Origin of the sequence: Agarivorans gilvus (assembly GCF_001420915.1) — a bacterium.
Classification (GTDB): domain Bacteria; phylum Pseudomonadota; class Gammaproteobacteria; order Enterobacterales; family Celerinatantimonadaceae; genus Agarivorans; species Agarivorans gilvus.
Window position 1 is genome coordinate 643,898 of record NZ_CP013021.1, and the last position, 230,686, is coordinate 874,583.

Annotated in this window: 197 protein-coding genes, 8 tRNA genes, 1 other RNA gene, 5 pseudogenes, 1 riboswitch and 1 other annotated feature (2 of these 213 cut by a window edge); of the genes and pseudogenes, 81 read left to right on the forward strand and 130 right to left on the reverse strand. The window is 44.7% G+C overall.

Translation table 11 applies throughout. From position 1 onward, the window contains the following. A protein-coding gene (locus AR383_RS03065; protein WP_055731799.1) for an alpha/beta fold hydrolase crosses the window boundary here: on the reverse strand, positions 1-753 show its 5' portion. Its footprint begins 57 nt before the window's first position; only the first 753 of its 810 coding nucleotides appear in the window; it begins with the start codon at positions 751-753; its stop codon lies beyond the left edge, outside the window. After that, positions 753-1,766: a M14 family zinc carboxypeptidase gene (locus AR383_RS03070; protein ID WP_055731800.1), complete on the reverse strand. Its 1,014-nt coding sequence runs from the start codon at positions 1,764-1,766 to the stop codon at positions 753-755. The genes AR383_RS03065 and AR383_RS03070 overlap by 1 nt, the downstream gene beginning before the upstream one ends. A 162-nt stretch (positions 1,767-1,928) precedes the next feature. Between AR383_RS03070 and AR383_RS03075 the strand changes: the two genes are divergently transcribed. From AR383_RS03075 to AR383_RS03085, 3 genes are all read left to right on the forward strand, one after another. Next, positions 1,929-2,621, forward strand: a complete 693-nt coding sequence (locus tag AR383_RS03075) for a sensor histidine kinase (RefSeq protein ID WP_055731801.1) — start codon at positions 1,929-1,931, stop codon at positions 2,619-2,621. 32 nt (positions 2,622-2,653) lie between these two features. After that, positions 2,654-3,418, forward strand: coding sequence for a hypothetical protein (locus tag AR383_RS03080; protein ID WP_055731802.1), 765 nt, complete (start codon positions 2,654-2,656; stop codon positions 3,416-3,418). A gap of 87 nt (positions 3,419-3,505) precedes the next feature. Continuing rightward, entirely contained in the window at positions 3,506-4,465 is a 960-nt protein-coding gene (locus AR383_RS03085; RefSeq protein ID WP_055731803.1) for a methylenetetrahydrofolate reductase, read from the forward strand. 54 nt (positions 4,466-4,519) lie between these two features. On the opposite strand, the gene topA is transcribed toward AR383_RS03085, so the two are convergent. Beyond that, positions 4,520-7,156 carry a type I DNA topoisomerase gene (gene topA / locus AR383_RS03090; protein WP_055731804.1) on the reverse strand — a complete coding sequence of 879 codons (2,637 nt, stop codon included), beginning with the start codon at positions 7,154-7,156 and terminating at the stop codon, positions 4,520-4,522. Between the two features lie 305 nt (positions 7,157-7,461). Between topA and astB the strand changes: the two genes are divergently transcribed. After that, positions 7,462-8,802: an N-succinylarginine dihydrolase gene (gene astB / locus AR383_RS03095; RefSeq protein WP_055731805.1), complete on the forward strand. Its 1,341-nt coding sequence runs from the start codon at positions 7,462-7,464 to the stop codon at positions 8,800-8,802. Positions 8,803-8,875: 73 nt separating this feature from the next. On the opposite strand, the gene sohB is transcribed toward astB, so the two are convergent. Together sohB and AR383_RS03105 are read right to left on the reverse strand one after the other, a co-directional pair. Beyond that, entirely contained in the window at positions 8,876-9,898 is a 1,023-nt protein-coding gene (gene sohB, locus AR383_RS03100) for a protease SohB (protein WP_055731806.1), read from the reverse strand. Positions 9,899-10,009: 111 nt separating this feature from the next. After that, positions 10,010-12,472 (reverse strand): VolA/Pla-1 family phospholipase, encoded by a 2,463-nt coding sequence (locus AR383_RS03105; protein WP_055731807.1) that lies wholly within the window; start codon positions 12,470-12,472, stop codon positions 10,010-10,012. Positions 12,473-12,620: 148 nt separating this feature from the next. On the opposite strand from AR383_RS03105, the gene AR383_RS03110 reads away from it, so the two are divergent. From AR383_RS03110 to AR383_RS03130, 5 genes are read left to right on the forward strand one after another with little or no spacing between them, the layout of a single operon-like run. Further along, a complete protein-coding gene (locus AR383_RS03110; RefSeq protein ID WP_055731808.1) occupies positions 12,621-13,382 on the forward strand; it encodes a YciK family oxidoreductase in 762 nt (253 codons plus the stop codon). Between the two features lie 20 nt (positions 13,383-13,402). After that, the gene (locus AR383_RS03115) at positions 13,403-14,305 is read left to right on the forward strand and encodes a LysR family transcriptional regulator (protein WP_055731809.1); all 903 of its coding nucleotides are present in this window, start codon (positions 13,403-13,405) and stop codon (positions 14,303-14,305) included. Positions 14,306-14,313: 8 nt separating this feature from the next. Next, a complete protein-coding gene (locus AR383_RS03120; RefSeq protein WP_055731810.1) occupies positions 14,314-15,051 on the forward strand; it encodes a 5-oxoprolinase subunit PxpA in 738 nt (245 codons plus the stop codon). A 10-nt stretch (positions 15,052-15,061) separates the two neighbouring features. Next, on the forward strand, positions 15,062-15,733 hold the full coding sequence (pxpB, locus tag AR383_RS03125) for a 5-oxoprolinase subunit PxpB (RefSeq protein WP_055731811.1): 672 nt from the start codon (positions 15,062-15,064) through the stop codon (positions 15,731-15,733). Next, positions 15,726-16,664 (forward strand): 5-oxoprolinase subunit C family protein, encoded by a 939-nt coding sequence (locus tag AR383_RS03130; RefSeq protein WP_055731812.1) that lies wholly within the window; start codon positions 15,726-15,728, stop codon positions 16,662-16,664. Before pxpB ends, AR383_RS03130 begins: the two co-directional genes overlap by 8 nt. 4 nt (positions 16,665-16,668) lie before the next feature. Here AR383_RS03130 and AR383_RS03135 read toward each other — a convergent pair whose 3' ends face one another. Together AR383_RS03135 and AR383_RS03140 are read right to left on the reverse strand one after the other, a co-directional pair. Further along, positions 16,669-18,513, reverse strand: a complete 1,845-nt coding sequence (locus tag AR383_RS03135) for a glycerophosphodiester phosphodiesterase (RefSeq protein ID WP_055731813.1) — start codon at positions 18,511-18,513, stop codon at positions 16,669-16,671. Then, positions 18,507-19,274 carry a copper homeostasis protein CutC gene (locus AR383_RS03140; RefSeq protein ID WP_055731814.1) on the reverse strand — a complete coding sequence of 256 codons (768 nt, stop codon included), beginning with the start codon at positions 19,272-19,274 and terminating at the stop codon, positions 18,507-18,509. Before AR383_RS03140 ends, AR383_RS03135 begins: the two co-directional genes overlap by 7 nt. A 272-nt stretch (positions 19,275-19,546) precedes the next feature. On the opposite strand from AR383_RS03140, the gene AR383_RS03145 reads away from it, so the two are divergent. Next, on the forward strand, positions 19,547-20,509 hold the full coding sequence (locus tag AR383_RS03145) for a TAXI family TRAP transporter solute-binding subunit (protein WP_055731815.1): 963 nt from the start codon (positions 19,547-19,549) through the stop codon (positions 20,507-20,509). A 1-nt stretch (position 20,510) separates the two neighbouring features. On the opposite strand, the gene AR383_RS03150 is transcribed toward AR383_RS03145, so the two are convergent. Together AR383_RS03150 and AR383_RS03155 are read right to left on the reverse strand one after the other, a co-directional pair. Beyond that, on the reverse strand, positions 20,511-21,953 hold the full coding sequence (locus tag AR383_RS03150) for a cobyric acid synthase (RefSeq protein WP_055731816.1): 1,443 nt from the start codon (positions 21,951-21,953) through the stop codon (positions 20,511-20,513). Next, a complete protein-coding gene (locus tag AR383_RS03155; RefSeq protein ID WP_157051631.1) occupies positions 21,954-22,370 on the reverse strand; it encodes a CBS domain-containing protein in 417 nt (138 codons plus the stop codon). A 133-nt stretch (positions 22,371-22,503) separates the two neighbouring features. Here AR383_RS03155 and AR383_RS03160 point away from each other — a divergent pair, with 133 nt between their 5' ends. Continuing rightward, positions 22,504-23,133 carry an MBL fold metallo-hydrolase gene (locus tag AR383_RS03160; RefSeq protein WP_055731817.1) on the forward strand — a complete coding sequence of 210 codons (630 nt, stop codon included), beginning with the start codon at positions 22,504-22,506 and terminating at the stop codon, positions 23,131-23,133. Between the two features lie 96 nt (positions 23,134-23,229). Here the strand turns inward: AR383_RS03160 and AR383_RS03165 are convergent. The 16 genes and pseudogenes from AR383_RS03165 to AR383_RS03240 all read right to left on the reverse strand — a co-directional run bounded on the left by AR383_RS03165 (position 23,230) and on the right by AR383_RS03240 (position 38,335). After that, a tRNA-Leu gene (locus tag AR383_RS03165) sits at positions 23,230-23,316 on the reverse strand. A gap of 171 nt (positions 23,317-23,487) precedes the next feature. Next, on the reverse strand, positions 23,488-24,966 hold the full coding sequence (locus tag AR383_RS22510) for a methyl-accepting chemotaxis protein (RefSeq protein ID WP_055731818.1): 1,479 nt from the start codon (positions 24,964-24,966) through the stop codon (positions 23,488-23,490). 11 nt (positions 24,967-24,977) lie between these two features. Then, on the reverse strand, positions 24,978-25,502 hold the full coding sequence (locus AR383_RS03175) for a PAS domain-containing protein (RefSeq protein WP_055731819.1): 525 nt from the start codon (positions 25,500-25,502) through the stop codon (positions 24,978-24,980). A gap of 346 nt (positions 25,503-25,848) precedes the next feature. Beyond that, positions 25,849-25,922, reverse strand: a tRNA-Cys gene (locus tag AR383_RS03180). Positions 25,923-25,937: 15 nt separating this feature from the next. Further along, positions 25,938-26,013 (reverse strand) — tRNA-Gly (locus tag AR383_RS03185). A 207-nt stretch (positions 26,014-26,220) separates the two neighbouring features. Beyond that, positions 26,221-26,307, reverse strand: a tRNA-Leu gene (locus tag AR383_RS03190). Between the two features lie 250 nt (positions 26,308-26,557). Then, positions 26,558-26,644, reverse strand: a tRNA-Leu gene (locus AR383_RS03195). A gap of 20 nt (positions 26,645-26,664) precedes the next feature. Beyond that, positions 26,665-26,738 (reverse strand) — tRNA-Cys (locus AR383_RS03200). 16 nt (positions 26,739-26,754) lie between these two features. After that, positions 26,755-26,830 (reverse strand) — tRNA-Gly (locus AR383_RS03205). 297 nt (positions 26,831-27,127) lie between these two features. Then, complete coding sequence (gene pgsA / locus AR383_RS03210) at positions 27,128-27,679, reverse strand: CDP-diacylglycerol--glycerol-3-phosphate 3-phosphatidyltransferase (RefSeq protein WP_055731820.1); 552 nt, start codon at positions 27,677-27,679, stop codon at positions 27,128-27,130. 46 nt (positions 27,680-27,725) lie between these two features. Then, positions 27,726-29,485 (reverse strand): annotated as a pseudogene (gene uvrC / locus AR383_RS03215) (excinuclease ABC subunit UvrC). A 71-nt stretch (positions 29,486-29,556) separates the two neighbouring features. Further along, the gene (uvrY, locus tag AR383_RS03220; protein WP_055731821.1) at positions 29,557-30,201 is read right to left on the reverse strand and encodes a UvrY/SirA/GacA family response regulator transcription factor; all 645 of its coding nucleotides are present in this window, start codon (positions 30,199-30,201) and stop codon (positions 29,557-29,559) included. A gap of 243 nt (positions 30,202-30,444) precedes the next feature. Next, positions 30,445-30,535 (reverse strand) — tRNA-Ser (locus AR383_RS03225). Between the two features lie 149 nt (positions 30,536-30,684). Continuing rightward, positions 30,685-32,175: a glutamate synthase subunit beta gene (locus tag AR383_RS03230; protein ID WP_055731822.1), complete on the reverse strand. Its 1,491-nt coding sequence runs from the start codon at positions 32,173-32,175 to the stop codon at positions 30,685-30,687. 9 nt (positions 32,176-32,184) lie between these two features. Beyond that, the gene (gltB, locus tag AR383_RS03235; RefSeq protein ID WP_055731823.1) at positions 32,185-36,831 is read right to left on the reverse strand and encodes a glutamate synthase large subunit; all 4,647 of its coding nucleotides are present in this window, start codon (positions 36,829-36,831) and stop codon (positions 32,185-32,187) included. A gap of 583 nt (positions 36,832-37,414) precedes the next feature. Then, on the reverse strand, positions 37,415-38,335 hold the full coding sequence (locus AR383_RS03240; RefSeq protein WP_055731824.1) for a manganese-dependent inorganic pyrophosphatase: 921 nt from the start codon (positions 38,333-38,335) through the stop codon (positions 37,415-37,417). A gap of 303 nt (positions 38,336-38,638) precedes the next feature. Here AR383_RS03240 and AR383_RS03245 point away from each other — a divergent pair, with 303 nt between their 5' ends. From AR383_RS03245 to AR383_RS03255, 3 genes are read left to right on the forward strand one after another with little or no spacing between them, the layout of a single operon-like run. Continuing rightward, positions 38,639-39,304, forward strand: a complete 666-nt coding sequence (locus AR383_RS03245; protein ID WP_055731825.1) for a Bax inhibitor-1/YccA family protein — start codon at positions 38,639-38,641, stop codon at positions 39,302-39,304. 55 nt (positions 39,305-39,359) lie between these two features. Then, on the forward strand, positions 39,360-41,429 hold the full coding sequence (locus AR383_RS03250) for an FUSC family membrane protein (RefSeq protein ID WP_055731826.1): 2,070 nt from the start codon (positions 39,360-39,362) through the stop codon (positions 41,427-41,429). Positions 41,430-41,465: 36 nt separating this feature from the next. Beyond that, positions 41,466-41,795 carry a TusE/DsrC/DsvC family sulfur relay protein gene (locus tag AR383_RS03255; protein WP_055731827.1) on the forward strand — a complete coding sequence of 110 codons (330 nt, stop codon included), beginning with the start codon at positions 41,466-41,468 and terminating at the stop codon, positions 41,793-41,795. Between the two features lie 47 nt (positions 41,796-41,842). Here the strand turns inward: AR383_RS03255 and serS are convergent, their stop codons facing one another. The 5 genes from serS to lrp form a co-directional block, all read right to left on the reverse strand. Beyond that, positions 41,843-43,132, reverse strand: coding sequence for a serine--tRNA ligase (gene serS, locus AR383_RS03260; protein ID WP_055731828.1), 1,290 nt, complete (start codon positions 43,130-43,132; stop codon positions 41,843-41,845). 183 nt (positions 43,133-43,315) lie between these two features. Continuing rightward, the gene (locus tag AR383_RS03265) at positions 43,316-44,632 is read right to left on the reverse strand and encodes a replication-associated recombination protein A (RefSeq protein ID WP_055731829.1); all 1,317 of its coding nucleotides are present in this window, start codon (positions 44,630-44,632) and stop codon (positions 43,316-43,318) included. Continuing rightward, a complete protein-coding gene (gene lolA / locus AR383_RS03270) occupies positions 44,632-45,240 on the reverse strand; it encodes an outer membrane lipoprotein periplasmic chaperone LolA (RefSeq protein WP_055731830.1) in 609 nt (202 codons plus the stop codon). Before lolA ends, AR383_RS03265 begins: the two co-directional genes overlap by 1 nt. Positions 45,241-45,248: 8 nt before the next feature. After that, positions 45,249-47,756 (reverse strand): DNA translocase FtsK, encoded by a 2,508-nt coding sequence (locus tag AR383_RS03275; protein ID WP_055731831.1) that lies wholly within the window; start codon positions 47,754-47,756, stop codon positions 45,249-45,251. Positions 47,757-47,874: 118 nt separating this feature from the next. Beyond that, complete coding sequence (gene lrp, locus AR383_RS03280; RefSeq protein WP_040306996.1) at positions 47,875-48,363, reverse strand: leucine-responsive transcriptional regulator Lrp; 489 nt, start codon at positions 48,361-48,363, stop codon at positions 47,875-47,877. 422 nt (positions 48,364-48,785) lie between these two features. Here lrp and trxB point away from each other — a divergent pair, with 422 nt between their 5' ends. From trxB to infA, 4 genes are all read left to right on the forward strand, one after another. Next, complete coding sequence (gene trxB, locus AR383_RS03285; RefSeq protein ID WP_055731832.1) at positions 48,786-49,742, forward strand: thioredoxin-disulfide reductase; 957 nt, start codon at positions 48,786-48,788, stop codon at positions 49,740-49,742. A gap of 100 nt (positions 49,743-49,842) precedes the next feature. Next, a complete protein-coding gene (gene aat / locus AR383_RS03290) occupies positions 49,843-50,547 on the forward strand; it encodes a leucyl/phenylalanyl-tRNA--protein transferase (RefSeq protein WP_083481485.1) in 705 nt (234 codons plus the stop codon). Further along, positions 50,532-51,215 (forward strand): arginyltransferase, encoded by a 684-nt coding sequence (locus AR383_RS03295; RefSeq protein ID WP_055731833.1) that lies wholly within the window; start codon positions 50,532-50,534, stop codon positions 51,213-51,215. Before aat ends, AR383_RS03295 begins: the two co-directional genes overlap by 16 nt. A gap of 83 nt (positions 51,216-51,298) precedes the next feature. Beyond that, positions 51,299-51,517 carry a translation initiation factor IF-1 gene (infA, locus tag AR383_RS03300; protein WP_016401030.1) on the forward strand — a complete coding sequence of 73 codons (219 nt, stop codon included), beginning with the start codon at positions 51,299-51,301 and terminating at the stop codon, positions 51,515-51,517. 77 nt (positions 51,518-51,594) lie between these two features. Here the strand turns inward: infA and clpA are convergent, their stop codons facing one another. Then, positions 51,595-53,844, reverse strand: a complete 2,250-nt coding sequence (clpA, locus tag AR383_RS03305; RefSeq protein ID WP_055731834.1) for an ATP-dependent Clp protease ATP-binding subunit ClpA — start codon at positions 53,842-53,844, stop codon at positions 51,595-51,597. Positions 53,845-53,879: 35 nt separating this feature from the next. After that, on the reverse strand, positions 53,880-54,197 hold the full coding sequence (clpS, locus tag AR383_RS03310; RefSeq protein ID WP_055731835.1) for an ATP-dependent Clp protease adapter ClpS: 318 nt from the start codon (positions 54,195-54,197) through the stop codon (positions 53,880-53,882). Between the two features lie 203 nt (positions 54,198-54,400). On the opposite strand from clpS, the gene cspD reads away from it, so the two are divergent. After that, positions 54,401-54,616, forward strand: a complete 216-nt coding sequence (cspD, locus tag AR383_RS03315; protein WP_055731836.1) for a cold shock domain-containing protein CspD — start codon at positions 54,401-54,403, stop codon at positions 54,614-54,616. Between the two features lie 104 nt (positions 54,617-54,720). On the opposite strand, the gene AR383_RS03320 is transcribed toward cspD, so the two are convergent. Then, complete coding sequence (locus tag AR383_RS03320) at positions 54,721-56,943, reverse strand: NADP-dependent isocitrate dehydrogenase (protein WP_055731837.1); 2,223 nt, start codon at positions 56,941-56,943, stop codon at positions 54,721-54,723. Positions 56,944-57,159: 216 nt separating this feature from the next. Here AR383_RS03320 and AR383_RS03325 point away from each other — a divergent pair, with 216 nt between their 5' ends. From AR383_RS03325 to AR383_RS03345, 5 genes are all read left to right on the forward strand, one after another. Next, positions 57,160-57,792 (forward strand): pseudouridine synthase, encoded by a 633-nt coding sequence (locus tag AR383_RS03325; RefSeq protein WP_055731838.1) that lies wholly within the window; start codon positions 57,160-57,162, stop codon positions 57,790-57,792. 76 nt (positions 57,793-57,868) lie between these two features. Further along, positions 57,869-58,972: a tRNA 2-thiouridine(34) synthase MnmA gene (gene mnmA, locus AR383_RS03330; RefSeq protein ID WP_055731839.1), complete on the forward strand. Its 1,104-nt coding sequence runs from the start codon at positions 57,869-57,871 to the stop codon at positions 58,970-58,972. A gap of 5 nt (positions 58,973-58,977) precedes the next feature. Continuing rightward, positions 58,978-59,604, forward strand: coding sequence for a high frequency lysogenization protein HflD (gene hflD / locus AR383_RS03335; RefSeq protein WP_055731840.1), 627 nt, complete (start codon positions 58,978-58,980; stop codon positions 59,602-59,604). A gap of 18 nt (positions 59,605-59,622) precedes the next feature. Next, complete coding sequence (gene purB, locus AR383_RS03340) at positions 59,623-60,990, forward strand: adenylosuccinate lyase (protein ID WP_055731841.1); 1,368 nt, start codon at positions 59,623-59,625, stop codon at positions 60,988-60,990. 288 nt (positions 60,991-61,278) lie between these two features. Beyond that, positions 61,279-62,463, forward strand: a complete 1,185-nt coding sequence (locus AR383_RS03345; RefSeq protein ID WP_198150203.1) for a M24 family metallopeptidase — start codon at positions 61,279-61,281, stop codon at positions 62,461-62,463. A gap of 50 nt (positions 62,464-62,513) precedes the next feature. Here the strand turns inward: AR383_RS03345 and AR383_RS03350 are convergent, their stop codons facing one another. The 6 genes from AR383_RS03350 to AR383_RS03375 all read right to left on the reverse strand — a co-directional run bounded on the left by AR383_RS03350 (position 62,514) and on the right by AR383_RS03375 (position 69,968). Further along, the gene (locus AR383_RS03350) at positions 62,514-63,875 is read right to left on the reverse strand and encodes an NAD-dependent succinate-semialdehyde dehydrogenase (protein WP_055731843.1); all 1,362 of its coding nucleotides are present in this window, start codon (positions 63,873-63,875) and stop codon (positions 62,514-62,516) included. 27 nt (positions 63,876-63,902) lie between these two features. Beyond that, positions 63,903-65,171 carry an aspartate aminotransferase family protein gene (locus tag AR383_RS03355; protein WP_055731844.1) on the reverse strand — a complete coding sequence of 423 codons (1,269 nt, stop codon included), beginning with the start codon at positions 65,169-65,171 and terminating at the stop codon, positions 63,903-63,905. Between the two features lie 47 nt (positions 65,172-65,218). After that, complete coding sequence (gene doeB2, locus AR383_RS03360) at positions 65,219-66,388, reverse strand: N(2)-acetyl-L-2,4-diaminobutanoate deacetylase DoeB2 (RefSeq protein ID WP_055731845.1); 1,170 nt, start codon at positions 66,386-66,388, stop codon at positions 65,219-65,221. Positions 66,389-66,854: 466 nt separating this feature from the next. After that, on the reverse strand, positions 66,855-68,087 hold the full coding sequence (locus tag AR383_RS03365) for an MFS transporter (RefSeq protein WP_055731846.1): 1,233 nt from the start codon (positions 68,085-68,087) through the stop codon (positions 66,855-66,857). A 43-nt stretch (positions 68,088-68,130) separates the two neighbouring features. After that, entirely contained in the window at positions 68,131-68,910 is a 780-nt protein-coding gene (locus AR383_RS03370) for an ABC transporter ATP-binding protein (protein WP_055731847.1), read from the reverse strand. A gap of 2 nt (positions 68,911-68,912) precedes the next feature. Beyond that, the gene (locus AR383_RS03375; RefSeq protein WP_055731848.1) at positions 68,913-69,968 is read right to left on the reverse strand and encodes a FecCD family ABC transporter permease; all 1,056 of its coding nucleotides are present in this window, start codon (positions 69,966-69,968) and stop codon (positions 68,913-68,915) included. Between the two features lie 285 nt (positions 69,969-70,253). Here AR383_RS03375 and AR383_RS03380 point away from each other — a divergent pair, with 285 nt between their 5' ends. After that, complete coding sequence (locus tag AR383_RS03380) at positions 70,254-71,336, forward strand: ABC transporter substrate-binding protein (RefSeq protein WP_055731849.1); 1,083 nt, start codon at positions 70,254-70,256, stop codon at positions 71,334-71,336. Between the two features lie 103 nt (positions 71,337-71,439). Here AR383_RS03380 and AR383_RS03385 read toward each other — a convergent pair whose 3' ends face one another. Further along, positions 71,440-73,029 (reverse strand): ABC-F family ATPase, encoded by a 1,590-nt coding sequence (locus AR383_RS03385; protein WP_083481486.1) that lies wholly within the window; start codon positions 73,027-73,029, stop codon positions 71,440-71,442. 250 nt (positions 73,030-73,279) lie between these two features. On the opposite strand from AR383_RS03385, the gene AR383_RS03390 reads away from it, so the two are divergent. Further along, a complete protein-coding gene (locus tag AR383_RS03390) occupies positions 73,280-73,660 on the forward strand; it encodes a DUF2750 domain-containing protein (RefSeq protein WP_055731851.1) in 381 nt (126 codons plus the stop codon). A 69-nt stretch (positions 73,661-73,729) separates the two neighbouring features. Here the strand turns inward: AR383_RS03390 and hemH are convergent, their stop codons facing one another. The 6 genes from hemH to recR all read right to left on the reverse strand — a co-directional run bounded on the left by hemH (position 73,730) and on the right by recR (position 81,705). Then, the gene (gene hemH / locus AR383_RS03395; RefSeq protein ID WP_055731852.1) at positions 73,730-74,716 is read right to left on the reverse strand and encodes a ferrochelatase; all 987 of its coding nucleotides are present in this window, start codon (positions 74,714-74,716) and stop codon (positions 73,730-73,732) included. Between the two features lie 98 nt (positions 74,717-74,814). Beyond that, positions 74,815-75,459 (reverse strand): adenylate kinase, encoded by a 645-nt coding sequence (gene adk, locus AR383_RS03400; RefSeq protein WP_055731853.1) that lies wholly within the window; start codon positions 75,457-75,459, stop codon positions 74,815-74,817. A gap of 87 nt (positions 75,460-75,546) precedes the next feature. Beyond that, positions 75,547-77,667, reverse strand: a complete 2,121-nt coding sequence (locus tag AR383_RS03405) for a GGDEF domain-containing protein (RefSeq protein ID WP_055731854.1) — start codon at positions 77,665-77,667, stop codon at positions 75,547-75,549. A 2-nt stretch (positions 77,668-77,669) separates the two neighbouring features. Further along, positions 77,670-78,836: a sugar ABC transporter substrate-binding protein gene (locus AR383_RS03410; RefSeq protein WP_055731855.1), complete on the reverse strand. Its 1,167-nt coding sequence runs from the start codon at positions 78,834-78,836 to the stop codon at positions 77,670-77,672. Positions 78,837-79,043: 207 nt separating this feature from the next. Next, positions 79,044-80,954 (reverse strand): molecular chaperone HtpG, encoded by a 1,911-nt coding sequence (gene htpG, locus AR383_RS03415; protein ID WP_055731856.1) that lies wholly within the window; start codon positions 80,952-80,954, stop codon positions 79,044-79,046. Between the two features lie 148 nt (positions 80,955-81,102). After that, entirely contained in the window at positions 81,103-81,705 is a 603-nt protein-coding gene (gene recR, locus AR383_RS03420) for a recombination mediator RecR (RefSeq protein WP_055731857.1), read from the reverse strand. Between the two features lie 183 nt (positions 81,706-81,888). On the opposite strand from recR, the gene AR383_RS21670 reads away from it, so the two are divergent. From AR383_RS21670 to AR383_RS03435, 3 genes are read left to right on the forward strand one after another with little or no spacing between them, the layout of a single operon-like run. Next, positions 81,889-82,341 (forward strand): phosphatase PAP2 family protein, encoded by a 453-nt coding sequence (locus tag AR383_RS21670; RefSeq protein WP_055731858.1) that lies wholly within the window; start codon positions 81,889-81,891, stop codon positions 82,339-82,341. Continuing rightward, entirely contained in the window at positions 82,263-83,111 is an 849-nt protein-coding gene (locus AR383_RS03430) for a phosphatase PAP2 family protein (protein WP_157051632.1), read from the forward strand. The genes AR383_RS21670 and AR383_RS03430 overlap by 79 nt, the downstream gene beginning before the upstream one ends. 48 nt (positions 83,112-83,159) lie before the next feature. Further along, positions 83,160-85,979 carry a PAS domain-containing protein gene (locus AR383_RS03435; RefSeq protein ID WP_055731860.1) on the forward strand — a complete coding sequence of 940 codons (2,820 nt, stop codon included), beginning with the start codon at positions 83,160-83,162 and terminating at the stop codon, positions 85,977-85,979. Between the two features lie 39 nt (positions 85,980-86,018). Here AR383_RS03435 and AR383_RS03440 read toward each other — a convergent pair whose 3' ends face one another. The 3 genes from AR383_RS03440 to AR383_RS03450 form a co-directional block, all read right to left on the reverse strand. Next, positions 86,019-87,125, reverse strand: a complete 1,107-nt coding sequence (locus AR383_RS03440; protein WP_055731861.1) for a phosphoribosylaminoimidazolesuccinocarboxamide synthase — start codon at positions 87,123-87,125, stop codon at positions 86,019-86,021. Between the two features lie 242 nt (positions 87,126-87,367). After that, a complete protein-coding gene (locus AR383_RS03445; protein WP_083481487.1) occupies positions 87,368-88,468 on the reverse strand; it encodes an acyltransferase family protein in 1,101 nt (366 codons plus the stop codon). A 358-nt stretch (positions 88,469-88,826) separates the two neighbouring features. Then, positions 88,827-89,984 (reverse strand): ribosomal protein uL16 3-hydroxylase, encoded by a 1,158-nt coding sequence (locus AR383_RS03450; RefSeq protein ID WP_055731863.1) that lies wholly within the window; start codon positions 89,982-89,984, stop codon positions 88,827-88,829. A 140-nt stretch (positions 89,985-90,124) separates the two neighbouring features. Between AR383_RS03450 and AR383_RS03455 the strand changes: the two genes are divergently transcribed. From AR383_RS03455 to dndE, 7 genes are all read left to right on the forward strand, one after another. Beyond that, a complete protein-coding gene (locus AR383_RS03455) occupies positions 90,125-90,955 on the forward strand; it encodes a J domain-containing protein (protein ID WP_055731864.1) in 831 nt (276 codons plus the stop codon). A gap of 3 nt (positions 90,956-90,958) precedes the next feature. Next, positions 90,959-91,483 (forward strand): hypothetical protein, encoded by a 525-nt coding sequence (locus AR383_RS03460; RefSeq protein ID WP_055731865.1) that lies wholly within the window; start codon positions 90,959-90,961, stop codon positions 91,481-91,483. A 33-nt stretch (positions 91,484-91,516) separates the two neighbouring features. After that, entirely contained in the window at positions 91,517-93,538 is a 2,022-nt protein-coding gene (locus tag AR383_RS03465) for a DNA phosphorothioation-associated putative methyltransferase (RefSeq protein WP_055731866.1), read from the forward strand. A 175-nt stretch (positions 93,539-93,713) separates the two neighbouring features. Further along, positions 93,714-94,793, forward strand: a complete 1,080-nt coding sequence (gene dndB, locus AR383_RS03470; RefSeq protein ID WP_055731867.1) for a DNA sulfur modification protein DndB — start codon at positions 93,714-93,716, stop codon at positions 94,791-94,793. Next, on the forward strand, positions 94,790-96,421 hold the full coding sequence (locus tag AR383_RS03475; protein WP_055731868.1) for a DNA phosphorothioation system sulfurtransferase DndC: 1,632 nt from the start codon (positions 94,790-94,792) through the stop codon (positions 96,419-96,421). Before dndB ends, AR383_RS03475 begins: the two co-directional genes overlap by 4 nt. Before the next feature lie 8 nt (positions 96,422-96,429). Beyond that, positions 96,430-98,439 carry a DNA sulfur modification protein DndD gene (gene dndD, locus AR383_RS03480; RefSeq protein WP_055731869.1) on the forward strand — a complete coding sequence of 670 codons (2,010 nt, stop codon included), beginning with the start codon at positions 96,430-96,432 and terminating at the stop codon, positions 98,437-98,439. Next, entirely contained in the window at positions 98,439-98,786 is a 348-nt protein-coding gene (gene dndE / locus AR383_RS03485) for a DNA sulfur modification protein DndE (protein ID WP_055731870.1), read from the forward strand. Before dndD ends, dndE begins: the two co-directional genes overlap by 1 nt. A gap of 47 nt (positions 98,787-98,833) precedes the next feature. On the opposite strand, the gene AR383_RS03490 is transcribed toward dndE, so the two are convergent. From AR383_RS03490 to dptF, 5 genes are all read right to left on the reverse strand, one after another. Next, entirely contained in the window at positions 98,834-100,636 is a 1,803-nt protein-coding gene (locus AR383_RS03490) for an AIPR family protein (RefSeq protein WP_055731871.1), read from the reverse strand. A gap of 328 nt (positions 100,637-100,964) precedes the next feature. Beyond that, positions 100,965-101,315: a hypothetical protein gene (locus tag AR383_RS03495; RefSeq protein WP_055731872.1), complete on the reverse strand. Its 351-nt coding sequence runs from the start codon at positions 101,313-101,315 to the stop codon at positions 100,965-100,967. Positions 101,316-101,338: 23 nt separating this feature from the next. Beyond that, positions 101,339-106,453 (reverse strand): DNA phosphorothioation-dependent restriction protein DptH, encoded by a 5,115-nt coding sequence (gene dptH, locus AR383_RS03500; protein WP_055731873.1) that lies wholly within the window; start codon positions 106,451-106,453, stop codon positions 101,339-101,341. Beyond that, a complete protein-coding gene (gene dptG, locus AR383_RS03505) occupies positions 106,434-107,771 on the reverse strand; it encodes a DNA phosphorothioation-dependent restriction protein DptG (RefSeq protein WP_055731874.1) in 1,338 nt (445 codons plus the stop codon). The genes dptH and dptG overlap by 20 nt, the downstream gene beginning before the upstream one ends. 2 nt (positions 107,772-107,773) lie before the next feature. After that, on the reverse strand, positions 107,774-109,342 hold the full coding sequence (dptF, locus tag AR383_RS03510; protein ID WP_229711042.1) for a DNA phosphorothioation-dependent restriction protein DptF: 1,569 nt from the start codon (positions 109,340-109,342) through the stop codon (positions 107,774-107,776). 309 nt (positions 109,343-109,651) lie between these two features. On the opposite strand from dptF, the gene AR383_RS03515 reads away from it, so the two are divergent. The 3 genes from AR383_RS03515 to AR383_RS03525 all read left to right on the forward strand — a co-directional run bounded on the left by AR383_RS03515 (position 109,652) and on the right by AR383_RS03525 (position 111,912). Further along, positions 109,652-110,599 carry a MiaE family protein gene (locus AR383_RS03515; protein WP_055731876.1) on the forward strand — a complete coding sequence of 316 codons (948 nt, stop codon included), beginning with the start codon at positions 109,652-109,654 and terminating at the stop codon, positions 110,597-110,599. Positions 110,600-110,843: 244 nt separating this feature from the next. Further along, positions 110,844-111,416, forward strand: coding sequence for an LON peptidase substrate-binding domain-containing protein (locus AR383_RS03520; protein WP_055731877.1), 573 nt, complete (start codon positions 110,844-110,846; stop codon positions 111,414-111,416). 268 nt (positions 111,417-111,684) lie between these two features. Continuing rightward, a complete protein-coding gene (locus AR383_RS03525; protein ID WP_055731878.1) occupies positions 111,685-111,912 on the forward strand; it encodes a hypothetical protein in 228 nt (75 codons plus the stop codon). A 172-nt stretch (positions 111,913-112,084) separates the two neighbouring features. Here the strand turns inward: AR383_RS03525 and msrA are convergent, their stop codons facing one another. Together msrA and glnS are read right to left on the reverse strand one after the other, a co-directional pair. Continuing rightward, the gene (msrA, locus tag AR383_RS03530; RefSeq protein WP_229711045.1) at positions 112,085-112,729 is read right to left on the reverse strand and encodes a peptide-methionine (S)-S-oxide reductase MsrA; all 645 of its coding nucleotides are present in this window, start codon (positions 112,727-112,729) and stop codon (positions 112,085-112,087) included. Positions 112,730-112,774: 45 nt separating this feature from the next. After that, the gene (gene glnS, locus AR383_RS03535) at positions 112,775-114,439 is read right to left on the reverse strand and encodes a glutamine--tRNA ligase (RefSeq protein ID WP_055731880.1); all 1,665 of its coding nucleotides are present in this window, start codon (positions 114,437-114,439) and stop codon (positions 112,775-112,777) included. Between the two features lie 281 nt (positions 114,440-114,720). On the opposite strand from glnS, the gene AR383_RS03540 reads away from it, so the two are divergent. Beyond that, the gene (locus AR383_RS03540) at positions 114,721-115,194 is read left to right on the forward strand and encodes a CreA family protein (protein WP_055731881.1); all 474 of its coding nucleotides are present in this window, start codon (positions 114,721-114,723) and stop codon (positions 115,192-115,194) included. An 81-nt stretch (positions 115,195-115,275) separates the two neighbouring features. Here AR383_RS03540 and AR383_RS03545 read toward each other — a convergent pair whose 3' ends face one another. Both AR383_RS03545 and AR383_RS03550 read right to left on the reverse strand, forming a co-directional pair. Further along, a complete protein-coding gene (locus tag AR383_RS03545) occupies positions 115,276-116,184 on the reverse strand; it encodes an aminoimidazole riboside kinase (RefSeq protein ID WP_055731882.1) in 909 nt (302 codons plus the stop codon). Between the two features lie 3 nt (positions 116,185-116,187). Further along, complete coding sequence (locus AR383_RS03550; protein ID WP_055731883.1) at positions 116,188-117,600, reverse strand: sucrose-6-phosphate hydrolase; 1,413 nt, start codon at positions 117,598-117,600, stop codon at positions 116,188-116,190. A gap of 296 nt (positions 117,601-117,896) precedes the next feature. On the opposite strand from AR383_RS03550, the gene AR383_RS03555 reads away from it, so the two are divergent. From AR383_RS03555 to AR383_RS21920, 3 genes are all read left to right on the forward strand, one after another. Beyond that, the gene (locus tag AR383_RS03555; protein WP_055731884.1) at positions 117,897-118,970 is read left to right on the forward strand and encodes a carbohydrate porin; all 1,074 of its coding nucleotides are present in this window, start codon (positions 117,897-117,899) and stop codon (positions 118,968-118,970) included. Between the two features lie 85 nt (positions 118,971-119,055). Further along, positions 119,056-119,610: a glucose PTS transporter subunit EIIB gene (locus AR383_RS21915; protein ID WP_232304781.1), complete on the forward strand. Its 555-nt coding sequence runs from the start codon at positions 119,056-119,058 to the stop codon at positions 119,608-119,610. An 11-nt stretch (positions 119,611-119,621) separates the two neighbouring features. Continuing rightward, on the forward strand, positions 119,622-120,416 hold the full coding sequence (locus AR383_RS21920; protein ID WP_232304782.1) for a PTS transporter subunit EIIC: 795 nt from the start codon (positions 119,622-119,624) through the stop codon (positions 120,414-120,416). Between the two features lie 172 nt (positions 120,417-120,588). On the opposite strand, the gene AR383_RS03565 is transcribed toward AR383_RS21920, so the two are convergent. The 3 genes from AR383_RS03565 to AR383_RS22550 all read right to left on the reverse strand — a co-directional run bounded on the left by AR383_RS03565 (position 120,589) and on the right by AR383_RS22550 (position 123,503). Then, complete coding sequence (locus AR383_RS03565; RefSeq protein ID WP_055731885.1) at positions 120,589-121,614, reverse strand: LacI family DNA-binding transcriptional regulator; 1,026 nt, start codon at positions 121,612-121,614, stop codon at positions 120,589-120,591. Positions 121,615-122,061: 447 nt separating this feature from the next. Then, positions 122,062-123,396: an N-acetylglucosamine-specific PTS transporter subunit IIBC gene (nagE, locus tag AR383_RS03570; RefSeq protein ID WP_232304783.1), complete on the reverse strand. Its 1,335-nt coding sequence runs from the start codon at positions 123,394-123,396 to the stop codon at positions 122,062-122,064. Further along, positions 123,375-123,503: a hypothetical protein gene (locus AR383_RS22550; protein WP_257720933.1), complete on the reverse strand. Its 129-nt coding sequence runs from the start codon at positions 123,501-123,503 to the stop codon at positions 123,375-123,377. The genes nagE and AR383_RS22550 overlap by 22 nt, the downstream gene beginning before the upstream one ends. 287 nt (positions 123,504-123,790) lie before the next feature. Here AR383_RS22550 and nagB point away from each other — a divergent pair, with 287 nt between their 5' ends. From nagB to AR383_RS21680, 4 genes are all read left to right on the forward strand, one after another. Further along, on the forward strand, positions 123,791-124,588 hold the full coding sequence (nagB, locus tag AR383_RS03575; RefSeq protein ID WP_055731886.1) for a glucosamine-6-phosphate deaminase: 798 nt from the start codon (positions 123,791-123,793) through the stop codon (positions 124,586-124,588). Positions 124,589-124,598: 10 nt separating this feature from the next. Continuing rightward, entirely contained in the window at positions 124,599-125,750 is a 1,152-nt protein-coding gene (gene nagA, locus AR383_RS03580; protein ID WP_229711048.1) for an N-acetylglucosamine-6-phosphate deacetylase, read from the forward strand. Continuing rightward, complete coding sequence (locus tag AR383_RS03585; RefSeq protein ID WP_055731887.1) at positions 125,747-126,964, forward strand: ROK family protein; 1,218 nt, start codon at positions 125,747-125,749, stop codon at positions 126,962-126,964. The genes nagA and AR383_RS03585 overlap by 4 nt, the downstream gene beginning before the upstream one ends. A gap of 308 nt (positions 126,965-127,272) precedes the next feature. Then, positions 127,273-127,416 (forward strand): aldo/keto reductase, encoded by a 144-nt coding sequence (locus AR383_RS21680; RefSeq protein ID WP_198150204.1) that lies wholly within the window; start codon positions 127,273-127,275, stop codon positions 127,414-127,416. A 592-nt stretch (positions 127,417-128,008) separates the two neighbouring features. Here AR383_RS21680 and AR383_RS03595 read toward each other — a convergent pair. From AR383_RS03595 to AR383_RS03605, 3 genes are read right to left on the reverse strand one after another with little or no spacing between them, the layout of a single operon-like run. After that, positions 128,009-128,257, reverse strand: coding sequence for a FeoC-like transcriptional regulator (locus tag AR383_RS03595; RefSeq protein ID WP_055731888.1), 249 nt, complete (start codon positions 128,255-128,257; stop codon positions 128,009-128,011). After that, positions 128,238-130,496, reverse strand: a complete 2,259-nt coding sequence (feoB, locus tag AR383_RS03600; protein WP_055731889.1) for a Fe(2+) transporter permease subunit FeoB — start codon at positions 130,494-130,496, stop codon at positions 128,238-128,240. The genes AR383_RS03595 and feoB overlap by 20 nt, the downstream gene beginning before the upstream one ends. After that, positions 130,493-130,720, reverse strand: a complete 228-nt coding sequence (locus AR383_RS03605) for a FeoA family protein (RefSeq protein ID WP_055731890.1) — start codon at positions 130,718-130,720, stop codon at positions 130,493-130,495. The genes feoB and AR383_RS03605 overlap by 4 nt, the downstream gene beginning before the upstream one ends. Positions 130,721-130,919: 199 nt before the next feature. Between AR383_RS03605 and yciH the strand changes: the two genes are divergently transcribed. From yciH to AR383_RS03620, 3 genes are all read left to right on the forward strand, one after another. After that, complete coding sequence (yciH, locus tag AR383_RS03610) at positions 130,920-131,252, forward strand: stress response translation initiation inhibitor YciH (protein ID WP_055731891.1); 333 nt, start codon at positions 130,920-130,922, stop codon at positions 131,250-131,252. A gap of 46 nt (positions 131,253-131,298) precedes the next feature. After that, positions 131,299-131,472: riboswitch (yybP-ykoY riboswitch) on the forward strand. Positions 131,473-131,481: 9 nt separating this feature from the next. After that, complete coding sequence (locus AR383_RS03615; protein WP_055731892.1) at positions 131,482-132,036, forward strand: TMEM165/GDT1 family protein; 555 nt, start codon at positions 131,482-131,484, stop codon at positions 132,034-132,036. A gap of 63 nt (positions 132,037-132,099) precedes the next feature. After that, entirely contained in the window at positions 132,100-132,459 is a 360-nt protein-coding gene (locus AR383_RS03620; protein WP_055731893.1) for a glutaredoxin family protein, read from the forward strand. Between the two features lie 41 nt (positions 132,460-132,500). Here the strand turns inward: AR383_RS03620 and fadR are convergent, their stop codons facing one another. Then, positions 132,501-133,217, reverse strand: coding sequence for a fatty acid metabolism transcriptional regulator FadR (fadR, locus tag AR383_RS03625; RefSeq protein WP_055731894.1), 717 nt, complete (start codon positions 133,215-133,217; stop codon positions 132,501-132,503). A 248-nt stretch (positions 133,218-133,465) separates the two neighbouring features. On the opposite strand from fadR, the gene nhaB reads away from it, so the two are divergent. Both nhaB and dsbB read left to right on the forward strand, forming a co-directional pair. Further along, positions 133,466-135,037 (forward strand): Na(+)/H(+) antiporter NhaB, encoded by a 1,572-nt coding sequence (gene nhaB, locus AR383_RS03630; RefSeq protein ID WP_055731895.1) that lies wholly within the window; start codon positions 133,466-133,468, stop codon positions 135,035-135,037. 52 nt (positions 135,038-135,089) lie between these two features. Further along, the gene (gene dsbB, locus AR383_RS03635; protein ID WP_055731896.1) at positions 135,090-135,605 is read left to right on the forward strand and encodes a disulfide bond formation protein DsbB; all 516 of its coding nucleotides are present in this window, start codon (positions 135,090-135,092) and stop codon (positions 135,603-135,605) included. A 55-nt stretch (positions 135,606-135,660) separates the two neighbouring features. Here the strand turns inward: dsbB and AR383_RS03640 are convergent, their stop codons facing one another. From AR383_RS03640 to AR383_RS03655, 4 genes are read right to left on the reverse strand one after another with little or no spacing between them, the layout of a single operon-like run. Beyond that, a complete protein-coding gene (locus AR383_RS03640; protein ID WP_083481488.1) occupies positions 135,661-136,116 on the reverse strand; it encodes a YcgN family cysteine cluster protein in 456 nt (151 codons plus the stop codon). Beyond that, on the reverse strand, positions 136,109-136,774 hold the full coding sequence (locus tag AR383_RS03645; RefSeq protein ID WP_055731897.1) for a fumarylacetoacetate hydrolase family protein: 666 nt from the start codon (positions 136,772-136,774) through the stop codon (positions 136,109-136,111). The genes AR383_RS03640 and AR383_RS03645 overlap by 8 nt, the downstream gene beginning before the upstream one ends. A gap of 1 nt (position 136,775) precedes the next feature. Further along, positions 136,776-137,741 (reverse strand): lytic murein transglycosylase, encoded by a 966-nt coding sequence (locus tag AR383_RS03650; protein ID WP_055731898.1) that lies wholly within the window; start codon positions 137,739-137,741, stop codon positions 136,776-136,778. A gap of 10 nt (positions 137,742-137,751) precedes the next feature. Then, on the reverse strand, positions 137,752-138,036 hold the full coding sequence (locus tag AR383_RS03655) for a YcgL domain-containing protein (protein ID WP_055731899.1): 285 nt from the start codon (positions 138,034-138,036) through the stop codon (positions 137,752-137,754). A gap of 114 nt (positions 138,037-138,150) precedes the next feature. Between AR383_RS03655 and minC the strand changes: the two genes are divergently transcribed. The 3 genes from minC to minE are packed head-to-tail and all read left to right on the forward strand — an operon-like array spanning position 138,151 to position 139,952. Next, positions 138,151-138,843, forward strand: coding sequence for a septum site-determining protein MinC (minC, locus tag AR383_RS03660; protein ID WP_055731900.1), 693 nt, complete (start codon positions 138,151-138,153; stop codon positions 138,841-138,843). A gap of 30 nt (positions 138,844-138,873) precedes the next feature. Then, positions 138,874-139,686 carry a septum site-determining protein MinD gene (minD, locus tag AR383_RS03665; RefSeq protein ID WP_055731901.1) on the forward strand — a complete coding sequence of 271 codons (813 nt, stop codon included), beginning with the start codon at positions 138,874-138,876 and terminating at the stop codon, positions 139,684-139,686. Between the two features lie 2 nt (positions 139,687-139,688). Continuing rightward, positions 139,689-139,952, forward strand: a complete 264-nt coding sequence (gene minE, locus AR383_RS03670; RefSeq protein ID WP_055731902.1) for a cell division topological specificity factor MinE — start codon at positions 139,689-139,691, stop codon at positions 139,950-139,952. Here minE and rnd read toward each other — a convergent pair. The 7 genes from rnd to AR383_RS03705 form a co-directional block, all read right to left on the reverse strand. Next, complete coding sequence (gene rnd / locus AR383_RS03675; RefSeq protein WP_157051633.1) at positions 139,927-141,048, reverse strand: ribonuclease D; 1,122 nt, start codon at positions 141,046-141,048, stop codon at positions 139,927-139,929. The genes minE and rnd overlap by 26 nt on opposite strands. Positions 141,049-141,098: 50 nt before the next feature. Then, positions 141,099-142,760: a long-chain-fatty-acid--CoA ligase FadD gene (gene fadD / locus AR383_RS03680; RefSeq protein WP_055731903.1), complete on the reverse strand. Its 1,662-nt coding sequence runs from the start codon at positions 142,758-142,760 to the stop codon at positions 141,099-141,101. Between the two features lie 201 nt (positions 142,761-142,961). Beyond that, positions 142,962-143,795: an alpha/beta fold hydrolase gene (locus AR383_RS03685; RefSeq protein WP_055731904.1), complete on the reverse strand. Its 834-nt coding sequence runs from the start codon at positions 143,793-143,795 to the stop codon at positions 142,962-142,964. 14 nt (positions 143,796-143,809) lie between these two features. After that, on the reverse strand, positions 143,810-144,073 hold the full coding sequence (locus AR383_RS03690) for a hypothetical protein (protein WP_055731905.1): 264 nt from the start codon (positions 144,071-144,073) through the stop codon (positions 143,810-143,812). A 17-nt stretch (positions 144,074-144,090) separates the two neighbouring features. Further along, positions 144,091-144,780: a tRNA (adenosine(37)-N6)-threonylcarbamoyltransferase complex dimerization subunit type 1 TsaB gene (gene tsaB / locus AR383_RS03695; RefSeq protein WP_055731906.1), complete on the reverse strand. Its 690-nt coding sequence runs from the start codon at positions 144,778-144,780 to the stop codon at positions 144,091-144,093. Next, entirely contained in the window at positions 144,777-146,693 is a 1,917-nt protein-coding gene (locus AR383_RS03700) for a DNA repair helicase YoaA (protein WP_055731907.1), read from the reverse strand. Before AR383_RS03700 ends, tsaB begins: the two co-directional genes overlap by 4 nt. Before the next feature lie 68 nt (positions 146,694-146,761). Beyond that, on the reverse strand, positions 146,762-146,977 hold the full coding sequence (locus tag AR383_RS03705; protein WP_055731908.1) for a hypothetical protein: 216 nt from the start codon (positions 146,975-146,977) through the stop codon (positions 146,762-146,764). Positions 146,978-147,165: 188 nt separating this feature from the next. Further along, positions 147,166-147,292, forward strand: a sequence feature (His leader region). Between the two features lie 20 nt (positions 147,293-147,312). Between AR383_RS03705 and hisG the strand changes: the two genes are divergently transcribed. From hisG to AR383_RS03760, 11 genes are all read left to right on the forward strand, one after another. Then, positions 147,313-148,212, forward strand: a complete 900-nt coding sequence (gene hisG, locus AR383_RS03710; RefSeq protein WP_055731909.1) for an ATP phosphoribosyltransferase — start codon at positions 147,313-147,315, stop codon at positions 148,210-148,212. Between the two features lie 4 nt (positions 148,213-148,216). Then, on the forward strand, positions 148,217-149,503 hold the full coding sequence (gene hisD, locus AR383_RS03715; RefSeq protein WP_055731910.1) for a histidinol dehydrogenase: 1,287 nt from the start codon (positions 148,217-148,219) through the stop codon (positions 149,501-149,503). Between the two features lies 1 nt (position 149,504). Further along, positions 149,505-150,566 carry a histidinol-phosphate transaminase gene (gene hisC, locus AR383_RS03720; protein WP_055731911.1) on the forward strand — a complete coding sequence of 354 codons (1,062 nt, stop codon included), beginning with the start codon at positions 149,505-149,507 and terminating at the stop codon, positions 150,564-150,566. Then, entirely contained in the window at positions 150,563-151,639 is a 1,077-nt protein-coding gene (hisB, locus tag AR383_RS03725) for a bifunctional histidinol-phosphatase/imidazoleglycerol-phosphate dehydratase HisB (protein WP_083481490.1), read from the forward strand. The genes hisC and hisB overlap by 4 nt, the downstream gene beginning before the upstream one ends. A 27-nt stretch (positions 151,640-151,666) precedes the next feature. After that, the gene (gene hisH / locus AR383_RS03730; RefSeq protein WP_055731912.1) at positions 151,667-152,275 is read left to right on the forward strand and encodes an imidazole glycerol phosphate synthase subunit HisH; all 609 of its coding nucleotides are present in this window, start codon (positions 151,667-151,669) and stop codon (positions 152,273-152,275) included. 2 nt (positions 152,276-152,277) lie between these two features. Continuing rightward, positions 152,278-153,030: a 1-(5-phosphoribosyl)-5-[(5-phosphoribosylamino)methylideneamino]imidazole-4-carboxamide isomerase gene (gene hisA / locus AR383_RS03735; RefSeq protein ID WP_055731913.1), complete on the forward strand. Its 753-nt coding sequence runs from the start codon at positions 152,278-152,280 to the stop codon at positions 153,028-153,030. Further along, complete coding sequence (hisF, locus tag AR383_RS03740; protein WP_055731914.1) at positions 153,020-153,793, forward strand: imidazole glycerol phosphate synthase subunit HisF; 774 nt, start codon at positions 153,020-153,022, stop codon at positions 153,791-153,793. Before hisA ends, hisF begins: the two co-directional genes overlap by 11 nt. Beyond that, complete coding sequence (gene hisIE, locus AR383_RS03745; RefSeq protein ID WP_055731915.1) at positions 153,790-154,407, forward strand: bifunctional phosphoribosyl-AMP cyclohydrolase/phosphoribosyl-ATP diphosphatase HisIE; 618 nt, start codon at positions 153,790-153,792, stop codon at positions 154,405-154,407. The genes hisF and hisIE overlap by 4 nt, the downstream gene beginning before the upstream one ends. A gap of 321 nt (positions 154,408-154,728) precedes the next feature. Continuing rightward, on the forward strand, positions 154,729-155,379 hold the full coding sequence (locus tag AR383_RS03750) for a TetR/AcrR family transcriptional regulator (RefSeq protein ID WP_055731916.1): 651 nt from the start codon (positions 154,729-154,731) through the stop codon (positions 155,377-155,379). Between the two features lie 5 nt (positions 155,380-155,384). Continuing rightward, a complete protein-coding gene (locus AR383_RS03755) occupies positions 155,385-156,701 on the forward strand; it encodes an efflux RND transporter periplasmic adaptor subunit (protein ID WP_055731917.1) in 1,317 nt (438 codons plus the stop codon). Next, positions 156,698-159,799 (forward strand): efflux RND transporter permease subunit, encoded by a 3,102-nt coding sequence (locus AR383_RS03760; protein ID WP_055731918.1) that lies wholly within the window; start codon positions 156,698-156,700, stop codon positions 159,797-159,799. Before AR383_RS03755 ends, AR383_RS03760 begins: the two co-directional genes overlap by 4 nt. Positions 159,800-160,625: 826 nt before the next feature. On the opposite strand, the gene AR383_RS03765 is transcribed toward AR383_RS03760, so the two are convergent. The 5 genes from AR383_RS03765 to AR383_RS03785 all read right to left on the reverse strand — a co-directional run bounded on the left by AR383_RS03765 (position 160,626) and on the right by AR383_RS03785 (position 164,002). Continuing rightward, entirely contained in the window at positions 160,626-160,943 is a 318-nt protein-coding gene (locus AR383_RS03765) for a DMT family transporter (protein ID WP_055731919.1), read from the reverse strand. A 90-nt stretch (positions 160,944-161,033) separates the two neighbouring features. Beyond that, positions 161,034-161,660 (reverse strand): LysE family translocator, encoded by a 627-nt coding sequence (locus tag AR383_RS03770; protein WP_055731920.1) that lies wholly within the window; start codon positions 161,658-161,660, stop codon positions 161,034-161,036. A 57-nt stretch (positions 161,661-161,717) separates the two neighbouring features. Beyond that, positions 161,718-162,611 carry a dihydrodipicolinate synthase family protein gene (locus AR383_RS03775; RefSeq protein ID WP_055731921.1) on the reverse strand — a complete coding sequence of 298 codons (894 nt, stop codon included), beginning with the start codon at positions 162,609-162,611 and terminating at the stop codon, positions 161,718-161,720. Positions 162,612-162,669: 58 nt separating this feature from the next. Beyond that, positions 162,670-163,296: a LysE/ArgO family amino acid transporter gene (locus AR383_RS03780; protein WP_055731922.1), complete on the reverse strand. Its 627-nt coding sequence runs from the start codon at positions 163,294-163,296 to the stop codon at positions 162,670-162,672. A 1-nt stretch (position 163,297) separates the two neighbouring features. Next, complete coding sequence (locus tag AR383_RS03785) at positions 163,298-164,002, reverse strand: B3/B4 domain-containing protein (RefSeq protein WP_055731923.1); 705 nt, start codon at positions 164,000-164,002, stop codon at positions 163,298-163,300. Positions 164,003-164,047: 45 nt separating this feature from the next. Between AR383_RS03785 and AR383_RS03790 the strand changes: the two genes are divergently transcribed. Beyond that, positions 164,048-164,650: a helix-turn-helix domain-containing protein gene (locus AR383_RS03790; RefSeq protein WP_055731924.1), complete on the forward strand. Its 603-nt coding sequence runs from the start codon at positions 164,048-164,050 to the stop codon at positions 164,648-164,650. Between the two features lie 136 nt (positions 164,651-164,786). Here the strand turns inward: AR383_RS03790 and AR383_RS03795 are convergent, their stop codons facing one another. Both AR383_RS03795 and AR383_RS03805 read right to left on the reverse strand, forming a co-directional pair. Next, positions 164,787-165,383 carry a tyrosine-type recombinase/integrase gene (locus AR383_RS03795; RefSeq protein ID WP_055731925.1) on the reverse strand — a complete coding sequence of 199 codons (597 nt, stop codon included), beginning with the start codon at positions 165,381-165,383 and terminating at the stop codon, positions 164,787-164,789. Between the two features lie 507 nt (positions 165,384-165,890). Next, positions 165,891-166,466 (reverse strand): hypothetical protein, encoded by a 576-nt coding sequence (locus tag AR383_RS03805; RefSeq protein WP_055731927.1) that lies wholly within the window; start codon positions 166,464-166,466, stop codon positions 165,891-165,893. Between the two features lie 62 nt (positions 166,467-166,528). Between AR383_RS03805 and AR383_RS03815 the strand changes: the two genes are divergently transcribed. Beyond that, a protein-coding gene (locus tag AR383_RS03815) for an IS3 family transposase (protein WP_157051634.1) occupies positions 166,529-167,706 on the forward strand; the annotation gives its coding sequence in 2 pieces (ribosomal slippage) (positions 166,529-166,799 and positions 166,799-167,706; 1,179 coding nt in all). Here the strand turns inward: AR383_RS03815 and AR383_RS03820 are convergent. The 10 genes from AR383_RS03820 to AR383_RS03860 form a co-directional block, all read right to left on the reverse strand. Next, positions 167,699-170,056: a P-loop NTPase fold protein gene (locus tag AR383_RS03820; RefSeq protein WP_055731930.1), complete on the reverse strand. Its 2,358-nt coding sequence runs from the start codon at positions 170,054-170,056 to the stop codon at positions 167,699-167,701. The genes AR383_RS03815 and AR383_RS03820 overlap by 8 nt on opposite strands. A 382-nt stretch (positions 170,057-170,438) precedes the next feature. Then, positions 170,439-170,654, reverse strand: a complete 216-nt coding sequence (locus AR383_RS03825; RefSeq protein ID WP_055731931.1) for a hypothetical protein — start codon at positions 170,652-170,654, stop codon at positions 170,439-170,441. Between the two features lie 3 nt (positions 170,655-170,657). Next, positions 170,658-171,071 (reverse strand): hypothetical protein, encoded by a 414-nt coding sequence (locus tag AR383_RS03830; protein WP_055731932.1) that lies wholly within the window; start codon positions 171,069-171,071, stop codon positions 170,658-170,660. A gap of 289 nt (positions 171,072-171,360) precedes the next feature. Further along, on the reverse strand, positions 171,361-171,519 hold the full coding sequence (locus AR383_RS21175) for a DUF4113 domain-containing protein (protein ID WP_083481492.1): 159 nt from the start codon (positions 171,517-171,519) through the stop codon (positions 171,361-171,363). Between the two features lie 526 nt (positions 171,520-172,045). Next, entirely contained in the window at positions 172,046-172,633 is a 588-nt protein-coding gene (cas6f, locus tag AR383_RS22630; protein WP_055731933.1) for a type I-F CRISPR-associated endoribonuclease Cas6/Csy4, read from the reverse strand. Beyond that, the gene (gene csy3 / locus AR383_RS03840) at positions 172,630-173,664 is read right to left on the reverse strand and encodes a type I-F CRISPR-associated protein Csy3 (RefSeq protein WP_055731934.1); all 1,035 of its coding nucleotides are present in this window, start codon (positions 173,662-173,664) and stop codon (positions 172,630-172,632) included. Before csy3 ends, cas6f begins: the two co-directional genes overlap by 4 nt. Before the next feature lie 14 nt (positions 173,665-173,678). Then, positions 173,679-175,748, reverse strand: coding sequence for a type I-F CRISPR-associated protein Csy2 (locus AR383_RS03845; RefSeq protein ID WP_055731935.1), 2,070 nt, complete (start codon positions 175,746-175,748; stop codon positions 173,679-173,681). Between the two features lie 4 nt (positions 175,749-175,752). Next, positions 175,753-176,973 (reverse strand): TniQ family protein, encoded by a 1,221-nt coding sequence (locus AR383_RS03850; protein ID WP_055731936.1) that lies wholly within the window; start codon positions 176,971-176,973, stop codon positions 175,753-175,755. 338 nt (positions 176,974-177,311) lie between these two features. Then, positions 177,312-177,728 carry a DUF6678 family protein gene (locus AR383_RS03855; RefSeq protein WP_055731937.1) on the reverse strand — a complete coding sequence of 139 codons (417 nt, stop codon included), beginning with the start codon at positions 177,726-177,728 and terminating at the stop codon, positions 177,312-177,314. A 138-nt stretch (positions 177,729-177,866) separates the two neighbouring features. Beyond that, positions 177,867-178,478, reverse strand: a complete 612-nt coding sequence (locus AR383_RS03860; protein WP_055731938.1) for a DUF5071 domain-containing protein — start codon at positions 178,476-178,478, stop codon at positions 177,867-177,869. A gap of 120 nt (positions 178,479-178,598) precedes the next feature. Between AR383_RS03860 and AR383_RS03865 the strand changes: the two are divergent. Continuing rightward, positions 178,599-178,863 (forward strand): annotated as a pseudogene (locus tag AR383_RS03865) (IS110 family transposase); the annotation flags it as partial. Positions 178,864-179,356: 493 nt separating this feature from the next. Here the strand turns inward: AR383_RS03865 and AR383_RS03875 are convergent. The 11 genes from AR383_RS03875 to ffs all read right to left on the reverse strand — a co-directional run bounded on the left by AR383_RS03875 (position 179,357) and on the right by ffs (position 189,218). Then, on the reverse strand, positions 179,357-179,920 hold the full coding sequence (locus tag AR383_RS03875) for a DUF6985 domain-containing protein (RefSeq protein WP_055731941.1): 564 nt from the start codon (positions 179,918-179,920) through the stop codon (positions 179,357-179,359). Positions 179,921-179,994: 74 nt separating this feature from the next. Beyond that, positions 179,995-180,723: a hypothetical protein gene (locus AR383_RS03880; RefSeq protein WP_055731942.1), complete on the reverse strand. Its 729-nt coding sequence runs from the start codon at positions 180,721-180,723 to the stop codon at positions 179,995-179,997. A gap of 12 nt (positions 180,724-180,735) precedes the next feature. Next, positions 180,736-181,098, reverse strand: coding sequence for a hypothetical protein (locus AR383_RS03885; protein ID WP_055731943.1), 363 nt, complete (start codon positions 181,096-181,098; stop codon positions 180,736-180,738). 423 nt (positions 181,099-181,521) lie between these two features. Next, complete coding sequence (locus AR383_RS03890; protein WP_055731944.1) at positions 181,522-182,055, reverse strand: hypothetical protein; 534 nt, start codon at positions 182,053-182,055, stop codon at positions 181,522-181,524. 39 nt (positions 182,056-182,094) lie between these two features. After that, positions 182,095-182,769 (reverse strand): hypothetical protein, encoded by a 675-nt coding sequence (locus tag AR383_RS03895; protein ID WP_055731945.1) that lies wholly within the window; start codon positions 182,767-182,769, stop codon positions 182,095-182,097. A 14-nt stretch (positions 182,770-182,783) separates the two neighbouring features. Beyond that, positions 182,784-184,757 (reverse strand): hypothetical protein, encoded by a 1,974-nt coding sequence (locus AR383_RS03900; protein ID WP_055731946.1) that lies wholly within the window; start codon positions 184,755-184,757, stop codon positions 182,784-182,786. 279 nt (positions 184,758-185,036) lie between these two features. Further along, entirely contained in the window at positions 185,037-185,330 is a 294-nt protein-coding gene (locus tag AR383_RS03905) for a helix-turn-helix transcriptional regulator (protein WP_055731947.1), read from the reverse strand. A gap of 98 nt (positions 185,331-185,428) precedes the next feature. Continuing rightward, positions 185,429-186,472, reverse strand: coding sequence for a TniB family NTP-binding protein (locus AR383_RS03910; protein WP_055731948.1), 1,044 nt, complete (start codon positions 186,470-186,472; stop codon positions 185,429-185,431). Continuing rightward, positions 186,472-188,367 (reverse strand): Mu transposase C-terminal domain-containing protein, encoded by a 1,896-nt coding sequence (locus tag AR383_RS03915; RefSeq protein ID WP_055731949.1) that lies wholly within the window; start codon positions 188,365-188,367, stop codon positions 186,472-186,474. The genes AR383_RS03910 and AR383_RS03915 overlap by 1 nt, the downstream gene beginning before the upstream one ends. Before the next feature lie 2 nt (positions 188,368-188,369). Next, positions 188,370-188,990 (reverse strand): TnsA endonuclease N-terminal domain-containing protein, encoded by a 621-nt coding sequence (locus tag AR383_RS03920; protein WP_055731950.1) that lies wholly within the window; start codon positions 188,988-188,990, stop codon positions 188,370-188,372. 131 nt (positions 188,991-189,121) lie between these two features. Next, positions 189,122-189,218: signal recognition particle sRNA small type (gene ffs / locus AR383_RS21180), an RNA gene on the reverse strand. Positions 189,219-189,277: 59 nt separating this feature from the next. On the opposite strand from ffs, the gene AR383_RS03925 reads away from it, so the two are divergent. Continuing rightward, positions 189,278-190,075 (forward strand): DUF547 domain-containing protein, encoded by a 798-nt coding sequence (locus AR383_RS03925; protein ID WP_188407532.1) that lies wholly within the window; start codon positions 189,278-189,280, stop codon positions 190,073-190,075. 45 nt (positions 190,076-190,120) lie between these two features. On the opposite strand, the gene pfkA is transcribed toward AR383_RS03925, so the two are convergent. Further along, complete coding sequence (gene pfkA, locus AR383_RS03930; RefSeq protein ID WP_055731952.1) at positions 190,121-191,083, reverse strand: 6-phosphofructokinase; 963 nt, start codon at positions 191,081-191,083, stop codon at positions 190,121-190,123. Between the two features lie 461 nt (positions 191,084-191,544). On the opposite strand from pfkA, the gene AR383_RS21465 reads away from it, so the two are divergent. Further along, positions 191,545-191,700 (forward strand): hypothetical protein, encoded by a 156-nt coding sequence (locus tag AR383_RS21465; RefSeq protein WP_157051635.1) that lies wholly within the window; start codon positions 191,545-191,547, stop codon positions 191,698-191,700. A 58-nt stretch (positions 191,701-191,758) separates the two neighbouring features. Here AR383_RS21465 and AR383_RS03935 read toward each other — a convergent pair whose 3' ends face one another. The 9 genes and pseudogenes from AR383_RS03935 to sdhC all read right to left on the reverse strand — a co-directional run bounded on the left by AR383_RS03935 (position 191,759) and on the right by sdhC (position 203,543). Beyond that, positions 191,759-193,846, reverse strand: coding sequence for a hypothetical protein (locus tag AR383_RS03935; protein ID WP_055731953.1), 2,088 nt, complete (start codon positions 193,844-193,846; stop codon positions 191,759-191,761). A 213-nt stretch (positions 193,847-194,059) separates the two neighbouring features. Next, the gene (sucD, locus tag AR383_RS03940) at positions 194,060-194,932 is read right to left on the reverse strand and encodes a succinate--CoA ligase subunit alpha (RefSeq protein WP_055731954.1); all 873 of its coding nucleotides are present in this window, start codon (positions 194,930-194,932) and stop codon (positions 194,060-194,062) included. After that, on the reverse strand, positions 194,932-196,098 hold the full coding sequence (gene sucC / locus AR383_RS03945) for an ADP-forming succinate--CoA ligase subunit beta (protein ID WP_055731955.1): 1,167 nt from the start codon (positions 196,096-196,098) through the stop codon (positions 194,932-194,934). Before sucC ends, sucD begins: the two co-directional genes overlap by 1 nt. A gap of 91 nt (positions 196,099-196,189) precedes the next feature. Then, positions 196,190-197,379, reverse strand: a pseudogene (odhB, locus tag AR383_RS03950) (2-oxoglutarate dehydrogenase complex dihydrolipoyllysine-residue succinyltransferase). 21 nt (positions 197,380-197,400) lie between these two features. Then, positions 197,401-200,202: a 2-oxoglutarate dehydrogenase E1 component gene (sucA, locus tag AR383_RS03955; protein WP_055731956.1), complete on the reverse strand. Its 2,802-nt coding sequence runs from the start codon at positions 200,200-200,202 to the stop codon at positions 197,401-197,403. Between the two features lie 126 nt (positions 200,203-200,328). Beyond that, positions 200,329-201,042 (reverse strand): succinate dehydrogenase iron-sulfur subunit, encoded by a 714-nt coding sequence (locus tag AR383_RS03960; RefSeq protein WP_055731957.1) that lies wholly within the window; start codon positions 201,040-201,042, stop codon positions 200,329-200,331. Between the two features lie 10 nt (positions 201,043-201,052). Continuing rightward, positions 201,053-202,822, reverse strand: coding sequence for a succinate dehydrogenase flavoprotein subunit (gene sdhA / locus AR383_RS03965; RefSeq protein WP_055731958.1), 1,770 nt, complete (start codon positions 202,820-202,822; stop codon positions 201,053-201,055). Between the two features lie 5 nt (positions 202,823-202,827). After that, on the reverse strand, positions 202,828-203,169 hold the full coding sequence (sdhD, locus tag AR383_RS03970; protein WP_055731959.1) for a succinate dehydrogenase, hydrophobic membrane anchor protein: 342 nt from the start codon (positions 203,167-203,169) through the stop codon (positions 202,828-202,830). After that, entirely contained in the window at positions 203,163-203,543 is a 381-nt protein-coding gene (gene sdhC, locus AR383_RS03975) for a succinate dehydrogenase cytochrome b556 subunit (RefSeq protein WP_055731960.1), read from the reverse strand. The genes sdhD and sdhC overlap by 7 nt, the downstream gene beginning before the upstream one ends. A gap of 400 nt (positions 203,544-203,943) precedes the next feature. On the opposite strand from sdhC, the gene AR383_RS03980 reads away from it, so the two are divergent. Beyond that, complete coding sequence (locus AR383_RS03980; RefSeq protein ID WP_055731961.1) at positions 203,944-205,215, forward strand: citrate synthase; 1,272 nt, start codon at positions 203,944-203,946, stop codon at positions 205,213-205,215. Positions 205,216-205,282: 67 nt separating this feature from the next. On the opposite strand, the gene AR383_RS03985 is transcribed toward AR383_RS03980, so the two are convergent. The 7 genes and pseudogenes from AR383_RS03985 to AR383_RS04010 all read right to left on the reverse strand — a co-directional run bounded on the left by AR383_RS03985 (position 205,283) and on the right by AR383_RS04010 (position 211,676). Further along, positions 205,283-205,756, reverse strand: coding sequence for a DUF2947 family protein (locus AR383_RS03985; RefSeq protein WP_055731962.1), 474 nt, complete (start codon positions 205,754-205,756; stop codon positions 205,283-205,285). Between the two features lie 23 nt (positions 205,757-205,779). Then, complete coding sequence (kdsB, locus tag AR383_RS03990) at positions 205,780-206,514, reverse strand: 3-deoxy-manno-octulosonate cytidylyltransferase (protein ID WP_055731963.1); 735 nt, start codon at positions 206,512-206,514, stop codon at positions 205,780-205,782. After that, complete coding sequence (locus tag AR383_RS03995) at positions 206,511-206,699, reverse strand: Trm112 family protein (protein WP_055731964.1); 189 nt, start codon at positions 206,697-206,699, stop codon at positions 206,511-206,513. The genes kdsB and AR383_RS03995 overlap by 4 nt, the downstream gene beginning before the upstream one ends. Beyond that, on the reverse strand, positions 206,683-207,249 hold the full coding sequence (gene lpxK / locus AR383_RS22765) for a tetraacyldisaccharide 4'-kinase (RefSeq protein ID WP_250636643.1): 567 nt from the start codon (positions 207,247-207,249) through the stop codon (positions 206,683-206,685). The genes AR383_RS03995 and lpxK (AR383_RS22765) overlap by 17 nt, the downstream gene beginning before the upstream one ends. Next, a complete protein-coding gene (gene lpxK, locus AR383_RS22770) occupies positions 207,240-207,665 on the reverse strand; it encodes a tetraacyldisaccharide 4'-kinase (RefSeq protein WP_250636644.1) in 426 nt (141 codons plus the stop codon). The genes lpxK (AR383_RS22765) and lpxK (AR383_RS22770) overlap by 10 nt, the downstream gene beginning before the upstream one ends. Beyond that, positions 207,665-209,412: pseudogene (gene msbA, locus AR383_RS04005) on the reverse strand (lipid A export permease/ATP-binding protein MsbA). Before msbA ends, lpxK (AR383_RS22770) begins: the two are co-directional and overlap by 1 nt. A 56-nt stretch (positions 209,413-209,468) precedes the next feature. Continuing rightward, a complete protein-coding gene (locus AR383_RS04010; RefSeq protein WP_055731965.1) occupies positions 209,469-211,676 on the reverse strand; it encodes a DNA internalization-related competence protein ComEC/Rec2 in 2,208 nt (735 codons plus the stop codon). 36 nt (positions 211,677-211,712) lie between these two features. Between AR383_RS04010 and AR383_RS04015 the strand changes: the two genes are divergently transcribed. Continuing rightward, the gene (locus AR383_RS04015) at positions 211,713-212,216 is read left to right on the forward strand and encodes a DUF2062 domain-containing protein (protein WP_055731966.1); all 504 of its coding nucleotides are present in this window, start codon (positions 211,713-211,715) and stop codon (positions 212,214-212,216) included. Positions 212,217-212,274: 58 nt separating this feature from the next. Here AR383_RS04015 and lolE read toward each other — a convergent pair whose 3' ends face one another. From lolE to AR383_RS04030, 3 genes are read right to left on the reverse strand one after another with little or no spacing between them, the layout of a single operon-like run. Then, on the reverse strand, positions 212,275-213,510 hold the full coding sequence (gene lolE / locus AR383_RS04020; protein WP_055731967.1) for a lipoprotein-releasing ABC transporter permease subunit LolE: 1,236 nt from the start codon (positions 213,508-213,510) through the stop codon (positions 212,275-212,277). Position 213,511: 1 nt separating this feature from the next. Beyond that, entirely contained in the window at positions 213,512-214,210 is a 699-nt protein-coding gene (gene lolD, locus AR383_RS04025) for a lipoprotein-releasing ABC transporter ATP-binding protein LolD (protein WP_055731968.1), read from the reverse strand. Further along, positions 214,203-215,432 carry a lipoprotein-releasing ABC transporter permease subunit gene (locus AR383_RS04030; RefSeq protein WP_055731969.1) on the reverse strand — a complete coding sequence of 410 codons (1,230 nt, stop codon included), beginning with the start codon at positions 215,430-215,432 and terminating at the stop codon, positions 214,203-214,205. The genes lolD and AR383_RS04030 overlap by 8 nt, the downstream gene beginning before the upstream one ends. Positions 215,433-215,599: 167 nt before the next feature. On the opposite strand from AR383_RS04030, the gene AR383_RS04035 reads away from it, so the two are divergent. From AR383_RS04035 to AR383_RS04065, 7 genes and pseudogenes are all read left to right on the forward strand, one after another. Beyond that, a complete protein-coding gene (locus AR383_RS04035; protein ID WP_055731970.1) occupies positions 215,600-216,175 on the forward strand; it encodes a hypothetical protein in 576 nt (191 codons plus the stop codon). A gap of 9 nt (positions 216,176-216,184) precedes the next feature. Beyond that, positions 216,185-219,639, forward strand: a pseudogene (gene mfd, locus AR383_RS04040) (transcription-repair coupling factor). After that, positions 219,623-220,771, forward strand: coding sequence for a CsiV family protein (locus tag AR383_RS04045; protein ID WP_055731971.1), 1,149 nt, complete (start codon positions 219,623-219,625; stop codon positions 220,769-220,771). The pseudogene mfd and the gene AR383_RS04045 overlap by 17 nt, the downstream one beginning before the upstream one ends. Before the next feature lie 3 nt (positions 220,772-220,774). Continuing rightward, on the forward strand, positions 220,775-221,173 hold the full coding sequence (locus AR383_RS04050) for a DUF2919 family protein (RefSeq protein ID WP_055731972.1): 399 nt from the start codon (positions 220,775-220,777) through the stop codon (positions 221,171-221,173). Between the two features lie 526 nt (positions 221,174-221,699). After that, positions 221,700-222,260 carry a TIGR02594 family protein gene (locus AR383_RS04055; protein WP_055731973.1) on the forward strand — a complete coding sequence of 187 codons (561 nt, stop codon included), beginning with the start codon at positions 221,700-221,702 and terminating at the stop codon, positions 222,258-222,260. Positions 222,261-222,264: 4 nt separating this feature from the next. Further along, entirely contained in the window at positions 222,265-222,720 is a 456-nt protein-coding gene (locus AR383_RS04060) for a hypothetical protein (RefSeq protein WP_055731974.1), read from the forward strand. Positions 222,721-222,835: 115 nt separating this feature from the next. Continuing rightward, positions 222,836-223,303, forward strand: coding sequence for a GNAT family N-acetyltransferase (locus tag AR383_RS04065; RefSeq protein WP_229711240.1), 468 nt, complete (start codon positions 222,836-222,838; stop codon positions 223,301-223,303). Positions 223,304-223,503: 200 nt separating this feature from the next. On the opposite strand, the gene AR383_RS04070 is transcribed toward AR383_RS04065, so the two are convergent. The 6 genes from AR383_RS04070 to AR383_RS04095 form a co-directional block, all read right to left on the reverse strand. Then, the gene (locus tag AR383_RS04070) at positions 223,504-224,799 is read right to left on the reverse strand and encodes an NAD(P)/FAD-dependent oxidoreductase (protein ID WP_055731976.1); all 1,296 of its coding nucleotides are present in this window, start codon (positions 224,797-224,799) and stop codon (positions 223,504-223,506) included. A gap of 177 nt (positions 224,800-224,976) precedes the next feature. After that, positions 224,977-225,525, reverse strand: a complete 549-nt coding sequence (gene ycfP / locus AR383_RS04075; protein WP_055731977.1) for an alpha/beta hydrolase YcfP — start codon at positions 225,523-225,525, stop codon at positions 224,977-224,979. Between the two features lie 44 nt (positions 225,526-225,569). Further along, a complete protein-coding gene (gene nagZ, locus AR383_RS04080) occupies positions 225,570-226,601 on the reverse strand; it encodes a beta-N-acetylhexosaminidase (protein WP_055731978.1) in 1,032 nt (343 codons plus the stop codon). A 7-nt stretch (positions 226,602-226,608) separates the two neighbouring features. Then, a complete protein-coding gene (gene lpoB, locus AR383_RS04085) occupies positions 226,609-227,199 on the reverse strand; it encodes a penicillin-binding protein activator LpoB (RefSeq protein ID WP_055731979.1) in 591 nt (196 codons plus the stop codon). 13 nt (positions 227,200-227,212) lie between these two features. Then, positions 227,213-227,605 carry a YcfL family putative periplasmic lipoprotein gene (locus AR383_RS04090; protein ID WP_055731980.1) on the reverse strand — a complete coding sequence of 131 codons (393 nt, stop codon included), beginning with the start codon at positions 227,603-227,605 and terminating at the stop codon, positions 227,213-227,215. Between the two features lie 12 nt (positions 227,606-227,617). Then, positions 227,618-228,907: a COG3014 family protein gene (locus AR383_RS04095; protein WP_157051637.1), complete on the reverse strand. Its 1,290-nt coding sequence runs from the start codon at positions 228,905-228,907 to the stop codon at positions 227,618-227,620. Between the two features lie 463 nt (positions 228,908-229,370). Between AR383_RS04095 and AR383_RS04100 the strand changes: the two genes are divergently transcribed. Beyond that, a protein-coding gene (locus tag AR383_RS04100; protein ID WP_055731982.1) for a methyl-accepting chemotaxis protein crosses the window boundary here: on the forward strand, positions 229,371-230,686 show its 5' portion. It continues 721 nt past the right edge of the window; the window shows 1,316 of its 2,037 coding nt (coding positions 1-1,316); its start codon is at positions 229,371-229,373; its stop codon lies beyond the right edge, outside the window.

Genomic DNA, 230,686 nt, shown 5'->3' on the forward strand with positions numbered 1-230,686 from the left:
CCAACGCGCAATTTGTTGGCAAGTCCAATTGGGGGCATCTAAGGCTAGGTCGTGTCCTGCTCGCGGGTGTACTTTTAAACCACATCCCCATGCTTGCGCCATGGCTTGGCTACAACGAACGCTCACCAATTGATCTCGACGGCTTGCTAATAACAATAACGGAACCGATGGCGCTTGCTCAAGTTTAAATGTTGCAGCAGCCACCAACTGCTTGAAGGCGTTCGCTACACTTACCGGGCACTGCTCTGCCCAGCCAATCCAGCTGGCCAACACAGTTTGATGGCGCTCAGGAAAACTTGAACTTAACTGCATTATTCGCCGCTCTCGGCTCGCTCTCGTGCTGGCGAACAAACAGCCTAACAATTTGAAGTAGTTACGATAGTTCAATCGCTGGTAAAACGGCGAAAATGCGGCATTGGAAGGATTAAGCAGTGTAAGCGAGCGTACCTCTTCTGGATACGCCCTAGCCCAATCTAAGGCCAACATGCCTCCCATTGAAATGGCCAACAAATCAAGCTGCTTAATCTCCACCTGGCACAAGCGAAGTTGTACTCGTAGGCTTTGTCTTAACTTTGCAATCTGCCAGGCACTGGACAAATGATAAAGCTGGCCATTACCTGGAACATCAAAGCTTAATACCGCCCGCTCAGGATACCGCCGCTGGAGCTGCTGTTTGAACTCTCCCCAATGTCGCTGTTCTCGTACTAAACCTCGCAGCAATACTATTGGTCTAGAACTAACAGGCTCTGTCATTAGCGATACCACAACTGTTTTGCCAAACGCTGATAATGCAGAGCTTGCTCTTGGTCATTTAATATGGGGGCGGAATAACATGCGTTCATAAGAAACTCCATTAGTACTAAGTGGCGGCGTAATACCCGCTGTACACGATGCGGCTTCATTGGGTGAAACAAGCCTAAGCTATTAAACAGCTGTAGCGGATTCTTCTTCAACCAACGCCAAGAGCCCATTTCTAACGTTAGCGGTAAAAAGACTCCTGGGTAGGCCAATGACTGTTGGTAAGCGTAGTCCCACAGATCGCCATGGCAAACATAGTGTTTAGTTTGCGGCTCAAATAAATAGTTTTGGTGAGGATAAGAGCTAAAAAACAATTCGCGTAAACGGTAGAGACAGGCCAAATCAGCCATCACCTCGCTACTTGAATGCGCATATGGAAACCACAGCCGATCATTCTGACCAAATCCACTGTGGCAATCCAATACCAAGCTAAAAGGGCGTTGCAACAAGGTCTGCTGTACAGTGTTTACAATAGCTTGGCTTTCGCTTTCCATCGCTTCCCCCAATCGCCCTCGATACCATGGTAGTTTGCTACTTATGCGTTGGCCTCCCACCAAAAAACTTGCACCATGTTGCGCCTGTATCGGAGAGTTTCGCATTAAGTCCACTCCATTAGCATTGGCGCGCCGCTGCATCACCATGCCACAAGGATTAGCGATAGGAATAAAGGCTAAGTAAAACTGTGTTAGTAATTGCTGCAACTGCCTGTCCCAAGTTAAGCGCTGTAATATACTTGAAAGAAAAGACAACACTACTTGGCTGCCAATACGCTCGACACCGTGGATCCCTCCCACAAACATAATTCCCGGATTAGCCATAGCCTGATTACCCAAACTGACCAAGTGCACCGGAAAGCGCCCCTTACTGCAATTGGGCTCAGCTATAGTACCAATAGTTAGTTTGTCATCGTGCTGTTCGAGCAAGCTCAACAGTTGCTCCATCTCGGGGAAATCGCTCAAGCCCTGCATTCATGCTCCGGTTGCTATAATTGAGCTACAAGGTCTAGCAAACCCGCATGACAAAATCATGACTAAGTGGAGCTCCAACCCGAGTAATATTAGCGAAGTTATTGATTTTGCGAGAAAGCTCGCCTTCAGTTACACTGCTTGCTGTGTTTATAAGGGGTTATTATGCCGGTTAACGACAGTCTCGATTTTTCTTCTGTATTAGCGACAGCGGTTCATGACATGAAAAACTCATTGTGCATGCTAACCCAATCCACAGAGTCCCTTGCCCAACGCTCTAAGCAGCAGGGACGAGAAGACAGTGAAGAATTGTCTCGCTTGCATTACGAAGTCTCTCGCCTGAACGGCAGTTTAATGCAATTACTGGCTTTATACCGCTTTGAGAAAGAGCAGATGCCAATGACTATCGAAGAGCATTACATAGAGGACTTGCTCAACGATATCTATTACAAAAACCAAACCTTTATTGAACAAACTGGCCTCAAAGTCATTTTAGAGGTAGAACCGAGCTTAACTTGGTATTTTGATGGGCAACTAGTTGATTACCTTTTAAATGACATTGTTATAAACGCCTTACGCTATTCCGAAAAACAGATTAAGATTTCTGCCAAACAAGCCGATAACTATTTATGTATCCAAATTTTTGATGATGGAAGCGGTTTTCCACAAGAAATTATTGATTTGGCAAAGGAAGACGTTGCTTCTCAGATCAACTTTGTTAAAAATCGTAGTGGTTTAGGTTTATTTTTCGCAAAATTGATCGCTAAAGCACATATAAACTCAGGTAAGGTAGGTAAAATAACCTTAGAAAACGGTAGCTGCTTAGGTGGAAGCTGTTTCAGTTTATACCTTCCGTAACATAAACACTTAAGGATTTTTTCGGTTAAATTATGGTATTTACCTTAATATTGCTTGGCGTTGGTGCACTGTTGTTTTTGGTTATCGCCTACAACATGGTTCAGCAATTTAAACAAAAACAAGAAGCCGAGCGCCGTTTAGCCATCGCTAAACAAAAAGCCATTATTAACGAAACCGAAGAGTTACTGCTGCACTCCTCCATTCTCCCCTACAGTAAAGTTCTCGTAGAGTTACTACACAAGCGAATTTACGAAGCACTTAATCAAATTCAAACGGTTGATCCTAGTGTTAAAGGCCTAAATAGCCGCATTCGGGCTACCAAAGAACAACTTAGCCAGATTAATACCGCCAGTGAAATCAGCGACAGCGCTTTTCGTGCCCCCGATACCGACAAAGACGCCTTGCAAATGCTGCAAATCGTAAAAAAAATTAGAGCCGTAGTTCGCTCAGAACATGCCAAAGGGCGCCTAAATACCCAAGTATTCGTGCTTGAAGACCGCCGTTTAGAATTAATGCAACTCAAAGTGAATATTGAGAATGCCTTGAAACGCGCCATCGAAGCCCAAGCGCTACGCCAATGGGGCACCGCGCGACAACTATTAAATAAAGGAATTTCAGCGCTAAATAATATTTCTGATAGAGATGCTTATCTAGAACAAAAACTTCAAGATATGTTGCAAATGAATCAGGAAATGAGTGAAAAACTCAAATCGGCTAGCCAAAAAGAGGCGCAAAGTTTAGCTGAAAAAGAAACCGACGAGTTAGACGTATTATTCCAGCCTAAGAAAAAATGGTAGCTTTTTGTTGCCTAATCAGTGGCAGTATTAGACCTCACTTAGCAGCTATGCAAAAATAAGCACAAATAAAATCTAAGTTAAGCAACAATGCGCAAATCACTCCAACAAATATCTCGCGACCCGCTGCATGGGGTTTATTTTATTGGCACCACTCCGCCTAAGAAAAACACAGACATTGAAATGGTCAGCGATATCGCCGATAAACTACTGTCACGTTTAGATGAAATCGATTATGACGGCCTTATTGTTTACGACATTCAAGATGAAAGTAGTCGTATCGACAAGCCGCGCCCCTTTCCCTTTATGCAGACCCATGACCCGCGACTCTACGCTCAGTTATTAATGCACAAAAGCCAGCGTTCGGTAATCACTTACAAAAGTGTCTCTCAACGTAGCGCTGAGGACTTTGTAGGCTGGCTAAAAGAAGCGTGGCATCAATATGAAATTCGTGACTTAGTTTTGGTGGGCAGCCCTGCCGCCAACCAAGATATCAAACTCAGCCTAGCCGATGCCTATAAGGCATTAGCCGATAGCGCGCCCGACTTCTATCTTGGTGGTGTTACCATTGCCGAGCGCCACGCTAAAAAAGGCGATGAGCACACCCGGCTGCTGCATAAAACCGAGCAAGGATGCCAGTACTTTGTTACTCAGGCGGTATATAACGCCCAAGCCACCATTGATATGTTGAGTCGTTACGCTCATGCTTGTCAGCAAAACCAACAGCAACCACAACGCATTATTCTTACCTTTTCGCCTTGTGGTAGCGCTAAAACCCTAGAGTTTATTGAGTGGTTGGGTATTTCTGTGCCAGAAGCCACCAGCTTACGAATACTCAATGCCGATAAGCCTCTAAAAGAATCGATACTGATTTGCTATAACAACCTGTTGCAAATCCTCGAAGCGGTATTGCCTTTAGGGGTCCCTTTGGGACTCAATATCGAGAGTCTCACCAACCGTAAAGAAGAAATTGACGCGGCCATTTTGCTGTATAAATTACTTAAAGCAACAATGGATAAAAAGCTGGCTCAGCTACAATTAAACAGCTGATTTAACTATTTAAAATACAATAAAAAAGGAAGCCAATTGGCTTCCTTTTTTAGGTTAAGCCTTTTTCTTAGGCTTCTTGCGTTTATCTTCAGCGACCCACTTACCGTCACTAAAGTAGGCTCGCCAACCGGTTGGTTTACCGTCTACTTCACTACTGATGTATTGCTCTTTGGTTTTACGGCTATAACGGATAAGCGTTTTCACACCATCAGGATCGGCCACCGGCCCTTCTGCCAAATAGTAAAACTTCTCAGGAAGGCGGTCTTTAAAACGCTGTAGTTCTTCAACCAGTGGTGCCCGTGTTTCACGCGAGCGCGGGAAATTGCTGGCAGCCATAAAGATCCCCGAAGCCCCATCACGTAATACAAAGTAGGCATCGCTATTAACACATGGCAGTTCAGGTAGGTGAACTGGGTCTTCGCGTGGAGGAGCCACTTCACCATTTTTCAAAATTTTACGGGTATTGCTGCAATCTTCGCCGGTACAGGCCATGTACTTGCCAAAACGTCCGGTACGCAACTGCATGTCACTACCACATTTCTCACACTCAACAATCGGACCGTCGTAGCCTTTAATCTTGAAATTACCCTGCTCTACGATATAACCCTCACAATCAGGGTTATTACCACACACATGCAGTTTGCGCTTCTCATCAATTAAGTAGCTATCCATTGCCGTACCACAAACAGGACAGCGCTCTTTGGCTCGTAGTGCTTCAGTTTCTTGTTCTTCGGCATCCGCGGCCACCGCTTCTTCACCGGGGATCAAGTTAATAGTGCATTTACAGCGCTCTTTCGGCGGCAGAGCATAACCTGAACAACCGAGGAATACGCCGGTACTGGCGGTGCGGATCCCCATTGGACGCTGACAATCCGGACACTCGATATTGGTGATAACCGGGGTATTGCTGCGCATCCCTTTTTCATCATCATCGGCTGTAGTGAGCTGCTTTTTAAAGTTTTTATAGAACTGATTTAATACTTGTTTCCACTCAAAGTTGCCGTCAGCCACTTCGTCCAGACGTTCTTCCATTTCTGCAGTGAAATCATAATTCATTAAATCTTGGAAACTTTCGCACAGTCGCTCGGAAACAATTTCGCCCATTTTCTCAGCATAGAAACGGCGCCCTTCGGTGCGCACATAACCACGGTCTTGAATGGTAGAAATAATAGAGGCATAAGTAGAAGGACGACCAATGCCGCGCTTTTCTAATTCTCGAACCAACGACGCTTCATTAAAGCGAGCCGGTGGCTTGGTAAAGTGTTGTTTAGGGTCGAGGGCCACTAAGTCTAGTGAATCACCTTGGGCAACCGCTGGTAATACTCCGTCTTCACCTTTATTTGCTTTACCTACGGGCTGAACGCGAGTCCAACCATCAAAACGTAGGATCTTACCTTTAGCGCGAAGCTCAAAGTCACCCGCGGTAACGGTTACAGTTGTCGCATCGTATTGCGCGTCGGTCATTTGACACGCCACAAATTGACGCCAAATAAGGTCGTACAATTTAGCGGCGTCATTATCAACGCCGGCGAGTTGAGCACTGGTTACCGTAACATCAGAAGGACGAATAGCTTCGTGGGCTTCTTGAGCCCCTTCCTTGCTAGAGTAACGTAAGGGGTTTTCAGGCAGATACTTGGCACCGAAATTATCGTCGATATAGCCTCTAACCGCCTCTACAGCGTCTTTACTCAAGTTTGTCGAGTCAGTACGCATGTAAGTGATATAACCCGCTTCATAGAGTCTCTGAGCCAACATCATGGTGCGCTTCACACCAAAACCTAAGCGAGTGCTAGCAGCTTGCTGCATGGTAGAGGTAATGTAAGGAGCCTTGGGTTTAGAACGAGTCGGCTTGTCTTCACGCTTGCTAACTTGATATTTTGCTGCTTGTAAACTAGCAACGGCTTGTTCAGCTTGCTCTTTATTGACTGGCTTAAACGCCTGGCCTTGTTGTTTGGCCACCTCTAAACGTAGCGCTTCGCCTTGAGAAGTAGCAAGGTCGGCATGAATGTCCCAGAACTCTTCTGGAACAAAGGCTTTAATTTCACGCTCTTTTTCTACCACTAAGCGCACCGCTACCGATTGTACTCGACCAGCAGAAAGCCCACGGGCAATTTTCTTCCACAGTAAGGGCGATACCATGTAGCCCACCACCCGATCGAGGAAGCGTCGAGCTTGCTGGGCATTTACCCTATCCATGTTTAACTCACTAGGATGAGAGAAAGCATCTTTAATCGCGGTCTTCGTAATCTCGTTAAAAACTACACGTTTAAAGCGACTATCATCACCACCAATCACTTCTTTTAAGTGCCAGGCGATGGCCTCTCCTTCGCGGTCCAAATCGGTTGCGAGATAAATAGTGTCTGCGCTCTCGGCTAAACTTTTTAACTCATTTACTACCTTTTCCTTGCCCGGTAGGATTTGATAGTTAGCTTTCCAATCCTTTTCTGGGTCTACCCCCATTCTGGCAACTAAGGCTTTTTGATCTTTGGCTTTCTTTAACTTAGCTTTTTCTTCAGCACTTAAGCCTTTGGTTGATACCGGTGCGGCTTTCTTTTTAGTAGTACTACTTCCACTACTAGGCAAATCACGAATATGACCCACACTTGACTTCACCACATACTGGCGTCCCAAGTATTTATTAATCGTTTTTGCTTTAGCGGGTGACTCCACTATAACTAGAGATTTACTCATATTGCTCTTTTTTTACCATTGGGTTCGCTTAGTTGGCCAACTAAGTGAAGTAATAGATATTTGTTCTTTTTTATATTGCGCGAGAGTTGCCATAGGTCAATAACTTTTTTAAATCTTTGGCTTATTGGGCGAATAATTAAGCGCTCGACCACAAAGATACAAACTGTTAACATCGCAAACTCATCATTATTGCGTAGAGTTATACGCTTGATTTTCTATTTTCGCCAATATAATTAACCGTTGGCACCAAATTTTTTAACTGCAAGCGCTCTTACAGTGATAGAAAACGTAGTATAAGGAAGACTATGAAACATTTTGAAGTCAACTTCGATGGCCTGGTAGGGCCCACCCATAATTATGCCGGACTTTCATTCGGTAATGTGGCTTCATTGTCCAACGCCCAAAGCGCTTCCAACCCTAAAGAAGCAGCAAAGCAAGGCCTACTAAAAATGAAGGCCCTTGCCGATTTGGGGCTAACTCAAGGTGTACTCGCGCCCCAACAACGACCGGATTTAAACTTGCTTCGCCGAATTGGTTTTCATGGCAGTGATGCGCAAATTTTGCAAAAGGCCGCCAAACACGCCCCTGACGCGCTACTAGCCAGCTATTCTGCCTCAAGTATGTGGACCGCCAACGCGGCCACAGTATCCCCTAGCGCAGACACCGAAAATGGCAAAGTACATTTCACTCCGGCCAACTTAACCAACAAACTGCACCGCTCTATTGAGCCTCAAGTTACCGGTAACATTCTTAAGGCTGTTTTTGCCGACAGCAAGTATTTTCAACACCATTCGCATTTGCCCGAAAATGACTACTATGGCGATGAAGGTGCCGCTAACCATACTCGCCTTTGCCGCAACTATGGAGAAGCTGGCCTTGAGCTATTTGTCTATGGGCGCACGGCGGCCAATGCCAAAGCGCCAGCCCCGATGAAGTTTCCAGCCCGACAAACCCTAGAGGCCAGCCAAGCGGTGGCGCGCTTGCACGGCCTTGATCAAGACACCGCGCTGTTTATTCAGCAAAACCCTGCGGTGATCGACCAAGGCGTATTTCATAACGACGTGATTGCCGTGGGCAACCAAAATGTATTGTTCTATCATCAGCAGGCCTTTCTAAATAGCCAACAGCAGGTGGAGAAAATTCAGCAGGCTTTTGGTAAACACCAGCTGCATTTCATCGAAGTTAGCGATGCTGAAGTCAGTGTTGCCGAGGCAGTAAAAACCTATTTGTTTAATACCCAAATTGTCACCTTAGCCAATGGCGATATGGCAATAATAGCTCCCACTAATTGCCAAGAATCAGCTCAAGTTAGCGCATATTTAGAACAGCTTACCAAGCGTGACACACCGATAAAACAAGTACACTATTTCGATGTAAAACAAAGCATGAGTAATGGTGGCGGCCCCGCCTGTTTACGTTTGCGAGTGGCACTCAATGATATGGAGTTAGCCGCGGTTAACCAGCACACCTTGATGACACCTCAGCTATTCACCACCTTGAATCAATGGGTAGATAAACATTATCGAGATAGTTTGGTATTTGATGATCTGCGAGATCCACAATTAATTACCGAGGTAAATACCGCCCTCGATGAGTTAAGCCAAATCCTTCATTTAGGCTCGGTCTACCCCTTCCAGCAAGCTTGATCAATAAAACCCAATGCCCAAAAAAAAGCCTGATAAAATATCAGGCTTCTTGGCAAATGCTTGGGGGCTAAATTTATTTAGTCCAATCCCAAGATTGAGACTGTACTAACTTCATCACGCCACGCTCTACACCCAGGCTAGCAGCTTGGCTCAGTTTTTCAGCCAATTTTTTCTTAGTATGATATTTAAGCTGCACTACATGTTTACTTTGGTATTGCTCCATCAGGTAGTCATCGCTGGTACTCACTTCATCCACCAGCTTTAAGCCGAAGGCTTGGGTACCAAACCAGTGTTCACCGGTGGCCACTTTGGCAATATCCAGCTGCGGGCGAAACTCTTGTACGAAGTCTTTAAACAAACCGTGAGTCTCTTCTATTTCGGTTTTAAACTTGCTGCGCGCTTGTTCGGTATTCTCACCAAACATGGTCAAGGTACGCTTAAACTCACCAGCAGTGATTTGTTCAAATTCGATATCATGTTTCTTTAGCACCTTATTAAAGTTAGGTAACTGGGCGATAACACCAATAGACCCAACAATAGCAAAAGGCGCGGCCACGATTTTATCGGCTATGCAGGCCATCATGTAGCCACCACTGGCAGCCACTTTATCCACCGCAATGGTTAACTTAATTCCCTTGGCTTTAATTCGCTTTAATTGTGAAGCTGCTAAGCCGTAACCGTGAACCATGCCACCGCCACTCTCTAAACGCACCAGCACTTCATCCTCAGGGTTTGCTGTGCTAAGGACGGCCGTTACTTCTTCACGTAGGCTAGCCACTTCTTTGGCATCGAGGCTGCCTTTAAAATCAATCACAAACAAACGTGGCTTAGGCTCTTCGGCCTGTTTTTTCTGTTGTTTTTGTTGAGCCTTTAGCTGCTTTTTGTGCTGCTTTTCCTGCTCTTTAGTCATCAGCTTGTGGTTGAGTTTTTCTTCTACTTCTTTATGTTGCTCGCTTAAATCAACTAGCTCCAATTCACCACTTTTATGCTTTGTTTTCGAAGAGGCCGCGATAATCACCACCACTACCGCGACAATAGCCACCACAATGGTTAAGGCCTTCGCGAAAAATAATCCAAATTCAATCAAAAAATCCAAAACTCTACCCTCATGTTTTTAAGCTGCTATTAGTACCACAGCTGATTGCGCTTACCAAGTAACAAAAAAGGCCTGCATCTAGCAGGCCTTTATTTTTGCTCATGATTTAGGCTATTGCGCGGGTGCAATTACCGAGCTATCGCTAATCACCACTGTTGGACTACCGGCATCGGCACTTACCGCATAACTCACAAACTGAGTTTGCATTTCAACGGTACTGGCTAAACTAGCGCTGGGTGAAATTAGCGAGCTATGCACACCTTGACTGAAACGTACTGCGTAGCTGCCTACCGAGGTCACCTCGGTGCCGCTTAAGCCCATGCTGCGGATCAAGGCTTCAGTGCCCACCAAAGGAAGGCCAGTAACTTGATTCGGGATCACTTGGTCGTCGCTGCCAGCAGAGCCATCGCCAACCACTTCATGCACCAATACCGGCACATCAAAGCCCGCTTGGGCATAGTTTAGCGGATCGGCGCCATCCACTACTGTTTGCGCCAAGCTGCCAAATACTCTGGCAAAGGCTGGAAAGTTAGCATCAATGAGCAATTGTGCCGCCTCTGGGTATTGCGCTTGGTAAGCCGCGAATTGCTCTAAGGCGGTGGCAGTTTCATTATCTTCAAAACCAAGACCTGCCGCTACTAAGCCTAAGTAGCCAGGGTTAGCTTTGAGGTTTTGCTCCACAACAGGCCCAAAGCGGGCAGAATTTTGGAAAACCCCCGCTGCGCCGCCACCAGGTACACTGAAGGATGCGCTTTGCAGACCATAATCCACTTCCATGCCCGTACCCGCAATGGTTACGGTTTTAGCTAAACTGGCTGGTGCTACCCCAACAATGGAGCCTAAGGACTGGCCCACAAAATGCACCTTGCTACCGTCGAGCTCGGCCGGCGCGGTTGCCGCTTGTAGGGCAGCTCGCAAAGCTAAAATATCAGCACTTGATTGCCGCATATTACTGCGAATACTTAAGAAACTGCCTAAATTAGCAAATACTTCTGCATTGGTATTGGCGCTAATATCAGCTTGATCATCGCCGTTTAAATCCAGCCCTCGGGTACCGTGATAAGGTAAGTCCATTGCCACTACTGCATAACCTTGCGCAGCATAGCTAGCGGCCATTAATGCAGCGGTTTCTTTCACCGAAGAAATACCATGTTGGAAGATCACCACAGGCCACCCATCAGCAGGCATAGTTTGCCCTGTTAATGTTTCGTCAGGCAAATACACATCTAGCTTGAGCTCAGCTTCACTACGTTGCTCTGGGATTGGGTTATAAGCCGTGAGATGGCGATGAGGGTCAACGTTTTTAGTCTCACCCTCTTCAACATACGTTAAACCCGCCAAGTCAGCTTGAGCCAACATCTTCGCGGCTTGAGTAGTTTGCCCACCGGCTACAAGACCACCAAAGGTAGCCACATCGAAACCGCGAGCACCGGCCTGCGCCCAGAAGCTAGTGGCACTGGTTTGATCGGCAAAATCGGCGTTACTTTGTAACAGTTGTAAAATGGCAATAGGACTATCGGTTCTCGCCTGAGCCCAACGGTTAATGTCTGCACCAGTGGGATCGGGTGCATCTAAATCAGAAATATAATAAGGCACTTTTATCTCTGACAAGTAGTACTTAGCCGCGGCAAAGCTAGCTTGGCTGCTGCCAAAGGCCGCTTCAGCTACATCGGCTGCGGTATAACCGGTATCGACAAGTGCTGAGATAGGCAATAAACCTTGCAAGGCCATTCCACCGTAGACTTGCTGTAGGCTAGTTAATACGCTGCCCACCGATTGGGTGGTAAATACCGCGGCATAGCTTATTTGGCCACTAATGCCCTCTGCTGCTAACAGGCCATTATTCCAGTTGGTTAAACCTTTCAATGACTGAACTGTTGCGCTGTCTTCTGCTGTAGGTGCAGTACTCAAAAATTGATAACCACTGCCCGCTTCCACCGGGCGGCCATTATCATCAAGCAATTGCTCGGTAATCGCCACCATATAAGAGGTGGCTGGGGCGAATGGCTTCAGCGGCGTGACCATCAGATTACCCGCTTGATAACTCACCACATAATCTTCGCCATACACAAGCTGCTGATCAATTCGGCAAGTTTGTCCCGCAGCAAAGCTGCCGCCGTTTTCGCTAACATCGCTACAGTCATCGGCAAATCCAGAGGCTCTTACCTTAAATAGCAACACCCCCTCAGCAAAAGTGCTGCTATCTATACCGGTATCTAGCTCGGGATTAAATTCTTCTTCATTGTCGCCGTAAGCCAATGGAATAGTAAATGGAACACTGGTTTGCCAACCATCTAAAGCGCCCAATACCTTAGTGATATCCTGATACTCTTGGGTCACGCTAATGGCTGCTTCACCGGGCAAATTAATGGTACCATCCAAGCTACCGCTTAGTAGCAAGTTGTTAGGTGTTGATACATCCCCGGTTAAAGGATTGAAGCGAATTTTTACTGAGTTGGGCTGTTTGACCGTGGTATCATCACCAAAATCAAAAGGTGAGTTGCCACCACCGCAACCCACCAAGGTAACAGAAGCAAATAAAGTGACCGCTGTAGCTATTCGGGACAGACGCATATTAGCTAATTCCTTTTAATAGTATATTTCTCAAAGAGACCTTAATTACTCGTTTACATATTTGCAACAGGTCTAACCAGATTTTGAAACACTTGTTTAAACTTCAATCAAATATTTGTGCACTAACGCACATCTAAAGGATTTAATAATGACCACGGATATCTCTCCTCAACACTTTCAAGCCAGTGCCAACGAGTTAGCAGGCAAAGTCATCCTTGTCACCGGTGCAGGTGACGGCATTGGCCGCCAAGCCGCCTTAAGTTTTGCCAGTTGTGGGGCGAGCATTATATTGCTCGGCAGAACAGTACACAAACTGGAAGCGGTATACGACGAAATTGAAGCACTTGGTGCTCCCCAGCCAGCCATTATTCCTTTGGACTTAACCGGTGCCAGCAAACAAAACTATCTGGATATGACAGCTACTATTGAGTCTCAATTCGGGAAATTAGACGGCGCGCTGCTCAATGCCGCTCACCTCGGGGTACTGAGTCAATTCGTGCAAATTGACGAAGAACAATGGGATAAAACCATGCAGGTGAATGTTAAATCCCAGTTTTTGCTTAGTCAGGCACTGATTCCACTAATGCTTAAAAGTACTAATGCCTCATTGATTTTCACCTCATCCGGTGTCGGCAAAAAGGGCCGTGCCTACTGGGGCAGCTATGCGGTATCTAAGTTTGCAATTGAAGGCATGTCTCAGGTGATTGCCGACGAGTTTGATAAAACCGGTTTACGTTGCAACTGTATTAACCCAGGAGCAACTCGCACCTTAATGCGCGCCACAGCCTACCCCGGTGAAGATCCACTAAGTCTAAAAACACCGCTCGACATTATGCCGAGTTATCTATATTTAATGAGTGATGCCAGTATCGGTATTACCGGCAGCAGCATTGACGCACAACCCAAGTAGTTGCCAAGGACAGCAAAAACATGAGTACGCCCTTTCGAGCTAAAAGTACCTTAGAGCAATGGCGAATTTTTCAAGCCGTGGTGGATTATGGCGGCTACGCTCAAGCGGCTAGCCAACTAAATAAAAGCCAGTCATCGCTCAATCATGCGGTAAGTAAGCTACAGAATTTATTAGGCATTCAGTTGCTTGAAGTAAAGGGGCGTAAAGCTCACCTAACGCCAATGGGCGAAGTCATGCTCAGGCGCAGCAAACTGCTCAGCCAAAATATTCAAGACTTAGAAACACTCGCCGCCAGCCTAGAGCAAGGTTGGGAGCCAAAGTTAGCCTTAGCAGTAGAAATCATACAACCTCAAGCTCCAGTAATTAAAGCCTTAAAGGCCTTTTTACCAGACAGCCGCGGGACTCGCGTCGAAGTGATCGACACGGTAATCAGTGGCGCAGATGACGCCATTCACGACGGTGAGTATGATTTAGTGATTACAGCGCAATTGCCACAAGGGGTATTGGGTGAGCCACTTAACGCAGTCACTCTAGTTCCAGTAGTACACCGCAACCATCCTTTAGCCAAAATGCCGCAACCCGTCTCAATCGACGAGGTATTGCAGCATGTGCAATTAGTGATTAAAGATACTGGCAAAAACCCTAAACAGGACCGCGGGTGGCTGCGCGCAGAACAGCGCTGGACCTTTAGTAGCTTCAAGCAAGTAGTAGACGTGCTAAAACAAGGCTTGGGTTTTGCCTGGCTGCCAATGCATATCGCTCAAAGTTATTTTGAGGAAGAAAGCTTGGTTGAATTAAACATTCAAGGCGGCGCAGCTAAGTCATTAACCACCTATTTAGTGGTGCCTAGACCTGAGCTGTTAGGGCCAGCGGGGCAACACTTTTCTAAATTACTACTACAACATTGTAAGGCCTACCGTTAAGGAGATTTATGTTACTCAATTGCGATATGGGTGAAAGCTTTGGCGTATGGAAGATGGGTGTTGATGAGCTGCTGATGCCGCACATCGATTTGGCCAATATAGCTTGTGGTGGCCATGCTTCCGATCCCGATGTGATGAGCGCAACATTACAGTTAGCCAAACAACATCAGGTTAGCGTGGGAGCGCATCCCAGCTATGCTGATATCGCCGGGTTTGGCCGTCGCACCATTCCCTATCAGGCTGAACAGTTAAGCCGTTTAATTGTGACCCAAGTCGGCGCGCTAGCAGCGCTGGCAGACTACCACCAAGTGAGCCTAGATTACGTAAAGCCTCATGGCGCCCTGTATAACGACATGCATCAAGATCCGGGTATTTTTGAAGCCGTGTGTAAGGCGGTGGCGGGCTTTAAGCGCCCTTTAAAACTAATGGTTCATGCCAGTCAATGCTCAGAATCGCTGCTCGACACAGCCCAGCACTACCAACTTGAGTTACTCAAAGAAGCCTTCTGTGACAGACGCTATTTGGCCAACGGTCAATTACAAGCACGTAGCCAAAGTGGTGCAGTATTGTCTGAACAACAGCAAGTATTAGCGCAAGTGCAACAACTGCTAGACTGTGCCAGTGTCACTTGCGCCGATGGTAGTCAATTAACATTACAAGCTGATACGCTCTGTGTGCATGGCGATAACGAGGTGGCAGTTTCGACCATTCAAGCCATCAAGCAACTCATCACCAGCCAGCTCTAGGTGGACCGCTATGTATTGCTTAGACTATGTAAATGAAGACAGCCTACTAATCAGTTGCCACACTATCGAGGATGCTGCGACTCTGCCGCAACTGGCCAGCCATTTACAGCAAAGCATGCCACAGCTTAGCGACCTTATCCTCGCCTCCACCAGCCTACTTTGTGTTTGTCCGGCGGATATAGACCCAAGCCAGCTAAGCCTCAAAGTACAACATTTTGCAGCCACCGTGGGGGCAAATAACACCAGCAAAACCCTCGATATTCCAGTTTGCTACGCTGCAGAGCTAGCTCCCGATCTAGAAGATGTAGCCAATCAGACGGGGCTTAGCCCTGCAGAGGTTATCGCCCTACATCAACAAGGCCACTATCAAGTCAAAACCATTGGCTTTATGCCGGGGTTTGCTTACTTGCAGGGTTTAACCGGTCAATTGGCACTACCACGTAAAGCCACGCCGGTCAGTCACGTACCAGCTGGAAGTGTCGCCATTGCCGAAACCATGACAGCAGTGTATCCCAGTCAAAGCCCCGGAGGTTGGCATATTATTGGCCGTAGTCCGCTCAAATTATTTAATAAACATCAACAGCCTATGTGTCCTTTAGCGGTGGGCGATAAGGTCCGTTTTATCGAAATAGACTATCAACAATTTTTACGGTTACAAGCCCAGGAGGAGCAACATGGCTAGCTTACAGATCCTCCGCAGCGGCCCACATAGCTTAGTCATAGACCGAGGCCGCAATGGCTTTCAAGATATTGGCGTAAGCCCCGGTGGCGCAGCAGATCAGCATGCTTATAACTGGGCGAATCGCTTGGTGGGAAATCCTGCCAATAGTGCTGCGCTAGAGATTACCTTTGGCGGTGTAGAGCTACAATTTAGTCATGCTTGTCGCATTGCGGTATGCGGGGCCAAGATGCCGCTAAGCCTGAGCCAAGCCAATTCGGCCAAACAGGTTGATTTATGGCAAACCATCGATATCCAAGCAGAACAAATACTCAAGCTTGCCCCAGCACCTTATGGCCTGCGCAGCTATTTAGCCATTCAAGGCGGGCTACGGGTACACCAAGAATTAAATAGTTATAGTAGCTCTCCAAAACAAGGTTTAGGGCCATTTAACGGCAGAGCCTTAAAGGCGGGTGACCAACTGCCCTATCTTGCCGCTACGCAGTTTAGCAAAAGTTTACCCCAGCAAACGCCGGCCCGCTTCATTCCTGACTATCAACAACCACTGAAGTTAGCATTGATTCCGGGCTACCAGTTCAGCCTATTTTCGCCACAGCAGATTGATTTGTTGACCAAGCAAACATATCAAATTAGTGACTTGAGTGACCGCATGGGGATCCGCCTAGAGGGTGAAGCCTTTGCTACTCCTCCAAAGACTTTGGAGTCCGAAGCCATTGCCCAAGGTGCGGTACAAGTGCCCCCCAATGGCCTCCCCATCATTCTATCGGTAGATCGACAGACTGTAGGCGGTTACCCCAAACTGGGCTGTATTAGCCGGCTTGATTTATTTGCGTTGAATCAACGGCGAGCGCAACAAACTGTGCAGTTTTACATCAGTAGCCAACAGCAACAACGCCAACGCTGGCTAGCCTTTGAACGCTACTTTTCTTGGTAGCAGTTTAAAATGCTAACCAATAACGTAAACTATTAACCGCATGCTCGACTTCATTTAACTGCTCTAAATGCGCTAACGTTTGAGCTGCAACGATGGGTGAATCAGTGACAATGCCGTTTACCCTTAGGTAATACAAACGCTCTATCTCTGCGGCACTGTTTACTGTCCAAACATGCACTTGCTGGCCGCGCTGCTGAGCACGTAATAGCCGCCACGGACTGACCCATTGCTGATTAACGATCAACATATCGGCCTTTTGTAACAGTGGGCTTTCGCCAAAGCTGGCGGCGGCAATAAATGCGGTTTTTACTCTCTGCTCTAGTGGCGTTCCGTTTATTTGCTGCTTTAAGCTACCGAGTAATTGGTCGTCTAAACTACTTATGATGACCGGGTATGGAAAATCACTTAGCGCGTCGATCACGGCAGGAATTAAGTCTAGCGACTGGTCATAACGTTTAAGCTCTAAGTTTAAAATTATCTTTCCCGCGCTTTTCTCAAGCCACACCGGCAGCGCTTGCGGAGCACTATAACCTGCATTAACAAAGGCGCTTTGAATTTGCCCAAAGCGAGTTAAATGCACCACACTATCATCGCCAATTAGGCGGCGTAAGTCTCGGTCATGGATCACCGCGATTTGCCCATCTGCGGTAAGCTGAATATCAATTTCAGTCACTGGTAAGCCAAGGTTAATGGCTTTTTGTAAACCTTCTAAACTATTTTCTTGGGCTAACCAGCCGCCGGCCCGATGCCCCATCACCATCACTTCCCGAGGCTCAGAAAAGCGCAAGCTAAAACCCTGAATATCTTTGTTAACTTCATGGCCAGCGATTAGTAACATCGCGACAAACATCAGCCGTAAACCTAAGTTAAGGCGATGGTTTTCTCGCAATAGTTGACGATGCTGCCGGTGCAGGCTTTCATGATTTTGTTTAAGGGAAAGCTTAAATAAATAGAACTGAATACTGGCATACAGCCAGGTATCAACAAAGCTTATAATCGCTCCGCCTGTTATCACCACTAAACCAAAGCTGAATAATAACAAGGTCGAAACACTTTGCGGCGTCCACCAATTTAAGCTCAGGCGCATCAGCCAAATGAAACCAGCAATGATGGCAAACAACATGAACGCCCTTAAGCCAAACCACACTGCATTTAATAGCAAAATCAGTTTACGCTGACCAAAGCTTAAAGTACTTGAGTCACGTAGCTGGGCTAACAAAGGCTTCTTTTGCAACATACAAAAAGGTAAGGCGAACCACCAATTCAACCACTTTGAGCCCAGCCATAGTGCCAAGGGTAAGCCGCCCACACTTAAGGCGGCTAAATAAAACCACAATTGGTTACGTTGTTGGTCGAGATAGTAATTAATATCCCAATCAGCCAGCATCAAGCCAAACAACCAGCGCCCTACAAATAACAGCGTACAAGCAATACTGATTAACAATGCCGATTGTAAAAACGCTAAGCGAGCAATTAACCAAAGACGATTAATTAGCAGGCGGATCGCCTGCGACACCGAGCGACGATTAACCTCATGCTGAGCCAGTAATAAAGTGACAACGCCTTGCTGCAAAAAGAAGTTAAACAAGGCCATTGCCACAAACCAAATCGCAAACAAGTAGCCACTAGGAGACAAGAAGAAACCCAATAATTGTTGATTGGCCACGCCTTGTAAACCATGCCATGCCATTAAGTTTTCGCTAACCATAATCGACAAGGGAGCAAAAACAACTAACCAACCAGTTTGCACCAACAGATAGGCCCCAAACATGGCTAGTCCTCGGTTTTTCATCGAACTCACGAGGTAATAAATAAAGTGGCGAACCCGATGCAGCAGAGGGCTTAACATGGCTCAACTCTGAGTGCTTGACTCATCTGCCACACTTGTTGCTGACATACTTGGCTTCGTTGTAATTCACTATCCGCTTCGCCCTTACTGGCCATAGCCAAGCTATAGCGGCTATCAAATAAACTTGCTAAAGGTTTTGCTGCGGCACTGTGAAAATGCTTAAAGCCTTGTTGTTGAAGGGCCTTAATATTGTGCGGGCGCACTCCGCCAGCGACTAACCACTGTAGCTGCGGAGAATCTTGTTGTAACTGTTGTAATAAGCTTGCGCCCTGTTCAGCACTATTTTGCTGACCTGAGCTTAAAATTCGTTGAATACCCAGCTCTGCAAGTTGCAGAGCACTTCGATAGGGGTCGGCGACACAATCAAAGGCGCGGTGAAAAGTTACCGTTAATTCTTCAGCGGCCGCTACCAACTGTTGGCAGGCCGCTATATTGATGCTTGCATCATGATTCAATGCCCCTAATACCACACCATTAAATCCCAGGTTTTTGATTAAGTCGATATCATGCAACATTTGTTTGAGTTCATGTTGGTCATAACAAAAATCGCCGCCTCGAGGTCGAGCCATAACCACTATCTCAATGTCGCGCAAATAGTCACTCGCTTGCTTTAAAGCGCCGTAACTGGGACTGGTTCCACCATCATTTTGCCCTGCACAAAACTCTACCCTATCGGCTCCGCCTGCGATCGCGGCTTCAATGTCAGCAATGCTATAACAGCAAATTTCCAAACTGGTGTTGATGTGACGAGAGCTAGGCAAGAGAAATTTCCGTAGGTCTTTGGATTGAAATAGAATTATAGCGAAAATACACTGCTTAAGGCAGCTACTAAAATTTGCATGGCCAATTTTGTTGAGGCGGGTGCTGTTGAGTCAAACCAAACAAGATTTTTAAATGCCACAAAATGTTACTTAGAAATTTGCAAACGATTGCATAGAAGCTCACAACTTGCTTTTCTAAACAAGCGTTTTTATTCAGAACTGTGTATATTGGGGGCGTATTCTAAGGATGGAAGCACTTATTAGGTGAATCAATGAAACGAATTTCCCTGTTGTTAGTCTCATTTTTACTAGGCTTGCCCAGCCTGAATGTTGCGGCTAACGAGTATCTTTTTCTCGGTACAGGCAATGTTAGCGGCGTATATTACCCCACCGGCAACGCCCTATGCCGCTTATTGGAACAAAATAACCAACACCGAAAACTAAGTTGCACAGCCGAAAGCTCCGGCGGTTCAAGCGATAACATTCAAGCCCTGCAGCAAGGTGATGTCGATCTGGCTATTGTTCAATCTGATGTGCACTGGCAAGCCTATAACGGCAGTGGTGAGTTTGCCGAGCAAGGCGCTTATAAAGACTTGCGTTCATTATTGTCTTTATACTCCGAAGCTCTAACCGTGCTAGTCAATGGCGATTTGGCCATTCAAAACATCGAACAATTAAAAGGTCATGCTATCAACCTTGGGCCAGCAGGCTCCGGTCAATACTCCACTATGCAGACGGTGATGCAACAATTTGACTGGCAGGAAGCCGATTTTTCAAAGGTCTCTCATTTAAAACCCGATGAACAAAGCCGTGCCCTATGCAGTGCAAAAACCGATGCGATTATTTATGTAGTGGGTCATCCTAATACTTCGATCACTCGGGCCACCACCATGTGTGAGTCCAAACTAGTGGGTTTATCCGAACAATCCATCGAGCAACTCAGCCAGCATTACCGTTATTTTGCCCCAGTAACCATTAAAGGCGGCACCTATCATAATAACCCCAATGACGTCTCTACCATTGGCGTAAGTGCAACACTGGTCGCCGATGTTGAGCTATCGGAGCAAACCGTTTACAACTTTGTAGCCGCTATTTTTGAACATCTCGACACCCTAAGAGCGCTCCACCCTGCGTTAGCCGAACTCAATGTTCAGGAGATGATTAATACTAACTTGAGCGCGCCTCTGCATCCCGGCGCACTACGTTATTATAAAGAACAAGGTTGGATTAACTAGATCAGAGCGGAGCAGGCCTGAGCCGCGCATGCTCGGCTATTTGCTGTAACGGTAAGGCTAACAGCCTGCTTACACGATCTAATTCATCGTTGGTTTGTTGATGCCAGTCTTGACACTGGCCCTGCCAACCTAATCCTTCTAGCCAGTCTTGGCAAAAACTTTGGTTAGTAAACAGATCATGCAGGTAACAAGCCTGAATATTAGCTTGCTGCCAGCCAAGTCCCTCTTCGACAAAACTGTCTATAGGCTCAAGGCAGCGAGTTTGACCATGGTGGATTTCATAACAGCGCAACAACTCACCACGCCAGCTTAACAGACGCTGCTGAGTCAGTTTTTCACGGCCATATTCTGTGGCCAGAGCAAGCAAACCTAAACCGGCAAAACTATGCCCTTCAATCCCCTCGGGATCCTCGTTTCGCATGCCGAGAATTTGTAAGCCACCACAAATACCGGTTATACGTACTCCGTCTTTGGCTGCAGCCACTATGCTTGACTCTAAGCCTGTTTCAGCCAAAAAGCGGCGACTCGCTTCCACGTGCTTAGTTCCGGGTAAAATAATGGCGTCAAACTGGGTTAAATCTTGCGCTTCTCGCAAGGGAACAACATTCACACCCGCCTGATAAATTAAAGGGTCAAACTCGTCTAAATTACTGGCATAGGGGTACACAATCAGGGCGATATTAATCCTCTGGGCTTGCCAGCTGCTTCGATGAAAAAAATTATCTTCTTCAGGTAATTGATGCGCAGTCCAAGGAATCACCGCCACAATGGGTATCCCCGTTTTTTGCTCTAGCCAAATATTGGCCTCTTCGAGCAAGGCCTGCTCTCCACGGAACTTATTTAACACAAAACCTTTTACCTTGGCCTGCTCTGCTTGGCTCAAGCACATCCAAGTTCCCAAAAGGTGCGCATAAGCACCGCCACGATCAATATCGGCAATTAAATAAACTGATGCATCGGTATGCAGCGCCACTTCCATATTAACGATATCGCTTTTACGCAAGTTGACTTCTGCCGGGCTGCCAGCCCCTTCTATCACCAATAAAGGAAAGCGCTTCTTTAGTTGAGCTAGGCTCTGAGTCACTGCTGGCCACAACACCGCTTTGCGTTGGTGCCAATCTTTAGCATGTAGTTCATGGCTCACTTTACCGTTCACCACCACTTGCGCGCCTTTTTCACTATGGGGCTTAAGTAATACCGGATTCATATCAGCGCATGCAGGCTGTTTCGCGGCGATAGCTTGTAGATATTGGGCTCGCCCTATCTCGCCCCCCTCAGGGGTGACAGCGGCATTATTACTCATATTCTGAGCTTTAAAGGGAGCAACAGTGAAGCCTTGATTGGCTAAGTAACGGCACATCAAGGCACAAACCAGCGATTTACCAGCATCGCTGGTACAGCCCATAAACATCAACGGGCGTTGAACATTATCGATTGAATTCATTTAACGTCTAGCATTGGCTAACAAGCTAGCAAGAATATCTCGCCAAGTGACCAAACCCAATAGTTTGTTGTCTTTGTCGATTACCGGTAAACAACTCACCCCCTTATCCAGCATCAAGCTACCGGCATCTTCAATGCTGGTAGACGTGTGGCAAGTTAAGGGCTCTCGTGTCATAACGTGGTGCACACGTTGACTAAGAGTATTAATATCGCGCTGACTTTCTGCCGCTTTACCCAAAAATGGGCTCAATTCAGCTAATAAATCCGCTTCGGTTAACACTCCCGCCAGGCAGTCTTCATCATCTAACACCACCAGATGATGGAAATGAACGTTATCAAAAATATCTTTGATATCGAATAAACGCTGGTCCATTCCCACGGTAACCACCCGAGTTTGCATGATATCTTTAATGATCAAGTGATTCTCCCTGCAGTAACAATCAACTGATTATAAACCCAACTAACAACATTGGACGTTTAGTTATTGGTAAGTATAGAAATTTTATCTTAGTTACGTACACTAGAGTAGGTCACAAGGTAGAGATTAAATCATGGCTTATCAAATTATTCCGGTTACCCCCTTTCAACAAAACTGTAGCTTAATATGGTGTGAAGACACCAAACAAGCGGCGATTGTTGATCCCGGCGGCGATCCTCAGCTTATTCAATCGGCCGTTACTAACGCCGGTGTAGAAGTGAGCAAAATCTTGCTTACTCATGGACATTTAGATCATGTAGGTGCGGCGAGTATCTTAAAAGAACGTTATCAAGTGCCAATTCTTGGCCCACATAAAGATGATGAGTTTTGGCTAAGCAAAATGGCCATGCAATGCCAAATGTTTGGCTTTCCTGAAGTAGCCAGCTTTGCGCCAGACCAATGGTTAGAACACGGAGAGCTCATCGACTTAGGCAGTCTACAATTAGAAGTTCGCCACTGCCCCGGCCACACTCCTGGCCACGTAGTATTTATTGATCATCAACATCAGCTGGCAATTGTGGGAGACGTACTATTTAAGGGCTCGATTGGCCGTACCGATTTTCCCAAAGGGGATCACCCTACGTTGATTAATGCCATAAAAACCCAGCTATATACCTTAGAAGATAGCTATCGTTTTTTACCTGGGCATGGCGCCATGTCTAGCATTGGTCATGAGAAGCAATTTAACGGCTTTACTCGCTAAAACTCACTTAGGGCGTCAGCTTAGCGCCCTTTGCTTTGCTAAAGTTCAGCCCTAAACGCAAAAAACCAGTAGCCTAAACTACTGGTTTTTTTAATTTGGTGCCCGGGGCCGGACTTGAACCGGCACGTCCTTTCAGACGAGGGATTTTAAATCCCTTGTGTCTACCAATTTCACCACCCGGGCAAATTTTAGTCCTAGGCTTTCGCCTTGGAACGACGCTTACTTTAATGAATTTGACGATCAGATCAACTAAAAACTAGCATTTAGCGATCAACTGCCCAATAAAACAACCAGTCAGTATATTTTATCAACAAATTGCCGACGATTTATTCCATCGCCAATCTAAACAGCGTCTTAGCCGTGCCGATGTTTTTCTGAGATCATCTTGGAAATACTTTCTATTACCTGATGACTGGCGCTTTCGGCTGTTTCCAAGGTTTTCACTATCGACTCAAGAACTTGGTCATCCTCTAGCCAGTTCTGTGATACTAATTCCATGGCTTCTTGAACAGAGTGATGAACAATTTTGTGGTGGGCTTCCAAATGACGATATGAAGACAAATGGCTGAACTCTGAAAATCCTTGTCCCTGATAATACCACTCACCCAACCGGCATTGAGTGTGGTCTACTTCAACGGCTTTGGCTTCTTCCCCTTGGCCATTATTCTCTAAGGCGATGTAACCATTCTGCATATAAATAATGTGATCCAGTTTCACCAGCGAGGCAAAAGAGGCGTCTTTAGCTTGGTTTACTAGGGTGATGGTTTGATTAGAAGAATCGGCTACTTGGGCAAAATTAACATGGAAGTTTTCTACTGTCTCACTCACCTGCTGAGTTTGTTGCTCGACTTCTAAGGTATGAGCCACCATCTCTTGAATTTGGCTGGTTAATGACTCTACCACACCACTAATTTCTGCTGTAGATTTACGGGTACGGTCTGCCAATAACCTTACTTCATCCGCTACTACAGCAAAGCCACGACCCACATCACCGGCTCTAGCGGCTTCGATGGCGGCATTAAGCGCCAATAGGTTAGTCTGCTCAGCAATGTCGGTAATCATGCTTACAGTTTCAGAAATACGCGTACTGTCACTGCCAAGTTTATTTGCCCGATTTCCCATTTGTGACATACGTGTATTCATATTGTCTAAAGCCGCGTTTAAATCATGCACTAAGCTTCGACTCTGTTCTGCCCCATCTCGGTTCTGACTAGCGATGTTAATCACATCGTCCATTTGCGCCGCCAGTGTGACCAGCTCTTGTTGGTTGTTTTTCAAATTAATTAAAAGATTACTGGTATTGGTTTTATGTAAAGCACTGCGTAAACGATTCTGGCGGTCAAACACATGAGCATCCTGCATTGATTGCACCGCAACATTGATGTTTTTCATGGTTTCAGCAAACTCTCCCGGCAAGCCATCATGTAGGCCATTTCGATGAAACTGATGATCAGCGGTTCGCTGAAAGGTATTAGACAACTCTTTAAAATTAGTCTCAACAATGTCTAACAAATCATTCAAGGCCCAAGCAACATGTCCCACTTCCCCCATGCCTTTAGTATTAGTAATACGAACATGGATATTACCCTTAGTGGCCTCGTTAATAGCGAAACGAATTTTATCTAAGACCCTGATAGGATGCCGATGGTCTTGGTAGGCATACAACGCAAACAGCACAGCCAAAACCGGCGTAATCGTGTCTACATAGTTGAACCCATTGAGATAAATATTGTATGCCGATAAGCCAATTGTCATTCCAACAAAGACTATACACAACACAATAAACTTGTGTTTAAGCAACAAAACATTCCTACTTACTTGGCTGGTTCGCATAACGCTTCCTCTTAACGATGCTGTTTATACAAGCTCAGAACAAATTCTTCATAACTTTGTTGATGCTCATTTAAAATAGTGTCCATCAGCCAATTCCAAGAGAACTCTGAGGCTTGGCTCCTATCGACAGTTTTTTCTTGTTCGAGCATCTGAAGATATATTTTTTCGATATTTGCGATAGCTTGTTTAGGTGGAGAGCGGCGTACCGAGTAGTAGCCGGTAATTTTGCCGTTAACAACATCGGGCGTAACATTAGCAAAAACCCAATAGTAGTCCTTATCATAGGTATAGTTCTTGATGAAACCAAAAAACTCTCTGCCCGACTTTAGAGTGCTCCACAGTCCATAAAACACGCCTCTGGGCATTGATGGGTGACGAATAATGTTGTGATTTTGTCCCAACAGATCAAGTTCAGAGTAATTAGCTACACGCATAAAAGTTCGATTGGCATAGGTTAACTTTCCCTGCAAATCTGTCTTACTAATGATCAACTCGCTTGTTTTAAACGTTATTTCCTTTTCAGCGCCAACTGACATCACTTCCCTAGCCCCAATTTGATGATATCGACTATATAAATATATGTGTTAATCAATAACCCGCAACAGTTGTAAACACTTTGTTACAAAAGTTCTGAGTTAATCACGCCATGTTCAATCGCTTAAGCGATGAGAAAGCCAAGCTATAGACTGGGTGTAAGGCTGTACTGCGCAGTTCAAACCCAGCTGCGGCTAGAAACGGTCTTGCCGCAAATTACAAAGACCGAGAGCTTGGTAACAAGTGCTTGAAAGTTAGGGACTAAGTTAGATTTAATGAATGAAGCTAAAGCTTTGATTCAAGAGTGAAAGGGAATGAACAAAGAAGTGCAAGAAAGAAGTGTAAGTATGGAGGCGGGTCCCGGAGTCGAACCGAGGTCCACGGATTTGCAATCCGCTGCATAGCCACTCTGCCAACCCGCCATACTTATTTTAACTTGGAGCGGCACACCGGGTTCGAACCGGTGACCTCAACCTTGGCAAGGTTGCGCTCTACCAACTGAGCTAGTGCCGCTTAAATCTTTATCACTATTTAGTGTGTATTCGCTTTACCCGAAGGTTGCGCTACTCTTTATATCCACACTGAGCTAGTGCCGCTTAAATCTTTATCACTATTTAGTGTGCGTCCGCTTCACCCAAAGGTTGCGCTACTCTTTATATCCACACTGAGCTAGTGTCGCTTAAATCCTTATCTCACACTAAGTAGTGTTAACTTGAGCGTTGGTGCCCGGGGCCGGACTTGAACCGGCACGTCCTTTCAGACGAGGGATTTTAAATCCCTTGTGTCTACCAATTTCACCACCCGGGCGACACTCAATGTTTCCTTTGGGCGACAGCCCCCTGAAAACGAGTGGTACTTTAACGTATTACAGAAATGAGTCAATTGATTTTTTAGCGCTTTTGATTCAAGTGCTTAAAAAGCGATCTAGAGATGAAAATATGTCTAATAAATCAACTATAACTACGGCTAGACGTGAATAAGCAGAAATAATTAATTAGCAGAAACAGCAATAAGCTTGGTGTAAAGAATTGAATAATGAGAGTACTTACAGAAGAGTTGGTGCCCGGGGCCGGACTTGAACCGGCACGTCCTTTCAGACGAGGGATTTTAAATCCCTTGTGTCTACCAATTTCACCACCCGGGCGACACGTTTTTAACTAAGTATGGAGGCGGGTCCCGGAGTCGAACCGAGGTCCACGGATTTGCAATCCGCTGCATAGCCACTCTGCCAACCCGCCATACTTATTTTTAACTTGGAGCGGCACACCGGGTTCGAACCGGTGACCTCAACCTTGGCAAGGTTGCGCTCTACCAACTGAGCTAGTGCCGCTTAAATTTATATCACTATTTAGTGTGCGTCCGCTTTACCCAAAGGTTGCGCTACTCTTTATATCCACACTGAGCTAGTGCCGCTTAAATTTATATCACTATTTAGTGTGTGTTCGCTTTACCCGAAGGTTGCGCTACTCTTTATACCCACACTGAGCTAGTGCTGCTCAATTATTTACATTGACAGCGAACCGACGCTGCTGAATGTGCTGAGCATTTTAGCGAGCTAAATGCCTACGTCAACTGTCTTTTACCAAGTTTATTACCGTTCGCCTGATTTTTAGCCGAAAGCCTCTATTTATTTATCATTTTTAATTAATTCTGGCCACGCCAAGATTAAATAACTCACCATCGACCACAAAGTTAATGCCGCTGCTACGTAAAACATGACAAAACTAAAATCGGTTAAAACACTAGAGACTTGCGCGGTTAAACCGATAATGGCGATCATCTGCGCAGCCGTCTTATATTTACCTAACCAAGACACCGCCACGCTAGAGCGCTTACCCAGTTCTGCCATCCATTCCCGAAGCGCCGAAATGATAATTTCTCGAGAGATCATAATCACTGCAGGGATGGTTATCCAAAAAGACTGATAATGCTCGACTAACACCACTAAGGCTGCCACCACCATCGCTTTATCCGCTACCGGGTCTAAGAAAGCCCCAAAAGGTGTAGTTTGCTTAAGTCGACGCGCCAGATAACCATCGAGATAATCAGTAGCCGCAGCCAAAGCAAAAATAAATGCGGCGCTTGGCATACCCCAGTCAACAGGCAAGTAAAAAGCAATCAAGAAAAACGGTATTAATACAATTCTGAACGCGGTTAGTATATTGGGAATATTTGTCATTATTTTTCTTTTATAAAGCAATTGTCGCTATGTTGCCTAATCTTAACTAGTGATGCAACGAATCAAAAATTTTTTGCGCTAATGAGGGGCTAATTCCAGGGACTTTTTTTATTTCATCAACGCTAGCGCTCTTAAGTTGCTGCATTCCCCCAGGTGAGTCAACAGCGCCTGACGCCTCTTGGCCCCTACTCCGTCTATATCTTCCAGTACGCTGGTTTTTCGCGCCTTATCCCGACGATTTCGATGCCCTGTAATAGCAAAGCGATGGCTTTCGTCTCGAATGTGCTGAATTAAATGTAAAGCAGCTGAATCAGATGGTAAATGCAGCTCTCGCATTTCTTTACCAATAAGTAGTGTTTCTAAGCCGGGTTTACGAGTGACCCCTTTCGCAACCCCCACTAACAGCGGCATGGGACTTAATTCCAGAGGTTCTATACTAGCAAAAGCGGCGCTTAGCTGACCTTTACCACCATCGATAAACAGCACATCGGGGATCTTTTCGGCGAGTTGTACTTTTTGATAACGGCGAGTTAAGGCTTGTGCCATGGCCGCGTAGTCATCGCCCCCTGTAATACCGTCGATATTAAAGCGCCGATATTCACTTTTATTAGGACCACTGCGATCAAAGACAACACAAGAAGCGACTGTTCGCTCCCCCTGAGTATGACTGATATCGAAGCATTCCATACGTTTTATCGGCCGCTCGGGCTTAAGTAAGGCCTCTAGTTCAGACACCCTATGGTGAATTGTCGCTTCTTGGTTCAGTTTGCTCAATAAAGCATTCTCAGCGTTGGTATTAGCCAGTGCAACAAAACGACTTTTCTCTCCCCGCTTTGGAATATGCAGCTTCACTTTGCTGGCCAACTCGCTTTCAATAGCGGCTTCTATCGCTTCCCAATCGGCTGTTACGTCGGGAAGCAATACCTCACTAGGTTGATTACCTTTTCGTTGCTCAGATAAATAATACTGCATCACGAAGCTGCGCAATATTTCCGCCGCATCAACTTGCTTAGGCACCTTGGGAAAATAAGAACGGCTACCCAACACTTGACCGTCTCGAATCAACAACAAATGAATCACCGCAATACCATTACGAAAAGCGAATCCCAGTACATCGCTGTGCGCGGTATTGCCGCTAACAAACTGCTGTTCTTGAACTTTACGCAAGGCTTGGATCTGGTCGCGAAATCCTGCAGCGGCTTCAAAGTTTAAAGCCTCACTGGCCGCAGACATTTTTTCAACCAACTGATTGATCACCTGCTGACTTTTGCCTTTTAAAAACAAAGTCGCTAATTCGACTTGTTGCGCGTATTCCTCATCACTCACCAAGTTGACACAAGGACCGGAGCAGCGCTTCAATTGGTATTGTAAACAGGGGCGCTGGCGGTTGGCATATTCGCTATCACTACATTGGCGAATAGGAAACAACTTTTGCATTAAATGCAGGCTTTCACGTACCGCATTACCATTCGGGTAAGGACCGAAATAGTCACCTTTATTGCGCTTAGCCCCACGATGCATGGAAATACGCGGATGCTTATGCTTGCTAATTAAAATATAAGGGTAAGATTTGTCATCCCTTAACAGTACGTTATATTTAGGCAGGTATTTCTTGATCAAATTATGTTCAAGAATTAATGCTTCAGTTTCGCTATGTGTAACGGTCACTTCAACATTGGCAATATTAGCCACTAAAGCGCGGGTTTTAGTACTATCGACATTCTTGCGGAAATAGCTACTAAGCCGTTTCTTTAGAGATTTAGCTTTACCTACATAAATCACTTCTTTAGCGGCGTTATACATCATATAAACACCGCTAGCTTCAGTGACTTGGCTTAGAAAGGCCTTACTATCGAATGGGGCGTGCTGCTGCAAAATTACAACTTGTCGCTATCGATCATTCCGTGGCGTATGGCTAAGTGAGTTAGTTCTACGTCACCGCTAATACCTAGCTTACTGAAAAGGCGGTAGCGATATGAATTGACCGTTTTCGGGCTAAGATTTAATTGCTCGGAAATATCCGTCACCTTCTCGCCTTTGGTAATCATCAACATGATCTGTAATTCACGCTCAGAAAGGCTTTGGAAAGGATTATCCTCAGCAGGACTAAACTGACTCAGAGCCATCTGTTGGGCGATTTCCGGAGACAAATAGCGCTGCCCTACGTTTACGGCACGGATGGCCTGTAGCATTTCATCTGGGCCAGCACTCTTGGTCAAATAACCGCATGCTCCTGCCTGCATGACTTTAGTTGGAAATGGATTCTCACTGTGAATGGTTAAAACAATAATTTTTGCATCTGGATCATAACGCAAGATTTTGCGGGTGGCTTCCAAACCGCCAATGCCCGGCATGTTCATATCCATTAGGATAACGTTGGCTTGATTATTTCTACACCACTGAACGGCTTTTTCCCCGCTTTCAGCTTCGCCAACAACTTTAAATCCTCGAACGTCTTCTAAAATGCGACGGATCCCTGTACGCACTAGCTCATGATCGTCAACCAGAAATACGTTTATCAAGCGTTTTCTCCGCTGTTATTAAAACATCAATCTGCGAATAAGGCAGCTAGCAAGACCATATAGATCTACGCTGCCAACGTTATATCCCATCAAGGTAATAATTTAAAGGCTTAAGCGGTATAAGTTTAGATTTGCGCGAAAGATTCTTGATCGATCGACCAAGAAACTAGCAATTCGCTAGAAAATAAAGGAGATGAGAAACAAAAAACGCCAACCATTTTGGTTAGCGTTTTTTGTATTATATGGCGGAGGAGGAGAGATTTGAACTCTCGAGGCGCTATTAACGCCTGCCGGTTTTCAAGACCGGTGCATTCGACCACTCTGCCACCCCTCCGCAGCAACGGGGCGCATATTACCTAGCATTTTCTAGCTTGTAAACTGTCTTTTTGGTGGTTTTTGAAAAATAACGCTTAATTGCCTAAAAGCCAGTCAATTTGCTATAAAAAAACCGGCTTTAGCCGGTTTTTTTAATCTCAGTTGTACTTACTTAGGTAAGTAACTTTTGCCCATTAAGAAGGTGTCTACCGCTTGCGCAGCACCACGGCCTTCGTTAATCGCCCAAACAATCAAGCTTTGGCCACGACGAGCATCACCAGCCGCAAATACGCCTTTAACGTTGGTCGCGTATTCATCGTATTCAGCTTTAGCATTAGAGCGAGCGTCTTTCTCTACACCAAGCTCATCAATAATACCTGCTTCTGGTCCCATGAAGCCCATCGCCAATAGCACTAAGTCAGCTTTAATCACTTCTTCGCTGCCTTTTATTGGCTGAGGCACCATTTGCCCATTCGGGTTTTTCGCCCATTCAATCTTAGTGGTATGAACCTCTGTCACATTACCTTGTTCATCGCCCACCATTTTTTGGGTCATAACCAAATAACGGCGTGGGTCTTCACCTTGAATCGCAATGGCTTCATCTTGACCATAATCGCGTTTAAGGGTGCGTTTAAACTCCGGCCAAGGGTTATCCTGCGCACGCTCCATTGGTGGTTGCGGCATGATTTCCAATTGCATCACATGCTTACAGCCATGACGTAAAGCCGTGCCCACACAGTCCGTACCGGTATCACCACCACCAATAACCACTACGTGCTTATCTTTAGCGCTAATGTAACGGCCATCTTCCAAGTTGCTATCTAACAAGCTCTTAGTATTTTTACCCAAGAACTCCATCGCAAAATGAACACCGTTTAACTCACGACCTTCAACTGGTAAATCACGCGGAACCGTAGCCCCTGTGGCCAACAATAATGCGTCAAAGTCTTCATGCAAACGGTTAACCGAGATATCTTTACCTACTTCAACTGAAGTTTTAAAGATAATGCCTTCTTCACGCATGATCTCAATACGACGTTCTACAATTTCTTTTTGTAGTTTCATATTGGGAATACCGTACATTAACAGGCCGCCGATACGATCGGCGCGCTCAAATACAGTCACCGTATGACCTGCAGAGTTTAACTGAGCCGCTGCTGCTAGACCGGCTGGGCCAGAACCAATAATAGCCACGGTTTTACCGGTGCGCAGTTTAGGTGGGTTAGGTTTAACCCAACCTTCTTTAAACGCACGCTCGATAATATTAACTTCTTGGCTCTTAATCGTCACCGGTGGAGCATTAATACCCAATACACATGAGTCTTCACAAGGTGCTGGACAAACGCGTCCAGTGAACTCTGGGAAGTTGTTAGTTTTGTGCAAGCGCTCAATCGCATCTTTCCAGCGACCACGGTATACCAAGTCGTTCCATTCAGGGATTAAGTTATTCACAGGGCACCCTGCTACGCGAGGCGCGTAGGCAGAGTCACCTGAATGACAAAACGGAATACCACAATCCATACAACGAGAAGCTTGATCTTTAACCGCTTGCTCGCTCATTGGCGTTTTAACTTCTAACCAGTCGATTAAACGCTCTGCAGGGTCGCGGTCTGTTGATAGCTTCCTGTCTATTTCCAAAAATCCTGTTGGATTTGCCATGTCTCTCTCCTAAACCGCTTCAGCTTTTTGTTTGGCTTGTTCTGCTTGGGCTTTTTTCGCTTGGGCTACTTTATCTAGGTGCATATCAAATGCGGCTACGGCTACATCGTAATCCGTTTCATATTCACCGGTAGCTTTAGCTTCTTTCATGTAATTTTGCATACGCTCGTAGTCTGTGGGCATAACACGAACAAACATTTCTAGCGCTTTGTCCCAATCTTCAAGTAGCTCTTGAGCCACATCTGAGCCTGTGTGCTCTAGGTGCTTTTCAATTAAGGCTTTAAGCTCAGCGGCTTCAGCAGCATCTTCAATAGTACCTAACTTGACCATTTCCATGTTACAGCGTGACGCAAATTGCTGGTTACGGTCTAATACATAAGCGACACCGCCAGACATACCCGCTGCGAAGTTACGACCAGTTTCACCAAGAATAATCGCTTTACCACCGGTCATGTATTCACAGCCGTGGTCACCCACACCTTCGACAATGGCGGTAACACCTGAGTTACGCACACAGAAACGCTCACCAGCGATGCCTCGAATGTAAGCTTCACCAGAAGTACCACCAAAGAAGGCTACGTTACCAACAATAATGTTGTTTCGTGCTTCAAATGGCGCACTATGGTCAGGGTAAACAACTAGCTTAGCGCCTGATAAACCTTTACCGAAGTAGTCGTTAGCATCACCTTCAAGCTCGAACTTAATGCCCTTGGCGGCGAAAGTCCCGAAACTTTGTCCAGCACTACCATTGAATTTCACTTTAATAGTGTCTTCAGGTAAGCCCTCAGCGCCATAACGCTTAGAAATTTCATTCGACAACATAGTACCGACACTACGGTTGGTATTGATAATCTCTGAAGTCAATGACACTGGCTCGGCATTTTCTAGCGCTTTTGCTGCATCTTTAATTAATTGACGGTCAACGATGTCGTGAATTAAGTGTTTCTGCTCTTGGCTACAGTAAAGAGTGTCATTGCCGCTTTCTTCTGCTTTGTACAGAATTGGCGATAAATCAACACCTTGGTATTTCCAATGGTCGATATCATCACGTGGTGTTAGGCATTGGCTTTGACCTACCATCTCGTTGATGGTACGGAAGCCCAATTCGGCCATAATTTCACGTAAACCTTCTACCATCATCTTGAAGAAGTTAACTACGTGATCGACTTGACCAGCATAACGCTCGCGTAAGCGACGGTCTTGGGTTGCAATACCAACAGGACAAGTGTTCAAGTGACACTTACGCATCATGGTACAACCTTCTACCACTAGTGCAGCTGTTGCTACCCCCCACTCCTCGGCACCCAACAAGGTGGCCACAGCTAAGTCTCGTGGAGTTTTCAACTGACCATCTGCTTGCACGGTAATACGACTACGCAATTTGTTTTGGATCAGTGTTTGGTGAGTTTCAGCCAAACCAAGTTCCCACGGCAAGCCCGCATGTTTAATTGAGCTTAACGGTGACGCACCGGTACCACCATCGTAGCCAGCAATCAGCACCACGTCGGCATAACCTTTACAAACACCAGAGGCGATGGTACCTACACCCGCTTCAGACACTAACTTCACGTTGATGCGCGCATCACGGTTAGCGTTTTTCAAATCGTAGATCAGCTGAGCCAAATCTTCGATTGAGTAGATATCGTGGTGAGGTGGAGGTGAAATCAAACCTACACCCGGTGTAGAACCACGGGTTTTACCAATCCAAGCATCCACTTTATCGCCAGGTAGCTGACCGCCTTCACCAGGCTTCGCCCCTTGGGCCATTTTGATCTGGAGTTCTTCAGCATTAGCTAAGTAGTGGCTGGTAACACCGAATCGACCAGAAGCAACCTGTTTGATCTTGGAGATCATCGAGTCGCCATTTTCCATAGGCTTGAAGCGAATTGGGTCTTCACCGCCCTCACCTGAGTTACTCTTACCGCCAATACGGTTCATAGCGATAGCAAGCGTAGTATGCGCTTCCCACGAAATAGAACCAAAGCTCATGGCGCCAGTAGCAAAACGTTTAAGGATGTTCTCGGCCGATTCCACTTCTTCTAGCGGCACGCTTTGACGGTCTGATTTAAACTTCAATAAACCACGTAAGGTGTACGCCTCTTTTGCTTGGTTATCTACACTAGCGGCATATTCTTTAAAGACTTTGTAGTCGTTAGTTGATGACGCATTTTGTAGCAAACGAATAGTCGTTGGATTAAACAAGTGACGCTCACCATCTTTACGCCAAGCGTACTCACCACCAGTTTTAAGAATTAAATCATTAAACGGATTATCGTCGGCTGGGAAACCTTCGCGATGACGGTTCAGCGCTTCTTTAGCGATGCCGTTTAGACCAATACCTTCAATTCGGCTTACTGTGCCGGTGAAGTATTTTTGTACCACGTCAGAGTTAATACCTAGGGCTTCAAAGATTTGTGCACCTTGGTAAGACTGAAGTGTTGAAATCCCCATCTTAGAGAAAATCTTAAGCAGACCGCTATTAACCGCTTTAGTGTAGCGCTCAATAACCGCATCATTACTTAGGCTGCTTTCAATAATGGCTTGATCGCGCATGTCTAGCAGAGTTTCAATAGCCAAGTATGGGTTAACCGCAGCCGCGCCATAACCGAGAACGGTGGCAAAGTGATGGGTTTCACGAATGTCACCTGACTCAACAATGATGTCAGCGTGAGCGCGGATGCCCTCGCGAATCAAGTAATGGTGAACAGCAGCGGTTGCCAATACTGATGGTACAGCAGCGTGGTCGCTATCTACTTTACGGTCACTCAAAATAAGAATAGAGAAACCATCATCTACAGCATCTTTAGCATGGCGACAGATGCGCTCAATGGCGCGCTCTAGCTCATTTTCCTCACCAGAAGCGTGGAACGTAGTATGAATGGTCGCCGCTTGGAAGTGGTTGTGGTCTATGCTACGAAGTTTAGCTAACTGTTCGTTAGTTAAAACAGGCTGCTTAATTTCCACTTTGCGACAATGCAGTGGCGTTTCTTCCAAAAGGTTGAGATCTGCGCCCACATAAGTGCGCAAAGACATCACCATTTCTTCACGAATAGGGTCGATTGGCGGGTTAGTTACCTGCGCAAACAATTGCTTGAAGTAATGCGATAGATGCGGGTTTTTGTCCGACAAAATCGCCAATGGCGTATCGGTACCCATTGCGCCTAGAGGCTCTTTAGCAGTGCCTACCATCGGCTTCAATACCGCATTGATATCTTCTTGGCTGTAGCCAAAAGCTTTTTGACGTTTTTCTAAACTGTGTTGGGTTGCAAAACGATCGTAGCCCGCAGGTAACGGCAGATCATCAAGCACAATTTTATTCTCTTCTACCCACTTGCCATAAGGCTGTGCAGAACAAACAGAATGTTTTACTTCATCATCGGCCACGATGCGGCCTTGTTCTAAGTCGGCAATGAAAATCTTACCTGGTTGTAGGCGACCTTTTTGTACCACTTTAGATTGGTCTACTACCAATGCACCCGTTTCCGAGCCCATTACCACCAAGCCATCATCAGTCACCAAGTAGCGGGATGGACGTAGACCGTTACGGTCGAGGGTTGCGCCGATAACTTTACCGTCAGTAAATGAAATAGAAGCAGGACCGTCCCACGGTTCCATGATGCAAGAGTAGTATTCATAGAAGGCGCGTTTCACCGGATCCATGTCATCTTGGGTTTGCCATGCTTCTGGCACCACCATCATCATTACTTGCTCTAAAGGACGACCACTTAACACCAACAACTCAACACACATATCTAAGTTGGCGGAGTCAGAACGAGTGATGTCACACACTGGATTAATCATGTCCAGTTCTTCTTTACTGAAGTTAACGCTCGCTAATAGTGATTCACGCGCACGCATCCAGTTAACATTACCTTTTACGGTGTTAATTTCACCATTGTGGGCAATGTAACGGAAAGGCTGAGCCAAACGCCACGCGGGGAAGGTATTAGTTGAGAAGCGCGAGTGGAACATCGCAATCGCAGAAACCACACGCGGATCTTGTAGATCGAGATAATACTTACGCACTTGTGCGGTAGTTAACTGACCTTTATATACGATAGTACGCGACGACATCGACGCCATGTAAAAGTCTTCATCAACCCCACTCACGGTGGCATCGGCTATGTGCAAAGTGTATTTACGTAGCACGAATAACTTACGTTCAAATACTTGCTGCTCAAGCTCGGCTGGACGCGCGATGAACACTTGCTCAATCTGCGGCTCATTATCGATAGAAGCTTGACCCAGGCTGGAGTTATCTTTAGGTACAATACGGTAACCTAATAGCGTTAAACCCAGCTTTTTAATATTTCGGTTCAATATTTCGCGGCACTCGCGACGAATAGCTTCATTGGCAGGGAAATACACCATTCCCACACCATACTCTCCAGGCTTAGGTAAACTAAAACCTAATTTTGTTACTTCTTCGTTAAAAAACTCATGAGGAAGCTGAATGAGAATACCAGCGCCGTCTCCACTATCGACGTCACAACCAGTACCACCACGATGCTCCATGCAAGTTAGCATGGTCAATGCGTTTTCGATCACATCATGACTTTTACGCCCTTTTAAATGGGCAACGAATCCGATACCACAGCTATCGTGCTCGAATTCTGGCCTATAAAGGCTCTTATTGTGTTGAGTTATGTTTGTCATCCAGTAATTCCTATTTACTGCTATATTAATGTTATTCAGACCGACAGGACCTTAGACATCAATAGTATTTTCATTTAAAGAGGAGCCCCACCATCTAGAGATGATGTGTGAACAATCATCAAATTCAGATAATTATCCTTCAAACCTCCAAAACTACAGCATTCAATAACGCAGGAGCTAGTCCATTCGTCACGAAAGTAAAAGAAATGCTACCACAGATATAATGGTAATTTCAGACTTGACTTGAAATTAAACACGATTTTTTTTACATAAGACCCTAAGAGCCTAAAAAAACGAGTTTTTTCTAATTATTTATGCAGAAAAATCCACTAAAAATTTTTCAAAACTGCTATTACGTATAAAAAAGTAATAAAATAACGTAATTTGTAAATCAAAATAGCATTTATTGTTAATGAAAAGCCTTTCCCGTAGTGACATCTATTGAATAGCTAAAAGCTTAAAACACCTAACTACTTTTCATTTGCCGCTTAGTTACCTGTTCACCCTTAAAATAACGAGATGAGACAAGCATTAAAAAGCCAGCAATCAAGCTGGCTTTTGTTACTGGCAAAAATGAGCAGTTTTAAGCGACGTCAAACTCACGTTGTAACGGCGGCATAACTTGCTTCTTACGACTTACCACACCCGGTAAGTCAATAACTGACCCTTCGATGCTTCCACCTAGGGTTTTAGCCACTAACTCCGCTTCGTCACTACAAATAAGGCCGGTTGAATTTAAGGTAGTGATATCGGTCAGCAGTACCAAAGCAGTGTGGTAGTTATTGGCCTGTTTTAAAGCTTGTAGCGCTTGTTCCAATTCATCTAAACGCGCTAACACAGGTTTAACCGAAGTTAACTCTAATTGAGCGATAGCAAATTGTTTACCATTAATTTCATACACTTTTTGGTCGCGAAGTACTAGCTCGTCTGCTGGCACTGCATCAACGTTAGATTTAGCAGCAAACTGCTCATCTGCAAAAGCATCAATATCGGCTACGCCTGCAATTTCAGCTAAAGCTTCGGCGGTTTCGCGGTCTACTGGAGTAAAAGTAGGTGAGTTAAATTTAACAGTATCACTTAAGATCGCGCCCAACATCAATGTGGCAGCTTCTTTACTAGGCGTGATATTAGCGGCTTTATACATGCTGTAAACAATAGTACAGCTACACCCTACTGGACGGATCCAGCACTCAAGTGGTTCGGCAGTGGTAATGTCGCCCAATTTATGGTGGTCTACGATACCACGAATGTTGGCCTTTTTGGCGTCTTTAGGCGCTTGTCCCCAGTCAGAGTAGTCAATCAACCAAACATCTTCGCCAGCAATTTCAGTGCGAATCTCTGGTGCACTGAAGCCGATTTTATCCAACAAAAACTGCGCTTCAGGGTTAGGTTCGCCTTGAGCCACCGCTGTTGCCGGAGTACCTTGCTTGGTTAACAACTCTGCTAATGATATTGCGCCAGCAATACTATCGCAGTCTGGATTAGTGTGTCCTAAAACTAACATCTGTTATCCGTCTCACTTAATCGTTAATGATAATGGGGGCTTGCCCCTGTATGGCTCCGATCATAGGGCTATGTTAAAGCGAGTGCAACACTACCTTTTGCTTAGCCATAAATTAATCGGCTATTTAACAGCTGAAAGGACTGCTCAAGGTTAATCATCACTTGTGGCCCACGAACGCTAAGATGATGAATTTATGACAATGACTCACAAGTTAATTTGATTTAATTTAGCCCAAAACTAGTTATACTAGAATTTCGTTAACTAAAAACGAACGAACTAACTCAGTCATAACGGAGTGATAACATGAATCAACCTAGCACGATAAACTATAGCGCTGCATCGAAGCTGGAAACCAATAAGGTACTGCGTAATACCTACGCCCTATTATCGATGACCTTGTTTACCAGTGCGATTGCCGCTTTCTTTGCCGTAATCAGCGGTATTGGTCAAATGGCATCTATTGGCATGATGGTTGCCGCGATGGTCATCGTATTCTTCGTCCTCCCTAAAGCGATTAACTCTTCAATGGGTATCGTTTGGACCTTTGTATTCACCAGCCTAATGGGCGGCTCATTGGGTCCGCTATTAAGCCACTATCTGCAATTCCCACAAGGCGGTGCCATTGTCATGCAAGCCTTGGGCATGACAGGCTTAGTATTTTTTGGCCTATCAGGCTATGTGCTAACCACTAAGAAAGACTTTTCTTTCATGGGTGGCTTCTTGTTTGCTGGCCTCATCGTTCTTATTGCTGCCAGTGTCTTAAACTTGTTCTTCCAAGCGCCGATGGCTCACTTAATGATTAGCTGTGTTTCAGTATTAATTTTCTCTGGTTATATTCTCTACGATACCAGCGACATTATTAATGGTCGTGAAACCAACTACATCAGCGCTACCATTCGCCTTTACCTTGATGTGTTTAATATTTTTGTATCTCTGCTACACATTCTTGGCTTTTTAAACGATGATTAGGCCACAGTGGTAATTAGTAAAAATACGCCCTGTTTTTAGCAGGGCGTTTTCATTTATGGCATTAATACAACATCTTGATTATACAAAGTTAAATTGGACTACAGCAGTTAAAGCCGCGGGCTTAGCTGTGGTCATTCTTTGCTTAGGTTTAATTACCGACCTCAACATTGCTTTAACCGCCACACTAGGAGTAGTAGCGGCGGGATTAGCCGATAGTCCCGACTTCTATCAACATCGCCGCCAAAGTATTGTACTGATGGCGGGCAGCTTTTCCTTAGCTACCCTATCTGTGACCTTGCTGTTTCCTTGGCCATGGCTGTTTGCCATTGGTTTATTTAGCTCTACTTACCTGTTTATGAGAATGCCAGTATTAGGGCAAAAATACGGGTCGATTTCTTTATGCTCACTGATTATCGCCATTTATACCATGCTCGGTTACAGTACCTACGACAACCCATGGGTACAGCCCTTTTGGCTTGTTATAGGCGCCCTAAGCTACGCCCTGTTATCAGTAGCAGTATATGAAATACATCCTACCGGCTGGCTAGATAAGCAACTAGACCAAGTATTTCGACAAATCAGCCTATATCAACTAACCAAGACTCGCTTATTCCAACGCGAGGCCAATATTACCGACATTCAAGTCAAGCTCACCGCCCAAAGCGCCGACATTGCCGAACAGCTTGGCGTGATACGCCATGCCTTGTATGTGCATCAACAACGCAATAAGCAACAAGTCGGCTCAAGCCAAATGGATCGATTTTTTAAAGCGCAGTTGCTCCATGAACGTTTAAGCTCATCGCATATCGACTACCAACGACTACATCGAGTACTACCACGCGCAATATTGGCCGACACCCGCGCTGTGCTAGTAAAGATAGCTCGAGTAATGGGCGCTAAAAATGTAGACCCTAGCCTTGAGCAAGAGTTAATTGCCGCAGTGGACAATATAGAACAAGCCCGCTCCAGCATGAAAGACATGCCGCCTCGTTTTGCTTATATGCTAAAAAACCTTAAAAAGGTGATCGCCTTGTGTTTTCACGAGCAGCGATTCCCGGAACCAGAGCAGCGTTTCTCACCATTTAAGCGTATTTCTTTAAAGCAGTACCTCTCTCAAGCACTCGACTTTTCTCTTAGCGTTAATCGTCACGCCTTAAGAATGGCGACCTTAATGCTGGCCGCTTATGGTTTAATTCAACTTTCCGGTGACGAACATGCTTACTGGTTAATGTTGAGCTGTTTACTGGTGGTTAAACCCAACTACCACGATACCAAGAAGCGAGTTGATAAACGCGTTTACGGCACCATAGTGGGTGTTGCCTTGGCTGCTGCAGTGAGTTACTTTCAGCTGCCTAACCTATTGCAAGTGATAATGATCCCAGGCTTAGTGTTAGTGTTTTTTTTGTTTTTCCATTTCAACTACGCGATATCGGTTGCCTTTATTACGGTGTTTGTTTCGATATCCTTAGATCTTCAAGGCTTCCCTGCTCATGAAGCGCTGTTAGTGCGAACCATCGTCACTTTACTGGGTGCCTTAATGGCCATGTTAGCCATGCGCTACTTATGGCCAGACTGGCAACACAAGCAGAGCCGCAACATTATTAGTCAGCTGTTTGACAACATCGCCAACTATCAAACAGCCATTTTTGAACAGTATTTCAATGGCCAGGTTGAGGAAACAACGGCTTTTCGTTTGAGCCGCTACCATGCCTATCAAAGTGAGGCCGAATTAGTTCGCCACTGGCAACATATGTTAGCCGAACCCAGCGACAAACAACGCCTCTCTCCCGACTTATATCAATTAGTAGGCTTAAGCCATCACTTACTGTCACATTTATCGGCCTTGTCCACTCATCGAACTCAGTTAGAGTCTAAACAAGCCGAGCAAAGCTTGGCCAGCCTCGGTCAACTCATTCAGGACGAATTGCAAGTGATGCATGACTACCTATTACTGAAGAATAACCAACGGCCACAGTTAAGCCGTGACTTTGACGGTTATAGCCGAAGCATCAACCAGTTACTTCCACAACTGGTGGGTAGCGAACTGCTGATTGCTTACCAACTACAATTAATTGGTAAAGACTTAAAGAACATTCGCCAACTGCTATTAAATGGCAAATGGTAATAAAGCGAAAACCCGTTTTAAGGTAATACAACAAACATGATTGAATTTAACGGCCAACACTATGCCACCGATAAAAATGGCTACCTATTAGAACTTGATAGCTGGTCTGAAGCCCTAGCCGAACATATTGCTCAGCAAGAGCAGCTAGAGATGAGCGAAGCCCATTGGGAAGTCGTGCGCTTTGTTCGCGCATTTTATCTGGAGTTTAATACCTCCCCTGCTATGCGCGCACTGGTTAAAGCCATGGCTAAAAAATTTGGGCCCGAAAAAGGCAATAGCCGCTACTTATATAAACTATTTCCTGAAGGCCCCGCTAAGCAGGCCACCAAAATAGCCGGTTTACCCAAGCCGGTAAAATGTATCTAGTACATAATAAAAAAGCGCCTTAATGGCGCTTTTTTTAGCTCTGTAGGTTAAGCAGAAATCGTTTCTGCGCCGCCCATGTATGGCTGTAATACTTCTGGAATAGTAATGCTGCCATCGGCATTTTGATAGTTTTCCAAAATCGCAACCAACGTGCGGCCTACCGCTAAGCCAGAACCATTTAATGAATGCAGTAACTCTGGCTTTTTCGCTCCGTTGGGGCGAAAACGCGCTTGCATACGACGTGTTTGGAAGTCTTCACAGTTTGATACTGAAGAAATTTCACGGTAAGTATTTTGCGCAGGTACCCACACTTCCAAATCATAAGTCTTAGTAGCACCAAAGCCCATATCACCTGTACACAGCGTGACCACGCGGTAAGGAAGTTTCAATTTTTGCAAAATATTTTCTGCATGTTGGCGCATTTCTTCTAAAGCCTCGTATGACTTTTCGGGATGAACCAGTTGCACCATTTCTACTTTGTCGAATTGGTGTTGACGAATCAACCCACGCGTATCACGCCCGTAAGAACCCGCTTCGCTACGAAAACAAGGCGTATGCGCAGTCATTCGAATTGGTAGCTCTGTTTCATCGACAATAGTGTCACGTAACATGTTAGTTAGAGGCACCTCGGCGGTAGGGATCAAGCTCATGCCGATACCCTCTTCAGTTGCCGGCTGAGTATGGAATAAATCTTTACCAAACTTAGGCAGTTGCCCCGTACCATATAAAGAGTCAGCGTTAACCAAATACGGCACATACATTTCTTGATAACCATGCTCTTCGGTATGGGTATCCAACATGAGTTGGGCAATGGCACGGTGCAGCTTAGCAATTTTGCCTTTCATAACAATGAAACGAGAGCCACTGATTTTTACCGCATTGGCGAAATCTAAGCCCGCCAACTCACTGCCCACATCAACGTGATCTTTTACTTCGAAATCAAACTCAGGAATTTGTCCCCAAGTATGCAGTTCCACGTTTTCAGCTTCGTCTTTGCCCACAGGAGCACTAGGATGAGGCAGATTAGGCACCGTAAGTGCGTAGGCTTTTATTTCTTCTAGCACATCATTTAATTCGTTTTTAGCCGCATCAAGTTTTTCGCCGAGCTGGCCCACTTCAGCTAGCAGTGGTGCGATGTCTTCACCACGCCCCTTTGCTTGACCAATTGACTTGGAACGGGAATTGCGCTCATTTTGTAGTTCTTGGGTACGAACTTGTAGATCCTTTCGACGACTTTCTAGTTCGTTCAAGCGAGCCACATCAAGTTCAAATCCACGAGTCTTTAAGCGCTCAGCGGTGCTGTCGATTTCGCCGCGCAATAAATTAGCGTCTAACATTCAATAACCTATTTCCAATTCAATTTGATAATCTGCGAACTTGCCTAATATGTCAGAAGAGCAACTGATTAGGCAGTCAACATGCTTACTTTGCAAAGCGCTCATTATAAAGCAACTCTAAGCAGACACAATCGGCCTTTCGGCAACTTGGTGAATATTCACCGATATTTGTCTGAGCGGCTACTATTTTGCTTGTTGATCAAGCTGCTTCAAGTAGCGTAGCTTTTCCGCTATTTGCTTTTCTAAACCGCGCTCGTGCGGATGATAAAATTGCTGCCCTTGTAATACATCCGGCAGATATTGCTGCCCAGCCGAGTAGGCATTTGGTTCATCGTGAGAGTAACGATAATCTGCGCCGTAACCTAATTCGGCCATCAACTGGGTTGGTGCATTGCGCAAATGCACCGGCACCTCGGCGTCACCATACTGTTTAGCCGCATCACGCGCCGCTTTAAATGCGCTATATACGGCATTACTCTTCGGAGCGCAGGCTAAGTACACTACCGCTTGAGCAATCGCCCGTTCGCCCTCTGCCGCGCCGACGCGGGTAAAACAATCCCAAGCGCTTACCGCAATCTGCATGGCTCGAGGGTCAGCGTTGCCCACGTCTTCCGAAGCTATCGCCAAACAGCGCCGCGCTACTGAAAGCGGATCGCCACTGGCTTCTAAGATGCGACTATACCAATACAAAGCGCCATCGGGGGAAGAGCCGCGTATTGATTTATGTAAGGCTGACAACAAGTCATAAAACTGATCGCCACCTTTATCTATATGGCTATAACGTTCCCCAGCAGCTTGCGCTAATAAATCAAAATTTAGCAGCTTGCCTGAAGGGCCTTGTTCTGCCAACTCACACATCATCTCGAGTAAGTTAAGAGACCGGCGGGCATCACCGCTGACTAACTTAGCCAAAGCTTCCAATACTCCTGCCTCTAAATGAATAGCTTGTTGGCTGAGTATGGCGTCCTCACTAAGCGCACGTTGCAACAATTGCAGTATGTCCTGCTGATTCAAAGCCTTCAGTACATAGACTTTGGCTCGCGAAAGTAAGGCGTTATTTAATTCAAACGATGGGTTTTCGGTGGTCGCCCCAATAAAGATCACCGTGCCATTTTCAACATAGGGAAGAAAGGCATCTTGCTGACTTTTATTAAAACGGTGTACTTCGTCGACAAACAAGATGGTTCTGCGGCTGACTTGCTGATTTTGCTGAGCCCGCTCAATAGCGGCCCGCACGTCTTTAATCCCGCCGGTAACGGCAGAAATCTTTTCCACCTCAGCATCTGCGTAATAGGCAGCCAGCTCAGCGATAGTTGTTTTACCAGTACCCGGTGGCCCCCATAAAATCATCGAATGCAATTGCCCCGAAGCGACCGCCTTATACAAGGGTTGGTCTTCGGCCAATATATGCTGTTGCCCCACATAGTGGGCCAGTGTTTGCGGCCGCATTCGGGCCGCCAAAGGACGAAAGTCTGCTGAAAAGTCTAACTCAAAACTCATTAGCGTTGGTCATCAATCATGGTGTTCGCAGGGATCTCAAAATGGAATAGCCTAGGTTCGAACTGAGGGTTGGCCTTAAAACCTTCCAGTTTGAATTCGCTGCGCTGACCGGTACTTTCTATGATGTCGAAACGGGCAATCGAATTGTCAGAGTTCAGTTTCACCCAAAACGCAGCCTGCATGGGGTCAAGTTTAGAGCTCACCAAATAACCTTGCTCTCGTTTTTCTACTTGATAATTTTGCCAGCTCTCGCTGCGGTTATCCGCCAGCAAGATAAACGGGGATTGGTTTATTGCTTCACTGGCATCCATAATGGTCACCTGCTCTACAAAGGGGCTGTAGTACCAAATGGTTGAGCCATCAGACACTATCATATCTTGCTCAGGAGCCACCTGCTGCCAGTTTAACTTAGCGGGACGAGCCAAGCTTAACTTGCCTTCAGCTTGATGGATCTCTACACCATCGGCGTCGATGACGGTCTGTTCAAACTGAGCCTGAAAGCCCTGTAGCTGGGATAAATGCTGTTGTAACTCAAGAGCCGCTTGCTCGCTGGCTAGGGCTTGAGTCGCCAATAACAGAGAAAAACTGATACTTAATAATGTCTTCATCTTTACTCTTAATCTATTTTAACAGGAGGAGGCGCGATCACTTCGCGATTACCATTATGACCAGGCGCACTAACAATGCCTTGCGCTTCCATTTGTTCCACAATACGCGCTGCTCGGTTATAACCAATTTTAAACTTACGTTGAACGCCCGACACTGAGCCGCGGCGGGTTTCGGTAACATGCATAACGGCCTGATCAAACAAGGCATCAAGCTCTTCGTCTGACTCGGCGACTTCCCCTGGTAGCATAGCATCGGGGCCTGCTTCACCATTGAGGATCTCATCGATGTAATTAGGTTCGCCGCGCTCTTTCCAAGCTGATACCACGGCATGGACTTCATGATCGTCAACAAAGGCTCCGTGCACCCGCGTTGGCACGCCTGTACCAGCAGGTAGGTACAACATATCGCCCATACCCAACAACGTTTCAGCACCCTGTTGATCTAAAATAGTACGTGAATCGATGCGGCTAGACACTTGAAACGCCATTCGCGTAGGAATATTGGCTTTAATCAAGCCAGTAATAACATCGACCGATGGGCGCTGGGTAGCCAGAATCAAATGAATTCCCGCCGCCCTCGCCTTTTGCGCGATACGGGCAATCAACTCTTCAACCTTTTTACCCACAATCATCATCATGTCGGCAAATTCGTCAATCACCACCACGATATGCGGCAGTTTTTCTAACACCGGAGCGGTCTCTGCCATGCTGTCTTCTGGCTTCCATAAAGGGTCGACAATCGGATTGCCTGATTTCGCCGCATCCAAGACTTTCTGATTAAAGCCTTTTAAGTTTCTCACCCCTAGAGCCGACATCAGCTTATAACGTCGCTCCATCTCACCAACACACCAACGCAAGGCATTGGCGGCTTCTTTCATGTCGGTCACCACTTCAGATAATAAATGCGGTATACCCTCATATACTGACAACTCCAGCATTTTAGGGTCGATCATGATTAAACGAACATCTTCAGGCGTGGACTTATACAGCAAACTGACAATCATCACGTTCACCCCCACCGATTTACCCGAACCGGTGGTCCCCGCTACTAACAAGTGAGGCATTTTAGCCAAGTCTGCCACCACTGGTTGGCCGGCAATGTCCTTGCCTAATACCATGGCAAGGGGGGATTTCGACTGATGAAAGGCGCTGCTATCAATTACTTCACTTAAATAAACAATCTCTCTGAAGCGGTTTGGCAACTCTAAACCGATTACCGACTTACCTGGAATCACTTCCACCACTCGTACACTTATCGCGGATAAAGCGCGTGCTAAGTCCTTAGATAAGTTAGTAATTTTGCTAACCTTCACACCCGGTGCTAAATCAAGTTCAAAGCGAGTAATCACCGGCCCGGGATGCACCGCAACAACCGAGGCTTGAATATTAAAATCTAGTAGCTTAGCTTCAACCAAACGTGATACTTGCTCTAGCTCTTCGGGCGAGATCGGGTTTTGTTTTTTATCAGGCCTATCCAATAAATTCATATCCGGCAAACGACTTAAGCTTGGTTGCGCGGTTTTTGTCACTGGCGTCGGCTTTTGTTGAGTGGGAGCGGGAGCAAGCGGCGCATCACCAAAATCAATACCAGGCATCGGCTCTGGCGGCGTTTCATCAATAACCACACTGGGCGGGTCTATAGCCTCATCAGGATAGGCAAATTCAAGCTCTTGCTTGGCATCAGATAAGGCCGCCTCAAAATCATCATCTTGTTGATTAAATGAAAAGCTCGGCTCAATTGGCCCATTAGGCATTGCATCTTGTTGCATATCCGCCTCATTCAATGACGGCTCCGGCGGTTCGTCGATGTGGGCCGCTTCTTGTATCTTGGCTGGCTCATCCATGCTTGGCGCGGACTGGTCAAAGTCACGCATTAGTACATCCTGATGCTGTTCCTGTTGTTTAGCACGTTTCATCTGCTGCGGTAAACGGCTAATGCGTTGGGAAAGTGAAGTAAGAAACGCGCCAATAAGTTCAACCACATAAACCCATGACTGACCGGTAAACAAGGTAATACCACCGGCAAAAACGGCTAATAAAATTATGCTGGTACCCAGCAAACCAAACACTGGAATCATTAGCTGAGTGAAAATATCTCCCACTAAGCCTCCTGAAGAAAAAAAGTAGAAATCATCAATATGAATGCTCGCCATGGTCGTTAGGCTGGCGAAGGTGAAAACGAAGCCGATTAGGCGTAGGCCTAAAGTAAAAAAACTAATTTGGGCAATTGGGCAAGGTCGCCAAAATAACGCCCATGCTAACAAGGCGCAAATAAAAGGTACGCTGTAGGCCATAAAGCCAAAACTAAATAGCAATAGATCAGCAAACCAAGCGCCAGAGCTGCCGGCCGCATTAGCGATACTCTGCTGAGTGCCAATTTGAGACCAGCTAGGGTCGCTGGGATTAAACGTGAGTAAGGCCACCATTAGGTATACACCTAAGGCCCCCAAAGCAATAGCACTCGCTTCTGCAATTCGTGCAAAGCCAGACAATTTGTTGTCTGTGGTATCTGTCACAAGCGTTCCCTTGAACTAAAAATATCCAATAAATATTCCATTGGCTAAAAACAAAACAAGCGGCCTTAGCCGCTTGTTTAACTTTACCAAAAACCGCTTGGAGGGGGAAACGTCTCCTTTAGTTTTTGATAACTAGCCTATTACTCTGTTTAACTTCTTCCATCACCACATAAGTACGGGTGTCGTTTACCCCTGGTAAACGTAATAGGGTTTCGCCTAACAATTTACGGTAAGCCGACATATCAGCTACACGGGTTTTCAATAAATAATCGAAGTCGCCGGAAACCAAGTGACACTCTTGAATTTCTTCCAGCTGTTGTACAGCGTGGTTAAATTGTTCGAAGACATCAGGCGCACCGCGATTCAAGGTGATTTCAACAAAAACCAACAGTGAGGCGTCCAAGTACTGAGGGTTTAAAATGGCAGTGTAACCAGTGATGTAACCTTGGCGCTCTAGGCGTCTAACTCGTTCTAGGCAAGGCGTTGGACTTAAGCCCACGCGTTTTGACAGTTCCACATTTGATATGCGGCCATCTTTTTGCAACTCATTTAATATGTTGCGATCAATACGATCCAGTTCCTTCATTGGTCGACCTTTTGCTTCCATTAGTGGTGATACAGTTATAGTCCCTAAGTACACCAAGTTGTGTTGACTAATTATGCATAATCCATCGAAGAAATTTGCATAACTAATGTGGCGCTCCCTTCCCACATAAATAAGTCATTCCAAGCGAGATGCAGAGCTAAAACCCAAGCGCATAGTGTTTTATAAACTTTTGTTTTATCCCTAGGCATTATTTATTCCACAAAATTCACGCACTATCAAGTAAAAAACCGAATTAATGGCTAGATAAATACGCATATCCATATAAAGTTTTATTATTTGTTGCAAAGCGTAAAGCCTATTATGCTGTTTAAGATGAGATAGGTGGCTTCATATCAACAACGAAATTTTAACAAACTAACGCTTGATATCAATTTATATACCCTCATATAACAAACAAAGACTATTAAGGAATTGCATCAACCATGAGTAACGCCAAGCACCATAAGCTAATCATCTTAGGCTCAGGCCCCGCGGGCTACACCGCCGCTGTATATGCAGCTCGAGCCAACCTAAACCCTTTGCTCATTACGGGTATCCAGCAAGGTGGACAGCTAACCACTACCACTGAAGTGGAAAACTGGCCTGGTGATGCCGAAGGCTTAACCGGCCCTGGACTTATGGAACGTATGCAAGCCCATGCTGAAAAGTTTGAAACCGAAATCGTGTTCGACCATATAAATGAAGTCGATTTCCAGCAAAAGCCTTATAAGCTAAAAGGTGACAGCGCAGAGTACACTTGTGATGCCTTAATCATCGCAACCGGTGCCTCAGCCAAGTACTTAGGTCTGCCCTCTGAAGATGCCTTTAAAGGTAAGGGTGTATCGGCCTGTGCCACTTGTGATGGCTTCTTCTATCGCAATCAAAAAGTAGCGGTTGTCGGTGGCGGTAATACCGCGGTTGAAGAAGCTTTATACTTATCTAATATCGCTTCTGAAGTGCACCTTATTCATCGCCGTGAAGAATTTCGTAGTGAAAAAATTCTAACTAAGCGTCTAATGGATAAAGTAGCCAACGGCAACATCGTACTACACCTCAATCAAACCCTAGACGAAGTGCTCGGTGACGAGATGGGAGTTACCGCGGTTAGAACCAAAAATGTTGTCGACGGCACCAGCCAAGATATTGAAGTAATGGGCACATTTATCGCTATCGGCCATCAACCTAATACCGGTATTTTTGAAGGGCAACTGGCCATGAAAGATGGCTATCTAAGCATTCAATCTGGCACCGAAGGTAATGCTACCCAGACTAGCATACCTGGTATTTTTGCCGCAGGCGATGTGGCTGACCACATCTATCGCCAAGCCATTACCTCTGCTGGTGCAGGTTGTATGGCGGCCTTAGATGCTGAGCGCTATCTCGATAGCCTAAACGATTAAGTCCTTATTATTAAGCCGGTTAAATAACCGGCTTTTTATTGTTTCACCCTAAACAATTGTTGATATAATTAATAAATATAAAATGTAGACATGGCTATTTGTGTATCCTGAAATATTAGAACTTAATCGCCCGTTTCCCCCACCCCATAAAGCATTGGCAGAGCCCAACGGCTTATTAGCAATAGGCGCAGATTTAAGCCCACAACGTTTGATAAGCGCTTATCAATCTGGCATTTTCCCTTGGTTTAGTGACGACCAACCGGTGTTATGGTGGAGCCCAGACCCACGTATTGGCTTAGCGCTAAAATCCCATCACATCAGTAAAAGCATGCGCAAACTGATCCGTAAAACTCAATTAACGGTCAGCTTGAATATGGCTTTTGAGCAAGTCATTCAGTTATGTTCGGCGACCCGCGCCAATGAAACGTGGATCAATCAAGACATGATAGCCGCATACAGCAAATTGCATAAACTAGGACATGCTCATTCAGTAGAGGTATGGCAAGGCCAACACTTAGTCGGTGGCTTATATGGGGTAGCCGTGGGTCAGGTGTTCTGTGGAGAGTCTATGTTCCACCTAGTGAGCAATGCTTCAAAGCTAGCCTTTCATTTATTTTGCCTACACTTCAAAAATTGCGGAGGGGTATTTATTGATGGTCAAGTGGAAAACCCCCACTTACTGAGCCTTGGCATGCAACCACTGCCTCGGCAGGAATTTTTAGCGCTACTTCAGCAAGCTAAAGATGCACCAGTTTCAGCCAATTGTTGGCAAGTTCAGCGGCTTAAGCCATGCGATTACCTATAGGATTAACCGCTCCCTCGCCCTGCCCATATTTGCCGGGGCAACAAGAGCAACTCAGTGTACTGTTATCACAAGCACAGCAAAAAGCGCTGTACTACCAACAGTTGCTCGAGCTCGGGTTTAGACGCAGTGGTGATAGCCTATATGCACCTGCCTGCCCTACTTGCTCACAATGCCAATCTCTAAGAGTAAACGTGCAACAGTTTGCCGCAAGCCGTTCACAAAAGCGGATATTAAACAAAGCATCCTCAGTATCACACGAATGGCATCAACAGCTTAACGATGAAGATTACCGTTTATTCGCCCGCTACATTGAGGCTCGCCATAAAGACGGCCCGATGTACCCAACTAGCCGCAAAGTGTTCGATGACTTTTTAGGCGCAAGCTGGTCTACTACTCGCTACTTAAAACTCTATCATCAACAGCAACTGATCGCGGTTTGTGTTTGTGACGTTTTGCCGCAGGCGTTAAGCGCCGTATATACCTTTTTTGAGCCCACTTTGACGCACTTATCTTTAGGCCGTTTAGCCGTTTTAAGACAAATAGAACATGCCAATAAAGCCAATAAAACTTGGCTTTACCTCGGCTTCCAGATCGATGCTTGCCAAAAAATGAACTACAAAAGCCACTATTTACCTAATCAACGATATATTGAAGGGAAATGGCAATAGTTTTAGCGGATAAACTTTACACAAGGCAGTAAATCTGGCATTCTCCTTGCGTTTTTATAAGTGCGTGTCAAACAGAGGACTCAATGGCGAAAGAAGACAATATTGAAATGCAAGGCACAGTGTTAGATACCTTGCCTAACACAATGTTCCGTGTAGAACTAGAAAACGGACATGTTGTTACTGCCCACATTTCTGGAAAAATGCGCAAGAATTACATCCGCATTTTAACTGGAGATAAAGTTACGGTTCAATTAACACCGTACGACTTGTCAAAAGGGCGCATTGTTTTCCGCGCGCGCTAATACGCTCCATTCGCAAAGTATTACTATTAAAAAGCCAGCTTTAAGCTGGCTTTTTAGCTTAACGAGGCTCAATCGAGTTATACCTCTGCAACTTCATCTTCATATTGAAAATCAAGTTTACCGTCTTTAAGACTTACATCCACATGACCACCGTGGTTTAAGCGGCCAAACAGAATTTCGTTAGCCAATGGCTTACGTAATTGCTCACGGATAACCCGCGCCATTGGCCTCGCCCCCATAGCTTTATCGTAACCCTGTTCAGACAACCATTGACGGGCATCAGAATCAACTTCCATTGACACACCATTGGCATCCAACTGAGCTTGTAACTCAACAATGAATTTATCCACCACCTGCTCAATGATTTCTTCGTTAAGATGGTTGAACCAAATGATGTTGTCGAGGCGATTGCGGAACTCAGGAGCAAAAATACGATTGATTTCATCCATCGCATCAAAGCTCATATCCTGTTCTTTAAAACCAATGGCGGTTTTCTGAGTTTCTTTAACCCCAGCGTTACTGGTCATCACTAAAATAACGTTACGGAAATCGGCATGACGACCATTGTTGTCAGTTAAGGTGCCGTGATCCATCACCTGTAACAATAGGTTGAACACATCTTCATGGGCTTTTTCAATCTCATCTAGCAATACCACACAATGAGGATGCTTCAGCACTGCGTCAGTCAATAGACCACCTTGATCGTAACCAACATAACCTGGAGGTGCACCAATCAGTCTGGATACGGCGTGTCGCTCCATATACTCCGACATATCAAAGCGGATAAGCTCTACACCAAGCGCTTTAGCCAACTGTTGGGTGACTTCGGTTTTACCAACGCCGGTAGGACCAGCAAATAGGAACGAACCCACGGGTTTTTGCTCTGCGCCCAAGCCAGAACGATTTAAGCGAATCGCATCAACTAACACATCAATGGCCTGATCTTGACCAAATACCACCATTTTGAGGGTTTCATTCAAGCTACGTAAAGTTTCACGATCAGAAGAAGAGACTTTTGCTTCAGGGATCCGTGCAATTTTGGCAACTATTGCCTCAATATCGGCAGTACCAATGGTTTTTTTACGTCTGCTGGCTGGCAACATCCGCATACTCGCCCCAGCTTCATCAATCACATCGATGGCTTTATCGGGCAAATGTCGCTCATTAATATATTTAGCCGCTAATTCTGCCGCACTACGCATGGCTTGCTTGGTATAACGCACGTCGTGGTGAGCCTCGTAGCGACTCTTTAAGCCGAGTAAGATCTTAGTGGTATCTTCTACCGTTGGCTCCACTACATCGATTTTTTGGAAACGGCGAGCTAAGGCGCGGTCTTTCTCAAAAATCTGGTTATATTCTTGGTAAGTGGTAGAGCCAACACAACGTAACAAGCCATTGCTCAATAGAGGCTTAATCAAGTTAGCTGCGTCCAATTGGCCGCCAGACGCCGCCCCTGCTCCAATAATGGTATGAATTTCATCAATGAATAGAATGGCGTTTTCGGCATTTTCTAACTGCTTGAGCAAGGCTTTAAAACGTTTTTCAAAATCACCACGATACTTAGTCCCCGCCAATAAAGAACCAATATCCAAAGAATAGATAGTGGCATCTTTAATTACCTCAGGAACGTCTTCGTGCACAATGCGGTAGGCTAAGCCTTCGGCAATTGCTGTTTTACCCACACCAGCTTCACCCACCAACAAGGGATTATTTTTACGGCGGCGACACAATACCTGAATGGTACGAGACAACTCTTTATCACGGCCTATCAGTGGATCAATTTTACCTTTAAGCACCAACTGGTTAAGGTTGCTAGCAAAACTCTCTAGTTGTTTCACTTCTTCCGATTGAGCTTCACTATCCACCTGATTTTGTTCTGAGTTTGGCTCTTCATCTTTGCGAATGCCATGAGAAATAAAGTTCACCACATCAAGGCGACTAATATCGGCTTTTTTAAGGAAATACACCGCTTGGCTTTCTTGCTCGCTGAATATGGCCACTAACACATTAGCACCACTCACTTCGCTATTGCCTGACGACTGCACATGGAACACGGCGCGCTGCAATACTCGCTGGAAACCTAAAGTAGGCTGAGTTTCTCTCTCCCCATCATCTTCAGGAATAACAGGGGTGGTCTGCTCGATAAAACTGCTGAGTTCTTGACTTAACTGATGCAGATTGGCGCCACAGGCTAATAAGGCTTCTTTTGCGGCGGCATTTTCTAATAAGGCTAATAACAGGTGTTCCACTGTCATGAATTCGTGCTGTTGCTGTCTTGCTTCTTTAAACGCTTGATTTAACGTTTGTTCCAACTCTTTATTTAGCATACATAGGCCCCCTAAAGACAATCAATACTACTTAACTAAGCCTTCTCCATGGTGCACATCAATGGATGGTCATTTTGCTTGGCATAGCTATTTACTTGTGCAGCTTTGGTTTCAGCTACTTCGGCCGTAAAAACCCCACAAACTCCTTTCCCTTTGTAGTGAATGGTCAACATAACTTGGGTTGCTTTGTCCAACTCCATATTAAAAAACAACTGCAACACCTCAATAACAAACTCCATAGGAGTATAGTCATCATTATTCAAAACCACCTTATACATTGGTGGGGGGGCAGTCTTACTTTCCGCTTCTTTGACTATTTCTTCAATATCTAGCCAATCTGATAATTTACTCATAACAACTATAGTGGTTAAAACACAACTCTATTCTCAACATAACGTCTTTGACTTAACAAGGCTAGTAGAAAAATACATTCAAAACTTGACTGTAGTAAATATTTTACTAAATTGTTAAACAACTGACTCTAAGTTGGCTCAAAAGCGAGCAACTCGGTTAGTTCGAATTAGTATGGTAGGTAAACATTATAGGGATATGTCGTATGCCAAGCGGAACAGTTAAGTGGTTTAACAACGCAAAAGGATTTGGTTTTATTTGCCCGGATACCGGTGGAGAAGATATCTTCGCTCACTATTCGACCATTCAAATGGAAGGGTACCGCACCTTAAAAGCTGGACAGTCAGTTCAGTTTGAAACTCAGCAAGGGCCTAAGGGTAGCCATGCAGTGAGTATTGTTTTTGACGACAGTCAAAAATAGCCCTTTAAGTTAAACCAACAAAAATGCCAGCTAAATGCTGGCATTTTTTTAAGCTTTAACTCTGAGCATAAACGCGACTAGCAGATATGCTCAGCATTGACTCGCTACTTAAGGCTGTCAATCACTTCATTGAAAATTGGGCTTGGGCGCATTGCTGCTGCCGCTTTTTCACGATTAGGTTGGTAGTAACCACCAATATCAACCGACGGTCCTTGAGCGGCATTAAGTTGCTCTACAATCGCCTCTTCTTCAGCAGCTAGTTTTTCAGCAACAGCGGCAAAACTTGCTTGTAGTTGCGGATCTTCAGTTTGCTCAGCCAAGCACTGTGCCCAATATAAGCTCAAGTAGAAATGGCTACCGCGGTTATCCAACTCGTTAACCTTGCGCGAAGGCGACTTATTTTGATCAAGGAAAATGCCCGTAGCCTTATCCAAAGTACTCGCCAATACGGCGGCTTTTGGATTGTCACTCACCTGACTAAGGTGTTCTAAGGACGCCGACAAAGCCAAGAACTCACCTAAAGAATCCCAACGAAGGTGATTCTCTTTTTCAAATTGCTGCACATGTTTAGGCGCAGAACCGCCCGCGCCAGTTTCAAATAAACCGCCGCCGTTCATTAGCGGAACAATCGACAGCATTTTTGCCGAAGTACCTAGCTCTAGAATAGGGAACAAATCAGTCAGATAATCACGTAATACGTTACCGGTAACCGAAATGGTATCTAGGCCCTGCTTCACTCTTTCCAAAGAGAACTGGGTTGCCTCGTTTGGCGCCATAATTTGGATGTCTAGACCAGCAGTATCATGCTCTTGCAAGTAACGCTCAACCTTAGCAATCAACTGTGCGTCGTGGGCACGCTGCGCATCCAACCAGAAAATAGCCGGAGTATCGGTTAAACGTGCGCGATTCACCGCCAGTTTCACCCAATCACGAATTGGCGCGTCTTTAACCTGACACATTCTAAAGATATCGCCTTGGCCGACGACTTGGCTTAATAAAACTTGACCATTTTGATCCACCACTTCAACGGTTCCCGCTGCGGGCACTTCAAAAGTCTTATCATGTGAACCGTATTCTTCAGCTTTTTGTGCCATCAAACCTACGTTAGCCACCGAACCCATGGTGGTAGGGTTAAATGCGCCATTTTGCTTACAAAAATCGATGGTTTGTTGGTATACACCCGCGTAGCAACGATCAGGGATCACCGCTTTAGTATCTTGTAGTTTGCCAGCTGCATTCCACATTTGACCTGAAGAGCGAATCATCGCTGGCATAGAAGCATCGATGATCACATCGCTAGGCACATGCAAGTTGGTAATGCCTCTATCAGAATCCACCATTGCCAAGCTAGGCGCATCCGCGTAAACCGCATCAATAGCGGCTTTAATTTCGGCTTGTTTAGCTTCATCTAAGCTAGCGATTTTGCTGTAAACATCACCAAGACCATTGCTTACATCCACACCAAGCTGAGTAAATAATTCACCGTATTTTGTGAATACATCTTTAAAGAAGACTTTCACCACATGACCAAAAATCAGCGGATCAGATACTTTCATCATGGTGGCTTTCATGTGTAAAGAGAACAACACGCCTTTAGCCTTAGCATCGGCAATTTGTGCTTCAATGAAGGAAGCTAGCTCACTCACACTTAAGGCCGCGGCATCAATCACCTCACCGGCTAATACCGGGAAGGCTTCTTTTAGGGTAATCACCTCGCCCGCTTCGGTTTTAAGTTGAATCGCTACGCTGCCCGCTTCGGCGATAGTGGTGGAAACTTCGCTACCGTAAAAGTCACCTTGGCTCATGCTAGCAACATGGCTTAATGAGTCTTTAGACCACGCGCCCATAGAATGTGGGTTTTTACGCGCATATTGTTTTACTGAACTAGGTGCGCGGCGGTCTGAGTTACCTTCGCGTAAGACAGGGTTAACCGCGCTGCCTTTTACTTTGTCGTATTTGGCTTTAACTTCGCGCTCTTGCTCATTACTTGGCTCTTCTGGGTAATCTGGAAGCGCATAACCCTGCGCTTGTAGCTCTTTAATCGCCGCTTTAAGCTGAGGAACCGATGCACTGATGTTTGGCAACTTGATAATATTTGCTTCTGGCTTTTTAGCCAGCTCGCCCAATTCGGCTAGGGCATCAGAAATACGTTGCTGTTCAGTTAAACATTCTGGAAAACTGGCAATAATACGACCCGCTAAAGAAATATCACGAGTTTCTACGGCTACGCCGGCAGCATTGGTAAACGCTTGTACAATAGGTAGCAATGAGTACGTGGCCAAGGCTGGCGCTTCGTCCGTTAAGGTATAAATAATCTTTGACGTCATGTCGGTCCCTAAAGTTGTGGTTGCTCTCGCTATCACTAGCGATATTTATCGACTTGCTCGCCTCCGCGAGATGGTTTGTAACAGGGCGTTAAATCCATCATTTGATGACTCATCCCCCCGTTCATCCAATTAATTCGGCCAAAATAATAAACCATTTACAAACGCATTAACATTGTTTTACTAGTGGTACATCCAATAGCTGTTACAATTGCTTACATGAATAAGTTTGCAAAAACGTCCCAGTCACGCCGTTTTAAACGAAAGACTGAAGTTAAAGCCAGTAAACCACTCAAAGGGCCACGCGTTTTAGTTTTATTTAATAAGCCCTTTGACGTGCTAAGTCAGTTTACCGACGGGCAAGGCCGTGCCACCTTAAAAGATTTTATTAACATTCCAGATGTCTATGCTGCGGGACGCTTAGATCGTGATAGTGAAGGGCTACTGTTGCTTACCAACGATGGTAAGTTACAACATAAGCTAGCCAACCCTAAAGCGAAAACCAGTAAAACCTATTGGGTACAAGTGGAAGGTGTGCCGAGTGAGCAAGACTTAAGCCCACTGCGCCAAGGAATAACGCTTAAAGATGGCCCGTGTTTACCGGCCAAAGTAAAACTTATCCAAGAGCCTAAACTTTGGGCTCGAGTACCGCCGGTACGTGAACGTAAATCCATTCCTACTAGTTGGCTGAGTATAACCATTAAAGAGGGGCGTAATCGCCAAGTCAGACGAATGACCGCAGCCATTGGTTTTCCTACGCTGCGACTGGTTCGCTATCAAATAGGCCCCTATACTCTTGAGGGAATAGACAATGGAAAATACCGGCAGTTATTAGAACAGGAGATCGCATAGTTTGCGGCATTGAAATGCTGTTTTCGTCACAGTTTTTCTGATAGAATTCGCCGCAAATTTTTCCCGATAGCTAAGCATGAATTCAAACAGCACAAAAAAAGTGATCGTCGGAATGTCCGGCGGTGTCGACTCTTCCGTTTCAGCCTACTTGCTATTAGAGCAAGGCTATCAGGTTGAAGGCCTTTTTATGAAGAACTGGGAAGAAGACGACAACAGCGAATATTGTGCAGCGGCCGAAGATTTAGCCGACGCACAAGCGGTCTGTGACAAACTAGGCATTAAACTTCATACCATTAATTTCTCTGCTGAATACTGGGATAACGTATTTGAACACTTCCTTGAAGAATACAAAGCCGGTCGCACGCCTAACCCAGATATTATGTGCAACAAGGAAATTAAGTTTAAAGCCTTTTTAGAGTTTGCCGCAGAAGAACTCTCTGCCGACTACATCGCTACTGGTCACTATGTGCAGCGCCGTTTTCAAGACGGTCACTGGCAAATGCTTCGCGGTTTAGACAGTAATAAAGACCAAAGCTACTTCTTATATACCTTAGAAGAAAAGCACATCGCCCAAACACTGTTTCCTGTAGGTGAAATAGAAAAGCCCGAAGTTCGCCGCATCGCCGAAGAGCAAGGTTTAGTTACTGCTAATAAAAAAGACTCAACCGGGATTTGCTTCATTGGGGAGCGTAAGTTCAGCGACTTTTTAGCACAATACCTACCAGCCCAACCCGGCGATATAGAAAATTGTGAAGGTCAGGTGATGGGTACCCATCAAGGTTTAATGTATCACACCCTTGGCCAACGCAAAGGCTTGGGCATTGGTGGAACCAAAGACGGCGATGAAACACCTTGGTATGTAGTAGATAAAGACGTTGATCGCAACGTGTTAATTGTGGGTCAAGGCCACGACCACCCTCGCCTAAAGTCCACCGCTTTAATCGCTGGACAGCTGCACTGGGTTGATCGCAAGCCCTTAACTGAAACACTACGCTGCAGCGTTAAAATTCGCTATCGTCAACAAGATGTTCCATGCACCATCGTGCCTTTGGAAAATGGCGAAATTAAAGTTACCTTCGATGAACCACAAATTGCCGTGACCCCAGGTCAATCAGCGGTATTTTACTTAAACGAAGTCTGTTTAGGTGGTGGTATCATCGAACAAAAAATTGGCCTTTAAGCACTATGAGTCACTCTCTTGAAAACCGCGTGATTGCCTTTGCTGGAATTTGCCAAGCGGCCAAGTTAGTTCAAGACGTTGCACGCACCAGTACTTGTGATGAGGCTGCGTTAAGTACCAGCTTAAACAGTATCTTGATCACCAATCCCGAACAAACCGTGGACGTTTTTGGCGCTTTGCCGCAACTCAAGTTGGGCTTAAGTGTGATGAATACTCAGCTGAGCCAGAAGCAAGAAAAGCGTAATGCTGAGATCACCCGCTACTTAGTCAGTTTATTAGCACTAGAACGCCGCTTAAGCAAACGACCCGATCTATTGAATATGATAGGTGAACGCATCTCTCAATTAGAGCGCCAATTACAACATTTCAAGTTATTAGACGCCCAAGTGCTGGGCGGTATTGCCGATATATATAGCGACATCATCAGTCCCTTGGGGCCACGAATTCAAGTAGCGGGCAATGTGAATTATTTGCAACAAAGCATCGTTCAACACAAAGTGAGAGCACTACTGCTGGCCGGGATCCGCGCCTGCGTATTGTGGCGACAACTAGGCGGCCAACGCCGTCAATTGCTGTTTTCACGAAAGAAATATCTAGAACAAACACTACAACTTTTACACACCATTGATTAGTTAATTTAGGAGAGCACCATGGAACTGTCGGCCTTGACAGCCATTTCCCCAATAGACGGACGCTACGGGGATAAAACTTCTGAACTACGCAGTATTTTTAGCGAATTTGGCTTAATTAAATACCGCGTTAGAGTAGAGATTCGTTGGTTACAAAAATTGGCTCAACAGCAAAATATTGCTGAAGTGCCCACCTTTTCTCCTGAAGCTATTGCCTTTTTAGATAGCATTAACGACAACTTTAGTGAAGCCGATGCTGCTCGTGTCAAAGAGATTGAGCGCACCACCAACCACGATGTGAAAGCGGTTGAATATTTCCTAAAAGAAAAAGTAGCCAGCAATGCGGAACTTAACGCCGTATCTGAGTTCATTCACTTTGCTTGTACTTCTGAAGACATTAACAACCTTTCACACGCGCTAATGCTTAACGAAGCCCGCAGTGAAGTATTAGTGCCTTACCTACAAAAACTGATTGATGCGATTACCGCCTTAGCTAAAGAGCTACGCGATACCCCGCTACTTTCTCGTACTCACGGCCAACCCGCGTCTCCTAGCACCATGGGTAAAGAAATGGCCAACGTGGTAGCACGTTTACGCCGTCAGCTTAAGCAAATTGAAGCAGTTGAAGTACTAGGTAAAATTAACGGCGCGGTAGGTAACTACAATGCTCACCTAAGCGCTTACCCTGAAGTAGACTGGCACCAGTTCTCAGAAGAGTTTGTGACTAGCCTAGGGGTACAATGGAACCCTTACACTACGCAAATTGAGCCACATGATTACATCGCCGAATTGTACGATGCAATTGCCCGCTTCAATACCATTCTGCTGGACTTCGACCGTGATATTTGGGGTTACATCTGCCTAGGTCACTTCAAGCAAAAAACCGTAGCCGGCGAAATTGGTTCATCCACCATGCCACACAAAGTGAATCCTATCGACTTCGAAAACTCCGAAGGTAACTTAGGTATTGCTAACGCCTTGTTTGGCCACCTAGCGGCTAAATTGCCAGTATCACGTTGGCAGCGCGACCTAACCGACTCAACCGTGCTACGTAATTTGGGTGTGGCCATGGGCTACTCGCTGATCGCCTATCAAGCAACCCTAAAAGGCGTGAGCAAGTTGCAAGTGAACCAAGAGAATCTACTAAGCGATTTAGACAGTAACTGGGAAGTATTGGCAGAGCCTGTACAAACTGTTATGCGTCGTTACGGCATTGAAAAACCTTATGAAAAACTAAAAGAGTTAACCCGCGGTAAGCGTGTTGATGCGCAGGCTATGCGTGAGTTTATCGATGGTTTAGACATGCCAGAATCAGCGAAAGAAGAGCTGAAAAAAATGACACCAGCTAACTACATCGGTGATGCGGTAAAACTGGTTGACCTACTGTAAGTTAAGCTAAGGCTGGCAATCTGCTCAGCCATAAGCGCATGCTTTAGCAGCCACAACAGCGTTGTGGCTTTTTTATTAATAATTAAACACCCAGCAGCAGCCTCTCGCTCCCCCTTATATTCCTGCTTAGTATTGCCCATCCCCTTCAAGCTAAGCCTTAATCGTGCTAGCGTAGAGTGTAGATAGGTTTTTATTAATTAATCATTAGCTTATCGACAGCTCAAGCAAGCGATCCTCAGCGGCCCTGTAACTGCAGCAGCCTCAGCAAATGAATAAGGAGAGACTATCTTGAAAGCTAAACTGCCCTTCACTAAGAAAGAATATCAACAGCGGGTCAAGAAAGTTAAATCCATCATGCAGCAACAACGTATCGATGTGATGGTGGCCACCGATCCCGGCAATATGAATTGGCTAACCGGCTACGACGGCTGGTCCTTTTACGTGCATCAAGGTGTAATTATCTCACTGGATATGGAAGAGCCGATTTGGTTTGGCCGCGCCATGGACAGGAATGCCGCATTGTTAAAGTGTTTTATGCAACGCGACAATCTGGTTGGTTATCCAGAAAAGTATGTACAAAATATTGACGAACATCCGATGACTTGGATTGGCGAAAACATATTTCAAAAAAATGGGTGGTCTGGTTGCGTCATCGCTACCGAACGAGACAATTATTACTATTCTGCCGAGGCCCACTTTAGACTCGCGGCCACCCTACCCAACGCCAATTTGGTAAACGCCAATAACTTGGTTAACTGGGTGCGCGGGGTTAAATCCAAAAAAGAAATCGAGTATATGCGCATCGCCGGAAGCATTACCGAGAAAATCCACCGCCGAATACTAGATACGGTAAGTGCTGGCATACCTAAAAGTCATGTGGTATCGCAAATCTACGAAACAGCTATTGCCGGGGTAGATGGCCATGGCGGCGACTACCCTTCAATTGTACCCCTACTACCATCTGGCGCCGATGCCAGCGCCTCGCACATCACTTGGGATGAGCGACCATTTAAGCGTAACGAGGCTACCTTTTTTGAAATATCCGGTTGTTATAAGCGCTATCATGCTCCTATGTCACGCACCATCTTTATGGGAAAGCCCCCGCAAAAATTTCTCGATGCTGAAAAAGCGCTCATTGAAGCCATCGACGCCGGTTTAGCAGTCGCCAAACCGGGAAACCTCACTGCCGACATTGCCAACGCCATCGACTCGGTAATGCTGAAATATGGCATAGATAGAAACGGGGCTCGCTGCGGCTACCCCATCGGTGTGTCTTATCCACCAGATTGGGGAGAACGCACCTGTTCGCTGCGCTCTAGCGATTTAACAGTATTGGAAAGCGGTATGACCTTTCACCTGATGCCTGGCGTCTGGCAAGATGACTGGGGAATGGAAATCACCGAAAGCATCCACATTACCGATAGCGGTGTCGAGTTGCTAAGCAACTTTCCCAGAAAGCTGTTTATCAAATAACAATAAAGCGGAGCACTAAGGCTCCGCAACAAGTTCGACTAAGTTGCTGGTTATTTAATCCACACTTGTTTGGCGTTAACAAACTCTTTAATGCCATGAGGGCCCAGCTCGCGTCCCAAGCCTGAACGTTTAATCCCCCCACTGGGAAGCCTTGGATCAGTTTTAACAATGCCGTTAATCGCCACCTGGCCGGCTTCGATTTGCCAAGCCAGTTGCTCTGCCAATTGCGCATTGTTAGTCCACACCGCGGCCCCCAGCCCATATTCACTATCGTTAGCTAGGGCAATCGCGTGTTCAACATCTCGAGCCGAACTGACCACCATCACCGGACCAAACACCTCTTCTTTAAAGGCGGTCATATTAGGGCTTACATCAACCAATAGCGTCACTGGATAAAAAAAGCCTTCCGTTTTTGGCATCTCTCCCCCGAGTAAACACTTGGCGCCTTGTGCTATGCTTTCGCACACTTGTCGATGGAGGTTGTCGCGTAAATCAGCACGTGCGATGGGGCCAACATCGGTAGCCACATCATTAGGATCACCCACAGTAAGTTGGCTCAAGCGCTGCTGCAGTTTATCGATAAAGCTGGCATAGATTGACTGCGCCACGATGATCCGCTTAGCCGCAATACAGGATTGCCCCGCGTTGATAATACGTGATAAGACCGCAGTATCGGCAGCGGCCTCTAAGTCAGCGTCCTCTAATACAATCAGCGGATCAGAGCCTCCTAACTCCAATACCGCATGCTTAATTTCAGAAGCGGCGATGCTGGCCACTATTGCGCCTGCCTTAGCAGAACCGGTGAATGAAACCGCCGCAATGTCTGGGTGGCGAATTGCCTGTTCCACTTGTTGATTAGCTATCGGCAAATTCACCACTATATCTTCGGGTGCCCCTGCCTCATGAAACAACTCCACGATGGCCTGACCGCAGCCTGCCACATGCGGGTCATGCTTTAATACACAGGTATTGCCGGCCATTAGCGCTGGCGCCAAATAACGAAAGGCTATCCACAACGGTGCATTCCAAGGTAAAACGCCCAACAAGGTACCTAAAGCTTGATGTTTAACGTAACTGCGCTGGGCATCGGAAGGCAGCTCTAAATCGGCTAAATAAGCTTGGGCATGCTCGGCATAATGCTCAGCACACCAAGCGGATTTTTCTACCTCGGGGCCTGCTTCTTTCACCGGCTTGCCCATTTCATCGGTCATCAGTTGAGAGAGCTTAGCCTTGTTGTTGCGCAAGCTCGCTGCGACCCGCTGTAACACTTGAGCCCGTTCTGCATAGCTTAGTGCCGACCAAGCTGGAAATGCCGCTTTGGCGCGCTTAATCTGCTGATCGACTTGCTGCTCGCTCAGCGCAGCATACTCTTGAATCACTTTTCCGGTGCTAGGATTGGTTGTCACTATCATCACTACTTCCTTGATATTGTTACTTTACTAGCTGGTCTCTAGTGCGTGCTTAACCGCGTCAATCACTATCGACATGCCCTGTGCTAAGTCATCTTGCTCAATCGTTAGAGGAGGGAGCAATTTAACCACTCGTCCACCAGTGCCACAGGCGCCCAGTAACAAACCATTTTCAAAGCAGTTGGCCACAACCGACTTGGCCACTGCGCCATCGCCCACATCAATGCCCAGCATCATGCCTTTACCACGAACTTGAATCGCCGGATGCTGAGCCAATGCGCTAAGCGCTTCACGCATTTGAGCACTTTTTTCTGCCACCTGATTCATCAGCTGCTCATCACGAAAATAGTTAAGCGCTTCTATGCCCGCGACAAAGCTCAAGCTTTGCCCACGGAAGGTGCCGGTATGTTCACCGGGAGACCAATGATCATCATGCTCTGGCTTAACCAAATTCATCGCCAATGGCGTACCGAAACCACCCAGCCCTTTAGCAAGGCAGACAATGTCAGGCTCGATGTCGTAGTCATCAAAACTAAAAAACGAGCCGGTTCGCCCCATACCCGCTTGTATATCATCAACAATCAGCAGCGCGCCTAGATCTTTAGCTAACTGGGCTAAGGCTTGCAACCAAGCTTTATCGGCTACATTCACCCCGCCTTCAGCCTGCACCACTTCCACAATAAAGGCCGCTGGTGCTTCAAGCCCCGACGAACTATCAGAAAATTGTGCGCGCAAGGCATCTAATTGCTCGGCGCCATTGCCGGTCTCTGCACTCAATCGCGAATCTTCCGCGCCAAAGGGATAATGAATCACATGGTTAAGCGGCACACCTGCGGCGCCTCTGAAATAGCTATTGGCCGTGGCGGCTAACGAGCCTAAAGTCATCCCATGAAAAGCATGGTTAAAGGCCACCACCGACTGACGCCCAGTAACGCGGCGAGCCAACTTTAAGGCCGCCTCAACCGCATTAGTCCCAGTCGGGCCAACAAACTGCATACGATGAGGCAGCTTACGCGGCTGTAAGATAAGTTCGCTAAATACCTCCATAAATCTACGTTTAATGGTGGTACTCATATCCAAGCTATGTGCCACGCCTTGATTTTGAATGTAATCAATAATCGCCGTGGTCATTTTGGGATTGTTGTGGCCAAAATTTAACACACCGGCTCCGGCGAAGAAGTCGATATATTGCTTTCCATTTTCATCAATTTGGCGAGCGTTAAAGGCCTTATCAAACACCGTTGGATATACTCGACAATAGGCGCGCAAATTGGATTCTCGTTCATCAAAAATACTCATCAATCTCTCCTTTGGGCTGATTGGTTAGTCCTTACATCAAGCTACCTTTATCTTGGTGGTGGACTGGATACGCCAACCAGTTGGCTATACCAACGGATGACAGTTTCGATTAGTTGGTCATTAAAATCGTAATGAGGGCTATGACAAGGTGGGCTCTCAGCTGACTCCCCTGCGCCAATAATGGCGTAGGCGCCGGCTATTTCGTTTAAGTAATAACTGAAGTCTTCAGAGGCCATTAGTGGCGCAAGGCCTTGGTTTAATAAGGCTGATTCCCCATACAGTGTCTTCCAAGAGGCTCTTGCTTGCTCTGCCGGCGCTGCGTGGTTCACCGTTGGGGCGTAACGTGGCTGGATCTCTACGCTGCAGGCCACCCCATAACTAGCAGCGGTATCCTCACTAATCTCTAACAAATATTGTTCGATTAAGCCTTGGTCGCTAGGCTCAGAAAAACGTATCGAGCCAGACACTTTTGCCTTATCGGGGATAACCGTAAGCCCGCTAGGCGCTTCAATACTGGTTACGCTCACTACCGCTGCTGATTGTGGCGCGATCCGCCTTGCCACAATTTGCTGCAGATTTACCGTTAAGGCGGCGGCGGCTAATACTGGATCGCGGCACAGCTCTGGTTGGCTAGCATGGCCGCCTTTGCCATGCAGCTCAATCACAAAGGTGCCATTGCCCGACATGATGGTGCTATCTGGACACAGCATTTTCGCCAAGGGCAAAGCTGGCCAGTTATGCCAGCCATAAATTTGGTCAACCCCTGTCAAGGCGCCGTCTTCAATCATTTGTTTAGCGCCATGCCCACCTTCTTCAGCGGGCTGAAAAATCAAGGAAACGGGGCCGGTTAACTGCGTTTCGTGCAGTTTTAACCAACGAGCAGTGCCCAATAACACTGCGGCATGACCATCGTGACCGCAGGCATGCATAATCCCTTGACAATTTGAGCGCCACGCCACGTCGGTTTGCTCAGCAATCGGTAGTGCGTCAATATCAGCGCGCAGAGCAATGTGTGAGCCCGAGCCTTGAGCATTTAAACACGCTACGGTGCCGTACTTAGCACAGCCGCGCCAAGCGATGCCTAAGTCAGTTAACTCAGCTTGGATTAGCTTTGCAGTTTCTACCTCGGCCCAACTCAGTTCTGGCTGACGATGTAACAGATGGCGAAAACGCTTAGCATAGGCAAGCGTCTCCAGCCAAAATTGACTCTGGTTCATAGGTTAGTTCCAACACTTAGGAGTATTTCTCAGCAGCTGAGAAATAGATTAATCAATTAGATAAAGCACCAAGAGCGGTGCAGAAGAGCTTAATAATGAGGCGACATGAAGGTAGGGTTACAGACGCATACCAAACCAGCACGCGGCGGAATATAAACATCCATTTTAACTAGAGTCGTCATAATGTCCTCCTACAGAGTGTTATTGGCACAGCCATTTAACACAAGATTGGCCATTACTTTACGTAACACCTTGTTATTACACTGGCACAGATTTAGCGAGAGTACAATAGTTAACCAATAGCGCTATTGTTAGCTGAACGCAGAAGCAGGCAAGCTAGCTCACCACTAGCCCCTTAGCAACCAGTTGGTTTGGCTAATGAATTGGCCAAACAGCTATGCTTTGCTTAACTATTAGTGACGCACTAGAAAAAAAACGATAGCGAATCGAGTGTAGTCGCTTAGCCTTACAGGCTGGTAGCTTGAGTGGGATAATCCAAGCGATGCACTTGTCGGTAGAGGCTAAAGCCTGCGAGAAAACCGAGGCTGGCCAAGCCTAACCATATCCACTGAGTAGCTAGCTGTTCGAGGGATAATAACCAGCCGACTCCTAAGTTTCCTAAAAAGGCGACAATACCGCCAATGCATGAATATAAACCATAATAGCTACCCAGCTCAGAGCGGTGGCCGAAGTGCGCTACCGTAGAGTCTAACAAGGGCAATACGAGCATTGAACCGATACTAAAGGTCACTGCAAAAGCAATGAAGTTTAGCCAAGGCCACTGACTAATAGTAATGAGAAACCATAAAAACGATGTCCCCATTAATATCAACCCTAGGCCCATTGCACAGGCACGCCCAAGATAGTCGCGCCCCCAACGGTTAATCGGTAATTGCAAGCCAATGCCCAGTATCGAAGTAGTTACAAACACCCAAGTAATGACATTGGCACCCAAGCCCCTGGCTGCGACTTCGCTGGGTAGTGCCAAATAAAGCTGGTGAAAAAACAGTTGGAAAGCACAAGCGCAGCCAACAAACCGCATAAAAGCCGTATTTAACAGCATGCTTTTCCATTGCTGTAAAAAATGCTGTTCTCTGGAATGTACTCTTGAGGCTGCCAGATTGGGCAAATAGCGCCATTGAATAATAAATAACAACAAAAACATGAGCGCCGAGCTCAAACCCACCCAGAAAAAGTCAAACCCTAGTAAGCTAAGCCCTAGCAAAGGCCCAAGCAACATTCCTGCTTCTCTCATCCAGCTTTGCATCGCAAATAAACGATGACGACTTTGCTGGTCGGGCGCTTCATTAGCCAAATAGGCATTGCTTGAAGGAGTAAACATCGCTCCAGCAAAGCCTGTCAAAAAGGCTCCTAGTAGCAATAAACTTAGGCTATGAGAAAACCCCAATAGTAAAAAACCTAAAACCCTGACCAAACAGCCCAATAAGATCAACCGCTTATAACCTAGATAATCACCAAGGGTTCCTCCCACTAAGAACAATCCTTGCTGGCTCAATACACGTAAACCTATCACTATGCCTACATGCCATGGACTTAGGTTCAAATCAGTCTGTAGATGCTCCGACAAATACGGCAACAGCATGTAAAAACCTAGATTAAAGCTAAAGCCATTTATCACTAATACTCTGCTAGCCGCAGACAGCTGCCGCCAATCGGCAAGAAAATGTCGAAAATTCATAAACGATCTGTTACTAACTAATCAAACAACCAGGTAAGATATTTCAAGCCACTTGTTTCTGTTGGCGTTGAGTACGAATAAACGGCAGGCCGAGGCTATCATAAAGCACGTCAGTCTCGACCCCATAGACCTGATGGATCAAGTCGGCGCTTAATACCTGTTTGGGCGAACCTTGGGCAATTAACTGGCCCTGCTTTATCACCAACAGATTGTCGGCATATTGCGCCGCCAGATTCAGATCATGTAATACCATAATCGACACCCAGTTATTTTCTTGAGTTTGCTGCTGTAAATGTTCTAACAGCACTTGCTGAAAATGTAGGTCTAGGGCGCTCACGGGCTCATCTAGCATCAAAACCTTGGGGTCACGCATTAAGGCCTGAGCAAACAATATCATCTGACACTGCCCGCCACTCAGGGTTCTAATATCACGATGTGCCAGATGCAGCAGACCAATTTGATCCAAGGCACGCAGCGCCTGCTCTAATAGACTATCAGCTAATTTCAATGATAAGGCTTTAAGCTGGCCAAGCAGTACCACTTCTAATACCGATAAGCCAATATCCAAACGAATATCTTGTGGCATATAACCGAAGCTTTGCCGCCACTGGTTTAGCTGCTTATAATCCAGCGGCTGCTCGGCAAAACTTATTGTGCCACGCTGCGGGCGAACCTCACCAAACAAGGTTTTTAACAAGGAGCTTTTGCCCGTACCATTAGGGCCAATAATCACATGCGTTTTACCAGGGGCTAGCTCAAAACTCATATTGTGAGCCAGAATCAACTGATCAAACGCTAAATCTAAATTGGATACTCGCAACATCGCTATCGCCCCTTACTCATAATCAGCCAAAAGAAAAACGGCACGCCAATAATCGCCGTAACAATGCCAATCGGAAACAAAGCGCCAGGAACAATGATTTTTGATAACACCGAGGCAGTAGAAAGCAAAAAGGCCCCAATTAAAAAAGACAAAGGTAGAAAATAGCGTTGATCTTCCCCCACCAATATTCTGGCCATATTCGGTGCAACTATGCCGATAAAGCCAATAATGCCCACAACACTGGTGACCGTTGCAGTCATCACTGCAACCAAAACTAAAGTTTTAAGGCGCAACCGGGAGACGTTTACCCCTAAACTTTTCGCTCTCTCCTCGCCCAAACGCAAGGCTGTTAGTTTCCACGCGTCCTTAAGTAGTACCAGAAAACACGCTGAACAAACTACCGCTATAATCGCCACATTCGACCAAGTCGCCTTAGTTAAGCTGCCAAACAACCAGAATAAGATCTGCTGGCTTAACTCCGGCGACGAAACAAACTGCACCAAAGACAACAAGGATTGGAATAGGAACAATAAGGCAATGCCCGCCAAAATGAGTTGCCCAGAACTGATATGACGCATCATCGCAAGGCCGAACAGTAGGCTTGCAGAAAACATACAGCAGACAAATGCCCCTATCGGCACCGCAACTTGCGAACTCAACCCCAAAGAGCCTAGATACAACATGAGTGCAGCACCAAATCCTGCGGCGGCGGCCATCCCCAAGGTATAAGGACTCGCCATGGGGTTGTTCAACAGAGTCTGCATTTCCGCGCCACCGACTCCCAAGGTACCACCAACTAAAATGGCGATCAGAGCAATGGGTAAACGCAAGTCGGTCACGATAACTTTGGTGGTAGCAGCCACATCAATTGGCATGCCAAGCCAGTTAGCCAACGCGCTGGCTACATCAAGCACACTCAGCATGGAAGGCCCAGTTGCTAGATCAAATAGGAAAGAAAAAACTAAAATAACTAACAAGCCACTGACTACCCACCAACGCCGTTTTTCATGGCGCCGCTGAGCAAGTAAGGCATCATCGATAAGTTTTTGATTTAACATGCTATAACTTTTTGTAACAGCCAGTGAACATCCTCTGTTCACTCACATATAGAGCAAAATTGTATGTTACTCATGGCGTAAAATACTCTTGCGACTCTAATCGGTTTATAAGTAATCGTACTGAGTTTATAGGTGACTAAGTTCGACATCATGCAAATGATAATGATTTGCATGAGCATTATATTTTAACATAGAATACGTTCAAGCTTTTAATCGTAATTGTTACGACTATTTATCAAGCCCATCCCAACTAACCTACTTAGCATGACTGATTAAAGGATTATTATGCTGCACAAACTCTTCGGCCTATTCGCTGTTATATTCAGCACTTACAGCGTTGGCCAAACGGTGACCATTACCGATGTACTAGACCGCGAGGTTACTTTCAACTCTCCCGCGCAACGCGTTATCGTGGGATTCTATCCTGAAGATTATATGGCCATTGGCACCGAGGCCGCCTACGATAATGTTGTCGGTATGGCAAAATACATCTGGCAAGCTCGCTCTGCGAACTGGGAGATGTATGTCAACTACCGTCCTTCGTTAAATGACATTCCGGCGATTGGACGGGTTGATACCAAAACCTTTTCAGTGGAAAAAGTCATCAGCTTGAACCCCGATGTGATCATGTTAGCTGATTGGCAATTCAAAGGCCTAGGCAGCGATATCGAACGTTTAGAGAGTGCTGGAATCACTGTTGTGGTAGTGGATTACAACGCCCAAACGGTCGAACGTCATGTCAAAAGCACCCAGATTATTGGCGCCATTACTGGTCAAGCGGACCGTGCAGCCCAAATTGCTAAAGAATACCAAGAGAACGTTGAGACCATTACCCAGCGTCTTGCCGCTGCCAAGTTACCTAAACCACGTATTTACACTGAGTTTGGTGCAGCTGGAGTAAATGAAATAGGTTACACTTTTGGCAAAAACATGTGGGGGGGCATCTCCACTACTGCGGGTGGCGACAATATTTCCGCTCCTTATGTTGAATGGTGGGGAAAACTTAACCCTGAGCAAATCCTTGCTGCCGATCCCGAGCTCATCGTCATCACCGGTTACGAAACAAATAGCGCTGAAGACGCCATGCTAATCGGCCAAGGTGTAGATGAAGCCACCGTCAAACAACGCTTAGCGGGTTTTAAACAGCGCGTTGGTTGGTCCACCCTCAGCGCGGTCAAAAATAATCGCTTATATGCCGCTTATCACGGTGCTTGCCGTACCATTTTTGATGGAGCTATGCTGCAATTTTACGCTAAAGCGATGTACCCGAAATTATTTAGTGACTTAGATCCTGCCGCAAGCTATCAAGACTTCTACAAAAAATACCTGCCGGTACAACCTCAAGGCACCTTTATGACGTCGTTATAATGGGCCAAGAAGGCATGTGCTAACAGACATTGCATAGCGCACTCTTTATTTACGCAGACCTAAAAAAAGCAGCTTAAAGCTGCTTTTTTACTAACAATACGGTTTAACCGTTAACTCCTTGGCTAGCTAAGTACTCTTCATAGGTACCGTGGAAGTCCACCACGCCATCTGGAGTTAACTCGATAATTCGAGTCGCCAAACTAGAAACAAACTCACGGTCATGGCTGACAAAAATCAAGGTGCCAGGGTAATTTTCTAAGGCCAAGTTCAAGGATTCAATCGACTCCATGTCTAAGTGGTTAGTAGGCTCATCCATCACCATAATGTTTGGCTTTTGTAAAATCAGTTTACCAAACAACATCCGACCTTGTTCTCCACCAGAGATCACTTTCACCGATTTATGAATTTCTTGTTGAGAGAACAACAAACGCCCTAGGGTACCGCGAATAACCTGCTCGTCATCACCCTCTTTACCCCATTGCCACATCCAATCAAGCAGGGTTTTATCTTCGGCAAAGTCGGCGGCATGATCCTGCGCGTAATAACCAATTTGGGCATTCTCAGACCATTTAATCATGCCTTCACTCTCGGTATCACCCACTAAACATTTTAATAAAGTGGTTTTACCAATACCGTTAGGACCGATAACCGCAATGCGCTCACCTACTTCCACCATGAAGTTGAGGTCTTTAAACAAGGTTTCTTCATAAGCTTTAGCCAAACCTTCTACTTCTAGGGCTAAACGGTGCAGCTTTTTCTCTTCTTCAAAACGAATAAAGGGATTTTGGCGGCTTGATGGTTTTACCTCGGCCAATTGGATCTTATCAATTTGTTTGGCTCGCGAAGTCGCTTGCTTCGACTTAGAAGCATTAGCAGAGAAGCGACTAACAAAAGACTTAAGCTCGGCAATCTGGGCTTTTTTCTTGGCGTTATCTGCCAACATTTGTTCACGCGCTTGGGTAGCCGCAGTCATGTATTCATCGTAAGAGCCAGGGAAGGTACGCAATTCACCGTAATCCAAATCCGCCATGTGAGTACACACACTGTTTAAGAAGTGACGGTCGTGAGAAATGATGATCATGGTGCAGTTACGCTCGTTTAGTACTCCTTCCAACCAACGAATCGTATTAATATCCAAGTTGTTGGTCGGTTCATCAAGCAGCATAATATCGGGATCGGCAAACAAGACTTGAGCCAGCAATACCCGCAATTTCCAGCCTGGTGCCACTTCACTCATCGGCCCATAGTGTTGCTCGATGGGAATGCCCACACCTAATAACAATTCACCAGCTCGGGCTTCGGCAGTGTAACCATCCATTTCGGCAAATTCGGCCTCTAGCTCGGCGGCGCGAATGCCATCTTCTTCGCTCATCTCAGGGTTAGCATAAATCGCATCACGCTCGGCTTTTACTGCCCATAACTCTTCATAACCCATGATCACGGTATCGATAACAGCTTTGTCTTCGTAGGCAAATTGATCCTGCTTCAACTTACCGATACGCTCATTAGGATCTTTTGAGACGTTGCCCGCACTTGGCTCTAGGTCACCGCCCAAAATTTTCATAAACGTAGATTTACCACAGCCATTGGCGCCAATGAGGCCGTAACGATTACCTTCGCCAAATTTAACTGATACATTTTCGAAAAGAGGCTTTGCGCCAAATTGCATGGTGACATTAGAAGATATAAGCAATGTAGTATTCCGCTTGGTTGCGTTTTAGCGCAGCTCGTGGCTACTAAAACATGAGACTAAATATTTGGTCGCGCATTATGCCACAACTCGCTTAAACTTCGCACACCTAATGCGTAAGATCACACAAATTCGGCTCAACACAGCCAAACAGCATGAATATTCACCAGTTAAACCTCGCTAAACGCATTTTGTGTGACGCTTTAACTCAATTGCATTATTCTCAGAAGGAGAACAACAATGAGGACGACTGATGGCTAATTCTACCCCACCCGATGCACTAGCAAACATCGCTAAAGCTGATAGCGAGAGTCGCTTGCAATACTTAGTGAAAGAAAGTCGTAAACAACAGCAATTGTGGATTTTAATTGATGACGACGGCTGTGTGATGTTGAATTCGGAAGACGAAGATTGTGTTCCGGTATGGCCTAATCAGGAATTTGCTGCCGCTTGGGCGACCGGTGATTGGCAACATTGTAAACCCGAGTCCATCTCCCTAGCGAAGTGGAAAAGCCGCTGGACCGATGGCCTTAGCGATGATGAGCTATATGTGGCAGTCTTCCCTAACGACCAAGAAGAAGGGCTAATTTTATCACCCTATGAGTTTGAAGAGCTGCTAAACAAGGGGAGTTAAGCTAATTAAAGCTACTTCTTAGTTGCAACAATTCCAAGGCCTCAGCAATGCTGAGGCCTTTTTATTTAACTACCAGCCTTGGGTATGTTTTTCGATAATTTGACAGTACAAGTCTACCTGTTCCGGGCTGTCGTTTAAGGCAGAAATATAATGATATTGCTCACCGCCAGCCTCCATAAACACATCGCGAAGCTCACAAGACACTTCCTCAATGGTTTCCAAACAGTCCACCGAAAAAGCTGGAGAAATCACATCCACTGATTTAACGCTCTGCTCGGCCAGCTGAGTGAGCAATTGGTCGGTATAGGGCTTAACCCATGGATCTTTGCCAAAGCGGGACTGATAACACAAGCGCCACTGAGTTTGTTTTAAGCCAAGTAGGGCTGCCACTTTCGCCGCGGTATCTTCACACTGCTGCGGATACGGGTCACCATTACGCGCGTAACGTTCTGGAATACCATGAAAAGAAAACAACAATACTTCGCCGCGCGCTGTCAGCTCCCAATGCTGCTTTATCGAATGCGCTAGGGCTGCAATATAGGCAGGCTCGTCATAATACTCTTTTACCAAACGCAGCTCAGGAATGTTATAGGCGTTTTTTAAGGACTTCGTATAACTGTCAAACACTGGTGCGGTGGTGGATACCGAATATTGCGGATACATCGGCAATAACAATATTCGTTGATGGCCAGCCGCTAATACTTGCTGCACAACATTGGGAATATCGGGTTCGCTGTAAGTCATCGCCAAATACACTTCGTACTTACCCGCCAGTTTTTTAGCTAACTTGATACGAATTTGTTCACTGAACATTTTCAGCGGCGAACCGCCTTTCAACCATATTTGCTGATAGAGTTTTGCTACTCGACGAGAGCGCAGCGGCAAAATTAATCCATACAATAATGGTAACCACAGTATACGAGGCAGATTAACCACCCGCTTGTCTGATAGGAAACGTCCTAAAAAGCTGGCTACGGCGCTGGGTGTAGCTTGCTCAGGGGTTCCTAAGTTGACCAGCACCACAGCACACTTCAATTCATTATCGACTTTTGACATGCACACATCCTTTAATTGCCAGTCACCAGTTTACGGTATTTAGGCGCATAAAAAAAAGCGGCTAAAGCCGCTTTTTCCTGAGTAAATTGCCTGAGCAATTAATCAAGCAATTCAACTAATTGGTTGCTAATGGCTTCAACAGATTGAGTACCGTCTAGCTTGAAGTATTTGCTATTACCTTGGGCGGCTTCGTTGCCGTAGTAGTCAACGAGTGGTTTAGTTTGCTCATGATAAATAGCCAAGCGGTCTCGAACTATGCTCTCTTCATCATCAGGGCGAATCACTAAATCTTCACCCGTCACGTCGTCTTTGCCTTCAACTTTAGGCGGGTTGTACACTACATGGTAAACGCGGCCACTACCAGGGTGAACACGACGTCCACTCATGCGCTTAACGATTTCTTCATCTGCTACGTCAAACTCAAGCACTGCGTCAATGCTAATACCCGCTTCTTTCATCGCATCCGCTTGAGGAATGGTGCGAGGGAAACCGTCTAACAAGAAGCCTTTTTGGCAGTCTTCTTGTTGAATACGCTCTTTAACTAAACCAATAATCAATTCATCTGACACTAATTGGCCTGCATCCATTACTTCTTTGGCTTTCTTGCCTAAGTCTGTGCCTGCTTTTACGGCGGCGCGTAACATATCGCCAGTAGAAATTTGAGGGATGCCGTAACGCTCCATAATAAATTGTGCTTGGGTACCTTTACCCGCGCCAGGAGCGCCTAAAAGAATAATGCGCATAATTGCTGTTCCTTGATTTAGTTTTAGTGCTTTTTACAAGAGACGTGAATTTACACTGATGAGCCGCAGACTACAAGTCAAGCTCGACTAAAGTTGAGTCTGACGAAGCCGCGAATAATAACGCTGCTTATTACTGTACATGTTCTGATCAGCCTGTTTATACAAGTGACTAAAATCAACCTCATGGGTAGACGCGTAACCAAAGGAAAAACTCAGCAAAGGTTCGCCACCAAAGCTATTCAAATCGATCGCCACTTGGTTGTTTTGCCGTGAATTTAAGCGTGCGGCCAGCATCTCGATTTTTTCCAACTGTGGCCCAGCCAAAACAATGGCAAACTCATCACCGCCGATGCGGAAATAGTCATCGCTAATATCCCTGCAGCACTCGGCTAATACTTCCGCCACTGACTGAATAAGTTGGTCGCCCTTTTCATGACCTTTTTCATCATTCATTCGCTTCAGACCGTTAACATCAATAACAAACATACAGACTTCAGCATCTAGCTGCGTTTCCAGAGAAAACTGTAATTCATCAAAGGCTTTGCGGTTTTTAATTCCAGTCAATGAATCGGTTCTCGCTAAGTGGTCAAGCTCCTCATTCAAACTGCGATTTTCCAAGAAGGAGCTAAGTTCGGTTACAAATAACATGATACGGTTACTGCTCTCTTCACTTAACTTAGGTTCATTAATTAATAACCAGCCCATCTTATCGCCGCCGCAACGAATCCCAAATACATTCACCCATTGCTGATTAAACTCGATACTAAAGCGATCCCAACGCTGTCTTGCCTTGGTGGCAATCCTAAGTTGTAGCTCGTCAAATTCATCTAATTCAACTGAAAGAGACTCGTGTACACTTCTATGACCGCGCGACTGCGGAAGATAAATCACCAAGCCAATATTAGGAAAACACATAGCCAGTATACGCAGCGCATCAATGGCAATCTGTCGATTCCCTTTACTGGCCTCTAATACGCGGCGAAACTGCACCAATTGTTGAAAAAAAAAGTTACTTTGGGCGAGATTATCCATCGACAATTCTAAATCGCGAGTGCGCTCTTCCACCTTATATTCAAGCTGGCTATTTAAATTTTGCACCTCTTCTAAATAGCCGGCTCGTAATTTATCGATGCGAGCTAATTCTTGGTTTTTTTCTTGAACGGTACGTAGCTGTTTCCCAATGGTGGTTTTCATCTGTGCCAATAAACTGGCTACATCAGCAAACTCTTGAATGGTGAGCTTATGGTCATTCACCCAATCTGAGTCGCGGCCCTTTTCAAAATCACGAATTAAGCCATATAAGCGACCAAACGCCCGCGCCACTAGGTGAGCAAACAACATGATCACCACCATGATAATGGCTATAACCACGACGCTCGATGCCATGCCCGGCGCCATGGTCGCTCTAACTTGCTCGGCTAGGCTTTCTAAACCTTGACCCACCTTCACTTTTAACCAAACAGAGTTTTGATAATTACGACCGCTGATCACCAGACGGCTGGCATGGGCCACATCGTAATTAGCATCATCAATCAAGTTGCCTTCTATTTGCTGTTGTTTATAGAAAAAGCCCAAACTTTCATTTTGATTGAGACTGTCTTGAACTCGTTCAGCCAACTTATAAATAGGCACAATAGCCACAAGGTAACCACTAACTACAATGTGGTCGATGGCTCTATCTGAATATATAGGAACCACATAGGCCAAGGCTTTATGCTGTCCTCCCTTGGCCACTAGCGCACTATCTTTAATTAAAAACACTCGGCTTTTAGAGGCAATGTCTTTTATCTCAAACGGGCCGGTAAAGGTTGATAGGATTAGACCAGAGCGCTCTAAAGCAAGAATATTCCCGGCATGGGACTCCACCACATAGCCTTCTTTATCCACTAAATACAGTGATTCAATTAAAGGCGCGTCTAGCACAAAGTTAGACAATACATCTGGTAGGTGAATCGAATACAACAGATCATCAATGCCCTTAACAATGGCATCTTGCTCAGATAAGAGCCGCAAACCATTGGTTAGGATCTCGTTATTATGGCCCAGCTCTGCGGCAATTTGGTTGGCCGATGCTGCCAAGCGACTATCAACCGAGTTATAAACAAGATTATACATTTGCTTATATAAGGCAAAAGACAGCACCGATACTGGAACAACAGCTACAAAAATTAATAACAGAAAGGTGATCGACCGAAGCCTGATAGTCATTGTTATTGTCCGCGTTTCTCTATTTCTTTATCGGCTATCGCTTGCATATATTCGGTCGCCTGCTCCACAGTATAATTGTGTTCCATATAACGAGTAAAACCGCGCTGCAAAGCCAGCCAAACAATGGTCATTTCCTTGTCACTAGGCATGGCCCTAGTTTGCTCCATTTGCAATAACATTTGCTGATCATTGGTCGATTGACTGTGCTGATAGTTGGCTAATACTTGCTTGTTAGCAGGAATTAAACCACCTTCTTGGTAAATAATTCCCTGTGCCTTATCGCCTTGCATATATAAACTAAATGCCTTAATCGATTGATAATTTTTTCTGTTTTCGAACAACCTAGGAAAAGCTAATACATAACCAGAGAACATCGGTTTCATTGTATTACCTTGAATGGTGGGTAATACACTCACACCTAAGTCCTCACCCATGGCTTGGTTCAAATCATTATAGATCCAATCGCCGTTGATCATGTATGCCGCTTCACCGTTCTTAAAACGCTCAACGCTGCAATCATGGTTACACGTGGCATCCACTAAGCCAATATCTCTTAACTCTTTGTAATAACGCAAAGCATTGCGCATAGCTTCTGTATCTAAGGTAATTTTTCCCTGTAGCAAAGGCCAACCGTCGAAAGCCGTTAAAAATGGCACAAACCAATACATTTCAGCAAAATTCCAAACAATGGCATCGCGCCCATCTTGAGTTAAAGCCGCTTGTTGTTCCAACAATTCAGCCCAAGAAGAAACCGGCTGTTTTACTAGACTTTTATTGTAATAAAGTACCAAATGATTGCCTTGAAATAAGGGAATACCATATTGCTGCTCATCGGTTGCTCCGGCCTTGAGTATGCGTTGCTGGATATCAGGAACAATCCAATCTTTTGGAACTGGGCTTAAGGATATTAGCTCATGCATGCCCACGAAATCACTGGGCACGTATAAAATATCTGGCAGAGTATTAGTACGCGCCTGATTTAACACTTCCTCACGCAAACGCTCAGATAAAAAATTGTTTTTCTCAATGGTGATATTGTTGCTTTGTTCAAATTGCAAAATCGCACTATCAAGATATTGTGAAGGATTGTGCGCATTCCAAAGAGTAAGTTTATCGGCTGCTTGCACCGACAAGCAGGCCATAGTTAAAGCCAGTATTCCAAAACGCATGTTAGCCGCCTGTTATTATTTTTTTTTCACATTCTAGCAATGATCCAACAATTTAACTGTGAGCTAATTCTATGCAAATAAAGCCAAATGCGATGATCTACAAAAATGTTCACTACCCCACATTAACTCTAGTGTAGGCCGTATTTGCGCTAGGTTTAGCCCAAAAAAAAGGCAGCCTAATGGCCGCCCTTCTTAAAAAAGCTAGTACTAAGCAAGCAACTTATTGATCTTTCTGATGAATTCAGAAGGATTTTCTAGGCTACCGCGCTCTGCCAAGGTGGCTTGGTCTAATAACAAGCTCGCCCATTCAGCAAATTTTTCTTCGTCTTGCTCATCGGCCACACGTTTGATTAAGTCATGCTGAGGGTTCAACTCAAAAATGTATTTTTGCTCAGGCACATCTTGTCCCACCGCCTTCATCAGCTTCTGCATTTGTGTGCTCATGTCATGCTCATCAACCACAATACAAGAAGGCGTATCAGTCAGACGGTAGGTTAAACGCACGTCTTTCACTTTATCACCCAGGGTTTCTTTCACTCGGCTAACAAAGCTGGCGTATTCGGTCTCATCCTGCTCTTTTTGTTTCTTGGTTTCTTCATCATCCAAATCACCTAAATCTAAGTCACCTTTGGTGATAGACACTAAGCTCTTACCTTCAGCTTCAGGCAAGTGGCTAATTAACCATTCGTCAACGCGGTCATGCATCAATAATACTTCAATGCCTTTACGCTTGAAGATCTCTAGGTGTGGGCTGTTTGCTGCAGCGGCATAGCTATCGGCGGTGACATAATAAATCTTGTCTTGACCTTCTTTCATGCGCTCAACGTAATCGGCAAAGGATACATTTTGCTCAGCATTATCATTATGGGTAGAAGCAAAACGTAGCAGCTTAGCAATTTGCTCTTTGTTAGCAAAATCTTCAGCTGGGCCTTCTTTCAATACTTGGCCGAACTCAGCCCAGAAAGTTTGGTATTTCTCGGCATCATTTTTCGCCATGCGCTCTAACATGGTCAGTACGCGTTTAGTACAAGCGCTGCGCAAGTTAGCGGTGGTTTTAGTATCTTGTAGAATTTCCCGAGATACGTTTAGCGGTAAGTCATTTGAATCCAGCACACCTTTCACAAAGCGTAAGTAACCCGGCATAAACTCATCGGCATCGTCCATAATAAACACACGTTGCACGTAAAGTTTTAAGCCGTGTTGACGCTCACGGTTCCACAAATCGAAAGGCGCCTTGCTAGGAATGTACAGCAAGCTGGTGTAATCCTGCTTACCTTCTACTTTGTTGTGTGCCCAAGTTAATGGATCGGCAAAGTCGTGAGAAATGTGCTTGTAGAACTCGTTGTACTCTTCTTTAGAGATTTCGTTTTTACCACGAGTCCATAGTGCAGTCGCTTTGTTAATTGACTCCCACTCACCTGGCACAGCGGCAATTTTCTCGCCATCGGGGCCTTCAGACTCGGGTCTCTCATCTTTCCACATTTGCACCGGAATAGAGATATGATCAGAGTATTTAGTAATGATGGAGCGTACTTTCCAGCTATCGAGGAATTCGTGCTCGTCTTCACGCAAATGCAAGGTAATGTCAGTACCGCGAGTCTGCTTAGTAATGTCGGCTACGGTGTAATCACCTTCACCGGCACTTTCCCAACGCACGCCCTGCTCTGCTTCAACACCGGCAGCGCGGGTTTCTACGGTCACTTTATCGGCAACGATAAAGGCCGAGTAAAAGCCCACACCAAATTGGCCAATTAGCTGCGAGTCTTTAGCGCTATCGCCACTGAGTTGTCCGAAAAACTCTTTAGTGCCCGATTTAGCAATGGTACCTAAGTGCTCAATCACTTCATCGCGAGTCATACCAATACCGTTGTCTGACAAGGTAATGGTTTTAGCGTCTTGGTCGAAGCTAACTCGAACCCGAAGTTCGCCATCATCTTCATACAAGGCATTATTTTCTAGCGCTTTAAAGCGAAGCTTATCGGCCGCATCAGCAGCGTTAGATACTAATTCACGGAGGAAGATTTCTTTATTTGAATAAAGAGAGTGGATCATCAATTGAAGTAGTTGTTTTACTTCGGTTTGAAAGCCATGAGTTTCAGCATGAACTGCATCAGTCATTGTTTTATTTCCTTGCTTTTACACATAGATCATTTGTTGATAAACGATATGGGGGTAGCAAAATGGATTTCAAGCAAATCCAAGGAAATTTTCTTCAGCATGTTAGCAGCCCACCTAAAAGTAGGCTGAGAGTGTGATGCAAGTCAGCTTAGTCTAGTTGTTGACGGCCAATTAACGAGTGCGACAAGGTAGTCCCGTCTACGCTATCTAGCTCACCACCTAGTGGAACACCGTGAGCAATGCGCGATACCTTAACTTGATAACGCTTCGCCATGTCATGAATGTAATATGCGGTGGCTTCACCTTCAACGGTAGGGTTGGTAGCTAAAATCAACTCTGTCACCGACTCTTGCGCCAAGCGCTGCTCTAACTTATCTAAGTGCAACTCACTCGGACCAATGCCATCTAAGGGAGACAGGTGTCCCATTAATACAAAGTAACTACCGTAGAACTGCGCGGTTTGTTCAATAGCCGCGACATCCGCCGGTGTTTCCACCACACAAATCACCCCTTTGCTCATTCTTTTAGCCGATTGGCAAATAGGACAACGCTCTTCTTCAGCAAAATTTCTACATACTTCGCAATGGCCTACTACTTCCATCGCCTGACTAATACTGGCCGCCAATTGTAATCCGTCGCGTCGTTTACGCTCCAGAAGATCAAAAGCCATACGCTGGGCGCTGCGCGGGCCAACGCCGGGCAATACTTGCAGAGATTTTATCAACTGTTCAATACTGGGACTGTATTTCATGCAACTTCCACTAGACTCAAAATAAGCGCAGCTAATGTAACAGCGTCGTTAATAAAATTCATTAGCCACTGCAAAAATATTCAACCAACACAACACGCTAGCGCTAGACCAAATATGGCTAATACACGTAAGATGAAACACTTGCGATAAAGGATGATTGTGTATAAACGTAGGGAGACCAATATGCGACTAAGCCATAAACTTGCCATAGGGCCACTGCTGGTTAGCCTTTGTGCCTTAAGCCACGCCGATACTTGGGTAGAAATAGGCGATTACACTCAGGTAATACTGCCTCTTGGAGGGCTCGGCCTCAGCTTAGCGAAAGGAGACACCACCGGCACCCTTCAGCTCACTAAGTCCTTTGCAACTTCCTTTACCATTACCCAAAGCATTAAATGGGTAGTAGATAAACGTCGACCTAACTTTACCACCAATAACTCTTTCCCCTCTGGACATACCACAGCAGCCTTTAGCGGCGCCTCATTTTTGCATACCCGTTATGGCTCTGCTTGGGGATCCCAGCCTATACCCTCGCCGCTTATACAGGCTGGAGCCGAGTGCATGGAGACAAACATTACTGGGACGATGTATTGGCGGGTGCCAGTATTGCGACCCTCAGCAACCTGTTTTTTGTGAACCCTATAACGGAAGATATTAGTCTTAGCCCGCTAGTCGATGGCGACGCTAAAGGTATACAACTTTCTTTATCAAATAGTTTTTTTGAAGGAGGAAGCCGCTCGAAGCGTCCAGCTGACCACTTTAAACCAAAGTTCAAATTCGACTTTATGCTTGGCCCCACTCGCCTAAAGTCAAACGATATTGGCAATTTAGCCCAGCAAAGCATTCTGTTTGAACAAGATGACACGCTAACCACTGCCGCCGCCAGATGGAGTTGGCAAGCTAACGACAAACACCGTTTTAGCTATTATACCCAGCCCTACGAAGCGCGTGCTCAGGGCTTAGCGGTAGACAACAGCGACATTTATGCTCAATATCAAGTGTGGGACAACAAGCTGAACTGGCAATATAAACTGCTAGCGGGTGAGCGTTGGAGCAGTGAGCTGGGCCTAGGCTTACTCATTCAATATGCGCAAGCCGCTTTATACGCAGATGCAAGTTTTGAGCACGACCTAGCCAAAGAAGAGGAGTGGCTAGTATATCCGCTAGCCAATGCCAATATTGCTTTTCAAGTGAGCCCACCGCTGAAGTTAGAACTAGCAGGGGAGTATGGCAATAACAGCGAAGGGGAAGTTGCGATGGCTGACCTTAGCCTCAACTATGCCTTTAATCGACGCTGGGATATAGCAGTAGGTTACAATTATTACCAACGCGACCAAGACAATGCCAAGACCTTCCGAAAAATAGAATTTGATTCACTTTACTTACGCTTTGGATATGCGTTTTAATCAAACTTGCTGATACGCTGGCAAGTCGACAACCACTCAAGGATGACCGTGAATATTCGATTTAAATTAGTGCTGCTGATCAATCTGGTTTGCCTTGTTGTTATTGCTAGCGTGGCCGCACTGAGTCTTCCCTACTTATACCAACAGCAAAAAACCAGTGTTGGAAACGAAGTTAAAGCGGCTTTATCCTTATTTGAAATTAGCGCGAGGCGAGCGGTAAATATACAAAATACCGAGACCCTCAAGTTCTTGGCCAACGAGCTGCTAAAGTCACCCAGCATAAACTATGTGAAAGTGACAGACCAAACCAGCCAGCAAGTATTACTTGAAGCGGGCGACTCGCGGCAAACCTCCAGCCAAGATGGCCAAACCACCAATAAGTTAGCCGCCTTAATCGACAATCAGCAGCAACCCGCTAGCCAAGTGAACCCTATCGCTTGGGTAGAAATTGAATTTGTTAGTCCCAGCAATCTCTATCAATGGCTTTATCCTCATCGGCTTAAAATTATCAATCTACTGATGCTGCTATTTTTAATACAACTTTTTCTAAGTTTAGTGGTGAGCCGAGCAGGCCTCTCGACTAAGCCTGCCAGTATTGGCAGCGCTAATCAGCCCAAACCTAAGGAGACAACAAGCCCGGTTGAAAACAGCGCTGGATTAGCTCAAAGCCATCAAGAACTACAAGAAACACTCCATAAAACACAACAACAGCAGCACAAAGAAAAACAGAAGCTCAATCAAATCATTGCCTTATCCAAGCGTGCCAACAGTATAAAGAAAACCCTTTTGGAACAAAGCCAACAGGCCTTGGTGATGGTGGATGAGCATAACCACATTATTGAGGCCAGTCCCAAAGCTTTAAAGATACTTGCTTGCAGCAAAGAGCAATTGCTTAAGTTAGATCTTAACCAACATTTCTCGCTACCACCGCAAAGTGCACAAGATAGCCCAGAATTTATGGAGCTGCTGCTTAGTTACCCTGAAGACTTCTACCTTCTTGCTCAGGCTCAACAACAGGCTTACGCGGTGAATCATTTAGCACTACGCTTTGACAAAGACAGTTTGTACTTGCTCAACATTGTGGAGCGTCCCCCCATAACAAGCAAAGCAGAACCTGTAGCTCAGGCTCGCTGGCAAGCGCTGCAGCTAAGCGACCTGTATTCTCCACTTAAGGCAGGCTGTCTTGCCGCAATGCAGCAATTGCAAACGCTAAAAGCCAACACCGAAGCCAATCAGCAGCAAAGCTTAGATGCTCAGCTACGCTTAACTACCCTTCTCGCCTGCCTGCCTTGGCAACAAAACCAAAGCCAAGCCCTAAAGCTACAAGCAGAAAACTTTGTCGAGTTATTTGAACAGCGCCTTAGTCACTTCAGCGCTTTATATCAGGCTAATCGGCTACGCTGGGCCCTTGTGATTAGCCCAGAAGTAAAACAGCATTACCTGTTTAATTACTATCACATGCAAGCGCTCATCGACCTGCACTTATACTTAATTTCGCTGTATCCTGCCAAAGCTCAGGTACTACTGCAAATTAACTTAGAGCAACAGCAGTTGGTGGTATCACTGGACGCAGAAAACGCCAGCTTATTATCGCCACTACAGCAATCTCTGCTGGCTTGTAGCGCAGCCCTATGCAAACAGATTGGTGCCCGCCAGCAGCAACAGCAAGACTCCTTAGCACTTAGATTCTCGCTAGAACCGGCCACCGAAGTGCAGCTAAACCCAGTAGCCAAGGAGCAAGCTGTTACCATCGATATTGCTGATACCTTTGTGCAACAATGCCTTAAGCTACAACTACAATTGCTAGGCTATCGAGTACTGGAGCTAAGTGAATTAGCCCAATGTGAGTCCAGCGAAGCACTAAGCTATATCTGCCAGCAATTACCCAATGAGCAGCAGCAAGCCTCGCTGCAAGACAAAAACATTGCGCTTATTCTGCTCAGCGAACAAGTGCCTGAGCCCTCAGTCGTCCCGCAGGCCGCTACGGTGTGTTTAAGAGCCCGGCTCGCGAGCTTTGCGGCACGAGGCTTAGCTAGCGTTCCACACTACGAACAATCAGAACTGCAAGTATTAACCCAAGCCATGCTGGCTATAGAAGACACCAAACCGCCAGCAGAGGCGATTAACATCGCTTCGTTTAGCCAACAACAAAACCCGTTCAAGGCCTTAGCCAATATCAGCTCGCCTAAATTGGCTTGGAAACATAGAGAATGGCAACAAGCCTACAACCAAATTAGAAACCTAGGTCCAGTCGATTATTTGTTGTTGGAAGCTAGTGCGCTAAATCAGGAACGCATCAAACAACTAAATCTACTGGCTGTAAAACCCCAGCTATTGATTTATCAAGACCAAGCACAAAACGAGTACCTGAGCCAACTCAGTGATTTTCGCTTAAGTCTGTTACAGCCCGAACAGTTCCAGCAGCAACTATGGATGTTGCTGTTAAACCACCAGCATTATCAACAAAACTTAGAGTCTTTGAATAGTGATGAGCAACTATGGGAAGCGCAGCTACTCGGCGAACTAAATACCCTTGCCATCATTCAAGCACTTAGCCAGATAGGCGCTCAACAGCCAGCAGGTATCCATCAGCATCAAGAGCTGCCGCCAAGCAGCACTATGCAGCCCTACGAAAAAGCGCTTAATCAGGTATTTAAACGTGAAACTAAAGAGCGTGCCCAATTGATTATCGAGTTTGCTCATGAGCAGCGTTGGCGAGAAGTTCAGCAGCAGCTTACGGCAATTCAGTTTAGTGCAGAGAAGTTTGCCTCTGACTCACTAAACCAGCAGATTGAAGCCCTAAGCAAGGCCACTTACCAACAAGATAATGCAGCCTTAGAAAAAGCGCTTGCTCAACTATCTGGGTAGATAGTTGAGCACACCAGCAACGAAGTAGTTGCCGATGACTTAGTCAACAATAAGATCGTAGTCTCGGCGAAGAATGTCGATCACTTCTTGTTTCGGGTTGTCGGCAATCTCAATTTTTGCACCGGTGATTTTCTCTGCAATACCAATGTAAGTACTAGAAATTTTCATCAGTACCTCAACTGGAAGATCGTTGTCTCGAGCTAAAGCTTCCCGCTCAGGCATACGGTTTTTATTAAGTAAGATATCTGGATCAGGGAAATGATTAAGCAGTAACTGTCGAAAATCTTCTTTCGAGTTTTCAACAATATTACCTTGGCGATACTCAGCGCCATCCCATATACGCGATGAGTCAGGCGTGCCCACTTCATCCATGTAAATTAATTTATCGTTACCTTGTGCATCGGTGACATAACCAAACTCAAACTTAGTATCAACAAAGATTTGATCAATCTCTTCCAAAGCTTGGCTAATCACACCAAAACCTTGTTTCAGTAAGGTTTCGTAAACGTCGATATCGCTGGCAGCTTGAAACTTAAACGCCGCATAGTTTTGCTCGATATTTTGTCGAGTCACGTTCACATCATCGGCTTCAGGTACTCCGGGAATACCTTTTAAAATTCCTTTAGTGGACGGCGTAATCAATAACTCGGGCAGTTTTTGATCGCGCTCCAAGCCTTCTGGTAAATCGATACCACAGAAATTACGCTCACCATTTTGGTAGGCACGCCACATCGAGCCAGTAATATATTGGCGACAAATCGCTTCAATCATTACCGGACGGGCTTTTTGCACTATCCAAACCAAAGGATGAGGAATATCCAAAATATGACTGTCGGCTAAGCCTTGCTCTTTAAACAGCTTAAACCAATGGTTAGAAATAGCATTGAGTGCAGCACCTTTACCGGGTACCCCTTTAAGTCCTTGTTCGCCATGCCAAATACAATCAAAGGCAGAGATACGGTCGCTAATAACCATAATGGCTAAAGGCGTATCTTCGGCTACATCATAGCCTTTTTCTTGAATGAGTCGTTTACTGTCGGCCTCGGTAAGCCAATAAACTGAACGCACCTTACCACTATGAACTGGTGCATCGGTACGAATGGGTAAATCATTATTCACTGCTAATACTTTATCAGCGAGACTCATGGTAAACCGTCCTCTAAATCATGAGTGAAAAATCAGCGGCAACGGCCTTATCAACTGACTTTTACGGGGGAACATTAAAGTGCTGAAGGATTTTACCAGAATAAGCGGCAACTACTAGCCATTCTAATCAACAAGCAAACCATTTAAGTCTGGTCCTCAGAATGACCAAGGCTGTAAACCAAATCAAGCCCCCTCCTCTACCATAATATTACTTTTTGAAGCAATAACTCAGCCGACAGCAGTTATGACAAAGAAGCGGATGGGCAAGATGAGCGTAACACTTTAAGGCGTTGAGGCATGTTATATAAGGCGCGCCCAATACCACGGTTGCTTAGATGCCAAAACAGTAGACTTAATACAACAATCGTAGCTGTAGCAAAGCTTGGGTAAAGTAATAACCAGAGATCTGCGCTTAAACCATCCAAAGGTTTGTTTAAATCCAACATTGCAGGAATCACAAGTACCCCAACTAGCTCAATAAAAATTCGATGCAACACATATATCTGCAAAGTATTACGGCCAATCCAGGAAACAATACTCAGTTTCATAACGCGCTGCGCAACGGTAAATAGTGGAACACCTACAAAAATAATCGAGAAACTAAGCAGCATAGGTATTGAGAATCCTAGGGCCTTAGTGAGCAAGAATAGTATTATGGGTGAGGCTGCCAGTAACAGACTAGATGCATTTAAACGAGACAAAAGAGCAAAGGTTTTACTCCCCCAAAAGCAACCAAAGGCAAAATAAATTCCATTGATAAAAATACTATTCACAGGCCAAGACAAGCCAAATGTCCAGCCATACCAATGAAACACCAGCATTGTAGCCAAGGCTAACCACCAATTTCGCGCTAGGCTTTTACAGACGATAAAATAAACGACCAGTGCATAAAGATACCAAAGACTGCTATGCCCCCTCAGCGTCAACCATATAAATTCTAACAATTCTCTACTGTATAAGGCATTTACAGCGCTGCTAAGCTGTACCTCGGGCTGCCCTAAGCGATTAATACCATATACACTGAGCCATTGAATAACGCCCCATAATAAAAACAGATAAACTAAATTTGAAATGCGCTTATCAAAAACCTCATACCAAGATTTTTTGGTCACAGAGCTATGAACCAACATTCCTGATATGACAAAAAATAGCGGCATTCTCAAAGGCGCTAAGTAATGACTAATCTTCTCATTAAAATAAGAAAAAATGTCGCTGCCGGAGTCCGATACAAACGTCGGCAACGAGTAAGAGGTGACAATAACGTGATGGAAAACAACAAGCAGTATACAAAAACCCTTGGCGGCATCGATCCAATCGACTCTGGCTTTCAAATCCTTCTGCATAAGTAGTCCTTTGTTTAACTAAACAAGCACTCTCACCATCTACGACTCAGGTAAATCAATAGTGATCTATATCACACTAAACCATGTTATATAACTAGATCCACCCTTAATTAATGACATTAGCTTTTTTAATTTAAGTATTAGAGCACAACGGAAGACCACCGCTGTCAATCGCTACGCGTTTCTAATCTTTCTTTCTGATACTGAAAAGCGTAGTTTCTGCTGGCAAACTACACGGTAAACAGATAACTACAACATATATCGGGGGATATAACGAAAAGCAGTGAATAAGCCAAATATTCAAAGCCAATAAAATGGCTAATAACGAATCAAAGAAGGCACAGCACACACCAAATCATCAGTCTGAGTCAACTTTATCAAAATACCAATAACCATGATTAAGCAAGTCCAGTAACCAGCTCAACTGATGACTGTCCTGCTTTAACGCTCGTAAGGAGTGGGCATCTATGGCGTTATGATCACACATGCTTTTTGCCAAGGCCCAAGAGCAATTGGGCACCATATAAGCTTGCCCATCAACAAAGATTTGATAGGGCAATACATCTAAATAAAGGGCTTTAATACCAGCGCAACGCCTTAAGGCTAAACCCTGCTCCACCAGTTCGGCTAAATCGGCAAGAGCTAACCGTTGCTCGCTGTTATGCAGTACCACAATATCCGAGCTATGAGCGCTGTCGCTTAGATATTCCCCCAAGAACTGCGCACTAATTTCTGGCGAACTTAATAGTTTAACCATCATCTTATTTAGGGCTTGGCTTTCATGCTCGGCGATACGACCAAATTCTTGGGTAACACAGCGTTTAGCATCAGAAAAGCGTGATGTTTGTGGCTGGTGTTGCAACAAATAATCGGCAAATCCACCTACTAGCTCTAGAGAATTAGGCGCTCGAAAACCTATAGAATAATTCATAGCAGCTTCTATCGCGTAGCCTTCATGTGGGCAGCCAGGTGGTATATACAGTACATCACCGGCTTCCAATACCACATCAATAATGGCCTTAAAAGGCTCGCAATGTTTTAAATGCGGATCTGGACTCAACACTTTTAAAATTTGCTTTTCACCAACCCGCCAATGTCTTCTGCCCTCACCTTGAATAATAAATACACCGTATTGGTCTATATGCGGCCCCACCCCTCCTTCCGGGGTAGAATAAGACACCATCACATCATCAAAACGCCAATTAGGAATAAACTGAAAGGCTTCAGCCAACAGGTTTACCCGTGGGTGCCAATGATCAACGCCTTGAACTAATAACGAACTATGCGACTCCCCCAAGGCGGCAAAGTCTTCAAACGGGCCTAACTGGGCTTGCCATTGCTGCTCATGACAAGTGACTAAACGCGACTGAATTTCCGACTCCATGGCTAAGCCCGCCAATTCCTCAGGGCTTAGTGGATCAACAAAATTACCCATCCCTTTTTTAAACACAACGGCTTGTTGTTGCCAATAAGTCGCCATAAACTCATCTTGATTGAAAGAGACTTCATACATCATGTAACTTCCTCATATTCAGTCTTCCCAGTGTATACTATTTGCCGAGTGGGTTTTGCATCGTCGTCACGCTTTAACCATGAGACAAGAAGCATAAAACGCTGTATTCTAGCGGTGGCTATACAGGGATAGAAACACGCACCATGACGACACACTTCCAACTCTTCGACCTTCCAGAAAACGCCACGGAAGAACAAATTCGCACCCGTTACAAACAGCTCGCTGCACGCTGTCATCCAGATAAAGGTGGTTCATCACAATTGATGATCCTGATTAAAAACAGTTACCAAAAACTGATCATGGGTGAAGGCGCACTGCCAATAAACCAACACCTCAATGACAGCAACAAACAGATTATCGATTTAAAAAAAACCATTCATCAGCAACAGTTTTACATTCAAAAACTGAGCGTAGCGATTGCCAAACAAGCCCAACAAAAAGAAACCAAGCGGCTAAAGAAGATACTGATGCCTGCTGCACTAGCGGTATTCGCCATACTGGTATTGGTATTAGCCGGGAAAAACTACCAGAGCCACCAACAACTTGAGCAAATCACCGCCAAGCTTGCGGTGCAAAAACAACAAGCGGCAAGTGCTAAAGCTGCAAGTATGGCAAGCGCTAAAGCTGCAAGTATGGCAAGCGCAAGCGATGAAGTAGAAAGAGAACAACCTGAGATTTGGGAGCTAAAACAAAAATTACGCTTAAGCCGCGCCATGCAGCAATACTTAGAAACCGACTTAGATACTAGCTTAGCGATAATTCAGCACCAGTTAAACAACGCAGCTACACCGCTTAGCCAGGCCCAAACGCAATTTTTGGCGCAATATGAGCTTGGCCAAACAGAAGCTGCGATAACCGATGATGTTATGGAACCAACAGCACTCCCAGCGGAGCTGATAAGTCCAAAGCCCCTAGAAGCCCAGCAGCCCACTGAAACGATGCAACAAGAGCAAAGTGATAAAACCGTGGAGTAATCTATGTTGCAACTGCTTGATTGGTACAAAAACAAACATTCAGAATATTTAGGTTCTAACAAGCCAAGCAGCCTTTCTTCAAATTATTTACATCAATTAAGCAGCGCTGTTCTAACCCCCATAGCGCAAAAACTAGGAAGCGTTGTTATTACCTACGATTTTACCAGCCATCCATTGCTACGTTACATATTGAACAATAAGCCTAGCGATATGGCACCAAAGCTAGACCAACATGCGGCCATGGAGCTAAACAGCCAAGGAAAGCGCATATGCAAAAGAGATGGAGCGGCCTGTGATTTCTATGTTTTAGGCTATGAAACAAAAATGAATGAAGTTGCTCGATTTATCGTCAATCAGCTCAACTTTGATCGCCTATATTTTTATGGCAAAGATAGACCCATACACCTCAGCATTGGGCCAGAAAATACACACTATGCACTTATAAGAAGCAGGCGCAGCGATGGTGTTCGCATCAACCAAAAGAGTGCCCAAGGCATCGCCACACGCAAGCTATTCAATCATTTATAACCACTGAAGATTAAATAATTAGGGGCCCACTAAATGGACGCAAGCATTTTTTCTCAGTTAGTTTCTCAAATAAGTGTTGGAAAACACTTACCAGATGCAATCTATCTTCATAAAGATGCCTTTAGCGCTTTGCCTACTGCTTTGTCACAATTTATTCCTGCCGTAGCAAAAGCGGTAAATTTAGCTGATGATGAGTGGAATTTAGTGAAACTGTTTAAGAAAGAGTTTCGATTATCACTGCTTCATTATCCCGAATTTTGCAGTGACTCTTACCCCGCCTTAAAACAAAGTCTAAACATAGATTTAATAAGGCTTAGCCATAAACTCACCCGTTACCAAGAATCTGACAACCCACCAATCTTGCACCGTAAAGAAACTATGATTCTGCCCGAGCATAAGCACTACCAAGAATTTGTGATTCTGACTCAAGAAGGTGAAAACGCCGGCTTATATGAAAATTCACGCCTAATTGGCTTTAAACGCTCCTGGGAAAACCTAATTGCGCGACATGGCTACGAATTAGTAGACGGACGTTTATTTAGATGTTCAGCAATTCAACCGATTGAAGATGCAGGCATAGATCGCCACAAAACAGCAATTGTTCGCCATGAACTATCGGCCCCTATGAAAACCTTAGTAAAACACGGCTATTTAGAAGGCCAGTATTCAGTGTTTGATTATGGCTGCGGCCGAGGCGACGACTTAAGAGAGCTAGAAGCCCACGGCCTTGACGTATTAGGTTGGGATCCAAATTTTCAGCCCGACAATGACAAAGTTCATTCAGACATAATCAACATTGGCTTTGTTCTCAACGTAATTGAAGATCAAGATGAACGCCTCGATGCCCTACTTGGCGCTTGGGAGCTTAGCGATAAACTGTTAGTGGTAGCGGTGATGCTCGCCAATGAGAGCTACATCGCTCAATTTACGCCCTATAAAGACGGTGTAATAACTTCACGCAACACCTTTCAAAAGTATTACGCCCAATCTGAAATCAAAGCCTACATAGAGCGCAGCCTGCAAGAAGACGTCATTACAGTGGCACCAGGGATTTTTTACATTTTCAAAGACAAACTGGAAGAACAGCGCTACTTACAAAGTAAGTACAAGCGCCATCATCAATGGCAGCAACTCACCTCTCCAGAACCGGTTGGAGCAAAAGACAAAGCCAAATTGCTTATCACCCAAAATCAAACATTGTTTAATAGTTTTTGGAACACTTGCTTAGACCTGGGCCGAATTCCCGCCAACGATGAATTCACCAATTCAGATCAAGTAAGAAATCTAATTGGCTCACACCGTAAAGTATTTAACTTACTGCAAGAGATGTACAACACAGCTGAGTTCCGGCAAGCAGAAAAAAGTCGCAAAGAAGATCTGCTGCTCTATTTTGCCATCGGTCTATTCGAAAAACGTAAACCCTACACCCAACAACCCGAACCATTAAAACGCGACATTAAAGCGCTATTTAGTGACTATAAAACTGCCATTAACCTAGCTACCGAACTACTCTTTGCCATTGCCGATTCAAACCTGATCAACCAACAATGCGAGAAAGCCCACCAATTACTACCGGCTAGCTTACTTAATCAAGGCCATTCACTGATTTTTCATAAAGACTACCTTGACGAATTACCGCTATTACTCAGGGTGTACGTCGGTGCAGGGCTACAAATTTATGGCGAGTTAGATGAAAACATCGACCTCATTAAAATTCATACTACATCAGGCAAACTTACCCTCACCGCCTATGACAATTTTGACCAGCCTGTACCCTATTTGGTAGAGCGCATAAAAATTAAAATGGCCGAGCAAGATATAGATTTTTTTGATTATATTAATGAACAACGTCGCCCCCCGCTGCTCAACAAGCACTTATACATGCTTAGACAACACCCTAAATTTAAGCAGCAGTTAAGTTTTGATAAACGTTTAGCAAAGCTGATGGGCTACGAATATAAAATAGAAACCCAGATGCAACGCACTGAGTTCGAGATACTGCTAGATAAACACAATAAGCAAATCAAAGGCTTTTTATTAGCAACAAAACATTAAAAACAAGCATAGAAATTATGCCTTCTCCACTGTAGAATGCTCGTCGCATTTTGGCATACCATCGCAATCAAACGTAAAAAATGCAATCAATATATAACAAACCCACAATAAAGTTTGTCAAATTTTGACATACCAGCTATCATTTTCGTCATTTACGACAAGCTAAAGACTGATTATGCAAACTCAAGATTCTGGATATTGCTACTCTTTTCCGGCAGTAAGAGGTATTCAAGCGGGTCGCCCATTTTATATAGCAACCTGCCCACTACGGATCATCCCCAAAATATTTAGCTACAACGAGGATGACGTTCCACCAGAGCTAAGGGCTCAAAGAACGTTAAACAAAACTCGTATACCTGAAATGGTGAAGTACCTGCTAGATAACCCTAAAGATTATGTATTTTCAGCATTAACAGCCTCCGTAGGTATTGATATCTCTTTTGACGATCATGAAAGTGCGCCTAACTTAGGCACGCTGAAAATACCTATGGATGCACAAATACTGATTAATGATGGTCAACACCGCCGCAAAGCCATTGAAGAAGCGCTAAAGGAAAACCCCGATCTCGGACAAGACAATATTCCGGTGTTGTTTTTTATCGATGAAGGTTTAACCAGAAGCCAACAAATGTTCGCCGACCTAAATAAATATGCGGTAAAACCAAGCCCGTCACTGGGTACGCTTTATGATCACCGAGATGAAAGCTCTGAATTAGCACGAGAATTAGCAACCAAAATTGCGCCTTTTATTGGGCTTACTGAGATGGAAAAATCCAACATCAGCCCTAAATCTAACAAGCTATTTACCTTAAGTAGCATTAAACAATCGACTCGAGCGTTGTTAAGTAAAGGGCCAAAAGATGGCTTTAGCGATGATGAAAAAGCACTTGCAGCTGAGTTTTGGGATGAAGTTTCAAAGCATATGAAAGACTGGCAAATGGTGATCAACAAACAAGTTTCACCGGCTCAGCTACGCCAAGAGTATATTCACGCTCATGGGGTTGGCTTGCATGCTATTGGCGTCCTTGGCAAGCACCTACTTTGTCAAGAGCCCCAACACTGGAAATTAAAACTACAAAAGCTAGCAAACGTGAATTGGCTAAAAACCAATCCGGAGTGGATAAAACGCAGTATGAATCACGGTAAGCTAAGTAAATCTACAACCAATATTCTGCTCACTGCGAATGCCCTTAAAATTGCACTTGATTTACCACTTAGCCCTGAAGAAAAAGCTCTAGAGAAACAACTATCATGATGAACGAGCTACAACTAGCTGAAGATTTAGCTGAATACGAAGACTTTATTAATGCCGAAGACTTCGCAAACAACAAACTAAGCCATTACATCGCCGACGTACAGCGAGTTTACTGTGCAGACAATCGCCCTTGGGTAATCGGCTACAGCGGCGGTAAAGACTCATCGGCGGTTATGTCTCTTATATACATGGCGCTATTAGGCTTAGAAGCCAAAGATCGAAGCAAACCGATTTTCGTTGTTTCATCAGACACGTTAGTAGAAACCCCAGTTGTGGTAAACCATATTAAAAACTCGTTAGCGGCTATCGAAAAAGGAGCCAAACGAGATAATTTACCCATTAGCTGCCATAAAGTGGTACCTAAAAACACCCAAACCTTCTGGGCCAGTTTGTTGGGTAAAGGCTACCCAGCACCAACACGTTCATTCCGCTGGTGTACCGAAAGAATGAAAATCGACCCAGTTAGTGACTTTATAAAATCGAAAGTATCTCAATTTGAGGAAGTTATCGTAGTTCTTGGCTCGCGCAGCCAAGAAAGTGCCTCCCGGGCACAAGTCATTGCCAAGCACAAAATTGATGGTTCGCGACTGGCTCGCCATACCACCTTAGCCAATGCTTTCATCTATACACCAATTGATACTTGGGGGGTAGATGACGTATGGAAAATTCTACGCCTCTGTCACCTAGAAACTCAACAATCACCTTACGGCACCAAAAATATTTGGAGCAATAAATACGACTTGGAATGGGAAAACCCTTGGGGTGGCAAAAACTTAGTTCTATGGAACTTATATAAAGATTCCTCTGGGCAAGGCGAATGCCCTATGGTCATAGACGAAACAACCCCGTCTTGTGGTAACTCACGCTTTGGCTGCTGGACCTGTACCGTAGTCACCAAAGACCGAGCTATGGAAAGCCTCATCGAAAATGGTGAGCAATGGATGAAAGAGCTTTTAGAGTTTCGCAACAACTTAGCCGAAACAACTAAACCAGAGAATAAAGATGAATTTCGAAACTACAAACGCCGCACTGGTAAAGTAAGTTATCAATATGCGAAGGATGGCGAAGACATCGCCTCGGAACGTAAACATGTGCCAGGCCCATACTGGTTGAAATACCGACGCCAATGGCTAAGGGAGCTGCTGGAGTTAGATAAAAAATATAAAGCCGAAGGGCGAGAAATCGAACTCATTACCCAAGCAGAATTACATGCAATACGCCAAGAATGGATCCACGATCCCAACGAACCCGATTGGGATGATTCACTGCCAACTATTTTCAGAGAAGTCTACGGGTATGACTTAGATTGGGTTTACGACGACAACGCCAGTTTTGGTAAAGATGACGCTCAACTAATCCATGAATTATGTGAAGACTTCGATATTGCACCAGAAATGATATTGAAATTAATCGAGCTTGAAATGTCGATGGAAGGTCTCAGCCGCCGCAGTGGTATTAGTAACAAAATTGCCACTCTATTGAAGCAAGACTGGGGAAGCTTAGAAGAAATTAAGCAAAAACATACCGCGCTTCAAAGTAAAGCTGACTTCGATATTCACCAACAAGAAATAGAGAACTATACCCTGCAACTTACAAGCTTAGATAAACAGCTGCAGAAAGAGTTTTAACAACCAATATGCTGATTACAAAACTAACCTTAAATAATTTCCGTGTATTCCGGGGCGTTCACGAAATAGATCTCGCCCCTCTACCTCCCCAAGTAAATGCTCGGGGAGAGGAAATTAGCTTTCCTAAACCCATTATTCTCTTTGGTGGACTAAATGGTGCTGGCAAAACATCCATCCTAACGGCTGTGCGCTTAGCGCTCTTTGGCCGCTTAGCCTTTAACCAAGCTTTTTCTAACAACCAATATATCGAAGTCCTAAACGAATTAATTCACAAAGGTATTGGTCATGGTGGCATTCAAGACCATGCTTCAATCGAATTAGAGTTTAAATACAGCCAAAACGGCGAAGAAAACACTTATAAGGTAATCCGCAGTTGGAAACAAGGCCAAAAAGATAAACTCAGTTTAGAGAAAGATGGGGCGCTACTTACTGAGCTTAATTATGAGCAATGCCAAGGCTTCTTAAATGAGCTCATTCCAAGTGGTATTGCAGATCTATTTTTCTTCGATGGCGAAAAAATAGCTGATTTAGCAGAAGATGAATCGGGTACCGTACTCAAAACCGCTGTACGTCGGTTACTAGGTTTAGATGTTATCGCAAAGCTCAAAAGTGACTTAGGTATTTTCCTTAAAAAAGAAGACGCGAAAACACTCAAACTCTCACTTAAAGAAGAGATTAATACCCTAGATGAAAAACGCATTCGCCATGAACGTAATGCCGAAAAACAGCGCAACGAAGCTGATATCATTAGTACCCAAATCGAATTAAGCTCTCGAGACATTGCAAACTTAGAAGCAAAATTGTCTCAAAATGGTGGGGCGTGGGCAAAAACTAGAGAACAAGAACGAGACAAGGTTGAAACCTTACTTCAAGAAAAGGCCGAGTTAGAAAAACAGATCCGCATGGAAATGGAAACCAGCTTACCTTTCGCTCTTGCCCCCAACGCCATGCAACACTTACTAGGCCAAATAAAACAAGAACAACAAATTAAGAAGAAACAAAACTTCGGTAATGAATTGGACGACTTCTTAATAACACTTCGCCGCAAATACCCTAGCTTTGATACTGAAATAGCCCAAGCCGCAATTACCGATAGCTTCAAAACTCATGTAGGTGAACTTGATTCAGCCAAACTTATATTAGATATTTCAGATCGCCAAGCCAACACTATCGAATATCAAATTACCAAGCTTTCTCAAGACTCATTCGCTCGTTTTGATGCAGCGAGACAACGCCTTACAAAAGTAGAAGAGGAAATTGATAACGCCTCGAGTAATATCGCACGAGCCCCAGAACAAGAACAAGTACAAGAAATAGTTACCAGTATACGAGAGTTAGATAAACAAAAAGAGAAGCTAATTCTTCAATATCGAGCAGCTCTCGAACACGCAAAAAATGAACTACGTCTCGCTTTAGATACAGCGAGACAAATCCAAAAATTACACGATAAAAATAAAGATCAGACGCATAAGAACCAAAGTGTAAGCAATGCACAAAACGCGGTTCTATTGTTAAATAAATTTGCAGAGCAACTGACCAAAGCACGAGTAAAACAACTTGAGAATGAATTTATTCAATCTTACAAGAAGCTGGCGCGCAAAGAAGATCTACAACTAAGCGCAGCAATTAACCCATCGACTTTCGACGTTGAGCTAATGGCCGAACAAGGCATTAAAATCAATCGTAAGGCGATGTCTGCAGGTGAAAAACAAATCTATGCGATATCGATCTTAGAAGCCTTAGGGCGCACCTCAGGCCGTAAATTGCCAATAATTATCGACACGCCTCTCGGTCGTTTAGACTCGCATCACCGTGATAAGCTGGTTGAAAACTACTTCCCCCACGCCAGTCATCAGGTTGTGATCTTATCAACTGATACCGAGATCGATAAAAACTATACCAATCTCATCCAAGACGACATTGCCCGTAGCTACGAGATTTGTTTTAACGGCTCGACCAAGTCATCCAAACTCAAACCTGGCTACTTTTGGGAAAACACTAATAAGGAGGCTGTGTAATGCTCCCCAATCGCATGAATCTAACACGTTCAACGGAAGAACAATTAAAGAAATTAAAAGGCTACACGGGTATTACACCAAACGTATCAGCACGTATTGCCTTCTTCCGTTCTATTGAGAGTGATTTCCGTTACCGAGGCCAAGCCGCCAAGTTAGATGGCTCATTAATAATGGATAAATATACTTGGTTAGGAGACACCAGCGAAATAACAGAGCTAGTGCTAAAAATGTATTACCCAGAGCTAGATAATAAAGAATATCAACAAGCTTGGGCAGCACATGTGGAAGATGGGATTGCTTCGATTAGAAACCACAAATTTTTGTCGCACCTTTCAAAATTACTTTAAATAAACCTGTCCCCGGAGTTAATATCCGGGGATCATTTCATATTTTATTAACTAACTTTAGGAAAATATCGCTCTATAGCAGTTTTAATTTTTGCACCCTTGTAAAAATTCAGCATATTGTTATCATTTTGGAAGCTGTCTTTAAAACCTTCCTCTCTAATCCAATTTTCGAAATCAACCCAACTAATCATTATATCTTCAACGACAACTGTTAAATTTAAGCGAATCTCATCGAGTGAATATTTAGAAAATATTGCAGAAATAACTGCATATTTACCGTACCTAAATGCACTTCCAAATTTAGATACACTATATTTATCATCTGATGTGCGATACTTTTTCTCCATATCTTTCAAGTTTAATAAAGCCTTAACAGCATATATGTAGGATTCATACTTTCCGCCATCAGATAAAAAACTATCCACGCCATCACTACCAAACAACAGCTTCTTACTACCACTTCTCGCCAAACCTGGCTCAATAGTAGATGCAAAACAGCATCTAACGAGATCATCCCTCTTGATGAGCATACTTCTATCTAAATAACCTTTAGCGATACCATCTCCAAACTCCCCTCTTTTTCTTTCGTAATACAGGCCTGAGTGCATAAATGCATACTTCTGAAACCTAATCTGGCTCTCCTGGTTTGCTTTTCTGTCCGCATCATCAATAGGGTTTTGTCGATTGGTAGCTTGACTAACATTTTCTACAATTTTTAAATGTTCAGGAAGAAAACCTGATAGTTTGTCTTCTTCATCATCTTCTTCATCAGTCTCAAAAGAAATAACTTTAACTAGGACTTCTTTACCATGAAAATACTCTTTTATTTTATCTTCATCTCCTTCTACTTCTTCATAAATTTTGCTCAAAGTAAATGCTGTTTGCCCACCATTTATTATCTGTGGCAAGCTTATGGATAAAGAAGCTTTATTTTTCCTTCCTGTTTTCTCAGTGAAATAGCAACCGCTGCATACTATTGTTAGCCCATTATTATAGAGAGCAAATTCATTATTCTCGCTTTCCTTTAAAGTATTAACAATTTCGCTATTTACGGAGTTCTTCCGCATATCGAGATAACTTCTTGGGTTATAGTGGAGTATAGAATTTTTATATTTATTCATTATTTTTGCGATTTCGATAGTGGGAACAAATAACACCGTAATATTTGCATCTACGCTACCTAAATCAGCATTGTATTGAATTCTAGGATGTTGAGAGTTAGCCAAATCAATACTAACTTCAAGATCTTCTCGGCTATAGTAATTACCGCTAACTACAGGATATACAAGTTCATCATATGCTAGATTGAAATCAATAACTTTACTTTCATAACCACCCGTAAGTTTTTCTAACTTGTTTTTGTCGTATCTACAATTGGCTAAAATAATTACATTATATTCATACTTAGCTTTGTGCTTCAATTTATCAAGTTCATCTTGAAACCCCTTGACTTTGCCATTGTATTTATTACCATTTTCACAACTTTCTTCACCATCAAGAATTCGAGTTATATCCATCTTTAACAACTCATCGATTTCAATCTCTTTTGATTCAAAGTTTTTCTTACTATGTCTGAATTTAGATTGTATTATGTTAATAGACTTACTATCTTTATCGATATAGTACGCATCAATACCACCATCATTTGAGCCGTCCAGTATCAACAACTCTCTCTCAAGAAAGTCCAACATACCAAACTTAGCCATGAGATAGAGATGTATATATGCTCGAGATCTAGCTTGCTCTAGTTTTTTGTCATCATCGACACTGTATAGTTTCTTATATTTAACCGGAGCTTCAGAAATAATCTTATCTAGAATATTAATAAGAGTACTGTATTTACTATTCATTAAACACGACCTTTTGGTTATTTTTATAGATCCCAAGATTCTCTATATCGCACCTTGAATATCTTCTTGGCACCTTCGATGTATAAACTATAATGATTCTCTAAATTATTAATGGTTTTACATAAGCTTCTCTTATTCGGATTTTTCATTCACGCTAAAGATGGCTTTAAATGCCTGAAGTTTAAGCTTGGCAATACGAAGAAGAATCTAGGTAATCACGTCGCTGGGTAATCATTTTCATCGTTTGGAAGTGAATGGTGTCTTGATTCCGACAAATAGCCCTTGCCATATTTTTTATACGACAGATAAACTCTGATATATATCGGATTCATTCAACATTATCTTTATAACTACTTATTACATGAGTACAACAAATCGCACAAAGTGGCGCTGAAAAATCGAGAATATAGCGTTTATAAGTAGCTTCAACCAAAGTTCTTACATCATCACCAAAACGCTCTGTCACTCGTGGTACGCCTCTTCGATGCAATTCTTTTCCAAGACGTCCTAATTGTTTATATTTTTTCATGTAGGAGACAATCTCAGGTGAATGTATTGGGGTTGAGTCGTACCACTCCCGTAAAGTAACAACTTCAGCAGAGCGCTTTGCTAACTCCACGGCTTTAATTTTTTCTTTAACTATTGGCGATATTCGACTCAAAACATTCTTGTTATTCATAAACTATTTCCCGCATCAAAAATTTAATTACTCAACTCCCAAAACGCCTTATCCCGCATTTTCACTATTTTTTTCGCCCCATCAATATACAGGCTGTAGTGCTTCTCTAACTTATTGATGGTTTCCATAAGCTTCTCTTGTTCGGCTTTTTCATTCACGCTAAAGATGGCTTTCAGATCTTGAGGTTTAAGTTTGGCAACGCGGTGAATAACCCAAGTAAGTACGTAGCTGGAGTAATCATTTTCACCGGTTTGAAAATGGGTAATGTCTTGAGTCGACAAAATAACCCCCACGCCATATTCACGACCTTCTTTAAGAATTTTGCGAAGGCTTGGGAAATTTTGTGACATAAAGTTGTCAGCTTCGTCTACCAAAATCATCTTGGTGATTTGACGGAAGTCGCCCTGAACTTCGGGCTTACCTTTTTTCTGCATTTGCGAATAGAACAGGTCTAATGTTAAGGCCACCACCAGGTTCTGAATTTCTGGTGGGTAACCTGCTAACTCAATCACGGTAATGCCATCGACTAAGTCATACAGGCTCATGCACTTACTGTTATCGTCTTCGAAGATCTCTAACTCACTCAAGCTTTCTAAGGCTGCATATAGGGAGTCTTCATCTGGCTCGGTTTCAATAAACAGCGCCCATACATCGGCAATGGTTGGTGCTGGCTTGGTCCAACTGGCAGGATTCGCTTTTTGAATACCGGCTAACTCATAGGCTTCACCCACCAACTTACGTAAACGTAACTGCTGTTTTTGCCCTAAATTAAAGGCCTTACCCATGGTTTCTGAAAAGCCGCGCGCGGTATGTACCGGTAGCATAGGAGTGTCGCCAAACAGACTTAAAGGGTTGTAAGGCAGCTTATGCAGATTAAACTTTTTGCCCGCTGTTGCTTGCTGAAACTTGTCATCAACATAGTCGGATTTGTAGTCAAAAATCAGCATACCGATAGCCACGCCATTTACATTGCTACTTTGACCACGGTGCAACTGGGTGACCACTGATTTAGTAAATTGGGTTTTACCAGTACCCATGGTGCCAATAATACCGGTGTTAGTATTCATAAATTTAGCGGTATTGGTTGGCTCCCAATTAAGCGGAGCTTGCGTTACAGCATTATGTCCAAACAGTACGGTTAAATTGCTATCAATATCGTGTAATTGTTCAGCCATTGCAGGCTGCGTAACAGTATATTGATGCTGCTGTTCGGCAACATCTGCAAGTTCTAGCTCTTGGGTCGCCACTTCTTCGGTAAGAGTGCTTACCACTTGAACTGGTTGTAACTGCTCAAGTTCTGGCTCAGCTTCAATTGGCTTCGCTTGCACCTCATTATCTAAAACATACAGCGAAGGCACGTGACACAGTTTCACTACGTCTAACTTGGTTAAAACATCTTGTAAGGGCGTTTCAACTAAACAAGGTAACAAGCCCATGGGCAGGTCTACTTTTAGCACCCCGTCAATTAATTGATAATCGGGCTCTAAACAGCTTGCACCTTCTAGGTGACTCACCACAAAACCCTCTGGATAATCAGCCACTAAAGCAAGTGAATAATCCCCTTTTAACCACTGCTCTTTCGTAGCTAACAATGCATCAAAATAGTTTTGGGTGAATACTTTGTATAAACGGTATTTATCAACCTGCATTAACACTTGGCGCATAAATAAACCACGATACAGCTTACTGGCTAAACTTGAGTTACCGAGTAAATCTTGGCTTAAATAACGTAATAATTCTTGGGCTTGTTTTACTGCTTTTTTATAGTCGGGCACGGCCCCCGTTTTTACTTCTACGGGTAATAAGTACATTTGTTGGTCTTTAAAACCCACCAACAATACGTCGTCAGAAATAGCGCCTTTTTTATAGCCATGAACATTGCGCGAGAATTCACTATCTGACATTTTTAAGCCAATATTGCCAGAAACGCGGATCATCTCGGCCACCGATAAGGGCACCCAAGTAATATCAGAGTTATAGACTAAGCTGGTCACAAACTTATAGGCACCAATAACCCCTTTACGCTCTTTATTGATGGTTGGCGCACAAGTCATCATCTTTAACAACCAGTCACCATTAAAGGCGTTGAACTCGTTAATTTGACCACCATCGCCCTGCTTCACGACTTTCTCAAATAAATCTCGCTGAGCCGTTACAGTAATTGCGTCGTAACTTGATGAACTGGTGTATTGATCGGAATAATGGATCAGCACCACATCTTCGTTACTATGGAAAAAATCCAAGGTAACTTTCGGGTCAATAATGGTGGTCCAAATAGAGCTGGCATAGCATTGCTCTAAAGCACCTTTAAAGTCTTCACTAACCGCCAGAGCAACCGCATTGGCGCCATGGTATTGGGTATTAGCTTTTAATGCTGGCTTAAGTAAAGCACCGATATACTTGGCCATCATTAGGTGGGGGAATTGCTGGTAATCAGCCCCTTTTAAACCAAAACCGGTGAAATAGGAGCCAGCTTTACTTTCTGAGGCATCCCCGGTAAGTAGGCCATCACAAGCAATCCCCGACGCCATATCGTCTATAGCAATATCGGAACAATCGACCTTATCGTTATTGCGAAAGAACGACAGGTGGGCATAGGCTTGGCCATTTTTTTGTGCTTGTTGATTAGTAAATTTGCTGTACGTTAATCGAGTGCGCAGAATATCGATGATGGCGTCAGCTACCTCTCGTGCTTTTCCTTTATTAAGCCCTAATTGTTCCTTTAACTGATCGTAGTTGGCAATCTCAGAAAAATGGTCAAAGGCATTAAAGACTAACTCATCATCGTAAAGGTTCACGTGAATAGAAGCGGCTTGCTCTTGATTGGTTCGCACATAATCAACCAAGCCCATAAACAGCTCATTGCCGTAATCTTGGTTTACCGCATTTACAATAATGCTCTTCTCTGAGCCGGTAAATAACTGACAAAATGCGGTTTGAAACTCATCAATTTTCTCTTTAACCAGCTTACGCACAAAGCTTAATGAGCTTTTCTCTTGAGGAACACTTTTAATCCAAAAGGCGTTTTCTTTTACTTGCTGATTGTAAGCAAATTCATATTGCGGATGATATACATAAGGTAATAAACCTTTGGGACTAAGCCGCTCGAAGGTAACATCAGGCAGGGAAGCAAAACTATCATCGGCTTGAATGGCTTGCCGCAAATTAAAATAGTAAGCCAGTATTAAGGGATGATATGGGGAATAGTATTCATTCTCCTCAAGTTGAACTAAGCCAATCTTAAGCACGGTTTTCTGAGCTTGAGTGAGCATACTACCGGTAGGTATTGCCGCAAAAAAATCAAGACATGAAGAGACAACTTGCTCAACTAGAGCAGTAAACTCCTCGCCCCAAGAAGCTAGCGAAGGAGTGCTACGGCGAACCTCCAAGTAATCAAATAAATTTGAATAGGCCAGATGGATCGTTTGATCAATTTCTTGCAGTTGCTCCAAGGTGATGGCGTCTCGGTCAAACAAGGCTACGATTCTACGTTCAACAAAATCTTGTTCCCAGCGCAATAAAGTGAGCCGTAAAGCCGGTACCACAAACTCACTATTGTCGATGCCCACTTTACCCTTTTGCGAGTAGAATTCACCGTTATAGTCATCTTTAAATAGTTTGTGGAAACGGCCGCGATTGAGCAACAAAGGGAGTGTTAAAGAATCGGTGGCGACTGCACCTTCTACGTTAAAACTTAAGCGGTTATCACCCGATTTTACAGTGAAGTCGATTTCATCAGCTTCATTCGCCAAAGCCTCAAAATCAACGATGCCATAATCGGCGCTATCAACCACTTGCTTAGCATCGGTTAATGAACAGCTTTCGCCTACTTCTGGTCGAATAACTAGTTGGTTATCATCCATATTTAAAGTGAGGCGCTGCTTAGAATTGCCAGGTTCAACTAAATAGATATTTTTAAAAGGCTCGATGAAGAACTCGCCCTTACGCAACACTAAACAACGGAAGTTATAAACTTCCGCTTTATTTTCTCGTTTCAGCGCCAAATTAAAAAACAAAGGCTCGTGATTGTAGAAGCCTTTAAGGCTAGCACTTGCACCTTTTAAGGTATTGCGCGTGCTAAGCACTTCTTGGTTATTAAACACTTTTGCGGGTTGTAGCTTGAATTGGTTTTTATCTAAATTGCTGGCCCCTTGAAATACCAACTTCAATTCAAATTCGTTAACACCTTCATCCAGCTCAATAATTATATGGCGTTCTCGCATCCCGGCTTTTGACTCTGACTTATACCGACCGGTAAGAGTTACACCTTCACTCATTTGCTCTGCCTCTAGAACAAGCTGTTGTTGTGAATTACGCTTTTTCTCCTGAATATAGGCTTCAAATTCAACGTCTTTCCAGGCATTTTCTTCGGAAAAATGTTCATCAATAAAACGTTCACCAAAGGTTTTAAGTCGATCTTGTAATTGGTCACCAAAGTGCTCTACTTCAAATGACAGCTCTTCATACAGTGCGCGGTTTTCTTCTAAACGTTTTTTAATTTGCTTAGGGTTACTCTGCATTTGCGCAACGAAAGGGTCGTCGAACATGCCAAGCTCATCAAAGTGAATTTCGCCATCTTCAACAGCTTTATATAGAGATTCAAAACCAAACATGGTGGCACCATCTTCTAAAATGGCATCGAATTGGTCATCGAGTAAGCAAGTAGATACGTCTTTACCTTGATCTTGCTGGTCAATCAGCCCTTTTAACGCTTCTTTGATTTTATCAGGGCTCCACACTTGCCCTACCTGGGCTAAATCTTCGGCTGAATTTATTAGGGTATCCAACAAACTGTTATGGATAACAACCAAGGCACAGCCTTTGAGGACACCAGACTGACTCGCGATTTCATCACGTAAATGAGAAATATAATTTTCGGTAAATCCTTCTACTTGTTCGATGTTTTCACTATGAATAACCGGAACAACCTTACATTTGGCCAATTGAATGTAAGGCAACTCAACATCGCCCACGATGATAGTTGTGTCACTCTGATGCGCTAACATCGCTTGATACAAACGTAAGCTATTTTCACTATCGGGCGATTTAAACTGATAGCGAAAACCCGGTTCTATTTGCGTTTCAGCATTCGCTAGAAACTGCTCAACCAAAAAGGTTTCAAATGGTTTTACAGACATAAACTGCGTCTCCACTATCACTCATGCGTTCAACATTGCCGATACGCTCATAAAATTTAATTAGCTCTTGCTCTGTTTGCTTATCAACAAATACACCGCGCAACTTAAACCCTGCAATGAGCTCGTGGAAACGGAGTTTTTCTTTAGGACCAACCACTATGTTAGTTAATAGGATTACGTAGTCTTGATTAAGCACCAGCACGCGACCACTGCGGCCTCTGCCTTGGATAAAATGTGACGCTAAGTTTTTTTCAACTTCAATGACATAGCGCTTGTTAATATTGGCACGCTCGCCGATGGCAAATTGCGCCATCGCCAACTTCATAATATTGCCTAACCAAACAAGAGCAGAGTCGGATTCTTCTAATGGAGTATCTAGATTACGCTGAGAGCGAAACGCTCTGGCAAAGTTTTCTAGCTTTGATTTGACATCTAGCCCGGTTTGTTGAATACCTTTAGCAATAGCCCAAAGAGGTAACTTAGTTGCATTCTTCTCACTATAATTTGGTTGCAGCAGTTCCAACATGGTTAACATGGGAAATAAACGAGTGGCAGACTCACTAAAGAGCTTATAACCATGGTCTTTAATATGACGACGCTCATTGCTGGCCCGCTCATGATCCATGATGAAGTATAAAGGCTTAGATTTAGGGGCCTCACCTGAACGCCAATCGGTAAGCGCCAAACTTAATTGAGCAGTATAGGTAAACCCATAAAATGCCAAAAAGGATTCAATCTCACTGAGTAAATACTTGGGACGGCTCACCAAAAAATTCAAATCATCACGAAAGGCCTTAGACAGATATGGCAAATAGGGCTTTTCGTATACTTGCATGGATGAGTCATCTTTCATCCGACTGCGCAAGGTGGTTAAGACCTCCCGCTCGATAAAGTTTAAGTTTGGTTCAACAACATCAATTCGTTCGTTTTTCAGAAGATTGGTAAACATAGAAGCAATACGAGCATCACCTGTTTCATATTCACCTTTTTGAGCTCGAAACAGTAACAACTCAGGGCTAACTGAAAATATGTCTTTATTATCAAAGTACATCTCTCGCAGTACATCCCAAAAAGCTTCTTCACCTAGCTTTTCTTCAAAGGCCTCTTGGCAAGACTGTACAAATTCGTCATAGCTGTAATTTTCTATTTTTTTTCTGAACAGACCACGTAGTACTAAACCGATCACGGCATTCCAATCAAAGTTATTGCCCTTAGTACGAATAGGTAAGTAATTGTTTAAGCTGTTCTTATTAGGCACATCTTCTGAAGTTTGCGGTAGTGCTTGGTTAAAGGGGTAGCTATATCGATCTAATGTCATTGTTAAATACCACTCACTTCAAAGTATTCATTGTCTTCATTGACCACCTTGTAACGCTTATCTCGATTTAAGATAAACAGTGTGTCTTTACGGTTTGCGACTCCAATAATTTGTTCAATAACTTCATCAAGCAGCAATACCGCATTTTTGTCATGCTTATTGGGACGATATCCTTGATTAATTTTGACCAATAACTCCAACAAATTGATGCTAATAGGTAATGCTTTTAATAGATCTCCATCCACTTGGATGTAGGCATTAAATGAACCAATTTTGCCAGCACCATTAGATTGGATACCGCTGAAACTAGGTTTAACCTCAAGCTCGACAGCTGTTTTAAAACGATTAAGTTCAGAAATAAAATACTGATCTTTGTCTAAGGCAGGAGAGTTACGATTGCAGTAACGATGAATAGCGGCAATTAAGGTCTCTTTGTAGAACTTATTTAATTGCTTTCTCTGTTGAGGCGAGCCATCAAACCGATGATGTAGCAACCAAACATCGGCGTACAAATCGACTAAGGAGTTATCAAAATCCAGCTTTAAGCGATCTGTGTAAGCATTGGAAAATTGAGCTTCATCTTTAAGCAAGTACACCATTCGTAAATAAGAGCTTGCTGTTGAGACATCGAACACCCCGAAAGATTTAACTTGTTGCTTTAGGCTGGTAAACCCCTCGTCTTCAATACCCAAACCAAACTGTAGTACAAACTCATCGATATGACGTGTATGAATGTTACTTACATCAAAGCCTTGGATCTGTTCCAGTAACTCATTATCCGCTCCCGAAAACAAGTTATCGAACAGGTAGCCATCCATCACTAAAATTTGAAAAACAAAATCCAACAAAGCTCGAGCAGTTAAAAACTGGTCTTTTATTAAGCGAGCCTTTAATAACAAGGCAATAACGTTTCGTTGTACCGACTCTAAACCAAGCAATGCATAGTTTGCCGTTAGAGTGGTATGGCCCCTTAATGTGACTTCTCGGTCATATAAAGCATAAAAAGGATTGTCTAAGGTTTGGGCCGTTAAACGAGCAATAAACTGAGAAGCAAACTCAGATGAACAGCTTTGCTGGCTTAAGGTAAACTTTGGGTATTTTTCAAAATCAAGATAAGTATGATTTGCAGGAATAGAACTGGAATTGTTGTCCAAAAAGGCTTTTATTGATGCTTTAATTTCTTGATGTTGCTCGTTGCCCTCTTCAGCATAATTTCCTAACATGCCTATATTAATACCGATGACCAAAGGCTTAGAGCCTTGTTTAAATAAAGCGAAACGTTTATCTAGAGCCTCTATGGCGGTTTGGTTGGGGCTGAAGCTATGGGTCGCATCTAGATGGAAATCGTGAGTCGATTTAAACTGCTGACTATACCGAGTCAAAATCTCCGACTTCCCATCACCACTACTACCACAAAGAAATATAATCTCATTAGGCCTAGCTGATGTAAGCGCCCTTTTAAAGTCTGCCTCAATATCCGTTTCGATATAAATATAGTTTTTATAACCGGTAAGAATATCTGATTCGGTTTCTCGCTCAGTACTCACTGCATAAGGAGAAGACTTTGACAATATACTTAACACACTTAGAAACGAACTTTGGAGACCAGCACTACTCTTAGACGCCATTGTTAACTCGAACTATTATTATCAACTATTTTGTTAATTTGATACTACCAATCCCTATTTCTTTGCACAATCTTCTAGCTCACCGATTTCAAAAATTTTCACTAAAACAATGGGCTACCTTACAGATTAACCCCCAAACACTTGTCTTTAGTCTATTTATTGAGCGATGTTTAATAACAAGCATTGACAACTCGACACCAACAACGATGATGAACACATTCTCTTTTAAACAAATAAACATTACGTTTAAACATGCCCTACTCATCTCTACTCTCGCCGATTCACCAATTTTTACATTGCGAAACACCAACTGCTTGGTTAGACGAAGCAAAGCGACCAGAAAACCTCGCCCTATTATTAATTGACCATGCCAACGCGGAGTGGAAGGCCGCCGCCAGCGCCAGCAAGCTAATGTTAAAATATGCAGGGCAAAATAATCCCCAGCTACAGCAGGAGATTAAACACTTATTGGCTCCGTATGAGTTCATTATTTTTAGAGCGGGTAAGTTATCGCTAGAAACATTCAGCGCTTGGTTTTTTGCCGATGGCATCACTAAGGCGAGTTCCGAGCAGTGGGCACAAGCCCATTCAGCACTTGCCTTAATCAAGCGCTGTAAATTAGCTCCCCTGTTAAGCGCACAAATAGAACAAGAGCTGCTGGCTTACACCCCCTCAGCTACACAAACGCCCCCTTCGACATCGGCGATAATTCAGCAAAAGAGTCAGCAAGACAGCGAGTTTAAGCAGCAATTGTTGGAAAAAATGCGGCTACTTATCAAAGAGGAGCTGCATCATTTTGAACAAGTATTTGCCATCATGGCTAAGTTCTCGATTACTTACCATAACGTAACAGCCGGCTATTACGCCAAGGGCTTAATCTCACAGGTGCGCCATTTTGAACCAGAGGCTTTAACCGACAAACTCATTATTGGCGCCTATATTGAGGCGCGCTCCTGCGAGCGTTTTGCCAAATTAGCCCCCTTGCTTCCTTTGGAAATTGGTCAGTTTTATACCTCACTACTGCGCTCTGAAGCACGCCACTACCAAGACTATTTGCAACTGGCCGCACAACTTTGCTCAACACCACTATTGGATAAGCGAATTGAAGAAATCGGCGAGGTAGAAGCAAAGTTAATCTTAAACCAAGAGCCCTTGTTCCGTTTTCACAGCGGCATTCCTTGCCTAGGCAAGCCTGTCTAAGGAAGCAGCCATTCTAATGTTAAAAGGCCTTAACGGAGTGAATTGAAGCGGCAGTTAAAACAAGGTTTTTTATTGCTACCCACTTACTAACAAACAAAGCAAGCAACAATCTAGCTAGCCCTGACAAAACCGTTTAGCGGCAAAATTAAGCTTGCCATAATGCTAAGTGCTACACTGAATTTGATCCGGTTGTTGTCTTAAGCCGTAGCTATTTCATGAGCTATTATTTCAGACAAGGTGAATTATGCGCTTACCTCTTTTTCCTTTAGAACTGTTCCTGTTACCCGGCGGGATTAGCAAGCTCCGTATATTTGAACCTCGCTACTTACGGTTAGTTTCAATAGCCAGTGCCGAATCTAAAGGCTTTGTGCTGTGCCAACCTAAACTCAACATCAACGATAAGTTTGAAATTGGGGTGCATTGCATCATAGATGATTTTGAGCAATTAGAAGACGGCATGTTAGGCATTACCATTAGAGCGACTAAACGAGTGAGCTTAACCGACATTAGTCAAGCCGATGACAAACTCTTTAGCGCCCTAGCTACCGAGCTTCCCGCTTGGCCCGTCGAGCCCGCCGAAGACCAACAAGATGGTTTAAGTGATAAGCTTAAACAAGTACTTAGCTTGCACAGTTTATATAATGAGTATCCCGCTAGCATCGATTATCAAGACGAAAATTGGGTTGTATCTCGCTGGTTAGAATTACTCCCCTTTTCTATAAAAGCCAAAAACCAAATCCTTCACGAAGAAGACTTTTCTAACTTAAAAAGTTTGGTACACCAATTGGTATCTGACATCACCATAGAAACCGATTAACAGCTTGAAGTGCATGTTTAATAAGCACTTACATGATAATATTCGGGCGTTTATCAAAATTACATTTTTTTATTACGATTTTTGAACTTTTACACACTCTGTTCTCAAAAAGTAGTTTAGAATGGTTCAATCATGGATGATGCTAGGTAAAGATAAAATAACAGGCTTAGACCACCTATTTATCTGTTGCCTTAATACTCTTGGAAAAATCAATAAGTAGTAGTAGAAAGTGAGCGAACTGCGACCCTGACTTTCTCAAAGGTGATTCATGAGATATAAAGCAAAAATAAGCGCAGCAATTACACAAGCACTACCGCTAGTCCAATCTGCCACCGCCGATGAAGCCGTATTATGGAACATCGAAAAAGAGCGAGACATGCTCTGTATGGAGTTTACGTCAAATTTGAGTTTTGAACGCTTAGAAGCGGGTTTTCAAGAAGCCGCTGAAAAGTTAGGCATTAGCTGCCCTATCAGCATTCTAAAATTACGCCGCTAGTTTAAAATCCGAGTGGGGGGCTATCCCCCCAACTTTTCCTTCTAATAAGCCATCACTGATACCGCAGTAAGACCTTACTGTACGGCTAGTTGCTTATTCTCTGCGCTGATTAGCCCAGCCTTGTAAAAAACAAAAACCAATAAAAAAGCAGCCTTGCGGCTGCTCTACTTATTTACGGCTCTTGCTGAAGCCAAGGTGGTAAGCAAACGCCTAGGCCACCTAAACCACAATAACCATCAGGATTTTTATGCAAGTATTGCTGATGGTCTAACTCGGCATAATAAAATACATCAAAATCAACAATCTCGGTGCTAATCGCCTTAGCCAAACCTTCACCTTTTAAGGCTTCTTGGTAAGCTAACTGAGCCTGTTTAGCAATGCTAGCCTGCTGCTCATCTACGGCAAAAATAACCGAGCGATATTGCGTACCAATATCACCGCCTTGGCGCATACCCTGGGTTGGGTCGTGCTGCTCAAAAAAGCAGGCTAACAATTGCCGATAGCTAATCACGCTAGGGTCATATACCACTTTTACCGTTTCAGCATGACCGGTTAAACCGGTGCATACTTCTTCATAAGTGGGGTTGGGTGTATAACCACCAGCAAAGCCAACGGCTGTAGTGATAACCCCCTCTTGTTGCCAAAACAAACGTTCGGCTCCCCAGTAACAGCCTAGCGCGAAATAAGCTATTTCCATACCGGCTGCTGGCGCTTGTAGGTAGTTGCTACCATTCACTGCGTGCACACCGTCAAGCTCGATGGCCTGCTCTCGTCCAGCAAGTGCTTCTTGCGGACTTACCATTTCCGTTTTGCTCACTTATACCACTCCAATTTGTCTCTATTTGTACCGCAAGCGAACAAACTAATCGCCAATTTTTGCCCAGGTATCACGTAGCCCAACGGTGCGGTTAAATACCAAGTGCTCAGGGCTTGAGTCTTGATTGTCAGCACAGAAGTAACCTTGGCGTTCAAACTGATACGCTTGCTCGGCCTTGGCATTCACTAGGCTAGGTTCAACAAAACCTTGCTTAACCACTAAAGACTCTGGGTTTAATACCGCAGTAAAGTCTTCTTCGGCTGCTGGGTTTGGCACGGTGAATAAACGGTCGTACAAACGAATTTCTGCAGGTTTGGCATGTTCAGCCGATACCCAATGAATAACACCTTTAGGCTTGCGACCATCGGCTGGGTTTTTACCCAAGGTGGTTTCATCGTAAGTACAATAAACGGTGGTCACCTTACCGTTTTCGTCTTTATCGCAACGCTCAGCTTTGATCATATAAGCATTACGTAGGCGAACTTCTTTACCGATCACCAAGCGCTTGTATTTTTTGTTAGCTTCTTCGCGAAAGTCATCGGCTTCGATATACAGTTCGCGGCTAAATGGCACCTCTCGCTCGCCCATGTCTTCACTTGGGTGTGAGGGTGCAGACAAGATTTCTACTTTGTCTTCTGGGTAGTTTTCGATGACTACTTTAATCGGGTCAAGCACCGCCATCGCACGCGGTGCGTTAGCGTTAAGATCTTCACGAATACAGGCTTCCAACATCGGCATTTCTACCATGTTTTCCATCTTAGTCACGCCGATACGTTTACAAAATTCAACGATTGAAGCAGGCGTGTAACCACGGCGACGCAAACCTGCAATGGTCAACATACGTGGATCATTCCAGCCGTTCACGTGACCATCGGTGACGAGGGTATTCAGCTTACGCTTAGACATCACGGTGTATTCAAGATTTAAGCGTGAAAACTCATACTGATGAGGCACAGTATCAATAGTAATGTTTTCTAATACCCAGTCGTATAAACGGCGGTTATCTTGGAATTCCAAGGTACATAGCGAATGAGTAATCCCCTCAAGCGCATCAGAAATACAATGAGTAAAATCGTACATCGGATAGATACACCATTTATCACCGGTTTGATGGTGATGAGCAAAACGTACCCGGTAAATCACTGGGTCACGCATGCACATAAATGATGAGCTCATATCGATTTTAGCGCGCAGAGAACACTCACCCTCTTTAAACTCGCCCGCGCGCATTTTTCTAAACAGCGCTAAGTTTTCTTCAGCAGGGGTGTCGCGGTAAGGGCTGTTTTTACCAGGTTGGTTTAAAGTACCGCGGTACTCTTTGGCTTGCTCTGCATTTAAGAAACACACATAGGCCAAACCTTTTTGAATCAGCTCTTCAGCATAAGCGTACAGTTGATCGAAATAGTTAGACGAATAACAGACCTCGCCATCCCACTCAAAACCTAACCAGCGAACGTCTTGCTGAATCGAGTTAACGTAGTCGATGTCTTCTTTTTCGGGGTTAGTATCGTCGAAACGTAAATTACACTTACCCTGGTAGTCTTGAGCGATGCCAAAGTTTAAACATATCGATTTAGCATGACCGATATGCAAATAGCCGTTTGGCTCAGGTGGGAAACGAGTATGCACATTTGTATGCTTACCCGATTTAAGATCTTCATCAATAATGTGACGAATGAAATTGCTAGGGCGATTTTCCGCCTCACTCATACCAGCCTACCTATCTATACTGATTATCAAAATTTTAAAGCCGTATAATCCCTGATTCTGCGGCTTTGTACAAGCAACCTTCTAACAAGCGTTGAAAAGATCGCCGCGTTAAGCAAAAAACGCTGCCATAAACGCCTGTTAATGTATTTCCTAAGCTATATTTCTCACCGCAACAGCCTGCTCTTTCGTAACTACGCCTGTAATTGTTAAGCTTGGATTGCCAATCAAACTTAAGCAACGTAGCGTATAGCCATAGTTTGGTTAAATTTGGAGTCCAATAAATGAAAAAGTTAATTCCGCTACTAATGGCGAGTAGCTTACTGGTAGCCTGTGACGGCAATGAAGTGGGTGACGTCTCTTTGGGTTTTCTCACCACTAAAGACATAAAAATTAGTGTACTTAATGACCCACTGATCCCTGGCGTCACCTGTCATATTGCCAATGTGGAAGCGAATTTGGATTTTGCCGATCCCAGCGACATGTCGATTGCCTGCCGCCAAACCGGTGAAATCACCCCGGCCATGATTGCCCAAATCGACCGTAGTAAGTCAGGAGAGGTGGTGTTTAAAAAATCCAAGAGTATTTTGTTTAAATCGTTGAAGATAAGACGAATTTACGATGCCGATTCGCAAACCTTAATGTACCTATCCTACTCCACCAAAGAAACTTCTGGCAGCTACAAACACAGCTTGTCGACAGTGCCCTTATGGGGAACTCAGGCTTACTTAGCGCCAGTTAATACACTTCAAAATTAACCATACTGAACGCTATTTGTAGATAATCTCGGGAGAAACGGTAACACTGAGCACAAGGGCTCAGTGTTAGGCTAAGCAGAACTATTGTTTATAGGGGAGCGCCGACATAGCACCTTTTTCACCCACCGCTAAGCCTCCGCTTTGATTACCAAGGGCCAGAGCTTCCAACAATAAGCTCTGCTCTTGCCAATGAGGGTACTGACTCAAATGAGCCAAAACTCCACCCACAAAGGCATCGCCGGCACCGGTAGTATCCACAACTTTAGCTACCGGTTTGGCTGCCACGGCTTGAGTTTCCCCATCAAACACCAATTGGCTGCCCTGCTCGCCTAATGACAAGATCAACGGAATGGTTAACTGGGTTTGCAAATAGTCTCTAGCTTGGGCTAAATCAGCACAGCCACTCAACCAAAGCGCTTCTTCTTCAGAAAACTTAACGACATCGCAGTAAACTAAAAAGGCTTGAATTTGCTCACGCATTTGTTCAGGGCTAGACCACAGCATCGGCCTGAGGTTTAGGTCGAAAAACACCCAGCCACCGGCGGCTCTGCAACGTTTAGCCGCTTCAATAGCGGTTTGGCGACAGCGCTCTGCCACTAAAGCAATAGAACTCAGCTGTAGCCATTGTTCTGCTTGAAATTCGGGTAAGTGTTCAGTAGCTAAAAATTGATCGGCGCTAGGTTGAACTAGAAAGGTAAATTCACGTTCGCCAGCCTCATCTAAAGAAACCAATACCGTGGAGGTTCGCTGCTGGGGATCAAAACTCAAACAACTGATATCCACGCCTTCGTCAGCCAGGGTCTTACTCACCATTTTCCCCATTGGGTCATCGCCCACCCGGCCAATAAAGCCGCTGCTAACCCCGAGGCGAGCCAACGCAACGGCGACATTAGCCGGAGCACCGCCGGGGCACATTCTCAGCAGGCCATCTTTTTCTGGCAACAGGTCAACCACCGCATCACCTAAATTCCATACTTTTACTGAAGTCATTATTTACTCCTCTATCCAACTATTACGTAGCTGGCTCAGCGTCAGTGCAACCTGACCATCATCAAGAATTAACTGGGCTTGCCCCCAAGCTTGTTGAGGGAAAAGACGGCCCGATAATACCGCCTCACCATCGTTAACAAACAGCTCAAAGCTGGAGCTATCAATAAATAGCTGCAACTTAGTTGGGCTTGCACTACGACTTTGATATACCCGCTTTTTATCGCTATTAGCGCAACCAAGCTGACCCCGTTCAATCACCCATTGTCCTTGGCTTGCACTAATACTTAAGCTGGCGTCACCGCAGGGAAGCAGTAATTGAAAAGCACCACAGGATGTCAATTCCATTTCCAGTAAACAACTGCGGCTAATTCCACTTAAACTATGTTTGCCAGCGCCATAACTGTGTTGCTGCTGTCCAGATATTAATTCCCTGATGGCAGCAATGGGTTGTTGTAACAAATAGCCATCTTGCCAGCTCAAACTCCGGGGTAAACCCAGCATTTGCGTCCAGTTATGAGCCACCGTCGGATGTTCTGCTTCATCGGGTAGACCGAGCCAGCCGATTAGCACCGTTTCGCCTTGGTGCTGCAGTGTTTGCGGGGCATAAAACTCGAAGCCATAGTCTAGCAATTGAAAATCGTTGCTTATGCTCAGCTCCGCTGGTCCACCATGCATATCAACCGTGAAATACCCACTTAAATTAGTTGAATTATATTCGGCCGAGTCTGAATGAATACCTTGTGGGCATGCTAATAGCAGCCACTGGTCGTCTAGCTGCAGAAGATCCGGGCATTCCCACATGTAAGCTTGTTGCGGATGGCCAAAATTGATGTCCTTAGTCACATAATGACGTTCACACCAGCCTTGGTCTTGCTGTTGCAATAGACTAATCCCGCCCTGTAGCTCTAATGTTTGCACTCCAAGTACTATCCATGATTGCTCGCCCCAATGAAAAAACTTCGGATCACGAACATGGCCAGTATAGTTATCTAGGCCCTCGATAGTTAGCGGCCCTAGCTTTTCAACCTTTCCGTCTGGCTGCAGTAAGGCTTTACATTGATAACTAAGGCGTTGCTCACCATTGCGCACATTACCGGTGTAATACAGCTCAAGGTTCTCTCCATTACTGACCGCGGTTCCTGAATAGCAGCCATCCTTATCGAACCAATCGGTGGGAGCCAAAGCGGCAGCATGGCTTTGCCAATGCACTAAATCTTGACTACTAAAATGACCCCAGTGTTTGTTCTTATGCTCACAACCAAAGGGGTTCCACTGATAAAACAACTGAAAACGCCCCTGATGAAAGCTGAAACCATTAGGATCGTTAATCAGCCCAGTGGCGGCAGCTATATGGTAGCAGGGACGCCAAGGATCAGCGGCGAATTTATCAGTAGTCCATTGCCATGATTCACTCATGCACACTCCAACTCATTTTAAGAATACTTCATTAACTAAGTTCATTTTAAGGATTAAGCCCCACAAACCGCAATCGGTTCCAACAACACCTTGCGTTTTATGTGACGAATGGCACGGTAAAATCAACAAAAAACCAACAAATGCACGATTTAGCTCACAGTTGACACGTTTCACGCTTGAAAGAAGCGCCATGGCAATTATTCTTAGCGGCAATTGAACTGGAACCGATTTCAGCCCAATTTAAGCCAACAAAAATAGATGATTCAACTACGGACTATTAATCGAAAGAAATAACCATGAACAAATTTGCTGCTATTACTATAACAACTGTACTCGCCGCAGCTAGCCAAGCACAGGCTGCAGTGACTATTGAAGGCCAACAAGGCAAGTTAACCATCGGTGGCGACGTTGAGTTTAACGTTAACTATGTGGATAAAGAAAAAGGATTGGCTAGCCTTAATAACGATAAATCTTGGGATCAAGATGGGCGCTTTTTAGTTTCGTTCTTAGGTGAACGCCAACAAGGCGACTACATGCTACGCGCTCTAGCCCAACCCACCTATGGCACCGACGGCGGAGTAGGAACCGACGATGTCTGGTTTGAAGTAGCCAAAAATGATAGCTGGACCTTTCGCCTAGGCCGCTATGAGGCTTACGACATGAACCCCTTAGGGCAAGACGTATTTGTCAGCCACTCCGGCGACACCGCCGACGGAAAATACCTTGACGGAGGCGTATATATTTACCGCATGCTTGAAGGCCGTGGCCGCTCTGGTAGCGCGGGTCAAGCCATGTACAAGCAAACATTTGGCCCTGTTTACCTAGAGGTATCAACCCTATTTGGTGATAACAGTGGCTTCTTCGCTAATGACAGCTACCACGGTTCTGAACTAACTAAAAATAATAAAAATGCCTTTGTTGTTCGCCCCGTTGTGGCCTACAAACAAGGCGCATTTAGCATCGCCGCAGCCTTAGAAACTAACCTCGTCAGCAACTCTACAATCGACACTGAAGGCAACGATATTTCTGACCGTACCGGCTACGGTTTAACTGCCAGCTATAATCAAGATGGTTTAGTGGTAAACCTGAACGCAGCCAGAATGGATGCCTTCAAAGAAAGCGACACCACTTTTGGTGCAAACTTCTTATGGCACAAGTTTGGCCTTGGTTATATTTACGGCATTAACGACATCGATGACGCGAGCGCAGACAAAAAAGTGAGTACCTTCTACGGCTCTTATCAATTTGCCAACGTCATTGTACCGGATTTCTCTATCTACCTTGGTGCTTATGTAAGCAAGCTAAGCAATGTAGATGCAAATGAAGATAACAACTTCGGCGGCCGAGTACGCTTTAAGTACTTGTTTTAGTACGAACAAAACTGCAAACGGTTCCACTTGTTAGCCTAATGCTCTAGGAACCGTTTTTATGGAATATGCAACAGAGGAATTCAACATGTCCGAAAAAGATACAGCCAAGAAGATCCTAGAGCTGATTGGCGGCAAATCCAACATCGCAAGTGCAGCCCATTGTGCAACTCGGCTTCGCTTGGTACTTAACGATACCGAGCTTGCCGATACCTCAGCAATCAAGGAACTTGAACTGGTTAAGGGAGTATTTACCAACAGTGGTCAATACCAAATCATTATTGGCTCAGGCATCGTCAATCGAGTATTTAGCGCCTTAGCCGAGCTTGCGGGTATTACTGAGGCGTCCACCGCAGAAGTGGCAGAGCAAGGTGCTAAACAAAACCCTTTTCAGGCTTTGGCACGTACCCTATCCAATGTATTTGTACCGATTATTCCTGCGATTGTGGCCAGCGGCTTGTGTATGGGGCTACTGGGCTTCCTACGCACCAACGAGCTGATTGCTACCGACAGTATTTGGTATTTGATTTTAGATATGGTGTCCAGTTCGGCTTTCATCATTCTACCGATCTTGATTGGTTTTGTGGGTGCTAAAATATTTGGTGGAACACCTATTTTGGGCGCGACCTTAGGGGAGTATTAACCCACCCGGCGTTGACTAATGCATGGACTGTTGCCAGCGGTTTTCAATCAACCGAATTATTTGGCATGGAAGTGGGCTTAGTTGGTTACCAGGGTACTGTATTCCCTATGCTTATAGCGACTTGGTTTATGTGTAAAGTCGAAAAACGAGTTCGTAAATGGGTTCCAAACTCCCTAGATGTGATTTTAAGTCCCTTTATCATCCTCGTGGTAACAGGCTTTATTTCCTTGGTGGCGATTGGCCCTGCTGGCCGCATGCTGGGTGACGGTATCTCTACACTACTCCTTTATCTATATGAAAATGTTGGAGTATTGGCTGGCTTATTATTTGGTGGCACTTACTCCGCGATAGTCATCACCGGTATTCACCATAGCTTCCATGCTATTGAAGCGGGTTTATTGGGTGACCCTAATATTGGGGTGAATTTCTTGCTACCTATTTGGTCAATGGCCAACGTGGCGCAAGGGGCCGCCTGTTTAGCCGTTGGTTTGAAATTTAAGAATGTAAAAACCAAGGCTCTGGCCATGCCTTCTGGCATATCCGCTTTATTCGGTATTACCGAAGCCGCCATTTTTGGTATTAACTTACGTTACGTAAAACCATTTTTTGCTGGCTTAGCCGGTGGTGCGGTAGGTGGTGCTTATGTGGTATTTGCTAAAGTGGGCATGACCGCAGTAGGTTTAACCGGTATCCCTGGAATTGCCATCGTCCAAAATAATTCGGTAATTCACTACCTTATTGGTTTCGCGCTAGCTTTCGCAGTGGCTTTTGTTGGGGCTTTTATCACTACCTCGGAAAAAGATTAAGTATCGTTAAATGGCGGTTAAACCGCCATAAGCAATGCTACACATCCCCTTTAAGTCTCATCGCTGAGCAACATTCGTTCTCCAAAGTCTGTTTTCCTGACTTTGGAGAATTTGCTAATACAAACTGAGAAGACGACATCAGAGCGTTATAAGTGAAACTACGCTGCAAACCTTACCCTTTTGGTTGCGGTTTCGCAGCAAGTCCAGCTAAGGCATAGGACTCTCTCTCGGCAAAACGCCCCTGATAAGAGAACGCTAAGGCTTCCGATGGTTTGTCTCGAAGTTGCTTAATTAGCACCGAGGCGGCCTCTTTACCCATGTTTACATAGTCATAATGTACCGAGGCTAATGGTGGCTCTAGTACGGTACACAGTTCGTCGTCGCCCACCCCTATAACCGCCACATCTTTACCCGCGGTAAGACCGCATTCTCTTAACGCTTTTATGGTGCCCGCAGCTAGGCGGTCTGTCACCGCAAACACACCATCAGGCCGATAACCGGTATTGAGGGCCAACTTGGCCTGCTGGTAGCCAGACTCTAGACTAAAATCACAGTTGGTTTGATAGTGACATTCAATATTTGCCAGATCGACAGCATCAACAAAGCCTCGTAAGCGCTGTCGGCCTACCGCCACATCGCTTTGCGGAACGCCAATAAACATTAACTTCTTACAATCAAGTTGCGTTAGCTTAGTGCCAGCGAGAAAGCCACTGCGATAATCATCAAAAAATACGCTAGTAAGGCCGTGTAGCGAAAGATCTTGTCCCACAATCACCACTGGTGCGGCAGATTGTTTAAGGGTTTCAATTAGCTCTTGGTTATATTCAGCCATTAACACAATAATACCGTCGACCCCTTTTGAATTAAGCGTCTTAATATTACTGTTGGTTTTCTCTACCTGCATACCTGCATTCATCAGCAAGGTTTGCATATTTTCTGTTTCAATAACTTCACTAAAACCTTGCACCATGGCCGCCACCGACTTCGAGGTAAGCAAAGGCACGATAATGCCGATGGTGTCGGAGTTGCGAGCTTTTAAGTTCTTCGCAGCAATATTAGCAGTGAAGTTACTTTCATCAATCAGCGCTTGCACTTTGGCTCTAACAGTAGCGTTAACCCCAGGACGTTTGTTCAATACGCGAGATACCGTAGATTTAGAGACTCCGGCCATTTCCGCAATATTTGCTATGGTTTTCAACTAATTGATTCCTTGTTACTGAGTCATTGAGCGGAGCCAACGAGCGACATTTTTCAATCACCTTCTGAGAACAGGTTGCCCCGCTTAAAATCATTAATTGTCAGTAATATGTATCGCCAAAATAGGCATTTACTATTGTTTTTATTGGTTTTTTCATAGACTTCAAGCTTCACTTGATTGTAATCGAATTTGTTTTGTTCTGATACGAATTGGTTTAAAAAATCTCAGCAAGCGCTAGATTCAATAGAGGGAAGCGTTATGCCGTATTCCGCTACCAGCGCTTAATATGCCCAGCATAACCCACGCATTCAACAAGCCAAATAAAGCTAACAACTGGCACATTGATTTTTAGCAGAGCAGCGCCTTTTACCGCGGACGAACAACAAAAAAGGCCCTCAAACTGAGGGCCAAATTAGAACTAACAAACAGCAGCTCTCTACACCACCTTTATTTTGCCGCCAACAATTTCAACTCGTTAGCCACAAACTCAACGTGCGGACCAATCACAACTTGTACCGCGGTTTTACTAGGAACAATAACCCCTGGGACATGCTTTTTCAGTTCAGCAACATTCACTTGAGAGCTATCTTTTACTTCTAAGCGAAGACGGGTCGCACAGTTGTCGACCAACACCAAGTTGCTGTTACCGCCTAACATTTGCAATACCAAACCAGCAACATCTGTGTGTGAACCACCAACACTTAGGCTTGCTTCTTCTTCAGTGGCATCTTCACGACCTGGGGTTTTAAGGTTCATTTTTACAATCATGGTTTTAAACACGAAGTAGTAAATGGCGAAGAACACTAGACCTTGAGGGATCAACATATACCAGTTGGTCGCCAATGGGTTACGTGAAGATAGCACCATATCAACTAGACCAGCACTGAAACCAAAGCCCGCCATCCAATGCATTGAAGAGGAAATGAATACTGAAACACCGGTTAGCAGGGCGTGTACAACATAAAGCACTGGCGCAACAAACATAAAGGCAAATTCTAGCGGCTCAGTCACACCAGTAAAGAACGATGCGGTAGCAGCAGCAATCATAATTGAAGCCACTTTAGATTTATTTTCTGCTTTAGCTGTATGGTAAATCGCTAAGGCTGCACCGGGTAAGCCAAACATCATAATGGGGAAGAAACCCGCCATGTAACGGCCTGTTTCGCCCGGTACCGCATCAGCGGCCACACTTAAGAACTTGCCTAAGTCATTAATGCCGGCCATATCAAACCAAAATACAGCGTTTAGAGCGTGATGTAGTCCAACAGGAATTAATAGACGGTTAAAGGCGCCATAGATGCCAGCACCAACAGAGCCCATGCCAGTAATACTTTCACCGAAACTTACCAAGCCACCAAAGATAAGCGGCCATAGGTACATCATGACAAAGGCCACCACAATACCCGCAACTGAGGTAAGAATAGGCACTAAGCGTTTACCACTGAAGAAGGATAAAGCTTTGTGTAACTCAACTTGGTAGAAGCGGTTGTATAATTCAGCCGCCATGATACCGCTGATAATACCCACGAATTGGTTATTGATTTTAGAGAAGGCTAAAGTGCTTGACTCATTAAGTGCTACCAAACCAATTTGTTCAACTGCCCCCGGTGATAACAGAGTGGTAATCACCATGTAACCAATGAAACCAGCCAAAGCGGCTGCACCGTCTTTGTCACGAGACATGCCATAAGCCACACCAATAGCGAACAGTACCGACATATTGTCGATAATGGCCGCGCCGGACTTAATCAAAAATGCGGCTAAGGCACTATTCCCCCCCAACCATTGGGGTCAATCCAGTAACCAATCCCCATTAGGATGGCTGCTGCGGGAAGTACCGCAACCGGCACCATCAGGGCTCGACCAATCTTTTGTAAGTAACTAAACATAATTATCCCTCTTTAACTGGCTATCCATTAACCAAGTTCAACCTATCAGCAAAAATACCGTCAACTTAAGCTTGGTAACACATGTCACTCACACGTGCTTACTATCACCAAGAACTTAATTCGCAGTGTAAATAATAAAAATTCAATCGCAAATAAAGCACTTCAAAAATGTGACAAAGCCAACTTATCACCTTTTAAAACACGCTTCAAATCACATTTTTTTCATAACTTATTTTTCGAAGAGAATTAAATTGCTAAACTACACTAAAATCGACAGGAGGAAAGTCATGAGATTAATACCTTTAACAGATAAAACCCAAGTGGGACGTTGGTCTGCTCTTTATATCGCGCAGAGAATTAAGTCTTTCAATCCTAGTGAAGACCGCCCTTTTGTATTAGGTTGCCCTACCGGAGGCACGCCTTTAGCGACTTACCAACATTTGATTGAGCTCCACCAACAAGGCCAGCTGAGTTTTGAGCACGTTGTTACCTTTAACATGGACGAATACGTAGGCATTGCCAAAGATCATCCCGAGAGCTACCACAGCTTCATGCATAACAACTTTTTCTCGCATATTGATATCAAGCCTGAGAACATTAATTTATTAGATGGTAATGCACCGGATCTAGAAGCCGAATGTGCTCGTTACGAAGCCAAAATTAAGCAATACGGTAAAATTAATTTGTTCATGGGTGGCGTAGGTGTTGATGGCCACATCGCATTTAACGAACCGGCTTCTTCTCTTGCTTCGAGAACACGCGTAAAAACACTTACCGAAGACACTCGCATGGTCAATGCCCGTTTCTTTAATAACATTGAAGAAGTGCCTAAATTAGCCCTAACCGTAGGCGTAGGTACACTACTTGATGCTGAAGAAATCATGATTTTGGTGACCGGGCACAACAAAGCTCAAGCACTTGAAGCAGCCGTTGAAGGCAGTGTTAACCACCTTTGGACAGTATCTGCCCTGCAGCTTCACCCCAAAGCGATGATCGTATGTGATGAGCCCTCAACCATGGAACTTAAGGTGAAAACGGTACGTTACTTCCACGAATTAGAAGCCGAAAATATTAAAAACATTTAGGATCAATACAATGATGTACGCCCTAAGCAATGCAGTAGTTTTTGATGGTAAAGAGCTTTTGACAGGCTACTCCGTCATCGTCGACAAACAGCACGTTATCTCAGTAATAGCCGATACGCTGGTATCACCACAAATTGATGTCATTGACCTTAATGGAGCCACCTTGTGCCCAGGTTTTATTGACTTACAACTGAATGGTTGTGGCGGTGTCATGCTCAACGGTGACTTTAGCACTACCAATCTAGAACTCATGCACCAAACCAACTTAGCCAGTGGCACGACTCATTTCATGCCTACCCTCATCACTACCAATGATGAGGAAATGGAGCAAGCTGTAGCGATTTCTAGGACTCACCAGCAGCATCAAGGTTCTGGTAACTTAGGCTTACATCTCGAAGGGCCCTATTTAAGCGTGGAGAAAAAAGGCATTCATAGCGAGCAACTGATCCGCCGTTTAAACAAACAGCGCTTACAGTTCTTACTCGACAATAGCGATGCCATTAGCAAGGTGACCTTAGCTCCAGAAAACGTCGAGCTTGCCACCATTAGCGCTCTTAAAGAAGCCGGTATATTGGTATCGATAGGCCATACCAACGCCACCTACCAGCAAGCTACGGCAGCGATCAACGCGGGTGCAGGCTTTGCCACTCACTTATTTAATGCCATGAGCCCAATGACCGGTCGAGAACCCGGCGTGGTGGGCGCCATTTTCGATAACAACCTTTACGCGGGGATCATCGTAGATGGCCACCACGTAGCGGCTCCTAACGTGCGGCTAGCTCAACGACTGTTACAGCAGAAACTTTGCTTAGTGACCGATGCTACCGCAGCAGCAGGCGCAGACATCGACAGCTTTGATTTTGTAGGGCGTAAAATTAGCGTACAGGATGGGATTTGCGTCGGTGATGATGGTACACTGGGCGGCTCGGCTTTAACCATGATAGAAGCAGTAAAAAACTGCGTACAATCAGTAGGTTTCTCACTACGAGATAGCCTGAGAATGGCCTCTTTGTACCCCGCAACAGCGATCTCTATGGAACAACAGTTAGGCAGTATTAAATCGGGCTATCGGGCTAACCTCACTGCCTTTGATAAGGACTTCAATGTGACACTTAGCATTAGCGATGGTCACTTAACTCAATTTAAAACGACGCTAGCATGAACGACAAACTGATTGTCAATGTAGACAAAGTAAAACAAGTGAATACCGCCGCCGTGTACGGAATGATAGACCAACAAGGGCCTATCTCCCGGGTCAAAATCGCCGAGCAAAGCCAATTGGCTCCTGCCAGCGTCACTAAAATCACTCGGCAACTGCTGGCTACTGGCTTAATTAAAGAAGTGGCTCAACAAGCTTCCACCGGAGGGCGCAGAGCGATTTCTTTAATGACCGAACAAGCTAACTATTACTTTGTATCGGTACGCTTAGGCCGCGGTGAAATGGATATATCACTGTTCGATTTAAGCGGTATATCGCATGCGCATTGTTGTAAAACGATGACTGAAACCGAACAGCAAGCGCTAGTAGATGATTTACTTACGCAAATTGACCAGTTTATTCAGCAACAGGTAGACAGCAGCGCCAAGCTGATTGCCGTGGCACTGACCTTATCTGGTTTGGTTAATCCCGGTGAAGGCATTGTAGTATATACCCCACATTACCAACTGCGTGACTGCCCGCTGGCTAAATATATAGAGCAGCGCTTCGGCCTGCCCGCCTATATTGGTAACGATACCCGCGCCAAAGCCTTGGCCGAGCATTATTTTGGTGCCACTAAAGACTGTCTCGACTCAATACTCATTACCGTGCATAACGGCACCAGTGCCGGGATTATTGTTAATGGCCGAGTATTCATGAGCCAGCATCGCGATGTGGGTGAAATTGGCCATATCCAAGTCGACCCTTTAGGTGAAAAGTGTCAATGTGGAAACGTCGGTTGTTTAGAAACCATCGTATCAAATAACGCCATCGTAAAACGCATCGAGAAGCTCATCGCCCAAGGCCGTCCTTGTTTACTAAGCACGCCTTTTAACATTAATGATGTTTGCCAAGCAGCAAATCAAGGCGATACCCTTTGCAAGCAGGTATTAGTGCAAGTGGCTACAGTGTTAGGTAACAGTATCGCTATTTGTATTAACCTATTTCATCCACAAAAGATTGTATTAGGCGGGGAAATCATGGCCAGTGAAGCCATATTACTCCCCACTATTCAACAATGTGTAGAGCACCAAGCGCTTAGCTCCTTTAGCGAGAACTTACCAATCACTGTGGCGCATTTTCAAAATAGCCCAACCATTGGTGGCTTAGCATTGGTGAAGCGTGCACTATTGGACGGAAGTTTGCTGTTACGCCTAATCAGTGACAAAGCCGAATAATAAGGCCAGTGTTGAAGTAACGCACCCGCTAGCGCTAATTTAACACTGGCGCGGCTATTATAAATAGCCCACATCTTGATGCCCTTCTTCCCAACTAACGCCCTCAGCTTGGCATTTATTATCAGCCTGCATATTGCATGGCCCAGCGTTAGTTTCTACAGTAACGCTTGCCATCAACTTATCAGCTCGCCTCACTGACAAATCTATAACATTGCGTGCATTTGAGTGTGCTCACTGATTTATACATCCACTCATCACAATGGAAGTATTCTAAAATAAAATATTCGATATTAAGCAATAAGCTAAAAATGCCTATGTTAGGTTTTGGGGTATTTCTAGTGACCGACAAAGAGCAATGCCAACAGGCTGTGCTCAGAGCCATCCGAACTGGCTACCGAATGATTGATACCGCCGCGGTATACGGAAATGAAGATTCGGTTGGCGCGCCTTAGAAGATGCCTATGTGCAAGGCAAGTTAAAAGCCATCGTGGTCTCTAACTTCTACGCATGTGTGTTAACTAACTTCTGCGAAACCGTCACGATAAAACCGATGGTGAATTAAGTTGAGCTGCATGCCTACTTCGTCCAGCCTGCAGCTTTAGAAACCATGAAACATTATAGCGTGCAAGCCGAAGCCATGGGTGCCAATTGGCGGCGGGCACTACAAGCCATTTGAAGAGAAAGTATTACAAGACATCGCACAAGCCCATGGCAAGACCATTGCGCAAGTGAGATTACGCTGGAACATACAGCGTGGTGCAACGGTGTTCCCCAAGTCAACTCGTCAGCATTGAATTGAATAGACCTTTGCTATTTGGAATTTTCAACTTAGCGAACCAGAGGTGGCAATCATTAGTAGCCTAGATTTAGGCTATGAAGTACCGACAGTTAAGCACTTTGACCCAGAATTTGTGCGCGCCGTAAATAACGTAAAGATCCACGATTAGAGACTGGCTTAGCTTTGTCTAAAAGCTAATGGCCAAAGGCAAGTGGCGTTAGCCTTAACGCAAAAAGGGCGGTAATACACCGCCCTTTTGATTTATTTTAAGCCGAGCAAGTCACACCTATACTGTGTTCGCTTTGCCAAAATAATTGCCATTGATCTTCACTAGCAGAACACCCACAATTTCCTGAACAAGAGCCGAGTTTAACAATCTGTAAACGGTGGCGTTTAACCCAAGGTTGTAGCATCGCCAAAGTCGCATCATCATCCATCGAGAAATGCCGAGCAACTTGATTCAGCGTGGCTCCAGGATTTGACTCTATGTACTGTTTAAGCGCTTGTAATATCATATTGCTCTGCCTTCTTTCTTTTTAGAAATAGCACCCAAGTACACATCATCATCGCAATCACTAGTAGTAGAACACTAGCCGACACAGGCGCTTGTTGCCAAGTGGCCAACTGGTAGTAAACCGTGGAGACGCTGTAAGCCAGCAAGGTAGACCACACTGCAATCAATCTAGCCCAGCGCATTCCCAGCTCTTTCACCAAGGCCCCCATGGCCGCAGCACATGGCATGTATAGCAAAATAAATAACATGAAAGACACCGCGGATTCTGGTGTGAAATGTAAAGTTAGTTGTGACATGGTGCTGACATCTACATCATTAGCTTCTGCTGCAGCGGCCAAATCGTTAGTTTGCTCGATTTCGATACCAAGAGGATCGCTGTAATTTAGACCAAGGAAGTTATCGATAATCGTTTGCCCGGCCTCTTGGAAACGTTCCAAATAGGTCCACTGTTCTTCATCTTCGCCCACTTGTGCATATAAGCTATTTAAGGTGCCAATTACCGCTTCTTTAGCAAACAAACCGGTTACAATGCCCACTGTGGCTGGCCAGTTGTCTTTTTCTATGCCCATTGGAGCAAACACTGGAGTCACGACTTGGCTGGCTTTACTTAGCAGTGAGCGGGGTTGCTCTGGAGCGGCTCCCTCATCGCCTAGGTGAATACTATTTAATACACTCAACACCGCCACCACCAATACAATGGTTTTACCCGCGCCTAAAACAAAGCCCCGCACTTTCTGCCAAGTTAATAAAAACACCCCAAATGCTGTCGGCAATTGGTAGTCGGGTAGCTCTAACACCGAGTCTTGAGCGTTACCGGGCAATAAGGTGTATTTGAGCAATAAGCCAGTTACCACTGCGGCGATAATACCAATCAAATACAAAGCAAATACCATGTTCTGCCCTTGCTCGGGGAAGAAGGCTGCCACAAACAAGGCATATACGGGCAAGCGAGCGCCGCAAGACATAAATGGGCTCATCGCCGAGGTCAGTACCCGTTCACGGTGTTTTTCCAGCACTCGAGTCGCCATTACCGCAGGTACCGTACAACCAAAGCCCATAAGCATTGGCACAAAGGCTTTACCAGGCAAACCAATGACCTGCATTGCACGGTCCACCACAAAGGCGGCCCGCGCTAAATAACCTGAGCTTTCCAGAAGCGCCAAAAACAGATACAAACAGGCAATCACTGGAATGAAGGTTGCCACGGTTTGAATACCCACTCCCACTCCACCAGATAACACCAGACTTAACCACTCTGGCGCACCAATGCTAGCTAATAGTTCTTGCACTCCATCAACAAAGATGGTGCCAGCCACAATATCGAAGAAATCAATAAACACCGCACCACCGTTAATGGCGAACATAAACATCACATACATCACCCCTAAAAAGGCGGGGATGCCTAACCAACGATTCAGCAAAACTTTGTCGAGCATGGCTGAGTAATCGCGACGCAACTGGCCTTTCTTACCCACGCTTTCTTGAGTGAGCGAGTAAATAAAGTTGTAACGACTAGCAGCAAGTTCTAGGTCAATGTCGGTAGTAGCAAATTGCTGAGCTGCTTGCTCAAATTCCACCAATTGCTCAGGCAATAACTGCTGGCTCAAGCAGGGGTCGTTTTCCAAAAGACGCAATACTTGCCCCTTATTCATGCTCAATTTAGGCTGCCACTGCTCGGCAAAGGCTTCAATCTGTTCAGAATAAGTGAGATTTAAGGTAGCGCTTTGCTGCGCCTGTTTAACAATTTCCGGTAATTGACGTTTAAACTCATTCACCTGAGCCTTAGATGTGGCCGCTAAACAAACTAGCGGCACATGGAAACGTTCACTAAATTGCTTCACTTTAATCTTCAGCAACTTAGCCTTGGCGGTATCCATTTTGTTGAGCACTAGCACCACTGGCAAACCCAGCTCTTTTAGCTGAATACTTAAATACAAGCTTCTCTCGAGAGCGGCGGCATCAACAACGTTTATGACTAAATCTAAGGGTTCTGTTTGTAGAAAATCACAAGCAATACGTTCGTCGAGTGCACTGGTATCGAGCTGCGGGTCGATATTGTAAACACCCGGTAAGTCTATTAGCTCGGCTTTCCAGTCACCCACCTGTAATAGGCCTGACTTTTTATCGACAGTAATACCACTAAAGTTACCCACTTTTTGTCTACTGCCTGTTAGCGCGTTAAACAAGGTACTCTTCCCGCTATTTGGGTTGCCTACAGTGGCTATCATATATTGACTCATAGTGACTGCACCTCTATCGATTTAGCTTGATTAGTACTTAAGGCCAAACTAATCCCCGGAGCCGATATTTGAATTGGGTCTCCTAACGGTGCGCGTCTGACAATGGTTAGCGTTGTATTGGGCAAAATGCCTAAAGACATTAACTTTTTACGATTCGCTCTAGATAGGTTTTGCAGACTTAAAATTAACGCCTGTTGACCTACAGCTATTTCATCTAATGACATAAAGCCTCCGTGCCAAAACTTAAATAATAATGATTTTCATTTGATTGATTGTGCGACACTCATCACTATTTCGTCTTGATCTGAATCAAGGACTTTTCACTGTTTGATATTTGAACAAGCATTTTTTTAAACGCTTTACTTTGGAAGCCGCTGTTGAAATACGCTACCATTTGGCGACTTATGATTGAGGTAAGCAACAATGTCATTGAAAGACCAATTATCACAGCTGGTATATTCCACTGATCAAGGGCGTATTGAGCCAGAACAACAGCAAGAAACCATTCCCGAAAGCGACGGCTTTATTAAGATCCGCCGAGAAACAAAAGGACGCAAAGGCAAAGGGGTTACTTGCTTAAGCGGCTTTGGTTTAAGTGAAACCGAACTAAAAGCCCTATCTAAGGAAATGAAAAAGTTGTGTGGTGTTGGTGGCAGCGTTAAAGACTATGTGATTGAAATTCAGGGCGATCAACGCGACAAACTAGAAAATTGGTTACAGCAAAAAGGCTACAAAACCAAACGTATTGGTGGCTAAAACCTTTTGCTATTTAATGCTTATTTGGTTATATTCGCCCCGCGTTTTGGGGAGTAGCCGCCATATCCTTTCGGATTACGGGCATTCATCAACATACTTGGTGCCAAATCACCATGGTGAATGCAGCCTTTTATTGGGCCTGGCAAGACCAAATGCACATTAACGCCAATACGAGGTGGGCGGCGTTGTGTGCATTGGTTATTAGCCCACCTCATAACGTGAGACCCTCATGGAAGCTTTATTTACTTCAATCACCGCCGTAGCGATTGCTGAAATTGGTGATAAAACTCAACTTCTAGCCTTATTACTAGCCTGCAAATTTAGAAAGCCAGTACCGATTATTCTTGGCATTATTATCGCCACCCTGCTCAACCACGCTGCCGCCGCTTGGTTTGGCTCTCTGGTGCAACAATGGTTAAGCCCAGAAGTACTCCGCTGGTTATTAGGTTTGTCTTTTATCGCCATGGCTATTTGGGTGCTCATTCCCGATAAGATTGACGAAGAAGATAGCAAGATGCTTAAGTACGGCCCCTTCCTTGCGTCTTTAGTACTGTTCTTCATTGCTGAAATTGGTGATAAAACCCAAGTGGCCACGGTGATCTTAGCAGCCAAGTATGAATCCTTAGTCATGGTGATTACCGGCACCACTATTGGTATGTGTTTAGCCAATGTTCCAGTGGTCTTGCTCGGTAAATTGGGCGTTGAAAAACTCCCCATGACCCTAATTCACCGTTTAACCGCCTTATTATTCTTTGCCCTAGGCCTTACCACTATCTTGTTTTAAGCTTGTTGGTGCACGGTTAATATATGGTAAACTTCGGCAAATTTTATTGTTAAGGATCTATGAATGAAATTTGTTCGTTGGCTCTTAGGCCGCATTATCTTGTTTTTTAACGCCGTATTTGCCCCTAAGAAACCTAGGTTGTCGATAGCAGAACAACAGCAAATTAACCGTAAAACCCAAGGCTTGCAGCTCTATCAATTAGCGGCTTGTCCTTTTTGTGTAAAGGTTCGCCGCGCTATGCGCCGTAATAGCATTACGATTGAACTACGTGATATCAAAGCCCAACCAGAGTATTTAGACGAGTTAGTGAGTCAAGGTGGCTCAAGAAAAGTACCCTGCCTACGGATTGAGCAAGCAGACAAGGTAGAATGGCTGTATGAATCAAATGATATTATTAACTACCTCGAAGCCAGAATTGCTTAAATAATAAAGCTCCGCTAGCGGAGCTTTTTTATTACGCGGTGTTAATCCACTTCCATAACGTTGCTTGGCATAATGTGGCGCAAGCGCTTCCAAATCTCACTGCTGGCAATACCGTAATTACGCACCACATAAAGGGCCTTGTCGTACTCGCCAGACTCAGCCAAGGCAATCAAGTCTTGATAGAACTTATCTACCAATTGGCGAGATTCGGCTTCATCAAAATAAAACTTACCCACGCTTTGATACATGCCTCTGAAACCATTTAATATTAAGGCATACAAAGGGTTACCTGAGGCAAAAGCTAAGCCATGCAACACTTGGTAATCAAATTCAGCATAGGCCTGACCGGTTTGTTCTAAAGACTTATACTGCTCAATTAACTGACGACTCTGCTCTGGATTGTTTTTTAATGCACCACGAATGAAAATCACACTGATATTGGTTCTAGCAGAAAGTAACTGTTCAAATAGCTCTGGAACCCCTTCGGTATCTAAACGCGCCAAGGTCTCTAATACGTTCAAGCCTGCCGTTTCCCAAAAGTTATTCACCTTAGTGGGTTTACCATGTTGAATAGTTAACCAGCCATCACGAGCCAAACGCTGCAAAACCTCACGTAAGGTAGTACGGGTAACGCCAATTAATTCAGAAAGCTCTCTCTCTGCAGGAAGGATTGTTCCAGGTGCAAAACGGTTATTCCAGATCGATTCGATAATGTATTGTTCAGCGAATCCCGCTGGACTTTTTGCTTTTATGACCATTTTTTACTCAGTCTATTTACGTTTTTATTTGGAGGATAATAACAAACCATTAACTAAAGCTAAAGTAAGTGGTTTGAGCTCTAACCTGCAAGCTTGGAATAAATCTCAATTGCCGCATCGTTGGCCAAGATTAATTTGATATTTTTTCTTAAGCTGCTACCAAATCAGCGGCTTATCCCTTACAATCCTGCTCGGGTTTTCCCATGCGAAAACTTGACCTGCCATTTGAATAACAATGAGATTTCAGGATGAATACTAGTCTGTCTAGCGCTTTTGCTAAGAATTTTCTTGGTAACGCGCCTTTGTGGTACAAAAAAGCCATTGTTTTATTTCTAATCATTAACCCCATCGTTTTCTATATAAACCCATTTATTGCGGGTTGGTTATTAGTTGTAGAGTTTATTTTTACCCTTGCTATGGCGCTAAAGTGCTATCCCTTGCAACCGGGAGGTTTGTTAGCCATAGAAGCCGTCGCAATTGGGATGACCTCGGCAGACACAGTTAAACACGAGCTAGTGGGTAACTTTGAAGTAGTTCTCTTGTTGATCTTCATGGTGGCTGGCATCTTCTTTATGAAACAACTTCTGTTGTTTGTCTTCACTAAGATGCTAATCAAAATTAAAAACAAGGCAGTGCTTTCCATTGCCTTCTGTATGGCAGGCGCCTTCTTATCAGCCTTCCTTGATGCCTTAACCGTAATTGCCGTGGTGATCAGTGTGGCCATTGGCTTCTATAGCATTTACCACAAAGTCGCTTCTGGAAAAGACTTTAATCAAAGCCATGACCACACTAGTGATGACCTAAGCAGTGATGACCTAGAAGGTTTTCGAGCTTTTCTTCGTAGCCTAATGATGCACGCCGGTGTGGGTACCGCACTAGGTGGTGTATGTACCATGGTAGGTGAGCCGCAAAATCTAATCATCGCCGACCAATCAGGCTGGAACTTTCTTGAGTTCTTCCTACGAATGGCTCCTGTATCACTGCCAGTGCTGGCCTTTGGTCTTCTCACCTGTGTATTGCTAGAAAAATTTGCCAAGTTTGGCTATGGTGCAAAACTTCCGGTAAACGTAAGACAAATTTTATCTGACTACGACAAATACGAAGATGAAAAACGCAACAACCGTGACCGCGCCAAACTAATTGTTCAAGCTGTTATCGCCGTGTGGCTTGTAGTTGGCTTAGCCTTGCATCTTGCAGCCGTGGGCTTGATTGGTTTGTCAGTGATTATTTTGGCCACTTCGTTCACCGGTATTACTGAAGAACACCAGCTGGGTAAAGCCTTTGAAGAAGCCCTGCCCTTCACCGCACTACTCGCGGTATTCTTCTCTATCGTAGCGGTTATCATTGATTTAGAACTGTTTAAGCCAGTGATTCATTGGGTGCTGTCAATTGAAAACGAAGGCCAGTTGGTTGCCTTCTACATCGCCAACGGTTTGCTATCGATGGTCAGCGATAACGTATTTGTGGGTACCGTCTATATCAGCGAAGTAAAATCGGCTTGGTTAGAAGGTCAAATTACTCGTGACCAATTTGATATGTTAGCCGTTGCCATTAATACCGGTACTAACCTACCCTCGGTCGCCACGCCCAATGGTCAAGCTGCGTTCTTATTCTTGCTAACGTCATCTCTAGCGCCACTGCTTCGCTTGTCTTATGGACGCATGGTATGGATGGCGCTACCTTATACCATCGTGCTTGCTGGTATTGGTTTATTAAGTGTCGAATTTGCACTTGCGCCGGCAACCCAGTTCTTCTACGACATGGGCTGGATTAGCCATCACGTTGCGGACGCAGCGGCAAGCATTTCTGCTGGACATTAAAATTAAAAAAGGCGATGCTCTGACGTCGCCTTTTTAATTGGAGCCTTTGATTATGCTAACATTTTTAAGCAGCATGCCGTACCAACGACGACCTTGGTTTCTGCTTTTTATTACTAGCTTATCACTTGAGTTGTGTGCGTTATTCTTTCAACACGTGATGAAACTCGACCCCTGCGTTATGTGTATTTACGAGCGTGTGGCGATGTTTGGTTTGATGTTTGCGGGGCTTATCGGTTGTGTCGCACCCACAAATATCCTGATTCGTTTAACGGCTTTCGGCTTATGGATAGTCAGCTCGGTTTGGGGCCTACAACTGGCGATTACCCATGCTGATTATCAGATGAATCCTAGCCCCTTCGCTACTTGTGATTTCTTCGCTAACTTTCCACAGTGGGCACCACTAGACAAGTGGATACCTTGGTTATTCAACCCCACTGGCTACTGCGACGAAATCTCTTGGATGTTCTTAGGCTGGTCGATGCCACAATGGCTGATTTTGATATTTGCCGTTTCGCTAGCGGTATCGGTTTCGTTCTTTGCTCTGCAGTGGTTTAACAAGCGAAAATAACGGCTTCAACAAACATAAAAAAAGCCGCTGTCGCGGCTTTTTTTATTGTCTAAATTTACTCACATTCATCTAAAGGCCAACGCACAATATAGTTTTGCGAAGGGCCAACTAATTGCGTTTCGCAAACGATCTTGCCACGAATAGAAGCACCACGTTTATGCATTTCAGAGGCCTTACCCTTGTTTAATAAGGGATGCCATTCAGGCAAAGGCTTGCCTTCAATCAAGCGTTTATAGGCGCAGCTCGGCGGCAACCAATGAAAGGCTTCAACATCATCTAAGCTGATCTTGACGCAATCAGGCACCTTTGCAAAACGGTTTTCATAATCGCTACAGCGACAAGTTTTACTATTGAGTAATACACAAGCAATGTTGGTGTAATACAACTCATCGGTATCTTCATCGATAAGTTTAGACAAACAGCATTTACCACAGCCATCACACAGTGACTCCCATTCTTGGTCAGTCATCTGCGCCAGCGTTTTCTGCTGCCAAAACCCTAATTCACTCACTTACTACTACCTCTGTATTTACCGATATATCTGCGACATTCATCGCTAGTTGGTCTCCCGCGTGCAGCGGGCCAACGCCTGCCGGGGTTCCCGTTAATAACACGTCTCCCGGCATTAAACTAAAACAAGATGAAGCTTCACATAACAGCTGCTGTAAATCGCGGATCATCTGTGAGGTATTACCCTGTTGTTTCAATTTACCGTTTTGGCTTAAAGCTAGGTCAACCTGATTTAACTCAGTTAAGGAGTTAAGCGGTTTAAATGCACTCAACACGCAGCTATTATCAAAGGCTTTAGCGCGCTCCCAAGGGTGGCCGCGTTGTTTTAGTTGCAATTGAATATCACGCAAGGTGAGATCTAAGGCTAAAGCATACCCCCACACCGCATCATCTAACTGTTCTGGTGTGGCATTTTTCAGCGGCTTGTTAATCAACAGTGCTAATTCTAACTCGTAATGCACTTCACCTTTATTGGCCGGAATCGCCAATTGCTCGCTAAAGTTAACAAAGGCGCTGTTGGGCTTGATAAAAAACACCGCTTGTTTAACCGGCGCGCCACCCATTTCTTGCATGTGGTCTAGGTAGTTTTGCCCTACACACACCGCTTTAGCTGCAGGCAGGGCAATTAGCTGGCCCTGCTGATCAAGATGTTGATACATATTAAAATACCGGAGGATAGGAAATACGGTCTGCCAAGGTGCCCACCGCAGCCACAAAGTAATGTGAGCGGTTCCACTTCATCAGTACTCGGTAATTATCGTAGGCCAAATAAACACGGCCATGCGCGTCGTCTGGCTGCACTAGGGAAGCGCGAATATCACGGGTTGGTAAATCAGTACCATCATAGCGGCGCACGCCCAAAGCCTGCCACTCGCTTAAGGATTTGCTTGTCGCTAGACCGAATAGATCCGCATCGAAGTTCTCCGGCAGTTTAACCTGACGTCCCCAAGTTAAATCGTTACTCCAACCACTTTGCGCTAAATAATTCGCCGCCGAGGCCAGCGCATCGGCGGTACTATTCCAGATATCACGGTGGCCATCGCCGTCAAAGTCTTGAGCATAAGCTAAAAACGAGCTAGGCATAAATTGAACCTGCCCCATAGCGCCCGCCCAAGAACCTTTCATTTCTGCAGGGCTAATATGCTGCTGCTCTAAAATATTTAGCGCATTCATCAATTCCTTTTTGAAAAACGCTTCGCGGCGTCCTTCATATGACATAGTAGACAGTGCCGATACCACATTGTAATTACCGGTAAACTTACCGAAATTAGACTCCACTCCCCACAAGGCAATCACGAAACGTGGTTGCACCTGATACTTTTTCTCTATCTCTTTTAATAAAGGATAGTGCTTTTTATATAGAGCTCGGGCTTGTTGCACCTTCCAAGCCGGTACCGCACGAGGTAAATAAGTATCGAGGGTGAGCTTAAACTCAGGCTGCTGTTTATCAGCCTTTACCGCACGAGGATAGAACTGAGCATTGGCAAAGGCGGCGTCAATGGTTTGTTGAGAGATGCCTTGCTCAGCCGCTTCGACTTTAAGTTGCTCTACGTAGTTATCAAAGCCCGGTTCAGCATGTAATGAAAAGGCTGCAGAGAATAGCACCGCACTGATAATTTTCTTCACGTATTTCCCCTTATTGTTGTTTAGCCTTAGCTTGAGCAGCTAAGTGCTGTTTAAGGTAATTTTCTGGTGGCGGAGGAAGCTGTAAATAATAGCCTTGCTCTGCAAATGCCTTTTCTAAGGCTGTGATTTCAACTCTCGCAAAATCTTTAGTTGGACGTTTGGGCACCACCATCACCAACTCTTTGGCTCCCATTAAGTCCAATAGCGAGCTGGGTACTTTAGTAAAATCGTCTTTCTTCTCAATATAGAGATAAGTTTGCTGTTTTTTGAGACTTTTATAGACTGCACAGAACATGAAAATGTTAGTATCCTAGGTACTGATCAGGTTATGCTAAAACGCAGACTATATCAGAATAAATGCTGTGGCGTCATTGCTCGTATACAAATGTAAAAAAGGAATCCACTGTTCATGTCCGGACAGGAAATAGAATTTAAAGGGACAAACTTCACCCTTTCAGTCGTTTACTTAGGAAAGAATGACTTAACATCATTAAATAACAAGCTGATGGAAAAAGTGGCCCAGGCGCCACAATTTTTTAATTGTGCTCCTATCGTCGTAAACATTAGTGAAGTAGACAACAATTTTGATTTCAACCAACTAAAAGACGTGGTCGAATCTCAAGATTTTGTATTAGTGGGAGTCACCGGTTGTACCACGGAACAACAAAAAACCGCTGCTCGCGCAGCCGGTTTAGCCGTAATGACCAGCGGTGGCCAACAAGCTGCAGCAAAACCCATTGAGCCTCCCCCAGAAAAACCCGCTAGCCCAAGCGTTGTGCCCAGTAAAGTGGTGCGTGGACAAATTCGCTCAGGCCAACAGGTTTACGCGCAAAACACCGATCTGGTGATCATTGGCTCTGTGGGTAATGGCGCAGAGGTCATTGCGGACGGCAACATTCATATCTACGGGGCCTTGCGAGGTCGCGCGATAGCCGGAGCCAGTGGCCGTAAAGACAGCAAAATATTCTGCCAAAATTTACAAGCAGAACTCATTTCAATCGCCGGTGTTTATGTATTGCACGAGCAAATTGCTGAACATGCTAATTTGCCTCAATGCATACAAATTGAAGATCGGAAAATCGTATTTGGTAATTTAAGTTAACTTTGTTAACCCATTCATAAAGGAAAGATAATGGCTAAGATTATCGTTGTGACCTCAGGAAAAGGCGGTGTTGGTAAAACAACATCCAGTGCTGCCATTGGCACAGGCCTTGCCATCAAAGGTTTTAAAACAGTAATCGTCGACTTCGACATTGGCTTACGCAACCTAGACCTCATCATGGGCTGCGAACGTCGTGTGGTATATGATTTTGTTAATGTGATAAAAGGCGAAGCAAACCTTAATCAGTCTTTAATTAAAGACAAACGTACTGACAATTTGTACATTCTTCCCGCTTCGCAAACCCGAGATAAAGACGCTCTTACTAAAGAAGGCGTACAAAAAGTACTGGAAGACTTAGCCGAACAAGGCTTTGACTACATCGTTTGTGACTCACCGGCTGGTATTGAGACGGGTGCCATTATGGCCTTGTATTTTGCCGATGAAGCGATTGTTACCACCAACCCTGAGGTGTCTTCGGTTCGCGACTCTGACCGCATACTGGGTATGTTGGCCAGTAAATCACGACGTGCTGAGCAAGGCTTAGAGCCGGTTAAAGAACACTTATTGCTAACCCGTTACAACCCAGAGCGGGTGAATCGTGGCGACATGTTGAGCGTGGAAGATGTTCAAGAAATTTTGGCAATTCCATTGCTGGGTGTCATTCCAGAATCACCGGCAGTACTCAAAGCCTCAAACTCTGGTGAGCCGGTAATTTTAGATAAAGACAGTGACGCAGGCCTTGCCTACGATGACGCGGTAAGCCGCTTAATTGGAGAAAACGTAGATTTCCGTTTCTTGGAAGAACAGAAAAAAGGCCTATTTAGCCGCCTATTTGGAGGATAAGAATGTCTCTTTTAGACTACTTTCGTACTACAAAACAGTCTAAAACGGCGCAAACCGCCAAAGAACGACTGCAAATCATTGTTGCTCATGAACGAGGCCAGCGTAGCGGCCCCGATTATTTACCAGCAATGAAACAAGACATTATTGAAGTGATCAAGAAGTACGTCGATATCGACTCCGACCAAGTCAATGTGAGCTTGGACAATAAGAGTGAAGATATCAGCGTACTAGAGCTAAATATTACGCTACCTGATCAACGCGATTAGCAAATAAAGGCTGACGCCAACCGGTAAGCAACAGAGGAAGCTCTTCTGCTTGCCGGTTTTCTTTCCAACACCAAGACAAGTATTGATTCAGCATCTTCTTACTTGCCAGCACATCTTCGGGTAAGCCTGATTCCTCTGCGACTGTGGCCACGACTTTTTTCAGTTCTTGAATGGCTTTTTTATAGCCCGGATAGTCCACGATACGTTTAATTGGCGCAGGAAAATCGGCAGTCTTAGTTTGTTTAGCCTGCTTAATGAGTTTTAACAGCCTCGTGCCATGAATTCGCAACTCTTGGGCGGGCAAGCCCAAACCTTGCAACTGCGCCATGCTGCTAGGTTGGTAACGGGCTAAGGCCCATAAAGTATCGGCGTGCACCACATTATTGATGGCCAAATCACGGCTCATGGCCTGTTGAACGCGCCAAGCGCTTAAGGTTTTCAGTACCGCTAATTGCTGTGGGCTAAGCTTCCAAGCATTTTTAATGTCTTGATAGGCGGTATCTTGATTAAGCACCCGTTTTTTCAAATCAGCCAAACGCGCGCTTTCTTCCAAGGCAGCTTGATAACGGCCCTGCTCTTCCAGTTGTTGTTTGATTTTCAAATAGGCGGGGAGCAAATAAATCACATCTAAGGCAGCATATTCCAATTGCGAAGCCCGCAATGGTCTGGCTAACCAATCGGTGCGAGACTCACCTTTGTCCAATTCAATGTTTAATTCCGTGGCGATAAAGCGCTGGTAACCAAGGCTTATACCATGGCCAAGAAAAGCCGCTCCAATCTGAGTATCAAATACACTTAAGCCAAATTGACCACTCAGCCGCTGAATAATTTCTAAGTCTTCGCCAAAAGCATGTAATACCCAATGGTGGCGAGCCAGAGCTTGCCACAGCGGCGCCATGTCGAGTTCAAGAGGGTCAAGCAAATAACACTGCTGACCATCGTAAATCTGCAGTAGGCCCAACTGAGCATAATAGGTACGAGTACGAACAAACTCGGTATCAATGGCTAGCACCATAGGCGCCTGCTCATTCAACAAACGTAGCAAAGGCGCTAATTGCGCCTCTGTTACTATCATTTCAAAATTTACGTCAGCCAAAATCAAGGCGTCCTAAGGGATAGCATAGAATAATGCCACCATTTTACGGTTTATCCCTGCTCGCGCAAGGCTCGGCGTAAGATCTTGCCCACATTGGTCTTGGGAAGCTCATCTCTGAACTCTACCAGTTTCGGTACTTTGTAAGCCGTTAAAAACTCACGACAATATTCAATTAGCTGCTTCTCGGTGAGAGAGTCTTCTTTTTTAACCACAAACACCTTAACCGCTTCGCCACTGATTTCATTGGGCACCCCCACCGCAGCTACCTCTAGTACCTTAGCGTTGCTGGCCACCACCTCTTCAATCTCGTTAGGAAACACATTAAAACCCGAGACCAAAATCATGTCTTTTTTACGATCGACAATGTGGAAGAAACCTTGCTCGTCCATAGTGGCTATATCACCGGTGGCAAACCAGCCTCCGGGCATCGCTTCTTGTGTCGCTTCAGGCCGTTGCCAATAGCCTTGCATCACCTGTGGGCCCTTGACTAAAATTTCTCCAGACTCTCCCTGAGCAACTTCTTGGCCATTGTCACCTACAAGCTTTATCTCGGTAGAAGGCGCTGGTAAACCAATACTGCCGTTATAGGCATCTAAATCATAAGGACATACCGTTACCAAGGGAGCACATTCAGTTAAACCATAACCTTCTATCAAGCGGGTGCCGGTGATGCTTTGCCAACGCTCAGCAACCGCGCGTTGTACAGACATTCCACCACCTAAAGAAAGACGTAGAGTGGAGAAATCCAAATTGGCGAAATCATCGTTATTTAACAGCGCATTGAATAAGGTATTTACCCCAGTAATGGCGGTGAACGGAACCTTACTCAACTCTTTGACAAAATTAGGAATATCGCGAGGATTGGTGATCAACAGGTTTTGGCAACCCAAAGAGAAAAACAGCATGCAGTTCGCGGTTAAAGCGAAGATATGGTAGAGCGGCAAGGCCGTCACCACCACTTCCTTTTCGGTCTCTAAACACGGTCCAACAATCGCTTCTGCTTGCAGTAGATTAGACACCATGTTGCGGTGCGACAACATCGCACCTTTGGCCACACCGGTGGTTCCACCAGTATATTGCAGAAAGGCTAAATCTTCGCTTTTTACCTCAGGGCGCACGTACTGCAAATGCTGGCCTTTTGATAAAACGTAACGTAAAGACTGGGCATGCGGTAAATGGTACTTAGGCACCATTTTCTTAATGTACTTCACCACAAAGTTCACCAAGGTGCGTTTAGTGGCGGAAAGTTGGTCTCCTAAGCGAGTTAAGATGACATGCTCTACGCTGGTTTCTTCTACGATTTCTTCCAAAATATGGGCGAAGTTAGACACGATAACAATCGCCTTAGCGCCACTGTCGTTTAATTGGTGTTTAAGTTCACGTGGTGTATACAAAGGATTAACATTCACCACCACCATGCCAGCACGCAAAGCGCCAAATAAACAAATTGGGTATTGCAACAGGTTGGGCATCATTAAGGCTACTCTGTCGCCGGCTTTTAACTTAAGTTCATTTTGTAAGTAGGCTGCAAAGGCGCGCGACTGCTCTTCTAAGCGTCGATAAGTTAACACCTGCCCCATGTTGATATAAGCAACTCTGTCAGCATGCTTGGCTGCGCCTTGTTCAAACACCTCAAGCAAAGACTGATAGCGAGTGGGATCTATTTCTGCTGGAACATCCTCAGGGTACCGATCAAGCCAAACCTTTTCCACGCAGTTCTCCTAAAACAAGTTGGTTACGTTAAGTATAATCAGTCTGCCATTTTAATTATTAAACTTATAAGAAGCAGACTCTGCAGAGACCACCTTAGAGTGAAAGCTCTACATATTTTAAACAATTGTTTCATACAGCGTTTAAAATAACAATAATTTAACATTAGCCGTAACAAATATGATCAGGAATAGTGAGCGAGCTCAAACAATTGTATTGAGGTATTGCTGAATGGCGAATGCCACAGCGGCGGGGTTTTCCATGTGTAAATGATGGCCTCCCGCAATCAAGCAAGTATCTAACTGGCTAAACCACTGTTGACGTTGAATTAGCTGTGAGTGGGAAATTAAAGGAAACTCTGCAGCAGCGATGAGCAAACTTGCAATGCTGACTGACTGGCAGATGTTTTTCGCCTGAGACTCGCTAAAACGCAATGGCGAGCGAAGCTTTAACTTTTCATCATGGCGCCAGTACCATGAATCATCACGCCATACGGTGGCCCGCTCAACCAATAGGCGGCTATTGGCTTCACTGAGTCCGCTGTTAACAGAGCGTAGTTTTATCGCCTGTTCTAAGTGACTAAAGCCCTTGGCTGGACGCAACTTATGGCGTTGCATTATAGCCTGAGCCAAATGCTCGGTGGTGGCTGAATCAGGCAAGCTAAGCGGGCCAATGCCATCAATAAACACTAGGCCTCGCAACAACTCGGCAAAGGCGGCAGCAAAAGTACAGGCCACCAGCGCGCCCAAGGAATGTCCCACTAGTACCAGCGGCTTATCTAGTTTAAGTTGGTTTATTACGGCATAAACATCATCGACATAATCGACAAAATGGTAGTAGTCGTGACGATGTTTTGAATGGCCATGACCGGGAAAGTCAATCGCGATACAGTGTTGCTGAGGAAACTGCTTAATTAAAGGGACAAAGCTGGCGGCATTGTCCATCCAGCCATGTAACATTAATAAGCAATATTGGCTATCGCCAGCTTGCTCTAGGTAGGCAATATCTAGGCCTGCGATAGTGGCTGAATTTAACACAAATAAAACGGCTCTTAGGCAAACAAATCAATGCCAAACAGCTCATTTACCTGTTGGCGTTTAAGTTGATTAGCCACATCTTGATAATGAGAAATAGCCTCTCCACCACTGCCAATATTTTGGTCGTAGCGAAGTTTTTCGACACTTTGTTCATCCATTACCGCCCAGGGAACAATCCCCTTTGGCGCCTTTGTCACAACGCTAACTTCAGTACTGCTGCTAGCGGATTTAAGCTTAGGCTGCTGCGGTATGGGCTGGCCAAGGCCCTGAATCTTCAAGTTTATTTTCCTCTACTCTATTCTCTACCAGGAAGCTTTTTCCAAGTCACCTTGTCACGAAGATAGACCGGTTCAGCATGTTCAGCTGCCACCACATCCCCTTGACTAAAGGCGTATTGAGCATAGTTAAGCATATCTCGTGCCGAAGGATAAAGTACGCTTTCAAGTATCTTTGCGCCAGAATATTGACTAGCCAGTAGCTGTTGATAGCTCTGCCAACCGGTGCCCACTGCTGCAGCCACTTGAGCGCTACCGCTAAGCAGTTCAGGTTTAATGACTTGCTCTTGCTCCAGCAAACACATCAACCCCTCTTGTAGTTGGTACTCGCCCCAATAAACTTCACTCATACGCGCATCAATAGCGGCAAAACAATGTTCAGCTTGAGCACTGCGATAGGCCTGTTGCGCCATCGCTTGCAGCGTGGATACTGCCACCAAGGGTTTGTCGGCACCAAAAGCAAGCCCTTGCGCGGTGGCAACACCAATGCGAACGCCAGTAAAGCTGCCTGGGCCACGGCCAAAAGCAATGGCGTCTAATTGCTGAAGACTCACACCCGCTTGAGCCAAAATTTGCTCAACAAAAGGAAGAATTCTTTGGGTATGATCTCGCGGACTATATTGCTCGTGACTTAGGATCTCACCTTGCCATTGCAAGGCAACCGAACAATTTTCAGTAGAAGTATCTAAAGCTAATATGTTTGCTGTCATGTTTCCTCAGCGTCTTTTTTAACAAATTCCAGCACCTTCGATAATTCTCGAGTGCGCGGCATCGCCGGTAAACTGCGAATAAACAGTGAACCATAGTCTCGATTGACGATGCGGTTATCACAGATAATCACCACCCCATGATCAGTTTGAGTGCGGATCAAACGCCCCACTCCTTGTTTTAAACTGATCACGGCTTGCGGCAAATATACCTGACGAAAGGGATCTCCGCCACGTAAACGGCAGTCCTCACTCTTAGCTTTTAATAAAGGATCATCTGGCGCAGCGAAGGGGAGCTTATCAATAATCACGCAAGACAAGGCCTCTCCAGGCACATCCACCCCTTCCCAAAAAGTACTGGTGGCCACCAACACTGCGTTACCATCTTCCACAAAGTCTTTGAGTAATTCTTGTTTACCTGCCTCACCTTGCACCAATACCAGTAGTTCGGTGCGCTGACGTAATTCTGCGGCCACTTTTTGAATCATGCGATGGCTGGTACAAAGAAAGAAGCAGCGTCCACGGTTGGCTTCAATCACTGGCGCCAACTGGTCTAAAATCAACAGCTCGGCATTGTGTTGCTTGGTCTCGGGTAAGTAACGCGGTACACATAACAACGCTTGGCGCTGATAGTCAAAGGGGCTGTCCAACAATAAGCTCTTTACTTGTTGCAAGCCCATTTGACTTTGAAAATGTTCAAAATTGCCGTCCACCGCCAAGGTCGCCGAAGTGAATACCCAAGCCGCATCACGCTCTTGCACTTCCTGATTAAAGCGCTCAGCAATATTCAGCGGCGTAATATTTAAAGTGAAATGTAAACGAGTGGTTTCGTACCAATAACTAAAGCCGGTGGCATCGACATCCATTACTTTATCAAATAACAGGCGCATTTTAGCGAGGCGTTCAAAGCAGGAATCTGCCAGTTCACAACGCGATAAGGCAAGTTTCAGCACTTGATAGACAAAGTCCATATCTTCTTTTAGCGCTTGCATCATTTCGCCAAAACGAGACTGCTTAGCCAAGGGCCGCCATTCACCGCGATCACGCAGGCCTTCAAAAGACAAACGGCATTGGCGAATACGGCGCTCTAATTTCTGCGCCGCTTTTTGCAATTGCGCCATGTCACGCAGTTCAGTCTTGTAGGCCAACTCAATATCACTGCACAAATCTAAAATTTGGCGACTGGAAAAATGCTGTCCAAAATAGCTAGCGGCAATATCGGGCAGCTGATGGGCTTCATCAAAAATAAACGCTTCAGCCTCAGGGATGAGCTCTCCAAAACCGGTTTCTTTCACCACCATATCGGCGAAAAACAGGTGATGGTTCACCACCACTAAATCGGCATCTAAGGCCTTATTACGCGCCTTAACTAAATAACATTCTTTATAAGAAGGACATTCTCTTCCCAAGCAATTATCGTTAGTGCTGGTGATTAATGGAAAGACGTCTGAGCGCTCGGCAATTGGCCCTAAATCACTGATATCTCCAGTAGTCTCGCCTTGTGCCCAGTTTTTAATTTTCACTAACTCGGCTAAGGTCGCGCGATCTTGGCCACTGCTATAGTGGGAAAAGCTATTTAAGCGCTCGATGCACAGATAGTTGGCTCGCCCTTTCAGCAAGGCTACCGAATGGGTGTAATTCAAGGCCTTTTGCATACGCGGCAAATCTTTGTTGAAGAGCTGGTCCTGCAGCGCCTTACTACCGGTACTAATCACCACTTTTTTGCCACTGTCCATCGCCGGAACTAAATAAGCGAAGGTTTTTCCGGTGCCCGTGCCCGCTTCAACTAACAGTTGCCCAGCATGCTCAATGGCATCGGCAACAGCGCTAGCCATTTCATGTTGTTCGGGACGTGGGGAGAATCCACTGATGGCCTTAGATAAAAGCCCATCTTTGGCAAAATACTGATGTTTCAATGAGAGTTCCGGCAAGCGTTAATTCGCCGCAACTATACCAGCCGAATTAATGAAGACCAAACTTAAGCCTAAACAAACAAGTCAATATCATGGGGGTCGTCGGGGTCCGGTTTATTTTTGCGCGCGTTTTGTTGCTCACTAGGGTGCTTAGGTCGCACTTTTACATCGTTTTGCTCAGCAACCTTACCTTTTTTCACCACCTTGGTAGTTTTAATTGGTGGGGTTTTCCCATCAGGCTTTGCCAATGGTCTAGGCACGATTGGCAAAATAGCATCTTGGCTCACGCTGCACCCTCCTTTAATGGCTTCTCCACTTAATTATCGGCTATTTTTTGAACAACTTTAAGTGAATAACAAAAACCCTTGAAAAAAGGTTGCAATTTAGCGCTGTCTTGGTAAGTTTATGGGCATTATTGCCAAGGCGGCAAAGTTACGTTGACAGGAACGAAAATGATTTTTAACCAACTGAAGCATCACCACCACCATCATCCAGAATAGGCTTCAGGCGGTTTTCTGCTGGAAGCAAATTGGCAGCTTCCGGTGGTAAGATATAACAATATTATAAACCCCCGGAAGGTTACCCTCCGGGGTTTTTTAGTTTTATAATTAGGGATAACAACATGACAGAGCAAAAACGACTACGCATCGCCATCCAAAAATCAGGACGACTTAGCGATGATTCACAGGCACTCTTAAAAAGCTGCGGAATGAAAATCAACCTCCGCCAACAACGCCTGATTGCCCACTCAGAAAACATGCCAGTGGATTTATTACGCGTACGTGATGACGACATTCCAGGCCTAGTAATGGACGGCGTAGTTGACTTCGGTATCGTTGGCGAAAACGTATTAGAAGAAGAAACCATGTTGCGCTCAGCCAAAAATGAGCCAACTGACTGCGAAATTTTAAAACGTCTCGATTTTGGTGACTGTCGCTTCTCTCTCGCAGTAGCAGAAGAATTCAACTACACCGGCCCTCAATGTTTAGCCAATAAACGTATCGCCACTAGCTACCCTGGTATTCTTAAACGTTACCTTGATGCGCAAGGCGTACCATTCTCAACCTGTATGCTAGCAGGTTCGGTAGAAGTAGCGACTCGTGCTGGCTTAGCCGACGCTATTTGTGACCTAGTTTCTACCGGCGCAACCCTTGAAGCTAATGGTTTAAAAGAAGTAGAAGTGATTTATCGCTCACAAGCGGTTCTCATTAAATCAAAAAACAAACTTAGCGACGAACACCAAGAACTGCTCGACAAATTATTGATGCGCATGCAAGGCACCATGGAAGCCAAAGAAAGCAAGTACATCATGTTACACGCACCTAAAACTCACCTAGCCCAAATTGTTGACCTACTACCCGGTAGTGAGCACCCTACCGTGTTAGCGCTAGCGGGTGATGAAGATAAAGTGGCTCTACATGTAGTCAGTACAGAAAATCTTTTCTGGGAAACTATGGAAAAATTGAAAGCCTTAGGTGCCAGTTCGATTCTGGTGATGCCCATCGAGAAAATGTTGAGATAAAAGCATGCAAACGGTTATTTGGAACCAACTCACCGCCGAACAACAGCAACAAGTGCTATCTCGCCCTGCGGTAAATAGCTCTACTGATATAGCCAGTATTGTTAGCGATGTTGTTGAGCAAGTTCGCCAACAAGGCGACCAAGCGCTAATCGCTTTGGCCGCTAAATTTGATAAGGCCGAGTTAAGCTCGGTGCGAGTCAGCCAAGCTGAAATCGATGCGGCAGAACAAGGCTTAAGTGAACAATTCAAACAAGCAGTTAAACAAGCCAAAAGCAATATTGAACGTTTTCATCAAGCGCAAAAGCCTCAAGCCATCAGCTTGGAGACTCAAGCCGGCGTCCGCTGTGAAATGCACTATGCTGCTATCGCTAAAGTCGGCTTATATGTTCCTGGAGGCACCGCGCCACTGCCGTCTACGGTATTGATGCTAGCCATTCCAGCCAGTATCGCCGGCTGTAAAAAGGTAGTGTTAAGCTCACCACCGCCGATTGCCCCAGAGATTTTGTACACCGCTAAACTTTGCGGTGTAGACGAAGTTTACGCGGCCGGTGGTGCTCAAGCGATTGCAGCCATGGCCTATGGCACAGCAAGCGTCGCTAAAGTAGATAAGATTTTCGGCCCCGGTAATGCTTTTGTAACCCAAGCGAAACAGCAAGTAAGCGGCGATCACGCAGGTGCCGCGATTGATATGCCAGCTGGTCCTTCAGAAGTATTGGTAATTGCCGACGAGCAAGCCAATCCAGCGTTTGTGGCTGCCGACTTATTATCGCAAGCCGAACACGGTCCTGATTCTCAAGTTATTTTGGTCACCACCAGCGAGCAGCAAGCGGCAGCGGTTAACCGTGAGTTAGAGCGCCAACTAGCACTACTCAGCCGTAACAATATTGCCGACCAAGCGCTCGCTCATAGCACTGCGATTGTGGTTGATGAATTAGCTCAAGCGGTACAAGTAAGTAACCTTTATGGGCCAGAGCACTTAATCGTGCAAACCGAACAAGCCCGAGACTTACTGCCTGAGATTGAAAATGCCGGTAGTGTATTCCTTGGTCAGTGGACGCCAGAATCAGTGGGCGATTATGCCAGTGGCACTAACCATACTCTGCCTACCTATGGTTACACCCGCACCTATTCAAGCTTGGGAACCTTGGACTTCATGAAGCGTTTTACGGTGCAAGAACTTACTGAGCAAGGTCTAAAAGATCTCAGCTCAGCGGTGATCCCAATAGCCAATGCAGAAGGCCTAGATGCACACCGCCGCGCGGTCACCCTGCGCTTAGGTGAGGAGCAGTAATATGTCAGTATCCTTACTAGCCCGTAAAAAGATCCAACAATTAGTGCCATATCAAAGTGCCCGTCGCATCGGTGGAAGTGGAGAAGTATGGCTTAACGCTAATGAAAGCCCCGAAGTCAGTGAGTTTAACTACGACGGGGATCAACTCAACCGCTATCCTGAGTTTCAGCCACAAGCCTTAATTGAAGGTTATGCCAACTACGCAGGCCTAGAATGTGAGCAAGTGTTGGCCAGCCGCGGTGCCGATGAAGCGATTGAAGTACTTATCCGCGCCTTTTGTGAGCCCGGCCAAGATAGCATCGTAATTTGCCCGCCTACTTACGGCATGTACTCGGTAAGTGCAGAAACCATTGGGGTAGAGATTAAGTGTGTTGAGTTAGATGAAAACTTCGACCCAGACTACGCCGCGCTGTCTCAGGTAGACACCAAAATTATCTTCCTTTGTGCCCCTAACAACCCCACCGGCAATATGTTGGATCATGCCAAACTGTGCGCCCTGTTGAGTGCTCAGAAAGATCGCGCTCTGGTGGTAGTAGACGAAGCCTACATTGAGTTTTGCGAGCGCCAAAGCGTGGTATCACTGTTGGCCGACTACGACAATTTAGTCATTACCCGTACCCTTTCCAAAGCCTTCGCTCTGGCAGGCCTGCGCTGCGGCTTTACCTTAGCTAATGCTGAAGTGATCGAGGTGATGAGCAAGGTGATAGCACCTTACCCCATCGCCCGCCCAGTGGCAGAAATTGCCGCGAAGGCATTAAGCACCGAGGGCTTAGCGGTTATGCGTGAACGAGTGGCCCGCTTAAATGCCATTCGCTGCCAAGCAGTAGAGGAATTAAGTAAACTCAGTATTGTGAAGCAGATCTTCCCAGCCACCGGAAACTACATACTGGTGCGCTTTGATGATTCGACGCGGGTATTTAGTGGCCTTGCCGAACAAGGCATCGTACTGCGTGACTTTGCCAACAAACCGCGCCTAGACAACTGCATCCGCATTACTATCGGCAATCAGCAAGAAATTACCGCCACAGTATCAGCTATTCAAGGATTGGAGCGAGCGAAGTGAGCCAAGTGAAACAAAAAATACTATTCATCGACCGCGATGGAACGATGATCGATGAACCCATCACCGACAAGCAGGTAGACAGCCTTGCCAAAGTGAAGCTAGAACCTCAGGTGATTCCGGTACTCCTCAAGCTGCAAGCTAACGGCTATCGTTTAGTGATGGTGACTAACCAAGATGGTTTAGGTACCGACAGTTTTCCAGAGGCGGACTTCCATCTAGCCCAAGACTACATGATGGATATCTTTGAGTCTCAGGGGATTAAGTTTGATCAAGTGTTGGTATGCCCGCACTTCGAGGAAGATAACTGCAGTTGCCGTAAACCCAAGCTGGGCTTAGTGAAGGAATACCTAAAAAGCGGCGTGATTGATTTTGCCCACTCTTATGTGATTGGCGATCGCCACACCGACATGCAGCTAGCTGAAAACATGGGCTTGGAAGGACTGCAATATCAACGTGATGGCTTAAACTGGCCAGCCATAGAAAAGCGCCTTACCCAGTTAGGCCGTAAAGCCAAGGTAGAGCGTAATACCAAAGAAACTCAAATTAGCATTGCGGTGGATTTAGACAACGCCGGTGGTAGCCAAATTGATACCGGCCTCGGTTTTTTCGACCACATGTTGGACCAAATTGCCACTCATGCCGGTTTCCAGCTGAATTGCAAAGTGGTGGGCGACTATCACATCGACGACCACCACAGCGTTGAAGATACTGCTATTGCCTTAGGCCAAGCACTTAAACAAGCCTTGGGTGACAAACGTGGCATAGGCCGTTTTGGCTTTGTATTACCCATGGACGAATGCCTAGCCCAGTGTGCTTTAGATTTAAGTGGCCGCGCCCATCTTGAATTTAAAGCCGATTTCAGCCGTGACAACATCGGTGACTTTGCCACCGAAATGGTGCCGCACTTCTTCCGCTCCTTAAGCGATGCCATGGCCTGTACGCTGCACCTAGAAACCACTGGCAAAAACACCCATCACATGGTGGAAGCGCTGTTTAAAGTATTTGGTCGCGCCCTAGGTCAAGCCATTGTTAAATCAGGCGACGCCCTACCCAGCAGCAAAGGCATGTTATAGGCGCTCAGCGAAAAAGGACAAGTAACAATGAATGTAATTATCGACACAGGATGTGCCAACCTTTCCTCGGTAAAATTCGCCGTAGAACGCTTGGGCTATCCGGTGACAGTGAGCCGCGACCCTGCGGTGATATTAGCCGCCGACAAGCTGTTCCTACCCGGAGTGGGCACCGCTAGCGAAGCCATGCAAAACCTGGCAGAGCGCGAACTGATCGACTTAGTCAAGCAGGTTAAAAAGCCCTTATTGGGGATTTGTCTCGGCATGCAAATGTTGGCCGAATTCTCCATTGAAGGTGGCGCTAAAGAAGCAGAACAACCCATTCCATGTTTAGGTCTAATCCCTGGTACAGTTGCCTTAATGCAACCTAAAGATGGTCAACGCCTACCGCACATGGGTTGGAACCAAATTCAGCCACAAGCCGGCCACCCACTGTTTAAAGACATTGAAGCTGGCAGCTACTTTTACTTTGTGCACAGCTACGCGCTACCGGTAAATGATGCCACCATCGCCGAGTGTGACTATGGCAATGCCTTTAGCGCCGCGGTGAACAAAGACAACTTTTACGGCGTACAATTTCACCCCGAGCGCAGTGGCCAAGCTGGTGCGCAATTAATCAAAAACTTCTTGGAGATGTAGGCATGATCATTCCTGCTTTAGATTTAATCGACGGAAAGATTGTGCGTTTGTTCCAAGGTGATTACGCACAAAAAACCATTTATGGTGACGATCCTCAGGCGCAATTTTCTGACTACCACAAACAAGGGGCAGATTGGTTGCACCTAGTTGACCTAGATGGAGCAAAAGATACCAGCGCTCGCCAGCTAGATGTGATTGCCCAACTGCTGAAAAACACTCCCGCCAAAATTCAAATTGGTGGCGGGGTGCGCAGCGAACAAGACGTAAAAGACTTGTTAGCCGCTGGCGCCGAGCGCGTGGTTATTGGCTCAACTGCAGTGAAACAACCCGAAGTGGTTGCCCAATGGATGGAAAAATACGGCGCCGAGCACATTGTATTGGCGCTGGATATCAACATCGATGAGCAAGGTAACAAGGTAGTGGCGGTGTCGGGCTGGCAAGAAGACAGCGGCGTCACCATTGAAGAATTAGTGGCAATTTACGCCCCTGTGGGCCTTAAGCACGTACTGTGTACCGATATTTCAAAAGACGGCACGCTGGCTGGCTCTAACGTGAAACTATACCGTGAACTGTGTGCCCAGTATCCAGACATTCAATGGCAAAGCTCTGGTGGCATTGGCTCATTAGATGACATCGCCGCGCTTACTGATACCGGTGTAGCCGGGGTGATAGTTGGCCGAGCCCTGCTCGAAGGTAAGTTTAATGTAGAACAGGCCATCGCTTGTTGGCAGCAAGGAGGCAACAATGCTAGCTAAACGAATTATTCCCTGCTTAGACGTTAAAGACGGCTTGGTGGTAAAAGGGGTGAAGTTTCGTAACCACGAAATCATTGGCGACATAGTACCGCTAGCCAAACGCTATGCTGAAGAAGGCGCCGACGAGTTGGTGTTCTACGACATTACCGCCAGCTCTGATGCACGAGTGGTAGACAAAAGCTGGGTGAGCCGCGTGGCTGAAGTTATCGACATTCCCTTCTGTGTAGCTGGCGGGATTAAAACCATTGAAGACGCCAACCGCACCTTGCAAAATGGCGCCGATAAAATTTCCATTAACTCGCCTGCCCTCGCCGACCCTAGTTTAATCACTCGCTTGGCCGATAAATTCGGGGTGCAGTGCATTGTGGTAGGTATCGACTCTTATTACTGTGACGAAACCAAGCAATACCAAGTGAAGCAGTTTACCGGTGATGAAAAACGCACCGTAACCACGGCGTGGAACACCTTTGACTGGGTAAAAGAAGTACAAGCGCGTGGCGCAGGTGAAATTGTACTTAACGTAATGAACCAAGATGGGGTTCGCCAAGGTTACGACCTAGAGCAACTAAGCCGGGTACGCGAAATTTGTAAAGTGCCCTTAATCGCCTCGGGTGGTGCTGGTGAAATGCAGCACTTTAAAGATGCCTTTAAGATTTCTGACGTAGACGGCGCACTCGCCGCCAGCGTATTCCATAAAAGCATCATTAATATTGGCGAGCTAAAACAATATCTAAAACAACAAGAGGTAGCGATTCGACTATGAGCCAGTTTGAACAACTCAACCAACAAATTGACTGGGACAAGGTCGAAGGCTTAATCCCTGCCGTGGTACAAAATGACCACAGCGGCCAAGTCTTGATGCTAGGTTACATGAACAGCGACGCGTTGAAAAAGACCTTAGACAGCCAACAGGTCACCTTCTATAGCCGTACTAAACAACGTCTATGGACCAAGGGCGAAACCTCTGGCAACGTGCTGCAGCTTAAAAGCATTAGCTTAGACTGTGACCAAGACACGCTGCTAGTGGCGGTTGACCCGATTGGCCCAACCTGCCATAAGGGTACTCAAAGCTGTTTTGATGGTCACCAAGAGCCCAAGCTCACTTTCATTGCCCAGCTACAAGCGGTACTGGCCGAGCGTAAGTCTGCCGATCCTGAGCAAAGCTACACCGCTAGCCTATTTGCCCGCGGCACTAAGCGTATCTCACAAAAAGTCGGCGAAGAAGGCGTAGAAGTAGCCCTAGCGGCCATGGCCAACGACCGCGAAGAGCTAATCAACGAAAGCTCCGATCTGCTCTACCACTTGCTAGTACTGCTAGAAAAACAAGAAGTCGGCTTCGACGAAGTCGTTGCCTGCTTGCAAGCACGGCATAAGTAAGACTTCGCCTAAACATAACTCAGCCACATCTTAGTATGTGGCTGAGTTGTTTACGGCGACCAGCAATAGTTCACGGCATTATCACTCAGTAGGTGCTTACCCGCCGTATCAGAGTCTGGCAAGATCCAAGCGCGCCAATCATCATGAAGCGTATCCTGAACCTGTTAATACTACCCGAGCCTGTTTCTCTCTAGATAGCTTAAACCCTCAGCAAAATCCGAAAATTAATCATTTGTTTAAATACTGATTAATTTTTGTCATATCGCTCTGCCTGCGCTCTCTCTATAATTAATCACACGTATAATAACTTAGAGTTAAGTTGTGACAGAGACTAGCAGAAAAGCAGGACGCCCCAGTGACAGTATCGACGCTAGACAAAAGCTTATCGACCACGCTCGCGAGCTTTTCACCCATATGGCCTACGATAATGTCTCCACTCGACGCATCGCTAATAGGGCCAATGTTAATGTCGCGATGATCCGCTACTACTTCGGTAGCAAAGAGGGGCTATTTGAAACCATGTTGCGAGAAACCCTCGAACCTATGAAGAAGCAAGTGCAACTGATGGTCCAAGATAGTTCACAAAAGAATTTTCTCGACATCATGCGCACCTACTATCGTGAAATGTTTAAAGCCCCCCAATTTCCTCGTTTGGTATTTCAAGTTATGCACATGGATAGCTCCGATACCCAGCGAAAGCTACTAGAAAAAGTATTCACCGACATTAGTCAGCCGATGCAAATGCTAATGTTCGAGAAGCTGGTAGATAGCAACATATTAAGACCCGATGCTAATCCTAAGCTATGTAAAGTGTCTTTTATCAGCTTAATGGTGTTCCCATTTATCGCGCCCCAATCGCTGCTTGCTATTCACGGGATTGAGCTTTCTGAAGAATTTCTTAATCAACTGTTAGAACACAATATACAACTTATGACACATGGTTTCCTTCAAACCAGCGACCTGCAGGAATAACACTTATGAAAATCAATAAAAAACTACTGTTCTTTCCGGCGTTCGCGGTAGGCATAATTGTCTTAGTACTGGCGATCAAACTCAAACCGGAACTCCCGGTTAGGCCAGCAAGTGATCGTGCCCGTTTAGTGGAGACTCTAGCACTGCAACTGCAAGCAATGGCTCCGCAAGCGATTGGCTACGGCAAAATTGAACCTAAGGTTGAGTGGAAGGCCATCGCAGAAGTCACCGGTAAAATCGTCTACCGCCACCCTAAATTGGAAAAAGGTAAAATTCTTCAAGCAGGAACAGAAATACTGCGCATCGATCCACTCGACTATGAACTCAAATTGGTTCAAGCACAGGCGGATCTTAAATCGGTACAAACTTCTCTCGCCAAACTAAGCCAAGAAGAGCAAAATTTAAAGCAAACACTGACAATTGAGCATAATCGCTTAGTGATTGCCAACAAAGAGCTCGAACGTAAGCAAAATTTACGTTCCAAAGGACTTATCTCGCAATCGGAAGTGGATCAGCAAGAACAAAGCACGCTTTCACAACGCAAGCTAGCACTCGACATCGAAAATCAAATCGCCTTGATGCCCGACGAAAAACGGGTCGCCGAAGCCTTGGTCAAAGTTAATCAGTCTAAGGTGGAGGAAGCACAGCGTTCGCTGGAAAAAACCATCATAACTTTACCCATGGATTTACGTATTGCTCAAGTTGATATCGAGCAAAATCAGGTGGTTAACTTGCAGCAAACCATGGTAACTGCGCATGGTATAGATGTGATGGAAGTTGAGGCTCAACTGTCTATCCATGATATGCACACCCTGGCCTCGAGTATTGGCGAGTTTGATCGTGATAGCTCAGGCATTCCCCAAGCAGATATGACCTTTATTGATGCCAGTATTGAACTTAGCAGCGGTAATATGAAGGCCAGTTGGCCTGCTAAAGTTAGCCGAATCAGTGAAACTGTTGACCCCAATCAGGCTACCGCAGGCGTGATACTAGAGATCCAACAAGACTACCGCCATCTCAATCCCCGCTCCGTGCCACCATTGGTCAACGGCATGTTTGTTCGAGCGCTTATCGAAGGGCAACAAAATCCAAGCTGGGTAATCCCTGAACGCGCACTTCATGGAGATAAAATCTATCTCATGGGTGAGGACAATAAGCTGGAGATTAAGCCCGTGTCGGTGCTCTATCGCCGCAACAATAAAGTGATCATCGATGGGCAATTGAAGCAAGGTGACAAACTTATCCTTAACGATCTGCTGCCAGCGATTAACGGCATGTTGTTGAAAGAAGCTAACAGCGGCCAACAGGAGTCGTCACTATGATTCGCTTCTTTTCTAAGCACCCAACAGCAGCCAACTTACTGATGCTTAGCTTGCTGGTAATGGGGATTACCTCGCTGACCAAGATCAAGCGTGAAACCTTCCCAGAATTCGACCCTCCTTACATAATGGCAGGTGTGGTCTACCCCGGTGCGTCTCCACAAGAAGTGGAAGAGAGCATCTGTGTTCGCATGGAAGATGCTGTTGATGGCCTCGCCAATATCGAAGAAACCCGCTGTGAAGCCATTGAAGGCTCGGCAAGACTGATTCTCAAACTTAACGAGAAAGCCGATATCGGGCGAATGCTGGTCGATGTGCAAACCCAAATCAACTCGATTAATGATTTTCCTCAGGAGATAGAATCGCCTGTGGTACAGGAGCTAGACTGGAACGAACCAGTGGTAGACGTCGCCATTACCGCAGATACCAGCTGGCCGGAGTTGAAAGCCTACGCGGAACAACTTAAGCGAACGTTAAAGCTAGACTATGAAGTTTCTCTGGTTGATATCGCGGGATTTTCTGACCACCAGTTTCGCGTCGAATTAGACTCGCAAGCGACCCGCCAACTAGGCTTGAGCGTTGGCGATATTGCCACTCAAATTGGCCGCCAAAACATTAAATTACCCAGTGGTAATATTGAAACACCTGATAAAAACTTTCTGATCCGCTTCGATGAAAGACGCATTACCCCGCAGCAACTAGAAACCATCGTCGTTGGCTCTGGACCCAATGGCTCACAAATCAGGCTCAAAGACATCGCCAGCATTAGCGACCGCTTCGAGTTAGATGAGCAAAAAGTGCTATTCGATGGCCATCCTTCCGCCCTACTCAAAGTCAGTAAGAACAAAGAAGATGATGCGCTAAGAATCAAGGAGCGGGTTGCCCAATTCGTTGAGCAACAACAAGCGATTGCCCCAGACGGCGTCAAACTCGAGCTCACCAACGACCTTTCATCGGTACTGTGGGATCGTTTAACCATGATGGTACGCAATGGTTGGCAAGGTATCGTACTAGTGTTCGCTACCATGTGGCTGTTCTTTAGCCTGCGTTATTCATTCTGGGTGGCAGCCGGTTTACCAGTTGCTTTCCTCGGTGGCCTATTTCTAATGGCGCAGCTCGGGCTGTCGATCAACATTATGTCTTTGGTGGGCTTGCTGATGGCCATCGGGATCATGATGGACGATGCCATTGTGATTGCCGAGTCAATCGCTGCCCACTTAGATAGAGGAGAGAATGTCGACAATGCTGTCATCAAAGGGGTGAATAAAGTGCTTCCTGGGGTGATTTCTTCTTTCTTAACTACCGTGTGTATTTTCGGCAGCTTACTGTTTTTGCAAGGCGAAATGGGCGCCGTGCTCAAAGCGGTTCCACAAGTGTTAATTCTTGTTCTAACGCTAAGCTTAGTTGAGGCTTTTTTGATTCTGCCCAACCATTTATCGCATTCGCTGCATAAACAGAAGAATGACAAACCAGCAGCCAGATTTAAAAAGAAACTACTGGAAGGTTTTGAGAACTTCCGTAATACCAGCCTGGTCAACGCAGTAGAGAAAGTGGTGGAATTTCGTTATGCCTTCCTCGGAGGAGTGTTAGCCCTACTGCTAATTTCGGTGGCCACCTTGGCCGGCGGCTTACTCAAGTTTCAACCCTTTCCCGAGCTGGACGGCGATATCGCCGAAGCGCGCATCATTTTGCCACCGGGCTCCTCACTTTCGCAAACCGAGGCAGTGGTTGACAGAATTGTCGCGTCTGCTCAAAAACTAGACAAACAATGGACGCAAAATATTGAAAACGGTGTGCCACTCATTGAGCATATTACCAGTCAATTTAATGCTAATGCTGATGCTAATGAGTCGGGGCCACACATCGCCACGGTTCGACTCGATCTACTCGGTGCGGAGAGTCGCAACACTGTGATTGATGATTTCATCGCAGCTTGGCGCCAAGATATAGGGGACTTGGCCGATCCCATTTCACTGGTCTTTAAACAGCCAACCATGGGGCCTGGTGGACGGGCCATTGAAATTCGCGCCAAGCATGATGATCTAGAGTCACTCAAAGCCGCGTCCATTGATATTCAGCAATATCTCAACGAATTCGACGGTGTGCATGGCGTGCTCGACGATATGCGTATGGGTAAGGAAGAGGTCTTAGTCAAACTTCGTCCCGGCGCGGAAACTTACGGCATTAACGGTCAATTGGTGGCTAACCAGTTGCGGGCAGCCTTTTTTGGTCAGACCGCAGATGAAATTCAAGTTGGCGTTGAAAATATCTCGATAGAAGTGCGCCTCGATAAAGTGCAAGCGGGCGACCTACAACAACTGGCAAACTTCCCTATCATCATGGCGGATGGCAGTCAGCTCCCACTGGCCACTATTGCTACCTTAGATTTTCAGCGTAACTATGTTCGCATCCAGCGTATTGATGGTTTAAGAACCATTAGCGTGTTTGGTGATGTGGACAACAGCAAAGCCAACTCAACAGCTATCATCGCCCAGTTCCAACGCGAAGAAGCACCTAAACTGATGGCGAAATACCCAGGGCTACGTTTCGATTTTGAAGGCGAAGCCAAGGACGCCGCCGAAACCGGGGCCTCCATGGGCAAAGGCTTCCTACTTGGTTTGTTCGGCGTGTTTGCTATTCTCAGCTATCAGTTCCGCAGCTATCTGGAGCCCGTAGTAGTTATGCTCGCAATACCATTAGCCTTCATTGGTGTGGTGTGGGGGCACATCTTGCTCGGCCACTCCCTGAGCATGCCCAGCATGATGGGCTTTGTCTCCCTAGCCGGCATCGTGGTCAACGATTCCATCTTGCTGGTGCAATATATCCGCCATCACGTCGATGAAGGAGACAGTGTTCACGACTCGGTGGTTAAGGCAAGCCGAGAACGTTTCAGAGCAGTGTTTTTAACCTCAATGACCACGGCGGCGGGTTTACTGCCTTTACTTACAGAAACCAGCTTGCAAGCTCAAGTCATTCAGCCCTTGGTTATCTCAATTGTGTTCGGCATCTTTGCCTCAACCTTGTTAGTGCTATTTATGATCCCAGCGGCCTATTCGGTTCTTGCAGACTTTGGATTGGTGCATAAACACGAGGAAATTTAATTTAGAAGCGGGTCTCACCGACCCGCTTGTACTGACTGGCTATTTAAGCTCATCGTGTTGGTTATGCTTAGCGAACAAGGGCTAACAACTTCTATAAGCGAGCCCGTACGTTCAAGGTGCGTATTTGTGTTGAGCATTTGCTTAGTGAAGTTGTATCTTCATACTTAAGAGTCACAAGTGGCAAGGCTTTTCTATGAGAGCATTCACTTCAACTTAAAAGAAGCGTACGCCGAAGATAATAACTATACATATAATATGCTTCGCAGAGTTAAAGCGAAATTCAACAGTTAGGCGAGATTAAGGAGACTGTGGATCCCAAACAAACAGCTAAGATAGCTTAAGGCAATGATGGAGTATTAAGAAAGATGATTTCAGCGAAGTGTGGCTTGCAATTGAAGTTGGCATAACGGCCAACGAAACATCAATCAGTTAACTAACTTTTTGAATAAGAAGTTGACATAAGATTGCAGCTAAAGATGACATAATTCTATTTTTATCACTTTCAAACAAAATGGATGAAAGAAATTTACTTACAGCTCATCAGTGATAACTTTATTGTGTGAACCCACCGCCCTGCCAAAAAGGTATTTTGGTAATGGTGGTCAAGTAAAATAATGGTAATCCTCCTAACGCTTGCACACCGCACTAATAACTAGATATTTACGAATGCCTAGTTCAACCGTTGAAGCACGTTTTTGGACATTTCTGTTTCAGTGGCTTTACTAAATTAGCAAGCCATGAATAACTTCTAGTATGGAAAAAATCGGTTAACTCAGAACTCAATCTTGGTAGTAAAGGACGACTTTGCTGTATGAATTGATGGTACTTAGAGACTTGATAGTTTCATTAAAATAAGTCCCATAATAATCAGAACTGCTGCGATAACTCTCAAAGCGTTAACTGGTTCAGCTAGCCACAACACTCCAATAAGGAATGCACCGACAGAGCCAATACCTGTCCAAATTGTATACGCCATTCCAAGAGGTATAGAACGCATAGCAATCGCTAGTAACCAAAAACTTGCCATCATTGCAAAAATAGTTATGAGCGATGGAATAAGTCGAGTGAAACCGTAAGATTGCTTCATTGTGTAAGCCCATACAATTTCAAGTAATCCAGCAATGAGAAGATAGAGCCAAGGCATAGCCCCTCCAAATAATAACAGGGCTAGGTCGTCCCAGCAGCTCACTCCCAAAACGGGGGAAGTCGTCTTCCAATACAGGTATGTTAAGAACTACTTAACAATATCACCCGTCAAAATTTTCATTCCAGCAAAACCAAAAAAAGCAGCAAACGTGCATTCAAAAATGACTTTAGATTTTAGATAGATATTTCTCGCTCTATGATTCGAGAAAAGAACTGCGTAACCAAGAAAGACACTGGAACTCAACATTCCGACAGACAATATCACCGCCACCAAATCAGAAACCTGCGCGGTTGCAGGAACGCCGATGGAATACAAGGAAGCGAAAAACAATATGGCTTTAGGGTTAGTCAGGTGGATAAGTAGCCCTTTGAAATAGATATTAGACAGCGTTGTTGAATGACGTTGAGATAACGTCAACGTTGATGTCCCAAAGGCAGAGCGTAAAGATTTCAGCGATAAATAAATCAAATAGGCAGCGCCACAATACCGCATGAATTCAAATATCCAAACATTTGAACTGAGTAGTGCAGCCAAACCAAATGCTGCACTACAAGACCAAAACAGCGAACCCGTGAGCACGCCACAGGCTAAGCCTAAGCCGTAAATTCGACCATGACTCATTGATGCACTAGCAATAGCTAATGTCGCAGGCCCAGGACTCGCTATCGCAGCTAATGCTGCCACTAAGATTAGAGGGTAATTAATAGCATCCATTGCAATCATCCTTAACGGTGTTATTGTGAGTTACAAACCAAAAAAAATGCCCTAACATCATGATAATTCTAAACTATTAAGCAATAGTGCTAATTCTTTTCTTTCCTTTCCTTCTAATGCTCTAAGTGGCAACGGCAAACAAGGAGGCTTAACTAAGTTTTGAATCTCAGCCGCAGCAGCCACAACACGAAGGCTTCCTCCATTACGATGGAATAGTTCCCACATCGGAGTTAGTATTTTCGATAGGCGAAAAGCTTCTTGTTTATCTCCTTCTCGCGCTGTTTTTGTGAGCGTTTTTGCCACTTCAGGGTATAAACCACCAATGACTGAATACCAAACCTCACATCCAGCGTTTAATCCATATACAGCACAAGCATCACCACTAATACCTATGGTTACATGATCGGGAATTAAAGCACGGAGGCGGTTTACTCGATCTAAAGCGGCTTGAGGTTCCATCGGCACACCTGGGATTTTTATTGACCTGACATTGGGTAACTGAGCGATACGCCCGTGCAGTTCATCACTGAAATTAAAATGTGTCGTGCCAGGATTATCATAGACGCAAAGAGGAACGGATAGATTAGAAGTGACAACTTCATACAACTTATACACTTCATTTTCTTTCAACTGCTGGTATGACATTGGCGCTAATAACACTGCACATGCTCCTGCCGCTTGAGCGTCTTCGGCATTTAGGAGTACATCTCTTAGGTTTAAAGCACTAATACCAACCATGACAGGTATTTTTTCTGCGTGTTGAACCGCAATCTGCGCGACTCTTTTTCGTTCTTCTCTTGTGAGGTACGCATAGTTACCAGTCGACCCCAATACCCCAATAGAATCCACCTCAGCATTAACCAAGCGCTGAATAAGACCTATAAAAGCTTTTTCATCAACAGAATCATCGTACATTGGTGTTAAGGGAAATGCAGATAGCCCAACAAACATGAAATTCACCTTCTAAAATAGAATTAACTTATTGAAAAAATGGCGTTATAACGACGTTCTATATGTATTGGCTTAGCAGAGGTGTTACCAGCTTCAATGCAATACCAAACATGATGCATGAAATCGCAGAATCTAACATTCGCCATGTTCTTGGCTTACTAAAGAGTGGGATCAACTTGTTAGCCAAATACACCAAGCCATAGAACCATATCCCTGATGCAACCAGTGCCCCTATAACAAATAATAGTTTTTCATCAGGTTCCATTTGAGCAGTCACACCACCAAGGATCACCACCGTATCCAGATAAACATGTGGATTTAAAAAAGTGATAGCCATCGCCATTAAAACGACTTTTAACCAACTCTGAGTAATGTCCGAATTTTCCAACTCTAGGTGACTTGAACCTGTCCAGGCTGATTTTGCAGATTGGTAGCCATACCAGAAAAGAAATACTACGCCGCCAAGAGTCAAAAGGTCTTTCCATAATGGTGCATTATAGAGCAGTGTCCCTATACCCAGTACACCAGTACTGATCAGTAGAATGTCACCAAGAAAGCAAATAGTAGCAACGGACAGTGCGTATTGCTTTTTTAATCCGCACTTTAATAGAAACGCATTTTGGCTACCGATTGCGACAATTAAACTTCCTGAAACAACGGCACCCGTTAACAAAGTATTTATCACATCAAACCTCAATCGATTTTGAAGCAAATACTAACGATTGTTCTATCACTGAATCAGGCATGATCACTTGCAAGTGCTTAATCATTTCTTGCCCCGCCTCCTGCAAGTGTTCTAGTGGCATTTCTGGCAAGCTTTCTAGAATAAACCACATGTTACGTGTGTCAGATTCAATTCGGGTTCTGACACCCTGCCTCCAGTTCCAACGACGACAAGTAACGCCTACTTCATCGCGCCAAATTACTTCCCCAACATCAGGGTTTTCAATTGAAGCCTCACCATTTTTCATGGTGTCAAAGGATTCAGAGCCATCTGCGATAGTGAGTGTTGGCGTTCCTTGATAACTGTCCATATCTTCACCACCAACGGGTATGGCGTATCGAATACTGATGGCATTATAAATATCTACAATAGGGTCAATGCTCTGCATTCCTCCATCTTTCAATACTCGTTTTCGCAGTGCCGCAGCGGAGCAAGGAGTTCTATTTGGTTTAGCGCCAAATTGACGAAAAACATCGCCCCACGCATTGATGTGTGATTCTGCCCATGAATGGTCATTCTCAATGACCGAAGTACACGCTTCTTGCAGAACCTGTTTTGCGTACTCTGGGTTTTGAACTTCCGTTCCTTTAACGGATATGCTCAATGCTTTGAACTCTGGTGCAATATGGGAAATGCAAGCATCGATTGACGGCACTATAACAACCATTAGATAATTCCTTCAGTGATTCATTTTTGTGCAAGATACATTACAATGACTAAAAAAGTCAATATATCGACCGCTAGTGGTGCTGATGCTGATTTCATAAATCAGGCTGTAGCAGCAAGGATCAAGGAACATAGAAAACATCTCAAACTGTCACTGGATGCCTTGTCAAAAAGAGCAGGCATCAGTAAAGGTATGTTAGTCGAAGTAGAGAAAGGTGCGGCTAACCCTAGCATTTCGACGTTGTGTAAACTGTCTGCTGCCCTTGGGATTTCGGTTGCCGATATTGTGAATGTTGCGAGTAATCCAACCGTCAACGTCATTGATAAAGAGGACATTCCAACGCTTTGGACTGGCGAGTACGGTGGTAGCGCCAAACTGTTGGCAGGAACTAGCGGTCCCGATATGATTGAATTATGGCGCTGGGAAATGAAGCCATCAGAAATTTTTGAATCATCAGGTCATCCACAAGGTACGTTTGAACTTTTTCATGTTGAGTCTGGAATACTTACTTTGAATATTGATGGGCAAACCATAGAACTGCTTGAAGGTCAGTCCGCTATAGCTAAAACGGATGTGCCCCACAGCTACTCAAACCAAGCTGATTCGGATTTAGTTTTCACGATGAGTGTTGCAGAGTTACATCGATAAGCTCACTCATTTGGCGGCGAGTTCAAATAAGATTGATTAAGGCAAAGCCATACTGAAATAGTTGGATTAGTACTAGCCCCAAGTAACAATGGGCACAGGCTTTTCAGAAGAGAAGAAAAGCCTGTATCAGCGCTTATCAGCAGTCTGTTTTCTCAGAGAGTCTCAGAGCGTCTTCTAGCTCAACGCCAAGGTACCGAATAGTGTTATCTAGCTTCGAATGCCCAAGTAAGATCTGTACCGCCCTAATGTTTTTTGTTCTGGCATAGATCAAAGTAGCTTTGGTGCGGCGCATGGAATGAGTACCATAGTAGTCCGCATTCAATCCAAGTTTTACAGCCCAATTCCTTATAATTGATCGGTAGTATGAGTAGCTGATAGGTTGCTCTTTGCGGCGGCAACTCGGGAATAAAAAACTGCTTGCCTCTAGGGATGCTGAAAAGATCCATCGGCTAATGCTTTGTTGCGTTCTCGGAGTAATCTCATAGTGTACGTCAGTGCCCGTTTTCTGCTGAATACATTGAACCCTTTCATAGATAACTCCTTGCGAAGAAACATCGTATACGTGCAGCCTTAGTAAATCACTCGCTCTTAACTTGCTATCAATAGCTAGGTTCAGTAGCGCAAGCTGCATGAGGTTGTTTTCAATCTCCAATCTAGTTCTGATCCGCCAGATTTCTTCAAGCTTAAATGGCCTTTTGATGCCACTGCATTTTCCGGAAGATAGCTTTCTCATGATGACCTCCTCTCAAATGTTGCTGGTCAACATGAAGTTTGGCAGGCACATTTAGTAGGGGGTCAGGAGCAGCTGAAACATCGGTGGACAGAAACGACTTAGAGTCGGCAATCGAATTTGTATACTTCGGATAATTAGAATTTGGGCACGTGCCTTGTAATGGTAAGGCCTGAGAACCCTAGCCACTTTCTAGGTTTTCAAGCAACCATTGTTTATTACCGTAACTCGAAATTGGACATCGAAGTATTAGCTGAACGTGCGAGGCGAGAATGGGGCTTAGGGCTTGGCCCCATTTCGAATATGGTTAAGCTTCTTGAAAAATTGGGATGTATATTCATCAATCTAGTTGATGTGGATGAGCGAGTTGACGCCTTCTCTATCTACACAGGAAGACCCTTAATCGTAAAAAACACCGCCAAGCTAAGCCCTAGACGGCTTCGGTTCAACTTTACCCACGAGCTAGGTGTATTACTTCCACTCCTCCTCGCTTAAACCAACCCGTTCTGACTAGCTAGATACTTTCTCTATAAAAACCTCATCCCAAAAATTTTGCCATTCCTCACTTAATCCAAACATTTTGTTTTTAGGATGCATATCTGCTCGCATTTGGAGCCAATCTTGTTCTTGTAGTTTCTTGCTTCTTAGAGCCCTAGAGACATTGTTTGGGTACTTTTTATTGTCTTCGCTTACTAAGTAATCGTTAATCACCTTTGTAAGATCTGCTCCGCTACAAAAGTCCTTACCTTCAATTTGCTTTAGTCGCAAAGCACAAAAAATCAGAGGGATATATTCAGTGCCACTGTGCTTTCCACTATCAAAGTCGTAGCTTAAACTTGCAATAAACTCCGAATGATCCTTGGTGTCGTCCTGAAAGTCATCTTCGTCAAAATTCATGCTAATTTGACGAGAAGCAGCTTGTTTGGCTGTGTTGCTAATACTTGTTAGGACACCGCTACCCTTTGAGCCAATCGCAAAGACTTCCTTCAGCCTTCTCTCTGTCAGTTGAAGCTCTGTAGAACAGCTCAAAAATGATTCAGAAAGTACCCTCTCAGTGTTTAGCTCATGATGCAAGTGTAGTGGCATAGTGAATTTGGCCACCTGATTAGAGGTGATAGACTCACCTCAGAGACAAAACAGGTGAACTAATGACAAAACCAAGAAGACCTAACTTTAGCCCCGAATTTCGCCTAGAAGCTGCCCAGCTTGTTGTAGACCAAAATTACAGCGTTCGTGAGGCCGCTGAAGCCATGGGCGTGGGTAACTCAACGATGGATAAATGGGTGCGACAACTTCGCTCAGAGCGCCGTGGTGAATCACCTAAGGCGACACCCATGACGGATGAGCAACGCCGTATTCGTGAGCTAGAAAAGCAGGTCAAACGCCTTGAAATGGAAAAAGACATTTTAAAAAAGGCTTCCGCTCTCTTGATGTCGGACGAGCTGAAAGGTTTGCGTTAATTCATCGGCTTCAAGAGAGCTTTCCCGCTAATCATTTATGTCAGCTATTCAGTGTTCATCGAAGTAGTTACAAATATTGGCGTGATGAAGCGGTCGGCGAAACACCGAATCGCATTGTGCTTAAAGAGAAAGTTCGAGAAGCATTTGAAGTGAGTGAAGGTTCTGCGGGAGCTCGCACTATTGCAGCAATGGTTACGCAAACAGGTACACCCTTAAGCCGTTATGTCGCTAGCAACTTGATGCGTGAACTTGCGTTGTTTAGCTGCCAACAACCAAAGCATCGCTATAAACGAGCGACACACGAGCATCCTGTTGCACCCAATGTTCTTGCTCGCCAGTTTACGGTGGATGCGCCTAACCAAGTTTGGTGTGGTGATATCACGTATGTCTGGACTGGGAATCGTTGGGCTTATTTAGCGGTTGTACTGGATTTATATGCAAGGAAACCTGTTGGTTGGGCAATGTCTTTGAGCCCTGACAGTAAACTTATTAGCAAGGCGCTGATGATGGCTTATGAACTGAGAGGTAAGCCTCAAGGACTAATGTTTCACTCAGACCAAGGCAGCCAATATACGAGTGTTAAATATCGACAGTTGCTATGGCGATATCAAATCAAACAGAGCATGAGTCGCCGTGGTAATTGTTGGGATAATGCGCCGATGGAGCGTTTCTTTAGAAGTTTGAAGACAGAATGGATGCCAGAGCTAGGCTACCGAACTTTTTTAGAAGCCAAGCACGCCATAACGGATTATATCGTAGGGTATTTCAGCCAAGTCAGGCCACATCAGCACAACAAGATGTTGCCACCGAATCAGGCTGAAGAGTTGTACTGGAAAAACTATAAAACCGTGGCCAGTTTTACTTGACCACTACAAAGTATGACTCTGTTAGACAACACAGTTTAGAACCTAAGACGATATCCAGACCTTCTCTGAACAACAAGTATTCATTTGTATCTGACATGTAGGAATTAACATTCATAAATTCATTCCTGAATTCGTCAAACGCACAGCTAGAATGAATGGGGAGCGTTACAGATATTAGAGATCGATAAGTTTTATCCCGAACAATTTGATTGAGGAACAGCAAACCCAATGGTGAAAGCCTATATGTTCCGCCCATATCGAGGGTGAACCCTTTAAGTGATTCGTTTTCCGAAGGGATCTCTAGGCACTCGACGAGCTTTTGCTTAACACTCTCTTCGATACTTGAGTGGATCCAGATTCTTTGGTACCCATAAAGCCTCAAAAAATCGACAACTCTGTTCAGTGGCACACCGTTAGTAACTTCACCGGCCTTCAAAGTGCTCAAGTAAGAAATCAAGCGTATTTTGATAAAGTATGACTGTGACGAAGAAGGGTTAGGGACAAATATATTTGGAATTATTGGAGACTCTCCAGCTTCCGTCGACGCCATTAAGGCAGCAATTACTTCCTTGTTTTTCCAAGTATAACTTCCTGAACCAAGTTGACGATGAATCCTTCTCAGCAGGTCATAAAAATAACGAACATTGTGCCAAGAAATCGAAGATAGAGTCTCAAGAATGTTATGCGCATCATCAGAGACTTGGAGGCTTCGCTTTAAAGCTGATGCATGAACCTTGATAGCGTTTAAGAAATCATCATAGCTCTCAAACTGCTTTCGCCAGTCTTTGGTTCGAAAATCTTGATCTACTTTGCTCTCAATGTACTTGATCCTTTGAGAAACTAGCTTGCCAAAATTCGGTGCTTTTAAATGAATCACCCTATCTTCAGGACGCACGTCTAAGAAACCAGATTTCTTGTTTTTGAAGAAGGTGAACTCTCTCAATGTTATGATCGTCTTTGCACCGGTTTTACCAGCTAGATCGTGGCAAAGCGCGTACATTTCTTCCTGAAACCGTTCATGCGCTCTATCAACGTTGTCGAGAATTACTATTACTGAATTGTTATCACTGGTTAACTGCTTTAAGGCAGCAAAAACAAATTTCTCTCTATCTTTGATTTTCTCGTCTAAGAGATCGGCTTCATGCTTGATATATGCATTCGGGTTTAGTTTGAAGTATTCTTTGTAGCTGCTTTCTTTGTAGCTCCTCAACTCCCTTGCATAGATTTTACGTAAGTAATCTAGCTCAAAGACAAAATCAAACTGACTTGTTAGGTACTCATAGATTCGGTCGTAGATAACGGATCTAGCGTCAATATCCTGTCTTGACACCTCATTGATCAAGTCAATTAGTATTGTGTGTGCAAGTTGCTCTTTCTGTTGTCTAGCCTCTACCAAACACTTCGTCACCAACGTACTTTTTCCACAACCTACAGACCCAGTGATGATAACTACTTGACCACTTTTTCCATCCTTAAGAATAGAATCTTTACCTGCTCCAGGGTCACAATCTTCAGTATTCGATGGCATGTACGTAGGTTTTGAGTCTTTTAGCAGACGTTTTAAGTCACCCCGGTATTGATCCAGTTTCGAGTCTGAGACAAAGCAGTACTCTAACATGCGCCTTTGATTGGGCTCAGTTATCTTGGAGAAGAAGTTCTCATAAAACTCAGACAGATACTCTTCAGGCCTACTAACTCGCCATTGCAACTCTGAATAATCCGAACGAAGCACCTTGCTGACTTCTGCTTGTTGGTAATTGATGTTTGCTAAGTAGCCTTCAAGTCGAAGGTCATCGAACGATTCCTTCGATAACAACGACCAAAATAAGTCAAACTCAAAGGACTCGGAGAAAACATTTCCAAAGTAGATTGCTTTCGAAGAATCTAAGCTAGTTCCTGGAGAAGGAATCAGCTGAAGAGCTACCCACTCAGCCCCATTAGTGATCAGTGCAAAAGGTACCTTAGACTCTACACAGTAATTGGTGGCTTGCTGAATGACATCAGAGAAAGGTTTCTTAAAAGATCTGCGAAGGTAGCGAATTTCATAGTCTGTCTTGCTCGTGTTTTTGGTCAGGGACTTGAAAGTCTGGCCAGTTTTTTTTGCTTCGACCACTAAGCGAGGGGTACCTTTGCTAGTGAGCAAGTAATCTGTAAACCCCGCATTGGACAACCATTTTTCGGGGTTGTAGTCAGTTTTCTTCCACCCAAGAATCGCTAAAATATCGTCAATGATAAGAAGCCTTGTAGTAGCTTCATTTGCAGAGCTAATTCCCGCTAAATCTTCGCGATGCTGAGAAATTAGCTTTGTGAATTTTTCTAGTGCTAGCGCTTGCTTATCCTTATGACTCATACGAACTACTTCTTTATTTTTCAAGCACTTTGACGTTCGACAGAGACTCGAAATTCAAAGTGGGCTGATTGCTTATTAGGCATAATAACTGAATTATCATAAAGCTATGAAGCAATCATAGAGTATTAAATGTAACTCTTTGGTATTAATGTGATGAACTTATCGCTGATGGATGGAATTTGCTTTAGTTCTCTCTGGACGATGTGTGTGTAGACCTTGACTGTAGAGATTGATAAGGCCTGAGAATCCTAGACATTTGCTAGATTCTCGAACAATAGTTGTTAAATCCGTAACTTGAAATTGGACAGAACCGATTTAGGCAACCTGTCAGATCTAGTCACATCGAGAAAACTGATATACCAAGCCCTCTGACTCTGCTATTTCACCTTACACTTAAAGCCATACTTTTTATAGACCAGTCATCGCTTTCTGAAATCAGCAGCGGCATCTTTATAGCGAGGCCTGAGAATTCATCCTTGATCGTATCACTATCAACTATCCGATCGGGCTTTTCACCATAATCTAAAGCCAATTTTTGGCACTCTTTTACTGATAATGGAATTATGTGATGAGGTTTGGGATCTAAAACTGGTGACATTAATCACCCAAGAAACGGCAGCACTGTTTTAGTGGCAAGCTGCGCCCCTAGCTGTGGGTAAACAGAATAGTCCAATGACGAGCATTCTGGTTTGATGGTGTTAGTTCTTTTTGACAACCTTGGTAAGACCATCGAGATAGTCTCTCTCAGAATATTGTTTAAATCGGCATCAATCCATTCTTTAGCATTGTCATCATTCACTCTTAACTTGCCATTTTTAACAGCAAATTCAACTAACGCGAAAACAGGGACACCAGAAACAGAGTTTCTATCCCAAGAGCGATCTAAAATGAAGTACTGCCAGAGGTAGCTGTTGGTTTCGCATGCAAAAACCTCAAAACGCGCATCCACAGAAAGACCACCAAGCGCAATAGCTTGGTTTTCAAATCGATATGAAGAAAAACGCCTTAGAGACATAATTGCTAAAACCTATTAATTGATGAATAAGTGACAGCTTAAATCAATTGAACATAAAAAAGTGTCAACATATTTCCTGTAAGCCTAACGGCCAATGCAATAATTGCAACGACTTATTAACTTTAAAAAGTTAATAAGGTTTAAAAGTTAAAATTTTTCAATGTTTTAATATTTTAGGTGAGATTGTCATAGCAAGGCTAAAAATGGGAGGATCTATGTTAGGGTTCTTTGTGACATATGATTAGCTCAGGTGTGAGCGGCAACGGCAAGTATTGGCTAGATTTAATAGCTAACATTTTACCTTTGGAATATCTAACCATCTTGTTGTGTATTGCGGGGTAAGAAATGCCATTCTCATGCTCCATTTGGGGCTTATTCCTTGGGAACCCGCGAAGAGAGTATCTGTACCGTATTTGTTGTTGAGACTGTCGTTTACATACTCTGCCATTTAACTCTAGAATGATTCTTTCGACTTGGACTGAAAACTCACAGCGCGCTAGCTTAGGTGGATATTGTGCTAAATCGTCAAAACAAGATTAGCTCCAATGTAATCAGTTGGTATCAGCAGTTAAGACATATAAATTTAATAAGAAAGAAAAAAGCTCCAGCGAATACTGGAGCACTGAAGTACGACGTCTGCCTTTCGGCAGGAAAAGTTAGCTGTTGAGGTTGCTTACTTCCGGGCCTTATATCAACTGCCTATACGGCAGGTCATTGGTGGCACAATCGTTACTGGTATATCCCTGTTTTCTCTGCTGCCTATGCGGCAGGTCATAGGTATTTCAAACAATACTTAATGGCGTGACTTTTCTCAGCTGCCTATGCGGCAGGTCATGATGCGTAACTGAATAATTTACCAATCACACCAAACAATTATAGACGATTATTAGAATTACCCTTATATTTCACGGAAGAATAACATGTTGATATTAAACATAAATTATGACTTCTTCAAATAAAGGTGTAACAGCTACTTAGGTCTGGAACAGTTCCCCTTTTCTCGCATGCCGTAGCAAAGCCGTAACTACAAAGCCCTGTGGCTTCAGGAGCTTCGGCAAACTCTTTTTGTATATGAAGAATGAAATGCTGCTTACTTGAACTACTCTGTATAGCAACCTTATTGAATGGGGCGACCTCAACATCCTTTGACAAGTGTTCCGGATTAAAGCCTTCCCCCCTAGCTTCGGCCGTTTTTTCCCTCTAGCGTAACGCCGCCGAAACTCACCGGAGAAGAGCTTCGCTACCCGCTGATTTCGAATAAACCTAACCTCACCTACCTCGTTAGGGACGGTTAGCACTTTCGTTAGCTCAAAGGCCCCTATTTCCTGCATATCAATGAAATAAGAACGATTACGAAGAGCTTCTAAATACTTAACGCTTGAAGATACAAACCCTATCGAAGGGCCAAGAGAGCCAACCGTCCATTCAGGAAAACTAACGGCTATTGACTCTTCAGTTTGACTAAAGATATGGTGCAGCTCTTTAATGCAGCGCCCAGCCAACAAAGAGCAATCTGCTCGCTTAGGCAAGTATCGAACAATAAAGTAATAACGTTCTATCACCCCTCTTTACCTCGCTGAAACATCCCACCCTTGATAAGAACAGACATCACATAATGAATTTCGGCAGGAATATCTGATGAAGAAACAGCTTGTTTTAACACTTCTAGGTGAGCTTCGGCTTGGGAAACTAAGGAGTAAAAATCACTGTGTGTCTCTGGTCTCCTTTGCGCTATTACATGCTTAGGATCTGCTCCATATTCATGCACTCTAAGCCGATAATCGGCCTCATCAGTATACCAATCATCGATCATTTGTATACCAGCCCCGACCTTTTCCATATTTAGAATGACCGCCTCACGCCCGTCCGGCATTGCCAGCTTACAGAATAATTTGGAAATCTCGCCTTTCTCCACTTTCTCAGTTAGTTGCTGACTAGGAAAGATCTCCTCCCCCATTTGGGCGGATATTTTTGCTGTCACTTCAGCCGACCAATAACGCCTTGGTTCGCTAAACGCCCCAGCCAGTTCAGCCGCCAACTTTTCGACTTGGTTGATATAACTATTTGACCGACTATTCCAGTCAAACTGGTGAACATCGTTAACACTAAAAATTGAGTTATTAGACGTTAGTAGTTCAATAGATACGGGATAAGTTTGCTGATTTCTGAATAACCACTGTCCAAGCAAAAGGTTTTTAGCGTAACGTTTGGCCAACTCCTTATAGCCTTCCTTTTGCCGGTAGCCATTGGCAAGCTGTTTTAGAATATTGTGAGTATCTAGGTCGTCACATACTGACGGCTCTAGAGAGTTAGCAAAAATTCTTAGGTTGAATCGACAATAGATTGCCTCAACCAAAGGAGGAACTGTTACCGTCTCCATTCGAATAGGATTCGAGTATGCTAAGTCTTGTACAGCAACATTCTTTGGCTTAGCAATGCTAGCGTAAGCTTCTGAAAAGCTTGTTTTCTGTCCTCGGATCCGCTTGATATCGGCCTCTAATGGAACGAATTCAGAATCTTCCGTTTTATAGAAAAAAACTGCCTTTCCTGGCTGAATTGAGCGTTCATATTTGAGCTGTTTGCACAGTTGCATGGCAACACCGAACTCTAAAGGCTTTTCATAAGCATAGCTCGCTCAGAGACTTTCAGTTGCCAAAACGCTGCAGCCCAAAAAACCTTCGGCTTCATAATACGAACATCGATCGCAGAGAGTGTTTGAACTAATCCGAGCAAGGGCTCCGCATAAGCATGCATAGAGGTGAGGGCCCCCTCTCTGAGCGTTGGTTCTTCCAACAGTAAATACCCCAACATAGCAGGCTTGATTGAATAATCAGAAGTGATGATATCCATCAATTCTTCGAGTGAATGAACCTCCTGATGGGTTGGGAAGACCCATCTACCTCCAGTAGGTAACCGAGCTAATCTGTCAAATAATTCATGTTGCACAGAATAGAGGCTACACCACTCTCTACGCTCATAAAGCGAGGGGGGATGAACACTACCTCCAGCCAACTTTGCTGGCAAAGAAGCTTGGATCAACGGTATATCATCATCGGATAGTCTGAAGTCTTCCCTAGCTGATATTTTCAAGATCAAATCTATCGTCAAATCACAGTGCTGACCCGCGATGAATCCCGGTCGCTTCAACTCATTTCTTATGTACCTTGACGGTTCTGGTAATTTGCGACCAGCAGATAAAGAATACTGATGAACAAACCAAGTAAACCCATCAACAGAGACTGACTCGGGCAACAGCTTGTTTAGTTGAAGTTGAAATCGGTGACACATTCCCCAAACGGCTGTCAGGCTAGGAATTCCACACAAGTATGGGTTAGCCATGGCATCTGCATCAAAAACTCTGAGGTTAGAGAAGTAGATGTATTGAACATCAGACTCAACGTCAGACTCATCATCATCTTTGCCCAAATAGTTCAGCAGCCATAAAAGCTGACTCTTCAAGGGGTGAATCAACCTAGGGTGAAAAGCAAACTCTGCACCATAGAAGCTAGTTTGTAGTTCTTCGTGCAAACAGATATTTAGCTGGTTCAGCAGCACGGGAAAGTCACAAGGTTCAAAAGTCAGCAAGCGGTAAACAAGACTATCCTGCTCCAACTCATTTAAGGTTCCTTCGGTTTCCTCAAGAGAATCTCGCCATTCCATAACAGGCGCTAACCATGCGGCCAATTCTTTACGAACGTACCGCAATGCAGACAACCTACGCTGCCTGCGCTTTTTCAAAGTTATTTCAACACTTGGGTTAATGAGCGCTCTCAACGCATTGTGAAATATCTTGTTATTAATAGCCTTTCGGTTAAACACACTGTCACTCTTGCTACGTTTTTCTAATGAGGAGCTAAGTGTTACATGTTGATATTTAATTATATGGGGAGGATAAAATAAGCTACTCACACGACCGCCATGAGCGGCGCATAGGTTCCCTATACTTGCAGAATGCTCATGTTGAAGACGTTTAAATTTTCCCTTTTTTAAGATGTAGTCAAGGTTCTGAATAGCAGATTGCAAAGAGTGACTTACCACTGGTGTCACCGAGCAATAACTATTTTTAAAGGGAACTCTTATCTGACTGGAAAAGGGGCTAACCTCTTGAGGAAATGTTTCTTCCCCTAAAAGCTCACCAACCATTGCAGTAAGCGCTTGAAAATCTCTCCTAGAAAACCCAAGCTCAAAAAAAACCTTTTGCCAAATATGGTCTCTCTCATCCAACTCTTTAGCGAGGCATGTCCATAATCCATTCCATTTAAACTCCGCACAAAACAAGCTTGCCTTACGAATTCTTGCACTATCGTGAGACCAGCCATATCGAACCGGAAAGTTTGCACTAGAAAGGGTTCCAGATACGGGGACTTGAGGACTAGTGAGCAATCGTTGATGACTAACCCTAGCATTAGGGAACTTAAGGTTATGACTATGCAACCACTGAATTTCTGAGCAACAGAGCTGTAGGTGCTTTTGATTCCTAAGAGTGGTTGTTGCAAGAGTCTGATCGCACAAATCATCGACTTCTTCTTTCCTTAAAGATAGGTTAAGAAGAACTACCAAAGCCTCTTGCTCCTTGCCAACTACCTCAACGCCATTGGAGTCAGGGGCAAAAGCTCGCTTTAACGCGCGATTTCGCTCTGCAATATTCTGAGTTGTAATGATGTCAGCTAATGTCATCGCGTCACCAAGCAGGTAGAGGATCGCCAGAACCTGAGGTTAGGCTAATAGCAAGCTCGACAGCCTGCCGTAAAAAGAAAGCGGGTTTATTCAAAGACAACGTATTATGGAGCCTTAGCCGGAAAGTAAGCTCTAGCATCCCCTCTTCGTAATAGCGATAAACCTGCTCGCGAGAACAATTTAGTAAAGCTGCCACCTCTGGCACCGTCAACTGAAGATCGGCAATGTTCGGCTGTTTAGATTTTGGGTTATCCATCACTAAATGAACCAAAAACTGAATGACACTCTGGTGAATAAAATCCTCTGACGACATAGATAAAGGAGCGACTCGACTTCTATTCAACAGCCCACCAAATACCGCGCTAAATGCGGTTTTATTAAAAGGCTCAACCAGTCGTTGTTCCGCAGCCTCAGCTATAGCTGCAAGCTCCTTGTTGATTTCATCTGGCCAGCGCTCAAAAAATCCTATGCAGTCCTGAGCGTGATTCTTATCAACGACTAACTCATCAAGCTCTACGTTTCGCCACAAGCAATACCAAAGCAAAGCCCCAGTACGAATTGAGGTATGGCGACAAACCAATAGAGGGTTGTTTGAGGCCTCCCTACTTTTGTCAAATATTGCGCTTAGCTGACACTCTGCTTTGGATGCAACATTAGTTCTGACACTTCGAAGGTCATAACCACACTGACAGTATTCAATTAGCTCTGTTTTTTGGTAATTCAAAGCCTCACCACATTCAGGACAGTGGCAAAGCAGCTTGGTTTGATGTAGATTGCAAGCAGTACAAGGCAAGAAGTGCCAGTTTTGGCGAATATATGGCTGCACAGAGAGACATTGAGGGCAAACTGGAACACTTCCCTGCCTAAGAAAAGCTCTCGGAAGAAACTCCTTCTGGCGCACTAAAATGGTATAGCTTCCAACAATGGTTTGTGCAGTATGCTTTAGCGCAAGCCGGTTAAGCTGCCAAGTAGACAAACCTATAAGCTCTTCCATCAGCCGAATAGCCCTAACCCTAAAACTGCTAGATAGTTTTGCGTGATAGATATTAACCAAGCTAAGTTCAAGCGGAAATGCCCCGTAGGCTTCAGCATCATGCTGTCTCAAAAACTCTTTTACCGCACCACTCAATAGAGCATATGACTCAAAGCCATTTGCTTGAGAAATACGCAATAGATAGCTCTCTAGTGACTCATCTTCATGATAATCCTCAGGGATAAGAAACATTCCACACCAAGACTAAGAATTCCTTAGTAAGGATATAGCAGCAAGCTAAGGGGTTTGCCAAGTTTATTTGGAAGCTTAGATAAACTATTCGCACCAAAAACTTAAAGGTCTAGGCTATCTAATCACCGGAACCCATAATATGCTCAGTAGCCCTAGCCAGTTAGCCTAAGCAAAAAGCGAATAGACGGTGAAGCCATAGGCCCATTTCCTAGCACGCTGTTGGACATAAATGAGTCAGCTTTGATGGTTCTAAGCCCGCATAAAGCGTAAACGAACGAGTGGCACGTAGCGAGCTCGGCGCGTGTTGGCGAATCGCTCTTAAACGCTTTGTTATACGCTTACTCTCTGAAACCGTAGATACGCAACCCTCTACCCGTAAGCTCAGTATCAAATTGACCGACTGAATTTAAGATACTCAATGCTCCATCTATATCTTGATGCCAATGTTTAAAAGGAACATTTTCATACCCACTGGACTTACCTACTTTGGGGATTTCTAACCACTCAATTCGTTTGTAGGCGAAAGGACCCGGTCTATAATCACCCACATACTTTTCCATTAACTCATCTGATTTAGTAAACCAGTCTAGAAACTCATCATCGCTATCAACAAACTTCCAATAACACTGTTTCAACATCAATTCGGGGACATCTAATACCGTAAACACTTTACGCCATTTAGAATTTGACATTAGTGACACTGAAAATCGATTTTCAATCACCTTATCTAGGTATTCATCCATTCCTGCTGGCATGTCAAAATCTCCAAACGTATAACGCCGCGTTAAGTGTTGAGCAACGCAGACCACCACACTTAAACCATTGTGCCGTAAACACTAAAGCTGAATCAAACCGAGAATGCCGAGCGTTGTGAATCCGTCTTAAACGCCTTGTTATACGCAAACCCGATTACACGCTTCAATCTCGATACTCTTTAATTTGGGGCATTTTTCTGTGCCATTCAGAGAAGCTAGAAGTGGGCAGTTATAGAGATCCAGTAACTTCAACTTAGATAGGTGCTCTATTCCATCAAGGTTTTCTAGCTTTCTAGAAGTAAGGTACAACTGTTCTAAGTTTTCCATTTTACTTAGCGATTCTAGATTCTGATTTGGGTAATTTTGGATATTTAACTTCTTGAGAGTATTGAGCGTAAGCACTGAACTTAGACCTTTGGTCCCTTCTCTGAGGTCGCTTTCATCAAATTGGAACAGAATACTTTCGAGCGATTTCGTATAGAGCTGTTGAGACTCTGGACTGAATGCAGGAATCAAATGGCTGACTATATTTGCTTTCCAAATACTATCGCTGCCTTCAAGGATTTTAGTTATTGGCCCAACCAAATGATCACCTAGAGGAGACAGCCGCGTTACTACGCCACCGAATACAGGCCAATTTACATCATGAAGCCACTCCAACAACCCTTCAGCGTTTTCTAAAACATCTTCATCCGATGCTAAGTGCAATAAGCGGATAGAAGTTTCATCATTTTTATCAGATGGAATCATGTGACTCACTTACACATAGACATAATGACTCCCCAAGAAGGTGCTGATCTCCAACTTCGTGGGTTAGCTGAAAGCCAGAGCCATAATAGTTAATGACAATAAACTAGATTGGAGATCAGCATGAACAAACATAACATACTTTTTATTGGCCTAGATACTCGCAAAGAGTTTGTTGAAGTCGCCTATATTGAAGGCCAACGAGGCGCACAAGCTGTTCACTTCGGCAGAATATCTAGCGCTAAAACCGCCATTGTTAAACTGGCCAAGCAATTGCTATCTAAATACTCACAAGCCACCTTACACTTTGTCTATGACGCGGGACCTTGCGGTTATTGGATATATCGCCTGCTCACCAGCCTTGGCCATTGTTGTTATTTAGTGGCAAAGGCCAGCGGCTCGCCGCGTTGTGGTACTTGGCCCCGCGAGGAGCACAACGACGAATGCTTTCTGGTTTGCCTTGTTAAGTGGCACATTCACTGAGGATTTTAGATTTTTCACTTTCGGAAATGCCCTTCCAAGAAACACCGGAAGAAAGCTCAAGCTTTAGACTTAAGCCTGAGACTGCCATTGCTAATATGTGTGAGTACCATCTGGAAACCGACCTCTTTCGAATTCGTGTGGATTTAAAACCCTTCAAGTGTTTATCCCAGTGAACGCCTGCCGATTCTCTATATATGTGCTGGTACATGGATTTACCGCCACCTTTCAAAACCAGCAATAGCTCCCCTGTTTCCAGTAGAACAACACTTTGAATGAACTCCATTTCCATGTCTTGTGCCATTTAACGTTCGGCTCACCGAACAAATTTTAGATAGTGGTTTTTGTGCGTCTTTTGGCGCAAAAAGTGACAGAGTAAACTTGTCCGTTGCAGCAATTTATTAAGTTTCATTTGCATGTTTCTCTGCCAACCATAAAAGAAAGGCTGTATCAGCACCCCCAGCCTCAACAATTTTGTTGCCATGTAATAAAAATCCCATTCCGTGCTCTTCCTCCCAGTTACAGCCCATTTCCACGCCAATGTAAGGAATATTATCCTTGCTCACTTGATGGATATTCACGGAAATGATGCCCACGACACTCTTAATGTCGCTAACGTCTTTTACTTCAGGAAAATACTCAGCCATTTCTTCACCACTTTCCTCTATGCAGCTGCCTTTAATAGCCGCGTAGTTAGAAAATAGCGTGTTTGTTATAGATTCTATGACCTGCCTCTGATGCGATATAAACCAATTTATAAGCTCCATTTCCGTAGAGTTTAGTGATTCATCGCCTCTACCTTCTGGTGCAAAAACTATTTTAATAGTTCCATTAGATGGTTCATCCGATGATATTGCACCATAAGGCCTGTTTCTTTCTTGGAAGCCTGACCAAGCAGGTAATTTTACATCTGCTTGCCAGGAAAATTCGTTCCATTGGAAATTGGGATTTATTGGATTACTCACATTCTCTCCTTGAAACTTAACGCCACAAAGACCAGCGAACGTTAGCGATTCCGGCAGCGCACTGCTTTGCCTTGTTAGAAAGCGCCATCAACAGCTGACTCTATTCTCACAAACGTATCGCCAAACCTATTTGTAATGAGGAATGTGTCATTCTCCCAGCGACCTTTCCACAAATCAGCCCATAGCCCATCCCAGAACCGAGAATCAGCAATTTTGTGCTTGCCCAGGACGTTTCCATGTTTGTCTATAAATTCTAGGTACGCATCGATACCGCCTCTTCTGAAGTGCAATTTAGTCTCTGCGCGAGCTTTTCGGGAACTATGCCATTTAGAGGTTTTCTTGTGCAGTTTTATGTGTTCATAACCCTCTTCACGAATTGCTTGGCAAGCTTGCTTAAGCTGTTTAGACACTTTGGCGCTGACACCACTTTCAGAGCAAACGGTAAGCAGTGAACTTTCGATGTATTCCAAAGAAGCGGCGTCTTTCTCTTCCTCTTCAAGCGCAGAAAATTCATGAAAGTCGAAATCTTTTCTTTTGAAAACTGCAATACCGCGATGATCTGGTGGCGAATATTCGGGCCCTTCATATTCGCCCAATTGGATGTTGAGTTTGGATATACCAGCTACATCGAGTCCGTCTACCAAATGTATAGAAAAAAGGTTTCGAACGTTTTCCCAATATTTCGTAAGGTAGCGGTTTTGTGAAAGCTTTTCTTCACTATGTTTTCCGCCATTTATTAGTTGTATGTCCTTAAAGTGCATCGGGCTCTCTAACGCCAAGCTTTGGGGCGGACTGCGCAGCACAACAGCGCCTTGTTAGGCATTTGCACGGAGTTTACTACGCAAGCGCTTGTGTGTAGTTTCATTACCACTTTCCCATACCTCAAAAAGCCCAAACCAGTACAGCCGTTCGTTTAATGTTAAACCGCCAACATTATCTATTGCGGCATTTTTAAAATTTTGAAATTCAGAGTGGAACTTGTTTGATGCATCCGTATCTTCAAACCAAAAATTTCCGTGCCATTCTCCTATTAGATAAGCGAGCACCTCAATATCTTTACCGTCTTGCTTCCACTCTCCGATCCTGCGTGAGAGATTTTCTCTAAGATCAATTTCAGGCACAGAATTTACTAGTTCATCAAGGTTCATTGAGATGTCTAACATATTATTAGTGTGCATGCGCGTTTTCTAAACCGACTTATTGATAATCAACCAAATAATTAATATTCGCCAGCGTAAACACAAAAAAATTTCCACAATATTCGTCGATATCAGCGAATTTCAAATAACACTGTATAAGCAAACAGTTTCGAGTTGATTATTCTTGATCTGAAAAGCCTATTTTAAGTGGTGCTCAAAAAGGAATACAGGTGCGTGGTTACAAGCGTCATTTAGTCATTAGTAATGCTAGCTCAAATTGGTGTACGCAGAAATGTTATGAGCAACAGTTCTAACGCACTTTTGGACAAAAACGTTTTAGACTATTTGAACTAATAATGTTGCTTCGGATTATTGTGAGTATGGAAAAGTGCTAATTAGGAACATTACAGGGCATTCTTAAAAAGAAAGAACCGACATTCGTTTTCTGACTCTTTATCTGATTTAAAGCGTGCCTGCTGCATGGCGCTTAGCGATGTCTTTGAATAGCTCTAGCATTCCTTGATTAAACAAAAAATCATCACTCATCTTAAAGCTTTGGCATAAGTCCATATCTGGGTGACCGCAGCGGCTACAGTTATCTAAGCTGTAACCGGGAATATCTCTACCTATAGAGTTAATGAGCCTGGATATCCCTAACTCCTCGTCACCACAATGCCCGTAATGATGAAAACCTTCACTGGTTTGCGGCTTGCTTGGGTCTCCAGCATTAAAAAAGCGCGGTAGGTTTTCTACAAACCATGCGGCTGCACCAATGGGGAACTCGTATTGCCCAACATAACGAAATGGCTTCCCATTAAACTCGTTAATGCTATCACTCCAGTGATGAAAAATTAGCATGGCGCCATCGAAATAAAGCTGCCAATCATAAATAGTATCTTTACGTCTAACATCAGTAATCTCGGCAATTTTTTTCCAAGCGCTAGGTAAGTTCTCGGGCTGGTATACGGGCCATTCTGGCTTGCGAGGCACTGGCACAAAAGTAGATGCATCAAAGACAGGGGGGGGTTACTCATACTATGAATTAACGAGTGCCTCTACCGCCTGTTTAGCAGTAACTTGATTTACCCAAGCATCTGGCCTCACACCATTAAATACCGCATTCTTAAAGACATTAAAAAGGTCTTTAGCCTTAGGGATATCATCGATAGAGTTACCGCCAAAACCACGTACTTCGGTATACCCTGGAAATCTGGGTAAGTGGCTTTGAAATGGTAGTAGCTGTTTACCGCTATCAATATCTAACTTAAGCTCTTCCAATTCAGCAAGGAATTTTTCTTCATCCTTAGTTAATACTCGGTGAGCGTTTTTCAAACAATCGATTAAGCTACCTATTACTATTGACACACAAGGGTAATATTCAGGTTTAACTAATAATTGCCCTCTTTTTAGGATTTTAATCAACTGTTCTAACGGTAATTCAATTTCTATAAATATAGAATTCATATCATCGGGATTACTAGCTCGGAAGCTCAAAGTACCATCAGTATATATGTAACGTAGCGTGCTAAGTTGCTCTGCTGGCAAAGGCAAACTAAAGTTTGGCTCTTTTAGTTTATCTAATACCCAAAGTAGCTGCGCTTGCAAACGCCCTTCAGGGCTAGAGTCAACTACCGCATACTCACTAAATCGATCGAGTAAGTAGTTAGAGATTGCGATAACATCATCTTTTTGTTCTTGTAAAATAGTCACGATTAGATCCCGGTTTATTTAACTTTTATTAAGGTTGCTGGGTCTGCGGCGATCTGAGTACCGCCACCAGGCATAATTTTACCTAGCAAGCCAGTATCATACTTATTGGCTTCAGAATATTGAATAAGCTCTGTTGCTTTGCCAATAGTCGATTCAACAACCTTTTGGTCTTTAGTCACCATAACTTCTTCGATAATATTGGCTCGGTTAAAACATGGCAATGCCATGCTATTTTTCACCCCTTCATGGTCCCAATTCGTTCCATCATAGTGCTTCGACTTCATCTGCTGTAAACCAGCTTCATCCATCCAATACGCGGAGGTTTCTATATCTTTCTCAAAGCCTTTAGTATTAAAGCCATAGAGCTTATCACCTGCTTTAACTTCTTTAATTCGGAAATCATCGCCTGAACTTAGTACCTCTGAAATCTTCTCTTCTCGCCAACCTTGTTGAGCTAATTGTTTTGCAGCTTTGGCATCTGCATTTGAAAGGTCCTCGAGGTCAATTTGCCTAACTGTCTTAAAGTTTTCTATCTCAACTTGACTTGATTCAATATTGTGAAACTTAGTTGAATGAGATGGAAGTACTGCGCTTTTTTGTTTACCCGTATCGGTAGGCACTTGTGCCCCCGCAGGCTTAGCAATTTGTTGTTCAACTTTTCCGCCAGTACGGCCTGCTTTAGTTTTAAATCTGGCTTTTTGTTTTAGTTGCTTAGCAAGCTTTTTAAATAAGCCACCAAGTTTATCTAAATGGCGCACTCGGTTTGCGGCTATGGCGGCGCTTGCTGTTCCCCCACTGAGGGCCACTAAAATGGCGCTAAGTACAATGTCGAAGATGGCAGCCCCGCCCATTTCTGTCAGCTCGGTGTGGTGCTGGGCTTTGGCAAAATCTTTAACAAACTGTACTAGAACGGCTTGTGTTTCACTGTCATCGCTAATGAAACTAGCAATTTCGTAGGCTTCGGTGAGCTTTTCTTTGGTAATAGAGGTGGGGTCAAAGCCCAGTGCTTTTACGTAGGCCTGATGTTGCTGAGCCGTCCAATTGTTGGCGAAGCTGGTCGCCCAACTATCGTTGTCTTCAACATTATAAGCTTCCCACGCGGCAGTGAAGGCGCGTTTAAGCTGCCCTTGAGCAGACGCAAGTTCAATAAGGTTGTAGGTAAATTCAGCGGCATCACTAAGCGCACCACCAATCCCAGTTAACAGAGAGCCAATACTCGATGCCCCCTTTTCAAGTGCATTTAGCTCACCATACTCGGCCGCAATCTTGGCACCCTCAGCTCTCTCGGCAGAAATAATGCTACTGAGTACGGCAGCTATCTCGGCTCGAGTAGCTGCAATGGCGGCGTCATTGGGTTGCTCGCCAAACTCAACATCAACGTTATTGGGTTTAAGGTTAGGTAGATGCGCTAAACCATCAGCATCGAGCATGCCTTTTAATACTGTGCCGTCAGCTAAGGTTGCCTTGTAAGGCAAGTTGGCCGCAGGTGAGCCATCTGGTAATGCGCAATACAAGTCTAAAGCTTCGCGAATGTCTTCAGTTGATTGTCCACCTTGGCCTAAGGGCATTTGAGCTGGCTTAGCGCGAGTAACAACACTCTCTGGCAAAGCTGCTACAGGCATGCCGCCTTCCATATTCGAAGGCGGAGGCGGCGCAAAGTTTTTACCTTTGAGCACCTTAACCTCACCGCTCACAATGCCATTACTAAGCCAAGCAATTTTTTGCTGCTCACTTTTGTGGCTAGCCATGTAATCGCCAGACACCTGAAAGTACAGTGTGTTTAAGTCAAACTGATAACCCCACATAGGGCTATGGTTTTGCAGTAAGGATTGCGCCCAATATGTATCGATATGGTGATGAATCAATTCGCCAGAATTAGGCACATGGCTTACATGCCTAGGTAAGAACATATAAGACTGGCCAAAGGCATCCACTAACAGAGTTTGGTTAAACTTAGCTTGCTCGAAAGGGTTAGCGTTTGGGTGCATTATAGCCTCCCAAACACGCCATCGATTTCACTGCCTTAAACATGCGGTTCCTTGCTCGCTTACCTGGACAAAATTGACTTAAGAATCAATAAGGTCGTGATGCTATCAGGCTAGTGACAAGGGAGTCAATATAAATATTAAAATACTCATTAAGCTTAGCGCTAGAGATAAGGTTAATTTGCTGAAAACACGAAGATTGATTTGAGTTATTTTAGGCTTGAAACTCGTAATGGGGCAATAGTATGTTAGAAACACCGGCCCCAAAGAGATTGCCTTAGGCTATCCAAGACTATCCATGACCCGCTTAATCTGCTCTTCAGAGAGCTTAGACAACTTCAATAAACATTCTGCAAGTAGGTCGTCATCGCAATACAGATAAGCGACAGGTACGCCAAGCTCGTCCGCTAATCGTTTAGCTGTTTGAAAATCTGGTGCGTGTTTACCTTTCTCGTACTGATTCATTCTGGCACTAGCTGTATTGGGGTCCATACCAAGCTTAATCCCTAATTTCTGCTGAGATATGCCCGCTGCGTTACGGGCATCTCGAAGTCTGGTAGGTAGCGGGTTTTCCATCAATCATTAGCCAGTTAAGAAACATGACTAAGATTTTCTTAGTATCCTAGCCTCAATAATACTAAGGAATACTTAGTTGGCGCAACGTTACTCTAAGTTTATGAGTTTTTCTTTAAGAGTTGGGATATTGGGAGGCCATCTACGAACTGAGTGCGAATGATCTGTTCATCGAGAGTTGAAGCGGCATGGTTTAGCTTCGAATATTCCTTAACTTTCGGTACTGGTATTTCCTCAAAAGCCATTTTAAATGGGTTACTAACACCTGGCTTTTGGAAAATAAATGCCTCCTCAAGATGTTTAAGTTCAATAGTCAAGGCTCTATCCTTAAGTGCTAAAAATAAAGCTTCACTTAACAAACTTTTCAAAGACCGCATCTGCCCTGAACACGCTGAAAACAAGGCTCTGATGGTATGCTTGTCGTTAAGTTTTGGCGGAACATCAAACCCCATTCTCAAACAAAAGCCATTGATTAACCTGCTGAATTCTTTAAGATCACTTTTCGAAGATAAATTAAAGTAAGGCAAAAACTGCTTGTGTATCAGCCGTGAATCCCATTGAGGATCGTCAGTAATTTTATCAGCCCAAGGCATACCAACCAAAACGAATGGGATACCAGATTCCTCGCTAATATATTTCAGCCTATTTGAGATAGCAGTACACTCTTTGAGCGATTTAAATTCAAATAACTCTTGTACTTCGTTGATAATGATAAGCTCCGTTTTTTTATACGCTAATGCTTTAAGTAATGAAGCTGTAAGAGATAGAGAGTTGGATGCTTTGTATCTAAAACTGGTTCCAAAATGCCCTAGCGTTGAAAGCATTTCTAAAATCGTCAAGTCCAGACTCGGTGTGTCTGGAATTCTGGTTACCAAAACTGGCGTAACGTTTAGTTGGCTATCTGGAGAGGCCTGAGCTTGCTGCCTATAGTGACGAACCAGCGAAGACTTGCCTGAGCCACTGTCTCCAGTCAGGAGCATACAGGGGACATCGGCAGCTGCGCCAGCCGAAATACGTTGGTGTGAATGGAAATGAAAGCGGAGCCTGTCGAAAATCTCATAAATTGTTGTGACAGTGGGGTGTTCAATAAAACAATCAAGGAAACTGTCAAATTGAGACTGCTGCATTTCTAAAAGTTGTGCCATTAGTAAGCGCCATCCTCAAGCTCAAAATTCTCCCAATCCAAATCCTCAATATCAGTAGGTTTTGTGTTATTAGCGAGCAATGTTTGTGTTTGAATAGCTTGCGCAGCAGTAATTGAGCCATTACCAGAATCACTACCAATATTATGATATTTGGCCATTTTCTTCATTCCACCGATCTTTGGATTCTTTCTCTTTACTTTCTGGCTAAGAGCTTCCGCTTCTTTTCGAATACGCTCATGAAGATAAACTTTGCATTCAGCCAAGTGTTCGGTATCCACTGAAGATCGAACATAGCTCCTAACAAATCGTTGATTAGTTTGATGCTGTAGCAAAGAAAGTCCAGAAGCATACTCTTGATCAACACATGGCACCTTAATATAACGTTGTTCACTTTGTAGAAAGACGAAAATATAGGCAATAGATGTATGGATAGTTTTAACTTTTACTTTTAAGTGCTTTGCACCAGTTTCTGGCGATTTGCGCTTCCTATATTCTGTCAATTCATCAGATACATACCTCAACTTATGAATATGAATTCCATCATGAAGCACTGACCGTTCATTAACCTTTGCCAATTCAATAAGCAGCCTCTCAGCTTCATTTGCTTCATATGTTGGAGGGGAAACCAGTGACGTTCCCTTACACCACTGAACAATCGGGATCTTCGTTTCCCTTGTATCAGGCCTGTAGTGGTACTCATCAATTAACCACTTATGAAAAAGCTCCATAAAAGTAGAGAACCTCATCACAGCATCTTTTTCAGGTTTATAGTCTTTAAGCTCCTGAATACTGGAAAATGTCTTACCTGGGATAGAAATCAACAGTTTTTTATTCACTGTGGAAAAAAAGCGCTCAATCATAGGCTTTAGCCAAGGTCTAGCGACTTGGTTATAGTCAACATTTTGTACAATACCTGCACATGCATCGTCGAGACTGGATGACCAAAATTCAGCGGCATTATCAACGACTAACATTCCTATTTTTCCTTCACATGGCCACTCTTTTTTAATTGATGGAAAACGCTCCTTAACCCAATGTTTTGGTAAATATGCACATGATAGCGCTCTGCGAACCGAGTCATAACTTGGTTCTCTATAACCAATATAAAAACCAACAATACAACCGCTGTAGCTATCCATAAGAGCAGTAAGGTAAGGCCTACCAAGAGGAAGTAGCAACTCATCATCAACCAGAATTAAATCCAGAGGGGTATGATCAATCTCTACACGCTCTAGTACATTACTTGGTTTCTTAAGTTGTTTGACTGTTCTGAAATGCCTATCTGCATATGGCTTTCCAAAGCGCCTGAGTGCAACTAGATATGGAGATAATTTATTGATTCGGTTATAAAAGGTTCTCTGGCAAACTGGCTTCAACTTACCACTAATCAGTTTAGAGTTTTCTAAAACAATCCAGCTCTTATAAAGTTCATAACAATCAGCAATAGTTGGCCTTTCTCTGGTTAAGTAATATTCCTCTATAGCTTTTTCAAAGAAAAAACCATCTTCCATTTTGCGAGCACCTGTCCCTCCTTTTTTATGATGCTTAGGCAGTAAAGCTTCAAGTGAGTGACCAGAATTAATATAGCTTGAATACCAGCGAGAAAGGGTCCTCCAGTTAGGTAGGGTGAAGTCAAACTCTATTGTGGCTTGCTCCAATAAAGGTGACAATTTTTTCTCCGTCCAACCGCCCTTAAGTCGTTTATCAACCCATTGGATCAAAGCATAACGTCGCAAAGCCTCTCGCTGTTGCTCTTTCGAATAGCTATCAAAATCTGGGGACAGGTGGTCGTTATCTAAATCACTCGTCTCTTTACTAAAAGACTCAATTGATTCGGCCGAGAGGGAATCATACTCATCATCAAATAAACCCAAAGTATGACGAGAGGATGCCATAGCTAGCACCACACCAAGCTATTGACTCCCAGCTCATTGTCTGAAATATCAGCTTGTAAATGCCCACGAGATATCCAAGTTAATGCAGATGCAAAAACATCTCCTGGCGCACAATCAGACTCATCAACCAAATCTCGAACGGTTATTCGACCTAACGACTTCACTGCATCTAAAACCCAAAAATGAAGTGGAGTTAGTGAATAGTTTCCTGCGTAGCGGTGAAGTAATTTGAGATTGTTTAAAATGGGGTTTAAGCAGATCTGTTTTTCAGTCACAACAATCAATGGAATGCTTTGGGACAGAGCAGCCTCTCTTCGTAATGCAAACTTAACTCTAAATTCTGGTTTTCTAACTTTTGAAGAAGGTTTGATCTCAAAAAAGCGTTTACCAAACTCTTTGTCTTCAACAAGAAAATCAGGATAAAAAGTTTGAGTACGACCATTTAACTGATAATCAACACCACAGGGTTGAGCAATAAATGAGGTTATGCTTGGTGAATATTCAAAATGGAAACAAGCGTCATACTCAAGCGATGACTCAACTTTAACCATTTTTCCCATCTTAGGGCTGGCAAACTTAAAAATACTTTTGTGGGTAGAAGGGCCAATAACTCTAGACTTCATAACCAGCACTCATATATTGTAAATTTACAACTTAAGGATAGGCTATGTCATGTTATGTTGCAATTTATGCCAACTTCTTGCAATTTATGTCAACTTCAATTGCAAACAACACGAAGAAAATTGGGTGGCAGCCCTACCAGCCACATCCCGGCACTCGAGTCGTCTGCTGCGGTTGCTCCCTTCCGGGCCTGGCCGAGTTCACAGAGTATCAATGCGGGAGGACCAATAGGGCCACCATAGAAGTGCTTCCTTGGAAGCGAGGCTATTCTCGCTTAAGCACTGCAATTTTGCAAACGCTAATAGCGCTTTTTAAAGCCTACCGCAGTTTGTTTGCTCAAGTTTTAATCCTCTGCCAACTATTTGTCTTCAGCCCTGCCCTATCAGAACCCTTTAACCACCAATTGTGGAATGATTTATTAACCAAACACGTTCACTGGGTGGTGCCAAAACAGGAGAGTCGAGTAGATTACGCCAACTTTAACCGACCGGCCTTACAGCGCTATCTCAACACTATTGCCTCGGTTTCCCAGCAGCAGTTTTACGCATGGACAAAGGACCAACAGTTGGCTTTTTTAATCAACGCTTATAATGCCTACACCATCGCTTACGTTCTTAGTGCCTACCCCAAGCTTGATTCAATTAAAGATCTAGGCAGTTGGTTTCGCTCACCTTGGCAGAAACAGCGATTTATGTTGTTTGGTGAAAAGGTCAGCTTAGACCACATTGAACATGATTTGATTAGGCCGCACTACAATAATCCACACATCCATGTTGCACTGGTATGCGCGGCGCTTAGCTGTCCTCCCCTGCAAAGCTATGCGTTTAGTGGTGACCACCTTAAAGAACAATTGGATTTAGCGTTTAGAGAGTTTTTACGCAGTGACAAAAACCGCTACCAAGCTGAACGGCAAGAGCTCTACCTATCATCTATTTTTAAATGGTATAACGAAGACTTTGGTAATGACCTCAACAACTACCTCAGTAACTATGCAGCCGATTTCAAAGCTTCGCCTGAACAAATACGCAAGGCAAACATTCGTTACTTGAAATATGATTGGTCACTCAATGACTTAGCATTGCACTAGATCAAAAAAGCCCGCATCAGCGGGCTTTTAAAAGGATCTAATTGTTTAGAACAAACATCTAGATAACTCGTATAGATCTTCGTTAAATGGACGCTTCATATTTTCGATACATTCGATAATATCGTGATGAACCATTCTATTGTTCTGAATACCAATGCAGCGACCACCATGACCTTCAACTAGTAGGTCAACCGCGTAAGCCCCCATGCGGCTAGCCATAACGCGGTCACGTCCAGTTGGCGTACCACCACGTTGAATGTGACCAAGAATAGTCGCGCGGGTTTCACGGCCAGTAGCCATTTCAATTCCAGCAGCTAATTCATTTACATTAGTGATGTGCTCGGTAATAGCAACGATGGCATGCTTTTTACCTTTTTTCTGTCCATCTTTCAGGCTATTAAGCAACTCTTCGCGGTCAAAGCCTTTCTCAGGAATAATCACGTACTCTGCACCGCCAGCAATACTCGCTTGCATAGCTAGGTCACCACAGTAACGGCCCATGATTTCAATCACAGAGATACGGTTGTGTGAAGACGAGGTATCACGGATACGGTCAATGGCATCAATCACTACGTTTAACGCTGTGTCAAAACCAATGGTGTAGTCAGTACCGGCAATATCGTTATCGATGGTGCCAGGTAAACCGATACAAGGGAAGCCCATTTCAGTGAGCTTTTTCGCACCCATATATGAGCCATCACCACCCACTACCACTAAGGCTTCAATACCATGTTTCTTCATGTTTTCCACAGCAACTTCGCGCGTAGCAAGCTCTTTAAATTCAGGAAAACGTGCCGAGCCAAGGAAAGTACCACCACGGTTGATCACATCTGACACACTAAAACGATCTAACTTTTTAATGTTATCGTTATGCAAGCCCATGTAACCATCGTACACACCGTATACTTCGATATCTTTAGACAATGCGCTACGAACTACGGCACGTACCGCCGCATTCATACCAGGAGCATCACCGCCACTCGTTAATACACCAATTTTCTTAACCATCATTCCCTCACAAAGCTGAACTGACCAAAACTTACGTAATAATTTAACAAATTATTCCCACCTTCCCTATTGTGCTGAATACACTAACTGGCTAAAACAAGAAGGTAGAAACAACAATAATCGTTTCTAATAGCTGTAGATTCCGCGCCTTGGCTATGACTACAAACTATTCTAGTGTGCGCGCATTTTGCCACGCTAAAGCTAAAACTTTTATGACCCTAATCAGATAACGCCCACATTTTGAAACAAAATTTCAGGCTTGTCCAAGTATAATAACAACGCTCGCTCAGGATTATAGAAGTAATCTGTGATTCTGCATATTTTGTGTGTTTATACAGCAGCATACCGTTTTGTCTGCGGATAAAGCTTCACTTTTCATTCACAATTATGTAACATTAGCCTCTCAAACTTGAGCAGACCATCGGGTCGGATGTTTGATTATCGTGTTTAAAGGGAATCTTATGAAGTCTGATCTTCAATACGCTATCGAGCGCAATGTAGCGACGAACCGCAGAGCAGTAGAAAACTACCTGCTACTGCGCCAACAAGAGCAATACTTAGGCTCTGTCGAACTACAAAACCTCGTACTAAACAGCGAAAGTGCTAAGCAAAGTTAACTCTCACTTTTAAATAATAGAGCAAGTAAAAAGGGGCTAATTAGCCCCTTTTAAAGTTTTACTTCGCCCCTTCGATAGGCTCTATAGAATGTAAAGCCGGAGATAGGTGTATTACACCATCAACCTCATTGTCCAGCGACAAAATATTGGTTTTGCTAATGCGGTGACGATAAATCTCACGTAGATACTTAATCGCATTTTCAACATTTTTGAAATCTAAGCGAATGTCATTAATCGATACAAATTTATCGGTTTCGGAAATTAGCTCACGGTATTTCTTCTCATACATCGGTTTAATCGCATACCAGTTGGTATCGAGAATCTTCGCTGGATTCTCAAACTCCCACAAGAACTCTTGTAGCTCTTCAGGTTTAAACTCATCTTGTGTAATAAAACGCAAAATAGCTTGGTCGATCTCATCGCTGTAACGATACTCTTCTTTAGCAAAGCAACGTTTTATATACGCTACCACCAAGGTAAGAAAATCATCACTTAAACACGGGCTCTTTGCTACCAAGGTTGTTAAAGACAAGTTGGCTGACGCACCGATGACTAAGGCATAACGCTTAAGAGTGGTATTTGGGAACAGTTTATTGATATGAACCTTTAACTTGTTCAAATCCATAAACGACAGCTTGTAATCCTTAGGCAAAGAGATAATGGAAATAACCGATGAACAATGCTTAAAGAAATGCAGGTTATTCAACTCTTCTGCGTTGTAGTGGCTGTCTTGGTATTTCTTCAATGATTGCTTATAGCGTTGCGATTCGATGGGTAAAATACTGATCCCTTCAATCGCTTGAGTATCTAAGTTGAAATGCGGTAAATCAATGGAGCGGAAAAATAGCTCATCAATATCTACATCATCATTAACCGATTTATTTACCACGCTTTCGGCATAAGCTACCGCTACTGGGCCAGCCATGCTCATAAATAAATCGTTAGCATCTAAGCGAACCGTTTCAGAAATGTCTATCCCCGCTCGACGGAAGTAGTTTTCATCGTAATCGGTGGTCACCGCCTGCGCGGTGAGAATATTAAAGATCTGTTGAGAAATATACTGGTTAGCATACTTCTCCATGGTATTCACATCGATATCTTTGCCCTTATCGCTTTCATCTTGCTCAACGTAACGCATAATATCATTTGATATCAGCATCATTGAGTTCCAAGGGCGGATCCGGCGCATAACATCTTCGGGCGTATCGTTATTCTCTCGCTCTACGTTATAGGAGAAATCCCACTCCTCTGATAAGTACTTACACAGCAAACGTCCGGCGTTAATATGTAGCGCTTCGGAGACCTCAATGCTGCTGCCGGATATATTAGGCAAGATACAAATACCAGAGGTAAAGATGGGCTCAAAAACAAAAGAATCGCGTTTATCTGGCTGATTTGACGGCGAGACCTGATAATCAAAGGTTTTACTTAGGTATGAAAACTGCTGCGCTAAGCCAAATTCAGATGCCATGCCAGAGCCTGTTCCCCCACCCGCGCTAAAAATATAAAAGTAAAGCCGAGATTGGTTAGCTTTAATACCACAAGAATCAACAAGGTAAGAATGAATATGCCGCCAATCTTCATTTCTAAAACTGCTAGTATCTTTATTCAGAATGATTTTTGCGAGGTATTGGCCAAGGATGGGTGCGTTACCGGCTCCGCCCGCATGCACTTCGGAAAGGTCCATCAGCTGCAGCTTTTTATATTCTTCTAAAAACTTCTGCCGCCCAGCTTGCGAGGAATACTTAATTCGTCCTGCAATATCTTTGTCTAAGTCACCAACGAGTACAACTGGCTCAATCAAAAAGACTGGATTTTCACCACTATTAGTGTCTATGGGCAAATGATTTTTAATCCAGCGCATTGGCTTGAATTCGCGCTCTTGAGCTAACTGATCTTGGTATTCAATTTCATTTAGGTAGTGAGTGCGGGAGTTGTAAACGAGGGTGGCAACATCAAGAGCGATATTTGAACCACAACGGCCCAAACCAATTAAGCAAACAGAGGGAAAGCTTTGTTCTAGTAAATCCTTTTCTTCTAACAAATTAGGGAAAATGTTTTGCCTAACTTTATCGAGATTATCGAGGATTTTATCCAAGCTATTTTCGGTGTAATACAAATGTTCTATAGGAAGCGCATCCTTCATAGTTCATCCTTGTGGCTAGTCTAGTTTTTCATTTTAATATTTATACTCACCATCGTTGTTCATTACCCGCCTAAAAGCAAGAAATTACCGAATTTTAGCAACTTAATTGTGATAACTATGTTTAAGCGATAAAAGGGAACATTAGCCTAATCTGCTCAAGGCAATAAAAATAAAAAAGGCGCCATAAAGGCGCCCTAGTATTAGCAGAAAAATTTACCAGCCGGTCACTTCTCGTAAGGCTTTACCAATATCCGCTAGGCTGCGAACGGTCTTCACGCCAGCATCTTCTAAGGCTGCAAATTTATCTGCCGCGGTACCTTTACCACCAGCGATAATCGCCCCAGCATGCCCCATACGCTTACCCGGAGGCGCAGTAACACCGGCAATGTAGGAAACAACAGGCTTAGTCACATTAGCCTTAATGTAGGCGGCCGCCTCTTCTTCGGCACTCCCACCAATTTCACCAATCATCACAATGGCTTCGGTTTTAGGGTCATTTTGGAACATTTCCAAAATATCGATGAAGTTAGAACCAGGGATTGGGTCACCACCGATACCAACACAGCTTGATTGACCAAAGCCTTCGTCGGTAGTTTGTTTCACTGCTTCATAGGTTAAGGTACCAGAGCGGGAAACAATCCCAACTTTACCGGCCTTATGAATATGTCCTGGCATAATACCAATTTTACATTCGTCAGGCGTAATAACCCCTGGGCAGTTTGGACCGATCATGCGAGCGCCAGCTTCATCTAGCTTCACTTTCACTTCTAACATATCTAATGTTGGAATACCTTCAGTGATAGTGATAATGATTTTAATACCAGCTGCAATGGCTTCTAAAATCGCATCTTTACAGAAAGGTGCAGGAACATAGATAACCGTTGCATCAGCACCCGTTGCTTCCACAGCATCACGAACCGTATTAAACACAGGCAAACCTAAATGAGTTTGACCGCCTTTACCCGGTGATACACCGCCCACCATTTGAGTACCGTAAGCAATAGCTTGTTCTGAATGGAAAGTACCTTGGCCACCAGTGAAACCTTGACAAATTACTTTGGTGTTTTTATCGATTAAAATACTCATTATTTGGCCTCCGCAGCTTTAACGACTTGTACAGCAGCATCGGTTAAACTAGTGGCTGCAATAATGTTAAGGCCAGACTCAGCCAAGCGCTGGGTACCAAGGTCGGCGTTGTTACCTTCAAGGCGCACCACTACCGGCACACTTACACCCACTTCTTCTACCGCACCAATGATGCCATCGGCAATCAGGTCACAACGAACAATCCCGCCGAAGATATTCACTAAGACAGCTTTTACTTTGTCATCAGACAAAATAATCTTAAAGGCTTCGGTTACCCGTTCTTTGGTTGCGCCGCCGCCAACATCTAGGAAGTTGGCTGGAGAGCCGCCGTACAATTGCACGATATCCATAGTGCCCATAGCAAGGCCTGCACCGTTCACCATACAACCAATGCTGCCATCTAGTGCAACATAGTTTAGCTCCCATTGGGCCGCATGCGCTTCACGCTCATCTTCTTGAGAAGGATCGTGCATTTCACGAAGTTTAGGCTGACGATACAAGGCATTGGAATCAATATTGATTTTGCCATCTAAGCATATCAAGTCACCGCCACCAGTTACCACCAGAGGGTTAATTTCTAGCAGCGCTAGGTCGTGGTCAGTAAACATATTAGCCAAACCGACAAAAATCTTAGTAAATTGGCGGATTTGATTACCTTCTAAGCCCAACTTAAAAGCTAGCTCACGAGCTTGATAAGGCTGAGGGCCGACGAGAGGGTCGATGGCCATTTGATGAATCAACTCTGGCGTTTCTTCGGCAACTTTTTCAATTTCCATGCCGCCTTCGGTTGAAGCCATAAATACCACTCTACGTGAAGCACGATCAACCACCGCGCCCAAGTAAAGTTCGTTAGCAATATCAGATGCTTCTTCAACCAAAATCTTCGATACCGGCTGACCATTAGCATCGGTCTGGTAAGTCACCAAGTTTTTACCTAACCATTGCTGGGCAAACGCTTTAACTTCTTCTTTATCAGAGGTCACTTTCACGCCCCCTGCTTTACCACGCCCACCAGCGTGAACTTGAGTTTTAACTACCCAGGTAGAGCCAGCGATTTTACCCGCAGCTTCGGCTGCTTCTTGTGGGGTATCACAGGCGTACCCTTCTGGCACTGGCAAGCCGTAATCAGCAAACAGTTGCTTAGCCTGATATTCATGCAAATTCATGATGTTCTATCCATAGTGTTAGGGGATACATTTGAGGTGCTCAACACCTTTCCGAATAAGGGCCTGAAATCCAGGCCCAAAACAAACTTGTTTATACGTCTAGTAATAGACGCGTTGGATCTTCTAGCAACTCTTTAATGGTTACCAAAAAGCCCACTGACTCCTTTCCGTCGACCAAGCGGTGATCGTAGGACAATGCTAAGTACATCATTGGTAGAATTTCTACTTGACCATTTACCGCCATAGGACGGTCTTGGATCTTATGCATACCTAAAATCGCACTTTGCGGAGGATTAATAATAGGTGTAGACATTAGAGAACCAAACACACCGCCGTTAGTAATGGTAAAGTTCCCCCGGTGAGTTCTTCAACCGTTAACTTACCGTCACGACCTTTAATCGCTAGCTCACGAATACCTTTTTCGATGTCGGCAACACTGAGTAAATCACAGTCACGAAGCACTGGAGTAACTAGACCTCGTGGCGTTGATACCGCGATGCTTACATCGAAGTAGTTATGATAAACAATGTCGTCGCCATCAATTGAAGCATTTACCTCTGGGTAACGTTTTAATGCTTCCACCACCGCTTTTACATAAAAAGACATAAAACCAAGACGAATATCATGACGTTTTTCAAATACATCTTGATATTGCTTACGCAGGCTCATGATGGGTTTCATGTTCACTTCATTAAAGGTAGTTAACATGGCTGTGGTATTTTTAGCTTCTAATAAACGCTCTGCTACCCGCTTACGTAAACGCGTCATAGCTACGCGTTTTTCACTGCGAGAAGACAATGGCGCTTGTGGCGCGGCCTCGGCAGCTTTAGTCGCTTGCGCTTCTGCTGGTTTAGCTAGATAGGCTTCTATGTCTTCTTTGGTAATTCGTCCACCTTGACCAGTGCCTTTCACCTTAGCGATGTCTACCCCTTTCTCGGCAACAAGGCGACGAACAGAAGGTGATAACTCATCATTGACGGCCTTATCGCTAGGAGCTTCACTTGGCTCTTCAGCTTTTGAGCTGACTTCTTCACCAGCTACCGCACCGGCTTTCATTTTACCAATGACTTGTTGGCCAAGTACGGTCGCGCCTTCGGCTTCAATTATCTCCTCAAGCACACCCGATTCCATCGCGGGTACTTCAAGAACAACTTTATCCGTTTCAATATCAACAATAACTTCATCTCGTTCTACCGAATCGCCCGGCTGCTTATGCCACGTAGCAATCGTTGCATCGGCTACTGATTCGGGTAGGTCAGGCACTTTAATTTCAATGCTCATTAAGGCTTCCTTTATTCTTTATTATTCAACAGTCAACGCGTCAGTAACGAGGGCGCGTTGTTGTTTTAAGTGAAGAGACATATACCCTACTGCTGGAGATGCCGAAGCCGGACGACCAGCGTAACGTAACTCTGCCCCTGCAGGGATAACAGATTTAAAGTGATGCTGGCTACTATACCACGCACCTTGGTTTAATGGCTCTTCTTGACACCAAACAAACCGTTCAACATGTTGATATTGTTCCAGAATTTGTTTTACTTCTTGATCTGGGAACGGATATAGCTGTTCGATTCGAATCAAAGCAACATCATTTTGCTCAGATTTACGGCGTTGCTCTAATAAGTCGTAATAAACCTTACCAGAACACATCACCACCTGACGAACTTGGCTAGGGTCAAGCTCATCCACCTCTCCAATAGCATTCTGGAACTGCCCCTCGGCGAGCTCTTCCAAACTAGACACCGCAAGGGGATGACGTAACAATGATTTAGGTGACATAACCACCAAAGGACGACGCATCGGACGAACCTGTTGGCGACGCAGCATGTGATAGACTTGAGCCGGTGTTGAAGGCACACATACTTGCATGTTGTGCTCAGCACATAATTGCAAATAACGCTCTAAACGCGCTGACGAGTGCTCAGGCCCCTGCCCCTCATAACCATGAGGCAGCAACATAACTAAGCCACACATCCGCCCCCACTTCTGCTCACCAGAAGATAAAAACTGGTCGATAACCACCTGCGCACCATTGGCAAAGTCACCAAACTGAGCTTCCCAGATAACCAGGGTCGAAGGCTCTGCAGTACTGTAACCATATTCAAAGGCCAATACCGCTTCTTCCGATAACACCGAGTCAAACAAGGCTAAATGGCCCTGCCCCTCAGATAGATTTTTCAAAGGCACATAAGTGGAAGCATCATTTTGATTATGCAGTACCGCATGGCGGTGGAAGAAAGTACCACGGCCAGAGTCTTGCCCTGTGAGACGAATATTGTTTTTAGCGTCGAGTAAGCTAGCATAAGCGAGATTTTCGGCAAAACCCCAGTCAACCAGCTTTTCACCTCTAGCCATTAGTACTCGATCATCAATGATTTTTTTAACCCGAGGATGTAACTTATGATTTTCAGGCAAACGAGTAATTTTTTCACCTAATTCTCTCACCACATCAATGGGTAAAGACGAGTCGTAGGCCATATCCCATTCATGACCAAGATAAGGTCGCCAATCAACACTATGTTGTGTCATTGGACGCCACTCTTCCACTACGCAATCACCGTTATCGAGTTGATCGCGGTATTCATTAACCAAAGCAGTCGCATCAGCGCTATCTAATTGACCACGAGCCGCCAACATATCTGCGTATACCTTACGCGGTGTTGGGTGTTTCTTGATTTTTTGGTACATCAAAGGCTGGGTTGCATTCGGCTCATCGGCTTCGTTATGGCCATGACGGCGGTAACATACCAAGTCAATCACCACATCACGCTTAAAGGTATTGCGAAAATCCAGTGCCATCTGACTAACAAAAGCCACAGCTTCAGGGTCATCACCATTTACATGGAAAATCGGTGCCTGAACCATTTTAGCAATATCTGTACAGTATTGAGTTGAACGGGTATCTCGGGGGTTTGAAGTAGTAAAGCCCACTTGGTTATTCACCACAATACGTACGGTACCGCCTACCTTAAAACCACGCGCCTGAGACATATTGAAGGTTTCTTGAACCACACCTTGCCCCGCGATAGCCGAATCGCCGTGAATAGTAATAGGTAAACAATTCTCACCGTCGCGTCTATCTTGTCGAGCACGAACCGAACCCATTACCACCGGATTAACAATCTCTAAGTGTGAAGGGTTAAAAGCCAAAGACATATGCACATTGCCACCGGGGGTAGCAAAGTCGGAGCTGAAACCTTGGTGGTATTTAACATCACCGGTTCCCCATGTCTCATCATGTTTACCGGCAAACTCATCAAATAACTCAGAAGGATTTTTACCGAGCACATTTACCAGCACATTCAAGCGACCCCGGTGGGCCATGCCAATAACAACTTCTTTAGTCCCTTGGGTTCCGGCAGAGCGCACAATCTCTTTTAGCATCACCAGTAAGCTATCGCCGCCTTCTAGAGAAAAACGCTTTGCTCCTGGAAACTTAGCGCCTAGATATTTCTCTAAACCTTCGGCAGCCGTTAAACTTTTAAGAAACCGTAGTTGATCTTCTTTAGTGAACTCACCTTGGCCTTCCACTGCTTCTAAGCGGCTTTGGATCCAGCGCTTTTCTTCAGTATCAGTAATGTGCATGTACTCTGCACCGATAGAACCACAATAGGTCTTTAATAAAGAACGGTGTAAGTCTTTTAAGGCCATGGTTTCTTTACCTATGGCATAAGAACCCACGTTAAAGGTTTCTTCAAAGTCTGCACTATCTAAAGAGTGAAACTCGGGGGAAAGATCTGGCACCCGCTCTTGTTGCCACAAGCCTAGAGGATCGAGTTGCGCATGCTGATGGCCACGAAAGCGATAAGCGTTAATCAACTGCAATACTTTAACTTGTTTAGCCCCGTGTTGAGGATCTTCAACCGGAGAACTAAATCGAGACGTGTCTTTCGCTAAACGGCGAAAGTAATCTCGAATTGGAGCGTGGGGGGTGTCTTCAGGGTGACCATCAACAGCTGGAAGTTCGGCAAAAACATCCTGCCATTGTTCGGATACAGAAGATGGATCTTCTAAAAATGCCTCGTAGAGGTCTTCCACATAGGTTGAATTAGCACCAGCTAAATGCGAGGACTCTAGCCAGGCTTTCATTACGCCATTTTGCATTTAAACGCTATCCCTTTATTTTCTACGTCACTGTATGACTTTATAGGGTTTTATAAAAAAATAGCCATCCTACCGAGGTAAAATGGCTATTTAGATCCAGCTAATTTTAAAAAATTAACTTTTTAGCTAAACAGCCCGTTTTATCAGCATCGACTTAATATGGCCGATAGCTTTGGTCGGGTTTAATCCTTTAGGACAAACACTCACACAATTCATAATGCCATGGCAGCGGAATACACTGAATGCATCGTCTAATTCTGAAAGTCGTTCATCAGTTGCGGTATCACGACTGTCCGCCAGCCAGCGATAAGCAGCAAGCAAGCCCGCTGGTCCGACAAATTTGTCAGGGTTCCACCAGAAAGAAGGACACGAAGTTGAACAACATGCACATAGAATACACTCGTACATGCCATCTAGTTTTTCGCGCTCTTCAGGGCTTTGCAAGTTTTCACGAGCGGGCGGCATCTGCCCATCATTAATTAAATAAGGCTTAATTCGTGCGTAGTTATCGTAAAACTGTCCCATATCTACCACTAAATCACGAATGACCGGCAAACCAGGCAGCGGACGAATTACAATATCACCTTTACCTAATAAATCGGATAAAGGAGTAATACAGGCTAAGCCATTTTTACCATTCATATTAATGCCGTCTGAACCACAAACCCCTTCCCGACATGAGCGGCGAAAAGCGATACTAGGGTCTTGTTCTTTAAGCAAAATCAGCGCATCAAGTACCATCATATCAGAGCCTTCTGGGACCTCAAGCTGATATGACTTCATGCTTGGTTTGCTATCTGTATCAGGATTATAGCGGTATAGAGAAAAAGTAACGTTCATAGCCGCCTCCTTAATATGTACGAACTTTCGGTTCGAAAGCTTCGCGTAGGTTTGGTGACATATTCACTTCACGACGTCCCATAGTTTCTGTTTCTGGGTCAAACAGTGAATGGCATAGCCAATTGGCATCATCGCGATCTGGATAATCAAAGCGACTGTGAGCTCCACGGCTTTCAGTGCGGAAGTTAGCCGCATGAGCAGTAGCAATGGCTGTGGCCATCAAGTTGTCTAACTCTAAGCATTCTACTCGCTGAGTATTAAAGTCTTTTGATTTATCATCTAAACGCGCATTAGCAAGGCGTTTGCGAATTTCTTGAAGCTCTTGCAGCCCTTGAGCCATGGCATCCCCTTCGCGGAATACCGAGAAGTTGAGTTGCATACATTGCTGTAGGTCTTTGCGAATTTGTACTGGGTCTTCACCATCAGGAGTCGAGTTTTCCCAACGGTTATAACGTGCCATCGCAGCTTCTAACTCAGCTTCACTTGCATCGGCCATGTTAATATCACGGCTTAAATATTCACCAAGGAATTTACCTGCAGCTCGGCCAAATACCACCAAATCTAACAACGAGTTACCGCCTAAGCGGTTAGCCCCGTGCACCGATACACAGGCAATTTCGCCAACCGCAAATAAACCATTTACGATTTCGTCTTCGCCTTTGTCATTTTGTTTAATGGCCTGACCATTTACGTTACAAGGGATACCGCCCATCTGGTAGTGACAGGTTGGAATCACTGGAATAGGCTCTTTCACTGGGTCGACATGAGCAAAGGTTCGAGATAACTCACAAATACCAGGCAAACGGCTCTCTAGCACCTCTTCACCTAAATGGTCTAACTTAAGCTTAATGTGAGTGCCCCAAGGGCCATCGCAACCACGACCTTCGCGGATTTCGGTCATCATAGAGCGGGCAACCACGTCTCGTCCGGCCAAATCTTTAGCGTTTGGCGCGTAACGCTCCATGAAGCGTTCACCATCTTTATTAAGTAGATAACCACCTTCACCACGACAACCTTCGGTCACTAAGACCCCGGCACCGGCAATACCAGTTGGATGAAATTGCCACATTTCCATATCTTGAATCGGCACGCCAGCACGTAATGCCATGCCTACGCCATCACCAGTATTAATGTGCGCATTAGTGGTAGAAGCAAAAATTCGCCCTGCACCACCAGTAGCCAATACCGTAGCCTTAGCCTTAAAGTAGACTACTTCGCCGCTATCGATATCCATAGCGGTACAGCCCACCACATCACCATCGGCATTTTTCACCAAATCTAAGGCATACCATTCAGAAAAGATGGTGGTTTTTTTCTTCACATTTTGTTGGTAAAGCGTATGCAATAAAGCATGTCCAGTTCGGTCAGCAGCAGCTGCTGTGCGGGCGGCTTGTTCACCGCCAAACTCTTTAGACTGACCACCAAAAGGCCGTTGGTAAATAGAACCATTATCGAAACGAGAAAATGGCAAGCCCATTTTTTCTAGTTCAATCACCACTTGAGGACCGACGTTACACATATATTCAATGGCGTCTTGGTCACCAATGTAATCTGAACCTTTAACGGTATCGTACATGTGCCACTGCCAGTTATCTTTATGTGAATTACCTAAAGCAACAGTGATCCCGCCTTGCGCCGAAACGGTATGAGAACGGGTAGGAAATACTTTTGATATAAGAGCGCAAGATTTGCCCTCTTCTGAAATTTGTAAGGCAGCACGCATACCTGCACCGCCAGCGCCGATTACTACGGCATCGAATTCTCGAATAGAAATGGCCACTCGACTTACCCCCAAATGATGAACAGACCAGTCGCTACATAAACTAGCGCCAGTACTGTTAAAGAAAACTGTAAACCAATACGCAATGCGGTGCATTTAACGTAATCGGTCAATACTTGCCATAGACCAATCCATGCGTGTATTAACATCGATAGCAAAGCAAGTAAGGTAAAGACTTTGGTTGGAAGCCAAGCAAAAAAGCCACTCCAAGATTGGTAATCAACATCGTTAAAAATGAAGAAACCCAACAGGTAAATGGTATATAGGGTTAAGATAATAGCGGTCGCACGTATCAGTAAAAAATCATGTACGCCACTACGGCCGAAAGTTGCAGCATTAGTTACCATACGATTACTCCCATTAATACCGCTAGAACAGCAGTGATAACGAACGAGATTTTAGCGCTAGATGCGCCACTATCTAGCTCCTCCCAATAGCCTAAATCCATTATCAAGTGACGTATTCCACCAACAATGTGATACATCAACGCGCTTAAGCTAGCCCAAATAATCAACTTCACGAGGAAGTTGTCTAAAATGGACTGAACATTTGCAAAGCCTTCTGCTGACTGAAGGGATTCAGCAAGTAGGCCAAGTAGAATAGCTAACGCGAAAAAGGTAATCACACCGGAAACACGGTGCAAGATAGATGCGATTGCAGTGATGGGAAATCGGATGGTTTGTAGGTCGAGGTTTACTGGTCTTTGTTTTGTTTTCACGATTCTCTGCCCACTCAGTTCCTTGAGTTTTTATTATGGTGTTTAAGTCAGGCCCTGGACAGAGTAAAGCGTTGCGATAATGTTAATTTTGTGAACTTAAGGCTTAAAATTAGACTAAAGTATAAAAACTAACGTTTATATTGCGCAAAAAATGCTCGGTCTAGCGCCATACTTCAGACAAAGTATAACGCTCGACTTATGCAAATACAATTAACAATTCCTTCATTTAGCTAATTTAACGCAACGAAACGGCCATCTTGATCCTAAATTTTAACAAAATGGCTATAAGTCACTATAATTCACAACGAGCGCTAATTGACATTTAACCTTGTTCTAGGTCAGAATGTGCTGCACTTTGTATCCAAAGAACAATACCAATTAGAATAAGCAAGGGAGACGTGCTATGGCTGAAAATAAAGCCACCCTCAAGCTGCCAGGACAAGACGCATACGATATGCCGATTATCTCTGGAACAGCTGGACATGACGTAATTGATGTTCGAACTCTTGGAAAAAAAGGTTATTTCACTTTTGATCCTGGCTTCTTAGCCACCGCTTCGTGCGAATCGAAGATCACTTATATTGACGGCGAACAAGGGATCTTGTTGCACCGTGGGTACTCAATTGAGGACCTAGCAAAACATGCTGACTATCTTGAAGTTTGTTATATCTTATTATTCGGCGAAAGACCGAACGTAGAGCAATACGCCAAGTTTAAAACCACAGTCACTCGCCACACTATGGTGCATGAGCAACTGATTCACTTTTTCCAAGGTTTCCGCCGAGATTCCCACCCAATGGCCATTATGGTGGGTGTAGTAGGAGCGCTATCAGCCTTCTATCACGACTCGATGGATATCACCAACGAACGTCATCGCGAAATTGCGGCCTACCGACTCATTTCAAAAATGCCAACATTGGCGGCAATGAGTTACAAATATTCAGCAGGCCAACCCTTTGTTTATCCGCGCAACGATTTAAGCTACGCGGCAAACTTCCTCAATATGATGTTCTCTGTTCCAACTGAAGAGTACAAAATTAGCGCCGTTGTTGAGCGCGCTATGGATCGCATCTTTACTCTTCATGCAGACCATGAACAAAATGCTTCAACATCAACCGTGCGTTTAGCTGGTTCATCTGGCGCTAACCCCTTTGCCTGTATTGCCGCTGGTATTGCTTGCCTATGGGGACCTGCTCATGGTGGCGCTAATGAAGCCTGTTTGAATATGTTGGAAGAGATCGGCTCGGTTGATCGTATTCCAGAGTTTATCGCTCGTGCTAAAGATAAGAATGACCCATTCCGCTTAATGGGCTTTGGCCATCGTGTGTATAAAAACTACGATCCTCGCGCCACTGTAATGCGTGAAAGCTGCCACGAAGTGTTGAACGAATTAAACATTGACGATCCCCTACTCGATGTTGCAATGGAGTTAGAACGTATTGCACTTTCTGACCCTTACTTCAAAGAGAAGAAATTATTCCCCAATGTGGACTTCTACTCAGGCATCGTGCTTAAAGCCATTGGTATTCCAGTAAGTATGTTTACGGTTATCTTTGCTCTGTCACGTACTGTTGGTTGGATTGCCCATTGGAAGGAAATGATGGAAGAACCGACCCAACGTATCGGTCGTCCTCGTCAGCTTTATACCGGCGAACCTCAACGTCCGTTTAAGTAAACTGAGCAATATCTAAAAAAACCGAAGCAGAGCTTCGGTTTTTTTATATCAAACTCACTATGAATAACTAGGGTTTAGTCCCATAACGGTAAGTCCCGTTAGCCATAAACTGGGCCACTTCATTGCGTTTTTTGGCGATCAATAAGGCGCCATCATCCATAAACAAGAAATTTTTCCAACAACGTTTGAATACCGCCCAAGTGGTTTCGATGATACTTTGTTGGTCGTTGCAATAATACACCACGGTATTATCTTGCCAGTTTAAATGTGTTAATAGTTCTTCGGGCATATCAGCTTGTTCGCTATCCCACACTTCTTCCCAGTTACCTTGAGCGCTCCATGTTTCGATGCTAAACGGCCAATCCCCTTTACGAAAAAAATCTGGGTGATCGACCTGCTTGCTAATCTGCTCCTTCCATAACAAGGTAGCGCGCGCCTCAGTCATTGGCTTAATCGCTTGCGCATCTGATTCACTAATGGGTAAATCACTGCGTTTAAATATCCAAGCTTTCTTATGTTCGCTTAAAGGAAGGTAATTCATTTCATCTCTATCATAACTAAGGGCTAATTAAACAAGGCACGCACTTTGGCTAAGTCCTCTGGCGTATCCACCCCATGGGCTGGTATTTCAGAGGCGCGTGCCATCTTAATTTTTTCACCGTGCCAAAGTACTCGCAACTGCTCAAGCTTCTCTATTTTTTCAAGTGGCGACGGAGCTAACTGAATATACTCGCCGATGAAATGAGCGCGGTAAGCATAAATACCAATATGCCGAGAATAATGCTCATTACTCCAATTACCATCCCGCTCGAAAGGCACGGCTGCACGACTAAAATACAAGGCATGTTGCTGTTTATCACACACTACTTTCACCACATTGGGGTCCAGAATATCTTCTGGCTCGTCAATGGGAACAGACAAACTGGCCATTTTAACCTCAGGCGCTTCTACTAATAGCTGCGCCACTTGGCTAACCACCGCAGGGGGAATTAAAGGCTCATCCCCTTGCACGTTTACCACAATGGTATCATCGGCAAAGTTCAGTTTTTGACATACTTCCGCCAAACGTTCAGTGCCCGACTCATGGGTTGTAGCAGTGAGTACCACTTCGGCCCCAAAATCATTTGCCGCATCCACAATGCGCTTATCATCGGTGGCAATCACCACCCGCTCAGCACCAGATTGTTTGGCCTGCAGATAAACCCGCTCTATCATGGATTTGCCAGCAATATCCTGCAGCGGTTTACCGGGTAAGCGACTCGACTGATAACGCGCAGGAATAACGACAACAAAACTCATTGTGGTAACTCGTTAGCGGACATTTCACGCGCTTCATTAACCAACAATACTGGAATAGCATCGTTGATCGGATAAGCCAAACGGTCAAACTTGCAAACCAATTCGTTATTTGGCTTGTCATAGTGCAGTTTTCCTTTGCACAGAGGACAGGCCACAATTTCTAATACGTTATGTTCTACTGACATGCTGTTTTTCCTGTAATAAAGAGAAAAAGCGCTGATAAAAAGTATCGGATAATAAGCTATCTACGGGTAAATAGACCCACTCTGCTCCAGCACTTGCCCGATATTTGATGGCATCTTTCTCGGTCATAATGAGACGTTTTGAATGTAATTCTTGATATTGTTCACGACTAAGCTCTCGATGGTCACTTAAGCTAATCTGCTGCTGAGCAGTACAGTTTAAAGAAGCTAAAGAGTCAAAAAAGCGTTGTGGATTACCAATCCCAGCCATCGCGGCATCAAACTGCTTAGTGCCCAAATAAGGCGCTCCGTCGGCGACTCGACGCAAAGCACAGGGGGTTAGCTGCAATAAATAACTTTGCTCTGAAAATGCCGGCTCACCATTGGTAATAATCATGTCCACGCTGCTCAAGCGCTGTGGCGGTTCGCGTAAGGGGCCGGCAGGTAAACATAATTGATTGCCTAAACCACGCTGAGCTTCAATCACCACTATTTCTATATCACGCTGCAGCGCATAGTGCTGCAAACCATCATCACAAATAATCAAGTCCACCCCAACTCCAGCAGCTTTTCACAAGCTTGACTACGTTTAGGGTCTACCACGACCGGACATTGAGTTCGTAAGTGGATCAGCAGCGGTTCATCACCACAGTGTTTTGCAAGACTTTGCTGATTAACCACATAAGGATAACTGGGGGCTTTAGCGCCATAACCGCGGCTCACGACTCCAGGCCTATAGCCACGTGCTTGCGCTTGTTCCACCAGCGCAAGTACCACCGGAGTTTTACCGTTCCCACCTACGCTGATATTACCGACCACTACCACTGGTACTGGGCTGCGATAACTGGTGAGAAAGCGAGCATAGGCGAAGCGCCTACACTTGGCTAAACAACGAAACAGATAACTTAAGGGCAGCAATAACGCCAGCTTGAAAAAGTGCTGGCGTTTATTTTGATACCAAAATTTCACTAACGCTCACCAAACTGAATTTGATGTAGTTGATAGTAAGCCCCTTGTTTGGCTAACAGCTCTTTATGCGTGCCCTGCTCCACCACTTGCCCCTCGTCTAACACCACAATCTTATCGGCGCTTTCAATAGTAGACAGGCGGTGAGCAATCACAATCGCGGTGCGGTCGGCACATACTTTATCGATGGCTTGTTGAATTTTTCGCTCTGATTCCGTATCCAAGGCCGAAGTCGCTTCGTCTAAAATCAATACTGGTGAATCTTTTAATAAGGCACGAGCAATCGCAATACGTTGTCGCTGGCCGCCCGATAACATCACCCCTTTTTCTCCAATTATGGTATCGAAGCCTTCTTCAAAGTTTTCTACAAAACTGGTCACATTGGCGATTTCTGCAACTTGTTCTATTTCTTCGCGAGTTGCACTTGCCTTTGCATAACCAATGTTGTCGGCCACACTGCCACTGAACAAATGAACCGTCTGCGATACCTGAGCAAATTGCTCGCGCAAATTATCGAGTTGGTATTCTTCAACTGGGCGCTCATCCAGTAATACTTGACCACTGGTGGCCTCATAAAACCTCGGTAATAAGGAGGCAATGGTTGTCTTACCGCTACCTGAACGCCCAACCAAGGCGACGGTTTGCCCGGCTTCTATGGTCAAATCAATACCTTTTAACACCATTTGATTCTTGGTGGGATATTTAAATTCAACCTTGTTTAAACGAATAGCCCCTTTGGCTCGAGGAGTGGTATAAGTGCCGCTATCAGGTTCTGGTTCCATATCTAACAAAGTAAATAAACTGGTACAGGCCGCCATGGCTTTTTGCACATCATTATTTAACTGAGTAATCACCTTTAAGGGCTTCAGTAACATCATCATAGAAGTCACGATAATGGTAAAAGTCCCCGCGGTAAGCTGCTCAACCAATTGCGGTGACGAAGCCGCAAACAACACAATCGCTAAACCAATAGACGCAATAAACTGTACCGCAGGGTTGGCTATCGCCGATACCGTGGCCATTTTCATTTGCTGACGACGAATCATATTACTGGCATGGTCAAAACGCAGCGCTTCTTTAGGCTGACCACCAAAGGAAAGAATTTCCTTATGGCCGTTTAGCATTTGTTCACTGGTAGTCGTGACATTACCCACAGCGTGCTGCATGCCAGTACTAATTTTACGAAAACGGCGACTCACAAAGTTAATCGCTATGCCTACCGGCGGACCAATCACAAAGAAAATCAATGACAGTTGCCAGCTGTTATAAAACATAAGCGTTAGCAAGCCGATAATTGTGGCACCTTCGCGCACTAAGTTAACTAGGCTCGCGGTAGCCGCAGTGCTCACTTGGTTTGAATCATAGGTAATTTTAGACAACAGTGTACCGGTGGGGTTTTTATCAAAAAACGACACTGGCATTCTCATCAAATGGTTAAAGATTTGGCGCTGAATTTTCATCACCAAATGACCACCAACCCAAGCCATGCCATAACTACTGGCAAAACCGCAGATCCCCTTAACAATACAATACCTAAAACGAAAATAGGCATGTAAGTTAAAACCTGAGGGTTTTTCCCAGTTAAACCTTCGTCGATGAGAGGCTTAATAGAATAGACAAACATGGTATCAACCGCGCCATAACCGATCATGCCGATAATGGCCATAATCAGCCCTATTTTGCGTTCTTTTACGTAGCTTAATAAGCGGAGAAAGTTAGCTTTTGTATCAGTAGCTGTATCTGGAATCATAAGAACAGAGTTATTCCATCGGAAAAATTGCCTTAGTTTAGCGGTTTATAGAAAAATCACCAACTGATGATTTGTTGATACCATGGACTCGCCGCTCGATAACGCTCTAGATGCACTTGATATGCTCGTTCATCAATATTGAGTCGAATGGCACCGTCCCGCCCAGTAATAAATTGTTGGCTGTCTGCATACCGAGCCAGTACCTCATCTGCCGGAAAATTAAAACGGTTAAACGCGCCACTGCTGTGGATCACTACTTCGGCTTGCAAGGCCTCAACAAAAGCTTTAGAAGACGAGCTAGCACTACCATGATGTGGGCTAAGCAAAAAACTCACTTTGCCTAACCCTTGCTCAAGCAACTGTTGCTCGGCTTTTGCTTCGATATCGCCACTCAGTAACAAGCGGTATTGGCCATCATCTATCAACAATACACATGAGCCATTGTTACCATCACCTAACTCGGCCATATAATAAGAAAGAGATAAACGCCCCCATTGTTCTGCTCCGCTGCAACCACTTGATGGCAAACGCGGATCCCTACCATAGTGATGCTCTGCCTCAGGAAAGGCTTGTTCTAATACTAAACGTGCGCCAGCATGGTCGTTATCGCCATGACTAATCACAATATCGCGAACCCGCTTTACCGAGAGATTGGCTAACAAAGGAAGCAAGGTAGCTTGCGCATGGTTAAAACCACTACGATAACGAGGGCCAGTATCATAAATCAGCGCCTCACCTTGATGCATCACTACCACCGCTAAACCTTGCCCCACATCTAACACATAAACCTGCCAAGATTGAGTCGAATGGCTCAGGCCAAGCATCGAAGGCAATAATAATGAGGCCAGTAGAAATACTCTAGAAACTGCTTTAGGTAACACCAATAGCGCCAGAATAAAGCTAGGCATAAGCAGCAGTAGGCCGCTTAGCAAGGCCGGACTGCTAAAACTAAGCGTTTGCTTTGATTCAAAATAAACTATAGCGCCATATAACAGGCTAAATAGACTATCTACAATGCCCGCAAGAGCTTCAAACCAAGGGCTGAAGCTCAACATTCCTAATAACAAGGTGAGAGGGACTAACAAAGAGCTAAATAAAGGCACCGCAACCAAGTTAAGTACTAAGGCGAAGCTGGGCACTACCCCAAACATCATCACTTGCACCGGCAGCATCACCAGACCTAGAGCAAACTGAATAACCAGTAAGCTTTGCCACTTACTGCGACTTCCCCACCATAAACACAATAAAACCACACTAACGGCAATATACGATAACCAAAAGCCGTTGTTGTATAGGCTAAACGGCCAAAGCAGCATAATAATAAAAGCACTCACCAACAGTGCGCTAACAGGGCGGCGTCGCTCACCCAGCAGGAAGAACAACAACAAACAAGCATACATTAACCAAGCACGCATCATTGACAGCGGCCAGTTCGCCAGCCAACAGTAGAGTAAACAGCTCAACAAACTAAGTAACAAAGGCAGCGATTCAGAGCGAAGTTTTACACCACGACAAAACCCTCGAAACAACAACCAAGACCAAAATGCGGCAATGCCAAGGTGCAAGCCGGATAAAACAAATAAGTGACCTAAACCGGAACGTTGATAGAGACTAATCCGTGACTGGCTTAATAAGCGTTTATCCCCCACCATCAGAGCCAAGATCTCGCCGCCATGCTGATAAGCTTTTAACTTCTCAGCCATCAACTGCAGCGCAGGCTCTCGCCACTCACTACTCGCATCGATGACTTGAAAGTCAAGCAAACTGCCACGCCCTACAATATTTTTTGATAACAGCCATCTGGCATAGTTAAACCCTGCGGGATTAACGTTAGCATAAGCGGGCTTCAGCTTGGCCGTTCCATGAATAACTTGACCCACTTGCAAGGATGTTGCTGGCTTTTTAAGCGCAGAATATAAAATTAATTTAGGCTTCCACCACGCTATACTATGTTTAGCATTAACCAGATCAATTTCTACGGTGATTTTTTGCCAGTATTGATTATTATCAACTGCCAAGACTTTACCAAGTATGCTAGAGTTGGCCGTTTTTTGTTGGATAGCGAGCCCCCATGATTGATAATAGATGCCGTGTACACCAATCCAACATAGCCCAAATATGAAGCCAGCAGCCCAAAGCTTTCTTTTCCACAGTAAAGCAGCCAGTGCAACACAGCTAACATATAAAAGAGGCAGGCTAAGCAAGCTTGGCCAGACTAACGACGAAGTCATTGCTAGCAAACTGGCTAGTAAAAAGGCATTCATGCGCAATAAAAAGTTTTTTATCAGTAACTAAACTATATGCCAAAAAAGACGATACAACGATTTATTCCTAAGACTGAAGACTTGAAAGCCAGCAAGCATCTTAAGTTCTTTGGAGAATGGCTACACAACCCTAATTTATGGCATTTAAATCGTCGCTCCGCTGCTGGTGCCTTTGCTATTGGGTTATTTGTTGCCTTTATTCCACTGCCCTCCCAAATGATTATTGCTGCTGCGCTAGCGATATTATTTAAAGTTAATCTTCCCTTATCGGTGGCCTTAGTGTGGGTGTCCAACCCGTTTACCATCCCCGCTATTTTTTATTTTTGTTATCTGGTTGGAGCCTCAATCTTGGGTAAAGCCATTACCCAAGTGCATATAGAGTTTTCTTGGGAAGGCATAGAACATCTGATCGCCACCGTTGGCCCCTCGTTTTTACTAGGCAGTTTAGTTTGCGGCATATTCTTCTCAATATGCGGCTACTTTTCAATTAACGCTCTGTGGCGTTACTCCGTTAGACGCCGCTACCGCAAACGTCGTTAAGCCAATAGAAAAACAAAAAGGAGCCCATTGGCTCCTTTTTAAATCTCTTGCAAGGGGTTTACCCCAACTCTTGGGCAGGTTTCACTCTAGTCGCCTGCCAGGCTGGCCATATTGTAGCTAACATACTTAAAATTAAAGCGGCAACCACCACCACAAACACATCGCTCCACAGTAACTTGGCTGGCAAAAAGTCGATGAAATAGATGTCAGCCGATAACAAACTATGGCCTAAGGCTTGCTCTAGCCAGCCCACTAAATGAGGCAAGCCCAAACTCCCTAACACACCGAAAACAGCGCCCCAAAGGCAGCCTAGAATCCCATTGTAAGAGCCATAAACCACAAAACTGCGCAGCAAGGTGGGATCCGATGCCCCCATGGTTTTTAATATCGCAATATCACCGCGTTTCTCACTCACCGCTAAAATTAGCGTGGACACAATATTGAAGCTGGCCACCGCCACAATTAACAGCATAATGGCGTACATAATGGTGCGAACTAATTGAATATCTTGGTACAAATACCCGTATTGGCGAGTCCAACTTTTAATAAAAACTAATTGGGGGAAAGTCTTTGCCACCGAACGCACAATCTCATCGGCGAATAAAGGCTGGTCAACTTTTAAACTGATGCCAGTCACCCCCTCTTGCCACTGGCTGAGCTGCTGCGCATAGGCCAAGTTAATAAAACCTAATTGATTATCCAGCTGCCCACCAGCCCGCATCAAACCAACCACTTTAACCCTTACCCGTTGTGGCGAACTAAGATGTTGCTGCTGTGGCTTAGGCAACAATAGCGTGACTTGCTCGCCAATTGTGATGCCCAAATGTTTAGCAATACCTGCACCAAGTATCAGTTGTGGCTGGTTTTCAGACAGGGCCTGCCAAGCCTCATCCCCCACGTACTGATGTAAACTGGTCACGGTTTTTTCAGTTTCAGGATCGATCCCCTTTAGCGCCATCGCTTTCATCTTCTTACCTTTTTGGATCAAGGCGCTAAATTGGATGTAGGCGGCAGCCCCCAATACGTGGGGTTCTGCGCGTGCTGCTTCAAGTAAATGTTGATGATCGCTTAAAGGAGGGTTAACCGCTTCTAGTTCACCATGGCTAACAATGGCTAAAAAGCGTTCTCGTAATTCTCGCTCAAAGCCGTTCATTACCGACAAACCAATAATCAACACCGCCACACCTAATACAATACCCAGTGTGGAAGAGGCCGAGATAAACGAAATAAAACCGTTGCTATTGTTAGCACGGTGATAACGCAGGCCAATGAAACACGATAAAGGCAAGCGCATACTAATCTGCCTTGCTAACAAAATGACCGTCTTGCATATGCGCTTGACGAGAGAATTTCGCGGCCAAAGCCAAGTCGTGGGTCACCACTACAAAAGCAGTATTCAAATCACGGTTAAGCTCTAAAATAAGTTGGTAAATCGACTCGGTGCTATGGCTGTCTAGGTTGCCGGTGGGTTCATCAGCCAATACCAAGCTGGGTTGGTTAACCAAAGCGCGAGCAATGGCGGTGCGCTGGCGTTCTCCGCCAGAGAGTTCAGCAGGACGATGTTTTAAACGGTGCCCCAAGCCTACTCGTTCTAACAAGGCTTGCGCCTGTTGATAGGCTGCAGTCTTGGCGACGCCTGCGATTAATAAAGGCATGGCTACATTTTCTAAGGCGGAAAACTCACCCAATAGATGATGAAACTGATAAATAAAACCCAGTTTTTGATTACGTAGTTTAGCCAATTGTTTACTGCTTAAGCCCGCTAGGCTTTGTCCTTCGATACTCACCTCTCCTTGATTGGCATCATCAAGGCCGCCGAGAATATGCAATAAGGTACTTTTACCAGAACCAGAGCTACCCACAATGGCCACCGCTTCACCAGACTGAACCGCGAAGTCGACACCGTGCAATACCTCGGTTAACTGCTTGCCATCTTGGTAAGTTTTACAAATATTAGTTGCCACTAAAACGGGCTGAGCGCTTTGCTCACTCATATCTAAGAGCCTCTGCTGGATGAATCTTACTGGCTTGCCAAGCCGGATAAATGGTTGCCACAATGCTGAGCAACATCGCTGCAGTGGTGATAAATAAAATCTGCTCGCTACGCAGTACTACCGGCAAGCCCGCGCCACCAAAATTAGCGGCAAAGTTTAAGCCCAAAGCTGACATCACCGGGTTAATATTGGCGCTTAAGGCATAACCGCTTAAGGCGCCAACCGCAGCCCCAACACAACCACTCCAGGCCCCTTGGGTAACAAACACCATCACCACCTTGGTGCGTGACAAACCCAAGGTTTGTAAAATAGCAACGTCGCTACGTTTTTCACCCACCATCATGACTAGACTGGATAAAATATTAAATGCAGCCACGGCAATAATCAGGCAAAACAACATCCCCATCATGTTCTTTTCCATTTTCACCGCGGCGAATAGTTCCCCATAGAAACGACGCCAATCTTGAAACTCTACCCCGGCCTTGTGCAAGCTAGCGGCGAGGGTTTCAATCTTAAAGGGGTCGTCTAAATAGATGCGCTGCTGGCTCACCTTAGTTAAAGGAGAACGCAGTAATCTGGCACTGTCTTGTTGATTAACTAATATGAATTGCTTATCCACTTCGGCGGCAAATTCAAAAATACCGGCAACCTGAAAATTACGCTGCGAGGGCATTTCCCCTAGCGGGGTATAGACCAAGCGATCGGTGGCCAATAAACGAATATTATCGCCTAGGCGCACGCCCAAGGCATTGGCAACACCAATGCCAATCACCACCTTATAACTGCCCGGTTGTAGGGCATCTAAATCCCCTATCAGCATTTTATCACGAAGCAGCTCGGCATCGGCTTGAGCATTCACATCAATGCCTTGCATCATCGCGGCATGTAAATTAGAGGTGCTTTGCAATACCACTTCACTAAGCACCAAAGGTGCATGAGCATAACCCGAAAGTTGCGGGGGAATCGGCTGTTCAGCAGCCAAAGTCAGGTGGGGAACAAGATTAAGTATGCGTTGTTTCAGCTGCTGCTCAAAGCCATTCATCACCGAAATAACAGTAATTAAGGCAGCTACGCCTAGGGTAATCCCCAGCGTCGAAAACCAACTAACAAATGACGCAAAACGTTGCTGTTTGGCTCCGCGTGAGAACCGCCATGCTATAAAGCCAATCAATTTCATCGAAGCAACGGACATCCCTAAGCTTTTAAAAAACGCGCTAATCATACCGTGCGCCCTGCACAGCAACAAGTAACATAGCTTGCTTAATCACATAAAAATCAAAGATAATCAGTATATTTGCAATTGCTTGCTCAAGTTGTTGTAATTTCGCCTTCAACTACGCTTTAAAGCATGGTTATTTGTCACTCGCCGCTGGGCGTTTGTAGGAAAATATGCAAGAACAACAATATTTTAGTGTATCTCACCAACTCAACGTGAATATCGAAGTGATTGAACAAGCAGACCTGCCTCAATCACATGCTGAGTTTGAAGCCAGTATTCCAGAACCGTTTATTCTCGCCAATGGCTCACAGCATTCTTTAATAGGGCTACGCGCACTAAAGCAGCTAGGTGAAGCGGGTGAACAATTATTAACTTACCTACAAAACCAAGAACAAAAACTTAATCGTGTTTTAAGCTATGTTTTAGCCCAGCAGGATAGTCCAGAACATCGCACCATTAGCCAATTATTTGGTGGCTCTGAGATCCACTGCGTTTGGCCACAAGCGCTAGCTAAAGGCCAAGCCTTACGGCTAAAGATTTTCTTGCCTGAAGAGTCCAGTGCCGTGTTTTGTTATGGCGAAGTCAAACACAGTGAAGCGCTGGCTCACAGTAAAGAATATTTATTGGAAATCAGTTATAGCTGGATCCGCGAAGAAGATGTTGAAGCCCTAGTAAGAGCCAGTCTGCATGTGCAGAGCCAGCAATTAAAAGCTCGAGCAGATGCTCGACAACAAGCCGAAAAATAAGAGTTTTCTGTGTTACTAAATTTACCCTGCCCGACCGCTGCGGGCGACAATAAGCAAGTCAGCAATCTGCCGGGCAGTGCCTTAGCCTTGGTGATTCAACAATACATTGGCCAACTCGACGCACCGATTGTCATTCTCACCGAAGATACTCGCAGCGCCTTGCAAATTGAGCGCGAAGTGAACGGGCTTAACCCCAGCCGCCCCTTGCATTTGCTACCCGATTGGGAAACCCTGCCCTACGATAACTTTTCGCCTCATCAAGACATCGTATCGCAACGGATTTTAAGCCTTAACCAATTAAGCCAAGACCGTAACAGCGTGCTCATCGCACCTATGGCGACGTGGTTACAACGCTGCGCCCCGGCGGAATTTTTAGCTAAACACAGCTTGCAGCTCAAAGTGGGTCAAAGCCTAAACTTGGCCGCCTTTAAAGAGCGCTTAGTGAATGCTGGCTATCAGCATGTTGATCAGGTGATGGAACACGGCGAGTTCGCCTTACGCGGCAGCCTGTTAGATCTGTTCCCCATGGGCAGCGAGCAGCCGTTTCGTTTGGACTTTTTCGATGACGAGTTAGACAGCATTCGGCAGTTTGACCCCGATACCCAGCGCAGTTCAGACCAACAACAAAGCATTACCTTGCTGCCCGCTCACGAGTTTCCCACCGATAGCAGCGGCATCGAAACTTTTCGCCAGCAATGGCGGGATCGCTTTGAGCCAAGCCGCGATGCAGGCTCAATTTACCAACAGGTGTCCAAAGGCATTATGCCTGCCGGTATTGAATACTACTTGCCCTTATTTCATAGCCACACCGAAAGCTTGAGCGACCAATTAGCACCCAATACCGTGGTGATTAAGGTGGGTGATTTAGATCAGGCAGGGCGACAGTTTTGGCATGAACTCAGCCAGCGCTATGAAAACCGCCGTCACGATAAAGCCAGACCAATACTGCCGCCAGACGAACTTTATCAAAGCACCGAGCAGTGCTTAAAAGAGCTGAAACTGTTTGCTAGCGTCAAATTACACAAGGGCCCAGCCAGAAATAGCCAAGGTAAGCTAAATCTAGAGGCCCATGCACTGCCCGATTTAACCGTTAACCATCGCTTGAATCTGCCGCTGCAAGCGCTGAGTCACTACCTTGAGCATCACCCCAAGCTTAAGGCCTGTTTTATTGCCGAAACCGAAGGCCGCCGCGAAGCACTGAAAAACCTGCTCAGCCCGCTAAAACTAAAGCTTAAAGATTACGCTACGCTGAACGACTTTATCAGCAGCGAGCAGCAATTGGCGATGGTAGTAGCGCCGCTAGAAAAGGGCTTTGAACTTAGCCAGCCGCAACTGCAAGTGATTACCGAAGTCGACCTACTAGGCGACAAGGTAAGAGCCAAACAGCGTAAGGCGTCCAATAAAACCCTTAACCCCGATGTATTGATCCGTAACTTGGCGGAACTGAGCATCGGCCAGCCCGTGGTACATATAGAACACGGCATAGGCCGCTACCAAGGCCTTACCAACTTTGAAAACGGCGGCATTAAAACCGAATTTCTCAGCTTGGAATATGCCAACCAAGCCAAATTGTACGTACCGGTGAATGCGCTGCATCTAATTAGCCGCTACTCAGGCGCTAACGATGAAACCGCGCCACTGCATAAGCTGGGTAATGACCAGTGGCAAAAAGCCAAGCAAAAAGCGGCGGAAAAAATCCGTGATGTGGCCGCCGAGCTGCTAGAAGTTTACGCCAAACGCGCCGCCAAACCGGGCTTTGCTTATCAAATGGATGATACGGCGTACCAGCAATTTGCCGCCGACTTCCCCTTTGAAGAAACCGACGACCAGCAACAAGCCATTCAGGCCACACTTAGCGATATGCAAGCGCCCAATGCCATGGATCGGCTAGTTTGTGGTGATGTAGGTTTTGGTAAAACCGAAGTGGCCATGCGAGCAGCGTTTGTGGCGGTGAATGCCGGTAAACAAGTGGCGGTATTAGTGCCCACCACGCTGCTGGCACAACAGCATTATGACAACTTTTGTGACCGCTTTGCCAATTGGCCGATTGAGGTAGCCGCGCTATCGCGCTTTAAAACCGCTAAAGAGCAAACGCAAATTATTAAAGATGTTAAGGCTGGCAAGGTAGACATCATCATTGGTACCCACAAATTACTGAGCAAAGAATTGCAGTTTGCCAATTTGGGGCTGCTAGTGATTGATGAAGAACATCGCTTTGGGGTACGCCAAAAAGAACAAATTAAAGCGATGCGCGCCAATGTAGATATTCTTACGCTAACCGCTACGCCTATTCCACGAACGCTAAACATGGCAATGAGTGGCATGCGAGACTTATCGATTATTGCTACTCCCCCAGCCAAGCGTTTGGCGGTAAAAACCTTTGTTCGCCAACATGAACCCGCGCTAATTAAAGAAGCGATTAGCCGTGAAGTAATGCGTGGTGGCCAGGTGTATTTTCTACACAATAAAGTAGAAACCATTGACCGAGTGGCGCAAGAGCTGAGCGAGTGGTTACCTCAGGCCCGCATTACCGTAGCCCACGGGCAAATGCGCGAGCGCGAGCTAGAGCGGATCATGAGTGACTTTCACCACCAACGTTTTAATGTATTGGTATGTACCACCATTATTGAAACTGGCATCGATATTCCCAGCGCCAATACCATTATTATCAACCGCGCCGACAACTTTGGTTTAGCCCAGTTACACCAATTGCGAGGACGGGTTGGCCGCTCTCATCACCAAGCCTACGCCTACTTGCTCACCCCGCCGCCCAAGCTGATTACCAAGGACGCACTAAAACGCTTAGATGCCATTGCTCAACTAGAAGATTTAGGCGCAGGCTTTACCTTAGCCACCCACGACTTAGAAATACGTGGCGCGGGTGAACTACTCGGTGATGACCAAAGCGGCCAAATTGAAGCCGTGGGTTTCACCCTGTATATGGAAATGCTCGACCGCGCGGTAAGCGCCCTGAAAAAAGGCCAAGACCTTAACTGGGACTTGAGCCAAAGCGAGCAAGCAGAAGTAGAGCTGCGTATTCCTGCCCTGTTGCCCGACGACTACATCTTCGATGTGACTACCCGTTTAACCATGTATAAGCGCATTGCTAATTGCGGCGATCAGGCAGAAATGCGTGAACTACAAGTGGAACTGATTGACCGCTTTGGCTTACTGCCAGAGCAGGCTAAAAACCTGTTTGAGGTGCAAAAATTTAAGATTGCCGCCGAACATTTAGGCATTAAAAAAATAGAAGCCGGCCCCAAAGGGGCGTGGTCGAGTTTGCGGAATCCACAAAAGTTAATGCCGCTTTCCTCGTAAGCCTGTTACAATCACAACCAGCTATCTATCGTTTAGAGGGTGCAAATAAACTCAAGTTTGCCGTGCCTAGTGACAGCCCAGAACAACGATTAAGCCTTATTGAATCACTATTGGAGCAATTTACTGCCAATGCGTCTAATTCTTAAAAGTGCCCTACAACTCTGCAGTCTGGCCGTCATCACCCTAAGCAGCATTCCCAGTTTTGCCGAAGAACCTCGCTGGTTTGATATTGAGGTTATCTTCTTTAAACGCAACATCGATGTGGCAAGTACTCAAGAATATTGGCCCCAGCCGCAACAAATCAATGTGAATACCAGCGAACCGCTGTTAGGCCCTTTGTTTGCTTGTGAGCAACCTTGTGTTAGCCCTAGATTTGACCAACTGCCTGTCACCATAGATGGCCGAGGTTGGCCGATAAGCGGCAGCACTAAGCGGCGCATACTCAGTAAATCACAATTAGAACTCAGTGATGAGTTTGCAAAACTCCAGCAACACGCCGCCTTTACTCCACTGCTACACATTGGTTGGCGAGAAGTAGTTGCACCGCGTAACCGCGCTAAGCACTATACCGTGCAAGCAGGTCAGGATTTTTCTACCCGCTTTAACAGCGATGGTCAGCTATTGTCTGCCAGTGCGCCGCAAACCGCCGACGACGCCATCGACTTAAGCGCAGAAAACTTGTCTTTGTTTGACGTAGAACAGGCAACAGCAGAACAAACGCCTATAGAGCCTAGCGCCCTGTGGGAGCTTGAAGGTGGTTTTCGTGTTTACCTTCAGCACTACCTGTATATAGAAAGTGAGCTGATTCTTAAACGCCCCGTAGAAGTGGAACAAGCCTTAACACCAGAGCCTGTAGAGCCAGTAGCCGCAGCAGAAACGCAGTCAAAAGAGAGCGCCGAACCGTTGAATGTTCCGCCCAACGTAGCAGTGGCCGAGGTGGTGGATCCAAATGCTGAAGCCCCTGCGGTGGTGGTAGTCACACCCGATATGCAAACATCGGAGCAAGGTGCGTTAGTTAAAGAGTTTCATACCGTTGAGCAACTACACAGCTTTAAGTTTGATCAAAAACGCCGCGTGCGCTCTGGCGAAATTCACTACTTCGATCACCCGCTAATGGGTATGTTGGTGCAAATTCGCCGCAGCCCTGAAGCCGAAACCCAAGCTGAATTATTGGAACAGCCTACTAACAGCGTGCTAGAGCAAAGCATAGAACTCAGCGAAGCCAACGCCTTGCCAGAGGCGACTGACGAAGAAGCGGCTTTGCCCGAACTTCAATAAAACGTGTTTTTTGCTAATCAAACCAGCGTACTATTCACTTGTGCGCTACTCAGCCGAACCTGGTTGCTATTTGCCATAGCGGCCAGCTCTCGGCAGACTGGTGGTGACATACTAAGCCTACTCTACCCTGAACATCGCTGGTTTTACTTAGGGCTGGCTATGGGCGCCCTACCATTGAGCCGACTACTACTTCCCCGCTTATGGGCCAAAGTCTCGGAAAAACTACAACTGTGGGGGCTATTAGTAATACTAGTCGCCGATATTAGCCTGCAAGTACACGCCATCAATCTAAATTACTGGCGCTTTGAGTTACTCAACGCTATCACCCTGTGGCTAAGTTTACTGCTTGGCTTTATTTTGCTTAAAGCCGCTCTAAGCAAGCAGCCTACGCTTGCCAAATAAAGCTGTTTAACACCTCTCCTAAAAGCCGAAGCACTTCGTTAATTTAATCCCCGGTTATTTAAGGCTCAGCTTGCGCTTGAAGCAAAGCCAGTGAACGCTCATCTAGCGACTTGAATCCTGCTGATACCACTAGCTATTAATACAGTATTAAAATAATTAGAGAGAAGGTGCGACAAAGCGAGCCTTAAAAGGCCTAAATTGTTCTCGCTTTGTTTTTGCCTGTTTTTATAACCTTATGAATTTTATCGTTTTGTTGTTAGTGCCATTAAATTTACCGCGCCAAAATCTGGCGCGGTAAATAGGTTGTAATTTGTTTTATATCAATAAGCGCTGTAATACATCGACTTTTGCTGATAAGTTATTGTCATTATTATGTGATTTTACTTGGAGTGAGTTGTTTGTCGGCAGCTATAGCTGAGATTTAACGAGAAGTCCGGGTAATACCCTACTAGCCATCGCTTCGTTTGCTGCTGCGTATTTTATAGCTCGTAGTTAAAGAAGATTATGAAAAGAAAGGATTTGTACTATGACAAGCAAAGTTCCAGCGCATCTTCGGCATATCGAGGCATACTCGACACGAGCTGCGCTATTTTGTTTTGCTCCGTGGATGAAAACTGCATATAAAGAATTAGGACAAAGTGAAGTTCCTGGGTTCAAAGCAAATCCACGAATAATTCAGTATTTTTCTGCGTCAAATTTTTGGGGAAAAGATGACTCAGGCGGTAAAAATGCGTGGTGTGCTTCTTTTGTTGCTTGGGTAATGAAAAAGCATGGTTACACTCCTGTGAAAAATGCATTTCGTGCTAAGTCTTGGGAAAATTTTGGCAAAACAATTTCGACTCCAGTTCAGGGGGCAATTGCAATAAAAAGTAGAAAAGGAGGTGGGCATGTTGGTTTTGTTGTAGGTCAAAGCGCAACAGGTCAATATCTTTTCATATTAGGTGGTAATCAAGGTGATAAAGTAAGCATTGCTAAATATAAGACCAGTGTTTGGGATACATTTGTTGTTCCCGCAGGTTTTGATGAGTCGACTGGCCGGCTACCCATATACACATCTCCGGCAGTGCTGGCAAGCACGGAGGCTTAACATAATGAAATATATGGTTATTGCCAAATTATTTATCACTACATTGATGGCTTTAAGTAATCAAGCTTATGCTAATCATCTCGATGAACAGCAAGATTTTTTAGTTCAATCAATATTAAATACTCCATTTACAGCCGTGGTTACAAATACACAGGTTACCAAACTGACTTCAAATCCCGATGAGGGGGATATATATCTGCTAAATGCGGATGTTCAAGAGATTATTACGGGTAAAGCTGAAACAAATATAAGCTATAGAATATTTGTTGAGTTTGGCGAGGATGTATTAGTAAATAAAGAGCCAGTTATAATTAGTCTTTGTGAAGATGATAATGGTTATTACTGGCCTGGGGTGGGAGCTGAATTTCCTGTGACTGCAGCTCTATTAACAGTGGCTCACCAAGCTGCGAAAACAAAAACAATGTCAAATTTAGACAAGGCTAAAAGTCACTGTAACTGAATGTATGGCTTTTATTAAAACGCAATGCCTAACAAGTTAAATCAAAAGGCAACAAGTTGCTTTTGTTTAATGCGTTATATTTTCAAGTCAAATAAGGAGTTGTATCGTGGCTTCAATGGTAAATCCAATGAATGCATTAATGAGCTTGCAGACTGAGATTTTTAACGGAATACCGTTACGCAGTTGTGCTGCACACCCTTCACTAAAAATGTTTTATGATCAGCCTAATGGCCGTCCTCGATTCACCTTTGCGAAAGTTGAGTCTCAGCTAATTAAAGCTTTTGCTGTTGTAGCTATAACAGAAACAATCCAAAGTTTACCTTGTGTCAATCTCGGTTATGCAGTACCTCCTGAATATCGTCAACAGGGTCTTGGAACTGAAATTGTGAAATTGAGTATTAATGAGCTAAAAGCCGAGTTTAAACGGAACGGTGTAAATGAATTTTACGTAGAAGCTGTTGTGGGAGTGCAAAACATAGCCTCGCAAAGACTTGCTGCAAAATTATTGTCCGCAAATTTTGAAAAAATTAAGGATGATGTTTCTGGTGAGGATGCTTATTACTATTGCCTGAAAGTTCAGTGAGCAAAAAATATAACAAGACAGTTAAGCGTAGTCCACAAGCGGGCTAGACCTCGCTAAGCTCTACCGCTAATTGCAGCGTTATAGCAAACAATTACCTAGGAGTGCATGTCGTTTAACTGCGCTTGACTCAGCTACCTCACCGCCAATAAAACAACAAAAAAGCAGCTCAAGAGCTGCTTTTAATCTGATTACACTGACGCTTAGTGTAATTTTAACTTAGGCCGTAGTACTTGGTTGATTCGCCCTACTAACATCATTAAGCCAGTTTTCATGTAACCGTGTAGCGCGATTTGGTGCATGCGGTACAAGGAGATGTACATCACCCGAGCAATGCGCCCTTCAATCATCATAGAGCCTTGCATTAGGTTGCCCATTAATGAGCCCACTGTTGAATAACGGCTAAGCGAAACCAAAGAGCCGTGATCTTTATATTCAAAGTCTAACAGTGGCTTCTCTTCCATTTGGCGCAAAATGTTTTTAAATACTAGGCTGGCCATTTGGTGAGCAGATTGAGCGCGAGGCGGCACAAAGCCTTCTTCACCCATGGCGCAACTAGCACAGTCGCCAATCGCATAAATGTTACTGTCACGCGAAGTTTGCAAAGTAGGACGCACCACTAGTTGATTAATGCGGTTGGTTTCTAAGCCACCTAGCTCTTTCATAAAGTCTGGACACTTAATACCTGCAGCCCACACCATCAGGTCTGCTTTAATTAGCTCCCCTTCTTTGGTGGTTAAGCCCTCTTCTGTCGCTTCGGTTACCATGGTATTAGTACGAACATCCACACCCATTTTTTGTAGCTCTGAGTGAGCGGCGCTAGAAATACGTACAGGTAAAGCAGGTAAGATTTTCTCGCCGGCTTCCACCAAGGTGACCGCTAAGCTTGAATTGCTAAGGTTAGGCACACCGTAGGCACGAAGTTGGTCTAATGCATTGTGCAGCTCGGCAGATAGCTCTACCCCGGTAGCGCCCGCGCCCACAATGGCCACACGTACTTTTTCGCCTTTTTCTGCTTCATCATTTTGTGAATACTGCAAAAAGCGATTAAGCATACGGTGATGAAATAAATCGGCACGGCTAGGATTATCAAGGAAAATACAGTGATCTTTTACGCCTTTGGTATTGAAGTCGTTAGACACCGAGCCAATGGCCATAACCAAGTAATCATAGTTAAGTTGTCGTGCAGGCAAGATTTCTTTGCCTTCTTCCACCATCGGTTTCAACGTTACTAACTGGTCTTCGCGATTAACATCGGCGACTTCGCCCAGTTGAAACTCAAAGCCATGATTGGCCGCATGAGAACGGTAACTTAACGCGTCAATTCCCGCATCCAGAGAGCCTGTTGCCACTTCGTGCAGTAAGGGCTTCCATAGGTGAGTACGGTTTTTATCTACCAGAACGATATTGGCCTTGCCTTTTTTCCCCAGCTTGCGCCCTAAACGCGTCGCTAGCTCGAGGCCACCGGCACCACCACCAACTACAACAATTCTAGTCATGCTTGATTATTTCCTTGTAACAATCTGAAGTGTAAACCTTGCTAAAGACTTTATTATGAGTGTTGTCAGCCCAGCCCATTCAGCAAAGTGGACACATTATACGTAACTTGATTAAGATCACAAAATAAGCCTACAAAAAAAGAGGGGAAAACCCTCTTCTTTTGTTAAGTATTTAGCTTATAAACTGGGTAAACGCTTGAGTGATTTGATCAACTGAAGATGACGACTGATATCTTTAAATTTATGGGTTTGTTGGTCATCCCATACAATCTGATAATAGTCTTTTAACTCTAATTCTGAGGCTTTGTTATCTAAAAACTCATCGTTTTCTGAGAGTATCACGGTACAATTGCCTTTGTTCTTAGCGCGAAACTCACTGACACACTTAGACGCAATATCAACATACTCTTCAGGGCGCTCAATACGACCTTGCATATTTAACTCTGGATGCAAGTTTGGATTGAAGATAACCGAAGGAATGCCACATAAAAAGCCTATTCGTTCGCTCCAATAACCGCCTAAACCCACGCCACAAACCACGACTTCTTCTTCAGCACTTAACATTAACTGCTTATGCACTTCTTTAAGCAAATGGCTCATGTCATGACGGGGATGGATAGTACTGTAACTAATGGGCCGAACATCCGGGTCAACAAACTGTAACTGCAATACTTTTTCGTGGTTACCCGGACTTGTAGAGTCAAAGCCGTGTAAATAAATAATCATCCTAGCCTACCTTCCTCTCAATCACTGACTAAAATCAAGTGTATTTATAACTTATCCCATTCACTGGTGATTGTCGCTATTTTCCGCGTCTGTTCAGTGATTTGTTTATAGTTGTTTTGCGCTGCTAGCTCCGACCAAGTAGCTGGATAGGCTTTGCCTAATAGCGATTCGGCCCCCTTAACCTGAGTATGGGCTAAACCATCAAGTAAGCGAATACTGGCATCTCGGTCATTACACGCCAACAACAAGTCACAGCCAGCGGCTAAAGCTTGTTTAGCTCGTGTCACATAATCACCCACCACCGCCGCGCCTTTCATACTAAGGTCATCACTGAAGATGAGACCTTTAAAAGCCAGCTCTTGTCGAAGTATTTGTTGTAACCATTTAGCAGAGAAGCCTGCCGGTTGCTCATCTACATCGGGGTAAATCACATGGGCAGGCATCACCGCATCGAGCTTATTTTGCGAAATTAAGGCACTAAATACTTGCATATCGTGCTGTTTAATTTGCTCAAAACTGCGTAAGTCTCGCGCTTCCAAATGGTGAGTATCGGCTTTTACATTGCCGTGTCCCGGAAAGTGTTTGCCGGTGGCTTTCATGCCTGCTAGCGCCATGCCGTCGATAAAAGCACTGGCTAAAGGAATAATTTGCTGAGGCTGCTCGCTAAAAGCGCGCAGGCCAATCACATCACTTATGCCATTCACGTCCAACACTGGCGCAAAACTCAAATCGATGTCACAAGCGCGTAGCTCTGCTGCCATCAACCAACCTAAGTGCTTGGCTAGTTGCTCCGCTGGCATGCTCAAGTGTTCGGCAACAGCAGCTAAATGCCCCATTGCCGGAATAGGCGAAAATTGATGGCGAAAACGTTGTACTCGGCCCCCCTCATGATCGACAGCAATAATCAAGCGAGTATGAGAAGCAGCCCTAATACTTTTTACTAAATCGATGAGCTGCGCTCTATCATGGTAGTTACGTGAAAATAAAATCACCCCGGCCACTAGCGGATGCTGCAACATTTCCCGCTCTTCGCCACTTAACTCGGTAGTGAGTAAATCAATAAAAAGAGGTCCCATTTATTCCTTACCAACCAAAAGTAGACTTAGTTTCTGCCTTACGGATTTCAGTCTCGTCGGCCCACTCCACTAAACCTGTTTTAAGGTCTAATAAACGCATGGTCATCTTGTAGTAGACGTCCTTGGTTTTTTTGTTGGTTTTTACAATGCTAGACAGATTGCCATACAGCATATATTCGGCACCGACCTGCTGACCAAAAGCAATCGCTTTTGATGGATCAACAAGGTCGCTGTCATTTTGAAAGCCTAATTGCTCTCTTACCTGATTTACCGTGGTCATATCCACAAAACGGAATTTCCCCGATTGCAGCAATTTGGTGCTGATGGTATCGGTGACAGACTCGGTATCGATATGCTCTGTGGTTTTATTTTTAATCCGGTCCACAAAAACAATTGGCCGCCCCTTAGCGGTAATATCAAGCAATAATGGTGAAGATATCATCGAGTCGGTCATTTCACCGGCAATGGTTTGTAAGTCGGTGGAGCCAAAGCTCACATCAACCGTTTCTACTTGCTGAGGGTCACCATAACTTACTTGGCTGGAACATCCACCTAAGCCAAGCGCAAGTAAGCTAATAAGCACTAGTCGTTTATTCATAAATATCTCTCTGTTATTTCACTTCTCTAACATAAATTTTGAAGTGCTTGGCACTATCAAGTAAGGCAATCGACTGCACTTGAATTTGTTGTTTACCGTGTAAAGTGAGCGGCGTCCAAGCGCTAGTGGCTTGATTAATTTGAATGTTGTTGCTGTCATACCAATAGAAGCGATACTGCAAATTCAAATCGCCCTTATATAGAGATTGTATGGTAGCCACCCCTTGTAGGCGATCATTGTTTTGCTGAGTCGTTGCGCCCAATACCGTTAACTTGCGCCCCAAACTGATATTATCAACGATCAGCCATTGCTTACCATCAGGTTTATCTGAATCGGCAGAAATACCTGAAGTATTTGTGGTGCAAGCTACCAATAGCAGGCTGAGCAGCAAGAATACATATTTCATGTTCACCTCTCATTACAAATTAAAAACTTGAATGGCAGAGCCTAGGTCGTTAGTTAACACTAAACTGACTCGCCCTGCTCGAATGTTTAGTGGCTCGAGGTTTTGGCTTAAGCCCTCAAATTTTAGAGTATGTTGTCCGGCAGGCAAAGCCTGAATCGCAATTTGCGCTAAAGCCGGTAGGCTCTGCCAACTGCGAGTATCGGCACGCTCAGACGCTGTGTTGTAAAGATTAACCAAAATATTCTCCCAGCTTTCATGCTGAGCATCGTTATGTTGATTAACCGCCCGGCGCAACTGTTCTTTACTTAGTAAACGCAATAATTGCCGATAAAACAGGCCGGGTAAGTCTTGTTGCAACTGTTTTGCCGCTAAGGCATCTAGCTGAACCACCTGCTCAGTGGCTAGGCCTTGCCCTGCTACCTGAATATCTAGCGGAAGAGCGATATTGGCTTGCCCTCGCATCACAGGCAAAGCCACCGTAAAATTCTGCCACTGATTATTATGATATAGCGGCAAAGAAAATCGTGCTTCTTGACGCGCTTTAACGAGGGATTGTTCGTGGATCACCACTAATAAGCCTTGTTGCTTAGTAAGAGCCTCGCCTTTAAGCGGCGTATATTGCTGATAATCCTCCATGGCCAGTTTGGCCCCTAAACGAGCGACTTCGGCTTGTAAGTATTTATTCTGCGGAGCCAAGGCCAAAGCCTTACGATAATCAATATAAGCATCGTCCTCTTGCCCTGCCGCTAAATACAACACCGCAGACAACACATAACTCAAACCATTTTGGTAAGCGTTAGCTAATTGTTGCTGGGTTTTAAACTGCGGGTACTGCTGACTTAACTCCTGGTATTGCTGCTGATAGTCTCTCAGTTGCTGCTCTAAGCTAGCGGGTGTTTCTTGCATGGCCTGCTGCTGTATCAATCCCGCCTTGCGGATTTCAACTAAAGCCGACTCAAGCCCCTGGTTATGTAAATAGTTAATCGCTTGATAGTGATGCAGCATCACTTGCTCGTATACCGGGATATGGTAAGGAATGAAATTATCGTTAGTAGCCAGCGTAGAAAGTTGCTGTAAACCGCTAGAAACTCGGTATTCGGCTTGTCGAGACAACCACTCAAGCTGCTCATCAACCTGTTTAAAATACGCTTGGCTTTGCTGATACTCTCCGGCCAAGTAGGTGATTCGGCCTTTTTCTAGCAGTTTTAAATAATAGCCATTATCGCTGGGGTGCCCTTCATCAATCAACTTAGCCGCTAATTGAAACTGCCCCGAACCAATTTGGTAGCGGCTGGCTTGCATTTGTTCGCTATAGCTTACAAACAAATCGCTAAATAGGGCTGAGCTACAACTTTGCAGGCTGACGCATAAGACACTGGCTAGAGCCACAACCGCAAGGGGTGGCGTCTCGCAGTCTTGCTAGAGCTAAAGCCTTTGTTTGTTGGTAAAACACCGTTAAGCCTTGCCATCGATTAACTTGTCCCAAACCACATAAATCCCCCCCTAATTGAGGCAACATCAAACAATCCAACTCATCCGCTTAAAGCTGGACTTAAGCGCTCACTTTTTAGACAATCGCGGCAATTTTGATAAGTAGGTATCAAATCGCCGCTATATCAGCCATTAACAAGTTTATTAATGCAACATACTCAGAAAGAGTTGTGATCTCTTGCATAGCAAGTCGCGCTAACAGCAGGCATACTTTGACTAAAGTATGAAATCATAACAATTATAAATAGCTAACAAATCGGTTGGTCGGGGAATTATGAAAAAAAAGTCATTAAACGTAGCCTCATCGCTCCAATTCTTAAAAAATGTTTCTATTGTCCATCGAGTAAATTTTGGGTTCGGCTTTTTAGTGCTGATGATGGTATTAACCAACATTTTGTCACTGCAAACGGGTAATAAATTTAACCAACAACTGGACTTAGTGACAGAGGAAGCAACCCCTCTAGTGCTACAAAGTAGTGAATTTGCTGTCGATTTATTAACCGCAGATAAACACTTTAAAGATGCGCTAACCTCGCAAAACGCAGATGCAATTAAAGCCAGCGGTGAAGCTTTTGCACAAAGCGAACTGGTATTTGTCTCTTCATTAGGCACTCTACGCTCAATGGCTGAAGGCAATAACGAGCTTGAATCTCATCTTGATACCTTGAATAACTTAGATCAAAACTACTTCCGAGTGGCAACTCAAGTAATACAAGATTACATTGCTTATTTAGAAGCCGAACAAAATGTGAAACGCAGCACCAACCTATTATCGGTCATGCTTCCACAGTTGAAGAAGAACCTTTCCGATAAAGTGGTGGCCTTAAATGATGATTACATTCGGTGGGCATCAGAAAGCTTTTTAAACGCCATGGCCGTTGTCGAGCTTAATACCTTAGAGGGTCTTAACACTACCGAATCAGCCAAAGTAGAAGTCATCTTCAAACGCAATAAAAAGTTGATTAAAAACTTCTTAGAAGCGACCTCTGATTTAGAAGACGAAATTCCTGAATTACGCAATGATATGGGCCACCAAATCGACCAGTTTATTAAAGACTCCACCCAAGACGATGGCGTACTAGCCGAGCACCTGGCCTTGACCAAACAACGAGAAGACATAGCCCAGCATGTGGATGCAACTGCCTTAGAAATCACTAATGCTATTAGCATCCTTACTAGCATTAACGAGATAGCTAACCAACAAGTAGATAAGGCCTCATCAAATGCCAGCGCGATGCTTGATTCAAGCCGCATTCAGTTGATTACCGCCATGGTAGTGGTTATTGTTTTAGCCTTATTAGTGGCATGGAACGTAGCCAGTGCGATTAAACAGCCGCTCAGCATGTTACTAAAAACCCTTAAAGCCGCGGCTGCAGGCAATATGACCGAAACGGTAGCCTACTCTAGTAACAACGAGTTTGGTCAGCTAGCGGATTCCGCTAATAGCATGATGTCGCAAATGCGCACCGTGCTACTAGAAATTAGCCAAGCTGCTGAAAGCTTGTCTAATGTTTCTAAGGGTAACTCTGTGACCCTAAACAGCGCCAAAGACGAATTGAATAACCAGCGCCAAGAAACTGCATCGGTTGC

Bases quoted from the DNA above. Each gene is read 5' to 3' on its own strand.
- AR383_RS03985 (WP_055731962.1), bottom strand. From the start codon at position 205,756: ATGAATTACCTTCCTTTAAGCGAACATAAGAAAGCTTGGATATTTAAA.
- AR383_RS03405 (WP_055731854.1), bottom strand. From the start codon at position 77,667: ATGACTATCAGGCTTCGGTCGATCACCTTTCTGTTATTAATTTTTGTA.
- AR383_RS03110 (WP_055731808.1), top strand. From the start codon at position 12,621: ATGACCACGGATATCTCTCCTCAACACTTTCAAGCCAGTGCCAACGAG.
- AR383_RS03585 (WP_055731887.1), top strand. From the start codon at position 125,747: ATGAACGACAAACTGATTGTCAATGTAGACAAAGTAAAACAAGTGAAT.
- AR383_RS21915 (WP_232304781.1), top strand. From the start codon at position 119,056: ATGTCCGAAAAAGATACAGCCAAGAAGATCCTAGAGCTGATTGGCGGC.
- AR383_RS04030 (WP_055731969.1), bottom strand. From the start codon at position 215,432: ATGATTAGCGCGTTTTTTAAAAGCTTAGGGATGTCCGTTGCTTCGATG.
- clpS (WP_055731835.1), bottom strand. From the start codon at position 54,197: ATGAGTAAATTATCAGATTGGCTAGATATTGAAGAAATAGTCAAAGAA.
- AR383_RS21175 (WP_083481492.1), bottom strand. From the start codon at position 171,519: ATGGCAGAGTATGTAAACGACAGTCTCAACAACAAATACGGTACAGAT.
- hisF (WP_055731914.1), top strand. From the start codon at position 153,020: ATGCTAGCTAAACGAATTATTCCCTGCTTAGACGTTAAAGACGGCTTG.
- pfkA (WP_055731952.1), bottom strand. From the start codon at position 191,083: ATGGTTAAGAAAATTGGTGTATTAACGAGTGGCGGTGATGCTCCTGGT.
- AR383_RS03265 (WP_055731829.1), bottom strand. From the start codon at position 44,632: ATGAGTTTTGAGTTAGACTTTTCAGCAGACTTTCGTCCTTTGGCGGCC.
- AR383_RS03855 (WP_055731937.1), bottom strand. From the start codon at position 177,728: ATGCCAGCAGGAATGGATGAATACCTAGATAAGGTGATTGAAAATCGA.
- AR383_RS03240 (WP_055731824.1), bottom strand. From the start codon at position 38,335: ATGTTAGTTTTAGGACACACTAATCCAGACTGCGATAGTATTGCTGGC.
- hisG (WP_055731909.1), top strand. From the start codon at position 147,313: ATGACAGAGCAAAAACGACTACGCATCGCCATCCAAAAATCAGGACGA.
- AR383_RS03995 (WP_055731964.1), bottom strand. From the start codon at position 206,699: ATGTCAGTAGAACATAACGTATTAGAAATTGTGGCCTGTCCTCTGTGC.
- AR383_RS03175 (WP_055731819.1), bottom strand. From the start codon at position 25,502: ATGTCAGTTGGCGCTGAAAAGGAAATAACGTTTAAAACAAGCGAGTTG.
- gltB (WP_055731823.1), bottom strand. From the start codon at position 36,831: ATGACAAACATAACTCAACACAATAAGAGCCTTTATAGGCCAGAATTC.
- AR383_RS03070 (WP_055731800.1), bottom strand. From the start codon at position 1,766: ATGCAGGGCTTGAGCGATTTCCCCGAGATGGAGCAACTGTTGAGCTTG.
- AR383_RS03760 (WP_055731918.1), top strand. From the start codon at position 156,698: ATGATTCGCTTCTTTTCTAAGCACCCAACAGCAGCCAACTTACTGATG.
- serS (WP_055731828.1), bottom strand. From the start codon at position 43,132: ATGTTAGACGCTAATTTATTGCGCGGCGAAATCGACAGCACCGCTGAG.
- AR383_RS21465 (WP_157051635.1), top strand. From the start codon at position 191,545: ATGAAGTCTGATCTTCAATACGCTATCGAGCGCAATGTAGCGACGAAC.
- AR383_RS03365 (WP_055731846.1), bottom strand. From the start codon at position 68,087: ATGAATTTTCGACATTTTCTTGCCGATTGGCGGCAGCTGTCTGCGGCT.
- glnS (WP_055731880.1), bottom strand. From the start codon at position 114,439: ATGAGTGAGGCGGAAAATCGCCCTAGCAATTTCATTCGTCACATTATT.
- AR383_RS03910 (WP_055731948.1), bottom strand. From the start codon at position 186,472: ATGGCACAACTTTTAGAAATGCAGCAGTCTCAATTTGACAGTTTCCTT.
- dndE (WP_055731870.1), top strand. From the start codon at position 98,439: ATGCTCCCCAATCGCATGAATCTAACACGTTCAACGGAAGAACAATTA.
- AR383_RS03250 (WP_055731826.1), top strand. From the start codon at position 39,360: ATGGCATTAATACAACATCTTGATTATACAAAGTTAAATTGGACTACA.
- AR383_RS03550 (WP_055731883.1), bottom strand. From the start codon at position 117,600: ATGAGTGAATCATGGCAATGGACTACTGATAAATTCGCCGCTGATCCT.
- AR383_RS03350 (WP_055731843.1), bottom strand. From the start codon at position 63,875: ATGATAGTGACAACCAATCCTAGCACCGGAAAAGTGATTCAAGAGTAT.
- AR383_RS03785 (WP_055731923.1), bottom strand. From the start codon at position 164,002: ATGGTTGTTATAGTGCCGTCAATCGATGCTTGCATTTCCCATATTGCA.
- AR383_RS03355 (WP_055731844.1), bottom strand. From the start codon at position 65,171: ATGAGTATTTTTGATGAACGAGAATCCAATTTGCGCGCCTATTGTCGA.
- feoB (WP_055731889.1), bottom strand. From the start codon at position 130,496: ATGAGTCAATATATGATAGCCACTGTAGGCAACCCAAATAGCGGGAAG.
- AR383_RS03980 (WP_055731961.1), top strand. From the start codon at position 203,944: ATGGCTGAAAATAAAGCCACCCTCAAGCTGCCAGGACAAGACGCATAC.
- AR383_RS03920 (WP_055731950.1), bottom strand. From the start codon at position 188,990: ATGAAGTCTAGAGTTATTGGCCCTTCTACCCACAAAAGTATTTTTAAG.
- AR383_RS03370 (WP_055731847.1), bottom strand. From the start codon at position 68,910: ATGTTGCGAGTATCCAATTTAGATTTAGCGTTTGATCAGTTGATTCTG.
- AR383_RS03075 (WP_055731801.1), top strand. From the start codon at position 1,929: ATGCCGGTTAACGACAGTCTCGATTTTTCTTCTGTATTAGCGACAGCG.
- AR383_RS04060 (WP_055731974.1), top strand. From the start codon at position 222,265: ATGAAATATATGGTTATTGCCAAATTATTTATCACTACATTGATGGCT.
- AR383_RS04055 (WP_055731973.1), top strand. From the start codon at position 221,700: ATGACAAGCAAAGTTCCAGCGCATCTTCGGCATATCGAGGCATACTCG.
- adk (WP_055731853.1), bottom strand. From the start codon at position 75,459: ATGCGCATTATTCTTTTAGGCGCTCCTGGCGCGGGTAAAGGTACCCAA.
- AR383_RS03595 (WP_055731888.1), bottom strand. From the start codon at position 128,257: ATGATATTACAAGCGCTTAAACAGTACATAGAGTCAAATCCTGGAGCC.
- hisC (WP_055731911.1), top strand. From the start codon at position 149,505: ATGTCAGTATCCTTACTAGCCCGTAAAAAGATCCAACAATTAGTGCCA.
- AR383_RS03135 (WP_055731813.1), bottom strand. From the start codon at position 18,513: ATGTTAAGCCCTCTGCTGCATCGGGTTCGCCACTTTATTTATTACCTC.
- AR383_RS03320 (WP_055731837.1), bottom strand. From the start codon at position 56,943: ATGACGTCAAAGATTATTTATACCTTAACGGACGAAGCGCCAGCCTTG.
- AR383_RS03130 (WP_055731812.1), top strand. From the start codon at position 15,726: ATGGCTAGCTTACAGATCCTCCGCAGCGGCCCACATAGCTTAGTCATA.
- AR383_RS22510 (WP_055731818.1), bottom strand. From the start codon at position 24,966: ATGCGAACCAGCCAAGTAAGTAGGAATGTTTTGTTGCTTAAACACAAG.
- AR383_RS03490 (WP_055731871.1), bottom strand. From the start codon at position 100,636: ATGAATAGTAAATACAGTACTCTTATTAATATTCTAGATAAGATTATT.
- AR383_RS03450 (WP_055731863.1), bottom strand. From the start codon at position 89,984: ATGATGTATGAAGTCTCTTTCAATCAAGATGAGTTTATGGCGACTTAT.
- kdsB (WP_055731963.1), bottom strand. From the start codon at position 206,514: ATGAGTTTTGTTGTCGTTATTCCTGCGCGTTATCAGTCGAGTCGCTTA.
- AR383_RS04035 (WP_055731970.1), top strand. From the start codon at position 215,600: ATGCAAGAACAACAATATTTTAGTGTATCTCACCAACTCAACGTGAAT.
- AR383_RS03115 (WP_055731809.1), top strand. From the start codon at position 13,403: ATGAGTACGCCCTTTCGAGCTAAAAGTACCTTAGAGCAATGGCGAATT.
- AR383_RS03605 (WP_055731890.1), bottom strand. From the start codon at position 130,720: ATGTCATTAGATGAAATAGCTGTAGGTCAACAGGCGTTAATTTTAAGT.
- AR383_RS04015 (WP_055731966.1), top strand. From the start codon at position 211,713: ATGCCAAAAAAGACGATACAACGATTTATTCCTAAGACTGAAGACTTG.
- AR383_RS04070 (WP_055731976.1), bottom strand. From the start codon at position 224,799: ATGACTAGAATTGTTGTAGTTGGTGGTGGTGCCGGTGGCCTCGAGCTA.
- astB (WP_055731805.1), top strand. From the start codon at position 7,462: ATGAAACATTTTGAAGTCAACTTCGATGGCCTGGTAGGGCCCACCCAT.
- AR383_RS03295 (WP_055731833.1), top strand. From the start codon at position 50,532: ATGCGATTACCTATAGGATTAACCGCTCCCTCGCCCTGCCCATATTTG.
- AR383_RS03515 (WP_055731876.1), top strand. From the start codon at position 109,652: ATGCCCTACTCATCTCTACTCTCGCCGATTCACCAATTTTTACATTGC.
- AR383_RS04010 (WP_055731965.1), bottom strand. From the start codon at position 211,676: ATGAATGCCTTTTTACTAGCCAGTTTGCTAGCAATGACTTCGTCGTTA.
- AR383_RS03445 (WP_083481487.1), bottom strand. From the start codon at position 88,468: ATGCAGAAGGATTTGAAAGCCAGAGTCGATTGGATCGATGCCGCCAAG.
- infA (WP_016401030.1), top strand. From the start codon at position 51,299: ATGGCGAAAGAAGACAATATTGAAATGCAAGGCACAGTGTTAGATACC.
- nhaB (WP_055731895.1), top strand. From the start codon at position 133,466: ATGAATACTAGTCTGTCTAGCGCTTTTGCTAAGAATTTTCTTGGTAAC.
- sucC (WP_055731955.1), bottom strand. From the start codon at position 196,098: ATGAATTTGCATGAATATCAGGCTAAGCAACTGTTTGCTGATTACGGC.
- hisIE (WP_055731915.1), top strand. From the start codon at position 153,790: ATGAGCCAGTTTGAACAACTCAACCAACAAATTGACTGGGACAAGGTC.
- AR383_RS03525 (WP_055731878.1), top strand. From the start codon at position 111,685: ATGAGATATAAAGCAAAAATAAGCGCAGCAATTACACAAGCACTACCG.
- AR383_RS03520 (WP_055731877.1), top strand. From the start codon at position 110,844: ATGCGCTTACCTCTTTTTCCTTTAGAACTGTTCCTGTTACCCGGCGGG.
- AR383_RS03105 (WP_055731807.1), bottom strand. From the start codon at position 12,472: ATGCGTCTGTCCCGAATAGCTACAGCGGTCACTTTATTTGCTTCTGTT.
- AR383_RS03380 (WP_055731849.1), top strand. From the start codon at position 70,254: ATGCTGCACAAACTCTTCGGCCTATTCGCTGTTATATTCAGCACTTAC.
- nagZ (WP_055731978.1), bottom strand. From the start codon at position 226,601: ATGGGACCTCTTTTTATTGATTTACTCACTACCGAGTTAAGTGGCGAA.
- AR383_RS03150 (WP_055731816.1), bottom strand. From the start codon at position 21,953: ATGAATTCAATCGATAATGTTCAACGCCCGTTGATGTTTATGGGCTGT.
- mnmA (WP_055731839.1), top strand. From the start codon at position 57,869: ATGAATTCAAACAGCACAAAAAAAGTGATCGTCGGAATGTCCGGCGGT.
- AR383_RS03255 (WP_055731827.1), top strand. From the start codon at position 41,466: ATGATTGAATTTAACGGCCAACACTATGCCACCGATAAAAATGGCTAC.
- AR383_RS03755 (WP_055731917.1), top strand. From the start codon at position 155,385: ATGAAAATCAATAAAAAACTACTGTTCTTTCCGGCGTTCGCGGTAGGC.
- AR383_RS03615 (WP_055731892.1), top strand. From the start codon at position 131,482: ATGGAAGCTTTATTTACTTCAATCACCGCCGTAGCGATTGCTGAAATT.
- purB (WP_055731841.1), top strand. From the start codon at position 59,623: ATGGAACTGTCGGCCTTGACAGCCATTTCCCCAATAGACGGACGCTAC.
- cspD (WP_055731836.1), top strand. From the start codon at position 54,401: ATGCCAAGCGGAACAGTTAAGTGGTTTAACAACGCAAAAGGATTTGGT.
- doeB2 (WP_055731845.1), bottom strand. From the start codon at position 66,388: ATGAACCAGAGTCAATTTTGGCTGGAGACGCTTGCCTATGCTAAGCGT.
- AR383_RS21680 (WP_198150204.1), top strand. From the start codon at position 127,273: ATGCCTATGTTAGGTTTTGGGGTATTTCTAGTGACCGACAAAGAGCAA.
- AR383_RS03795 (WP_055731925.1), bottom strand. From the start codon at position 165,383: ATGAGAAAGCTATCTTCCGGAAAATGCAGTGGCATCAAAAGGCCATTT.
- lpoB (WP_055731979.1), bottom strand. From the start codon at position 227,199: ATGAATAAACGACTAGTGCTTATTAGCTTACTTGCGCTTGGCTTAGGT.
- sdhD (WP_055731959.1), bottom strand. From the start codon at position 203,169: ATGGTAACTAATGCTGCAACTTTCGGCCGTAGTGGCGTACATGATTTT.
- hisA (WP_055731913.1), top strand. From the start codon at position 152,278: ATGATCATTCCTGCTTTAGATTTAATCGACGGAAAGATTGTGCGTTTG.
- AR383_RS03905 (WP_055731947.1), bottom strand. From the start codon at position 185,330: ATGGAAAACCCGCTACCTACCAGACTTCGAGATGCCCGTAACGCAGCG.
- AR383_RS03620 (WP_055731893.1), top strand. From the start codon at position 132,100: ATGAAATTTGTTCGTTGGCTCTTAGGCCGCATTATCTTGTTTTTTAAC.
- AR383_RS03460 (WP_055731865.1), top strand. From the start codon at position 90,959: ATGTTGCAACTGCTTGATTGGTACAAAAACAAACATTCAGAATATTTA.
- topA (WP_055731804.1), bottom strand. From the start codon at position 7,156: ATGAGTAAATCTCTAGTTATAGTGGAGTCACCCGCTAAAGCAAAAACG.
- ycfP (WP_055731977.1), bottom strand. From the start codon at position 225,525: ATGATTATTTATTTACACGGCTTTGACTCTACAAGTCCGGGTAACCAC.
- minE (WP_055731902.1), top strand. From the start codon at position 139,689: ATGTCTCTTTTAGACTACTTTCGTACTACAAAACAGTCTAAAACGGCG.
- AR383_RS03915 (WP_055731949.1), bottom strand. From the start codon at position 188,367: ATGGCATCCTCTCGTCATACTTTGGGTTTATTTGATGATGAGTATGAT.
- AR383_RS03555 (WP_055731884.1), top strand. From the start codon at position 117,897: ATGAACAAATTTGCTGCTATTACTATAACAACTGTACTCGCCGCAGCT.
- lolA (WP_055731830.1), bottom strand. From the start codon at position 45,240: ATGAAGACATTATTAAGTATCAGTTTTTCTCTGTTATTGGCGACTCAA.
- AR383_RS03120 (WP_055731810.1), top strand. From the start codon at position 14,314: ATGTTACTCAATTGCGATATGGGTGAAAGCTTTGGCGTATGGAAGATG.
- fadR (WP_055731894.1), bottom strand. From the start codon at position 133,217: ATGGTCATAAAAGCAAAAAGTCCAGCGGGATTCGCTGAACAATACATT.
- AR383_RS03410 (WP_055731855.1), bottom strand. From the start codon at position 78,836: ATGCGTTTTGGAATACTGGCTTTAACTATGGCCTGCTTGTCGGTGCAA.
- AR383_RS03465 (WP_055731866.1), top strand. From the start codon at position 91,517: ATGGACGCAAGCATTTTTTCTCAGTTAGTTTCTCAAATAAGTGTTGGA.
- AR383_RS03960 (WP_055731957.1), bottom strand. From the start codon at position 201,042: ATGAACGTTACTTTTTCTCTATACCGCTATAATCCTGATACAGATAGC.
- lrp (WP_040306996.1), bottom strand. From the start codon at position 48,363: ATGGAAGCAAAAGGTCGACCAATGAAGGAACTGGATCGTATTGATCGC.
- minC (WP_055731900.1), top strand. From the start codon at position 138,151: ATGTCCGGACAGGAAATAGAATTTAAAGGGACAAACTTCACCCTTTCA.
- AR383_RS22550 (WP_257720933.1), bottom strand. From the start codon at position 123,503: ATGTTTAGTTACTTACAAAAGATTGGTCGAGCCCTGATGGTGCCGGTT.
- AR383_RS03820 (WP_055731930.1), bottom strand. From the start codon at position 170,056: ATGAGTCATAAGGATAAGCAAGCGCTAGCACTAGAAAAATTCACAAAG.
- AR383_RS04095 (WP_157051637.1), bottom strand. From the start codon at position 228,907: ATGCAAGCCAGCCGCTACCAAATTGGTTCGGGGCAGTTTCAATTAGCG.
- AR383_RS03900 (WP_055731946.1), bottom strand. From the start codon at position 184,757: ATGCACCCAAACGCTAACCCTTTCGAGCAAGCTAAGTTTAACCAAACT.
- AR383_RS03790 (WP_055731924.1), top strand. From the start codon at position 164,048: ATGACTAAAAAAGTCAATATATCGACCGCTAGTGGTGCTGATGCTGAT.
- AR383_RS21670 (WP_055731858.1), top strand. From the start codon at position 81,889: ATGCGACTAAGCCATAAACTTGCCATAGGGCCACTGCTGGTTAGCCTT.
- hflD (WP_055731840.1), top strand. From the start codon at position 58,978: ATGAGTCACTCTCTTGAAAACCGCGTGATTGCCTTTGCTGGAATTTGC.
- AR383_RS03085 (WP_055731803.1), top strand. From the start codon at position 3,506: ATGCGCAAATCACTCCAACAAATATCTCGCGACCCGCTGCATGGGGTT.
- dsbB (WP_055731896.1), top strand. From the start codon at position 135,090: ATGCTAACATTTTTAAGCAGCATGCCGTACCAACGACGACCTTGGTTT.
- AR383_RS03455 (WP_055731864.1), top strand. From the start codon at position 90,125: ATGACGACACACTTCCAACTCTTCGACCTTCCAGAAAACGCCACGGAA.
- AR383_RS03245 (WP_055731825.1), top strand. From the start codon at position 38,639: ATGAATCAACCTAGCACGATAAACTATAGCGCTGCATCGAAGCTGGAA.
- AR383_RS03770 (WP_055731920.1), bottom strand. From the start codon at position 161,660: ATGGATGCTATTAATTACCCTCTAATCTTAGTGGCAGCATTAGCTGCG.
- sucA (WP_055731956.1), bottom strand. From the start codon at position 200,202: ATGCAAAATGGCGTAATGAAAGCCTGGCTAGAGTCCTCGCATTTAGCT.
- AR383_RS04065 (WP_229711240.1), top strand. From the start codon at position 222,836: ATGGTAAATCCAATGAATGCATTAATGAGCTTGCAGACTGAGATTTTT.
- lolE (WP_055731967.1), bottom strand. From the start codon at position 213,510: ATGCGCTTGCCTTTATCGTGTTTCATTGGCCTGCGTTATCACCGTGCT.
- hisH (WP_055731912.1), top strand. From the start codon at position 151,667: ATGAATGTAATTATCGACACAGGATGTGCCAACCTTTCCTCGGTAAAA.
- AR383_RS03230 (WP_055731822.1), bottom strand. From the start codon at position 32,175: ATGGCAAATCCAACAGGATTTTTGGAAATAGACAGGAAGCTATCAACA.
- AR383_RS03540 (WP_055731881.1), top strand. From the start codon at position 114,721: ATGAAAAAGTTAATTCCGCTACTAATGGCGAGTAGCTTACTGGTAGCC.
- dptH (WP_055731873.1), bottom strand. From the start codon at position 106,453: ATGTCTGTAAAACCATTTGAAACCTTTTTGGTTGAGCAGTTTCTAGCG.
- recR (WP_055731857.1), bottom strand. From the start codon at position 81,705: ATGAAATACAGTCCCAGTATTGAACAGTTGATAAAATCTCTGCAAGTA.
- AR383_RS03645 (WP_055731897.1), bottom strand. From the start codon at position 136,774: ATGTATCAACATCTTGATCAGCAGGGCCAGCTAATTGCCCTGCCTGCA.
- hisD (WP_055731910.1), top strand. From the start codon at position 148,217: ATGCAAACGGTTATTTGGAACCAACTCACCGCCGAACAACAGCAACAA.
- nagB (WP_055731886.1), top strand. From the start codon at position 123,791: ATGAGATTAATACCTTTAACAGATAAAACCCAAGTGGGACGTTGGTCT.
- AR383_RS03475 (WP_055731868.1), top strand. From the start codon at position 94,790: ATGATGAACGAGCTACAACTAGCTGAAGATTTAGCTGAATACGAAGAC.
- AR383_RS03495 (WP_055731872.1), bottom strand. From the start codon at position 101,315: ATGAATAACAAGAATGTTTTGAGTCGAATATCGCCAATAGTTAAAGAA.
- AR383_RS03325 (WP_055731838.1), top strand. From the start codon at position 57,160: ATGAATAAGTTTGCAAAAACGTCCCAGTCACGCCGTTTTAAACGAAAG.
- AR383_RS03655 (WP_055731899.1), bottom strand. From the start codon at position 138,036: ATGTTCTGTGCAGTCTATAAAAGTCTCAAAAAACAGCAAACTTATCTC.
- minD (WP_055731901.1), top strand. From the start codon at position 138,874: ATGGCTAAGATTATCGTTGTGACCTCAGGAAAAGGCGGTGTTGGTAAA.
- AR383_RS03765 (WP_055731919.1), bottom strand. From the start codon at position 160,943: ATGCCTTGGCTCTATCTTCTCATTGCTGGATTACTTGAAATTGTATGG.
- dptG (WP_055731874.1), bottom strand. From the start codon at position 107,771: ATGACATTAGATCGATATAGCTACCCCTTTAACCAAGCACTACCGCAA.
- AR383_RS03830 (WP_055731932.1), bottom strand. From the start codon at position 171,071: ATGTCTCTAAGGCGTTTTTCTTCATATCGATTTGAAAACCAAGCTATT.
- hemH (WP_055731852.1), bottom strand. From the start codon at position 74,716: ATGTCAAAAGTCGATAATGAATTGAAGTGTGCTGTGGTGCTGGTCAAC.
- AR383_RS03390 (WP_055731851.1), top strand. From the start codon at position 73,280: ATGGCTAATTCTACCCCACCCGATGCACTAGCAAACATCGCTAAAGCT.
- clpA (WP_055731834.1), bottom strand. From the start codon at position 53,844: ATGCTAAATAAAGAGTTGGAACAAACGTTAAATCAAGCGTTTAAAGAA.
- AR383_RS03775 (WP_055731921.1), bottom strand. From the start codon at position 162,611: ATGTTTGTTGGGCTATCTGCATTTCCCTTAACACCAATGTACGATGAT.
- nagA (WP_229711048.1), top strand. From the start codon at position 124,599: ATGATGTACGCCCTAAGCAATGCAGTAGTTTTTGATGGTAAAGAGCTT.
- sucD (WP_055731954.1), bottom strand. From the start codon at position 194,932: ATGAGTATTTTAATCGATAAAAACACCAAAGTAATTTGTCAAGGTTTC.
- AR383_RS03145 (WP_055731815.1), top strand. From the start codon at position 19,547: ATGAAACGAATTTCCCTGTTGTTAGTCTCATTTTTACTAGGCTTGCCC.
- AR383_RS03885 (WP_055731943.1), bottom strand. From the start codon at position 181,098: ATGCACACTAATAATATGTTAGACATCTCAATGAACCTTGATGAACTA.
- trxB (WP_055731832.1), top strand. From the start codon at position 48,786: ATGAGTAACGCCAAGCACCATAAGCTAATCATCTTAGGCTCAGGCCCC.
- AR383_RS03545 (WP_055731882.1), bottom strand. From the start codon at position 116,184: ATGACTTCAGTAAAAGTATGGAATTTAGGTGATGCGGTGGTTGACCTG.
- AR383_RS03160 (WP_055731817.1), top strand. From the start codon at position 22,504: ATGGCTTATCAAATTATTCCGGTTACCCCCTTTCAACAAAACTGTAGC.
- AR383_RS03080 (WP_055731802.1), top strand. From the start codon at position 2,654: ATGGTATTTACCTTAATATTGCTTGGCGTTGGTGCACTGTTGTTTTTG.
- AR383_RS03845 (WP_055731935.1), bottom strand. From the start codon at position 175,748: ATGACATTAGCTGACATCATTACAACTCAGAATATTGCAGAGCGAAAT.
- csy3 (WP_055731934.1), bottom strand. From the start codon at position 173,664: ATGCAACTGTGCAAACAGCTCAAATATGAACGCTCAATTCAGCCAGGA.
- dndD (WP_055731869.1), top strand. From the start codon at position 96,430: ATGCTGATTACAAAACTAACCTTAAATAATTTCCGTGTATTCCGGGGC.
- lolD (WP_055731968.1), bottom strand. From the start codon at position 214,210: ATGAGTGAGCAAAGCGCTCAGCCCGTTTTAGTGGCAACTAATATTTGT.
- dndB (WP_055731867.1), top strand. From the start codon at position 93,714: ATGCAAACTCAAGATTCTGGATATTGCTACTCTTTTCCGGCAGTAAGA.
- AR383_RS03850 (WP_055731936.1), bottom strand. From the start codon at position 176,973: ATGTTTCTTATCCCTGAGGATTATCATGAAGATGAGTCACTAGAGAGC.
- AR383_RS03805 (WP_055731927.1), bottom strand. From the start codon at position 166,466: ATGCCACTACACTTGCATCATGAGCTAAACACTGAGAGGGTACTTTCT.
- AR383_RS03440 (WP_055731861.1), bottom strand. From the start codon at position 87,125: ATGAGTCTCGCTGATAAAGTATTAGCAGTGAATAATGATTTACCCATT.
- pgsA (WP_055731820.1), bottom strand. From the start codon at position 27,679: ATGACAAATATTCCCAATATACTAACCGCGTTCAGAATTGTATTAATA.
- AR383_RS04045 (WP_055731971.1), top strand. From the start codon at position 219,623: ATGCGTCTAATTCTTAAAAGTGCCCTACAACTCTGCAGTCTGGCCGTC.
- htpG (WP_055731856.1), bottom strand. From the start codon at position 80,954: ATGACTGATGCAGTTCATGCTGAAACTCATGGCTTTCAAACCGAAGTA.
- AR383_RS04090 (WP_055731980.1), bottom strand. From the start codon at position 227,605: ATGAAATATGTATTCTTGCTGCTCAGCCTGCTATTGGTAGCTTGCACC.
- AR383_RS03935 (WP_055731953.1), bottom strand. From the start codon at position 193,846: ATGAAGGATGCGCTTCCTATAGAACATTTGTATTACACCGAAAATAGC.
- AR383_RS03825 (WP_055731931.1), bottom strand. From the start codon at position 170,654: ATGTCACCAGTTTTAGATCCCAAACCTCATCACATAATTCCATTATCA.
- AR383_RS03860 (WP_055731938.1), bottom strand. From the start codon at position 178,478: ATGATTCCATCTGATAAAAATGATGAAACTTCTATCCGCTTATTGCAC.
- yciH (WP_055731891.1), top strand. From the start codon at position 130,920: ATGTCATTGAAAGACCAATTATCACAGCTGGTATATTCCACTGATCAA.
- pxpB (WP_055731811.1), top strand. From the start codon at position 15,062: ATGTATTGCTTAGACTATGTAAATGAAGACAGCCTACTAATCAGTTGC.
- AR383_RS03375 (WP_055731848.1), bottom strand. From the start codon at position 69,968: ATGTTAAATCAAAAACTTATCGATGATGCCTTACTTGCTCAGCGGCGC.
- tsaB (WP_055731906.1), bottom strand. From the start codon at position 144,780: ATGACAGCAAACATATTAGCTTTAGATACTTCTACTGAAAATTGTTCG.